At 70.2% G+C, this 225,248-nt stretch carries 210 protein-coding genes and 10 pseudogenes (2 of these 220 only partly in view); 83 read left to right on the forward strand and 137 right to left on the reverse strand.

Features of this window, described 5'->3' with window-relative positions; all coding sequences use genetic code 11:
- Both ABZ880_RS01060 and ABZ880_RS01065 read left to right on the forward strand, forming a co-directional pair.
- On the forward strand, window positions 1-94 hold the final stretch of the coding sequence (locus ABZ880_RS01060; protein ID WP_361254756.1) for a class I SAM-dependent methyltransferase. Its footprint begins 500 nt before the window's first position; 94 of the gene's 594 nt are visible here — the last part of the coding sequence; its start codon lies off the left edge, out of view; it ends in the stop codon at window positions 92-94.
- Window positions 95-122: 28 nt separating this feature from the next.
- Complete coding sequence (locus ABZ880_RS01065) at window positions 123-809, forward strand: DUF2218 domain-containing protein (protein ID WP_361254759.1); 687 nt, start codon at window positions 123-125, stop codon at window positions 807-809.
- Here ABZ880_RS01065 and ABZ880_RS01070 read toward each other — a convergent pair.
- Both ABZ880_RS01070 and ABZ880_RS01075 read right to left on the reverse strand, forming a co-directional pair.
- Window positions 767-1,879 carry a histidine kinase gene (locus tag ABZ880_RS01070; RefSeq protein WP_361254762.1) on the reverse strand — a complete coding sequence of 371 codons (1,113 nt, stop codon included), beginning with the start codon at window positions 1,877-1,879 and terminating at the stop codon, window positions 767-769. The genes ABZ880_RS01065 and ABZ880_RS01070 overlap by 43 nt on opposite strands.
- Window positions 1,876-2,541, reverse strand: coding sequence for a response regulator transcription factor (locus ABZ880_RS01075; protein WP_361254765.1), 666 nt, complete (start codon window positions 2,539-2,541; stop codon window positions 1,876-1,878). The genes ABZ880_RS01070 and ABZ880_RS01075 overlap by 4 nt, the downstream gene beginning before the upstream one ends.
- Window positions 2,542-2,715: 174 nt before the next feature.
- On the opposite strand from ABZ880_RS01075, the gene ABZ880_RS01080 reads away from it, so the two are divergent.
- Window positions 2,716-3,948 carry a DUF418 domain-containing protein gene (locus tag ABZ880_RS01080; protein ID WP_361254767.1) on the forward strand — a complete coding sequence of 411 codons (1,233 nt, stop codon included), beginning with the start codon at window positions 2,716-2,718 and terminating at the stop codon, window positions 3,946-3,948.
- 16 nt (window positions 3,949-3,964) lie between these two features.
- On the opposite strand, the gene ABZ880_RS01085 is transcribed toward ABZ880_RS01080, so the two are convergent.
- From ABZ880_RS01085 to ABZ880_RS01120, 8 genes are all read right to left on the reverse strand, one after another.
- Window positions 3,965-5,086 (reverse strand): HoxN/HupN/NixA family nickel/cobalt transporter, encoded by a 1,122-nt coding sequence (locus ABZ880_RS01085; protein WP_361254770.1) that lies wholly within the window; start codon window positions 5,084-5,086, stop codon window positions 3,965-3,967.
- 141 nt (window positions 5,087-5,227) lie between these two features.
- Entirely contained in the window at window positions 5,228-5,887 is a 660-nt protein-coding gene (locus tag ABZ880_RS01090; protein ID WP_361254773.1) for a TetR/AcrR family transcriptional regulator, read from the reverse strand.
- Between the two features lie 104 nt (window positions 5,888-5,991).
- The gene (locus ABZ880_RS01095; RefSeq protein ID WP_361254775.1) at window positions 5,992-6,552 is read right to left on the reverse strand and encodes a hypothetical protein; all 561 of its coding nucleotides are present in this window, start codon (window positions 6,550-6,552) and stop codon (window positions 5,992-5,994) included.
- A gap of 113 nt (window positions 6,553-6,665) precedes the next feature.
- Complete coding sequence (locus ABZ880_RS01100) at window positions 6,666-7,538, reverse strand: F510_1955 family glycosylhydrolase (protein WP_361254778.1); 873 nt, start codon at window positions 7,536-7,538, stop codon at window positions 6,666-6,668.
- 32 nt (window positions 7,539-7,570) lie between these two features.
- A complete protein-coding gene (locus tag ABZ880_RS01105; protein ID WP_361254780.1) occupies window positions 7,571-8,596 on the reverse strand; it encodes an NlpC/P60 family protein in 1,026 nt (341 codons plus the stop codon).
- 152 nt (window positions 8,597-8,748) lie between these two features.
- Window positions 8,749-9,654, reverse strand: a complete 906-nt coding sequence (locus tag ABZ880_RS01110; protein WP_361254783.1) for a M56 family metallopeptidase — start codon at window positions 9,652-9,654, stop codon at window positions 8,749-8,751.
- Entirely contained in the window at window positions 9,651-10,019 is a 369-nt protein-coding gene (locus tag ABZ880_RS01115; protein WP_361254786.1) for a BlaI/MecI/CopY family transcriptional regulator, read from the reverse strand. Before ABZ880_RS01115 ends, ABZ880_RS01110 begins: the two co-directional genes overlap by 4 nt.
- A gap of 95 nt (window positions 10,020-10,114) precedes the next feature.
- Entirely contained in the window at window positions 10,115-10,336 is a 222-nt protein-coding gene (locus tag ABZ880_RS01120) for a heavy-metal-associated domain-containing protein (protein WP_361254789.1), read from the reverse strand.
- Between the two features lie 109 nt (window positions 10,337-10,445).
- Between ABZ880_RS01120 and ABZ880_RS01125 the strand changes: the two genes are divergently transcribed.
- The gene (locus tag ABZ880_RS01125; protein WP_361254792.1) at window positions 10,446-10,859 is read left to right on the forward strand and encodes a DUF6153 family protein; all 414 of its coding nucleotides are present in this window, start codon (window positions 10,446-10,448) and stop codon (window positions 10,857-10,859) included.
- An 88-nt stretch (window positions 10,860-10,947) separates the two neighbouring features.
- A complete protein-coding gene (locus tag ABZ880_RS01130; RefSeq protein WP_361254795.1) occupies window positions 10,948-11,598 on the forward strand; it encodes a DUF305 domain-containing protein in 651 nt (216 codons plus the stop codon).
- A gap of 63 nt (window positions 11,599-11,661) precedes the next feature.
- Here ABZ880_RS01130 and ABZ880_RS01135 read toward each other — a convergent pair whose 3' ends face one another.
- The 4 genes from ABZ880_RS01135 to ABZ880_RS01150 all read right to left on the reverse strand — a co-directional run bounded on the left by ABZ880_RS01135 (window position 11,662) and on the right by ABZ880_RS01150 (window position 16,248).
- A complete protein-coding gene (locus ABZ880_RS01135) occupies window positions 11,662-12,915 on the reverse strand; it encodes an MFS transporter (RefSeq protein WP_361254797.1) in 1,254 nt (417 codons plus the stop codon).
- Window positions 12,912-14,057 carry a PLP-dependent cysteine synthase family protein gene (locus tag ABZ880_RS01140; protein WP_361254800.1) on the reverse strand — a complete coding sequence of 382 codons (1,146 nt, stop codon included), beginning with the start codon at window positions 14,055-14,057 and terminating at the stop codon, window positions 12,912-12,914. Before ABZ880_RS01140 ends, ABZ880_RS01135 begins: the two co-directional genes overlap by 4 nt.
- 118 nt (window positions 14,058-14,175) lie before the next feature.
- Window positions 14,176-14,493, reverse strand: coding sequence for a hypothetical protein (locus ABZ880_RS01145; protein WP_361254802.1), 318 nt, complete (start codon window positions 14,491-14,493; stop codon window positions 14,176-14,178).
- Window positions 14,494-15,477: 984 nt separating this feature from the next.
- Window positions 15,478-16,248: an SDR family NAD(P)-dependent oxidoreductase gene (locus tag ABZ880_RS01150; protein WP_361254804.1), complete on the reverse strand. Its 771-nt coding sequence runs from the start codon at window positions 16,246-16,248 to the stop codon at window positions 15,478-15,480.
- Between the two features lie 640 nt (window positions 16,249-16,888).
- Between ABZ880_RS01150 and ABZ880_RS01155 the strand changes: the two genes are divergently transcribed.
- From ABZ880_RS01155 to ABZ880_RS01175, 5 genes are all read left to right on the forward strand, one after another.
- A complete protein-coding gene (locus ABZ880_RS01155) occupies window positions 16,889-17,650 on the forward strand; it encodes a DeoR/GlpR family DNA-binding transcription regulator (protein WP_361254807.1) in 762 nt (253 codons plus the stop codon).
- Between the two features lie 82 nt (window positions 17,651-17,732).
- Window positions 17,733-19,091 (forward strand): sugar ABC transporter substrate-binding protein, encoded by a 1,359-nt coding sequence (locus ABZ880_RS01160; protein WP_361254810.1) that lies wholly within the window; start codon window positions 17,733-17,735, stop codon window positions 19,089-19,091.
- Between the two features lie 79 nt (window positions 19,092-19,170).
- Window positions 19,171-20,130 carry a sugar ABC transporter permease gene (locus ABZ880_RS01165; protein WP_361254813.1) on the forward strand — a complete coding sequence of 320 codons (960 nt, stop codon included), beginning with the start codon at window positions 19,171-19,173 and terminating at the stop codon, window positions 20,128-20,130.
- Window positions 20,131-20,222: 92 nt separating this feature from the next.
- The gene (locus ABZ880_RS01170) at window positions 20,223-21,014 is read left to right on the forward strand and encodes a carbohydrate ABC transporter permease (protein WP_361255837.1); all 792 of its coding nucleotides are present in this window, start codon (window positions 20,223-20,225) and stop codon (window positions 21,012-21,014) included.
- Entirely contained in the window at window positions 21,011-22,000 is a 990-nt protein-coding gene (locus ABZ880_RS01175; protein WP_361254816.1) for a zinc-dependent alcohol dehydrogenase family protein, read from the forward strand. The genes ABZ880_RS01170 and ABZ880_RS01175 overlap by 4 nt, the downstream gene beginning before the upstream one ends.
- 152 nt (window positions 22,001-22,152) lie before the next feature.
- Here the strand turns inward: ABZ880_RS01175 and ABZ880_RS01180 are convergent, their stop codons facing one another.
- Complete coding sequence (locus ABZ880_RS01180) at window positions 22,153-22,833, reverse strand: hypothetical protein (RefSeq protein WP_361254818.1); 681 nt, start codon at window positions 22,831-22,833, stop codon at window positions 22,153-22,155.
- Between the two features lie 64 nt (window positions 22,834-22,897).
- Here ABZ880_RS01180 and ABZ880_RS01185 point away from each other — a divergent pair, with 64 nt between their 5' ends.
- Complete coding sequence (locus ABZ880_RS01185) at window positions 22,898-23,389, forward strand: CGNR zinc finger domain-containing protein (RefSeq protein ID WP_361254821.1); 492 nt, start codon at window positions 22,898-22,900, stop codon at window positions 23,387-23,389.
- 363 nt (window positions 23,390-23,752) lie between these two features.
- On the opposite strand, the gene ABZ880_RS01190 is transcribed toward ABZ880_RS01185, so the two are convergent.
- From ABZ880_RS01190 to treS, 6 genes and pseudogenes are all read right to left on the reverse strand, one after another.
- Window positions 23,753-24,679, reverse strand: a complete 927-nt coding sequence (locus tag ABZ880_RS01190; protein ID WP_361254824.1) for an NADP-dependent oxidoreductase — start codon at window positions 24,677-24,679, stop codon at window positions 23,753-23,755.
- A 170-nt stretch (window positions 24,680-24,849) separates the two neighbouring features.
- Window positions 24,850-25,023: pseudogene (locus tag ABZ880_RS01195) on the reverse strand (LacI family transcriptional regulator); the annotation flags it as partial.
- Between the two features lie 34 nt (window positions 25,024-25,057).
- Complete coding sequence (locus ABZ880_RS01200) at window positions 25,058-25,558, reverse strand: hypothetical protein (RefSeq protein ID WP_361254827.1); 501 nt, start codon at window positions 25,556-25,558, stop codon at window positions 25,058-25,060.
- 127 nt (window positions 25,559-25,685) lie between these two features.
- A complete protein-coding gene (locus tag ABZ880_RS01205; RefSeq protein ID WP_361254830.1) occupies window positions 25,686-26,291 on the reverse strand; it encodes a TetR/AcrR family transcriptional regulator in 606 nt (201 codons plus the stop codon).
- Between the two features lie 27 nt (window positions 26,292-26,318).
- A complete protein-coding gene (locus ABZ880_RS01210) occupies window positions 26,319-28,379 on the reverse strand; it encodes a discoidin domain-containing protein (protein WP_361254833.1) in 2,061 nt (686 codons plus the stop codon).
- A gap of 165 nt (window positions 28,380-28,544) precedes the next feature.
- Complete coding sequence (treS, locus tag ABZ880_RS01215; RefSeq protein ID WP_361254835.1) at window positions 28,545-30,761, reverse strand: maltose alpha-D-glucosyltransferase; 2,217 nt, start codon at window positions 30,759-30,761, stop codon at window positions 28,545-28,547.
- Window positions 30,762-30,860: 99 nt separating this feature from the next.
- On the opposite strand from treS, the gene ABZ880_RS01220 reads away from it, so the two are divergent.
- Window positions 30,861-31,325, forward strand: coding sequence for a hypothetical protein (locus ABZ880_RS01220; protein WP_361254838.1), 465 nt, complete (start codon window positions 30,861-30,863; stop codon window positions 31,323-31,325).
- A gap of 76 nt (window positions 31,326-31,401) precedes the next feature.
- Here the strand turns inward: ABZ880_RS01220 and msrA are convergent, their stop codons facing one another.
- Window positions 31,402-31,914 carry a peptide-methionine (S)-S-oxide reductase MsrA gene (gene msrA / locus ABZ880_RS01225; RefSeq protein WP_361254841.1) on the reverse strand — a complete coding sequence of 171 codons (513 nt, stop codon included), beginning with the start codon at window positions 31,912-31,914 and terminating at the stop codon, window positions 31,402-31,404.
- 275 nt (window positions 31,915-32,189) lie between these two features.
- On the opposite strand from msrA, the gene ABZ880_RS01230 reads away from it, so the two are divergent.
- Entirely contained in the window at window positions 32,190-32,573 is a 384-nt protein-coding gene (locus tag ABZ880_RS01230) for a hypothetical protein (RefSeq protein WP_361254846.1), read from the forward strand.
- A 57-nt stretch (window positions 32,574-32,630) separates the two neighbouring features.
- Here ABZ880_RS01230 and hypE read toward each other — a convergent pair whose 3' ends face one another.
- The 16 genes from hypE to ABZ880_RS01310 form a co-directional block, all read right to left on the reverse strand.
- Window positions 32,631-33,704 carry a hydrogenase expression/formation protein HypE gene (hypE, locus tag ABZ880_RS01235; protein WP_361254848.1) on the reverse strand — a complete coding sequence of 358 codons (1,074 nt, stop codon included), beginning with the start codon at window positions 33,702-33,704 and terminating at the stop codon, window positions 32,631-32,633.
- Window positions 33,697-34,824 (reverse strand): hydrogenase formation protein HypD, encoded by a 1,128-nt coding sequence (gene hypD, locus ABZ880_RS01240; RefSeq protein WP_361254851.1) that lies wholly within the window; start codon window positions 34,822-34,824, stop codon window positions 33,697-33,699. The genes hypE and hypD overlap by 8 nt, the downstream gene beginning before the upstream one ends.
- Window positions 34,824-35,126 carry a HypC/HybG/HupF family hydrogenase formation chaperone gene (locus ABZ880_RS01245; RefSeq protein WP_361254854.1) on the reverse strand — a complete coding sequence of 101 codons (303 nt, stop codon included), beginning with the start codon at window positions 35,124-35,126 and terminating at the stop codon, window positions 34,824-34,826. Before ABZ880_RS01245 ends, hypD begins: the two co-directional genes overlap by 1 nt.
- A gap of 32 nt (window positions 35,127-35,158) precedes the next feature.
- Window positions 35,159-37,531 carry a carbamoyltransferase HypF gene (gene hypF / locus ABZ880_RS01250; RefSeq protein WP_361254856.1) on the reverse strand — a complete coding sequence of 791 codons (2,373 nt, stop codon included), beginning with the start codon at window positions 37,529-37,531 and terminating at the stop codon, window positions 35,159-35,161.
- On the reverse strand, window positions 37,528-38,283 hold the full coding sequence (hypB, locus tag ABZ880_RS01255; RefSeq protein ID WP_361254859.1) for a hydrogenase nickel incorporation protein HypB: 756 nt from the start codon (window positions 38,281-38,283) through the stop codon (window positions 37,528-37,530). The genes hypF and hypB overlap by 4 nt, the downstream gene beginning before the upstream one ends.
- A gap of 3 nt (window positions 38,284-38,286) precedes the next feature.
- A complete protein-coding gene (locus ABZ880_RS01260; RefSeq protein WP_361254862.1) occupies window positions 38,287-38,685 on the reverse strand; it encodes a hydrogenase maturation nickel metallochaperone HypA in 399 nt (132 codons plus the stop codon).
- A gap of 255 nt (window positions 38,686-38,940) precedes the next feature.
- Window positions 38,941-39,465 (reverse strand): hydrogenase maturation protease, encoded by a 525-nt coding sequence (locus tag ABZ880_RS01265; protein WP_361254865.1) that lies wholly within the window; start codon window positions 39,463-39,465, stop codon window positions 38,941-38,943.
- Window positions 39,462-40,880 (reverse strand): hypothetical protein, encoded by a 1,419-nt coding sequence (locus ABZ880_RS01270; protein WP_361254868.1) that lies wholly within the window; start codon window positions 40,878-40,880, stop codon window positions 39,462-39,464. The genes ABZ880_RS01265 and ABZ880_RS01270 overlap by 4 nt, the downstream gene beginning before the upstream one ends.
- On the reverse strand, window positions 40,877-41,566 hold the full coding sequence (locus tag ABZ880_RS01275) for a DUF6084 family protein (protein WP_361254871.1): 690 nt from the start codon (window positions 41,564-41,566) through the stop codon (window positions 40,877-40,879). The genes ABZ880_RS01270 and ABZ880_RS01275 overlap by 4 nt, the downstream gene beginning before the upstream one ends.
- On the reverse strand, window positions 41,563-42,195 hold the full coding sequence (locus ABZ880_RS01280) for a DUF5947 family protein (RefSeq protein ID WP_361254874.1): 633 nt from the start codon (window positions 42,193-42,195) through the stop codon (window positions 41,563-41,565). The genes ABZ880_RS01275 and ABZ880_RS01280 overlap by 4 nt, the downstream gene beginning before the upstream one ends.
- Window positions 42,192-42,686 (reverse strand): hypothetical protein, encoded by a 495-nt coding sequence (locus ABZ880_RS01285; protein WP_361254877.1) that lies wholly within the window; start codon window positions 42,684-42,686, stop codon window positions 42,192-42,194. The genes ABZ880_RS01280 and ABZ880_RS01285 overlap by 4 nt, the downstream gene beginning before the upstream one ends.
- The gene (locus tag ABZ880_RS01290; protein ID WP_361254880.1) at window positions 42,683-44,467 is read right to left on the reverse strand and encodes a nickel-dependent hydrogenase large subunit; all 1,785 of its coding nucleotides are present in this window, start codon (window positions 44,465-44,467) and stop codon (window positions 42,683-42,685) included. Before ABZ880_RS01290 ends, ABZ880_RS01285 begins: the two co-directional genes overlap by 4 nt.
- An 83-nt stretch (window positions 44,468-44,550) precedes the next feature.
- The gene (locus tag ABZ880_RS01295) at window positions 44,551-45,639 is read right to left on the reverse strand and encodes a hydrogenase expression protein HypE (protein WP_361254883.1); all 1,089 of its coding nucleotides are present in this window, start codon (window positions 45,637-45,639) and stop codon (window positions 44,551-44,553) included.
- Between the two features lie 64 nt (window positions 45,640-45,703).
- Complete coding sequence (locus ABZ880_RS01300) at window positions 45,704-47,479, reverse strand: enoyl-CoA hydratase-related protein (protein ID WP_361255840.1); 1,776 nt, start codon at window positions 47,477-47,479, stop codon at window positions 45,704-45,706.
- Window positions 47,480-47,675: 196 nt separating this feature from the next.
- A complete protein-coding gene (locus ABZ880_RS01305) occupies window positions 47,676-47,933 on the reverse strand; it encodes a hypothetical protein (protein WP_361254886.1) in 258 nt (85 codons plus the stop codon).
- The gene (locus tag ABZ880_RS01310) at window positions 47,920-48,234 is read right to left on the reverse strand and encodes a DUF6400 family protein (protein ID WP_361254889.1); all 315 of its coding nucleotides are present in this window, start codon (window positions 48,232-48,234) and stop codon (window positions 47,920-47,922) included. The genes ABZ880_RS01305 and ABZ880_RS01310 overlap by 14 nt, the downstream gene beginning before the upstream one ends.
- A 175-nt stretch (window positions 48,235-48,409) precedes the next feature.
- On the opposite strand from ABZ880_RS01310, the gene ABZ880_RS01315 reads away from it, so the two are divergent.
- The 3 genes from ABZ880_RS01315 (at window position 48,410) to ABZ880_RS01325 (ending at window position 50,507) form a co-directional block, all read left to right on the forward strand.
- Window positions 48,410-49,408 (forward strand): WYL domain-containing protein, encoded by a 999-nt coding sequence (locus tag ABZ880_RS01315; protein ID WP_361254892.1) that lies wholly within the window; start codon window positions 48,410-48,412, stop codon window positions 49,406-49,408.
- A 341-nt stretch (window positions 49,409-49,749) separates the two neighbouring features.
- The gene (locus ABZ880_RS01320; protein ID WP_361254895.1) at window positions 49,750-50,124 is read left to right on the forward strand and encodes a nuclear transport factor 2 family protein; all 375 of its coding nucleotides are present in this window, start codon (window positions 49,750-49,752) and stop codon (window positions 50,122-50,124) included.
- A gap of 101 nt (window positions 50,125-50,225) precedes the next feature.
- Entirely contained in the window at window positions 50,226-50,507 is a 282-nt protein-coding gene (locus ABZ880_RS01325) for a hypothetical protein (protein WP_361254898.1), read from the forward strand.
- 70 nt (window positions 50,508-50,577) lie between these two features.
- Here ABZ880_RS01325 and ABZ880_RS01330 read toward each other — a convergent pair whose 3' ends face one another.
- Window positions 50,578-51,339, reverse strand: coding sequence for an ATP-binding cassette domain-containing protein (locus tag ABZ880_RS01330; RefSeq protein ID WP_361254901.1), 762 nt, complete (start codon window positions 51,337-51,339; stop codon window positions 50,578-50,580).
- 437 nt (window positions 51,340-51,776) lie between these two features.
- Between ABZ880_RS01330 and ABZ880_RS01335 the strand changes: the two genes are divergently transcribed.
- The 6 genes from ABZ880_RS01335 to ABZ880_RS01360 all read left to right on the forward strand — a co-directional run bounded on the left by ABZ880_RS01335 (window position 51,777) and on the right by ABZ880_RS01360 (window position 56,772).
- Window positions 51,777-52,655 (forward strand): substrate-binding domain-containing protein, encoded by an 879-nt coding sequence (locus tag ABZ880_RS01335; RefSeq protein ID WP_361254904.1) that lies wholly within the window; start codon window positions 51,777-51,779, stop codon window positions 52,653-52,655.
- Window positions 52,656-52,695: 40 nt separating this feature from the next.
- Window positions 52,696-53,709: an ABC transporter permease gene (locus ABZ880_RS01340; RefSeq protein ID WP_361254907.1), complete on the forward strand. Its 1,014-nt coding sequence runs from the start codon at window positions 52,696-52,698 to the stop codon at window positions 53,707-53,709.
- 201 nt (window positions 53,710-53,910) lie between these two features.
- Window positions 53,911-55,251 carry a jacalin-like lectin gene (locus ABZ880_RS01345; protein ID WP_361254910.1) on the forward strand — a complete coding sequence of 447 codons (1,341 nt, stop codon included), beginning with the start codon at window positions 53,911-53,913 and terminating at the stop codon, window positions 55,249-55,251.
- A gap of 295 nt (window positions 55,252-55,546) precedes the next feature.
- The gene (locus ABZ880_RS01350) at window positions 55,547-55,981 is read left to right on the forward strand and encodes a helix-turn-helix domain-containing protein (RefSeq protein WP_361254913.1); all 435 of its coding nucleotides are present in this window, start codon (window positions 55,547-55,549) and stop codon (window positions 55,979-55,981) included.
- 33 nt (window positions 55,982-56,014) lie between these two features.
- Window positions 56,015-56,452, forward strand: coding sequence for a VOC family protein (locus tag ABZ880_RS01355; protein ID WP_361254916.1), 438 nt, complete (start codon window positions 56,015-56,017; stop codon window positions 56,450-56,452).
- A 176-nt stretch (window positions 56,453-56,628) separates the two neighbouring features.
- Window positions 56,629-56,772: a hypothetical protein gene (locus ABZ880_RS01360; RefSeq protein WP_361254919.1), complete on the forward strand. Its 144-nt coding sequence runs from the start codon at window positions 56,629-56,631 to the stop codon at window positions 56,770-56,772.
- A gap of 178 nt (window positions 56,773-56,950) precedes the next feature.
- Here ABZ880_RS01360 and ABZ880_RS01365 read toward each other — a convergent pair whose 3' ends face one another.
- Window positions 56,951-57,151 (reverse strand): hypothetical protein, encoded by a 201-nt coding sequence (locus ABZ880_RS01365; RefSeq protein ID WP_361254922.1) that lies wholly within the window; start codon window positions 57,149-57,151, stop codon window positions 56,951-56,953.
- Here ABZ880_RS01365 and ABZ880_RS01370 point away from each other — a divergent pair.
- The gene (locus ABZ880_RS01370) at window positions 57,123-57,404 is read left to right on the forward strand and encodes a hypothetical protein (protein ID WP_361254925.1); all 282 of its coding nucleotides are present in this window, start codon (window positions 57,123-57,125) and stop codon (window positions 57,402-57,404) included. The two genes, ABZ880_RS01365 and ABZ880_RS01370, sit on opposite strands and share 29 nt — an antisense overlap.
- A gap of 10 nt (window positions 57,405-57,414) precedes the next feature.
- On the opposite strand, the gene ABZ880_RS01375 is transcribed toward ABZ880_RS01370, so the two are convergent.
- From ABZ880_RS01375 to ABZ880_RS01385, 3 genes are all read right to left on the reverse strand, one after another.
- Window positions 57,415-57,564: a hypothetical protein gene (locus tag ABZ880_RS01375; protein ID WP_361255900.1), complete on the reverse strand. Its 150-nt coding sequence runs from the start codon at window positions 57,562-57,564 to the stop codon at window positions 57,415-57,417.
- Between the two features lie 110 nt (window positions 57,565-57,674).
- The gene (locus ABZ880_RS01380; protein ID WP_361254928.1) at window positions 57,675-57,959 is read right to left on the reverse strand and encodes a hypothetical protein; all 285 of its coding nucleotides are present in this window, start codon (window positions 57,957-57,959) and stop codon (window positions 57,675-57,677) included.
- The gene (locus tag ABZ880_RS01385; protein WP_361254931.1) at window positions 57,956-58,774 is read right to left on the reverse strand and encodes a phytanoyl-CoA dioxygenase family protein; all 819 of its coding nucleotides are present in this window, start codon (window positions 58,772-58,774) and stop codon (window positions 57,956-57,958) included. Before ABZ880_RS01385 ends, ABZ880_RS01380 begins: the two co-directional genes overlap by 4 nt.
- A 70-nt stretch (window positions 58,775-58,844) precedes the next feature.
- On the opposite strand from ABZ880_RS01385, the gene ABZ880_RS01390 reads away from it, so the two are divergent.
- Window positions 58,845-59,630 (forward strand): AraC family transcriptional regulator, encoded by a 786-nt coding sequence (locus tag ABZ880_RS01390; RefSeq protein WP_361254935.1) that lies wholly within the window; start codon window positions 58,845-58,847, stop codon window positions 59,628-59,630.
- Between the two features lie 31 nt (window positions 59,631-59,661).
- Here the strand turns inward: ABZ880_RS01390 and ABZ880_RS01395 are convergent, their stop codons facing one another.
- The 10 genes from ABZ880_RS01395 to ABZ880_RS01440 all read right to left on the reverse strand — a co-directional run bounded on the left by ABZ880_RS01395 (window position 59,662) and on the right by ABZ880_RS01440 (window position 70,351).
- Window positions 59,662-59,994, reverse strand: a complete 333-nt coding sequence (locus ABZ880_RS01395) for a ferredoxin family protein (protein ID WP_361254938.1) — start codon at window positions 59,992-59,994, stop codon at window positions 59,662-59,664.
- On the reverse strand, window positions 59,991-61,595 hold the full coding sequence (locus ABZ880_RS01400; RefSeq protein WP_361254941.1) for an FAD-binding protein: 1,605 nt from the start codon (window positions 61,593-61,595) through the stop codon (window positions 59,991-59,993). Before ABZ880_RS01400 ends, ABZ880_RS01395 begins: the two co-directional genes overlap by 4 nt.
- Before the next feature lie 35 nt (window positions 61,596-61,630).
- On the reverse strand, window positions 61,631-62,437 hold the full coding sequence (locus ABZ880_RS01405) for an ABC transporter permease (RefSeq protein ID WP_361254944.1): 807 nt from the start codon (window positions 62,435-62,437) through the stop codon (window positions 61,631-61,633).
- Window positions 62,434-63,180, reverse strand: coding sequence for an ABC transporter ATP-binding protein (locus tag ABZ880_RS01410; protein ID WP_361254947.1), 747 nt, complete (start codon window positions 63,178-63,180; stop codon window positions 62,434-62,436). Before ABZ880_RS01410 ends, ABZ880_RS01405 begins: the two co-directional genes overlap by 4 nt.
- On the reverse strand, window positions 63,173-64,510 hold the full coding sequence (locus tag ABZ880_RS01415) for an LLM class flavin-dependent oxidoreductase (protein ID WP_361254949.1): 1,338 nt from the start codon (window positions 64,508-64,510) through the stop codon (window positions 63,173-63,175). Before ABZ880_RS01415 ends, ABZ880_RS01410 begins: the two co-directional genes overlap by 8 nt.
- A complete protein-coding gene (locus tag ABZ880_RS01420; protein ID WP_361254952.1) occupies window positions 64,507-65,562 on the reverse strand; it encodes an aliphatic sulfonate ABC transporter substrate-binding protein in 1,056 nt (351 codons plus the stop codon). Before ABZ880_RS01420 ends, ABZ880_RS01415 begins: the two co-directional genes overlap by 4 nt.
- Before the next feature lie 65 nt (window positions 65,563-65,627).
- On the reverse strand, window positions 65,628-66,368 hold the full coding sequence (locus ABZ880_RS01425; protein WP_361254955.1) for an ABC transporter ATP-binding protein: 741 nt from the start codon (window positions 66,366-66,368) through the stop codon (window positions 65,628-65,630).
- Window positions 66,365-67,255, reverse strand: coding sequence for an ABC transporter permease (locus ABZ880_RS01430; RefSeq protein WP_361254958.1), 891 nt, complete (start codon window positions 67,253-67,255; stop codon window positions 66,365-66,367). Before ABZ880_RS01430 ends, ABZ880_RS01425 begins: the two co-directional genes overlap by 4 nt.
- Complete coding sequence (locus ABZ880_RS01435; RefSeq protein ID WP_361254961.1) at window positions 67,252-68,148, reverse strand: TauD/TfdA family dioxygenase; 897 nt, start codon at window positions 68,146-68,148, stop codon at window positions 67,252-67,254. The genes ABZ880_RS01430 and ABZ880_RS01435 overlap by 4 nt, the downstream gene beginning before the upstream one ends.
- A 790-nt stretch (window positions 68,149-68,938) precedes the next feature.
- The gene (locus ABZ880_RS01440) at window positions 68,939-70,351 is read right to left on the reverse strand and encodes an alpha/beta hydrolase (RefSeq protein ID WP_361254964.1); all 1,413 of its coding nucleotides are present in this window, start codon (window positions 70,349-70,351) and stop codon (window positions 68,939-68,941) included.
- A gap of 206 nt (window positions 70,352-70,557) precedes the next feature.
- On the opposite strand from ABZ880_RS01440, the pseudogene ABZ880_RS01445 reads away from it, so the two are divergent.
- Window positions 70,558-70,674, forward strand: a pseudogene (locus ABZ880_RS01445) (transcriptional regulator); the annotation flags it as partial.
- 105 nt (window positions 70,675-70,779) lie between these two features.
- Here the strand turns inward: ABZ880_RS01445 and ABZ880_RS01450 are convergent.
- From ABZ880_RS01450 to ABZ880_RS01460, 3 genes are read right to left on the reverse strand one after another with little or no spacing between them, the layout of a single operon-like run.
- Window positions 70,780-71,841, reverse strand: coding sequence for an NAD(+)/NADH kinase (locus ABZ880_RS01450; protein WP_361254967.1), 1,062 nt, complete (start codon window positions 71,839-71,841; stop codon window positions 70,780-70,782).
- A gap of 22 nt (window positions 71,842-71,863) precedes the next feature.
- Window positions 71,864-72,247: a nuclear transport factor 2 family protein gene (locus ABZ880_RS01455; protein ID WP_361254970.1), complete on the reverse strand. Its 384-nt coding sequence runs from the start codon at window positions 72,245-72,247 to the stop codon at window positions 71,864-71,866.
- 40 nt (window positions 72,248-72,287) lie between these two features.
- Window positions 72,288-73,262, reverse strand: coding sequence for an aldo/keto reductase (locus tag ABZ880_RS01460; protein ID WP_361254973.1), 975 nt, complete (start codon window positions 73,260-73,262; stop codon window positions 72,288-72,290).
- Window positions 73,263-73,422: 160 nt separating this feature from the next.
- On the opposite strand from ABZ880_RS01460, the gene ABZ880_RS01465 reads away from it, so the two are divergent.
- Complete coding sequence (locus tag ABZ880_RS01465; RefSeq protein WP_361254975.1) at window positions 73,423-74,301, forward strand: helix-turn-helix transcriptional regulator; 879 nt, start codon at window positions 73,423-73,425, stop codon at window positions 74,299-74,301.
- Here the strand turns inward: ABZ880_RS01465 and ABZ880_RS01470 are convergent.
- The 3 genes from ABZ880_RS01470 to ABZ880_RS01480 form a co-directional block, all read right to left on the reverse strand.
- Window positions 74,291-75,325, reverse strand: a complete 1,035-nt coding sequence (locus tag ABZ880_RS01470) for a zinc-dependent alcohol dehydrogenase family protein (protein WP_361254978.1) — start codon at window positions 75,323-75,325, stop codon at window positions 74,291-74,293. The two genes, ABZ880_RS01465 and ABZ880_RS01470, sit on opposite strands and share 11 nt — an antisense overlap.
- Window positions 75,326-75,405: 80 nt before the next feature.
- The gene (locus ABZ880_RS01475; protein WP_361254981.1) at window positions 75,406-76,185 is read right to left on the reverse strand and encodes an SDR family oxidoreductase; all 780 of its coding nucleotides are present in this window, start codon (window positions 76,183-76,185) and stop codon (window positions 75,406-75,408) included.
- Window positions 76,186-76,228: 43 nt separating this feature from the next.
- A complete protein-coding gene (locus ABZ880_RS01480) occupies window positions 76,229-77,068 on the reverse strand; it encodes an SDR family oxidoreductase (protein WP_361254984.1) in 840 nt (279 codons plus the stop codon).
- Window positions 77,069-77,224: 156 nt separating this feature from the next.
- Between ABZ880_RS01480 and ABZ880_RS01485 the strand changes: the two genes are divergently transcribed.
- From ABZ880_RS01485 to ABZ880_RS01495, 3 genes are all read left to right on the forward strand, one after another.
- Window positions 77,225-78,139 (forward strand): helix-turn-helix transcriptional regulator, encoded by a 915-nt coding sequence (locus ABZ880_RS01485; RefSeq protein WP_361254987.1) that lies wholly within the window; start codon window positions 77,225-77,227, stop codon window positions 78,137-78,139.
- Between the two features lie 26 nt (window positions 78,140-78,165).
- Entirely contained in the window at window positions 78,166-79,077 is a 912-nt protein-coding gene (locus ABZ880_RS01490) for a helix-turn-helix transcriptional regulator (RefSeq protein ID WP_361254990.1), read from the forward strand.
- A 249-nt stretch (window positions 79,078-79,326) separates the two neighbouring features.
- Window positions 79,327-80,340, forward strand: a complete 1,014-nt coding sequence (locus ABZ880_RS01495) for a hypothetical protein (protein ID WP_361254993.1) — start codon at window positions 79,327-79,329, stop codon at window positions 80,338-80,340.
- 53 nt (window positions 80,341-80,393) lie between these two features.
- On the opposite strand, the gene ABZ880_RS01500 is transcribed toward ABZ880_RS01495, so the two are convergent.
- Window positions 80,394-80,657 (reverse strand): hypothetical protein, encoded by a 264-nt coding sequence (locus ABZ880_RS01500; RefSeq protein WP_361254996.1) that lies wholly within the window; start codon window positions 80,655-80,657, stop codon window positions 80,394-80,396.
- 67 nt (window positions 80,658-80,724) lie between these two features.
- Window positions 80,725-81,561 (reverse strand): annotated as a pseudogene (locus ABZ880_RS01505) (low temperature requirement protein A); the annotation flags it as partial.
- Between the two features lie 159 nt (window positions 81,562-81,720).
- Here ABZ880_RS01505 and ABZ880_RS01510 point away from each other — a divergent pair.
- A complete protein-coding gene (locus ABZ880_RS01510; RefSeq protein ID WP_361254998.1) occupies window positions 81,721-82,623 on the forward strand; it encodes an aldo/keto reductase in 903 nt (300 codons plus the stop codon).
- A gap of 150 nt (window positions 82,624-82,773) precedes the next feature.
- Here the strand turns inward: ABZ880_RS01510 and ABZ880_RS01515 are convergent, their stop codons facing one another.
- The 7 genes from ABZ880_RS01515 to ABZ880_RS01545 form a co-directional block, all read right to left on the reverse strand.
- Window positions 82,774-83,958 (reverse strand): serine hydrolase domain-containing protein, encoded by a 1,185-nt coding sequence (locus ABZ880_RS01515; RefSeq protein ID WP_361255001.1) that lies wholly within the window; start codon window positions 83,956-83,958, stop codon window positions 82,774-82,776.
- A 136-nt stretch (window positions 83,959-84,094) separates the two neighbouring features.
- Window positions 84,095-84,775 (reverse strand): response regulator transcription factor, encoded by a 681-nt coding sequence (locus ABZ880_RS01520; RefSeq protein WP_361255004.1) that lies wholly within the window; start codon window positions 84,773-84,775, stop codon window positions 84,095-84,097.
- Window positions 84,772-85,977: a sensor histidine kinase gene (locus ABZ880_RS01525; protein ID WP_361255007.1), complete on the reverse strand. Its 1,206-nt coding sequence runs from the start codon at window positions 85,975-85,977 to the stop codon at window positions 84,772-84,774. The genes ABZ880_RS01520 and ABZ880_RS01525 overlap by 4 nt, the downstream gene beginning before the upstream one ends.
- Window positions 85,978-86,091: 114 nt before the next feature.
- Window positions 86,092-88,386 (reverse strand): MMPL family transporter, encoded by a 2,295-nt coding sequence (locus ABZ880_RS01530; protein ID WP_361255010.1) that lies wholly within the window; start codon window positions 88,384-88,386, stop codon window positions 86,092-86,094.
- Window positions 88,387-88,650: 264 nt separating this feature from the next.
- Window positions 88,651-89,988 carry a DUF3500 domain-containing protein gene (locus tag ABZ880_RS01535; RefSeq protein WP_361255012.1) on the reverse strand — a complete coding sequence of 446 codons (1,338 nt, stop codon included), beginning with the start codon at window positions 89,986-89,988 and terminating at the stop codon, window positions 88,651-88,653.
- Between the two features lie 207 nt (window positions 89,989-90,195).
- Window positions 90,196-91,701, reverse strand: coding sequence for an ATP-binding protein (locus tag ABZ880_RS01540; protein WP_361255015.1), 1,506 nt, complete (start codon window positions 91,699-91,701; stop codon window positions 90,196-90,198).
- A complete protein-coding gene (locus ABZ880_RS01545; RefSeq protein ID WP_361255018.1) occupies window positions 91,676-92,395 on the reverse strand; it encodes a response regulator transcription factor in 720 nt (239 codons plus the stop codon). The genes ABZ880_RS01540 and ABZ880_RS01545 overlap by 26 nt, the downstream gene beginning before the upstream one ends.
- A 283-nt stretch (window positions 92,396-92,678) precedes the next feature.
- On the opposite strand from ABZ880_RS01545, the gene ABZ880_RS01550 reads away from it, so the two are divergent.
- Together ABZ880_RS01550 and ABZ880_RS01555 are read left to right on the forward strand one after the other, a co-directional pair.
- Complete coding sequence (locus ABZ880_RS01550) at window positions 92,679-93,803, forward strand: DUF3500 domain-containing protein (RefSeq protein WP_361255021.1); 1,125 nt, start codon at window positions 92,679-92,681, stop codon at window positions 93,801-93,803.
- Window positions 93,803-95,221, forward strand: a complete 1,419-nt coding sequence (locus tag ABZ880_RS01555) for a HupE/UreJ family protein (protein ID WP_361255024.1) — start codon at window positions 93,803-93,805, stop codon at window positions 95,219-95,221. Before ABZ880_RS01550 ends, ABZ880_RS01555 begins: the two co-directional genes overlap by 1 nt.
- A gap of 125 nt (window positions 95,222-95,346) precedes the next feature.
- Here ABZ880_RS01555 and ABZ880_RS01560 read toward each other — a convergent pair whose 3' ends face one another.
- The 4 genes from ABZ880_RS01560 to ABZ880_RS01575 form a co-directional block, all read right to left on the reverse strand.
- A complete protein-coding gene (locus ABZ880_RS01560; protein ID WP_361255027.1) occupies window positions 95,347-95,724 on the reverse strand; it encodes a DUF2255 family protein in 378 nt (125 codons plus the stop codon).
- A complete protein-coding gene (locus tag ABZ880_RS01565; RefSeq protein WP_361255030.1) occupies window positions 95,721-96,956 on the reverse strand; it encodes an MFS transporter in 1,236 nt (411 codons plus the stop codon). Before ABZ880_RS01565 ends, ABZ880_RS01560 begins: the two co-directional genes overlap by 4 nt.
- A gap of 275 nt (window positions 96,957-97,231) precedes the next feature.
- Window positions 97,232-97,645, reverse strand: coding sequence for a cupin domain-containing protein (locus tag ABZ880_RS01570; protein WP_361255033.1), 414 nt, complete (start codon window positions 97,643-97,645; stop codon window positions 97,232-97,234).
- 82 nt (window positions 97,646-97,727) lie between these two features.
- Window positions 97,728-98,048, reverse strand: a complete 321-nt coding sequence (locus ABZ880_RS01575; RefSeq protein ID WP_361255035.1) for a carboxymuconolactone decarboxylase family protein — start codon at window positions 98,046-98,048, stop codon at window positions 97,728-97,730.
- Between the two features lie 224 nt (window positions 98,049-98,272).
- Here ABZ880_RS01575 and ABZ880_RS01580 point away from each other — a divergent pair, with 224 nt between their 5' ends.
- A complete protein-coding gene (locus ABZ880_RS01580) occupies window positions 98,273-99,157 on the forward strand; it encodes a helix-turn-helix transcriptional regulator (protein ID WP_361255038.1) in 885 nt (294 codons plus the stop codon).
- A 179-nt stretch (window positions 99,158-99,336) separates the two neighbouring features.
- A complete protein-coding gene (locus ABZ880_RS01585; RefSeq protein ID WP_361255041.1) occupies window positions 99,337-100,614 on the forward strand; it encodes an MFS transporter in 1,278 nt (425 codons plus the stop codon).
- A gap of 228 nt (window positions 100,615-100,842) precedes the next feature.
- Here ABZ880_RS01585 and ABZ880_RS01590 read toward each other — a convergent pair whose 3' ends face one another.
- The 7 genes and pseudogenes from ABZ880_RS01590 to ABZ880_RS01620 all read right to left on the reverse strand — a co-directional run bounded on the left by ABZ880_RS01590 (window position 100,843) and on the right by ABZ880_RS01620 (window position 110,729).
- Entirely contained in the window at window positions 100,843-101,628 is a 786-nt protein-coding gene (locus ABZ880_RS01590) for a DUF5995 family protein (protein WP_361255044.1), read from the reverse strand.
- A gap of 236 nt (window positions 101,629-101,864) precedes the next feature.
- Window positions 101,865-103,922: an RICIN domain-containing protein gene (locus tag ABZ880_RS01595; protein WP_361255047.1), complete on the reverse strand. Its 2,058-nt coding sequence runs from the start codon at window positions 103,920-103,922 to the stop codon at window positions 101,865-101,867.
- 179 nt (window positions 103,923-104,101) lie between these two features.
- Window positions 104,102-104,413: pseudogene (locus ABZ880_RS01600) on the reverse strand (substrate-binding domain-containing protein); the annotation flags it as partial.
- A gap of 81 nt (window positions 104,414-104,494) precedes the next feature.
- On the reverse strand, window positions 104,495-107,533 hold the full coding sequence (locus ABZ880_RS01605) for a family 78 glycoside hydrolase catalytic domain (RefSeq protein WP_361255050.1): 3,039 nt from the start codon (window positions 107,531-107,533) through the stop codon (window positions 104,495-104,497).
- 100 nt (window positions 107,534-107,633) lie between these two features.
- Window positions 107,634-108,908, reverse strand: coding sequence for an extracellular solute-binding protein (locus ABZ880_RS01610; protein ID WP_361255053.1), 1,275 nt, complete (start codon window positions 108,906-108,908; stop codon window positions 107,634-107,636).
- 55 nt (window positions 108,909-108,963) lie between these two features.
- Complete coding sequence (locus ABZ880_RS01615; RefSeq protein WP_361255056.1) at window positions 108,964-109,785, reverse strand: carbohydrate ABC transporter permease; 822 nt, start codon at window positions 109,783-109,785, stop codon at window positions 108,964-108,966.
- Window positions 109,782-110,729 carry a sugar ABC transporter permease gene (locus ABZ880_RS01620; protein ID WP_361255059.1) on the reverse strand — a complete coding sequence of 316 codons (948 nt, stop codon included), beginning with the start codon at window positions 110,727-110,729 and terminating at the stop codon, window positions 109,782-109,784. The genes ABZ880_RS01615 and ABZ880_RS01620 overlap by 4 nt, the downstream gene beginning before the upstream one ends.
- A gap of 325 nt (window positions 110,730-111,054) precedes the next feature.
- Between ABZ880_RS01620 and ABZ880_RS01625 the strand changes: the two genes are divergently transcribed.
- The 6 genes from ABZ880_RS01625 to ABZ880_RS01650 all read left to right on the forward strand — a co-directional run bounded on the left by ABZ880_RS01625 (window position 111,055) and on the right by ABZ880_RS01650 (window position 116,085).
- A complete protein-coding gene (locus ABZ880_RS01625) occupies window positions 111,055-112,092 on the forward strand; it encodes a LacI family DNA-binding transcriptional regulator (protein WP_361255062.1) in 1,038 nt (345 codons plus the stop codon).
- 177 nt (window positions 112,093-112,269) lie between these two features.
- Window positions 112,270-113,406 carry an ABC transporter substrate-binding protein gene (locus ABZ880_RS01630; protein WP_361255065.1) on the forward strand — a complete coding sequence of 379 codons (1,137 nt, stop codon included), beginning with the start codon at window positions 112,270-112,272 and terminating at the stop codon, window positions 113,404-113,406.
- Between the two features lie 112 nt (window positions 113,407-113,518).
- Window positions 113,519-114,013, forward strand: coding sequence for a MarR family transcriptional regulator (locus ABZ880_RS01635; RefSeq protein ID WP_361255843.1), 495 nt, complete (start codon window positions 113,519-113,521; stop codon window positions 114,011-114,013).
- Window positions 114,014-114,167: 154 nt separating this feature from the next.
- Window positions 114,168-114,785, forward strand: a complete 618-nt coding sequence (locus ABZ880_RS01640) for a DsbA family protein (protein WP_361255846.1) — start codon at window positions 114,168-114,170, stop codon at window positions 114,783-114,785.
- A gap of 81 nt (window positions 114,786-114,866) precedes the next feature.
- Window positions 114,867-115,673 (forward strand): MBL fold metallo-hydrolase, encoded by an 807-nt coding sequence (locus tag ABZ880_RS01645; RefSeq protein WP_361255067.1) that lies wholly within the window; start codon window positions 114,867-114,869, stop codon window positions 115,671-115,673.
- 1 nt (window position 115,674) lies between these two features.
- On the forward strand, window positions 115,675-116,085 hold the full coding sequence (locus tag ABZ880_RS01650) for a nuclear transport factor 2 family protein (protein ID WP_361255070.1): 411 nt from the start codon (window positions 115,675-115,677) through the stop codon (window positions 116,083-116,085).
- A 70-nt stretch (window positions 116,086-116,155) separates the two neighbouring features.
- On the opposite strand, the gene ABZ880_RS01655 is transcribed toward ABZ880_RS01650, so the two are convergent.
- Window positions 116,156-116,455: a hypothetical protein gene (locus ABZ880_RS01655; RefSeq protein WP_361255073.1), complete on the reverse strand. Its 300-nt coding sequence runs from the start codon at window positions 116,453-116,455 to the stop codon at window positions 116,156-116,158.
- Window positions 116,456-116,537: 82 nt separating this feature from the next.
- Window positions 116,538-117,554, reverse strand: a complete 1,017-nt coding sequence (locus ABZ880_RS01660) for a zinc-dependent alcohol dehydrogenase family protein (protein WP_361255076.1) — start codon at window positions 117,552-117,554, stop codon at window positions 116,538-116,540.
- 171 nt (window positions 117,555-117,725) lie between these two features.
- Here ABZ880_RS01660 and ABZ880_RS01665 point away from each other — a divergent pair, with 171 nt between their 5' ends.
- Window positions 117,726-118,607, forward strand: coding sequence for a helix-turn-helix transcriptional regulator (locus ABZ880_RS01665; RefSeq protein ID WP_361255079.1), 882 nt, complete (start codon window positions 117,726-117,728; stop codon window positions 118,605-118,607).
- Between the two features lie 85 nt (window positions 118,608-118,692).
- Here the strand turns inward: ABZ880_RS01665 and ABZ880_RS01670 are convergent, their stop codons facing one another.
- Both ABZ880_RS01670 and ABZ880_RS01675 read right to left on the reverse strand, forming a co-directional pair.
- Window positions 118,693-119,064: a DoxX family protein gene (locus ABZ880_RS01670; RefSeq protein ID WP_361255082.1), complete on the reverse strand. Its 372-nt coding sequence runs from the start codon at window positions 119,062-119,064 to the stop codon at window positions 118,693-118,695.
- 95 nt (window positions 119,065-119,159) lie between these two features.
- Window positions 119,160-119,837 carry an SDR family NAD(P)-dependent oxidoreductase gene (locus ABZ880_RS01675; RefSeq protein WP_361255085.1) on the reverse strand — a complete coding sequence of 226 codons (678 nt, stop codon included), beginning with the start codon at window positions 119,835-119,837 and terminating at the stop codon, window positions 119,160-119,162.
- A 184-nt stretch (window positions 119,838-120,021) separates the two neighbouring features.
- Between ABZ880_RS01675 and ABZ880_RS01680 the strand changes: the two genes are divergently transcribed.
- The 3 genes from ABZ880_RS01680 (at window position 120,022) to ABZ880_RS01690 (ending at window position 124,595) form a co-directional block, all read left to right on the forward strand.
- The gene (locus ABZ880_RS01680; protein ID WP_361255088.1) at window positions 120,022-120,720 is read left to right on the forward strand and encodes a TetR/AcrR family transcriptional regulator; all 699 of its coding nucleotides are present in this window, start codon (window positions 120,022-120,024) and stop codon (window positions 120,718-120,720) included.
- 510 nt (window positions 120,721-121,230) lie between these two features.
- Window positions 121,231-122,559 carry a phosphatase PAP2 family protein gene (locus ABZ880_RS01685; protein WP_361255849.1) on the forward strand — a complete coding sequence of 443 codons (1,329 nt, stop codon included), beginning with the start codon at window positions 121,231-121,233 and terminating at the stop codon, window positions 122,557-122,559.
- 125 nt (window positions 122,560-122,684) lie between these two features.
- Window positions 122,685-124,595 carry a glycoside hydrolase family 15 protein gene (locus ABZ880_RS01690; RefSeq protein WP_361255090.1) on the forward strand — a complete coding sequence of 637 codons (1,911 nt, stop codon included), beginning with the start codon at window positions 122,685-122,687 and terminating at the stop codon, window positions 124,593-124,595.
- Here ABZ880_RS01690 and ABZ880_RS01695 read toward each other — a convergent pair.
- Window positions 124,552-125,189 (reverse strand): annotated as a pseudogene (locus tag ABZ880_RS01695) (XdhC family protein); the annotation flags it as partial. The gene ABZ880_RS01690 and the pseudogene ABZ880_RS01695 overlap by 44 nt on opposite strands.
- 221 nt (window positions 125,190-125,410) lie before the next feature.
- Between ABZ880_RS01695 and ABZ880_RS01700 the strand changes: the two are divergent.
- The 6 genes from ABZ880_RS01700 to ABZ880_RS01725 all read left to right on the forward strand — a co-directional run bounded on the left by ABZ880_RS01700 (window position 125,411) and on the right by ABZ880_RS01725 (window position 133,974).
- Window positions 125,411-126,484 (forward strand): LacI family DNA-binding transcriptional regulator, encoded by a 1,074-nt coding sequence (locus ABZ880_RS01700; RefSeq protein WP_361255093.1) that lies wholly within the window; start codon window positions 125,411-125,413, stop codon window positions 126,482-126,484.
- Between the two features lie 305 nt (window positions 126,485-126,789).
- Window positions 126,790-128,169, forward strand: a complete 1,380-nt coding sequence (locus tag ABZ880_RS01705; protein ID WP_361255096.1) for an extracellular solute-binding protein — start codon at window positions 126,790-126,792, stop codon at window positions 128,167-128,169.
- Between the two features lies 1 nt (window position 128,170).
- Window positions 128,171-129,049 carry a sugar ABC transporter permease gene (locus ABZ880_RS01710; protein ID WP_361255098.1) on the forward strand — a complete coding sequence of 293 codons (879 nt, stop codon included), beginning with the start codon at window positions 128,171-128,173 and terminating at the stop codon, window positions 129,047-129,049.
- A gap of 20 nt (window positions 129,050-129,069) precedes the next feature.
- Window positions 129,070-129,972: a carbohydrate ABC transporter permease gene (locus tag ABZ880_RS01715; protein ID WP_361255852.1), complete on the forward strand. Its 903-nt coding sequence runs from the start codon at window positions 129,070-129,072 to the stop codon at window positions 129,970-129,972.
- A gap of 28 nt (window positions 129,973-130,000) precedes the next feature.
- A complete protein-coding gene (locus tag ABZ880_RS01720; RefSeq protein WP_361255101.1) occupies window positions 130,001-132,145 on the forward strand; it encodes a beta-galactosidase in 2,145 nt (714 codons plus the stop codon).
- The gene (locus ABZ880_RS01725; protein ID WP_361255104.1) at window positions 132,139-133,974 is read left to right on the forward strand and encodes an RICIN domain-containing protein; all 1,836 of its coding nucleotides are present in this window, start codon (window positions 132,139-132,141) and stop codon (window positions 133,972-133,974) included. The genes ABZ880_RS01720 and ABZ880_RS01725 overlap by 7 nt, the downstream gene beginning before the upstream one ends.
- A 42-nt stretch (window positions 133,975-134,016) precedes the next feature.
- Here ABZ880_RS01725 and ABZ880_RS01730 read toward each other — a convergent pair whose 3' ends face one another.
- The 4 genes from ABZ880_RS01730 to ABZ880_RS01745 all read right to left on the reverse strand — a co-directional run bounded on the left by ABZ880_RS01730 (window position 134,017) and on the right by ABZ880_RS01745 (window position 137,342).
- Window positions 134,017-134,901 (reverse strand): SMP-30/gluconolactonase/LRE family protein, encoded by an 885-nt coding sequence (locus ABZ880_RS01730; RefSeq protein WP_361255107.1) that lies wholly within the window; start codon window positions 134,899-134,901, stop codon window positions 134,017-134,019.
- A 15-nt stretch (window positions 134,902-134,916) separates the two neighbouring features.
- Window positions 134,917-135,837 (reverse strand): sugar kinase, encoded by a 921-nt coding sequence (locus ABZ880_RS01735; RefSeq protein ID WP_361255855.1) that lies wholly within the window; start codon window positions 135,835-135,837, stop codon window positions 134,917-134,919.
- Window positions 135,838-135,878: 41 nt separating this feature from the next.
- A complete protein-coding gene (locus tag ABZ880_RS01740) occupies window positions 135,879-136,499 on the reverse strand; it encodes a bifunctional 4-hydroxy-2-oxoglutarate aldolase/2-dehydro-3-deoxy-phosphogluconate aldolase (RefSeq protein ID WP_361255110.1) in 621 nt (206 codons plus the stop codon).
- Window positions 136,500-136,604: 105 nt separating this feature from the next.
- Window positions 136,605-137,342, reverse strand: a complete 738-nt coding sequence (locus ABZ880_RS01745; protein ID WP_361255113.1) for a FadR/GntR family transcriptional regulator — start codon at window positions 137,340-137,342, stop codon at window positions 136,605-136,607.
- 312 nt (window positions 137,343-137,654) lie between these two features.
- Here ABZ880_RS01745 and ABZ880_RS01750 point away from each other — a divergent pair, with 312 nt between their 5' ends.
- From ABZ880_RS01750 to ABZ880_RS01760, 3 genes are read left to right on the forward strand one after another with little or no spacing between them, the layout of a single operon-like run.
- Window positions 137,655-139,835 (forward strand): glycoside hydrolase domain-containing protein, encoded by a 2,181-nt coding sequence (locus ABZ880_RS01750; protein WP_361255116.1) that lies wholly within the window; start codon window positions 137,655-137,657, stop codon window positions 139,833-139,835.
- 58 nt (window positions 139,836-139,893) lie between these two features.
- Entirely contained in the window at window positions 139,894-140,577 is a 684-nt protein-coding gene (locus tag ABZ880_RS01755) for a hypothetical protein (protein WP_361255119.1), read from the forward strand.
- A 60-nt stretch (window positions 140,578-140,637) separates the two neighbouring features.
- Window positions 140,638-141,105: a hypothetical protein gene (locus tag ABZ880_RS01760; RefSeq protein ID WP_361255122.1), complete on the forward strand. Its 468-nt coding sequence runs from the start codon at window positions 140,638-140,640 to the stop codon at window positions 141,103-141,105.
- A 136-nt stretch (window positions 141,106-141,241) separates the two neighbouring features.
- On the opposite strand, the gene ABZ880_RS01765 is transcribed toward ABZ880_RS01760, so the two are convergent.
- From ABZ880_RS01765 to mftA, 7 genes are all read right to left on the reverse strand, one after another.
- Complete coding sequence (locus ABZ880_RS01765) at window positions 141,242-142,378, reverse strand: NAD(P)/FAD-dependent oxidoreductase (RefSeq protein ID WP_361255125.1); 1,137 nt, start codon at window positions 142,376-142,378, stop codon at window positions 141,242-141,244.
- A gap of 434 nt (window positions 142,379-142,812) precedes the next feature.
- On the reverse strand, window positions 142,813-144,198 hold the full coding sequence (gene mftF, locus ABZ880_RS01770) for a mycofactocin biosynthesis glycosyltransferase MftF (RefSeq protein ID WP_361255128.1): 1,386 nt from the start codon (window positions 144,196-144,198) through the stop codon (window positions 142,813-142,815).
- The gene (gene mftE, locus ABZ880_RS01775; protein WP_361255131.1) at window positions 144,195-144,932 is read right to left on the reverse strand and encodes a mycofactocin biosynthesis peptidyl-dipeptidase MftE; all 738 of its coding nucleotides are present in this window, start codon (window positions 144,930-144,932) and stop codon (window positions 144,195-144,197) included. The genes mftF and mftE overlap by 4 nt, the downstream gene beginning before the upstream one ends.
- A gap of 2 nt (window positions 144,933-144,934) precedes the next feature.
- Window positions 144,935-146,146, reverse strand: a complete 1,212-nt coding sequence (gene mftD / locus ABZ880_RS01780; RefSeq protein ID WP_361255134.1) for a pre-mycofactocin synthase MftD — start codon at window positions 146,144-146,146, stop codon at window positions 144,935-144,937.
- Window positions 146,139-147,341, reverse strand: coding sequence for a mycofactocin radical SAM maturase (gene mftC / locus ABZ880_RS01785; RefSeq protein WP_361255137.1), 1,203 nt, complete (start codon window positions 147,339-147,341; stop codon window positions 146,139-146,141). Before mftC ends, mftD begins: the two co-directional genes overlap by 8 nt.
- Window positions 147,338-147,604, reverse strand: coding sequence for a mycofactocin biosynthesis chaperone MftB (gene mftB, locus ABZ880_RS01790; RefSeq protein ID WP_361255140.1), 267 nt, complete (start codon window positions 147,602-147,604; stop codon window positions 147,338-147,340). The genes mftC and mftB overlap by 4 nt, the downstream gene beginning before the upstream one ends.
- 22 nt (window positions 147,605-147,626) lie before the next feature.
- Window positions 147,627-147,767: a mycofactocin precursor MftA gene (mftA, locus tag ABZ880_RS01795; protein ID WP_361255143.1), complete on the reverse strand. Its 141-nt coding sequence runs from the start codon at window positions 147,765-147,767 to the stop codon at window positions 147,627-147,629.
- 139 nt (window positions 147,768-147,906) lie between these two features.
- Between mftA and mftG the strand changes: the two genes are divergently transcribed.
- Entirely contained in the window at window positions 147,907-149,481 is a 1,575-nt protein-coding gene (gene mftG, locus ABZ880_RS01800; protein WP_361255146.1) for a mycofactocin system GMC family oxidoreductase MftG, read from the forward strand.
- A 410-nt stretch (window positions 149,482-149,891) separates the two neighbouring features.
- Here the strand turns inward: mftG and ABZ880_RS01805 are convergent, their stop codons facing one another.
- Window positions 149,892-150,614 carry an alpha/beta hydrolase gene (locus ABZ880_RS01805; RefSeq protein ID WP_361255149.1) on the reverse strand — a complete coding sequence of 241 codons (723 nt, stop codon included), beginning with the start codon at window positions 150,612-150,614 and terminating at the stop codon, window positions 149,892-149,894.
- Window positions 150,615-151,009: 395 nt separating this feature from the next.
- Between ABZ880_RS01805 and ABZ880_RS01810 the strand changes: the two genes are divergently transcribed.
- A complete protein-coding gene (locus ABZ880_RS01810; RefSeq protein WP_361255152.1) occupies window positions 151,010-151,543 on the forward strand; it encodes a DinB family protein in 534 nt (177 codons plus the stop codon).
- A 584-nt stretch (window positions 151,544-152,127) separates the two neighbouring features.
- Window positions 152,128-152,730: a hypothetical protein gene (locus ABZ880_RS01815; protein WP_361255155.1), complete on the forward strand. Its 603-nt coding sequence runs from the start codon at window positions 152,128-152,130 to the stop codon at window positions 152,728-152,730.
- A gap of 56 nt (window positions 152,731-152,786) precedes the next feature.
- Here the strand turns inward: ABZ880_RS01815 and ABZ880_RS01820 are convergent, their stop codons facing one another.
- The 5 genes and pseudogenes from ABZ880_RS01820 to ABZ880_RS01840 form a co-directional block, all read right to left on the reverse strand.
- Window positions 152,787-153,275: a hypothetical protein gene (locus tag ABZ880_RS01820; protein WP_361255158.1), complete on the reverse strand. Its 489-nt coding sequence runs from the start codon at window positions 153,273-153,275 to the stop codon at window positions 152,787-152,789.
- 297 nt (window positions 153,276-153,572) lie between these two features.
- Window positions 153,573-154,205 carry a mycofactocin system transcriptional regulator gene (gene mftR, locus ABZ880_RS01825; RefSeq protein WP_361255161.1) on the reverse strand — a complete coding sequence of 211 codons (633 nt, stop codon included), beginning with the start codon at window positions 154,203-154,205 and terminating at the stop codon, window positions 153,573-153,575.
- A gap of 238 nt (window positions 154,206-154,443) precedes the next feature.
- Complete coding sequence (locus ABZ880_RS01830; protein WP_361255163.1) at window positions 154,444-155,811, reverse strand: CoA transferase; 1,368 nt, start codon at window positions 155,809-155,811, stop codon at window positions 154,444-154,446.
- A gap of 182 nt (window positions 155,812-155,993) precedes the next feature.
- Window positions 155,994-156,160: pseudogene (locus ABZ880_RS01835) on the reverse strand (MFS transporter); the annotation flags it as partial.
- 379 nt (window positions 156,161-156,539) lie between these two features.
- Entirely contained in the window at window positions 156,540-156,938 is a 399-nt protein-coding gene (locus tag ABZ880_RS01840; protein ID WP_361255166.1) for a VOC family protein, read from the reverse strand.
- A 98-nt stretch (window positions 156,939-157,036) separates the two neighbouring features.
- Here ABZ880_RS01840 and ABZ880_RS01845 point away from each other — a divergent pair, with 98 nt between their 5' ends.
- Together ABZ880_RS01845 and ABZ880_RS01850 are read left to right on the forward strand one after the other, a co-directional pair.
- On the forward strand, window positions 157,037-158,026 hold the full coding sequence (locus ABZ880_RS01845; protein ID WP_361255169.1) for a YafY family protein: 990 nt from the start codon (window positions 157,037-157,039) through the stop codon (window positions 158,024-158,026).
- Between the two features lie 357 nt (window positions 158,027-158,383).
- Window positions 158,384-158,776: a cupin domain-containing protein gene (locus ABZ880_RS01850; protein ID WP_361255172.1), complete on the forward strand. Its 393-nt coding sequence runs from the start codon at window positions 158,384-158,386 to the stop codon at window positions 158,774-158,776.
- Window positions 158,777-158,937: 161 nt separating this feature from the next.
- Here ABZ880_RS01850 and ABZ880_RS01855 read toward each other — a convergent pair whose 3' ends face one another.
- Entirely contained in the window at window positions 158,938-159,855 is a 918-nt protein-coding gene (locus ABZ880_RS01855; protein WP_361255175.1) for an LLM class F420-dependent oxidoreductase, read from the reverse strand.
- Window positions 159,856-159,989: 134 nt separating this feature from the next.
- Between ABZ880_RS01855 and ABZ880_RS01860 the strand changes: the two genes are divergently transcribed.
- Complete coding sequence (locus ABZ880_RS01860; RefSeq protein WP_361255178.1) at window positions 159,990-161,231, forward strand: MFS transporter; 1,242 nt, start codon at window positions 159,990-159,992, stop codon at window positions 161,229-161,231.
- A gap of 137 nt (window positions 161,232-161,368) precedes the next feature.
- Here ABZ880_RS01860 and ABZ880_RS01865 read toward each other — a convergent pair whose 3' ends face one another.
- Window positions 161,369-162,325, reverse strand: a complete 957-nt coding sequence (locus ABZ880_RS01865; protein ID WP_361255181.1) for a hypothetical protein — start codon at window positions 162,323-162,325, stop codon at window positions 161,369-161,371.
- A 221-nt stretch (window positions 162,326-162,546) separates the two neighbouring features.
- Here ABZ880_RS01865 and ABZ880_RS01870 point away from each other — a divergent pair, with 221 nt between their 5' ends.
- Window positions 162,547-162,936: a hypothetical protein gene (locus ABZ880_RS01870; protein WP_361255184.1), complete on the forward strand. Its 390-nt coding sequence runs from the start codon at window positions 162,547-162,549 to the stop codon at window positions 162,934-162,936.
- Between the two features lie 30 nt (window positions 162,937-162,966).
- The gene (locus ABZ880_RS01875; RefSeq protein WP_361255187.1) at window positions 162,967-163,569 is read left to right on the forward strand and encodes a DNA-binding protein; all 603 of its coding nucleotides are present in this window, start codon (window positions 162,967-162,969) and stop codon (window positions 163,567-163,569) included.
- 128 nt (window positions 163,570-163,697) lie between these two features.
- On the opposite strand, the gene ABZ880_RS01880 is transcribed toward ABZ880_RS01875, so the two are convergent.
- Together ABZ880_RS01880 and ABZ880_RS01885 are read right to left on the reverse strand one after the other, a co-directional pair.
- Window positions 163,698-164,183, reverse strand: coding sequence for a hypothetical protein (locus ABZ880_RS01880; protein ID WP_361255190.1), 486 nt, complete (start codon window positions 164,181-164,183; stop codon window positions 163,698-163,700).
- A 45-nt stretch (window positions 164,184-164,228) separates the two neighbouring features.
- A complete protein-coding gene (locus ABZ880_RS01885) occupies window positions 164,229-164,441 on the reverse strand; it encodes a hypothetical protein (RefSeq protein WP_361255857.1) in 213 nt (70 codons plus the stop codon).
- 3 nt (window positions 164,442-164,444) lie between these two features.
- On the opposite strand from ABZ880_RS01885, the gene ABZ880_RS01890 reads away from it, so the two are divergent.
- Both ABZ880_RS01890 and ABZ880_RS01895 read left to right on the forward strand, forming a co-directional pair.
- Window positions 164,445-165,074: a helix-turn-helix domain-containing protein gene (locus tag ABZ880_RS01890; RefSeq protein ID WP_361255193.1), complete on the forward strand. Its 630-nt coding sequence runs from the start codon at window positions 164,445-164,447 to the stop codon at window positions 165,072-165,074.
- A 194-nt stretch (window positions 165,075-165,268) separates the two neighbouring features.
- Window positions 165,269-165,598: a hypothetical protein gene (locus ABZ880_RS01895; protein ID WP_361255196.1), complete on the forward strand. Its 330-nt coding sequence runs from the start codon at window positions 165,269-165,271 to the stop codon at window positions 165,596-165,598.
- A gap of 17 nt (window positions 165,599-165,615) precedes the next feature.
- On the opposite strand, the gene ABZ880_RS01900 is transcribed toward ABZ880_RS01895, so the two are convergent.
- Entirely contained in the window at window positions 165,616-166,206 is a 591-nt protein-coding gene (locus tag ABZ880_RS01900) for a TetR/AcrR family transcriptional regulator (protein WP_361255199.1), read from the reverse strand.
- Window positions 166,207-166,370: 164 nt separating this feature from the next.
- On the opposite strand from ABZ880_RS01900, the gene ABZ880_RS01905 reads away from it, so the two are divergent.
- From ABZ880_RS01905 to ABZ880_RS01920, 4 genes are all read left to right on the forward strand, one after another.
- Window positions 166,371-166,802, forward strand: coding sequence for a tautomerase family protein (locus ABZ880_RS01905; protein ID WP_361255202.1), 432 nt, complete (start codon window positions 166,371-166,373; stop codon window positions 166,800-166,802).
- Entirely contained in the window at window positions 166,795-167,805 is a 1,011-nt protein-coding gene (locus ABZ880_RS01910; protein WP_361255205.1) for an alcohol dehydrogenase catalytic domain-containing protein, read from the forward strand. Before ABZ880_RS01905 ends, ABZ880_RS01910 begins: the two co-directional genes overlap by 8 nt.
- Before the next feature lie 12 nt (window positions 167,806-167,817).
- Window positions 167,818-168,486 (forward strand): PaaI family thioesterase, encoded by a 669-nt coding sequence (locus ABZ880_RS01915; RefSeq protein ID WP_361255208.1) that lies wholly within the window; start codon window positions 167,818-167,820, stop codon window positions 168,484-168,486.
- 1,034 nt (window positions 168,487-169,520) lie between these two features.
- Window positions 169,521-171,896, forward strand: coding sequence for a PQQ-binding-like beta-propeller repeat protein (locus ABZ880_RS01920; protein ID WP_361255212.1), 2,376 nt, complete (start codon window positions 169,521-169,523; stop codon window positions 171,894-171,896).
- Between the two features lie 331 nt (window positions 171,897-172,227).
- On the opposite strand, the gene ABZ880_RS01925 is transcribed toward ABZ880_RS01920, so the two are convergent.
- Window positions 172,228-172,362 carry a hypothetical protein gene (locus ABZ880_RS01925; RefSeq protein WP_361255214.1) on the reverse strand — a complete coding sequence of 45 codons (135 nt, stop codon included), beginning with the start codon at window positions 172,360-172,362 and terminating at the stop codon, window positions 172,228-172,230.
- Window positions 172,363-172,458: 96 nt separating this feature from the next.
- Between ABZ880_RS01925 and ABZ880_RS01930 the strand changes: the two are divergent.
- Window positions 172,459-172,548, forward strand: a pseudogene (locus ABZ880_RS01930) (SDR family NAD(P)-dependent oxidoreductase); the annotation flags it as partial.
- 83 nt (window positions 172,549-172,631) lie between these two features.
- On the opposite strand, the pseudogene ABZ880_RS01935 reads toward ABZ880_RS01930, so the two are convergent.
- The 3 genes and pseudogenes from ABZ880_RS01935 to ABZ880_RS01945 all read right to left on the reverse strand — a co-directional run.
- A pseudogene (locus tag ABZ880_RS01935) lies at window positions 172,632-172,988 on the reverse strand (SDR family NAD(P)-dependent oxidoreductase); the annotation flags it as partial.
- A 209-nt stretch (window positions 172,989-173,197) separates the two neighbouring features.
- On the reverse strand, window positions 173,198-174,727 hold the full coding sequence (locus tag ABZ880_RS01940; RefSeq protein WP_361255217.1) for an MFS transporter: 1,530 nt from the start codon (window positions 174,725-174,727) through the stop codon (window positions 173,198-173,200).
- A 355-nt stretch (window positions 174,728-175,082) separates the two neighbouring features.
- The gene (locus tag ABZ880_RS01945) at window positions 175,083-175,913 is read right to left on the reverse strand and encodes an oxidoreductase (RefSeq protein ID WP_361255219.1); all 831 of its coding nucleotides are present in this window, start codon (window positions 175,911-175,913) and stop codon (window positions 175,083-175,085) included.
- 91 nt (window positions 175,914-176,004) lie between these two features.
- Here ABZ880_RS01945 and ABZ880_RS01950 point away from each other — a divergent pair, with 91 nt between their 5' ends.
- From ABZ880_RS01950 to ABZ880_RS01960, 3 genes are all read left to right on the forward strand, one after another.
- Window positions 176,005-176,574, forward strand: coding sequence for a helix-turn-helix domain-containing protein (locus ABZ880_RS01950; RefSeq protein WP_361255222.1), 570 nt, complete (start codon window positions 176,005-176,007; stop codon window positions 176,572-176,574).
- Window positions 176,575-176,637: 63 nt separating this feature from the next.
- Window positions 176,638-177,186, forward strand: a complete 549-nt coding sequence (locus ABZ880_RS01955; protein ID WP_361255226.1) for a helix-turn-helix domain-containing protein — start codon at window positions 176,638-176,640, stop codon at window positions 177,184-177,186.
- A gap of 151 nt (window positions 177,187-177,337) precedes the next feature.
- The gene (locus tag ABZ880_RS01960) at window positions 177,338-178,204 is read left to right on the forward strand and encodes a GNAT family N-acetyltransferase (protein ID WP_361255229.1); all 867 of its coding nucleotides are present in this window, start codon (window positions 177,338-177,340) and stop codon (window positions 178,202-178,204) included.
- A gap of 108 nt (window positions 178,205-178,312) precedes the next feature.
- On the opposite strand, the gene ABZ880_RS01965 is transcribed toward ABZ880_RS01960, so the two are convergent.
- From ABZ880_RS01965 to ABZ880_RS01975, 3 genes and pseudogenes are all read right to left on the reverse strand, one after another.
- A complete protein-coding gene (locus tag ABZ880_RS01965) occupies window positions 178,313-178,651 on the reverse strand; it encodes a hypothetical protein (RefSeq protein ID WP_361255232.1) in 339 nt (112 codons plus the stop codon).
- A gap of 145 nt (window positions 178,652-178,796) precedes the next feature.
- A pseudogene (locus ABZ880_RS01970) lies at window positions 178,797-178,892 on the reverse strand (hypothetical protein); the annotation flags it as partial.
- A 6-nt stretch (window positions 178,893-178,898) separates the two neighbouring features.
- Window positions 178,899-182,660: a hypothetical protein gene (locus tag ABZ880_RS01975; RefSeq protein ID WP_361255235.1), complete on the reverse strand. Its 3,762-nt coding sequence runs from the start codon at window positions 182,658-182,660 to the stop codon at window positions 178,899-178,901.
- Window positions 182,661-182,847: 187 nt separating this feature from the next.
- On the opposite strand from ABZ880_RS01975, the gene ABZ880_RS01980 reads away from it, so the two are divergent.
- Window positions 182,848-186,177: a S8 family peptidase gene (locus ABZ880_RS01980; RefSeq protein ID WP_361255237.1), complete on the forward strand. Its 3,330-nt coding sequence runs from the start codon at window positions 182,848-182,850 to the stop codon at window positions 186,175-186,177.
- Window positions 186,178-186,284: 107 nt separating this feature from the next.
- Here ABZ880_RS01980 and ABZ880_RS01985 read toward each other — a convergent pair whose 3' ends face one another.
- The 3 genes from ABZ880_RS01985 to ABZ880_RS01995 are packed head-to-tail and all read right to left on the reverse strand — an operon-like array spanning window position 186,285 to window position 189,057.
- Window positions 186,285-187,916: an AMP-binding protein gene (locus ABZ880_RS01985; protein ID WP_361255240.1), complete on the reverse strand. Its 1,632-nt coding sequence runs from the start codon at window positions 187,914-187,916 to the stop codon at window positions 186,285-186,287.
- Window positions 187,913-188,818, reverse strand: coding sequence for a crotonase/enoyl-CoA hydratase family protein (locus ABZ880_RS01990; protein WP_361255243.1), 906 nt, complete (start codon window positions 188,816-188,818; stop codon window positions 187,913-187,915). The genes ABZ880_RS01985 and ABZ880_RS01990 overlap by 4 nt, the downstream gene beginning before the upstream one ends.
- Window positions 188,815-189,057: a hypothetical protein gene (locus ABZ880_RS01995; RefSeq protein WP_361255246.1), complete on the reverse strand. Its 243-nt coding sequence runs from the start codon at window positions 189,055-189,057 to the stop codon at window positions 188,815-188,817. The genes ABZ880_RS01990 and ABZ880_RS01995 overlap by 4 nt, the downstream gene beginning before the upstream one ends.
- A gap of 143 nt (window positions 189,058-189,200) precedes the next feature.
- Here ABZ880_RS01995 and purU point away from each other — a divergent pair, with 143 nt between their 5' ends.
- Entirely contained in the window at window positions 189,201-190,073 is an 873-nt protein-coding gene (gene purU / locus ABZ880_RS02000) for a formyltetrahydrofolate deformylase (RefSeq protein WP_361255249.1), read from the forward strand.
- An 8-nt stretch (window positions 190,074-190,081) separates the two neighbouring features.
- On the forward strand, window positions 190,082-191,251 hold the full coding sequence (locus ABZ880_RS02005; protein ID WP_361255252.1) for a cysteine desulfurase family protein: 1,170 nt from the start codon (window positions 190,082-190,084) through the stop codon (window positions 191,249-191,251).
- A gap of 45 nt (window positions 191,252-191,296) precedes the next feature.
- On the opposite strand, the gene ABZ880_RS02010 is transcribed toward ABZ880_RS02005, so the two are convergent.
- The 7 genes and pseudogenes from ABZ880_RS02010 to ABZ880_RS02040 all read right to left on the reverse strand — a co-directional run bounded on the left by ABZ880_RS02010 (window position 191,297) and on the right by ABZ880_RS02040 (window position 196,368).
- Window positions 191,297-191,539: a LysE family transporter gene (locus tag ABZ880_RS02010; RefSeq protein ID WP_361255255.1), complete on the reverse strand. Its 243-nt coding sequence runs from the start codon at window positions 191,537-191,539 to the stop codon at window positions 191,297-191,299.
- 23 nt (window positions 191,540-191,562) lie between these two features.
- The gene (locus tag ABZ880_RS02015) at window positions 191,563-191,946 is read right to left on the reverse strand and encodes a LysE family transporter (RefSeq protein ID WP_361255258.1); all 384 of its coding nucleotides are present in this window, start codon (window positions 191,944-191,946) and stop codon (window positions 191,563-191,565) included.
- A gap of 195 nt (window positions 191,947-192,141) precedes the next feature.
- The gene (locus ABZ880_RS02020) at window positions 192,142-193,275 is read right to left on the reverse strand and encodes an aromatic ring-hydroxylating dioxygenase subunit alpha (RefSeq protein WP_361255261.1); all 1,134 of its coding nucleotides are present in this window, start codon (window positions 193,273-193,275) and stop codon (window positions 192,142-192,144) included.
- A 59-nt stretch (window positions 193,276-193,334) separates the two neighbouring features.
- Window positions 193,335-193,904: pseudogene (locus ABZ880_RS02025) on the reverse strand (FAD-dependent oxidoreductase); the annotation flags it as partial.
- 10 nt (window positions 193,905-193,914) lie between these two features.
- On the reverse strand, window positions 193,915-195,000 hold the full coding sequence (locus ABZ880_RS02030) for an S-(hydroxymethyl)mycothiol dehydrogenase (RefSeq protein WP_361255264.1): 1,086 nt from the start codon (window positions 194,998-195,000) through the stop codon (window positions 193,915-193,917).
- 361 nt (window positions 195,001-195,361) lie between these two features.
- Window positions 195,362-195,529, reverse strand: coding sequence for a hypothetical protein (locus ABZ880_RS02035; RefSeq protein ID WP_361255267.1), 168 nt, complete (start codon window positions 195,527-195,529; stop codon window positions 195,362-195,364).
- Between the two features lie 47 nt (window positions 195,530-195,576).
- Window positions 195,577-196,368 carry an IclR family transcriptional regulator gene (locus ABZ880_RS02040; RefSeq protein WP_361255270.1) on the reverse strand — a complete coding sequence of 264 codons (792 nt, stop codon included), beginning with the start codon at window positions 196,366-196,368 and terminating at the stop codon, window positions 195,577-195,579.
- 207 nt (window positions 196,369-196,575) lie between these two features.
- Between ABZ880_RS02040 and ABZ880_RS02045 the strand changes: the two genes are divergently transcribed.
- From ABZ880_RS02045 to ABZ880_RS02065, 5 genes are read left to right on the forward strand one after another with little or no spacing between them, the layout of a single operon-like run.
- Window positions 196,576-196,899, forward strand: a complete 324-nt coding sequence (locus ABZ880_RS02045; protein ID WP_361255273.1) for a bifunctional 3-phenylpropionate/cinnamic acid dioxygenase ferredoxin subunit — start codon at window positions 196,576-196,578, stop codon at window positions 196,897-196,899.
- Window positions 196,896-198,077: an FAD-dependent oxidoreductase gene (locus ABZ880_RS02050; RefSeq protein ID WP_361255276.1), complete on the forward strand. Its 1,182-nt coding sequence runs from the start codon at window positions 196,896-196,898 to the stop codon at window positions 198,075-198,077. The genes ABZ880_RS02045 and ABZ880_RS02050 overlap by 4 nt, the downstream gene beginning before the upstream one ends.
- 47 nt (window positions 198,078-198,124) lie before the next feature.
- Entirely contained in the window at window positions 198,125-198,514 is a 390-nt protein-coding gene (gene gcvH / locus ABZ880_RS02055; RefSeq protein WP_361255860.1) for a glycine cleavage system protein GcvH, read from the forward strand.
- Window positions 198,511-198,648: a hypothetical protein gene (locus ABZ880_RS02060; RefSeq protein WP_361255902.1), complete on the forward strand. Its 138-nt coding sequence runs from the start codon at window positions 198,511-198,513 to the stop codon at window positions 198,646-198,648. Before gcvH ends, ABZ880_RS02060 begins: the two co-directional genes overlap by 4 nt.
- A gap of 58 nt (window positions 198,649-198,706) precedes the next feature.
- Window positions 198,707-200,089: an L-serine ammonia-lyase gene (locus tag ABZ880_RS02065; protein ID WP_361255280.1), complete on the forward strand. Its 1,383-nt coding sequence runs from the start codon at window positions 198,707-198,709 to the stop codon at window positions 200,087-200,089.
- A gap of 25 nt (window positions 200,090-200,114) precedes the next feature.
- Here the strand turns inward: ABZ880_RS02065 and ABZ880_RS02070 are convergent, their stop codons facing one another.
- Window positions 200,115-205,139 (reverse strand): tetratricopeptide repeat protein, encoded by a 5,025-nt coding sequence (locus ABZ880_RS02070; RefSeq protein ID WP_361255283.1) that lies wholly within the window; start codon window positions 205,137-205,139, stop codon window positions 200,115-200,117.
- A 649-nt stretch (window positions 205,140-205,788) separates the two neighbouring features.
- Here ABZ880_RS02070 and ABZ880_RS02075 point away from each other — a divergent pair.
- On the forward strand, window positions 205,789-206,229 hold the full coding sequence (locus tag ABZ880_RS02075) for a hypothetical protein (RefSeq protein ID WP_361255285.1): 441 nt from the start codon (window positions 205,789-205,791) through the stop codon (window positions 206,227-206,229).
- Window positions 206,230-206,390: 161 nt separating this feature from the next.
- Entirely contained in the window at window positions 206,391-209,180 is a 2,790-nt protein-coding gene (locus ABZ880_RS02080) for an AAA family ATPase (RefSeq protein WP_361255288.1), read from the forward strand.
- Window positions 209,181-209,204: 24 nt separating this feature from the next.
- Here the strand turns inward: ABZ880_RS02080 and ABZ880_RS02085 are convergent, their stop codons facing one another.
- Window positions 209,205-209,834: a muconolactone Delta-isomerase family protein gene (locus tag ABZ880_RS02085; protein WP_361255291.1), complete on the reverse strand. Its 630-nt coding sequence runs from the start codon at window positions 209,832-209,834 to the stop codon at window positions 209,205-209,207.
- A 251-nt stretch (window positions 209,835-210,085) separates the two neighbouring features.
- Here ABZ880_RS02085 and ABZ880_RS02090 point away from each other — a divergent pair, with 251 nt between their 5' ends.
- Window positions 210,086-210,535 (forward strand): SsgA family sporulation/cell division regulator, encoded by a 450-nt coding sequence (locus ABZ880_RS02090; RefSeq protein WP_361255293.1) that lies wholly within the window; start codon window positions 210,086-210,088, stop codon window positions 210,533-210,535.
- A gap of 854 nt (window positions 210,536-211,389) precedes the next feature.
- Here the strand turns inward: ABZ880_RS02090 and ABZ880_RS02095 are convergent.
- From ABZ880_RS02095 to ABZ880_RS02135, 9 genes are all read right to left on the reverse strand, one after another.
- Window positions 211,390-212,733, reverse strand: a complete 1,344-nt coding sequence (locus tag ABZ880_RS02095; protein WP_361255296.1) for an Nramp family divalent metal transporter — start codon at window positions 212,731-212,733, stop codon at window positions 211,390-211,392.
- A 129-nt stretch (window positions 212,734-212,862) separates the two neighbouring features.
- Complete coding sequence (gene groL, locus ABZ880_RS02100) at window positions 212,863-214,515, reverse strand: chaperonin GroEL (protein ID WP_361255299.1); 1,653 nt, start codon at window positions 214,513-214,515, stop codon at window positions 212,863-212,865.
- Window positions 214,516-214,667: 152 nt separating this feature from the next.
- Window positions 214,668-215,693, reverse strand: a complete 1,026-nt coding sequence (locus ABZ880_RS02105) for an NAD(P)-dependent alcohol dehydrogenase (protein WP_361255302.1) — start codon at window positions 215,691-215,693, stop codon at window positions 214,668-214,670.
- Window positions 215,690-216,406: an iron-sulfur cluster assembly protein gene (locus ABZ880_RS02110; RefSeq protein WP_361255305.1), complete on the reverse strand. Its 717-nt coding sequence runs from the start codon at window positions 216,404-216,406 to the stop codon at window positions 215,690-215,692. The genes ABZ880_RS02105 and ABZ880_RS02110 overlap by 4 nt, the downstream gene beginning before the upstream one ends.
- Window positions 216,403-217,251: an amidohydrolase family protein gene (locus ABZ880_RS02115; protein WP_361255307.1), complete on the reverse strand. Its 849-nt coding sequence runs from the start codon at window positions 217,249-217,251 to the stop codon at window positions 216,403-216,405. Before ABZ880_RS02115 ends, ABZ880_RS02110 begins: the two co-directional genes overlap by 4 nt.
- Window positions 217,252-217,417: 166 nt before the next feature.
- Window positions 217,418-217,774 carry a propane 2-monooxygenase effector subunit MimD gene (gene mimD, locus ABZ880_RS02120; RefSeq protein ID WP_361255310.1) on the reverse strand — a complete coding sequence of 119 codons (357 nt, stop codon included), beginning with the start codon at window positions 217,772-217,774 and terminating at the stop codon, window positions 217,418-217,420.
- The gene (locus ABZ880_RS02125) at window positions 217,771-218,901 is read right to left on the reverse strand and encodes an aromatic/alkene monooxygenase hydroxylase subunit beta (RefSeq protein WP_361255313.1); all 1,131 of its coding nucleotides are present in this window, start codon (window positions 218,899-218,901) and stop codon (window positions 217,771-217,773) included. The genes mimD and ABZ880_RS02125 overlap by 4 nt, the downstream gene beginning before the upstream one ends.
- A 26-nt stretch (window positions 218,902-218,927) precedes the next feature.
- The gene (locus tag ABZ880_RS02130; protein WP_361255316.1) at window positions 218,928-219,941 is read right to left on the reverse strand and encodes a 2Fe-2S iron-sulfur cluster binding domain-containing protein; all 1,014 of its coding nucleotides are present in this window, start codon (window positions 219,939-219,941) and stop codon (window positions 218,928-218,930) included.
- 65 nt (window positions 219,942-220,006) lie between these two features.
- Window positions 220,007-221,650, reverse strand: a complete 1,644-nt coding sequence (locus ABZ880_RS02135) for a methane monooxygenase (RefSeq protein WP_361255320.1) — start codon at window positions 221,648-221,650, stop codon at window positions 220,007-220,009.
- Between the two features lie 245 nt (window positions 221,651-221,895).
- Between ABZ880_RS02135 and ABZ880_RS02140 the strand changes: the two genes are divergently transcribed.
- A complete protein-coding gene (locus ABZ880_RS02140; protein ID WP_361255323.1) occupies window positions 221,896-223,773 on the forward strand; it encodes a GAF domain-containing protein in 1,878 nt (625 codons plus the stop codon).
- A gap of 22 nt (window positions 223,774-223,795) precedes the next feature.
- On the opposite strand, the gene ABZ880_RS02145 is transcribed toward ABZ880_RS02140, so the two are convergent.
- The 3 genes from ABZ880_RS02145 to ABZ880_RS02155 form a co-directional block, all read right to left on the reverse strand.
- Window positions 223,796-224,002 (reverse strand): hypothetical protein, encoded by a 207-nt coding sequence (locus tag ABZ880_RS02145; RefSeq protein ID WP_361255326.1) that lies wholly within the window; start codon window positions 224,000-224,002, stop codon window positions 223,796-223,798.
- A 123-nt stretch (window positions 224,003-224,125) separates the two neighbouring features.
- Entirely contained in the window at window positions 224,126-224,893 is a 768-nt protein-coding gene (locus ABZ880_RS02150; protein WP_361255329.1) for an SDR family NAD(P)-dependent oxidoreductase, read from the reverse strand.
- 84 nt (window positions 224,894-224,977) lie between these two features.
- A protein-coding gene (locus ABZ880_RS02155) for a VOC family protein (RefSeq protein ID WP_361255331.1) crosses the window boundary here: on the reverse strand, window positions 224,978-225,248 show its end. It continues 347 nt past the right edge of the window; 271 of the gene's 618 nt are visible here — the last part of the coding sequence; its start codon lies beyond the right edge, outside the window; the stop codon is at window positions 224,978-224,980.

Raw genomic sequence — 225,248 nt, forward strand, 5'->3', positions numbered from 1 at the left:
ATGGCGTATCGACTCCATCGAACCCAGCACGATCGACATCACCACCGACCCGGACGGCGTCCGGGCCTGGCTCGTCGCCCTCACCAGGACCTGATCCAGTGAGAGGCCCGGAGAGGAACACCATGCCGACCGCGGAAGCCCGAGTCGAAACCGAGCGCGCGAGCCGCTATCTCGTCCAACTCTGCCGCCACGCCCAACAGATGGGCCGCCACTCCCATTACGGGGCACGCGCCCACACCGGGGGTGACGCGCACCGGCCCCCGGAGGTGCAGCACGTCGAGTGGTCGGACACCCACGGGACCGTACGGGTGAGCCTGGGCCAGTGGACCATGCAGGCCACCGCAGACGCGCTGACGCTGCGGGCCGAGGCCGACACCGAGGAAGACCTGCAACGCATCCAACAGCTCGTCGCCGGGCGCATCGAGAAGATCGGCAGGCGCGATCGCCTCACGGTCACCTGGCACCGTCTTGAGGCGACCGGCCTGTGGCAGAACGAACCCGCCCCGCCAGAAGGCTCTCAGCCGCGGGAGGAGATGCAGCACCCTTCGGGCGCACGACCGCGCCGGTCCTTCGGAGTGATCGGCGGAGTCGTCGCGCTGATCATCGTCGCGCACCTGGTACTCGGCGGATCCGTGCTGGCGGCGTCGCGGTGGCTGGGCTGGGGCGCCGGTGCCCTTGTTGTTGCGGTCGTCCTGGCGAAGGTCATCGGCATCGGGACTCTGGCCGCCCGCCACGGCCACCTGCGCACGCGGAAGCGCGCATCGGGTCACGGCTCACCCCGGACCGGCAGTTCCAGGCGGAGCTCGTAGCCGCCGTCGGCCGTGGGGCCGGACGTGACCGTGCCGCCAAGAAGTTCGGCCCGCTGGTGGAGGCCGACCAGGCCGTGCCGGGCGCCGGGCAGAGGGAGCGCGGGCCGGGTGGAGGCGGTGTTGGTGACCGAAGCGTTGATCGTGCCGTCCTGCTGCTCGATGCAGATGGCGGCGGTCGCGCCGGGAGCGTGCTTGCGTACGTTGGTCAGCGCCTCCTGGACCGTGCGGTAGACGGCGCGCTGGACGGTCGGCGGGAGGTCGTCGGGCAGGTTCGTCCGCAAGTCGGTCTCGATGCCGCTGTTGCCGATCAGCCGCGCGAGGTCGGCGAGGGAAGGCTGGGGCGTCAGTTCAGTGGGCCGGCTCCCGGAGGCGCGCAGGACGCTGACCATGTGCCGCAGTTCTTCCAGCGTCTGCACGCTGAGGCGCCGGATCGTGGCCCCGGCTTCCCTTGCCGTGGGATCGCGGCCGCTGACCTGAAGGGCCCCGGCCTGTACGGCGATCAGACTGACCTGATGCGAGACCACGTCGTGCATCTCCCGGGCGAGCTGGGCGCGTTCCTTCGCCAGCACGCTCTGTGCGCTCAACAGCCGCTCCTGCTCGCGTGCTTCGGAGATCTCGGCGAGCCGCAGTGACAGTTCGCGTCTGGCCTGGACGAGCTGGCCCAGGAAGACGGGAGCGGCCGCGGTCCCCAGGGCGTATGTGACGGTGATGAGGGTCGAGGTGTCCGACAGGTCGACAAATTCCGGGGACGGCCACTTCCACTCGGTGATGTCGCTGGCCGCGAAGGCCAGAGCGCACGCGGCCAGCAGGATCCGACGGCGGGAGAGGGAGGCCAGGGTGTAGAGCGCGGCCAAGGTGGCGAACACCGCGTCGGAGACCAGGGTGGCCGGCAGGGCCAGGAGGAAGGTCAGCAGCGGCAGACGGCGACGCAGCAGGAGGGAGAAGGCGGCGAGCAGAGCGCAGGCCATCCGCGACCGCTCGTCGTCCTCGACATTGACCCAGACGTCCAGCAAGGCGGCCGCGACGAGCACGGCATCGAGCACCGGAGCAGGCACGTGGCGGGGCTTCATCCGCCCTCCTGGCCCCGTGAAGGTCTGAGCAGGCCCGAACGTTCGGCGACCAGAGCCGCCTGAACCCGGCTGCCCACCGCCAACTTGCCCAGAACGGCACTCACATGATCCTTGACCGTGCCGACGCTCAGGTGCATCCGGACGCCGATGTCGGCATTGGACAGGCCCTCGGAGAGCAGGACGAGCACTGCACGCTCGCGTTCGGTGAGCCGGGCGACGCTGCTGAGTGCGGATTCCTGCACACCGCCGTCCAGGTAGCCGTCCACGACGGTGCGAGTGACCGTGGACGACAGCACGACACCGCCGTTCGCCAAGGTGCGTACCAGGTAAGGGAGTTGCTCGGGATCGGTGTCCTTGAGCAGGAAACCGGCGGCACCGGAGCGCAGCGCGGTCGCCACGTACTCGTCCATGTCGAACGTCGTGAGCATGGCCACCACCGGCGGCTCAGGCAGCCGGAGCAGCTCGGCCAGGACGGTGAGTCCGTCCACGTCCGGCATGCGAATGTCGAGCAGGACGACGTCGGGACGCGACTCCTGGACCGTGCGGACCGCCTGCCCACCGGTGACCGCCGCCACGACCTCGATGTCGTCCGCGCAGTCAAGGATGTGCTGGAAGCCCATTCGGACCAGGGCCTCGTCGTCTACCACCAGTACCCGGATCACCGGCGCTCCCCTCGTCATGGGGCCGCTGTTGGATTCGTACCACGCCCGGGGCCGCCCTCCGCTTCCTTCGCGCCGATTCCCGCCACCTGGCTGGGACGCTCCGGCCAGTCGGCGGGGCCTCTCCAGCCGCCCGCCGGATGGGCTGCCGCCTGGGACTCCCCAATCCTGAAGCTCATGACACAGACCACCTCATCGGCCGTGGCCGCGGCACCTGCTCTGCACAAGGACGTGCCTGCCACCGCCTCCTCCGCACCGTCGACCGGACGGCTGATCGGCATCGACCTGGCCCGCGGGCTCGCGGTCTTCGGCATGTACGCCGCCCATGTCGGCCCCGAACCAACGGTGGGCGGACCGCTGGGCTTCCTGTCGGAGCTGGCACGCGGCCGCCCCTCCGCACTCTTCGCCCTGCTCGCCGGCTTCTCGCTCGTCCTCATCACCGGCCGTCCGCACCCACGGACCGGACGTGCGGGCCGGCAGGCGGTCGGCAGGATCCTGATCCGCTCGCTCGTGCTGATCGCGCTGGGCTTCGCCCTGACCGCCCTGGACACCGACGTCGATGTGATCCTCGCCTACTACGGGCTGATCTTCATCGTCGTCCTGCCTCTCTACCGGCTGCCTGCCCGGACGCTCGCGGTCATCGCCGCCGCGGGCGCGCTGGTCCTCCCCCAAGTGCTGTACGTGATCCACCAGTTGATCGACCGGGGAAGCTGGGCGGACACCGTCATCGCGTGGGACCCGCTGGCCCGGATCAGCGACACGGACGGCCTGCTCGAGCTGCTGTTCACCGGCGATTACCCGGTACTCACCTGGGTGCCGTTCATGATCGCGGGCATGGCGGTCGCCCGGCTCGACCTCGACCAACGCAGGATCCGTTCCCGACTGGCCCTGGCCGGAGGCGCGCTGGCCGTGCTCGGCTACGGCGGCTCCTGGCTGGCTCTGCACCTCGTACCGCACGCGCTCACCTCCGTCGCCGCAGCCACGGACGGAGGTTCGGCATCGTCGGCCTGGTGGTCGGACACCGTCGGCTACCTCGAGGGCGACACCCCGGCCTGGCTGCTGGTGGCCGCACCGCACAGCCAGACGACCTTCTCCGTCCTCGGCAACACGGGCGTCGCACTGGTCGTCCTGGCCGCGTGCATCGCCGCTACCGACCGCTTGCCGCGCCTCACGCGTCTGGCCGTCCCCGTCGCAGCGGTCGGCATGGTCTCGCTGACCGCCTACGTCCTGCACATCCTCGCCATCCGGGTCGTCGGCATGCAGGAGGAGACCCTCCCGGCTCTGATCGCGCTGCTCGCCTTCATCGCGACCGCCATGCTGCTGGCGACCGCCTGGACACGATGGTTCCGGCGTGGCCCGCTGGAGTACCTGCTCCACGCCACTACCCGACTCAGCCGCCACATCAAATGACCACCTGGTGCGCTGCTCAGTCCTCCGCCGGCGCGAGCGTCCACTTCTCCTCGATCCGGCCGTAGCGCCAGATCAGCAGTGCGGCCGCCCAGGTGACGACGAAGAGGGCCACGACGGCGTATCCCACGGTGTTGAGGTCGATGCCGGCGACCCAGTCCCAGAAGACGCCGTGGAGGGAGAGCTTCTCCCCGGCGATCGACAGGAGTTCGACCGTGCCGATGATGAGGGCGGCGGCGACCGACAGGCCGGTGATGGTGATGTTGTAGAAGACCTTGCGGACCGGGTTGGAGAACGCCCAGGAGTACGCGAAGTTCATGAACGAGCCGTCGATCGTGTCGAGCAGGCTCATGCCGGCTGCGAACAGCACCGGCAGACACAGGATCGCGTACCAGGGGATGCCGGCCCCGGCTGCACCGGCCGCGAGGAACAGCAGCGAGACCTCGGTGGCGGTGTCGAAGCCGAGGCCGAAGAGGAAGCCCAGCGGGTACATGTGCCAGGGCTTGCCGACGGCACGCGTGGCCCGGCCGAGGATCCGGGTCATCACACCGCCCCCGGCGGCCAGGTGCGCCTCCAGGTCCGACTCGGTGTGGGTGCCCGAACGCATCCGGCGGAAGACCTTGAGGATGCCGATCAGCGCCACGAGGTTGAAGGCGGCGATGACGTACAGAAAGACGCCGGAGACCGAGGTGCCGATGAAGCCGAGCGTCGCGTGCAGGCCGGAGCCGTCGTCCTGGACGGGTCCGGCGAGCGAGCGCACGCCGAGCGCGAAGAGCAGGGCCAGCAGGAAGACGACGCTCGAGTGGCCGAGGGAGAAGAAGAAGCCGACGGAGAGCGGTCGCTGCCCGTCCGAGATCAGTTTGCGGGTCGTGTTGTCGATCGCGGCGATGTGGTCGGCGTCGAAGGCGTGCCGCATCCCCAGCACGTACGCCGTGACTCCGAGCCCGATGCCGAACGCTCCCTGTCCGCCGCCCAGTTCGAAGTGCTGGGGGACGACGATGAGGAGCAACGTGCCCCAGCCGATGACGTGCAGGGCGAGGATCGCGGCGGCAAGTCCGCCGGCCCGGGCCCATTCGCGCGGGGTGAGTGCTCCGCGGACACGCCGGAGGAGACCCGGCTGGGGCTGGGGCGCAACGGTCATGACGGTGTCCTTGATTCCTGGTGGTGCGTGACGGCGTGGTCCATCCTGCATGGCATTCGATGCCCAGATGCAAAAGGATTGCAATAACTACGACGGTCCGCCGCTGGAACAGTGCGGAGCTGCGCAGATACCCGGGGAAGCTCAGTGCCCGGAGTGCTGTGTGCCGTGGCCGTGAGGGTGGGAGTGTCCGCGTCGGCTCGTGGGCTTGGGATCGTCCGCTGCGGGGCTCCCGGCGCGGAGGCCGGACAGGGTGACCGCGACGAGGCGGTCGGCGGCCGCGTCGGAAGGCAGGGTGGCAGCCGCCGAGAGGGCGTGGAGGCAGTACGTCGCGAGCTCGTCCGGTGCGACATCCTCCCGGAAGTCGCCGGCCCGCACGCCTGCGGCCAGAAGGTCCCGGATCATGCCGTGAAGCTGCTGCTCGGCGTGGGCGACCCGCTCGTCCCGGTGCAGGAAGGCCGCGAATTCGGTGCCGTGGTGCCCGCGGGACTGACGTGAGATGTGAGCGAACGCCCTGAGAACCGCTTCGAGTTGTTCGCCGGCTCCGTCGACCTGGTCCCGGACCTCCGCGAGCTGTCCCAGATGTTCGGTGATCCGGCCGTCGTGCCAGGCGAGCAGGATCGAATCGACGTCCGGGAAGTACTTGTACAGCGTGGCCCGGCCGATGCCGACCTGCTCGGCGATCTGCGACATGGTCACCGACCGCACTCCGCGCTCGGCGGCCAGTTCCGCCGTCGTGGTCAGGATCGCGTCGCGCACCGTACGCCGGTGCTCTTCGATCGTCTCGGTCCACAGCTTCGGCACCCCGTCAGTGTACGTGGTGGCACTGTCGATACACCCCGTTCAGCTCCGTAACGCCGTGTCCCGGAAACCGGGCAGTCGTGCAGCCACCGCAGGAAGCCCGCTGGTCAGCTCGTCATGGTGGACTTCCTGCCGGACGGAGTGACGGCATACCACGCCTTGTCCTTGCCCTGGCCGTTCATCTGTCCGGCCTTCGTGTCTCCCATGTACCGGTACAGCGGCCAGCCGCCGAGGGTGGCCTGCTTCATGCCGTCCCGATGGACCGTGCCGACAAGATTCTTCTCGACCCCCATGACCTGTACGGAGTCCTGCACCATGACGGGCATCCACGTCTTCGTGCACTCCCCCGCACATGTCCACTTGGACGGCGTCGGCTGGTCCTTGTCGTAGCGGTAGAGGGTCATCCCCTTGTCGTCGGTCACCATGCTGCCCATGCCCTGGACGGTCTTGGCCATCAGCATGGTGGTCGTGGCCATGTGCCCAGTGCCGGAGTCACCGCTGCCGGCCGGTGCGGAGGTCGCTGATGGCGAGGGGCCCGTGGCGACCGGAGCGGTGCTGCCAGGGCTCGTACCGGTGGCGTTCTGATCCGTCGAGCTGCCGCACGCCCCCAGGAGGAGCGCCGCGGCGAGCCCTGCGGCCGAAAGGAGGGCGATGCGTTGCTGGATCACGAAGGTTCCCTTCACCGGGGCGTTCTACTTACTCCCTTAGTACGTCGGGCAACTCCCGCCCGCTCAGCCACCGGTGTCACATGGCGAAGCCTTGACCGACGGCGGCGGAGAACTCAGGAAGCGAGCGGTGCCAGTTCGGTGAAGGTCCTGCCGCCGTCGCGCGACTCGTACACGCCTGTCGTCGTCGCGGCGAGGATGAGGTCGGCGTCGATGGCGGTCAGCGCCCGGGGCTGTCCGCCGGGCACGGTCGTGAGCTGCCGCCAGGTCGCGCCGCCGTCCGGACTCGTACTCAGCTTTCCGGAGGTGTCGATGCCGAACAGGGACTTCTGTGCGGGCCAGGACACGAACGCCTGGACCGGCCCGGCGCTCCTGCGGAAGGTGCGGCCGCCATCGGTGCTCGTCGCCACGCCATCGGCCGTGGTCGCCAGCAGTTTGTCGCCCGAGGGGCTGACCGCCAGGTCCAGGGCCTCCAGCGTCGCCCTGTCGTCCCACTCCTCGAGGTCGGCGCTGACCCGGATCCGGCCACCCTCATACCCGTAGAACGTGCCCTTCGCGAAGTCCAGGGAGTGGAAGTCGGCCTCCCCCGACAGCGATCGGGACGTCCAGACGTGGCCGGCGTTCCTGGTCTGAATCAGGCCGAGATTTCCGGGCCGGCCGCTGCCTTCGGCCCCATGTCCGCCGGCGATGAAGGTCTTCTCGCCGGTAACCGTGAAGCCCATGAAGTCGTCCCGACGGTCGCCGACGATCTTCGGCTTCCGCCCCTTGGCGGCCGTGTACAGGCCGTCGTGGGTCGCGACGTACACGCGCCCGTCCGCCGGGTCGACGCCCAGGCCATGTACGTGGGAGAGAACAGACGCCGAGATTGGCGCCGCCGATTCCTCCCCGGCGCCGGAGGACCCGTCACTCCCGCAGGCTGCGAGAACCACGCAGGCGAGCGCGGTCACCGCGACCGTGAACTGGGCGCGGGCGGTCGGGCGTGCAGGCACGGAAGTTCCTCAGGTGGTGCGGGTGTTGGCGCTCAGGGCCTGGTGGCGGCGTAGAACGGCATGTAGCTGACCTGGGTGATCTCGATGTTCTTGCCCGTGCGCGGGGCGTGGATGGCCTTGCCGTCGCCGATGTAAATGCCGTTGTGCTGGCTGTCGTTGTACCAGTAGATGATGTCGCCGGGTTCCAGGTCGGCCTGGGAGACCTTGCGGCCGGCGTCGTACATCTGTTTGACGGTACGGGGCAGTGAGACACCGGCCGAGCGCCATGCCGCGCCCACCAGGCCCGAGCAGTCGTAGGAGCTGGGGCCGGTCGAACCCCACTCGTAGGGCTTGCCGAGCTGGGCGTAGGCGAACTCGATGGCCGTCTTCGCGCGACCGCTGGCCGGACCGTTGTAGCCGGCGGGTGCGTCGCTGGTGCCGGACGCGGCGTCCTCGCGCTCCTGGGCGGCTGCCATCTTGGCTCGCTGCTCGGCGGTGAGGCTGTTGAGGAGTTTGCGGGCCTTGGTCAGTTTGCCCTGGACCTCATCCTTCTTCTTCGCAGCCGCGGTGCGCGCTTCGTTCAGGTCCTTCAACTGCTTTGCGGCGTCCGCGCGTTCCTGGGCGAGTTCGCGCTGCTTGCTCTGCAGTGCCCGCAGTGCGGCGGCCTGCCGGTCTCCGGTACGGCCGAGCGCCTCTGCCTTGTCGAGGTAGTCGTCCGGGTCGCTGGACAGGAAGAGCTGCACGCTCGGGTCGATGGCCCCGCTGCGGTACTGCTCGGCAGCCAACGGGCCCATCTTCTCGCGGAGTTCGTTGAACTCCTGCTGCTTGCGGGCCAGGCGGTCCTGCGCGCCGTCCACCTCACGCTGCAATTTCTGCTGCTTCTCGAGGATGCCGTTGTACTCCTCGGTGGGAGCCTCGGCCTCCTCGTAGAGCTTGTCGACCTGCTTGCGCACCTCGTCGACGGTCGGCTTCGGGGCAGCCTCGCTCTGCGTCGGGATGAGGCTCACCGCGCCGGCTGCGACGCCGAGGGTGGCTATCCGGGCGCGGCTGGGTGGCTTCGGCCGACGGTGCGTTCCCATCGTGAGGTGACTCCTCTGCGCGTCTGTGTACCGAGGGACGGGATGCGGCCGTCGGGTGCCGCGGCGTCGGCTGCAAGTGCGTTAGAACTTAGTAGCTTAGTAGCTCGGGTTGCAACCGGGTCCGGAGTGACAGCGGCCTCACCTGCTGTCGGTCAACCGAGTGGGCAGGTGACCAGCAGCGGCAGCAGAGGGACCGCCACGGTGGCCGCGGCCACACACCCCCGGAGAGCGGGGTGAGTGGCCTCGCGCGGGCCGAGGATCCGCTTCATGCGGATCAGGACGGTGTGCCCGCCCGCCGCGAAGCCGCCCGCCGGCGTGCGGGCGGTGGCCATCTCGTACATGGCCGTGGCCAGCGCCTCGCCGGAGTGGCGGAGCAGGGCCCGGTCGTCGGCGACCATCTCCAACAGCAGCGCCGTCTGTTCCCGCGCGTGGTGGGCCAGGGGCAGCCGGCGGAACACCGACTGGAATGCCTCCGCGGCGGCCAGGGCCAGATGGTGGCGCCCTGCGATGTGGCTCTGCTCGTGCTCCAGTACGGCGCCGATCTGTTCCGGCGTGAATTCCCGTACGGCCGCGTCGCTGATCACGATGCGGGCGTGACGGCCGGGCAGGCAGTAGGCGGCGGGGATGCCGTACGGCAGGACCGTGGCGGACAGGCCGGCGGAGTGGCGGCCCACCAGGTCCACGGCCTCGCGGTGCCGTGCCCGCGCCCGGCGGGCTCGTGCGACGTGGAAGGCGAAGCTCGAGACCAGAGCGATGGCGATGGCGGCGGGCAGGGCGACGGCAAGCCGAGGCGCTGCGCCGAGATCGAACTCGCCCGCGCTGACGTGCATTCCGCACGAGTGCAGCAGGCCCATGAGCCCCGCGTGCAGGTGCTCGGTGGGCATGGCCACGTTGTAGGCGGCGAGCGCGGCACCGATCGCAAAGGAGGCCATCAGGGTGTGCCACACGGCCGCCGCGAGGACGGGGGCCCGGTACGGCCAGCTTGCGCGGAGGAGCAGGCGTGGCGCGACGAAGCCCACGATCGCCGTGTAACTGAGCAGCGCGGGAGCCGCGTTCACGGCTTCGCCTGTCGTCCCACGGTTCGCAGGGCCTTGCGCAGGGCGGCCACCTCTTCCTCGGACATTCTCTCGACGAAGTGGACCAGCGCGGCGGGACGGTCCTTGCTCTCCCCCAGACCGTCCTCCATCAGCGCGGCCGCGTACGCTTCGCGGCTGCGGACCGGGGAGTACAGCCAGGCGCGGCCGTGTTTGCCGCGCAGCAGCCAGCCCTTGTTGTAGAGGATGTTGGTCACGGTCATCACCGTGGTGTAGGCGACGGGACGGGTTTTGTTGATGTCGTCGACGACCTCGCGCACCGTCGCCGGACGGTTCCATGTCCAGAAGCGGTCCATGATCTCCGCCTCGAGGTCCCCCAGCCGTCGCATGGCCCCGACTTCCTTTCGCCACCGAATGCGCAAGCGAGTACGCAGGGCCATAGTAGACGGCTGATCCGCGCCGCTTCGGGGGCGTAAGGGCGGGGTCACAGCCGCCCGGCGAGTTCGTATCCCGCCTCCTCGATCGCCTCGCGCACCCGGGTGTCGTCGAGCGGGGTGGCGGATGTCACGGCGACGCGGCCGGTTGCGATGTCGACCTGCACGTCGACGACGGTTTCGAGTGCGGAGACCTCCTGCTTCACGGCGTTCTCGCAGTGGCTGCATGTCATGCCGGACACGCTGTATTCGGTCGTCAGTACCCCGGACACGGTTCCTCCCCGCAGAGCCTGATATACCCTGGGTGGGTATCGCAATCCGTGTCTACTCCGGTGACGCTCGGGACGCAAGGGGCAGATGATCCGTGCTTACGATGGGGCCGTGACAGGCCCCGGCCAGCCCACTCGACCGCAGTTGGCGCTGCGGTCCTCGGTGCTGCTCGTGTGCACTCTTCTGCTGGGACTGCTCGGCATGCACGGCCTCGGGCCCATGCCGGGCCACGCGGCTCACTCCGGGCACCACCGGATGGCGGCAACCGCGCACACGGATGTCAGAGTCTCGATGCCGGGCGAATGCGATCACGGTGAGGGCGGCTGCAGTAGCCACGTCGACCATGCGGACGCAACCTGCGCCTCCGCGTCAGTCGCCGGGACTCCCGTCGTGGTGCCGGTGCTGCTGCCCGACGTGGTGTCGTGCGCCGAGCAGCCGCACGCAGGCACCTCTCCCTTCGGCAGCGGCCCTGACGGCGGCCGCGCCCCGCCGTCACTCTCCGAACTCCAGCTCCTGCGGATCTAGAACGGCCCGCACGTCACCGCACGCCCTGACAGAGGCGGCGCCGTGCTCCGGCATGCCCTTCAGCAGATCCGAACGCAGGAGCTCAACCATGACTGCACACCGCAGGCTCATCCGTCGTACCGCCCTGGCCGTCACCGCCGGTGCGGCCGCCCTCGTGCTCGCCGCCTGTGGCAGCGACAACGACAGCGGCGGCCACGACATGGGGTCGATGAACTCCGACTCCAGCCCGTCCGCAACCGCCTCGGCCAAGGCCGGCGCCCACAACGACGCGGACGTCTCCTTCTCCAAGGAGATGATCCAGCACCACCGTCAGGCCGTAGACATGGCCGAGCTGGCCGCCGACCGCGCCTCCTCCCAGGAGGTCAAGGACCTCGCCACGAAGATCAAGGGAGCGCAGGACCCGGAGATCAAGACGATGTCCGGCTGGCTCACCTCGTGGGGCGAGGAAGTCCCCGAGGACATGTCGTCCTCCATGCCGGGGATGGACCACGACATGTCGTCCTCCATGCCCGGCATGATGAGCAGCGAGGACATGAGCGAGCTGGAGAAGGCCTCTGGCACCGGGTTCGACAAGATGTTCCTCGAGATGATGGTCAAGCACCACGAGGGCGCCGTCACGATGGCCAAGACCGAGAAGTCCGGCGGCAAGTATGCTCCCGCGACAAAGCTCGCGGACGACGTGATCACGGCCCAGACCGCGGAGATCAAGCAGATGAACAAGATGCTCGGCAACAGCTGACGCATCACCGGAGGAGGCGTGGCCGTCGGCGTACGCCATCGGCCACGCTTCCCTCCCGCGGCGTCAGACGGGAGCCAGCCGCTCCGTCTCCCGCGCGACCAGCCATCCGCTGCGTGCGAGCCCGGCGACGGAGGCGGCGCTCGCGAACCCGGTCGCGGCCAGGATCCACCAGGTCAGCCGGAAGGCGTCATGTTGTTCGGCAAAGTCCCACAGAGCGCCGATGGCGAGGTTGCCGAGGGTGATGCCCAGGCCGGAGACAGTGTTGTAGAGGCCGTAGTGGGTGGCGACGAGACGGTTGCCGCAGAGTGTGATCACCGTGTCCATCTCGAACGGGTAGACGATCGCGCTGCCGGCAGCGAGCAGGGTCACCGCTACCACCAGGGCGGTGACTACGGCAGCGGGGATGTCGGGCGGGGTGAGGGCGAGGGGCAGGAAGGCGAGGCCCATCGCAGTCAGCCCGCGCACCAAGGCCTGCGCCGGGCTCCAGCGTTGCTTCGCCCAGCCGGTGAGCCGGAGTTGTCCGACGACGGCGACCGCGGCCGAGACGACGAAGAGTCCGCTGGTCGCCCAAGTCCCCTTCGAACCCAGGGCCTTGGTGGCGGCCAGTGGCAGGGCCAGGTAGACCTGGAAGGTCAGGACGTAGGAGCCGATCATGGCGGTTGCGTAGAGCAGGAAGGGACGGTTTGCCGCGACCGTGCGCCACTGGGCCAGCACGTTGTCGGACGCGGAGCCGCGTGTCTCCCCCCGCCGGGCGGGCAGCGCACGCCCCTGCAGCACGGTCAGGACCGCGAAGATGGCGGCGGCGAGGGTGCAGACGAGCCGGAAGTCGGCGGCCAGCAGGGCGAGTCCGACGAGCGGGCCGAGCAGCATGCCGGCCTGGTAGTAGACGTTGAAGGTGGCAAAGGCGTCCACGCGTCGCTCTCCGGCCTCTGCGGCGAGGTAGGCGCGGACGGCCGGGTTGAACAGGGCACCGGCGAACCCCGTGGCCGCCGAGGCGGCGATCAGGGCCGGCAGGTTGTCGACCCAGCCCAGCAGGCCGAAGCCGACGGTGCGCAACAGGCAGCCGGCCATGATCGGGGCCTTGTAGCCGAAGCGATCGGCGAGGGTGCCGCCGATGAGGAACATGCCCTGCTGGGAGAAGTTGCGCACACCCAGGACGAGGCCGACCGCCCAGGCCGCCAGGCCGAGTCCGTCGGAGAGGTGGGCGGCAAGGTAGGGCATGAGCATGTAGAAGGCGAGGTTGATGGCGAACTGGTTGGCCATCAACAGCCGGGCTGCGGGCGGGAAGGAGCGGGTCTGCCGCCACAGGGCGTTCATCGGGCGGTTCCTGTGAGGACGTGCGTGCCGGCGTCGGATCGGCAGGTCGTGGCGAGGGGATCGCTGATGTGGGTGCACCGCGTCCAGCGGGTCACGGTCCGGTCGCCGGGGTGGGCGATCTCGTCCGGGTCGTCGGCGGGCAAATGACCCAGGAGGCCGTGCTCGTGGCAGTAGGCGTCGTCGAAGACGGTCCCGACATAACGTTGCGGGCCGTCGGGGAAGACGGTGACGATCCGGTTCTCGGCGGGCAGAGTGCGGGCCAGCCAGCGGGCGACGAGGGCGACGGCGCCGACGCTCCATCCTCCGGTTGCGTAGTGGTCGCGGGCCAGGCGGCGGGCGGCCCAGACCGCTTCGGGGGCGGCGATCCAGTGGACCTCGTCGAAGAGGTCGTAGGCGACGTTGCGCGGGTGGATGCTGCTGCCCAGGCCGCGCATCAAACGTGCGGTGGCGGGCTGGCCGAAGATGGTTGATCCGGTGGTGTCCACACCGACCACGCGCACGTGCGGGAAGTAGCCACGCAGGACCGAGCCGATGCCCGCGGAGTGGCCGCCGGTACCGACCGAGACGACCAGCGTGTCGATGCGGCCGAGCTGGGCGACCAATTCGTGGGCGAGCGCGGCGTACGCGGCCACGTTGTCGGGGTTGTTGTACTGATCCGGGCACCAGGTGTCGGGCCGGACGGCGAGCAGTTCTTCGACCCGGTCGCGGCGGGCCTCCTGCCAGCCCCCGGTGGGGTGCGGGGCGTCGACGACGTCGACCTCTGCACCGTACGCGGTGAGCAGACCGGTCATCAGGGCTTCCATACCGGGGTCGGTGACGACGGTGACCGGGTGACCGTACGTGGTGCCGGCGAGGGCCAGGCCGAGGCCAAGAGTGCCGGAGGTGGACTCGACAATGCGGGCGCCGGACAGTAGCTGCCCGCGTTCACGGGCGGCGCGGACCATGTGCAGGGCCGCGCGGTCCTTGATACCGCCGGGGTTGAGGCCCTCGAGCTTGGCCCAGAAGCCGCGTTCGGCAGCGGTGAAGGGCGGGCCGATCCAGAGGACGGGGGTGTCGCCGACGAGTCCGGCCGGGGTGTGCGTCGGGCACTTGGCGCCGACGAGCAGCTGGGCCGGGGATGCGTGCATGGTGGGGTGGTTCATGGCGTGCTTCTCCTGCGGCCGGTGCCGTGAGCAGCGACCGGCCTTGCGTAGGGGGAAGATGCGGAGGTGATCGGCTGCCGCGCCGCTGCCCGGGGGCGTGAGCGCAGCATGGGGACGATCAGGTCCGCCACACGCCGAGGCGGGCCCGCGCCTGCCCGGCCGAGTCCGAGCCGGGTTCGCGGGGCGATGTCTGAAGTGGTGGCCGCGCGGTCACGGACGCGGTGCCGAGGTGTTCGGCGGACAGGGCGTCGTGGACTGCGGGTACGGCCAGAACTGCATCACGCGCGCGCTGAACCGTCGGCTCGTCCGTGCCACAGCAGTGCGCTTCGTCGTCTTGCGCCGCCCCGCTCTGCTCCAGGGACGGCTCGCGGTCGGCAGGTGCGGACGCCTGCCCGGTGGCCACGGGGACGACATGGATGGCGTCTGCGTGGCCCATTCCCGCAGTGGCCGGACCGTGAGCGCATCCCAGCAGGTGCATCAGCGCGGCAAGCAGCACCATGAGCGCCGCCCCGGTCCGTGACACGGGGCGGCTGTTGCCGGGAAGCACCGCCCGAGCCGCCATAAGGGCACAATGTAATCAGTCATGTGCAAATCGCCCGGCAAGAAATTGCGGTTCGACCCGCCCGTCCAACGTCTCCTTGCAAGCCGGGAAGGGCTGGAATGCCGCAGCCTGCAGACGATCCGGACCCGGCCGCAGTCGCCCGACACCGCAATCTGAGCGATCACCGGGTCGGGTGAATCCCCCGGCCAAATGCCGCTTCGAGATGCCGCATGGTGGCAGCAGCCTGCTGGCGGTGCCGCGGCTCTGGACCGGCTGCCGCCGTGCACGGCGGTGCGGCTGCAGTCGCCCATGCCCGGCCTGTACTTCACCGGCATACAGGCGGCAGCGACCTTCGAACCTCTGTTGCGGTTCACTTACGGCACCGAGTTCGCGGCACCGCAGTTGGCGGCAGCCGTCGCACAGCGCCAGGCGATCGGGCGGTCCAGGAAGGAGTCTCCTGACTCAGCCCCAGGCAGACCTGATCGGCATCGCACGGCAACACGGCCAGGCCGTGACGGACTCCACCGAGCGGCCGCCTTCCTCCAAGGCCGGACACGGACTGCCGTCGAGGCGGGGCGAGTTCGGCCACGCGCCCAGACCAACTCCTCCCCTGTGCGCATTTCTGCAGGAGATTCTCGCTGCCCCTCGCACCAATCCGCCCGGTCATGGTCTTTCTCGAGGGGAATCCGAGGCCGCACTGTCCCGGACCGCGCGGAGGGAAAGGCAGCAGTATCTGGACTGCGCGAATAGGACGGGCCTGCCAACTCGCGTATCCGCCGCCGGCCGCCACGGCCGTATCGATCTACGGCTGGAGTACTGGTCGGCTTTCGCTGTCCGGAGACTGCTCGCCGTGATTCGCATGGGCCCCGGTTGCTCACCTCACCGGGAGGCCAAGGCCCGCAGCACCAGGGATGACAGCGATGCGGGCAGGATACGAAGCGCGCGGACCAGTGTGGCAGTGGTCCAGGGAAAGTGGGAGTTGGCCGGTTCCTTTTCCAGGGCGCGAACTACATAGCGAGCCGCGCGTTCCTGGCCGATCTGGAAGGGCTTGGGCAGTCCATCCGTGCCGACGCGTTCGGTCGCCACGAAACCGGGGTGGATCGTGGTGAACCGTATGCCTTGCGGAGCAAGCTCAACGCGCGCGGCGTCGATCAGGGTGCGCGCTGCTGCCTTCGCCGCCGAGTAGGGGCCTTGCCGTGGGATGCCCATCAGTCCAGCCAGCGAGTTGGTGTGGGCGATGAGGCCGCCCTGGGGCTGCCTCGTCATCTGTTTGATCAAGGGGATCAGGTAGTTGACCACGACGTCGTAGTTCAACGCCATGATCCGTGAGACGTCATCCGTGCTGACGTCGTCCATGGACATGTCCGGCCCCTGGCCGGCATTCAGCAGCGCGATGTCGACGGATCCGAACGCCGTGACAGCGGACGCCACCACATCGGCGGCCGCCTGCGCGTCCAGGGCGTCGGCTGCGATGTCCAAGCAGGTGCCGCCGGCGGCCCGAACGGCCTCGGCCACGCCGGCCAGTTCGGGAGCCCGCCGCGCCACCAGCACGAGCCGGTTGCCGCCCGGGGCCAGTTGGCGGGCCACCTCGGCTCCGATCCCGGACGAGGCGCCGACGATCAGAACCGTCCTGCCAGTGATCTTGCCCATCTCTTTCGCTTTCTCCCCACGCGCGGACCTGGATCAACTGTGGTTTTTACGGCGCCAGAGTAGCCACTGTGATCGGCGAGATCTCCACTCACCCGCCCCTCCTCCCGCCGGCACCTGCTGAGAGGACGCGCCCCCAAAATCACAGGACTGGTCGCCTGGTCCGTCGGGCGGCGGAAAGTCGGCGCCCCGGCCGGTGCGCATCAAGCCGGCCCGGTCCCATTCACCCCACCCAACGGCACGTCCATCACCGCGTTCGTCCGCGGCCACGATCAGCAAGGTGCCGCTGATCGTGGTCACCAGCCGCCCGCATCCGCACCTCCCCAGAGCGCAGTGCCGATGGGATTTCCGCGTCGGCTCCGCTCCGGTGTCCCTGATCCATCCGCAAAACGGGCAACAAGCGGGCGCAATTCAGTCGGCCAACAGGCACCGGCGTCCCCGCTCCCGGACCCTCCACCGCCTCAACCAGGGCCCCTCGCTCCGGAAAACGGGCATATTCGGTCACGAACCGCGCTACGACGAGCCTGGTCAGTAATGGCAATCCGCTTGTACAAATTTGGCCACCAGAGCCCGAACGGGCCGGGCTCCGGAATGCCGCCCACTCGGGCACCAATTTGCGGAGCCGTGAAACGGAGGTGTCGCCGTGGACGCCGAGGAACGAAGACGCGGAATCCTGGATACGGCACGTCGTGACGGATCCGTGGATGTCGGAAAGATCGCAGCCGAACTCGAGGTCTCCAAGGAGACCGTGAGGCGAGATCTGAACCTGCTGGAAAGGCACGGGCTGGTCCGGCGCACGCACGGCGGTGCCCATCCCGTGGAGAGCGCGGGCTTCGAGACCACGCTCGCCGTCCGCACCACCCTGCACGTCCCCGAGAAGTCCAGGATCGCGGCCGCCGCGGCCGACCTCCTGGGCGACGCCGAGACCGTCTACATCGACGAGGGCTACACCCCGCAGCTCATCGCCGCCGCCCTCCCCCGCGACCGACCGCTGACCGTGGTCACTTCCTCGCTGTCCACCGCGGGCGCCCTGGCGTCCGCCGAGAACATCCACGTGCTGCTGCTCGGCGGCCGAGTGCGCGGCGGGACACTGGCCACCGTCGACCACTGGGCCACCCGCATGCTGGCCGGCTTCGCCATCGACCTGGCGTACGTCGGCGCGAACGGCATCTCCCGCGAGTACGGACTCACCACTCCGGACCCCACGGTCGGCGCGCTCAAGGCCGAGGTCATGCGAGTCGCCGAACGCCGGATCTTCTCCGGCGTCCACACCAAATTCGGTGCCGTGAGCTTCTGCCGCTTCGCGCAGGTCACGGACTTCGAGGCCATCGTCACCGATACGGGACTGCACAGTTCCGAGGCCCGCCGCTACGCACTGCTGGGTCCCCAGGTCATCCAGGCCTGAGCCGCAGTCCTCCCCCCATACATCCCATCCCGCAAGGCCGGGGCCTGGTTCCCCATGCCCTCGAACACCCCTGGAGTCAGTCATGCGCACACGGAGAATGATCCACACCCTCGCGACGGCAACAGCCGCGGGCTCACTGCTCGTCGCCTGCAGCGGGGCAGGTGGTTCCTCGAGCTCCGGCGGCGGGGGCAAGAGCATCAACGTGCTGATGGTCGGCAACCCGCAGATGGAGGACATCGCGAAGCTGACCAAGAGCACCTTCACCAAGGACACCGGCATCAAGGTGCACTTCACGGTGCTGCCGGAGAACGAGCTGCGCGACAAGGTCACCCAGGACATCGCCACCCAGGCCGGCCAGTACGACGTCGCCACCATCGGCGCCTACGAGGTACCGATCTGGACCAAGAACGGCTGGCTGCACGAACTGGGCTCCTACGCCGACAAGGACACGAGCTTCGACAAGGCCGACCTTCTCAAGCCGATCGTCACCTCCCTCTCCGGCTCCGACGGCAAGCTCTACGCCCTGCCGTTCTACGGCGAGTCGTCCTTCCTCATGTACAACAAGGACGTCATGAAGGCGAAGGGCGTCACGGTGCCCGAGCACCCGACCTGGCAGCAGATCGCCGACATCGCGGCCAAGGTCGACGGCGCCGAGCCGGGCATGCGCGGCATCTGCCTGCGCGGACTTGCCGGTTGGGGTGAACTCGGGGCGCCGCTGACCACCATGGTCAACACCTTCGGCGGCACCTGGTTCACCAAGGACTGGAAGGCCGAGGTCAACAGCCCCGCCTTCAAGAAGGCGACCAACTTCTACGTCGACCTGGTCAAGAAGCACGGCGAGGCGGGAGCGGCCCAGTCCGGCTTCACCGAGTGCCTCAACGCCATGAGTCAGAAGAAGGTCGCCATGTGGTACGACGCGACCAGCGCCGCCGGATCCCTGGAGGACCCGAACTCCAGCAAGATCGCCGGCCACGTCGGGTACGCCTACGCTCCCACCGTCGCCACCAAGAGCAGTGGCTGGCTGTGGAGTTGGGCCTGGGCGATGCCCAAGACCACCAAGAACGCCGACGCCGCCTCCAAGTTCATGCTGTGGGCCTCCAGCAAGAAGTACGAGCAGCTCGTGGGCGAGAAGCTCGGCTGGGCGCGTGTCCCGTCGGGGAAGCGGGCCAGCACCTACGCCATTCCGCAGTACCAGAAGGCCGCCGGATCCTTCGGTGACATCACGCTGAAGTCGATCGAGGGCGCCGACCCGGCCAACCCGGGCGTCCAGCCGAGGCCGACCGTCGGTGTGCAGTACGTGGCCATTCCGGAGTTCCAGGACCTGGGCACCAAGGTCACCCAGGAGATCTCCGCCGCCATCGCCGGCAAGACCAGCGTGGACAAGGCACTGAACGACGGCCAGAAGCTCGCCGAGGACGTCGCCAAGAACTACCAGAAGTGACCTTCATTGCCTGGCCGGCGTGCGCGCCGGCCGGGCACCGCTTCCCCCACCCCGGCCGTCACCGGCAGAGGAACCATCCATGACCACACTCACCGCACCGCCCCAGACCGCACCACCGCCCAGCCGCCCGCGCACCTCGACCGGCGCCGGCAACTGGAAGCGCCGGATCCCGCTGCTGCCTGCGCTGATCTTCACGATCGTCGTCACCCAGCTGCCCTTCGTGGCAACGCTCGTCATCTCCACCCTGCAGTGGAACATCCTCAAGCCGGGCGAGCGGCACTTCGTCGGCCTGGCCAACTTCAAGTTCGTCTTCACCGACGAACGCCTGCGCAACGCGGTCCTCAACACCGTCGTCCTCACCGCCTCCGTCGTCATCATCAGCGTCGTCCTCGGGTTGGGCCTGGCGATGCTGCTGGATCGCCGCTTCGTCGGCCGCGGCCTGGCCCGCACCCTGCTCATCGCCCCGTTCCTGGTCATGCCGGTGGCGGCCGCCCTGCTGTGGAAGCACGCCATCTACAACCCCGACTACGGCCTGCTCAACGGCACCCTCAACGCCCTCTACCGCCTCTTCGGCGCCGCCAACGGCCCCACCATCGACTGGGTGTCGTCGTATCCGATGCCCGCGGTCGTGGTGTCCCTGGTGTGGCAGTGGACCCCGTTCATGATGCTGATCCTGCTCGCCGGACTGCAGGCCCAGCCCGGCGACGTCCTGGAGGCCGCCCGCATGGACGGCGCCACCGCCCTGCAGACCTTCCGCCACATCACCCTGCCCCACCTGCGCCAGTACATCGAACTCGGCGTCCTGCTCGGCACCATCTACGTCGTCCAGACCTTCGACGCCGTCTACACCATCACCCAGGGCGGCCCCGGCTCCCAGACCACCAACCTCCCCTACGAGATCTACCTGACCATGTTCCGCAAATACGAATACGGCCAGGCAGCCGCCGCCGGAGTCGTCGTCGTCCTCGGATCCATCGTCATCGCCACCTTCGCCCTGCGCACCATCGCATCCCTGTTCCGCGAGGAGGTCTCCCGATGACCGCTCACGCGGCAACAGCCGTGCCCGGCAGCAGACTCAAGAGGCTCATCCGGCGCCGCGACGACCACGGCGGTGCTCCGAAGCTGTCGCCGATGTGGACCTTCGTGGCCTGGCTCGCCACGCTCGCCTTCTTCGCTCCGGTGGCCTGGATGGTCCTCACCTCCTTCCACCAGGAGGCCGACGCCGCCACCAACCCGCCGAGCCTCTTCGCACCCGTCACCTTCGACCAGTACAAGCTGCTCTTCAGCCGGGACATCACGCCCTTCCTGCTCAACTCGACGATGGCGAGCGTCATTTCGACCCTGCTGGTGCTCGCCCTGGCGGTGCCGACCGCTTATGCGCTGTCCATCAAGCCGGTCAAGAAGTGGACGGACGTGATGTTCTTCTTCCTGTCCACCAAGTTCCTGCCCGCCATCGCCGCCCTGCTGCCGGTCTACCTGATCGTCAAGGACGCCGGGATGCTGGACAACGTCTGGACCCTGATCGTCCTCTACACCGCCATGAACCTCCCCATCGCGGTGTGGATGATGCGCTCCTTCCTCGCCGAGGTCCCCAAAGAAATCCTCGAAGCAGCCGAGGTCGACGGCGCCAACCTCCTCACCGTCCTGTGGCGCGTCGTCGCCCCCGTCGCCATGCCCGGACTCGCCGCCACCTCACTGATCTGCTTCATCTTCAGCTGGAACGAGTTCATGTTCGCCGTCAACCTCACCGCCACCAACGCCTCCACCGCACCCGTCTTCCTGGTCGGCTTCATCACCAGCGAAGGCCTCTTCCTCGCCCGGCTCTGCGCCGCCGCCACGTTGGTGTCCCTGCCGGTGCTCATCGCCGGCTTCGCCGCCCAGGACAAACTGGTCCGCGGCCTGTCCCTAGGAGCAGTCAAGTGAAAGCCGTCGTCATCGAAGCCCCCGGCAAGGTCACGGTCACCACGGTGCCCGACCCCACTCCCGGGCCGCGCGAGGTCGTGGTCGACGTGGCGGCCTGCGGGCTGTGCGGGACCGATCTGCACATCCTCCAGGGCGAGTTCGCGCCGACCCTGCCGGTCGTGCCGGGCCACGAGTTCGCCGGGGAGGTCGTCGGCCTCGGCAGCGAGGTCACCGAACTCGCGCTCGGCGACCGGGTCGCCGTCGACCCCTCGCTGTACTGCAACGAGTGCCGCTACTGCAGAGCCGGCCGCAACAACCTCTGCGACCGCTGGCAGGCGATCGGCGTGACCCGCGCCGGCGGCGCCGCCGAGTACGCCGTGGCACCCGTCGCCAACTGCGTACGGCTGCCCGAGCACGTGGACGTCCAGGACGCGGCCCTGATCGAGCCACTGTCCTGCGCCGTACGCGGCTACGACGTGCTCAACAGCAGGCTCGGCTCGCATGTGCTGATCTACGGCAGCGGGACGATGGGCCTGATGATGCTGGAGCTCGCCAAGCGCACCGGTGCCGCCTCGGTGGACGTCGTCGACATCAATCCGGAACGGCTGGCCACGGCCGAGAAGCTGGGCTGTTCCCAAGCGGCCCTCTCCGCCGATGAGTTGGGGCGACCGGCCGGGTGGGACGTGGTGGTCGACGCGACCGGCAACGCCGCCGCCATCCAGGACGGGCTGGATCGGGTCGCCAAGGTCGGCACCTTCCTGCAGTTCGGTGTCTCCGACTACGCGACCACGGCCACCATCTCGCCGTACCGGATCTACAACCAGGAGATCACCATCACCGGCTCCATGGCGGTCCTGCACAGCTACGAGCGGGCGGCGGAACTGTTCGCCACCGGGGTACTCGATCCCCAGGTCTTCATCAGCCACCGACTGCCGCTGGACCAATACCCGCAGGCACTGGAACAGTTCGCCGCCGGCCAGGGACGCAAGATCGTCGTACTGCCCTGACCTCGTACCGTTCCATCTCCTCTGCCGTCTGTGTCCGCGAACCCCCGCGACGGCCTCGGCATCGGCTTCAGCGATCGAGGACGGTCCATGGCCGAGGCCCGGGGCGGCCGGCCCCGGCGCGCACTTTGATCGCGGCCGGGACGCTCGGCGGATCAGTCCTCCGACAGGAGCCAGCCGATGCGCAGTTCCTCCGCACCCGCGCGGAACGTCCGCATGAGCTCGGCGCGCTCGGGGTCGTCTTCGGGGAGGCCGGCGGCGAGGAGAGCCTGCGCGGCGACCGCCTGGGGCCGGGCGCCGAGCGCGGCGCGCAGGTGGAGTGAGCGGCGCAGCATCGCGATCCGCTCGGCGGGCTCCTTGTGCGGTGCGAGGTGCCGGATGATGTAGGACTCGAAGTAGGCGTCGCCGTGCTTCGTCGCGATCTCGAGAGCTGTCTCGTAAAGCGGGAGGGCGCCGGCCGGGTCCTCGTCGATGTTGTCCAGCAGGACGGCCCAGTGGTACTCGGCCCAGGCGCGCTGCTTCTCGTCGCCGCTCTCGACCGCCGCGCGATAGCCGGCCTCGGCAACGGCGCGGTCGTCGGCGCGGGCCTCGCGCTGGAACAGCAGGCGGCTGTAGGCCAGTCGCGCCGTGAGCAGGTGCGCGGTCGGCGATGCGGGATCGAGCGCGGCGACCGCCTTCTCGGCCTCCTCATGGCCCTCGATCCGGAAGAACCAGCGGTCGACGGCGATCTCCGCGCGCAGCTCGGGATCGCCGTCCGGGCCCAGGACGGCGAGCGCGGCGTCCCACTCCCCGAGCAGCTGCAGGCGACGGGCCACGTAGGCGTCATCAGCTATCATGGCGCCTACATTAAGAAGCGGCGATGTAGGTGGTCAAGTGCAATACGGTGACTACATTGGGAACGTGACGCGGCTGGCCGTCGAGCTGGCCAATACCGGGACCCTCGACCAGCACGGCGAACTGGTCGCCGCGTTCTTCGCGGAGCACGAGGTCACTCCGCCGCCGGGCGGCGACTACGGCGAGCTGCCGGACCTCGTGCGCACGGCCCTGGCACAGTCGGTCGACGGCACCGCCCCCGAAGCCGTACACCGCCTGCTGCGGGACTATCCGCCGGAAATGCACCTGTCCGACCACGACGGCCTCGGCGGCTGGCACATCCACTTCAGCCGCAACGGCACCCCGGCCAAGCGCTGGGTCGGCCAGCTGATCGCAGCCAAGCTCGCCCTGGTCGTGGCCGGGGACCCCTCGGTGACGCTGGGGCGGTGCGCCGCGGCCGGGTGCGGAAACTACTTCGTGGACCAGTCACGGAACCGCACCCGCCGGTTCTGCTCCAACGCGTGCGCGAGCCGGACGACGGTCGCGGCTCACCGGGCCCGGGCGGCGAAAAAGTCCTAGCAGAGTCCGTTACGGAGCGCGATGACGCCGTCCACGACTCGGCTTCGTCGTCGAAGCCGCGATGGCGTAGATCCGGCCCGGGCGCCCATGCGGGCGACCGCGTCGGGCGCCCGGACCGGCCGGACCGGACGGACGGCCTGGATGACAGGTCGATCAGTTGGGTGACGTCGGGGCTTGCCATCGGTCTTGCCTCGGTCCACCAGGGAGCATCCCCGCGGCTGGTAGCTCGCGGGCTGCAATCGTGCGGACGTTGCCGTGCTCCCGCCTCGTGCCGGTCCCGCAGTCGCCGCCGGCACGATCCCGCACAGCACCTTGCGGCAAGCCGACACTCCGTCATTTCCCGTAAGCCCGCAGCTCAGTTGGTCAGGAGTCCTGAGGCCGGAGCACGATCTTGCCGTGGGTGTGGCCCCGTTCCAGCTCGCGGAACGCGTCCTGCACCCGCTCCAGCGGGTAGGTGCGGGCGATCGGCACCTCCAACTCCCCGCGCGCGGCAAGCCGGGCCAGCTCGCCGAGCACGACCGCGCACGCCGCCGCGCCTTCTCCGTAGGTCCGCGCCCCGACCCTGGCCGCGGCCTGCCAGTCGCGGATCGTGTTGATCCGCTCGGGCCGCACGCCCAACTGCACTGCCAGGTCCACGTAGCCGTCGCCGAACGTGTCGATGAACGCGTCGATGCTTCCGCCGGAGGCCTGCCGGATCCGTTCGGTGACGTCCTGGCCGTACTCGACCGGGACGACCCCGCGCTCCTTCAACCAGGCGTGGTTCCGCTCGCTCGCCAGTCCGATCACCGTGGCGCCGCGCCGCCGCGCGAGTTGCACGGCGAGAGACCCGACGCCGCCCGCCGCACCGGCCACGACGACCGTGTCACCCGGCGCGGGGTCCACCGCGAACACGGTGGCGTACGCGGTTGTACCGGCCACGTACAACGACCCGGCCACGTCCCAGGACAGCCCCTGCGGGCGCGAGACCACGTTCACGTCGTCGACCACCACGAACTCCGCCTGGCTCGCCCTGTTGTGGGTGAAGCCCAAGACCTCGTCGCCCACCGCGAAGCCGCGCACCTGCGGACCGACCTCCGCCACGACGCCGGCCAGGTCGCTGCCCTGCCCGGTGGGGAACGTCGCCGGCCAGCGGTCGTGCCGCGCGCCCTTTCGGATCATCACCTCGCCGGGCTGGATCCCGGCCGCGCGGACCTCGACCAGCACCTGCCCGGCGCCGGGCACCGGCCGCTCCACCTCCTCCACCCGCAGCACATCGATCTCGCCGTACTCGTGGAACCGCACCGCCTTCATCGCGTGATCACCGCTCTTCCCCGTTCGGATGCCTTGGACGGTCACGACCCGGATGGCCACACATCGACCGCGCCATCGCAGTCAACGACTCAGGAACGGAGCTGTCTTCCCAGGATCAACGGTCCGGGGACGATCTTTACGAGGCATCGTTCGTGGACCGATGTCAACGGTCAAGCCGACTGCGGCAAGTTGAACGGCGTGACCACCTGGATCGCGGACGGCAGGGCGGGGCCGTCGTCGGGCAGGGCCTTGTGGGCGCGCATGACGATCCGGCAGGCGCGGCGCATGTCCTGGCGCAGGTCGTGATGGAGGACCGTGGACAGTCGACGCTCGCGCAGCAGGCGGGCGAGGCTGGTGTTTCGGTCGCCGGCATGCAGGTCAGGCGGCAACCAGTGAGGCATGGATCCGACTGACGGCACGCAGGACCTCGTCCCGGTTCTTCGCTCTCTTGATCCAGGCCGGAAGGCGGGCCACCAGAGTCATCTTCTGTCCGGTGTCGTACCAGGGTGCTCGCTCCCGCAGCGATGCCTGGACGAAGCGATGGATCAGGTCGAGGTGTTCGAGGTTGTACGCCCACAACCAGCCGTGCCGGGTCTCGACCTGGAGCCACAGCGGCATGCCGAAGTACGGATCGGTCGCCGGTTGAGCTGTGCTGCGAGAGAGCGTGACAAGACGGCCGCTCCACACCCGTGACAGTCCACAGCCATGACAGACCAGGCGTCGGGGCCGGAACAGAATCCGGCCCCCGGGGTCGGAGTCTTCGGGCGCCGGAACGACACGGGCGGCCTTCTCGCACCCGGGGCACCGCACAAGGATCAAGCTGATGAAGTCGTACTCGGTGCTGCGCGGATCCCGGAACCGACCAGAGAACAAGGCCATGCGGTGAGTATGCAACTACCCCGCACAACAGCGCATCCGGATTCGACCGCTCGCGCTCTGGCCGCCTTTCCGGCGGTGAACGGATCGCATGACGGTGCCAGGGGAGGTCCGGCAGCCCCGTCGGCTGTCACCCTTCGACGTCGTCCTGGACCAGCCCGGCGACATGGGCCGTGACTGTCTCCAGGATGTCGGTCCAGGCGGACTCGTCGCCGAGTACGAGGTAGTTGAGGGTCAGCCCGTCGGTCATGGCGGCCAGATAGCGGGCCAACGCTGCGACGGGCACCCGGAGTTGGAGGTCCATGCTGTCGCGCAGCCCGCCGATCAGCTCGGCGTATGCCTCGCCGTACAACTCGTACTGGCGCCGGGCCAGGTGCTCGAACCCCGGCTCGCGCAGGGCGTACTGCGTCAGTTCGTACGTCAGCATGTGCTCGTCGGGATGGGCGCGGACATGGTCCCAGTAGGCCTGGAAGCCCGCCCGGACGGTGTCCACGAGGGTGGCCCGGGGGCGCAGGGCCTGCTTGACCACGGTCACGGAGTGGTCGGTGAGGGTGGTGATGACCGACTCGACCAGAGCCTGCTTGGAGTCGAAGCAGTAGTGGAAGACGCTCAGGGACACGCCCGCCTCGGCGGCGATGGACCGGGTCGTCGTCTTGGCGACGCCGTCCCGGGCCATCGCCCTGATCGCCGCTTCCGTCAGCTGTCTGCGCCGCTCCGCCGACGGCATGCGTGCCATGTGTGTCCTCGGCTGTCGTGACCTCGATCAGGCGCTGTGGACGCCCACTTCATAGAGCGAGTATCCCCAGTCGGTGCCGCGGTCGAGGCCGTGAACGCGAACATAGCGGGCCGGTGTGCCGGTGAACTTGGCCGTGTCCAGGCCGCCGTCGCCGGAGGTGGTGGACCAGACGGTCTGCCAGTTCGTGCCGTCGGTGGACAGCTCGATGCGGTACGACTTCCCGTATGCCCGCTCCCAGTCCAGGGTGACGCGCCCGACCCGGTTCGTGGCGCCCAGGTCGACCTGCCACCACTGGTCGTCGCTCCAGTCGCTGGCCCACCGGGTGCCGCTGTCGCCGTCGACGGCCCGCCCCGGCTGGTAGCTGGTGAAGGGGTTGGACTCGGACGAACCGGCCGTCGCCGTCCGCCCCTTGGCGAGGTTGACCGACGCCTGGTGCTGCTCGCTCGCTCCCCAGGTGTCGAGGTAGGACTCGGCGCCGCGGAAGAGGTCGTTGACCACGTCCTGGCCGCCGACCAGCCGGATGTCCTCGATCCAGTCCGGGATCAGTCCGGCATGGGCGCCGCCGTCGGTGTTGAAGTCGAAGGTGCGCTCGCCGGTGGTCAGCTTGTCGACGACCGAGCCGCCGTCCACCGTCTTGAAGGGGTACGTGACCTTGTTGGCGGCGTCCGCGCCGCGCGGGGCGGGATGGTCGCCGACGCCGTTGAAGTCGGTTCCGAAGCCGTAGCCGACGTTGTACTTGTCGCGCAGCGCGTCCGTGCGCTTCGCCTCCGCGGCGAACGCCTGCGAGCCGTGCATGTACTGGGCGACGAAGCCGCCGAGGGAGTAGACCCGCTCGGTCCAGTTCAGGTCCATCCAGCTGTGCGAGGAGATGACGCCGGGGTAGGAGGCGGCCTCGAAGATGTCGAGGGCCCGGCCGACCGCCTTGACGCTCATGTGGTCGATCTCCAGCATCATCTTGCGCTGCATCATGCCGCGCACCGCGTACTCGCCGAGGTCGGTGAGCCCGCGCTTGTTGCACTGGGCGTCGCTGTCGTACGAGGGGACGTCCACGCCGGCCGGCAGGTCCTCCTCCGCTGCGGAGGACGCGGTGCCGATGGGGTTGTCGTGCTGCGGGCCGGTGCACTTCTCGGTCTGCCAGAAGGTTCCGGTCGACAGGAACTGCCCGACGTTGATGGCCGTTCCGAGGGCGCCGGAGTCGAAGCGCACGCCGCACAGCGCGTTGTCGAACTTGTGGCACAGGAACATGGAGCGCACGCCCAGCGCGTACAGCTCGTCGAGTCCCTTGTCGATGTCGGCCTTGCTGCACTGCGGGATGTCCAGGATCTGCTTGCAGCCGAACGGCTCGGAGGTCTCGACGCCCAGGATGACGGCCAGCTTGCCCTGCTTGATGACCTCACGGGCCTGGGCGCTGTCGGTGACGATCCGGAACCAGCCCTTGCCGGTGCCGCCGTACATCTTGTCGATGTAGGCCTGGAGGTCGTACGTCAGCTTCGCCTGCAGCCGGATCGACGTCATCTCGTCGCAGCTGCGGTCCTTGAAGGGGTAGACGGAGCAGATCACGCCGTTGGTGACGAGGTCGTTGACGAGCACCCGCTGCCCGCCGCGCCAGGCCCGCTCGACCCAGGCGTAGTAGTCCGCCTGATGGGTCATCGAGTCGTACGCCGGCCAGTCCTTGAAGGTGGGCCAGCCGACCGGGTCGTGTTTCCCGTCGCCGCCGTGGGTGATGTAGTCGAAGATCGCGAGTGTGCCGTCGGGGTAGTGCTCGGGACAGTCCTTGAGGGCGTCGGCGACCCCCGCCTCGGAGAACACCTTGCCGCAGATCAGCCGTCCGCCGAAGGCCTCGTTCGAGAACAGGTGGTTGTGTGCGTCGACGAACCCGCGTACTTCGCCTGCGGAGTTGGTGCCGGTGAACGGTTCGCCGGTGACGTCGATCTGCGAGTCGGGGTTGGGGCGTGCGGTGGGGATCCACCAGTCGCCGGCGGCGGCCGAACTCGGTGCGGGGCCAAGGGTCATGGCCAGCACCAGGAACAGCAGCGACAGCACGGTGACGTTCTTGCGTCTGCGGTACCAGCGTCGAGTCAGCGTCACGGCCCACGTCCCTCGGTCGGCAGGGATGGCGGGCTTGACCGACCCATGGGGTTGTCATGGCCCGCACAATGCATGGGAGAGGATCGCTGGAGGCGCCTTCCGAGTCAAGAGTCCGGGACGCTTGACCTGATAAATGGGCGGGCTGCCCGGCATCGCACGGGCCCCTCACTGAAAGAGCACGCAGAAGCCGTCGTGGCCGGGTAGTTCGACGTACAAGGCGTGCATGTCGTCCACCACGCCGACCTCTCTGCCGGTCAGGGCGTCGTAGGCCCTCGCGCCGGGCTGGAAGTGCTCCGAGGCCACGGCGCCCGCCACGGGCGCGGAGCCGAAGTTGAGTACGGTCGCCTGCGTCTGCCCGCTCTCACCGATGCGGTGGACCATGACGAGCAGCGCGGGGTGCGGAACAGGAGGGATCTCCACTTGGTCGGCCGTGGCAATCCCGGTTTCCTCACGCACCTGCAACAGGTGCTTCAGGCTGGACGCAAAGGAGTTGGGATCCGCGAGCTGGGCAGGCAGGCTGCCGTAGAGACTGTGCCCCTTCGGCATGCCTGAACCGGATGCGGCCGCTTCCGGCTGGTAGTCCATCAGGTCGTACGCGGCCCGGTGGATCCAGCGGGTGTCGCCGGTGGCCAGCAGATGTCCGACGCGTTCGCGCGGCAGCGTGACCAGGCCGCACAGATCCCACCCGGAGAGCGAGAACACCCCGGGTTGCAGGGCGTTGAACATGGCCAGGAGCAGATGGGCCCGCTTGATCTCCCGTACGTCCTGGGCGGTGAGGTTGTCGAGCGTGGTGTGCCCGAGAGCGGCGGCGATGACGGACACCGTGGTCGAGGCGATCCCGTTGGTGGTGAAGATGGCGTTGTAGGGCGCGTCGGGCCCGGTCAGGGTCTGCACCAGCTCGGCGCGGATGTGCTCGGCGAGCTGGCCGCCGGTGACGTCGACGCCGTGGTAGGTGAAGCGTTCGTCCTTGTGCAGCGTGGCGAAGTGGACCAGCTCGTAGGTGAGTTCGTCGTGGTTCTGCAGGGCGTGCACGAGGCTGGCGGCCGCCACGCCGCTCTGCAGGGCGATGTTGAGGGTCAGCCTGAGGAACTCGGTGTCGGCGGTGGCCAGCGCGTGGTGGTAGGCGGGTCGGTTGACGAAGTCGTACGACAGGTCGGCGCCGGCCTCGGAGGTGATCCTGATGTCGTCGACGGTCAGGTTCAGCTCCTGGAAGGTGAAGCCGCCCATCTTGCGCACCATGCTGGCGATCAGCTGGTTGGCGGCCTCCGACAACGGGTGTCCCTCCGACCAGGCCGGCAGGCCCTCGGCGCTCTTCTCCACGCCGAGGAATCCGTTGGCGTCCAGGCGCAGCGCCCCGGAACCGAGGTCGCCGAGGGAATGCAGCGCGTCGCCGATCACGAGCCGCATGCCGGCGAAGGTGGGGTCGAGCCAGTTGATGGACGGCTGGCCCTCCTTGAAGTAGTGCAGATAGACCCAGCGCCGGGGGACGTCGTCCGGCCCGACGACCTCGCGCGTCGCACTCCAGTTGGTGTCCTTGACGCCGGGGTCATGGAAGATCACCCGCTGCAGGCGGCCGATGATGTATCCGGCCTTTGCCAGTGCCTCTTCGGCTTCGGTGTCGAGGTTGGCCGAGTCGCGGCCCGGTGGCACCTCGGGCAGCAGGTGCCAGTCCTCCGGTGCGATCTGGACCATGTGGTAGATGCCGGGGTAGTCGTCGACGTTCATCTCGGCGAGGCGGAAGTCGGGCCCCTTGCCGGTGTGGCCGGGCACGACGTCATCGATGATCGTGCCGTCGTGGTCGGCGGCCACCTCGCACATGCGCCGGAAGTCGTCCTCAGTCCCGAAGGCTTGGTCGATGGCGGTGCTGATGCGGTCGAAGTGACCGTCGACGCTCGGGGTGGGGTCCCAGCCCCAGATGCCGCCGGCCCGTTTGACCGGCCCGGTGTGCACGGCGCGGATGCCGATGTCGGAGAAGACGCGCCACAGGTCGGGATCGGCCAGGGTGCCGAGGAAGCTGTGGCCGGGGCGGGTGACCAGGGAGATGGGATACGCCGTGAACCACACCGGGGCCGTGCTGACGGCGGCCTTGGGGTCGGGGCGTGCGAAGGGGTTCTGCCACATGCTGCCCTGGCCGGTGAGCTGGACGGAGAGGTCGCGGGCGTCCTGCAGCATCGAGTGGTGCCGCAGCCAGGCCACGTAGTCGGGGTTGGTGCCGTCCGGTTCTCCGCCTCGCTCCCGCTGCGACGGCTGCCCTTGCGGCCTCAGTCGTGCGCGCGGGCGCAGGGCCCGGGGCCGCGCCGGATAGAACTGCTCGGAGTAGGTGATCTCTGTCGGTCCGTGCTCGGTCTGCTGCTGCTCAGCCGCCGCCTGCTCTTCGGTCATGGGTGGGCGCCTCCCTTGTGCTCCGGGGCATGTGTGTCGGCTGCCCCGGAAGTGGCCCCTGGATGCGAGGTGGTTCCGTGTTCACCCACGCCTCCGCAGATGAACGACGCTTGGCAGAGCACCGGAAAAGAAACACTTGATTCTTTAGTAACAGCGCCAGCCGCCTGGCGCACGAATTGGTCGAGGCGCCGGGGGAGTCCGGACTACTGCGCAGCGCTCGACGGCACGGTCACCCTCGATCAACGCACCGCTCTGCGCCTGGCAGCGACACACGCGGCGCGCACCTCCGCCGAGGTCGTCCGGACGATGTACGACCTCGGCGGCGCGTCGGCGCTCTACGACGACTCGCCGCTGCAGGGCCGCTTCTGGGAGGCGAGCGCCGTCACCGCTCCAGCCAGGTCAGCCCGACCACTTGGGAGACGACCGGTCGCATCTTGCTCGGCGTGCCGACGGACGCCGATCGCCTGTGACAGGCCGGGACGCTGGCAAGGCCCCGGCGGCTGTCGGGCTCTCCCCTTGCCCGTCTCGGTCGTCCGCAGACGGGCAACACGCGCAATCGGGTAGGCAGCCCGGCCGTAAAGCCACCCCGCCCGGCCGCGCAGGCGACCCGGGCGAGGCGTGTGCCAGGACTTCGCCGTTGTCAGCCCTCCGCGCGGGCCGGCAGCCGCCACCCCGGGCGCGGGAAGTGGCAGGTGTAGCCGTCGGGGTAACGCTCCAGGTAGTCCTGGTGCTCGGGCTCGGCCTCCCAGAAGGGGCCGACCGGCTCGACCTCGGTGACGACCTTGCCCGGCCACAGCCCGGATGCGTCGACATCCGCGATGGTGTCCTCGGCGATCCGCTTCTGCTCGTCGTCCACGTAGTAGATCGCCGAGCGGTAGCTCAGGCCGATGTCGTTGCCCTGGCGGTTCTTGGTGCTCGGGTCGTGGATCTGGAAGAAGAACTCCAGGAGCGCACGGTAGTCGGTCTGCTGGGGGTCGTAGAGGATCTCGATGGCCTCCGCGTGCGTGCCGTGATTGCGGTACGTCGCGTTCGGCACGTCACCCCCGGTGTATCCGACGCGGGTCGCCGTGACCCCCGGAAGCCGGCGGATCAGATCCTGCATTCCCCAGAAGCATCCGCCCGCCAGCACGGCCCTCTGTGTCTGCACTGCCACGTCGGCTCCTCCCATTTCTGCTGTCTCGGTCACCGAAGCTGCTCGCCCGTCCATCACAGGCTCCCAGCCTTCGTGACTGCATCAGCGCTTGAAGGGCCTGAGGAATTCCATCCACCTCATGGATCGACCCGCAGGCCCGGAGTTACCAGTCTTCGACCACTCAGCCGGAACGGAATAGCCCCAAAGTGCTGGAAATGCAGCAAAGAGGAATAATTTACTCACATGGGCGTGCGTGCCCGGCGTCCCCCTCTGACCATGAAAAGGCAGATCGGACCATGTCGAAGAAACCACGTTCCTCCCAGCCACCGCACGGCAAGGGCCCCAGCCGTCACCAGGGCACCGGGCAGCACGGCTGGTCTCCCGATGTGGATGAGACGCAACAGCAGGACAACCCGAGCGCCCGCCGTTCCTTCCGTGCCGCCGAGGCCGGCGAAAGAGGCCGGGGCCGGACGAAGTCCCCGGAGGAGACGAAGTCTGTTCCGGGCGACACGGCGAAGAGCAGCGGTGCGAGCGGTGAGCAGTACGGCGACGCGGACGAGAAGGGCAGGCGCGACACCGGACGCAAGGGCCGCTCCCAGCGTCCCAGCGGCACCAAGGACGCTTCTGCCACGACCGGCGTGGACCCGCAGGACCCGAAGTCCGGGCGCCGACCGGGTTGACGGTCCGGGCGACGCCGGGACGGACGGCTTCGAGCCGAGCGACGAGCGACGCCCCTGTCAGCAGATCCGCGGCAGTTGCTCGCCGATCGGCAGATCGACCACCCGCGTTCCGCCCAGGCCGGTGCGGGCCACCACCATGCCGGGATGTGCCTCGACGGCCTCACCGATGATCACGGAGTCCGCGCCCCGAGGATGAGCGCGCATCGCCTCGAGGACCGCGTCGGCGTGCTCGCGCGGGACGAAGGCCACCAGCTTTCCCTCGTTGGCGATGTACATGGGGTCCAGGCCGAGGATGGCGCAGGCGTTGGCCACGGCCGTCGGGACGGGGATGTCGCGTTCCCGGATGACGACACCCGTGCCGGAGGCCTGCGCGATCTCGTTGAGCGCGGCCGCCAGGCCTCCTCGGGTGGGGTCGCGCAGCACGTGCAGATCCGGCGTGACGGCGAGCATGGCCTCGACCAGACCGCCCAGCGCCGCGCAGTCGCTCGCGATCTCCACCCCGAACTCCAGGCCCTCGCGCACGCTCATCACGGCCACCCCGTGGACGCCGATGGCACCGCTGACGATCACGACGTCGCCGGGGACGACCCGCTGAGGACGCAGATCGACGCCCGCCGGGACGAGCCCGATACCCGCCGTGTTGATGAAGATGCCGTCGCCGTGGCCGGCCTCCACCACCTTGGTGTCGCCGGTGGCCACCTCCACACCGGCGGTGCGCGCGGCCGCACCCATCGCCTCGGACACCCGCGTGACCACGTCCAGCTCCACGCCCTCCTCCAGAATGAAGCCACAGGAGAGGTAGGCGGCGCGGGCGCCGCTCATGGCGAGGTCGTTGACGGTGCCGTTGACCGCCAGGTCGCCGATGCTGCCGCCGGGGAAGAACAGCGGCCGTACCACGTAGGAGTCGGTGGAGAACGCCAGCCGGGCGCCGCCCAGGGAGACGACGGCGGCATCACCCAGTTGGGCGAGCACCTCGCCGCCGAAAGCCGGGGCGAAGATCTGCTGGACCAATTCGGCGGACAGGACTCCGCCGCCGCCGTGGCCCATGACGACCCGGGGGCGGTCGCGCAGGGGTGCCGGACATGTCCACCCCTCGATGTCGAGGGCGTGGAGATCAGTGGTGTCAGACAACGGGGGTCGCCTCCCGGGTCGTGGTGGTGGGCATGTCCAGCCGCCGGTAGAGGTAGTACGCCGCGCAGGCGCCCTCGCTGGAGACCATGGTGGCTCCCAGCGGGGTGCGCGGGGTGCACAGGGTGCCGAAGGCCTCGCACTCGTGCGGCTTGAGCAGGCCCTGCAGGACCTCGCCGCTGCGGCACTCGGCGGGTTCCGCGGTCCGGATGCCGCCGACCGGGAAGCGGTGCTCGGCGTCGTGGTCGCGGTACTTCGCCGCCAACCGCCAGCCGCTGTCGGGGATCACTCCGATGCCGCGCCAGGCGCGGTCGGTGACCTCGAAGACGTCCTCCAGCATGGCCCGGGCGGCGGGGTTGCCCTCGGGGCGGACGGCGCGGGCGTAGGCGTTGTCGACGGTGTGCTCGCCGTGTTCCAGCTGACGGACGGCCCGGCGCACGCCCTCCAGGATGTCCAGTGGCTCGAAGCCCGTCACGACGATCGGAACACGGAAGCGCTCCGCCAGTTCCGGGTACTCCCCCACCCCCATCACGCTGCACACGTGCCCGGCCGCCAGGAAGCCCTGCACCCGGCAGCTCGGCGACGACATGATCGCCTCGATGGCGGGCGGTACGCGGACGTGGGACACCAGCATGCTGAAGTTCCGGATGCCCAGCTTCCTGGCCTGATGGACCGTCATGGCGTTGGGTGGCGCCGTCGTCTCGAAGCCGATGCCGAAGAACACCACCTCGCGGTCCGGGTTCTGCTGCGCAATCCGCAGCGCGTCGAGGGGCGAGTAGACGACGCGTACATCGCCGCCTTCGCCGCGGACCTGGAACAGGTCCCGTCCGGTGCCCGGCACACGCAGCATGTCACCGAAGGAGCAGAAGATCACCTCCGGCCGGGAGGCGATCTCCAGCGCCTTGTCGATGACCTCCAGCGGGGTCACGCACACCGGGCAGCCGGGGCCGTGGATCAACTCGACCTGATCCGGCAGGAGTTGGTCGATGCCGTGCCGGATGATGCTGTGCGTCTGCCCTCCGCACACCTCCATCAGGGCCCACGGCCTGGTCACCGTGGCGTGGATGTCGTCGAGGAGCCGGCGGGCCAGCTCCGGGTCCTGGAACTCGTCGATGTACTTCACTACTTGCGCCCCTCTTCCACCGTCTCCACGCCCGCCTCCGCCGCCGCCATCTCCCAGGCGTCGCCGAACTCCTCCTGCAACATGCCGAGTTCCGCGAAGAGTTCGAGCGTCTGCCGCGCCGACTCCTCGTCCAGTCGTTGCAGGGCGAACCCGACATGGACGATGGCGTACTCGCCGACCTCAAGGTCGGGCAGGTACTCCAGGCACACCTCCTTGACCACGCCGCCGAAGTCGACGGTGGCCATCCGGGTGCCGTCCCGTTCCTCGATGTCCAGCACTCTGCCGGGTACCGCCAGGCACATGAACCTCTCCTCGCTGTGGTGTCGCGCGTTGCTCAGTCGGTGGGCGTGGCTCGGGCGGCCACCATCAGCTGGCCCAGGGCCAGGCCGCCGTCGTTGGGCGGCACCAGGTGGTGCCGCAGGACCGTGAAGCCGTCCGCGCGCAGGGTGGCGGCACAGGCCGAGGAGAGCAGCGTGTTCGCGAACACGCCTCCCGTCAGGGTGACCGTGTCCAGCCCGTGCCGCTCTCGCGCCCGCGCGCACATCCGGTGCACCAGGCCGGTCACGGCCCGGTGGAAGCGAGCCGCGACCAGGGCCGGCTCGACGCCCGCGCGCAGGTCGGCGACGATCGCCGCGAGTACGGGTGCCGGGTCGGCCCGTACGACGCCGCTCCCGTTGTCCTGCGAGGCGTGCAGGGCGAAGTCGTACGCGGTGGTGTCGTCGGCGGGTGCGCGCAGCGCCGCGGCCTCCAGCTCGACGGCGGCCTGTGCCTCGTATCCGGCGCGGTGGCACACCCCGGCGAGAGAGGACACGGCGTCGAAGAGCCGGCCCATGCTGGAGGTGGGGACGCAGTTCAGGTCGCGCTCCAACTGCCGCGCCAGGACACGCAGTTCGTCGGGCGGGCAGGCGGTCGTACAGGCGACGTCGTGCGCCCAGCCGATCCCGGCCGCCCGCAGATGGGCCAGCGCCATGCGGTACGGCCGGCGCACCGCGGCGTCGCCGCCGGGCAGCGGGACGTAGGCGAGGTGCCCGAACCGGCTGAAGCCGTCGTAGTCGGCGAGCAGGAACTCCCCGCCCCAGATGGCGCCGTCGTCGCCGTGGCCCGTGCCGTCGAAGGCGACGCCGATCACCGGCCGGGTGCCGTCCAGCCCGTGCTCGGCCATCGCGGCGGCGACGTGCGCGTGATGGTGCTGGACGCGCACGACGGGGCGGTGTGCCGCGTTCCGGTCGGCCCATGCAACGGATCGGTAGCCGGGATGCCGGTCGGCCACCAGGGTCTCGGGCCGCACCCCGGTGATGGACTCCAGCTGCGTCGTGGCGTGCTCGAAGGCTCGCTGCGTGCCGACGTCGTCCATGTCGCCGATGTGCGCCGACAGCCAGGCTTGGCGGCCCGTCCCCAGGCAGAAGGCGTTCTTCAGGTCTCCGCCGACGGCGAGGGCCGGTCGCACGGGCAGCGGGAGGCAGAGCGGCAAGGGGGCGTATCCGCGCGAGCGGCGGATCACCAGCGGCTGACCGTCGCAGACGCGGACCACGGAGTCGTCGCACGGGACGTGGATCGGCCGGTCGTGGGCGAGCCAGGCGTCGGCCAGGTGCGCGAGCCGTTCCAGCGCCTCGGTGTCGTCGGTGACGATCGGTTCACCGGAGAGGTTGCCGCTGGTCATGACGAGCAGCCGGGGGCCGTCCGGGTCGCCGGGCAGGCCGAGCAGCAGATGGTGCAGGGGCGTGTACGGCAGCATCACGCCGAGGTCGGGGCTGCCGGGCGCGACGGCCGCAGCGGGCCGGGGACCCCCGACCGCGTGACGTCGCCTCATCAGGACGACCGGCCTGGCCCGGCCTTCGAGCAGGCTCCGTTCCGCGGGGCTCAGCCGGACGAGGTGCTGGATGTCGTCGGCGGTCCTGGCCATCACGGCGAACGGCTTGTCCCCGCGCGCCTTCCGGCGCCGCAGGAGGTCGACCGCCGTCTGGTTGGTGGCGTCGCAGGCCAGGTGGTAGCCGCCCAGGCCCTTCACGGCGAGGATCGCGCCCCGCGCCAGCAGGGCCCGGGCCTCGGTGACCGGGTCCACCCCGTCGACATCCTCAAGTCCCGCGTCCCGGGCGACGACCAACCGCAGCCGCGGCCCGCAGGCCGGGCAGGCGACGGGCTGCGCGTGGAAGCGGCGGTCGGCCGGATCCGCGTACTCCCGGGCGCAGTCGGGGCACATCGCGAAGCCGGTCATGGTGGTGTTGGCCCGGTCGTAGGGCACGCCGGTGACGATCGTGAAGCGCGGGCCGCAGTGGGTGCAGTTGACGAACGGGTGACGGTGGCGCCGGTCCGCCGGGTCGGCCAGCTCGGCGAGGCAGTCGGCGCAGGTGGCCGAGTCCGGGGAGACCAGGGTGCGGGCGGGTCCGCCGGTGCGGGAGGTGAGGATGGTGAACGCGCTGCCGCCCGCGGGAGGCATGTCCCGGTGGTGGACGGAGTCCACGCGGGCCAGCGGGGGTGCCTGGGCGGCGATGCGGTCGCAGAACCGGGCCACGGCCGTGTCGGTGCCCTCGACCTCGACGACGACGCCCTCCGGGGTGTTGGTGACGTGTCCCACCAGGGCGAGATCGGTGGCGAGGCCGTACAGGTAGGGCCGGAAGCCCACGCCCTGCACCACTCCGCGCACGGTGACCCGGCGGCGTCGCACGGTGTCCTCGGCGACGGCGGCCGTAACCCGCGGGCCGCTCACGAGTGGCTGTGGGCCATCGTGCCGGCGGCCTCGGTGTGCGCGTGGGTGTGGCCGTGGGGGTGCGGCTGCCGGGCCATGACCGGCGCATGGACGGGTGCGCCGTCCGCGACGGCCAGCGCCCGGTCGAGCAGCTCGCCGATTCCCTGCCCGCGGCGTGCCGAGGTCAGGACCACTTCGACTCCGGGGTTGACCTGCTCCACATTGGCGCGGAATGCGGCCTCGTCGAACTCGACGGCCTCGGCGATGTCGGTCTTGGTGACCACGACCAGGTGCGCGAGGCCGAAGGCGGTGGGGTATTTCAGCGGCTTGTCCTCGCCCTCCGTCACCGAGGCGAGGGTGGCCCTCAGGGTCTCCCCCAGGTCGTAGGAGGCCGGGCAGACCAGGTTGCCGACGTTCTCCACGAACAGCAGCCGGGTGTCGTCGGGCAGCCACCCGTCCAGGTGCCCGGCGAGCATCCCCGCTTCCAGATGACACAGGCCGTCGGTGAGGACCTGCTTGACCGGAACTCCCGAACGCGCCAGGCGCGCCGCGTCGTTCTCGGTGGCCAGATCGGCGCTCAGCGCCGCGACGGGAACGGCCCGCTGCCGTGCCCGCAGCAGTTCGCTCTCCAGCAGCGCGGTCTTGCCGCTGCCCGGACTGGACAGCAGGTTGACGACCGCGGTGCCCCGGGCCGCGAGGTGGGCGCGCAGTTCGTGGGCGCTCGCGTCGTTCTTCGCGAGTACGGCCCGCCGCAGGTCGACGACACGGCACATGGTTCAGCGCTCCTCGGAGATCGGTTCGCGGGCGGGCGGGTGTGCGGGGCTGCCGTCCTCCCAGTGCACGTCGACGATCTGCAGTTCCCGGCCCGCAAGCAGGTCGGTGTGCGTTCCGCCGCACGTGGGGCAGGTGAGCCGGGGCGGCATGCCGACGGCCCATTCGTGTGCGCAGGGCGTGCAGCGGGCCCGCCCCGGCACCGCTTCGGTGACGAGTTCGGCGCCTTCCAACAGGGTTCCGGCGCAGGCGAGTTCAAAGGAGAAGGCGAGCGCATCGGGTACGACGCCTGCCAGTTCGCCCACCTGGAGCCGCACCGACCGCACCGCCGTGACGCCTCCGGCCCGGGTGGCGGCCTCTGCCACCTGGTCCACGACGGCCAGCGCGACGGACATCTCGTGCATGGGTCACCGTCCTTCCGCAGCCTGCCTCCCGCCGGGCTTCATTAGAGGCGCGCGCCGTCTGGTGGCAGGGCCCGGCACGCCGTCACCGGCCGGCAGGTACGCCGTTCGACGCAACTTCACGGCCCGCCTTTCGCACGGTTCACATCCGTCGGATCCGCATGTAGCGCCTCAGGTCGGGAAACACCTCGGCGAAGACGGCGACCAGGGCGGCCACGGCCGCTCCACCGATGACGATCTTCTTCATCCCGTCTCTCCTCATGTCGAAGCCTCAGCGGTTGAGGCCTGGGCCACGGACGGTTCGCCGTTCCGCAGCAGCTCTTCGATCAGCCGGACGGCCTCCGGCACGGCGTCGGACACCGGGTCGCTGAGACCGATGCCCTCCTGCACCGAGGCCGGTTCGCAGCCGACCACCAGGACGCGGCGCGGTGGCCGGGCGCCGGTCCCGGCGCACAGGGTGCCCAGCAGCGCCAGTACGGCGTCGGGGGTCATCCGGTGGCCGTCCAGCGCGGGGGCAGCAGCCGAAGGGGTCTGGCCGCCGATGTCGTGTTCGATCACGTACAGCGTGCCGGGGGCTTCGCCGCGCGCGGTGGCGTCGACGAGGACGAGGGTGTCGTAGCCGTCCAGGAGCTGGTAGGCGAGGTGCACCCCGCGTACCCCGATGTCCACGACCTCGACGGGTGCGGGCAGTTCGCGCTCGGCGAGGCGGCGGGCGGTCTCCACGCCGAAGCCGTCGTCGCCGAGGAAGATGTTGCCGATGCCGGCGACGAGGGTCCGGTTCATGACGGGTCCTCGAGGGGTGCGACTTCGTCCGGCTGGAAGTACAGGTAGCGGCCCTGCTCGCGGCGGATGTCCGCGCCCGGGTCGCCCTCGACGGTCACCGCGAGGTGCACCGTGCCGTCGACGTCGTGCAGCACCGCCTCGACGGTCGCGGTGCGCCCCTGGAGGAACAGGTCCTGGGCGTCCGTGTGGCGCAGGCCCGGGCGCAGTTCGACGCGGCTTCCCTTGCCCACGGACCGGCCGTCCACGATCACCCGGTCGTGCTCGGGGTCGAATCCGGCGTCGCTCGCCGGGTCCCACCAGGGGGTGTCGGGGCGCTGCACGCCGTACTCGTCGGGGAAGCCTCCACCGCCGTCACCGGTGATCTCCCGCAGACCGCGCACCGCCCCGTGCAGCCGCTCCAGCACCTCCGGCGGCATCGAGTCCGCCAGGTCGATCACGGCGGCCGCCCGCTCGTCGGTGCCCCGTGCCTCGCGTTTCTCCTCGTCGGTGAGCGCGGCGGTGCGCAGCGCCAGGATCTCGTCGATCTCGGTGGCGTCGTAGAGGGCGCCGGGGCTCTCCGGGGCGATGGCCGGGTGGTCCTCCAGGATGATCGGTGAGGACAGCACGAGGTCGGTGCGGCCGGGTTCGCCGGCGAGTACGGGCCAGGTGTGCAGGTTGCGGCAGGCGGCGACCGCGCCCTTGGCCCACTCGGGGGGATCGGTCATCGACAGGAACGATCCGGCACTGAGGGCCATGAGGAGGTGGGTGGCCACCAGGGAGTGCGCCAGCGCCGCATCCCGGTCCGCGGCGCGGCCCTCGGGAGGTGTCCAGTCGCTGGTGTTCTCTACGACGGCGGTCAGCCGCAGGGTCCGGTAGGGGCCGTCGAGTTCACGGGCGGACAGCCGGATGGTGCCGGTGCTCTCCTCCCACCGCCGGACGAGCCTGCCGACGGGATGGCCGGCGGAGTCCAGGACCGGTTCGATGTCCTCGCCGGCGGGGAGCCGGAAGGGGTGGGCAACGCCGTCGCCGAGCAGCTCGTCGACCGGTACGACGACCTCGACGCGCTCCTCGGCGCCCTCGTCCCACGGGACCAGTACCCGGTCGTCCAGGCGGAGTTCGGCGACCGTCTCGAAGCCGCCGTCGGGGCAGGCGCGCTGCACCGTGCGGCGCCGGGCGCGCAGGAAGCGCACCTCGACCGAGAGGGTCGCGCCCTTCCTCGGTTCCATCAGGCATTCGGTGTGCTGGAAGTCGTGCTCCTCGCACTCGGTGCCCCAGCCGGGCGGCACCAGCACTCCGAACTGCCAGCGCAGTCGGTTCTTGGCCGCCGAGGCGCGGTAGGGATAGAGCACATAGCCCTCGAAGAGGACGGCGTCGGCCACCTGCCGGGCGAGGGCGAAGCGCTCCTCCGTCTCGGGGGCGAACGCGGTCACGGTCACGGATCGGTCCTTCCGGTGGTGGCGGTGAGGGCGCGCAGCGGGTCGTGCGAGGGCGGCTCGGCCCGGTCCAGGTCCAGCAGTGCCTGGACGGTCGCCTCCCAGGAGGGCAGGGCGTGGCGCGAGCGGTAGGCGAGGAGTGCGTCCATGGTGTCGCGGGGCAGCCGGATCCAGCCGCAGCCGGGAAAGTGCTGCTCGACCATCTCCCGCCAGGCAGTGACCGGCATCCGGAAGGCCGCCTCCCGGTCCCAGGGGACGGGCTCGACCTGGAAGCCGCCGGTTCCGGTGAAGGCCGTGCCGGAGAACAGCATCAGCAGCGGGACCTCGCCGTCGGTGAGGGCGTCGAGGTAGCGGGTCGCGGCGATGTCCAGGTCGTAGGTGCAGGGGACGACGAGGTCGGCGTCGGTCTCGCCGGTGAACGCCGAGACCATGAACGGCACTTGGGCGAACTGCACCGGGTGCAGGGTGCTGCCCCAGCGGGAGCGCTCGCCGAAGAGGTCGGTCAGGCCGTCGGCCTCGGCGGGCCCGTAGGAGCGGCGGGCGGGTTCGATGCGGATCTGGCAGCGCAGTGCGAGGGCGTGCACGGGCGTGTCGCCGGAGGCCGTGATGCGCAGCCGGAAGACGAGGGTCGGTCCGGCGGCATAGCGGTCGGCGCGCACGCCGGTGCAGGTGAAGGAGAACTCGGTCACGGGCGGCCCGCCCCGTCCACGGGCCGGGCGCGGCGCCGGACGTCCGCGAAGAAGGCGTCGAGGGCGGCACGGGCCTCGGCCCCGCCGTCGAAGCCCTGCCACAACAGGCGCATACGGCCGACGAGTTCGTAGCAGATGTCGATCGGTACGAGGTGGCACTCGCAGTGGCCGTCGGTGCGGCGCAGGAGCAGTGCCTCCACGTCCGGCTCGAGGAGTTCGGCGAGCGGGCTGCCGCCGAGGACCTCCGTCCAGGTGGCCGGTTCGAGTTCGCTCTCGGTGGCGCCCGCCGGGCTCGGGTAGAGGGCGACCAGTCGGTCGAGGGCGGCGTTGCGGAAGAAGAAGGCGACGCCGACCGGGATCTGCAGCGCCTGCCACGCCCGCTCGTCGAGGCGGTGGGCGGGGTCGGTGAGGTAGCGGGCCGGGACCGCGCGGAAGCGGCCCGCGGCGGCGCCGGGCTGCTGCATCAGCAGCGCGCAGGGGGTGCAGGCGCAGACGAGGGCGCGCTTCTCGGTGTCGACCAGGTGGCGGTGGTCGGCCTCGGGCACGGCCACCGCGCACAGTTCGCACCGCTCGGGGCGGGGTGGGCGCTCGGTGAGGAACCGGCGCAGACCGGCGGTGGGCGCGGTCACCGGGTCTTCGTCCCGATCTGCAGCAGGGCCGGCGCCTGCTGCAGTTCGACCGCCCTGACCTCCGGCGCGAAACAGGCCAGGGCCGCCTCGGCGGCTTCCTGGGCGCCCGCGCCGGAACCGCATCCGCAGCCGCCGCCCGCCGATGCGGCCCGCAGGGTGAGGGTGCCGCTGTCCTCGTCGAAGCCGACGACCTCCAGGTCATGCTCCCCGACGGCGTCGAGGGCCCGGGCGATACGGGTGTCGCGGTCCTCGGGGTGCAGGTCGTGCAGGACGAGCAGGCTCGCGACCAGTTCGTCGCCCACGAGGCGCGCGGCCGGTTCGCCGGCCAGCAGCTGGAGGATGCGGGCAAGGCCGGAGCCGTAGAAGTCCATGAGGGAGCGGACGAGTTCCTCGGCGGCCGCGGTGGCGGCCGTGTCGCCGTGCGCGGCCAGCCGGTCGAGGACTTCCTCGACGCGGCGTCCGGTCTGCTCCGCCGTGACTGCCGGGCTCATCCGCCCAGTCCGCTCAGGCCGGTGGGCACGTGCATGGACTTCACGGTCTTGCCGCCGCCGACGTACATGTGGACGCCGCAGGGCAGACAGGGGTCGAAGCTGCGGACGGCGCGCATGATGTCGATGCCCTTGAAGTTCTCCGGGGGGTTCTCCTCGAAGATCGGCGTGTTCTGTACGGCGTCCTCGTAGGGGCCGGGGGTTCCGTAGGAGTCGCGGACGCTGGCGTTCCACGGGGTGGGCGGGTACGGGTGGTAGTTGGCGATCTTGCCGTCGCGGATCACCATGTGGTGGGAGAGGACGCCGCGGACGGCCTCGGTGAAGCCGACGCCGATGCTCTCGTCGGGGACCTCGAACTTCTCCCAGGTCTGGGTGCGTCCGGCGCGGACCTCCTCCAGGCCCTTCTCCGCACAGTGCAGCGCGACGGCGGCGGCGTACGCCTGGAAGTAGGTGCGGGCGCGGTTGCGTTCCAGTGCGTTGGACCACTGCGGGATCTTCCACTCGAAGGTGGTCTCCGGCTTGGTCATGGTGCGGGGCAGGTTGATGACCACGCTGTGGCCGGTGGCCTTGACGTAGCCGATGTCGACGAGCCCGGACAGGGCGGTGGACCACAGGCGGGCGATGGGGCCGCCGCCGGTGTCCAGGGCGAGGTGGTCCTTGCCGTCGAACCAGCGCGGCGACATGACCCAGCTGTACTTGTCGTCGAAGTCCCGCTTCTGCGGGGCGGGGATGGTGTGCTGGTTCCACGGGTGGCGCGGGTCGACCGGGTTGCCGAGCGGGTCGTGGGTGACGAACTGTTCCTGGCCCTGCCAGTCCTCGTAGTAGGAGCTGCCCAGCAGGATGCGGATGCCGAGGTTGATCTCGGTGAGGTCGTTGGTGACGAGCTTGCCGTCGACGATGACGCCAGGGGTGACGAACATGCGCCGGCCCCAGTCGGTCATGTTGGCGTACGTGAAGTCGCAGTACTCGGGGTCGTTGAGCGCGCCCCAACAGCCGAGCAGGACACGCCGGCGGCCCACTTCCTCGTACCCGGGCAGCGCCTCGTAGAAGAAGTCGAACAGGTCGTCGTGCAGGGGCACGACGCGCTTCATGAACTCCACGTAGCGCATGAGGCGGCTCATGTAGTCGGTGAAGAGCTGCACGGAGGCGACCGTGCCGACGCCGCCCGGATACAGCGTGGAGGGGTGCACATGGCGGCCCTCCATCAGGCAGAACATCTCCCGCGTGTACCGGCTGACCTGGAGGGCCTCGCGGTAGAACTCGCCCTCCAGGGGATTGAGCGAGCGCATGATGTCGGCGATCGTGCGGTAGCCGTGCTCGGCGGCGTGCGGGGCCTCGGTGCGCTCGGCGAGTTCGAGGACGCCGGGGTTGGTCTCCTTGACCATCTTCTCGCAGTAGTCGACCCCGACCAGGTTCTCCTGGAAGATGTTGTGGTCGAACATGTACTCCGCGGACTCGCCGAGGTTGATGATCCACTCGCCGAGGTGCGGGGGCTTCACGCCGTACGCCATGTTCTGCGTGTACACCGAGCAGGTGGCGTGGTTGTCCCCGCAGATGCCGCAGATGCGGCTGGTGATGAAGTGGGCGTCGCGGGGGTCCTTGCCGCGCATGAAGACGCTGTAGCCACGGAAGACCGACGAGGTGCTGTAGCACTCCGCGACCCGCTTCTGCTTGAAGTCGATCTTCGTGTGGATGCCCAGGCTTCCCACGATCCGGGTGATCGGGTCCCAGGCCATCTCCACCAGGCCGCTGCCGTCGCCGGCCGCCTTCGTCTTCGGTGCCATCTGTGTGTCGTGCCCTTCGTTGCGCGGTCGGATCATGTGGGGGGAATGCGCGAAGCGGGGTGCTGATTACGTGCGGCGGAGGCTCACCACGGCGGCCGGTAGCCGGTGGTGATCTTGTCTCCGGTACGGCGCCACTTGGGCTCCTTGTCCACCGTCCTGGCCGTGATCGACCTCAGCCTGCGGACCACGGCGCCGTACGCGCCGCTGGCGCCGCTGGAGACCTTGGCGCCGGGGGGTTCGTCCATGAACGGCATGAACTTGTCGGGGAAGCCGGGCATGGTGCAGGCGATGCAGATGCCGCCGACGTTGGGGCAGCCGCCGATCCCGTTCATCCAGCCGCGCTTGGGCACGTTGCACTTGACGACCGGGCCCCAGCATCCGAGCTTGACCAGGCACTTCGGCGAGTCGTACGACAGCGCGAACTCGCCCTGCTCGTAGTAGCCCGCGCGGTCGCAGCCCTCGTGCACGGTGGCGCCGAACAGCCAGGTCGGGCGCAGCTTGTCGTCCAGCGGGATCATCGGGGCGGCGCCGGTCGCCTGGTAGAGCAGATAGGTGAGCGTCTCGGCGAAGTTGTCGGGCTGGATCGGACAGCCGGGGACGCACACGATGGGGATGCCCGCCTGGGACTTCCAGTCCCAGCCGAGGTAGTCCGGCACGCCCATCGCGCCGGTCGGGTTGCCCGCCATGGCGTGGATGCCGCCGTAGGTGGCGCAGGTGCCGATGGCGACGACCGCCAGTGCCTTCGGGGCGAGCCGGTCGATCCACTCGCTGGTGGTGATCGGCTGGCCGGTGTCCGGGTTGTCGCCGAAGCCGCACCAGTAGCCCTCGGGCTTGATCGCCTCGTTGGGGATGGAGCCCTCGACGACCAGGACGAACGGATCGATCTCGCCCCGCTCCCCCTTGAAGAACCACTCGATGAACGTGTCCGAGCCGCCGACCGGGCCGCACTCGAAGTCGATGAGCGGCCAGTGGACGGCGATCTTCGGAAGGCCCGGCAGCACGCCGAGCACGATCTCCTCGATGCTGGGCTGCATGGCCGCCGTCAGCGCAACCGAGTCGCCGTCGCAGCTCAGCCCCGCGTTGATCCAGAGAATGTGGATCGTGGGTGTCTCGTCGGCGGGCGCGCCGTCTGCGTCCGCAGCGCCGACCGTGTCCGGCGTCGCCTCAGTCATGGGGACCGCCTCCCGGGGAGGTAAGGGATGAAGGCCTGCATTTCGACCGTCGTTTTTCTTCGTATCAGCCGTTCGGAGGTGACGGGATGCCATCGGGGGCCGTTCCGGTGACATCGGCGGCCATGGGGATCGGACCGGTTTGCGCAACCGCGGCCGGAGCGAGGTGCGGCGGGGTGCACGCCGGCCGCTCCTTGTGGACGAAGGAACGCCGCAGCGCGTGGTACGGGGCGTCTGGGTCGTCGAAGGTCCGGCGCATCCGGGCCAGCTCCTGCGCACGGAAGCCGGCCAGCGGGGTCGCGCTCTCCAGCCGGTCCAGCCCCGTCTTCTTCGCGGTGATCCGTGACGACGTCGCCGGAAGGGACGCCAGACGCGCCGCCAGTCCACCGACCTCCCCGGCGAACTCGTCGGGACCGCACTCGACCACCCGGTCGACGAGCCCGAGGCGCAGGGCGCTCGCCGAGCTCACCGGCAGCGCCTCACGCATGAGCCGTTCGGCCGTCGCGTCCCCCACCCTGCGCGGCAGGGTGTGCGTCCAGTACTCGGAGCCGTACAGGCCCATCAGACGGTAGTGGGGATTCAGCACGGCGCCCGAGCGGCACCACACCTCGTCGGCCGCCAGGGCGAGCATCACCCCGCCCGCCGCGGCGTTGCCCGCGAGCGCGGCGACCACCAGCCGGTCCGTGGTCGTCAGCACCGCCTCGACCAGATCGTCGATGGCGTTGATGTTCGCCCAGGACTCGGCGGCGGGGTCGTCGGCGGCCTCGATGACATTGAGGTGGATCCCGTTGGAGAAGAAGTCCCGCTGGCCGCCCAGCACCAGTACCGACGTGGGCCGCGCGCACGCTTCCCGGTAGGCGTCCAGCAGACGCCGGCACTGCTTTGTGCTCATGGCGCCGCCGGGGAAGGAGAACGACAGGAAACCCACGTTCCCGTCCTCCCGGTAGCGGATGTCCGTCCAGGTGGGGTGCCGTACCTCGGGCAGCAGGGGCGGGGCGTTCTCGGGCAGTGGGGGCAGCCGGTCACCCAGCGCGAGCACGGCGGGCAGTTTGAACGTGGGCGGTCCGCCGGGCCTGCGCCGGGGCCGCAGCTCGGGGATCCACACGGCGCCGTCCCTGGTGGCCCGGCACACCGCACCGCCCCGGGTGGCCAGCAGCTTGCCCGGGCGGCCGCGCAGCACGCTCTCGGGGTGGCCGCCGTGCAGGTACCACTCACCGCCGAGCAGCACGTCCAGCACGCCGGGCTGCGAGTCCGCGGCTCTCAGCTTGCGCAGGACGTCCTGTGTGGAGTCCTCGGCCCAGTCGATCCGCCGCACGCTCTGGTCGAGGTACGGTCGCAGGCGGGCGTCGGCCGTTTGTGCCGCGTCCTGCTTGCGCGGTGCGTAGGTGCCGCCGGCGAACCGCTCCACCGCGAGCATGACTGCCTCGAGCGCGGCGTCGGCGATCTCGCCCCGGTACAGCTCGCTCTTGGACACCGGAGGGATCCGGCACGGGACGCACGCCCACACATCACCGGCGTCCATCTCCCCGTCGGCCTGCAGGACGGTGACGCCCCACTGGTCGACGCCCTCGTGGATCGCCCAGTCCAGGGAGGACGGACCGCGATCGCCCACCGGCCCCGGGTGGACGACGAGGCAGGTGTGCGCCGCCCACACCTCCTCGGGAATGGCCGTCTTCAGCATCGGCGCCACGACGAGTTGCGGTGCATGCCGCCGCACGGCCTGCGGCAACGGGCTGCCGGGCAGGGCGAGTTCCACCGCCACACTGTGGCCGCGGTCGCGCAGTTCGGCGTGGACGCGCTGGGTGAGGCTGTTGAACGCGCTGGCTAGGAGCAGGATGTGCACGGCTGCCTCCGGGCGGACGAACGGCAGGCAGAAATGGCCGCCGACCGCGATCCTCGGCCCAGGCGGCATGCCGTTCTCCGGCGACATGACCATGAGGTCATCCGAAAAGCGGGTGCCGCTCCCCCGTCCGGCCGCACCGGCCGCGGCGTGCCGCGGCGCCGACGCCCCGGCTCACCGGGTCAGCCGCGCCAAATGATCAGCGTCGTCGCAGGCCGCTGGTGATGCGCTCCCACGGGGAACGGGTGGCACCGAAGTGGGTCTCGTGCGTCCAGATGTGGGTGCACGACCGGCACTGCAGGTGGAGCAGGCTGCCGACGTTGGAGAGCAGGTAGCGCCAGTGCTCGGAGCAGGTGCGCCCCTGATCGCAGGTGGCGCATCCGCGGTGGTCGTCGCAGTTCGGGCAGGCGACCCAGGCGCGACGCCCGATGTCCGCCTGCGGGTCAAGCGGCAGCATCGCCGCCCCCTCTCCGCGGCAGCACACCGGCCGAGACGAGTTCGTCGTACATACGCTGCTGCTCCGCGCTCAGGCCGGAATAGAGCAGCTCGTACGCCGCTTCCTCGCCGTGCAGCGCGGCGACGGGGTCCCAGGCGGGGCCGAGCGCGTCGAGGACATGAGCGCGCCGGAGCATCTCGTGGGAGCTCAGGTCGACGTCGAAGTCCACCGTCCGGACTGCGTCAGGTCGGTCCGCCGCAGGGCTGCTCGCTGCGGAGGAGTCGTCCGGTTCGCCAGGAAGGGCGCGGCCATGGGGGGACATGCGGTCGAACGTAGATAAGCGCTCCTCGCCGCGGCAAGAGCAGGTGGGAGAAGTCACAGCAGGTCGGCGGCACCGGGCGGGCACGGAGGGCGGCGGATGCACTGTTCACCGCTCCAGCGTCCGCGCTGCCGAATACATGACGCTGCCCGTCAGGTATGTGCACCATGCTGGAGGCATGAAGTCGGACCGGTTGCTCTCCATCCTGCTGTTGCTGCAAACCCACGGACAGGTGCCGGCCGGCGACCTGGCAGCGCGCCTGGAGGTCTCGGTCCGCACCATCTACCGGGACGTCGAGGCGCTGTCGGCCGCGGGGGTGCCGGTGTACGCGGAGCGCGGGAGCAAGGGTGGTATCGCCTTGCTGCCGGGGTACCGCACCGATGTCACCGGTCTGACCGCCGACGAGGCTCGCGCCTTGTTCGTACTGGTCACGGAGCAGGCGCACGCGGACCTGGGGCTGGGGCAGGCGATCGGTTCGGCGTTGCGCAAGGTGATGGTGGCGCTGCCGGCGCCGTTTCGCGGGGACGCCGATCTGGCGAGCAGACGGATCATGATCGATCCGGTGCGCTGGCGCACGAGCCCGCGACCTTCGGCGGTCGATCTCGGGGTGCTGCAGGCGGCGGTGTTCAACGACCGGCGGCTGCGCCTGCGCTATCGACACGGCCGGGACGCCCAGGTGCGCTCGTACACGTTGGATCCCTACGGGCTGGTGAGCAAGGCCGGGGCCTGGTACCTGGTGGCGGACCACCGGGGGCAGCCGATGATGTTCCGTTCGGATCGCATGCTGTCGGCGTCGGTGGTCGATGAACCGGTGCGCCGCCGTGGCGGGGTGGAGTTGGCGGATGTCTGGGGGCTGCTGCGGCAGGGCATCGACCAGATCCCGGCTCCGGTGCGGGTGGTGGTGCGCGTGCAGAGGTCGGCGCTGGCTCGGTTCCTGCGCTACCACGAAGCCGACCTTGCAGGTCCGGCGCCCGCCTTGGCGGAGGCCGAGGCCAAGGCAGGCAGTGCGGGGGAACCGGTGGAGCTGGAGCTGCGGTTCCCTTCCCTTGGCTCCGCGGAACAGCTGCTGGTGTTCGGCCCGGCGGTCGAGGTCGTGAATCCTGCGGAGCTGCGCGAGGTGCTGGTGCGCCGGGCGCAGGAGACCATCTCCCTCTACGCGGAGGGCGGCGGCACCTGACCCACCCGGCGTGACGCGTCCGCTCAGCGGCAGGTGTCCATGACCTCACAGGAGAAGGGGCGACCGGTCGCGGTCAGAAATCCGCTCGGATACATGACGTCACATGTCAGGTATGGGCGCTGATGATGGCTCTGCCGGTTGCCGACGGGTGCTCCCGCTCCTGGTTGGGGGTCGCTCGCGGCACCGGTCGGTGCCGGGCGTACCGCCCGTGCCGCTGCCCAGCAGGAGTTCGGAGATCTCGGCCGCGACGTTCGCGAGGGTGAAGGGCGCGCCGCCGCACTGGCGGACGTCGTCGCCGCCCGGCTCAAGACCCTGTGATCTCCCCGAAAGGAACATTTCCCATGACTGCCACCAACACCTCCGCCCAGCAGATCGCCGACGAGTTCGTCCGTGCCTGGCTCGGCCGCGACGTCGAGAAGGCGCTGAGCTTCCTCGCCGAGGACGTCGTGTGCGAGGCCCCGAACGGCCGCTTCGAGGGTCTGGACCGCTACCGCCAGTTCCTGCAGCCGTTCGCGAGCAGCATCATCAGCGCCACCGTGATCGACGTACTGGGCAACGACACCACTGCGGCTACCGTCTACACCACCGACGTGCCCTTCGCGAAGGACTTCCGCGGCATCGACCACATCACCGTCAAGGACGGCAAGATCACCCACGTGATCAGCGTCTTCGACCTCAGCCCGGTGATCCAGGCCGGAGGCGCCCCCCAGCACTGACCAGTCCCCGCCGAGCGGGTCTGCCGTCCGTCCGTGCGACGGCGGCGGACCCGCACCGGACGCCACCGCCACACCATCGCCCGCAGATGAACAAAGGCTGCATGATGAACACCGGCGCAGCACTTGAGGTTCGAGGCGAGAAGATCTACTTCCCGGAGCCACTGACGCAGGCCACCGTCATTCGGCGCCCCAACCGCTTCACGCAAGCGGTCGAGGCGGGCGGCGTCGATCCGCTCGGCAACCGACCGGCCGCCTGGATCGGCATCAACCGGACCGCGGCCAACCGGTACGGCGACGCCTCCGGTTCCGCGATCCCCTTGCGGGACGCGGCGGATATGGCCTGCTCATGGGTGGGGCACCGGGCACCCCGCCGGTGTCGATGAGATGCGGGCGGCGCCATGCGATCCACATCACGCGCGAGGACGCCGCCTTGCGCGGGCCTCCTGGCGGGCGTCAGGCATTGCTCGTGGCGCCGACAATGGCGGAGAAGATCCGGTCCTGCGGGGTGGTCGGCACATGGAAGAAGCCGTTGTTGCAGCCGAGCCGCAGCACTGCCGCCTCGTCCGCGACCGCCTTGACGTCTCCCAGGTTGTGACTGATGAGGATCACTCCGATGCCCTGCTCACGGAGCTCGTCGACGAGGTCGAGGACGTGGCCGGCCTGCGCGACGCCGAGCGCCGCGGTGGGCTCGTCCAGGAGCACGACCTTCGGGCGGCCGAGGAGCGCGCGGGAGATCGCGACGGTCTGGCGCTGGCCCGCGGACAGCGAAGAGATCGGAGCGCGCACATCGGGGACCCGGATGCCCAGTGTGTCGAGCTGCCCGCGCGCCTCCCTGCGCATGCCGCCGTCGTCCATCAGCCGGAACAGGCGGCCCCGGACACCGGCGCACCGCCGCTCCCGCCCCAGGAAGAGGTTCTCGGCGACATCGAGGTCGTCGCACAGAGCCAGGTTCTGGTACACGGTCGCGATGCCCAGGCGCTGGGCGACCCGGGGGGTCCTGATCTGGACGGCCCGGCCCTCCCACTCGATGACGCCCTTGTCGGCCGGGACGACACCCGCGATGACCCTGATGAGAGTGGACTTGCCGGCACCGTTGTCACCCAGAAGGGCCACGACCTCGCCCTCGTGGACCGTCAGGTCGACGTCCTTGAGGGCCTGGACGGCACCGAAGCGCTTGGAGATCCCGCGCAGCGCGAGGAGGGGCGGACCAGTCACGCGAACCTCCCTTCTCCGCGCGACCGAGGTGACGCCGCACGGCTCCCCGATCGCCATCTTTCGTCCCCATCGGGACGGACGCAACGCAGGACGCACAAAGCCCTCCGACCGGCGCGGCACCTCACGCCCGACGTCGCCGCGCCCGGGAAATCACATGAGGCCATCGAAGACGAGACTGAAGCCGCACAGTGCGATATGTATTAACAATCTGGACAAATAACGTAGATCGCAGAGGCTTCCACATCGCTGGACCCGGCCGGAGGAGGGTGTCACCGATGACACACCACCACACCGTCCGCAAACACAGCCGACCACGGCGTTCCCCACAAGGAGCGACGCTTCTCCTGGCGGGGGCAGTCCTGCTCGGCGTCGCCGCCTGTGGCGGAAGTCAGGACTCCGCGGGTGGCGACGGAAAGCGGAAGGTCACGATCGGCCTGGTGACCAAGACCGAGACCAATCCGTTCTTCGTGACCATGCGCAAGGCCGCAGAGAGGGCGGCGAAGAAGCAGGACGCCAAGCTCATCGCCCTGTCCGGCAAGTTCGACGGCGACAACGAGGGCCAGGTCGCCGCGGTGGAGAGCCTCATCGCCCGCGATGTGGAGGGAATCCTGATCACACCGTCGAACACCACCGGGATTCTGGGCGCCATCGCGGAGGCCCGCCGGCAGGGCATCCTGGTGATCGCGCTGGACACCGCGACGGACCCGGAGGACGCGGCGAACGCCACGTACGCGACCGACAACCTCAAGGCCGGACGCCTCCAGGGCGCCTATGTCAGGGCGGTGCTCGCCGACCGGGCCCCCAAGCTGTTCATGCTCGACGGCACCGCGGGTTCCACGGTCAGCCAGCAGCGCCACGACGGATTCCTCAGGGGCTTCGGGATCAAGGACGACTCACCGGCAATCCGCGGACGGGCGAACACCAACGGTGACCGCAATCAGGCGCAGACCGCGATGGAGAACCTGCTGCAGCGCACGAGCGACGTGAACTCGGTCTACACGATCAACGAACCGGTGGCCGACGGCGCCTACACGGCCCTCGCGGCACGTGGTCTCACCCGGCAGGTGACGGTCGGCTCCATCGACGGCGGGTGCGACGGTGTGCGCGACGTCAAATCCGGTAAGTACGCGGCCACCGTCATGCAGTTCCCGGTCAGGATGGCCGACCTCGGAGTGGACGCGGTCACCGATTCGGCCAGGGACGGGAAGAAGCCGTCCGGCTTCACGGACACCGGCACGGTACTCATCACGGACAAGCCGGTGCGGGGACTGGCGTCACGGAACACGGACTGGGGACTTCAGCACTGCTGGGGGTGACCTTGTGGCGCCGACCGGGCGAAGGGATCAGTAGCGGATCATGAAATCTCCCGTCACCACCAGTCCCCCCGCCGACAGCGAGCCCGGTACCGCGCTGCGAGACGCCGTGCGGTACGCCCTGCGCACACCGACCGTCGGCCCCCTCGCGGCCCTGGCCATCGCCGTACTGGCCTTCTCCGTCACCACGGACACCTTCCTGACGCCGGAGAACCTCTCCCTGGTGCTGCAGCAGTCCATCGTGATCGGCACGCTGGCACTGGGCCAGACCCTGATCATCCTGACCGCGGGCATCGACCTGGCGAACGGGGCCATCGCGGTCCTCGGCACGCTCGTCATGGCCAAGCTCGTCTTCGAGGGGCACAGCCCTGCGGTGGCGCTGCTGCTCGGGCTGGTCGTGGCGACCTTCCTGGGGCTGGTCAACGGCCTGCTCGTGGCCCAGCTGGGCCTGCCCCCTTTCATCGTGACCCTGGGTGCACTGACCGTCGTCTACGCCGTGGGCAGGCTCTACTCCGATTCCCGCAGCTATCCGGTGACCGCCGACCTGCTGGTCTTCTGGGGGAACGGCGTCCACGTCGGCAGCGTCCTCGTCACCTGGGGGACGTTCCTGCTCGGGGGTCTGTACGCGTTCTTCTGGTACGTGCTCACCAAGACCGCCTGGGGCCGGCACATCTACGCCGTCGGCAACGCACCGGAGTCCGCCCGCCTGACCGGCATCAACGTGCGGCGCACGATCCTGTCGGTCTACGTCACCGCCGGTCTCCTCTACGGCATCGCCGCCTGGCAGGCCCTCGGCCGCATCCCCAACGCCGACCCGAACTCCTACCAGACGGCGAATCTGGAGAGCATCACGGCCGTCGTCATCGGCGGAACCAGCCTCTTCGGCGGCCGGGGAGGCGTCGCCGGAACGCTCATCGGAACCCTCATCGTCACCGTGCTCCGCTCGGGCCTCACCCAGGCGGGCATCGACAGCCTCTACCAGGACGTCGCCACCGGGACCCTCGTCGTCGTCACCGTCGCCGTCGACAAGCTCCTCCGGGGAGGCAGCACACGCTGACACCGGTGCGCGTTCGCTCCGGCCGGGAGGGGCTGGATCCGCGCGGTGAATCCGCCGCGGCGGACTCCCCAACCATCCGCGTACGGTCGGCGACTCCTTTTCACAAGTACGCCCAACCCCTCGACACGCCTGGGGTAACCAGCGGTAACTTCTCCCCTGCTGCTCCCACCGCAACCGCTTTCCCCCAGGAGACACACCCCCATGCGAAGACTCCTCACCTACCTCGCGGCGGCGGCCGCCGCCCTCGGCGGGCTCACCGCGACCGCCCCCTCCGCGGCTGCCGCCGACTCGGGCACCTTCAGCGTGCTCAGCTACAACGTGGCCGGCCTGCCCGAGAGCCTCTCCAGCGCCTCGACACCACGCGACACCAGCACCACGGCGATCGGCCAGCGAATAGCCCCGTACGACATCGTCCACGTCCAGGAGGACTTCAACTACCACGCCTACCTCTACGCGGCCGACACCGCTCACGCCTACCGCACCCCCACCAGCGGCGGCGCCGGCATCGGCAGCGGCCTCAACACCCTGTCGAAGATCCCCTACGACGAGGACGACTTCGAGCGGGTGCACTGGAACTCCTGCCAGATCGACTCCGGCGACTGCCTGACGCCCAAGGGCTTCACGTTCATGCGCGAGCGCCTCGCCGAGGGCGTGTACATCGACTTCTACAACCTGCACACCAACGCGGGCACCAACGACGGCGACGAGGCCTCCCGCGCCGACAACCTCAACCAGCTCACCGCCTTCATCAAGACCCACTCCGCGGGCAACGCCGTCGTCGTCATGGGCGACACCAACACCCGCTACACCCGCACCGCCGACACCATCGCCGAGTTCGGCGCGGCCAACGGGCTCACCGACGCCTGGGTCCAGCTGATCCGCGGCGGCAGCGCGCCGGCCAAGGGCAGCGACGCGCTGGTCTGCGACCAGTCCGGGGCCACTGTGCCCAACACGTGCGAGGTCGTCGACAAGGTCCTGTACCGGAGCAGCAAGCTCGTCTCGCTCAACGCCACGTCGTACAACAACGAGCACGCCAAGTTCCTCACCGACGGCGGTCTGATGCTCTCCGACCACGACCCCATCACCGTCGGCTTCACCTGGTCGCGCAACACCGCCTTCCAGCTCAGCGACCAGTTCGGCGGCCCGCACGGCGACTACTACAACGACATCGACAGCGTCCCGGCCGGCGCCCGCGCCACCACCATCGCCCTGCGCTCCGGCTCCCGCGTCGACCAGATGAGCCTCACCCTGGCCAACGGCACCACGCTCGCCCACGGCGGCACCGGCGGCACCGCCTCCTCGCTCACCCTGGGCAGCAGCGAGTACGTGACGACCGCGCAGCTCTGCCAGGGCCAGTACAACGACCACACCCGGATCTTCTACGCCAAGTTCACGACCAACCTCGGCCGCACGCTGGCCGGCGGCACCACCACGTCCGACTGCGTCACCCGCACCGCACCCACCGGCTGGCAGATCGCCGGATTCCACGGCCGCTCCGGCGACGAGGTCGACAAGATCGGCTTCATCTACACCCAGCGCTGACCGATTCGGCCCCGGGGCGCGGCCCTGCGCCCCGGGGCGTGCTGGACGGGCCCCGGAAGCGGTGAGGAGACGTGGCGACGGCTGAGCGCATGCGAGCGCGAACTCCCGCCGCCGACCGAGGACTTCGCGCGGCTCGTCGTGACCACCCAGGTGGATTGACCATGGGGTCGACCGAGCCGCGCTCCACGTGCCCCTACACGGCGCTGACGGCAACTCCCGTCCTGCCTCCGTCGACGTCCACCTGGTTTCGTGTGTGCTCGATCGGCCACGGTCGCGGTGAGCGCACAATGGGCCTGTGGCCACTGTTCCGACCGCTCGTCATCTGCTCCGCGCCAGGGACCTCGCGGACGCCCGCTACTACGAGGCACTGACCGTGGCGGACCTGGCCGCGGCCGCCGCGCTGTCCCCGGCCCACTTCAGCCGCTGTTTCAAGGCTGCGTTCGGGGAGTCGCCACACCAGTACCTGCTGACCCGTCGTCTGGAGCGGGCCGCCGCCCTGCTGCTTGCGACCGACTGGACGGTGGCCGCGATCGGCGTGGCGGTCGGTGTGCGGAGCATCGGTTCGTTCACGACGAGCTTCCGCCGGATGTACGGGGTGACCCCGCAGGCGTACCGTGCGGCGCGCCCGCCGGCCGCAGGGCATGTGCGCATCCCCCTCTGTGTCGTGATGGCCTATGGCCGGCCACGAAACCGCACGTTTCGAGAAGACACACGGGAGTCGGCTGCCTAGCGTCGGTGGCAGGCAACCGAGCAGGGAGCGGCCATGACGACGATCAAGATCGCCAATGCGCAGTTCTGGGTGCATGACCAGGACGAGGCGCTCGACTTCTACACGACGAAGCTCGGGTGGGAGGTACGCGCGGACGTGAGGATGGAGGCATGGAGCTTCCGTTGGCTGTGCGTCGCCCCACCCGGCGGGGACGGTCCGGCGTTGGTGCTGATGCCGGTACCGGGACAGCCGATGCTGGACGAGGCGAGCAGTGCCCAGTTGTCGGATCTGGTGGCCAAGGGAGCGGGCGGCACACTGTTCCTGGAGACCGATGACTGCAAGGCCGCATACGACGAACTCGTCGCCCGCGGCGTCGACTTCAACGATCCGCCGACGGTGCAGCCGTACGGCATCGACACGTCCTTCCGGGACCCGTCGGGCAACAACATCCGGCTCACACAGGTGCTCGAGTTCGATCCGGAACGGCACTGAACCGGGTCCGGAGACGCTGGAGGCTCTGCCGATCCCGATGTGAGGGCGGCGGGTCAGCTGCGCTGCTCGTTCCGACAGCGGTCGGCCGGCGTGGCAACATCCAGGGTCCGGCCGGTCATCTGCAGCTGATCCGTCGCCTGCCGGAGCCCGAAAGGCTGACGCCGCGGGTTCTGGGAGTGGACGAGTTCTCACTGCGCGCGGGGCACAACTACGGCACGATCCTGATCGACATCGAGCCCCGTCAGCCCATCCACCTGCTGCCGGACCGCACACGATCGAAGGTGGCCGGTGGCTCGCCGATCACCACGGAGTCGAAGTGATCTGCCGAGACCGTTCCAGCCACGGAGGCGTGCGGAGCGGGTCTGGGGCTGCCACTGGCGCTACGCCTCGCCCGCTCCACAGGCGGCGAGGTCGCCCACGACCCCGGGCACACGCCCGGGGCACGCTTCGTGGCCTGCCGACCGCGTGAATGCGCCCTCGCTCGGTGGTACCGGCGTCTCAGGACACGACGTTGCACCGGACGTCCTTGCGAGAGGCGGCCAGAGAGCCGACGACGCCGAGGATGGCCACCGTCCAGGACAGCGTGACCGGCCCCAGGCCCAGGTCGAGCCCGCCCCGGCTGTGGCCGACGGCCATCCAGTCGGCGACGGAGGCACCGAGCGGGCGGGGGATGACGTACGCCGCCCAGAACGCGGCCACGGCGTTCAGGCTTCCCCAGCGGCGGGCGACGGCCGGAACGGCGATCGCGGCGGCGTACACAACGGCGCGGCAACTGTCGATCCGGGCCCTGTCGCGGAAGTACGGCGTTCACCGTCGGCTGGTCCGGGAGGCGCTCTCCTCGCCGGTGCCCACCCCGGACCGGTTCACCTTCAACGCCTCCAGCATCGAGACCGGCACCGAGTCATGTCGCCTGGCTCGCTCCGAAGCCCAGAAGAACAAAGCCGCCGGGTGACACGCTCTGGTCAGCCTTCCAGGCGAAGCTCCTCCTGGTTCAAGCGGAGGCTGAACTGGCTTCCCAGCTCGCGAAACCCCAGCGCCTGCGCGACGTGACGGGAGGCCATCAGGCGGGCACGCCACTGCGGGAGCAGACCGTCGGCGAGTGCCTGCGCCACCGCTCGCCCGTACGGTCGCCGACGTGGCCCTGCTCCTCGACGTCGCGAGCGGCACCACGAACGCGACCCGCGCCGCGTCACAGTGGACGCCGCTCGCTCCAGGGACCGGCTCACACCGCAACGAGCTTCTCGAAGAAGAACTCGTGCTTGAGGAAGGACGTCTCGTGTTCCGCCCCCGGGTACGGCGGGATGAGCTGGGCGGCCTGGATGAGGCGCCAGCCGTCCTCCAGCGCGGCGACGCCTGTCTCGTACGGCGGTTGGTCACTGTCCCCGGTGGTGGGTCGCGTCGTGCCGGTGCCGTCGTAGCGGGCCCATCCGATGACCGGGGCGTCGAGCGCGGATGTGCCCAGGTACAGGACGAGGACCTGCTGTCGCACCGTGTTCGTACTGGTCACGCGTAGCTCCTCTGCGCGGGTCGGTTGGAGATCCGGGTGGCCCAGTACTCGATGTCGAAGTCGGGGTCGGCGGTCAGGAAGCGCCAGAGCCTGATCCGGTTGTGGATCTCCAGCCGTCCGGTGGCGGGTTCGTACCAGGGGAAGGTGCGTCCCAACTCCTCAGGCACAGCCGGGTCGTTCAGGTCCGCCGTGTCCCAGAGCCGTACCTGCGGCACGGTCGGATTGAAACGGATCTTGTACATGTGGCGGACGGTGTCGCTGTCGTTGCGCCGCCCTCCGTGCCAGATGCCGTGGTGGAGCAGGATGACCGTCCCGGCCGGGCAGGTCAGCCGGGTCTGGCCGCGCAGGTTCTGGTAGCGGCCGGTGTCGGACTCGTTGATCCGGCGCAGATGGCTGCCCGGGACGATGAGCGTGCCGCCCATGTCCGCGGTGACCTCCCGCGGGTAGTACATGAGCTGCACGTCGAAGGCGTCGGTCCGCAGGTCGATGAGGGCGTCGGCGTGCAGCGGCTGCGCGCTGCCCTCGCGTGGCTCGCGGGTGTGCACATAGTGGTGATCGACGGTCGGATCCGGGCCCACCAGGCTCTCCAACGCGCCTGCGACGGCGGGCAGTTCGACGAGCCGTCGGGTGAAGGATCCCTCGGGGAAAGCCTTCGGCACCGGGATGCCGTACGGCACAGGTGGCAGTCCTGCGGCGAAGACGCCGAGCGCCTCCTCATTGAGTTCCCGGGGCACGATGCCGTCCAGGCGCAGGAAACCCTGTGCCACGAACCGCGCCACCTGAGCGGAACTCAGCAGTTGTCGTGTGGTTGGCATACGGCAACCGTAGAAAGGAAGAGTTCACAAGTCGTGGGCTGTAATCAGCGAGCACTGGTAATTTTCCACCATGGTGCATTCCGTGGAACTCGCTCTCGAGCTGCCTCCGTGTGTGGAGAACGCGGGCGTGGGCGTACATGGGCACGCCGGCCCGCACGACGTGTTCCGGCTGCCGCGCCTGTGGCAGCTCCATCTGTACGGCTACTCCGGCACCCTGGAGTTCGGCGGCGTTCGGCACCCGATCCGCCCCGGGCACATCAGCCTCGTACCGCCCGACACCGAGGTGCACTTCCACTACGACACCACGCCCTGTGAGCACCTGTACGCCCACTTCACGCTGCCCGGTGAGGACGAGCGGCGCCGCGTCCCGGTGATGCAGGACGCGGGCGCGGACGCCGCGGTGCTGCGCGCGCTGCTGCGGCAGACGGTCGCGGCCGGCCCGCAGTCCCCGGCGCGGGCCGCCGCGGAACTCTGGACCGTGCTGTGGCGCACCACCGGCCTGGCAGGTGCCTCCGCGGACCCCGAGGGGTATCGGCATCCCGCCCTGCGGACGGCCATGGCCCACATCGAGGAGCACCTGGCCGATCCGCTGGGTGTCCCGGACATCGCCCGCGCCGCCGGGATCTCGCACACCCAGCTCACGCGGCTGTTCCGGAAGGACACCGGGCTCACGGTCGTCGGCTACATTCGCCACCGCCGTATGGAGCGCGCCCGGCACCTCCTGATCGCCTCGACGCTCGCCATTCCGGCGATTGCTGCGACCGTCGGCATCCCCGACCTCCAGGCGTTCAACAAGACCTGCCGCAGGGAACTGGGCGCCTCACCGCGGGCGGTCAGGCACTCAGGGCACCGATGAGGGCTCCCGGTGCCGTCCCCCGGGCCATGGTTCAGTCGGGGTACTCGGGCCCGACCGCCGTTCGGGCGCCGAGAGATCTTCCCCTGCCCCAGCCGAGTTCGCGGCGGTACCTGCCGAGTTGGCCGGACTCCTCGAGCTCCCGTACATCGTGGAAACGTGACCCCGGGGCGACCGCGGTCACCAGCGGCGCGACAAAGAGCGCGTCGGTGGGGCAGTACGCCTCGCACTGGAAGCACGTCTGGCAGTTGACCTGCCTCGCGATCACGGGGATTCCGTCGGGCCCTCGGTCGAACACGCGCGTAGGGCACACGTCGATGCACAGGTCGCATCCGATGCAGCGGTCCCGCTCGACGATCTCGATCATGCGGCTCGGCCTCCTGACACGCTCGTCGCCTGCGGCACCGGCTCGGGACGGCTCCAGATCGCGTCCAGACCTCCGGTGAGCAGTCGGTGGTGCTGGGCCGGGTCCTGCGCGGGCCGGTCCAGGCGCTTGTGCATGCCGCGCGATTCGGTGCGCTGCAGGGCCGCGTGGTACATCCAGCGGCCGTGCGCCACCATCGCGGCCGCCTCCCTGGCCCGGAACACGTCCTCGCCGCTCGCCCCCAGGCCTTCGCGCACCGCGGACCACGTCGAGTGCAGTGAGCGCAGGGCCGGGGCCAGACGGTCCGCGTGGCGCAGGTAGTTGCGCTCGTACGGCAGCACCTGCCGCTGTACGTCGGCGACGACTTCGCGGTGGCCGACGGTGGCCGCGCCGGTCGGGCGCAGACCGGCCGTGCCGACCGCCCGCAGCGCACGCCCCGGAAGACCTCGCCGCGTGGCGAACTCCGCGGCACCCCGGCCCGCCCAACTGCCCGACGAGGCCGCCCATGCGGCGTTGTGGCTGCCGCCTCCGGTGAAGCCGCCGCAGATCAGCTCCCGCGTGGCGGTGTCGCCGGCCGCGTACAGGCCGGGGACGTCGGTCGAGCAGTCGTAGTCGGCGATGCGCACCCCGCCAGTGCCGCGCACAGTGCCCTCGGCGAGCAGGGTGATCTCGAAGCGGTCGGTGAACGGGTCGATGCCGAGCCGGTCGAAGACCAGGAAGGTGTTGGGCTGGCCCTTGCGCATGGCCTGCTGGTCCTCCGGCGTGGCCCGGTCGAAGCGGGCGTAGACCGGTTCGTTGAGGAGCGCCCGCGCGATCGCCGACCGGCCGCCCTTGCTGGCCGCGCCTTCGAGGACCGATCCGTCGGCGCGGTAGAAGCTCGCCCAGGAGTAGTACGCCGTCTTGGTCAGTGACGTGCCCTTGGGCGCGATCGCGTAGGCGTTGGAGAACTCCATCCCGGACAGCTGCGCTCCCGCCTCCACGGCCAGCAGGGCGCCGTCGCCGGTGTTGACGTCGCAGCCGAGGGTCTTGGACTGGAACGCGCAGCCGCCGGCGGCGAGCACGACCGCGCCCGCCTCGATGCGGACGGTTTCACCGGTCCTGCGGTCCAGCGCCCGCGCGCCCGACACGACTCCCTCGGGGTCGACGAGGAGTTCCAGCGCCGGGGTGTGGTCGAGGATGCGAACTCCCAGGCGCTGCACCCGAGTTCGCTGCCTGCGCATGTACTCCGGGCCCTGGAGGTCGTTGCGGATCTGGCGGCCGTGGGCGTCGACGGGGAAGGGGTAGCGCTGCACGCGGGCGAGTTCGTCCATGCGGGCGTGGGTCTCGTCGAGGACGCGCGCCATCCAGGCGCGGTCGGCGAGGTAGCCGCCGAGGCCTTCCCGGCCGGCCATGGCGGCCTCGCGCAGTTCGGGGTCGTCGTCGACATACCAGATGCCGGTGCCGACCGATGCGGTGGCGCCGCTCGCACCGGTGTAGCCCTTGTCGGCCAGGACGACCTCGGCCCCGGCCTGGGCGGCCTTGATCGCGGCCCAGGTGCCTGCGGGGCCGCCGCCGATCACCAACACATCGGTGGACAGGGTCTGTTCGGAATCGGTGCTCGGCATGGCATGCGTTCCTTCCCGTGCCGGGGGTCAGGGGATCAGGGCTTGAGGCGGCCGGTGGCGAACATGGCGGCGGACCACGCCGAGAGCGCGGCGGCGAGGGACCAGACGACGAGCAGGGCCCATACGGCGTCGACGTCGCCCTGGCCGAGGAAGCCGATCCGCTCGACCTGGACCAGCCAGAAGACGGGATCGAGATGGCTCAAGACGGCCCAGACCGGCGGCAGTTGGTGGACCGAGTAGAAGACGCCGCCGAGGAAGCCGAGCGGCAGCAGGACGATCGACTCCATGGAGTAGACGTGGTCGAGGGACTTGGCGAGGCTTCCCGCGATCACGCCGACCTGCGCGGCGACCAGGAGGACGCCGAGGGTGCCGAGGAGGAGGACGAAGGGGCGGGCGACGCCGGCGCTTCCGGTGAGCGGGAGCGCCACCGCCAGAACTCCCGCTCCCACGACGGCTCCTCGGGCGATTCCGCCGCTCACCAGGGCCGCGTTGATCTCCCACCAGCGCAGCGGGCTGGCGAACACGTCGTGGATGTAGCGGTCGCGCCGCGCCTCGAACAGGCTGGTCGTCCCGTTGAAGAAGCCGACGTTGACGATTGCCTGCGCGAACAGGCCGGGCACGATGAAGCGACCGTAGGACACACCGTCGATGGTGTCGACGTGCCCGCCGAGGGCCGAGCCGAAGACGACGACGAACAGCACGGTCGACAGCACCGGGCCGACGACGCTGTAGCGCCAGATGGTCAGGAAGCGCAGGACCTCGCGCTCCAACAGCCAGAGGAACGGCGACCGTTCGGGCTTGAAGGGCTCCCGGTGCGAGGGGAGAACCGTGGTGTCGGTCATGCCACCTCCTCCCCCGTGATCACCCGGTCGTAGACCTCGGAGATGTCCCGTGCGGCATAACGGTCGCGCAGGGAGGCCGCGGAGCCGCGGTCCACGATCCGGCCGGCCCGCAGCAGGGCGATCTCGTCGCACAAGGTCTCCGCCTCCTCCAGGTAGTGGGTGGTCAGCAGGACGGTGGTGCCGGCCGCGTTGAGGCCCTTGACCAGCCGCCAGATCTCCGAGCGCAGCTCCACGTCGACGCCGGCCGTCGGCTCGTCGAGGATGAGCAGACGGGGGCGATGCATGAGCGCCCGCGCGATGACGAGCCGGCGCTGCATGCCGCCGGACAGCTCGTAGGCGCGGGCGTCGGCCTTGGCGTCGAGGCGGAACACACCGAGCAGTTCGTCGGCGCGCTGCACCGCCGCCCGCCGGCCGATGCCGTGGTATCCGGCGTGGTAGATCAGCATCTGACGGATCGACAGGAACCGGTCGACGTTGATCTCCTGCTCGGCCAGTCCCAGCAACCGCCGGGCCTCGCGGCTGCGGTGGTCGTGGCCGAACACGGTGAGCCTGCCGGTGGTCGGCCGGACGATGTTGCACACCGAGCCGATCAGCGTGGTCTTGCCGGCGCCGTTGGGGCCGAGCAGTCCGAAGAAGGCCCCGTCGGGGATCTCCAGATCGAGCCCGGAGACGGCCGTGCAGCCGTCTCCGTACGTCTTGCTCAGCCCCTCGACGCGCAGGGCGGGCGGCTTGATGTCAGTCACCGGAGCGGTGGAACTGGTTGGCCGGTACCGGCAGCCCGTAGTGCTCGCGCAGGGTCGCGCCCTCGTACTCCTCCCGGAACAGGCCCTTGCCGCGCAGGATCGGCAGGACGTGTTCGACGAACGTCTCCAGGCCCGACGGCAGGGCCGGTGCCATGATGTTGAAGCCGTCCGCGGCGCCGCCCTCGAACCAGCTGATGATCGCGTCCGCCACCTGCTCGGGCGTGCCGATGAACTCGAAGTGGCCGCGGCCGCCGCCGAGCCGCGAGATGATCTCGCGGACCGTCAGCTTCTCGCGTACGGCGAGCTCGATGATCAGGTCGGAGCGGCTCTGGGAGCCCTCCAGTTTGGGTCTGGCGAGGATGAAGTCCGGTAGTGGCGTGTCGAGTTCGAAGACGGTCGGTTCGGTCTCGAAGACGGCGGCGAGCTGGCGCAGCCCGTACTCCGGGACGCGCAGATCGTCGAACTCCTTGGCCAGCGCCCGGGCTTCCTCCTCGGTGGAGCCGATGTAGGGGACGATGCCCGGCAGCACGATCACACCGTCCGGGTCACGGCCTGCGGTCTTCGTCCGTGCCTTGATGTCGGCGTAGAAGTCGGCCGCGCGCTCGTACGTCCGGTGGGCGGTGAAGATCGCCTCGGCGTGCCGGGCCGCGAAGTCCTTGCCGTCCTCGGAGGAGCCGGCCTGGACGAGCAGCGGGTAACCCTGCGGCGGGCGCTCGACGTTGAGAGGTCCGGCCACCGAGAAGTACGTGCCCCGGTGGTCGGACCGGTGCAGCCGGGCCGGGTCGGCATAGCGACCTGTCGCCTTGTCGGCCACGACGGCCTCGGACTCCCAGCTGTCCCACAGCGCCTTGGCGATGTGCAGGAACTCGTCGGCCCGCGCGTAGCGTTCGGCGTGGGCCGGGCGGTCGACGAGGCCGAAGTTGGCGGCCTCGTCGGCGCCGGCCGAGGTGACGATGTTCCAGCCGGCCCGGCCGCCGCTGACGTGGTCGACGGAGGCGAGGCGGCGGGCGAGGTTGTAGGGCTCGTTGTACGTCGACGACACGGTGGCGATGAGGCCGATCCTGCTGGTCGCCTGGGACAGGGCGGTCAGCAGGGTGAGCGGCTCCAGCTGGCCCGGCGGGCGGAACTCGCCGGTGCCGATGAGGGCCGGGCCGTCGGCGAGGAACAGGGAGTCGAACTTGGCGCTCTCGGCCAACTGGGCGAGCCTGATCCAGTGTTGGAGGTCGAAGTCCGCCCGCGGGTTGCTGTGCGGGAGGCGCCAGGCGGCCTCGTGGTGGCCGGCCTCCATGAGGAAGGCGTTGAGGTGGAGTCTGCGTCTTCTGCCGCTCACTGCTCGACCTCCAGCTTCGAGCTGTCGTAGCCGGCCGGGAGGAGGTTGTCGGTGATCGACGCGACGTCGACCTTCTTGGTGATCTGGCCCGCCTCCAGGAAGGCGTCGGCGAGCTTCTGCTCGGCCGCGATGTCCGACTTCTCCACCGGGGTGACCCGGGTTTCGAAGGCCTTCAGGGACGCCTTGGCGTCGTCCAGAGGGATGCCCTCCTCCTTGGAGATGGCCTCGGCGTACTTGTCCTCGTGCTTGATCGCCCAGGCGAACTCGTGGGCCAGGCGCTTGAGTACGTCCGTGAGGGCGGCCCGCTTGGTCTTGTCGTTCAGCGAACTCTCGCTGGCGACGTAGTAGCTGCTGGTCTGGTCGATGGGCGGGAGGCCCTTGGCCAGGATCCGCGCGCCGTTCTTGACCGCGATCGCCGACTGGGGGTTCCAGATCGACCAGGCGTCCACCTTGCCGGTGTTGAAGGCCGTGGCCCCGGCCGCCGGGTCGAGGAAGACCAGCTTCACGTCCTTGGGGGTGAGGCCCACGCTCTTGAGGGCGTTCAGCGCCAGGCCGTGGGCCGAACTGCCCTGCGGGACCGCGAGCTTCTTGCCCTTGAGGTCCTTGAGCGACTTCAGCTTCGATCCCTTGGGCACGATGATGTTCTCGTTCGCCTGGTCGGGCCTGAGCGAGCGGTTGACGGCGACGACCTTGAAGCCGTACTCCTTCGCGGCGCCGGTGATCGGCGGTACGTCGCCGACGCTGCCGAGGTCGATGTCGCCGGAGGCGGCCGCCTGGACGAGCGGCGGGCCGTAGGTGAAGCGGGCGAACTTCACCTTGTACGGCGCGTTGTCGAAGACACCGGTGATCTTCGCGAGCTCCTCGCTGCCGTCACCGCCGTTGTCGCCGATGGTGAACGTGTACTTCTTCCACTCGGGGTGGCTGTCGGCGCTGGATCCGCTCGCGTTGCTCAGCGGTGCCGCCGCCTCCGACTCCGTTCCGCACGCGGCGAGGGGGCCCGCGAGGGCGAGCAGGCCGAGGGCGCCGACGATTCGGGAGGATCTTGTGGGCATGGGTTCTCACGTGCTTTCTGTGCTGGGGCGGGAGGAAGCGGGGGGGGGTGATGACTCGGTCGGGTTCAGTGCTGGTTGGCGAGGCCGAGCTCGTCCAGGAGCGTCGAGCGGAGCTCCTCGCGGGCGATGCTCGCCTCGCGGTCGGCGGCGGACAGTTCGACGAGGTGGGAGGCGCCGATGCGTCCGTCGCTCATGACGACGACCCGGTCCGCGAGCGCGATGGCCTCGTCGACGTCGTGGGTGACGAGCAGCATCGCCGCGTGGTGCTGGCTGCGCAGTGCGCGTACGAGGTCGTGCATGCGCAGCCGGGTGATCGCGTCGAGGGCCGCGAACGGCTCGTCCAGCAGCACGAGTTCGGGCTCCGAGACCAACGCCCGTGCCAGGGACACCCGTTGGGCCTCGCCGCCGGAGAGTTCCTTGGGCCAGGCCTTCTCACGGCCGGCGAGCCCGACCTCGGCGAGTACGTCGAGGGCCCGCTGGTCCGCGTCGGGTCCGTGCAGGCCGAGGGTGACGTTGCGCAGCACCCGCTGCCAGGGCAGCAGCCGGTCTGCCTGGAACACGATCGCGCGCTGGGCCGGGACCTCGACCCGCCCGCCGTCGGGCCGGTCGAGGCCGGCGAGCAGGCGCAGGAGGGTGCTCTTGCCGCAGCCGGAGGGGCCCAGCAGGACCACCAACTCCTCGGCGGCGATGGTGAGATCGAGGTGGTCGAGCACCACCCGGTCGCCGAAGCGGCGGACGACCTGCTCGACGACGGCGCCGGCCTGCTGCCGGGGCTGCGTCTCCTGCGTGACAACCGTGCTGCTCATGACGCCTCATAACTGGGACGCCACCGCAGCAGCACCCGCTCGAGAACCCGGACGAACTGGTCGGCGAGCAGACCGAGGAGCGAGTAGATCACCAGCCCCACGAAGACCTGGCCGGTCTGCAGATAGGTCTGCCCCTGGGTGATCAGGAAGCCGAGACCCTTGTCGGCGTTGACCGTCTCGGCGGCCACCAGCCCCAGGACGCTGTAGGCGAGGGAGAAGCGCAGGCCCACCAGGAACCCCGGCAGGGCTCCGGGCACCAACACCCGGGTCACCAGGCGCCAGTTGCCCGCGCCCGTGGTCCGCGCCATCTCGATCAGCCGCTGGTCCACACCGCGGATCGCGGCGAACAGGTTGACGTACATCGGGACACCGGCGCCGAAGGAGATCAGCAGCACCTTCGTGAGCTCGTCGATGCCGAACCACACGATCATCAGCGGCAGCACCGCCAGCAGCGGGATCGTGTTCAGGATCTGCACGACGCCGTTGAACAGGTACTCGCCGCTGCGCAGCAGCCCGCCGAGCACCCCGCTGACGATGCCCACCGTCAGACCGATCGCGAGACCGATGCCCGCACGCTGCAGCGAGATCGCCAAGTCCGGCCCGAGAACGCCCTGTTGCCACAGATCGACGGCGGACTTGACGATGGACGTCGGGGCAGGGGCGTAGGTCTTCTTCAGCACTCCGGCCCTGGCGAGGATCTCCCAGGCGATGAGGATCACGACCGGGGTGGTGTAGATCCCCAGCGGCCAGCGCAGCCGCTCGCGGAGCGTGTGCAGCGGCGTCCGGCGGCGGGCGTCGCGCGGCAGGAAGACATCGCGTTCCGCCGCACCCGCCGTCTCGGCGAGTGGCACGTCGATGGCCGGTGTCTTGAGGCTGACGTCGGTCATGCCGCCACCTCCAGCACCTTGCTGTAGTGCGAGGCGTCGCCGACGAGTTGCTCGCTGCGGCGGCCGTCGACACCGACCGGCACGTCTCCGGCCACCGTCACACGGTTGAGGCGGCGCGGGTGGTCGTCGTAGTTGTCCACCCCGTAGTGCTGGGTGATCCTGTTGTCGAAGATCAGCAGCTGGTCGGGGGCCCAGGTCCAGCGCAGGATGTTCTCGGGGCGGGTCACGTACGACTGGAAGATGCGCAGCAGATCGGCCGACTCGCCGCTCGACAGGCCGACGATCCGCTTGGCGAACCCGCCGATGAACAGCCCCCGTTCACCGGTCAGCGGATGCACCCGCACGAGAGGGTGCTCGGTCTCGTACGGCGTCGCGACGAAGGCCCGGTCGTACTCCTGCCGTTCGGCTGTCGTGGCGGCGGGGCGCGCGTAGTCGTACTGGTTGGTGTGCACGACGCGCAGCGAATCGGCGAGCGCGCGCAGCGGTGCGGGCAGGTCGCGGTAGGCCGCGGCGGAATTGGCGATGAGTGTCTCGCCGCCGTACGGCGTGGTCACGATGGACCGAAGCGTGGTGAGCTGCGGCGGGTTGAGCACGAAGGTGACGTCCGAGTGCCACTCGTTCGCCTTCGACGTCTCGCTGTCGACGGCGAGCACGTTCGTCGTGCCGTCGGCGGCCGGGACGTTCGGGTGGGCGGTCGTCAGGTCGCCGAACCACCCGGCCACACGCTCCTGAGCGGCGTTGTCGAGATTCACGTGGTCGAACACGATCGCCTTGTGCTCGTTGAGGGCATGCCGGAGCGTCGTGATCGTCGAGGGGTCGGGGGGCGCAGCGAGGTCGACTCCCTCGACGAGCGCGCCGATGCGGCCCGTGAGCTTGCGGATGGACGGAGGCATGAGGAGGTCCCTCTCAAGGAATTGGGCGCACTGCCGGGTGCTGAGAGTCGGAGTGAACGGGTGATGAGCAGCGATACGAGGCCCGACGGCTACGCGAGGAGTGCCGGACGAAGGTCGAGCCGTGCAGTGGAGGCCGTGCGACCACCCAGGTCAGCGCACGGCTGTCCGGGGTGACCTACGGAAGTCCCGCCGAGCCCGCACCAGTTGCCCGACAGGCCCTGGGTACGCAGCTGACGGCAACGTCCCCTCGCCGAGCTCGAGTTGTGGCACGCATGCTTCTCCCCACGGGGAGAGCGAGAGCGGAGAGAGGAGCGGGAAGAAGGCGGTCGTGCGGTGGATCTCGCGGTCACCGGCCGCTGCCGGGGCCCGCTGTGCGGATCAGCGACGCGCCTTCGGGGTCAACGACAACAGAACGCGCTGGAGACGTGCGCCAGGTCGATGTGGCGCCGCCGAGTCAAATCCACGCGCGGGGTCATGGAACGTGAGTTGAGCAGATGGCCACCCTGCCGGTCAATAAGTTCCGGACAGGTCTCACATTGCGGAAACGTAGAGCTGCTCGGCGCGGGGGAATGGAGCCGCCGACGGCCAGGGACAGCAATGTGTGGAGCGAGAGGGAGCCCACTTGACCGTCCAGGATGTGGACGGGTGAGCATCGCGCAGGGGCCTCGTCCGCCAAGTGGCCGACGCCTTCCGCAAGTTCACCGGAGTCGAACGCACATCACCCGCATGCCCGAAGGGCACTCGCCCCCTTCGGCGGCATGCGGGTGATGTCCTTGAGCGGGTCCGGACCTCAGTGGTGGGTGGTGTGCTCCGGGGTGTCGCGGCCGACCGTCAGCTGTGCGGGGCGGTACGGGACGTACGCCGCTCCGTCCAGGCCGAGCGCGGTGGCGGACCGCTGGAGTGCGGCCGGGGTCGCGGCGTCGTCCCAGTGGCCGGTGCTGACCCGGTGTTCGAGGGCGTGCAGGGCGGCCACGGTCTCGGCGGTGGTGAACGCGCAGTGGCCCTGCCGCTCGACGTACGCCTGCCGCAGCAGCGCGCCGTCGCCGGAGGCGCGCACGCGGGCGGCGAAGCGGTTCTCCTGCTCCACCGGAACGAGGTTGTCGGCGGTGGTGTGGACGTCGAGGAGGGGCACGTCGAGTCCCTGGCCCGCGGAGGAGGTCCGCTGCGCGGTGCGGACGGCGGCCGGATCTGCGGTGACCGTGGCGCCCTTGGTCAGCGCGCGCAGGTCGGAGCGCAGGTCGAGGCCGGCCGCCTGGTAGAGGGCGTGGACCTGGGGTGCGTGTTCGGAACCGGCGAGCAGGTCGGCGTAATCCACGCCCCGGTTCCAGGAGTTGTTGCCGCCGACGGACTGCTCGATGGCGTACCGGCCGCCCTCGACGAACGACAGGATGCCCTGCGCGAACCAGTCGTACTGCTGGGCCTCCTGGCCCGCCCAGTCGGTCGCGGCGGGCCGGTCCTTTCCGGGCGACCAGGCGGGCAGGTTGAGGAAGGCGGCGGCGAGCGCGACCCGGGCGCGGCCCTGCGGGGTGGCCTGCGCGGCGGTGACGGCGTCGGTGAGCTTCTTGGCGGTGGCGGCGGCCTCGTCGGAGGTGCCGAAACGGACCAGTTTGACGTCCTGCTCGGGCAGGAGCAGCCGGGCGATGGTGTATTCGGCGTCGAACTGGTAGTTGTCCAGGTCCGTGCCGCCCGCGACCAGGCCGCACTGGCCGAGCGCACCGTCGATGCGTCCGCCGCCGTCCCGGGCGAGTTGGGCGTTGACGAGTCCGCCCATGGACTGGCCGATGGCGAGGGTGCGGTGCGGTGTGCCGATCTTCGCGGTGACGGCGTCGATGGTGGCGAACTGGTCGCGTTCGGCGCTGTTCAGGGCCCACATCGAGCCGTTGGGGTCGTACGACGACCCGGCCATCGCATAGCCCTCGGCGAGCAGTTCGGTGCGTACGGCGTCCGTGGGGGCGTTCCTCGCGACGGTGGGGCCGAAGCCGTGGCTGAACAGCAGCAGTGTGCCGTTCCAGTTCTCGGGGACGTCGGCGACCCAGGTGGCGCCGTCGGAGAGGGTGCCGGTGAGGTGACCGGCGGCCGCCGTGTCCGCCCGGGCGGCCGGCGAGGGGAGGGCGGTGAGGGCCGCGGACGTCAGCGTGGCCAGAGTGGCCAGGGCGATGCGCAGACGGGTGCGGTGGGTGCGGGGACGGGTGCTGGCAGGCATGAAGGTGGCTCCCTGGGGGGCGGCTGCGGAGCGGGAACACGAGCGGATGCTCGGTGCACTGAACCAAGACGCCGTGGAATGTAGGGCTATTTTCTTGCGACAGTCAAGAGAGTGCACAACATCAGTTCTTATCCATGCCCGGCACAGGTTGCCCAGGGAGGAAACTCTCCCTCTCATGGCCCGCGATTCCATGTCACCGTGTCGGCATGAGCCGCAACCTCGGCCTTCCCGACAGCGGCCAGTCGCGGCGGGTGCCGGGCCTGCGTCGCGAGGAAGTCGCTCTGCTGGCCGCCATCAGCACCGACTACTACACCCGGATCGAGGGGCCACGGCGCAGTGACCTCGAGATCACTTGCACCGGGGAGTTGCCCGCAGGCCCCGATCGGTTGCCAGCCGGCTTCTGCTCGTCGTCGGCGGCACTGCAACGGTCAGGAACCGCCCGGGGCCGTCAGCAGGGTCAGATGGGCGAGGTCACCGGGCGGCGGCGTCGTGACCGACCACAGCGGGGCGGGGGAACCGTCGGCGACCGCGGCCGGGGCGTCGGTCAGGTTCATCCGCTCGCGCAGGCGGCCGTAGAAGTCCATCGGTCCCAGCCGGACCGCCCGCAGGCGGCGCGGGGCGGCGTACACGCCGATCCAGTCCCCCGGATCGAGCACGCCCCGCAACTGGCCGTCGATGCTGACCGCTGCCGGTCCCGACCGTTCCAGGAGGCGCAGCCCGACGGGCTCGTCGGGGGCGGTGACGACCGAGCGGTCGAAGGCCATGTGCGGGGCGACCGGCGTGAAGACGAGGGCCTCCGCGCGCGGCGAGACCACGGGCCCGCCCGCGGCGAAGCTGTAGGCCGTCGAACCGGTCGGCGTGGCGACGAGCAGCGCGTCGGCCGAGTAGGAGGCGAGGAGCCTGCCGGAGACGTAGACCCCGACCGACACCTGCCGGTCCCTCACCAGCTTCTCCAGCACGATGTCGTTGAGCGCGGTGACGTCCAGGGGGATGCCCCAGTCCTTGTCGACCTCGCAGTCGGGCCGCACCTGCGGAGGCGGCAGCAGCGGCCCCCGGCCGTACCCGATGAGGGATTCCATGTGCGCCGGCACCTCCAGCCGGCGCGAGGCGCGCAGGGCGAGCAGCATGCGGGTGTCGACCTCGAAGCGGTCCTCCCGCACCGCGTCCAGTGCCGAACGCACCGCGGAGGCCGACACCTCCGTCAGAAAGCCCACCCGGCCCAGGTCGATCCCCAGGACCAGCGCGTCGTTCGCAGCGGCCAACCGGGCGCCGCGCAGGAAGGTGCCGTCACCGCCCAGGGTCACCACGAGGTCGGGATCTCCCGCGGCCTCGACCTCCTCATGGGCACTGCGCCGCCCGCCGTCGTGCCACACGTCGATGTCCGTGCACCGCACGGCGTGCTCCTCGCACCACGCGCGGACCAGGCCGGCCGCCGCCACGGCCTCCGGGCGCCCGCCGTGCACGACCAGGCCCAGCCGGTTCACTGTCACATCCGCCTCCGGACGGTCTCGGTCACCAGGTGGTGGCCTCCGTGCGCAGCACGACCCAGATGTCGCCCTTACGGGCGTAGTCGGTGGTCAGTTGCAGCCGCCAGTCCCACCGGGTGCCGTACACGGTCGCGTCCGTGACGGTCCGGACGACCAGGCGGGCCCTGTCGCCGTCGACGTCGAGGGTTGTGCTCTTCCCGTCGATGGTGTGGTACGCGAACCGGCCTTGTCTCATCTCTGCCAGCCATTCGGCCTTCGACTGTACGTATCCGGTCATGTGGGTGAGGGTGAAGCCGTCGTCGAGCAGGGCGTCGAGGGCAGAGGTGTCGCCCTCGTGCCTGGCCTCCAGGTAGGCACGGTGAGCGTCGAGGATCTCCTCGCGGGCGGACGGGTCGGCTGTTGGCCGCACGATGGCTCCAGATGTGGGTTCCGCTCGGTGTGTGGGCCGGTCACCGGCCGAGCAGGCGCATGCCCGCCTCGTCGTGGTGGTCACCGGCGGCCGCGGGCAGGTTGTCGAGCTTCTCGATCTGCTCGGTGGTCAGGGCGATGCCGTCGGCGGCGATGTTCTCCTCGACCCGCTCGACGCGCTTGGTGCCGGGGATGGGGGCGATGTCGTCGCCCTGGGCGAGCAGCCAGGCCAGGGCGACCTGCGCGGGCGTCCCGCCGACTTCGTCGGCGACGGCCCTGACCTCGTCGGCCAGGCGCAGGTTGCGCTGGAAGTTCTCGCCGATGAAGCGGGGGTTGTTCTTGCGCCAGTCGGTGTCGTCGAAGTCGTCGGTCGAGCGGATCTGCCCGGTGAGGAAGCCGTGGCCCAGCGGCGAGTAGGGCACGAAGCCGATGCCGAGCTCCCGCAGGAACGGCAGTACGTCCGGCTCCGGATCACGAGTCCACAGGGAGTACTCCGACTGCAGGGCCGCCACCGGGTGGACGGCGTGGGCACGGCGGATGGTCTCCACGCCGGCCTCGGACAGCCCGATGTGGCGGATCTTGCCCTCGGCAACCAGTTCCGCCAGGGTTCCGACGGTGTCCTCGATCGGAGTGTCCGGGTCGACACGGTGCTGGTAGTAGAGGTCGATGTAGTCCGTGCCAAGGCGCCTGAGAGAGCCGTCGACGGCGATGCGGATGTTCGCCGGGCTGCTGTCGATGCCGCCTTCGCGACCCGTGTGGGACATGAAGCCGAACTTCGTGGCGAGTACGACGCCTTCTCGGCGGCCCTTCAGCGCGCGGCCGACGAGTTCCTCGTTGGTGTACGGCCCGTAGACCTCGGCGGTGTCGATCAAGCTGACACCCAGGTCGAGTGCTCGGTGGATGGTACGGATCGACTCCGCGTCATCGGTGCCCGCCCCGGTGTAGGCGTGGGACATCGACATCGCGCCCAGACCGATGCGGGAGGCCTCCAGGTCTCCCAGCTTGATGTGCTTCATCATCCGCTCCTTGCCCGTCGGATTCCTTGGTTGTGTGTCAACCTGCTGCTGATCCGCACGGCCTGGCAGACCGCGCTGTGCCGGGGAGCGGCGTTCCAGGGTGTGACAGGGCCCCTCTGGCGGCCTTCACCCTGGTCACACGGCTGCCAGACTGGATCGCATGGCACGTGAGCAGCGCAGCGGCAGGAACAGCGGCAGTGAGCTGGGGAACTTTCTGCGGGCCCGCCGGGCCCGGGTCACCCCCGCCGACGTGGGCCTCCCCGAAGGGGCCGGCCTGCGCCGTACTCCGGGTCTGCGGCGGGAGGAACTGGCCACCCTGGCCGGGGTGAGCATGGACTACTACACGCGGCTGGAGCGCGGCCGCGAGACCAACCCCAGCCCGTCGGTCGTCGATGCCCTCGCCTCCGCTCTGCTGCTGGAGGAGGCCGAGCACCTGCATCTGCGCGAACTCGCCGCGTGTGCCGCTCGCGGCCGCACGGCGGAGCGGTCGGCCGCGGTGGCGGGACAGACCGTGGACCCGGGCCTGCAACTGCTGCTGGACGGCATGCGCCCCTTCCCGGCGCACATCGTCGGCCGCACCATGGACCTGCTCGCGACCAACCCCGGCGGGCTGCGGCTGCTGGCCGGCCTGGAGGACTGGCCGGAGGGACAGCGCAACATCGTGCGTTACGTCTTCCTCCACCCCACCCCCCGCGTCCTCTTCGACGACTGGGAGAACCAGATCCGCGGCTGTGTCGCCCGCCTGCGCGCCCTCGCCGGCATCGAGCCGGACGCCCCCGACCTCACCGGCCTCGTCGACGAACTCCTCACCAAGAGCCCCGACTTCGTCCGCCTGTGGGAGCGCTACGACGTCAAGGGCCACAGCCACGGCACCAAGACGTTCCACCACCCCGAGGCCGGAACCTTCGCCTTCGGCTACCACTCGCTCCAGCCGGAGGGGTGCTTCGGCCAGCGGCTGGTCGCGTACCACGCGGCCCCGGGTACACCGGAGTACGACGTGATGCTCCAGCTGGACCGGGAGCCGGTCCTCACGGCTTGACGAGCACTTTGAGCGCCTCGCGGTCGGCCATGGCCCGGTAGCCGTCGGATACCTCGTCGAGGCCTACGATGCGGTCGAAGACGCGGCCCGGTTCGATGCGGCCCTCCAGGATGTCCGGCAGCAGCTCCTCGATGTAGGCGCGGGCCGGGGCGACACCGCCGGTGAGGGTGATGTTGTTCATGAACTCCGGGAATCCCAGGGGGACTTCGGGGTACTGCGGGGCGCCGACCCGGCTGATGGTGCCGCCCGGGCGGACCGCGCCGATCGACATGTGCAGGGCGGGCAGGGTTCCGACGCACTCGAGGACGGTGTGCGTGCCGTGGCCGCCGGTCAGTTCGCGAACCCGCTCGATGCCTTCTTCACCGCGCTCGGATACGACGTCGGTGGCGCCGAAGTCCCGGCCCAGGTCGGTGCGGTCCTTGTGCCGGCCCATGAGGATGATCCGCTCGGCGCCGAGCCGCCTGGCCGCGAGGACGGCGGACAGGCCGACCGCGCCGTCACCGACGACCGTGACGGTCGTGCGGGGGCCGACCCCGGCCGTGACCGCGCAGTGGTGGCCGGTGCAGAAGACGTCGGACAGGGTCAGCAGGGACGGCAGCAGGGCGGAGTCCGGACTGACCCGCAGCTCGACCAGCGTGCCCTCGGCCTGCGGAACACGCACCGCCTCGCCCTGGCCGCCGTCGACACCGGCGCGCGCCCACTGCCCGCCGTGCAGGCATGAGGTGTGCAGGCCCTCCCGGCAGAACTCACAGGTGTTGTCGGACCAGACGAACGGCGCAACCACCAGGTCGCCGCCCTTCAGCACGGAGACGCCCGAGCCGGTCTCCTCGACTACGCCGAGGAACTCGTGGCCCATACGCTCGCCGTGCTCGGTCGCGGGCATCGACTCATAGAGCCACAGGTCGCTGCCGCAGACGCAGGACCGCAATACGCGCACGATCGCGTCGGTCGGCAGCTGGATCTTCGGGTCCGGGACGTTCTCGACGCGGACGTCGCCGGCGCCGTACATGAGTGTTGCTCGCATCTTCTCTTTCCCGTTTCGGGTCGTCGAAGGGGGTGTCAGCCGGTGCGGCTGCGCGGTGCCCTTCCGGGATGCCGTTGCCGTCAAGAGCCGGCTCGTGTCACGAGGGCAGCCAGGTCGTCGCGGACTGGCTGAGGCTCCCGCTCCGGCGGCATGTTGTCCTCGTCGCGCACTGCGTCCAGGGCGCCGGGCGCGTCCTCGTCCAGCGCGGCGAACAGCTGGGTCATGTCGCTGGGTGCGGAGCCCTGTTCTGCGACCAGCTCAAAGGTGCGACGTGCCGCCTCCGGAGTGGCGACGGCCGCCACCAGCACCTGGGCGATCCGGCGGCGCGAGACGGCACCGTCGGCGGGCCCGCCGGAGCGCCGCGTGTCGCCCTGCAGGAAGACGGGGCGCTGCTCGTCGGGGTCGTTCATGTCGAACCAGCCCGGCCGCACGATCGTGTAGGGCAGGCCGCCGGCGCGGACCAGGCGCTCGGAGCGGCGCTTCCACTCGAGCAGATGGTTGTACGCGCTGCTGCGGGCGGTGACGCCGATGGCGGTCATCAGCACGATGCGGGGCTTCTGCCCGTCCAGGGCCGCCAGGACGTTGCGGACTCCGCCGTAGTCGACCGTCTCCGGCGAGGACATGGAGCCGTGTGTCAGCACGATGGCATCGACGTCGGCCACGGCCTCACGCAGTGTGTCGGGCTGCGTGATGTCGCCTACGGCGAGCTGCACCTCGGCCGGCAGCAGGCGCCGGGCTGTGCCGGTGTCGCGTACCAGGGCGCGGGTGGTGTGTCCCTGCGCTACGGCCTCGGCGGCGACGAGGCGTCCGATGCTGCCGGTCGCGCCGACCACCAACACGGTCAAGGGTGCAGTAGTCATGATCCGTCCTTGTGCCAGGGGGAGGGTTCGGGATCTTGTCCGGTCAGGGGATCGTCAGTTCCCCGGTGCGCAGTGCCGCGGTCACGCCGCCGTCCATGAGGAGGTCGGCGCCGGTGATGAAGCCTGCCTGGCGGCCGAGGAGGAAGGCTGCCGCGTCGGCGACCTCGTCGGGAGTGCCGAAGCGCCCTGCGGCCGACACCTTGCGCACCTGCTCGAACCACTCCTGCCGGGGCCCGGACAGCTCGTCCAGGGCCAGCGGCGTGATGATGACACCCGGGCTGACGGCGTTGACGCGGGCTCCGCGCCTGCCCCAGGCGACGGCGGCGGTCTGCACCCGCAGCGAGTTGGCCCGCTTGGAGAGCGCGTAGGCGTGGACGGTGGAGCCGATCTGGTCGGGCTGGAGGAACGGCAGCCGAAGCAGGCTCGCGGTGTCGGTGGTGGCGAGCGCGTGCTCGATCTCGGGCACGTAGGGGCTCTCCCGGTGCCCGGCCATGCTGGCGATCACGATGCCGGCCCCGCCGGGGGCGATGACGCGGGCGAACGCGTCCAGCACCATCGCCGTGCCCACCAGGTCGACGTGCAGGATCCGCTCCATGCTCGCCTGGGTGGGGGAAACCCCGGCGGTGTGCACCACCTGGGTGACCGGGCCCAGAGCGGCGGCCACGTCGGCCAAAGTTTCCACCGCGTCGCGGTCGGAGACGTCGGTGACGCGGGTGGTCACGTCGTGGCCCTCGCCCCGCAGGCGTCCGGCGGCGGCCTCGGCCGCCTTGTCGCTGTAGTCGGCGAGCAGCACGGTGCGACCGGCACCGACGCGACGCGCGATGGCGAGACCGATGCTTCCGGAACCGATGACGACGACTACTTCCTTCGCGTCCTTGGTCATGTCGCCAACCCCTTCGTTCTGCGCCTGTTTCGCCTGCGTCGCCGGAGTCCAGCGTGCGGGAGGGGCACGCGGTGTGGCAGGCCGTTCCGTTCGGGGGAGCGACAGGGCCCCTCACGCGCCTCCCGCGCAGGTCACGGCGCGCTGACACTGGAGGACATGACACGTGAGCACTCCGCCGACGGCGGCACCGAGTTGGGGCGCTTCCTGCGTGCCCGCCGCACTCGGCTGACGCCCACCGAGGCCGGGCTCGCGGTCGGCGCCGGGCTGCGGCGTACACCTGGGCTGCGCCGCGAAGAGGTGGCCACTCTCGCGGGAATCAGCATCGATTACTACTCCCGCCTCGAACGCGGCAAGGAGACCCGCCCCGGCCCGTCCGTCGTCGACGCCCTCGCCCGCACCCTGCAACTGGACGACGACGAGCACGAGCACCTGCGCAACCTCGCGAGCATGGCCGCCCGCAGCGTCTCCGGGGCTCGGTCCGCCCCGTCACGGACGGTACGGCCGGGTGCCAAGCAGCTGCTGGAGAAACTGCGTCCCTACCCCGCGCACATCGTCAGCCGCACCACCGACGTGCTCGCGTACAACCCGGGCGGGCTGCGCCTGCTGGCCGGGATGGAGCAGTGGCCGGCCAAGGACCGCAACATCGCCCGCTACGTCTTCCTCCATCCCGTCGCCCACGAGCTGTTCGACGACTGGAGCAACCAGGTTCGCAGCTGCGTCGCCCGCCTGCGCGCACTCGCGGGCACCGACCCCGACGGCCCCGACCTCACCCGCCTGGCCGGTGAACTCCTCATCAAGAGCCCGGACTTCGCCCGCTTGTGGGAGCGCTACGACATCAAGGCCCATGCGCACGGCCGCAAGACCTTCCACCACCCGGAGATCGGCGACCTCACCCTCGGCCACCAGTCCATGGAGCTCGAAGGCACACCCGGTCACCACCTCATCGCCTACTTCGCCGAACCGAACACGCCCGAGTACGACGCCCTGGTCCTGCTGGACATGCTCGGCTCCGAGTCGTCACCGGCCCGCGCCAGGTCCGCACACGGGCCTTCCCGCAGGTCATACCCTTGATCAAGTCGGCCTGTCACACTGTGCGTATGGCACGGGAGCGGCACGACGGCAACGGCGGCACGGAGTTGGGAACGTTTCTACGGGCCCACCGCGCCAGGGTGACTCCGGCGGAGGTCGGACTGCCGATCGGGCCGGGGGTGCGGCGCACGCCCGGGCTGCGCCGCGAGGAGCTGGCCACGCTCGCCGGCGTGAGTGTGGACTATTACGTCCGCCTTGAGCGCGGCAGGGAGACCAACCCGAGCCCCTCTGTCGTCGACGCGCTCGCCCGCGCGCTCCGGCTGGACCCGGCCGAACACGGGCACCTTCGGGTCCTGGTCGCGCGGGCCGCGGGCGCCTCCGCGCTGGGCTCACCGGCATCCGACGTGGAGACGGTTCTACCAGGGGTCGCATTGCTGCTGGAGAAGCTGAGGCCCTTCCCGGCCTACGTCCTCACCCGCACCATGGACGTCCTCGCATGCACCCCGTCCGGACTGCGGCTGTTCTACGGATTGGCGAACTGGCCGGTGGGAAAGCGCAACGTGGTGCGCTACGTCTTCCTGCACCCGGCCGCGCCCAAGCTGTTCGACGACTGGCACGACCAGATCCGCGCCGCCGTCGGCCGCCTGCGCTCTCTGCACAGCCTGGAGCCCGACGCCCCCGGACTGGCTCCCCTCGTAGACGAACTGCTGGGCGCCAGCCCGGAGTTCACCGACCTGTGGGAGCGGTACGACGTCCGGTTGCACACCCACGGCAGCAAGACCTTCCATCACCCCGACGTCGGCGACCTCACCCCCGGCTACCAGAAGATGCAGATCGAGGGCACCCGCACGCAACGGCTCGTCGTCTACTACGCCGAGCCCGGCACCCCCGACCACGACAAGCTGGTGCTCCTGGACATGGCAGGAGCCGAACAGAAGGCGGCGCCTTCCGGCCAGGGCAAGCAAGAGGGGACGCGCTGAGCCCGGGAGCACGGTTCCTGGCAGTGACACGGCCCCCCTGCCGTGTAGCGACCCCTGATCCTCCGCTGCCACACTGAAATCCGACGGTCGGCCAAGAGAGCACGCACCGGATCCGGTCGCTTGCCCCGGCCGTCGCAATCCGGCTCGCTGCGCCCTTCGGGGCGCTCATCGCCGAGTCTCCCTCATGCAACTTCCCGGCTCCTGCCTGCCCTTCACGTCGGCAGGTGCCGGCAACGCAAGGAAACCTCCATGTCTGCCAGCTCGATCCCCCTGAAGAGAAGAATCCGCACGGCCGCGATCGCAACCGCGGCCTCGACGGTCCTCGTGTCCGCTCACTCCGCCGTAGCCGCCACTCAGACGCCCCACCGGCAGCGCGTCATCACGGACGTGCGGACCGTGGCCGACTTCGACTACGCCGCCGGTGAGATCCCGGAGAACATCACCGTCAACCCGGACCGCTCCCTGACGCTGTCGATGATCGGCGCCGCTGCCGGCAAGGCGCCTGCGCTGGTGCGCATCTCGCCCTCCGGCCACCGCACCGTCCTCGCCGCCTCCGCCCAGGGCGACGGCATCACCGGCAACATCCGCGGCAAGGACGGCACGGTCTACTACAACGTCTGGTCCTCCAGCGCGGCACGCGCCGGGGTATGGAAGATCGCGCCCGGCAGGAGCCCCGTACGTCTCGCACCGCTGCCCACCGACGGTCTCCCCAACGGCATGGCCCTCGACGCCGACGGCCGCACCATCTACGTCGCCGACAGCCTCAAGAGCACCGTGTGGGCCGTACCCGTCGCGGGCGGGCCGGTGAAGGCATGGCTGACCGATCCGGCCCTGGCCCCCGTCACGTCCGAGGCCGTGCCCTTCGGCGCCAACGGCCTGCGCTTCCACAAGGGAGCCGTCTGGGTCTCCAACCTCGCCCAGGACAGCCTGCTGCGCATCCCGGTCACCGGCAACGGCAGGCCCGGCCGCATCCACGTCGTCACCAAGAACATCGACGGGGTGGACGACTTCAGCTTCCTCAATGACCACTCCGATGTGGTCTTCGCCGCGCAGAACGCCCCTGACAAGGTGTCCGTGATCTATCCGGGCGGCAAGGTGAAGACGGTGCTGACCGGTGGCGACGGCCTGGCCTCCCCCAGCGCCACCGCTGTCAGTGACGGCCGGTTGTACGTCACCGACGGTGGTCTGAACCCTCCGCACGATGCGCAGTTGCAGCGCGGGAAGATCAACGTTCCCGCTCTGTATCCGCACGCGGGCTCGTGATCCGGTTCTGACCGGGGGCGTCAGCCGACGCCCCCGGCGGGCAACTCCCGCACTCAGGCGCGCACCGTGTGGCGCAACTCCGCGAACCACCACGTCTCGACGGCCGCGAGCAGCGCGAGGATCACGACCACACCCGTCAGGGCGGCCAGCGGAGGCAGGGCAGCCGCCGCCGGCGTCCAAGCGGCCACCACGACCAGGGCCGCCAGGCGGAACGGCCCCCACACATTCACCGCCAGCCGCCCGAACAGCAGCAACCCGGCCAGGTAGAGGGTCGCCCCTCCGCACAGCGCGCCGGCGGAGAACCAGCCCAGCCCCATGGCCACTGTCAGCGTGACCGACGACCCCCTCGATACCGAGCGCGGTCAGGACGATGCCCGCGACGACGGGGAAGTGGCCGATGCCGTAGGCACCGGCCGCGAGCGCCAGCCGGGCCTCACTTGCCGCCTCGTGCAGCCTGCGCCGCGCCACCAGGGTCACCACGTCGAAGTACAGCCACCACATCGCCATGGCCGCCCCCACGCCCAGGGCAGCCACCGCCAGCAGCGACGGACCGACCGGCAGCTCGGCGGCACCCACGCCCAGGGCGGTCAGTGATTCACCGATGGCGATGATGACGAACAACTCGTACCGCTCGGCGAAGTACTCGGCGCTGTGAATACGCCAACTGCCCCTGCGGGACGTCGCGTACACGACCCCCCAGTCCACCGCGATCGCCGCCGCGAACAGTGCCGTCTGCACTCCCCCTCCGACGGCCGCGCCCGCGAGCAGCAGGCCTGCCCCGGCGAGCACCGGCGGCCAGGAGACGACGACCTGGCGCACCAGTTCGCGGTCCTCGCGGGCGAGCAGGCCGTAGACCACCAAGTGCACGCAGCGCACGAACAGATACGCACCCGCCAGTACGAGCGGACCGTCCAGGCCGCCTGGCGCGTCGTGCCACGCCTCCGGGACGGCGAGCGCCACCACGAAGATCCCTGCCATCGCCAGTCCCATACCGGCGCGCAGGATCCCCAGATCGGCTCGGGCCTGGTTGCCGAGCCAGGCATAGGCCGACCACGACCACCACAGCAGCGCCAGCAGCAACAGCCCCTGCAGCACGCCCATACCGCTGTGCGCATGGGCCATGTAAGCGGTGACCTGGGTGAGCGCGAAAACGTACACCAAGTCGAAGAACAACTCGAAGGTCGTCACCCGATGCCCCGGCAGCCCGCCGATGTTCACCATGACGCACGCCCTTCGAACCGTTGCTCTCTACGCGCCCAAGCCTCCTCACCCCGGGCTCCAACCGGCAGGCCGCGCTGTGCCGGGGAGCGGTGTTCAGGGGTGTGACAGGGCCCCCCTTCCGCCTGGCTCGCAGGTCACACGGCTCACAGACTGGAATGCATGACTGATCGGCGGCAGAACAGCGCAATCACCCTCAACAACGGCGTCACCGTCCCGGTGCTCGGCTTCGGCGTCTTCCAGAGCCCCGCGGAGGAGACGGCTGCGGCGGTGGAGACGGCACTGCGCACCGGGTACCGGCACATCGACACGGCGGCGGCCTACTTCAACGAGCGACAGGTCGGCGAAGGCCTGCGCCGCTCCGGAGTGGACCGGTCCGCGGTGTTCATCGAGACCAAGGTCTGGGTCTCGGACTACGGCTACGACGAGACGCTGCACGCGTTCGAGAAGAGCACCCGCAAACTCGGGGTGGCCCAGCTCGACCTCCTGCTCCTGCACCAGCCGGTGCCGGAACGGTTCGACACGACGGTGGCCGCTTACAACGCTCTGGAGAAGCTCTACGAGGAGGGCAGGGTCCGGGCGATCGGCGTCAGCAACTTCATGCCGCATCACCTCGCGGAACTCGTGGAGCGCACCAGCGTCGTACCGGCCGTGAACCAGGTCGAGTTGCACCCGTACTTCACCCAGCCCGCCGTCCAGAAGGCCAACGCCGAGCACGGTGTCCTCACCCAGGCGTGGTCCCCGATCGGCGGGATCACGTTCTACTGGGACAAGGACGGCGCGGGACGCAGCACGCTCGCGGACCCTGCCATCCAGGCCATCGCGCAGGCTCACGGCAAGACTCCCGCACAGGTCATGCTGCGCTGGCACATCCAGCAGGGCCGCAACGCAATCCCAAAGTCCACCAACCCGGCCCGGATCGCCGAGAACTTCGACGTGTTCGACTTCCGGCTGAGCACCGACGAGCTCGCCGCCCTGGACGCACTCGACACCGGAGTCCGCGGGGGCCCGGACCCCGACGTCACCAGCCCCGAGCGGTTCAAGGTCGTCATTCCCGACGGCTGAGGCCGGAGTCGGCGCGGTCGGTCGGCAAGACGCTTTTGTCCGTACGGGACCAGGTTGTCATTGCCAGCAGTTCGGGTCGCCGTTGTTCCCGGCCAGTACGGCCATCGCGGTCTCGTCGTTGAGCCCGCTGCCGTAAGGCGACCGCGGCCGTCACGCGGCGGGCTTCGAGGCGGCGCCCTCGCACAAGGCCGTGGTGACGGCGGCCCTCAGGTCGGTGTCCTGTGCCTCGCTGCCGCCCGGGTCGAGATTGGCCAGTACGGTCACCTGGCGGCCGTCGGCCGTGACGCCGGCCATCGTCTGGAACCCGAAGATGTCACCGTCGTGTCCCCAGTACAGGCCGCCGCACGGCAGCGACCTGCTCTGCAGGCCCAGGCCGTACGCGCGGTCGGACGAGCCGCCGGTCGGCCGGGTGGTCGTCATCGCCCGCAGCTCGGTCGGGCGCAGCAGCCGCCCGTTCATGAGCGCGCCGAAGAAGCGGTTGACGTCCGCTCCGCTGGAGATCATCGCCCCGGAGGCGTTCGCGACCGAGGGGTTGAACTCGGTGACGTCGACGAGACCGGAGTCTCCCGGCCTGACGTAACCCCGTGGGTGCGGGCCCGTGATGCCCGGCTCGTCGCCGGGGACGGAGGTGTCGTGCAGGCCGAGCGGCCGGATGATGCGCTGGCCGATCTCCTCGCCGTACGGATGGCCGGTGACCTTCTCGATGAGCATGCCGGCCAGGACGTAGTTCGTGCTCGAGTACTTCCAGCCCTTGCCGGGGGCGAACAGCCGGGGATGGCCGAGGGCGATCCCTATGACCTCCTCCCGGTCGTGATGGGCAAGCGGATCGCGCAGGATGTCCTGCGGGGTGAGGTGGTCCAGGTAGTCGGGCAGGCCGCTGGTGTGCTGGAGGAGCTGCCGCACGGTGATGTGGCGGCCGTCGTTGCCGTTCCCCCTGACCAGGCCGGGCAGGTACCGCTCCACCGGCGCATCTAGCGCGACCTTGTGCTCGCCGACCAGTTGCAGGACCACGGTGGCGGTGAACGTCTTGGTCAGGCTGCCGATGCGGAACCGGCTGCCGCCCGCGATGGGGGTGTGGGTGTCGATGTCCGCCACGCCGCTCGTGATCACCGTTCGGCCGCGCGCGTCGCTCACCTCGGCCAGCGCTCCCGGCGCCCCGTCGACGGTGGTCAACCGCCGCAGGATCTCGCGCACTTCGCCGTACGGCGTCTTGGCCACCGCGGCGGTGCGGGCCGGTCCGGCCCCGGTCACCGAGCCGGTGGCATGAGCGGGGCTCGCGCTCAGCGCCAGTGCTGTCACGGCGCCGTACATGGCGATCCTGCGGGCGTAGCGCACATCTCCTCCAGTGCCGGCTGGGCGTTCCAAGACCAGCAAAGGTAGAAACCGGCGCCGTCCGGCACACGCCTGCTGTCCCCCGCCCCGTTCCTCGGGTTGTCCCCCGCAGTCGCTGCTTCGCCGTACTGATCGGGCTTCAGGGCTGCGGCGATGCGGGCCGTACCAGCCCCGTCTGGTAGGCGATGACCACGAGTTGGGCGCGGTCGCGGGCGCCGAGCTTGGTCAGGGAGCGCTGGATGTGGCTGCGTACGGTCAGGACGCTCAGGACGAGTTCCTCGGCGATCTCGTCGTTGGACTTGCCGCGGGCGGCGAGTGCGGTGACCTCGCGCTCCCGGGGGGTGAGGTCCTTCAGGCGCTCCGGAGGTGCCAGGAGGGCGCCGGGGGCCGGGGCGGTGAGGAAGCGGGTGATGAGGGCGCGGGTGGCGCCGGGCGAGAGGAGGGCCTCGCCGGCGGCGACGGTGCGGATGCCGGCCAGCAGGGCGTCGGTGGTGACGTACTTGCCGAGGAAGCCGCTGGCTCCGACGCGCAGTGCCTTGGCGACGTACTCGTCGGTCTCGAACATGGTCAGCACCAGCACCCTGGTCTCGGTCAGTTCGGGGTCCTCGCAGATGGCGGCGGTCGCGGCGAGGCCGTCCGTGCCGGGCATGCGGATGTCCATCAGGACGATGTCGGGGTGGTGCGTGCGGGCGAGGTCCACCGCCTCCTGGCCGTTGGCGGCCTCGCCGACCACCTCCATGTCCTTGCAGGAATCGATCAGCAGCCTGAACGTGCCCCGCAGCAGGGCCTGGTCGTCGGCGAGCAGGACACGAATGCTCAAAGGGTGGCCTCGTCTTCTTCCGGGGCGAGGGGGTGCAGCGGCAGTGCGGTGGCGACTTCGAAGCCGCCCTCGGGGCGGGGGCCCGCGTGCAGGTCGCCACCGACGGAGTGGGCACGCTCGCGCATGCCCATCAGACCGTAGCCGCCGCCCGGGACCGACGGAGCGGCGGCGGTGCCGTCGTTGGTGACCGAGATCAGCAGGCGGGAGTCGGAGTACGTCAGCCGGACACAGGCCCCCTTGCCCGCGCCGTGCTTCGTGACGTTGGTGAGGGCTTCCTGGATGATCCGGTACGCCGTCAGGTCCACGCCCGGTGACAGGGGCCGGGGCTCGCCCTCGGTGGTGACGGTGACCTCGACCCCGGCGGTTTCGCAGGTCGCGATCAGTTCGGGGAGGCGGTCCAGGCCGGGCGCGGGTTCCAGGGGGTCGGTGTCGGGGTCGCCGGTCTGGCGCAACACCCCTACCGTCGCGCGGAGTTCGAGCAGCGCGGAGGACGTGGTGGCGGTCAGTTCGTCGAGCAGCTTCTGCGCCTGTTCGGGGTGGGTGGGTGCCAGGTGGCGAGCGGTGCCGGCCTGCGCGTTGGCGACGGCCATGTGGTGGGCCACGACGTCGTGGAGCTCACGGGCGATCCGCATCCGTTCCTCGGCGACCCTCAGCCGGGCCTCCTCCTCGCGGGTGCGCTCGGCGTACATGGCGCGCGCCTGCACGGAGTCCACGTAGTCATGGCGCAGGCGATCCCGGCTGCCGCCGACCAGGGGCAGCAGCAGCCACAGGACGGGGCCGACCGTGCGCAGCAGGACCATCTCATCCGTGGGCTGGTCGAACACGGCGGCGATGACCACCGCGGCCGTGGTCAGACCACCGCACACACGCGTGGTCTTGGAATCGGTGATGGCGGCCAGCCGGAACAGGGCGATCATCAGGGGCGCGAGCAACAGGGGCGACACCAGGTAGCCCAGGGCCACGGTGATCACCGTGCAGACCGTGGCGACGACGAGAGCACTGCGCGGATAGGTGCGTGCCTTCAGCTGGGCGAGGCAGGAGATGGCTGCGAGGACCACGGCGGGCCAGTCCTCGCGCGGTTGGCTGATGCCGGGAATGGCGATCGAGGCACCGAGGGTCACGCAGCCGAGCAGTCCCAAGGCCAGGACTATGTCCGTGGCGATGTGCCGGCGCCCTGTGTAGTGCTCCAGGCTGGTGGTCATCTGTCTCTCCGGGTCAAGTTGAGCCCCATGGTGGACGACATACGGCACATAGCGCTGCGGGGGCCGCCCGTGGCCTTCGCCACGGGCGGCCCTGGGGACGGCCGGGACGCCCGCTCAGACGCGCGCCTCGATCGGCTCGTCCGGTGTGGGGTCGGGGTCGCCGGCCATGGTCTCGGCAGGGCGTCGGGTGAGCGCCTCACCCTCCACGTCGACCCGGGGCAGCCTGCGCTCCAGCCACTTCGGCAGCCACCAGGCCCGGTCGCCCAGCAGGGCGAGGAGGGCGGGCACGATCGCCATTCGGACGACGAAGGCGTCGAGGAGTACGGCGGTGGCCATGCCGAAGCCGATCATCTTGATCATGGAGTCGTTCTCGCCGATGAAGCCCGCGAAGACGGCGATCATGATCAGGGCGGCGGCCACGACGACCCGGGCACTGTGCCGGAACCCTTCGACGACCGCCTGCTCGGCCGGCTCGCCGTGGACGTAGGCCTCCCGCATGCGCGAGACGAGGAAGACCTCGTAGTCCATGGCGAGGCCGAAGACGATGCCCACGAGGAAGATCGGCATCAGGCTCATGATCGGCCCGGTCTGCTCCACCCCGAACAGGCCCGCCCCATGGCCCTGTTGGAAGACCAGGACGACCGCGCCCAGGGCCGCGAGCACGGAGAGCAGGAAGCCGAGGGCAGCCTTGAGCGGGACGAGCAGGGATCGGAAGACCACCAGCAGGAGGATGACGGCGAGACCGACGACGGTGATCAGATACGGCACCAGCGCGGCCTGGACCTTCGCCGCGATGTCGATGTTCAGGGCCGTGGTTCCGGTGACCTCGAAGGTGACGCCGGACGCCGAGTCGATGGCGGGGCGTTCGCCGCGGATGGTCTTGACGAGAGTCTTGGTCTTCTCGTCGGTCGGACTGGTGGACGGGGTCGCGGTGAACACGGCCGTGTCCCCGGCGTCGTTGAAGTGGGGCGTGGCGACGGAGACAACGCCCTGCGTGTCGGAGATGCGCTCGCTGATCGTGCTCACCGCGGCCTTGGCATCGTCGGCTCCCTTGGCGTCGACCACGATGGTCAGGGGCCCGTTGAAGCCCGGGCCGAAGCCCTTGGCCAGGTCGTCGTAGGCGCGGCGTTCGGTGGTGGAGGTGGACTTGGCCTCGTCGCCCGGCATGCCGAGCTCCAACTGGGTCATGGGGATCGCGAGAGCGCCGAGGCCCACCACGCCGAGCAGCAGGACGGGGATCGGGCGGCGCAGTACGAAGCGCGCCCAGCGGGTGCCGCGGTTGTCACCCTCGCTCCGGCCCGACGGCTTCCTGGACCGGAACGCAGGCACCCGGAACGGACGCACCCGGAGCATCCGGAAGCGGTGCAGACGCCCGCCCCGCCCCTGCCTGCGTACGGCGCCCGACAGCACGGCGTTCGGCCAGAAGCCGAGCAGCGCGGGCACGACGGTCAGGGCGATGAGCACGGCGACGACGACCGCGCCGGCCGCGGTCAGGCCCATCTTGGTCAGCATCGGGATGCCGACGACGGTCAGGCCGGCCAGGGCGATGACCACGGTCAGGCCCGCGAAGACGACAGCCGAACCGGCCGTGCCGACGGCGAGGCCGACCGCCTCCTCCGATGCGTGTCCCTTGGCGCGTTCCTCGCGGTAGCGGGAGACCACGAACAGCGCGTAGTCGATGCCGACCGCCAGGCCCAGCATCATGGCCAGGGTGCCGGTGCTGGTGGACAGGCCCAGGGCGTCGGCCAGCATCGTGATCGTGAACATGCTGACGCCGACGCCGAGTATCGCCGTCAGCAGCGGCAGCCCGGCGGCGGCCAGCGAACCGAAGGTGATCAGCAGGACGACGGCCGCCACCGAGATGCCGATGACCTCGGCGACACCGCCGGGCCCGCCGCCGCTGTCCATGGCGGAGCCGCCCGTCTCCACGGTCAGACCGGCGTCCCGGGCCTGGTCGACGGCCTTCTCCAGCGCCGTACGGCTGGCGTCGGTGACGTCGGAGGACTTCACCTTGTAGGTGACGGTGGCGTACGCGGTCGAGCCGTCCTTGCTGACCGCCTTCGCCTTGAAGGGATCCGCGACGCCGGCCACCTGCGAGCCGTCGCCCAGGGTGTCCACGGTCTCCTCGATCGCCTTCTTCTCGGCGGTCGCGGTGACCTTGTGACCGTCGGGGGCGACGAACACCACCCGGGCGGTGGCGCCGTCGGCGGCCGCGCCGGGGAAGCGCTCCTGCATCAGGTCGTACGCCTTCTGCGACTCGATGCCCGGCATCGAGAACTCCTCGTCGGAGGCGCCCGGCGCCTGCAGGGCACCCAGTCCGACGGCGGCCAGGACGGCCAACCACATGAGGGCGACGTAACCGCGCCGCCGGAAGGCCAGTCGGCCCAGTTGATACAGAAAAGTAGCCACGTCGGGGAACTCCACCTCTGCTCTCGCTGACTCCGACAAGGCTTCCGTGGCGGGGGCCCTCCCGTCGTCGTGCTGCTACTGGCACTGCCACCCACCGCATCCGGAGGACCGACTACTGAAACCGCAGTACGCGCCCGGGCCGCGGGCTACCGCTCCGGTATGAGGGCTTCCCCCGGGACGCCGACGCGCGGAGGGGCCGCACCCGGGCGGGTGCGGCCCCTCCTGCATGACGGGGTGACTGTCAGATGACGGGAAGACAGTCCCTCACCGGTGGTGCGGCGAGGTCAGGTAGTGCTGCCTGAGGAGCTCCTTTCCGTAGTCGTTGCCGTTGGGGGTACGGATGATCGAGTGGACGTGCATCTGGGTGGGCACGCCCTCGGTGCCGCCGTACGCGCCGCGCAGCGGGCCCGGGGCCTGGCAGTCGACCTCGACCCAGACGACGGGGCTGTGCACCCGCACGTAGAAAGCGTCGTCGTCCCCGGTGCCGCCCGCCCAGGTCACGTACGTGTCGTCGAGGTGATTGCGCACCTCCGCCATCCGCACCCTCGCGGCGTCCGCCTTCGCCCGGCCCTCGAATGCCTCGACGATGCCGAGGAGCTTCTTCTTCTGGACGGCGGTGAGCTTGTTGCCGCGCAGGCCCGTGTACTCCTGGACGGTGTTGTCGGAGAAGGCGCCCGCTTTCATCGACTCGTTCGTCTTGGTCGCGGACTCGATGGCGACCTTCTGCTGCGCCTCGGTCAGGGAGTTGACGAAGGCCAGGCTGGCGACGACCTCCTCGTGGCAGACCGTCACCGTCTCGCCGTCGATCTTCATCGACGTCGGCTCCGAGCCCCAGAAGCACGGGCTCATCACGACCTGGTCGCCCAGGACGAAGTAGTTGATGACCAGGTGGTGGCCGTCGAACTGAAAACCCCAGGGCTCGGCGTCGGACGGGGTGCCCATCACGGTCCAGTAGTAGGCGTCCTCGTTGAAGGAGGTCGTGTTGCCGATCGCCTCGCCGGCCGCCTGGTTGATCTTGCGGATCTTCTCCGTGGTCTCCAGACCGTCCGCGCTCAGCGCCGTCTTCAACAGAGCCGTACCGAGCGCCTTCTGATCGTCCGTCAGGTCGGCGAGGGAGACGCCCTGGCGCGCGTAGGAGTCGATGTTGCTCCACAGCCGCCACTCGGTGGAGTGGACGGTGAACTGCGTCGAGGTCTTCTGGGTGTCGGTCAGACCGGCCAGGAAGGCGTTCGCCGCGGTGATGACGGGGGCGGTCGCGACGCCGGTGGAGTGGATCGTGAACAGGTCGTCGATCCGCTTGCTGTCCGTGGTGAGACCGAAGAACTCCTCGGTGATCGACTGGTTGCCGGGGCCTCCGGCGCCGCCGCCCGGGCCTCCGCTGGGGGCTCCGCTCGGGGTGGGACTCGCCGTGGCGTCGGCCGTGCCGGTGGTGTCGTCGGCCATCGCGGCCCAGGCACCGGCACCGCCCATGGTTGCGACGGCCGTTGCTCCGCTGGCGAAGAAGACCTTGCGCATGAAGTTGCGGCGGCTCGCGTGAGCACGGCGGGCGGCCTCGGAATGCGGCTCCCCGGCCGTCGGCTCCCCGGCATCGAGCTCGGTCATCGTCGCTGAGTCCCTTCGTCGTGGCACGTCCCGGGCGGACGGCCGTGGAGCCACGACTCTGGGGCGGCAACCTTAGGCGGACCTGAAACGCAAGCGCGGCAGAGCGGCCTGAATCGGGCACGACAAAGGCCCTGACCTGCATATATGTGGGGACGCTTAGAGTTCGCGGAGACCTCGCGGCACCGCGGAGGACGGCCGGGAGAGGGATCAGCGGACGGCGGAGGCGGTGGGAGACGGGTGCGTCGCGAACGGAAGTCGTACGGCGAAGTCCGTACGCCCCGGCTCGCTCTCGACCTCGATACGGCCGCCGTGCGCCTCGGTGATCGCCGCCACGATGGCCAGTCCGAGGCCGGAGCCGCCGGTGGCGCGGGTGCGGGAGGCGTCGGCGCGGGTGAAGCGCTCGAAGACCGAGGGCAGCAGAGCTGTGGGGATGCCCGGGCCGTCGTCCCGGACCCGGATCACACAGTCGGCCTCGGCGGTCTCCACGACGACGGTGACCTTGGTGCCTGGCGGGGTGTGCACGCGCGCGTTGGCCAGCAGGTTGGCCACCACCTGGTGCAGCCGGGCGTGGTCGCCGACGACCGTGGCGGGGGCGTCCAGGCGCAGCGCGAGCTGCCACTGGTGGTCTGCGCCGGCGGCTCGCGCGTCCCACACCGCCTCGGCGACCAGGGTCGCGAGGTTCACCTCCGCTCTCTGCAGCGGCCGTCCCTCGTCGAGGCGGGCGAGCAGCAACAAGTCCTCGACCAGCCCCGACATACGGGCCGACTGGGCGGAGACGCGACGCCAGGCCAGCCCCGGCTCGATCCGCTCGCTGCCGCGGTCCATCAATTCCGCGTATCCGGCGATCGAGGCGAGCGGTGTACGCAGCTCGTGGCCGGCGTCGGCGAGGAAGCGCCGCATGGACTCCGCGGCGCGTTGACGTTCGGCGAGCGAGTCCTCGACGTGGTCGATCAGGCGGTTGAGCGCGTCGCCGACCTGGCCGACCTCCGTGCCGGGGTCGGTGTCCGGGTCGGGGACGCGGGTGAGCGCGCCCACCTCCCCGCGGTCCAGCGGCACGCGCGCCACCTCGACGGCGGTGGCCGCGACCCGCCCGAGCGGCCGCAACTGCCGCTGGACGACCACCGCTGAGACACCGCCGGCGACGGCGAGTCCGAGGGCGGCGATCACGGCTTCGGCCAGCACAAGGCCGTTAATCATGCGCTGCACGTCGTCCATCGGGAGCCCGGCCAGCACCGGGACGCCGTCGCCAGCGAGCGCGGTCAGGCGGTAGGTGCCCAGACCGGGGACGGTGCGGGTGTGCAGGGAGCCGTCGGCGGTGATCCCGGCGAGGGCCTCGCGCTGGGCGGCGGTCAGGACCTGTTGACGCCCGTCCCCGGTGACGACCTCGGCAGCCAGCACGGCGCCGTTGTCGTCGAAGCGGGCGGCGAGGGTGCCGACCGGCTGTCCGCGCTCGTTGAGGAATCCCAGATCCCTCGCGTCGCCGGTCCTGCGCTGCAGCCCGCCCTGGCTGCGCGCGGCCGCGTCGGTGACCCTCTGGTCCAAGTCCCCCAGCAGATAGGCGCGTTGGACGAACACGGTGGTCAGCGCCATGGCCGCACAGACGACGACCAGGGTCACGGAGATGAAGAGCACCAGCCGGGCCCGCAGCGAACGCCCTCGCCGGCCGGTGGCGTGGTGCGCGGCGATGTCAGTGCTCCGCGGCTCTGATCGCATAACCGACTCCGCGCACGGTGTGGATCATTCGCGCCCGCCCCTTGTCGAGCTTCGCGCGCAGACTGTGCACGTAGACCTCGACGAGGTTGCCCTCCCCGTCGAACGCGGCGTTCCACACGTGGTCGAGGATCTGCGCCTTGCTCAGCACCTGGTGCGGATGGCTCATCAGCAACCACAGCAGGTCGAACTCCTTGGCCGTGAGGTGGACCTGGTCCCCGCCGCGCTGCACCTCGCGCGTCCGCGCAGTGACCACGAGGTCGCCGAGCATCCGGACGGACCCGGTTTCGGCGGCCTCCTCTCCCCCGGCCCGGCGCAGCAGACCGCGCAGCCGCAGCATGACCTCCTCCAGCGAGAACGGCTTGGTCACGTAGTCGTCGGCTCCCGAGGACAGTCCGTCGAGCCGGTACTCCAACGCGTCGCGGGCGGTGAGCATCAGCACGGGCACCTTCCGGTTCTCCCGCCGCAACTGCCGCAGCACCTTCACCCCGTCCAGGTCGGGAAGCATCCAGTCGAGCACGACGACGTGCGGCGCGCAGGTTCGCGCGATACGCAGCGCGCCGCGTCCGTCCTGCGCGGCGAAGGGACGCCATCCCGCCTCGGCCACCGCCGCGGACAACAACTCGGTCAGTTCGGGCTCGTCGTCCACGATGAGCACCCGAACCCTGCCTCCATGGGCCAAAGCAGCTGCGGTCATGCCGCGACGATTCCACGGCGGGCTGTGGGAACGCTGTGAACGGCCCGGGCCCACACAAACCCCTCTGCGGCATCAGATCGCCTCAGGCCAACGCCAACTCTCCATGGACTTAAGGGAGCTGACAGACAGTCACGCCCAACACAAAGAACTTATTTATGCGCACCACAGCGCGCAGCGGTGTGCTCCTGCTCACCAATCCAGAGCGGCAGGACTTCCCAAATCCCGATTCAGGTCAATTCCTTGCGGAAGTCCTCCCGAATTTCTCCCGGAAGGGAGTCTTGAATTGCAGGCCAATAACGCGCACCGCAGGAATCAGGGCAAGCGGAGGAAGGCGATCGTCGCCGTGGCCGCGGCATCCGCCGCGCTCCTGGGCGCGGTGTACGCCACCGCGAACGCCGCGTCCGTCCAGGACCACCCCACCTCCCAGGCCTCGTCGACCGCGACCGCCGCCGCGACCACGGCGGACTCGAGCGTCTCGGACGTCGTCGACGCCGCCGAGGCGTTCGTCGACACCCTGGACACCGACCAGCAGTCGGAGGCGCTGCTGGACTTCACCGAGGCCAACGCGACCGCCTGGTCCAACCTTCCGTGCGGCTCCACCTGCCGGGTCGGCATCGAGTTCAGCACGCTCAGCGACACCCAGCTGACCGCGGCCAAGGCCCTGCTGAAGGCGGCGGCCGGCACCGCCGACGACACCGGGTACGACCAGATCACGCAGATCCTGGCGGCGGACGACTACCTCGGCGAGACCGCCAGCGGCTACGGCAGCGGCAACTACTACCTGGCCCTGCTCGGCACCCCGAGCACCAGCGGCACCTGGCAGCTTCACTTCGGCGGCCACCACCTCGCCTTCAACGTCACCTACAAGGACGGCGAGGTCGAGGGCACCACGCCGTACTTCGTCGGGGTGGAGCCGACCAGCTGGACGGAGGACGGCACCTCGTACGCACCCCTGTCCGGGATGTACGACGGGATGAAGGCCATGGTCGACAGCCTGAGCAGCGACGAACTGACCGCGGCGAAGCTCACCGATTCCTTCACCGACGTCCTGCTCGGCCCGGACGACGACGGCGCCTTCCCGGAGACCAAGGAAGGCCTCCAGGTCAGCGAACTCACCGACACCCAGCAGGCACTGGTCCTCGCCGCAATGAAGCCCTGGGTCGACGTGGCGGACGACACGACCGCCGCTTCCACGCTGGCCACGTACAAGTCGGAACTCGACGAGACCTACATCTCGTACTCCGGCAGCACCGACCTGAGCGCCCAGGGCGACTACGTGCGCATCGACGGACCCGGGGTCTGGATCGAGTTCGTGTGCCAGGACGGCGTGGTCTTCTCGAGCCAGATCCATTACCACACCGTCTACCGGGACCACAACACCGACTACGGGGGAGAGTTCTCTTTCTGATGAACCGTCTGCCGATCTCACCGTCACATGCACTGCGCGTGCTGACCGGGATCGCGCTGGCGGTGACGGCGGCGCTGCTTCTGGCAGCGCCGCCCGCTGCCGCGCATCCCATGCCCCACTCGGTGCTGCTGCTCGACGTGCACGAGACGTCGGTGGCCGCCGAACTGGAACTGCCCGTCAGTGACTTCTCCATGGCCAGCGGGATCGAGCTGGACGGCACCACGAACGCGGCGCTGCCGGCGAAGACCTCCGCGATCCGCACCTACCTGGCCGATCACCTGCACCCCACCACCGTCCAGGGCAAGGCCTGGACCGTCACCTTCGGGAACATCGCGCTCGGCCGGGCGGAGCAGACCTCCACCGGTACCTACCGCGAACTGACCGTCCACGCCACGCTCACACCGCCTCCCGGCGGGGATCCGCGCCACTTCGTCCTCGGCTACGACGCGATCGTCCACAAGGTCGTCACCCACGTCACCCTGGTCTCCGTCCGTCAGGACTGGGCCACCGGCAGGGTGTCCGGTACCGGCCAGGACGCCGTCACCCAGGTGGGCGTCATCCGTATCGACACCCGGACCATGACCGTCCCGGACCTCACCGTCGACCTGGAGAAAGGAAGCGCCTGGAGCGGGACGTACGCCATGTTCCGGCTCGGCGCCACGCACATCCTCGAAGGCACCGACCACCTGCTCTTCCTGCTCATCCTCCTGCTGCCTGCGACGATGCGTACAGACGGGAAGCGCTGGCGCAGGACGGTCGGCGCCCGGACCGCCGTCGGCCGCATCGCCCGCACCACCCTCGCCTTCACCGTCGGGCACTCCCTCGCGCTCGCCCTCAGCGCCTTCGGGCGCCTGGACATCCCGGCCCAGCCGGTCGAGGTGTTCATCGCTCTGAGCATCCTCGTCGGCGCCGTCCACGCCATGCGCCCGCTCTTCCCGGGGAACGAGGCCGTCGTCGCCGGTGTCTTCGGCCTCGGGCACGGCCTGGCGTTCTCCCTCACCCTGGCCGAGATGAACCTCTCCACCTCCCAACTGGCCCTCAGCCTCATGGGGTTCAACCTCGGCATCGAGGCGGTGCAGCTCCTGCTCGTCGTCCTCGCGCTGCCGAGCCTGCTCCTGCTGTCCCGACTGCCCAGGCACTCCACCCTGCGCAGTGCCTGCGCAGTACTCACCGCCGGCGCCGCCCTGGGCTGGCTGTTCGACCGCCTCGGAGCAGCCAACCCCATAGCCCGTGCCGCGGACAGCGCCGGTTCCCACACCTCCCAGCTGCTGCTGGTGCTAATTGGCACCGCGGTGCTTTCCACACTCTGGGCGGGCGTCCTGCGCCGTCGCGACCGGAGAACGACGAGGACGCGTCATGAAGCAGACCTTGCCACCGTTCCCGTGGTGACGGTCCTCGACGCCAACTCCGCTTCCTAGAACGGAGGTCGACCCGGGCGGGCGTGGGATCAGCGGATCTCCTCGTACCCGCTCGGGTCGGCCGCAGCGTGCGATCTCCGGCGGCGGGGGCCGACGACAGACGAAGGGCGATGGACCGTCCGCGGTCAGGGCTGCGGGGTCAGGCGCAGAGTGGTGGCGCGGGCCTGTTCGCCGATCATGGGCTTGACGTAGCCGCTGTAGTGGCCGTACTTGGCCCGATAGGCGGCGTCCACGCGGTCGTTGAGCGCGGGATCGCTCTCCACGGTGAAGGTGACGTCGGCTTCCTCGCCGCCTGCGGTGATGTGCCCGGCGTTGCTGGTTCGGGCGGTGTTCCACCAAGTGCCGCGAGTACCGCGCCAGGAGCGGACGTACAACTCGTCGCCTTCGCGTACGACCCAGATGGTGGTCGGCTCGCGCAGGGATCCGTCGCCACGCCGGGGCGCGATCTCCAGTTCCTCGGCGGCGGCGATGCGTTCCAGTGTCTCGGTGTTCCAGGTGTTCATGGGCCGGGTTCCTTCATTGTGTGGGGTGTGCGGGTGTCGGTGCGCTGGTTGGGTACGTCGGCTTCCTTGTCGGCGGCGGCGGGTCGCAGGAAGCAGGCGGCGAGGGCAGCGGCTGCCACGACGGCCGCGGCCAGCAGGAGGCTGGTGCGCACACCGGTCAACACGTGCACCTGGTCGGCGATCAGGGCGCCGAAGACGGCGACGGCCAGGGCGCCGCCTATCTGGCGGGAGGTGTTGAAGACGCCGCTGGCGGTCCCGGTCTGGCCCGCGGGCACGCTGTTGACCAGCAGCGCAGTGGTCGGCGGCATGGCCAGTGGCCCGCCCATGCCCACCGGGAGCATCAGCAGCGCCAGCGCCCAGGTCGGTGTCGCGGCAGGTACGGCGGCCAGTGCGATCAGACCGGCCGTCATCAGGAACAGCCCGAAGGCAATCGGCACGCGAGCGCCGAAGCGCTCGGCCGCCCGAGCCGAGAGCGGGTTGATGAACCCCGACAGGACGGTCATCGGGACGAATGCGGCACCGGTGGCCAGTGCGGACAGGCCGCGCTGTTGCTGGAGGTAGATGCTGAAGACGAACACCAGGCCGTAGAAGCCGACCATGAACGCGAACCCGGTCGCGCAGGAGATGACGACGGTGCGCCGGCGCAGCAGCTCCAGCGGCACCATCGGGTGCCGGCCGCGGGCCTGGATGCGGACGAAGGCGGTGGCCGCGGCCACGGTGAGCAGGGCCGCGCACCACACCCGGGGCGCGCCGAAGCCGGCGGATCCGGCTTCGATCGCAGTGAAGGTGAGCGCGCCCATGGCGATGACCGCGCTGATCTGGCCGGGGATGTCGAAGGGCACCGGGCGGGTGCGTGAGCAGGCGGTGAAGGCCATCAGGACGAAGGCGGCGGCGCCGACCGGCAGGTTGATGAAGAAGATCATCCGCCAGCTGATCAGGCTGGCCGCACCGCCCGCCACAGGTCCGGCGGCGGAGGCGATCGCGCCGCCCACCGCCCACAAGGCCACCGCCCGGCCGCGTTTGACCGGGTCGCCGTACGCCTCCCGGATCAGGGCGAGGCCGGCGGGCATCATCGCGGCCGCCCCGGCCCCTTGTATCAGACGGGCGGCGACCAGTACGGGCAGGTTGGGGGCCAGCCCGCAGGCGGCGGAGGCGGCGATGAACACCGCAAGGCCGAAGCCGAAGGCGCGGCGCGCGCCGATGCGGTCGGACAGGGAGCCGGCCGACAGCAACAGGGCGGCGAACGCCAGGGTGTAGCCGTCGACGACCCTCCCCCAGAGGGGGTACCCCCAGCAGTCCGGTCATCCCACCGCCGAGGTCGGTGCGGATGGCCGGCAGGGCGACGTTGACGACGAGGGCGTCCAGGGTGATGACGAAGAACCCGAGCAGTGCGGCGGCCGGCGCTGCCGCCGGACGAGCCCGGGCTGCGCGCCGGTCCACGTCACCGGCGTCGTACATGAACGCTGCTCGCACGGGGAGTCGGCGCTTTCCGATGGTTCTCCGGCACTCAGCGGCCGATGGTGGCGAGGGCGGCGGCGTACTGCCCGTCGGTGACCGGCTCGAGCCAGGTCGTGCCGTCGCCGGTGCCGTCGCCGACGACCATGGCGATGTGGGCCATGAGGGTGGTGTCGGTGGCACCGTGCCAATGCTCCTCGCCCGCCGGGCACTTGACGGTCTCGCCGGCGCTGATGCGGACGACGTTGCCGTCGCGGGTGCCGACCAGACCGACGCCGTCGGTGACGTGCAGGGTCTGGCCCAGGGCGTGGGAGTGCCAGTTGGTGCGGGCGCCGGGGGTGAAGCGCACCAGGGCGGCGCCCAGGCGGGCCGGTTCGGCGGGCGTCGCGATCATGTTGAGGTAGACGTCGCCGGTGAAGCGCTCGGCCGGGGCCTTGAGGGTGGGGGTGTCGGTGATGTGTTCCACGAGTCGTTCCTTGTCGTACGGATGGGACGGGGCCGTATGGATGGGGCTGCGGGCACGCGGCTCCGCGGTGCCGGTCGGGCGGCTAGGCCCCGCGCTCGTCGGCGATCTTCTTGAGCTGGTTGATCGCGGTCATGGCGTTGGGCCAGCCCGCGTAGAAGGCCAGGTGCGTGATCGCCTCGGACAGCTCCTCGACGGTCAGGCCGTTGTCCAGGGCCACGCCGAGGTGGTAGCCGAGCTGCTCGCCGCGGTAGAGGGCGGTCAGCGCACTCACGGTGACCAGGCTCCGGTCCCGGGGGGACAGTCCGGGCCGCTGCCAGACGTCACCGAAGAGGACCTCGTCGGTGACCTCCACGAGCTTGGGCGCGATCCCGGCCAGTGCCTGGGGTGCGGACTGCTTCGGCATGAAGGGTGGCTCCTTGATCAGAACGGGGTAGGCCGGCCATGACCCACTGTGTGGCGGGGACGGCCGACCGGCAGTCGTGACGGCCCGCCTTCCGTTCGGTTCCGCGGGCTCCAGTCGCTGCCGATATCGAGGAAACCGCAGCTCAAGAGGGTGGAGAAGGGTCTGCCGTTACGGGTACTGACAGGACCCCCCACGCGTGCACCGTCCGGCCTAGCCTGGAATGCGTGAGTACCGAGAGCGACATCCGCGAGTTCCTGGCCTCCCGCCGCGCCAAGATCACCCCGCAGCAGGCGGGGCTGCCCGCCTACGGCGGAAACCGGCGGGTGCCGGGTCTGCGGCGTGAAGAGGTCGCCCTGCTCGCCGGTGTCAGCATCGACTACTACGTCCGCCTCGAGCGCGGCCGCCTCGCCGGCGCCTCGGAGGAGGTCCTCGACGCCGTGGCGAACGCCCTCCAGCTCGACGACGCCGAACGCGCCCACCTGTACGACCTGGCCCGCGCCGCCGCCAAACGCCCCGCCCGCCGTGCCAAGCGCACGCGCGGCCCGCTCCCGGACAGCGTCCTGCGGATTCTCCGGTCGATGACCGACTCGCCGGCCTTCATCCGCAACGGCCGCCTGGACATCCTCGCCACCAACACCCTCGGCCGGGCCCTGTACGCGCCCCTCTTCCCCGACCGCACCAGTCGGACGGTCAACATCGCCCGCGCCAAGTTCCTCACGCCGGGCGGCCGCGACTTCTTCCCCGACTGGGAAGTCTCCGTGAACACCACCGTCGCCCTGCTGCGCACCGAGGCCGGACGCTCGCCCCACGACACCGAGCTGACCGGCCTGATCGGTGAACTGGTCACCCGTAGCGAGGAGTTCCGCACCGCCTGGGCCAAACACAACGTGCGTCTGCACCACACCGGGCGGAAGTCCTTCCGCCACCCCGCGGTCGGTGTCATCACCCTCGACTTCGACGCCATGGAACTGCCCGCCCAGCCCGGCCTGACCCTCACCGCCTACAGCGCCGCCCCCGGCACACCCGACCACGACGCCCTGCAGCTTCTCGCCGCCTGGGCGGCCACCGAGGAGGTCCGGCCCACCCCGGATCCTGCCGCCAGCCAGTAGGTCTCAAGGAGCGCCGAGCGGCACGCTTCCGGCGCCAGCCAGGGAGAACTTCCTCCCCCTCACACGACGCGTTCGCGGTGCGATGCTGTGGTGACCTCCCCCGAGCAGCACCGTGCCGCGTCCCTACCGCGCGCCGGTCGCACGCCGTTCGCATGCCACCGGAAAGAGAAACCCACCGAATGTCCTCCCCGGCAGACGACTCGGCAGCCGACGGGTCCCAACGGAAACTCCCCTTCGTCGCCTTCGTGTTGGCCGTCGGTACGTTCTTGATGGGCAGCACCGAGTTCGTCGTGGCCGGTCTACTGCCCGAGGTCGCCGACGATCTGGACGTCAGCGTGTCCCGGGCGGGCCTGCTGATCACGGTGTTCGCAGCGGGCATGATCGTCGGCTCGCCGGCGATGGCGATCGCGACACTGCGCCTGCCGCGCCGCTCCACGCTGGTCCTTGCGCTCGTCGTCTTCGCGCTCGGCCATGTGGCCGCCGCCCTCAGCTCGTCCTTCGCGGTCGTGCTCGTCTCCCGCGTGGTGACCGCCCTGGCCACGGGCGCCTTCTGGTGCGTGGCCGCGGTCGTGGCGACGACCGCGGCAGGACCGTCGGCGACCTCGCGCGCTCTGGGCCTGCTGATGGGCGGCCTCACCGTGGCCAACGTCGTCGGGGTGCCCCTGGGCTCATGGCTGGGCCAAGTGTCGGACTGGCGGGGGCCGTTCTGGGTGCTGGCGGTGCTGTCTGCGGGTGCCGCGTCGGTCGTCGGCCGGTTCATCCCCGACGAGCCGAAGCGCCAACCGCCCTCCGTCCGGGCCGAGTTCGCCGCGCTGCGGCAACTGCGGGTCTGGTCGGTGCTCGGCTTCATCGCGCTGCTCATGGGCGGGGTCCTGGCGACGTACAGCTACATCTCGCCCCTGCTCACCGAGCGCGCCGGCGTCCCCGCCGGGGCCGTGCCGCTGGTCCTGGCCGGATACGGACTGGGCGCCGTGCTGGGCACCGCGATCGGCGGGCGGGTGGGCGACGCCCGACCACTGGCCACCATGATCGCGTCGGCCGCGACGACCACGCTGATCCTCCTCCTGCTGGTATTCCTCTCCACCACCGCGGTGACGACCGTCGCCCTGGTGACCCTCCTGGGCGTGGCCGGCTTCGCGTCGAGCCCGGTGCTCGGCGCGCTCGTCGTACGCTTCGCCGGTTCCGCACCCACCCTCGCCGCCGCGCTGAGCAGCGCGTCGTCCAACGTGGGCGTCACCATCGGCTCGTGGGCGGCGGGCCTCGCCCTGGCCTCGTCCCTACGGCAGGCCGGTCCCCCGCTGGTCGGCACGGTGGCGGCGGCCCTGACCGCCGTACCACTGACGGCACTTGCGCTGATGCGGGCCACCCGTTCCGAGGCACCCACGCCTCTCCCCGAAGCCGTTGCGGACCAGTCGGTCGAGGCCCAGAAGCCGGGCCAGTGCCTGACTGACTCCTGACCCGGGGTGAACCGGCCGGGCCCGGCGGACCTCCCTCCATGCGCGCGGGCCGGGCGGACTTGGGGGCTGCGGATCTTCGGGCGGGTCCGGCCAAGGCTCTGCTCCATGAGCAGGACCCCGAAGGCCACCGGTCAGCAGACGTAAGCCGCCCCGCACTTGACCACCGACGCCCAGAGGGTCCGCAGCCCTCTGGGCGTCGGCATGGGCAACGTCGTCATCCACCGGACCTCACCCCGTCGACTGCCGGACGGAGGGCCGCTCCATGGCGTTGTCCAGATGAGTGATGACGGCCGGCACGTCATCACTCTCGGTCCTCCGGATCAGCTCCAGGGCCGGCCGGACGAGGCCGCCCGGTCGCGCGATCAACCGCGCGAGCACGGCGGCCCGGTGGTCGAGCCGCTCGATGGTGACCTCGCGCTCCTCTTCGCTCTGGCCGGCCAGCAGGACGGCGTTGTACCACGCCTCCTCGCGGGACTGACGGACGCTGAAGTCGAGGATCCGCTCGTCGGTGCGGCCTCCGACCTGATCCAGTAGCGACATGAAGGGCGACAGGGCGTCGACCGAGTCCTGCACCGCCAGCACCACCCGCCCAAGGATGTCGTTGATCAGCAGAAAGTCGCGCCGCAACGCGTGGATGTCCTCGCCCGGGCTGGTCCGCGCGGCGGCGATGGCCAGGTCGAGGTTGATGTGCGCGTTCACGCCGAGTATCAGGTGCTGGACGATGATGGTGTCGGCGTCGTCGAGCAGCCCGAACGCTTCGCGCCAACAACGTGGCCCGCTCCGGTCACGACGCCAGGCGTCGTACGCGTCGAAGTAGCGGTTGCCGAAGAGCGTGTCGAAACGGTCCATTCGGGCGCCGTCGTCGAACAGCCCACCATGAATGGCCGTGCGGACCTCAACGGTCACCTGCCGGTACAGCGCCGCGAAATACCCGACCCGGTCACCGGCACGGCCGGCCTCCCGCACGATCCCGGCAAGCCCGTCCACGACATCGTCGATGTTCTCTGCCGCCATCCCCAACTCCCCTCTCGCGGACCCTCGTTCGGCCCGCACTCCGGCTGCTGTGCGCAGTGCCGATCACAGCCCCGTCCTACCACCGCACACCGGGAAATGGGACTGCGAGTGGGCCCCCCGACTGGTCGTGGCTCGGGAAGCGGCGAGAAGAGGGTCTCCTGCCGCTCGGCATCGCGATGCGAACCGGGCGGCAGGAGGCACTTGGGGAGCCCACGGTAAGTGGGGCGACAAGCAGCTCAGTTGATACGGACGATCTTCCAGAGTTGGTCGTCGATGGTCAGGTCGGTCCACTGGACGACGGCGGCGCCGTTGCTGGTGGAGGACTGGGCGACGGCTGCGTTGAGGCCGCTGTTGACGTTCCTGAGTTTGTAGTAGCCGTTGCCCGTGTCGGTGAGTGTCCACTTCTGCGAGTTGGCGGTGGACGGGGTGTTCTGTACGACGGCGGCCCCTGCGGTGGTGGAGCTGGTGCCGATGTCGAGGTTGAGGTTGCTGTTGACGTTCTTGATGGTCCAGGCGCCGCCGCCCGCGGACTGGAAGGTGTACAGCTGGCAGGAGCAGGCGGAGTTCTGCCACTGATTGGCGGCCGTTCCGGCGGCGGTGGAGGCGTTGGGGATGTCGAGGTACTTGCCGCTGTTCTTGTTGACGAGGACGTACTGTCCGGTGCCCAGCGGCGGCAGGGCGGCCTGGATGAGGTTCCAGTGCTGGCAGGCGCAGCCGGTGTCGCTCCACTGGCCGGCGCTGGTGCCGGCGGCGGTGGAGGCGTTGGGGAGTTCGAGCAACTTGCCGGTGACGCGGTTGGTGAGGGTGTAGCCACCGGCCGGGTTCGGGGCGACGGCCCATTCGTGGTCGAGGGTGCCGTTGTCGTCCCACTGCAGGATCTTGGCGCCGTTTGCGGTGGACTGGTTCTCCACGCCGAGGACCTTGCCCGTGGCGACGTTGAAGATCTTGAAGTAGCCGGAGGTCTGCTGCACGAAGCGCCACTGCTGGTCGGTGGCGTTGTCGGTGTTCTGCTGGGTGGCGTTGGTGCCGTTGGCGGTGGAGCCGCCCGCGATGGTCAGCAGGAGGTTGCTGTTGGCGTTGGAGACGGTGTAGGTGGCGCCGTCCGAGATGCCGCCGCCCAGGTCGATCGTGCTGTAGGTGACGGGGTTGGAGAGGTTGCTGCCGGTGCGGCCGCCGCTGAGCACCAGCAGGCTGTGGCCGTCGGACAGGGGCAGCATGCCGCGGCTGTAGCCCGAGGCGACATTGGAGTTGATGCGAGTCCAGGTGTTCGCGGCCCCGTTCTGGGTGTTGAGGAACAGATCGCCGGTGCTGAAGGCGCTGACGGCGAGGGTGCCGTTCGGACCGCCGGTGGGCAGCCAGGTGATGTACGGCGTGCTGGTGGGGACCGTGCCGTCCGTGGCGCGCAGGGGAATGCCCGTGACGGAGTCGAACGCCTCCGGGTCGGCGGAGATCTTGTAGTAGACGGCGAAGTTGCCCGCTGGGGAGCCGCCGTACTCGTACGTCATGACGTAGTTGCCGTTGGGTAGCTTCGCCACGGTGGCCATGCCCGGGCGCTGGCTGTAGGTGGGCTCCGCCACGTCGTCCACGACCGGGCCCCAGGTGCGGACGTCCGTGGAGACCTGGTGCACGAGCTTCTGGCCGTGGGCGGGGTCGCGCTGGTCGGAGTAGTAGACGATCAGCTTGCCCTTGGCGTAGAGGAAGAACGGCTCCCATACGGGGGTGTTGCCGTTCGTGTCGAACGCCGCGCCGCCGGTGGCGATGTTGCTGACGAAGCTCCAGCTCTGTCCGCGGTCGGTGCTGGCGTAGACATCGATCTTGATGGCCGAGCGGTCGGCGGGGACGGAAGCTCCGGCGGCCAGGACGGTGCCGGCCGGGAAGTCACCCATCGCCGTGGGCAGTTCGAACAGCTCGGGCTCCCAGCGCATGCCCCAGCCGTTCTGCGTGTCGGCGACGTCGGAGAGCTTCTTCCAGGAGTTGCCGTTGTCGGTGCTGCGGTAGATCGGGAAGACCGGTGTGCCGTTGGTGTACTGCTCGAACGTAGCCAGGATGGTGCCGTTGGACGAGCCGTTGTGCTGCAGACGCAGCGCGCGCGGATAGAGCGAGCCGGGCGAGGGCGCGTTCGACGGCGGGGTGTACATCGTCTGCGACGGACGGGACAGGGCGTCCGCCCGGTCCGCGGCCGGCAGGACCACCGTCGCCACCGCGGCGAACAGGGCGCATACGAGCGTCAGAAGGAACAGGGGGCGAGAACGTGGAGCGGCGCCGGGTCTGGCGCCTGTCTGCGCAGGGGACATTGCGGCTCCCGGGGAGGGGGTGGGGATGTGTTTCGGTGCCCGCCGCGCGCCGGATCGATCGGGGCGTGCACGGCGGAGTCGATGGATGATGCCGGCGCATGCGACCGTGCGGACGGCATCGCGGTGACGACGGCTCGGTGCGAGCGAGGCGCTCAGGTGGTGCGAACCACGGTGTGTTCTCAGCGGGCGGGCGGGGGTGCGGTCGAGCCGCGGACGAGGAGTTCGACCGGCGGTTCGCTCGTGGGCGGCAGGTCCTGGTCCGGCTGCTCGATGGCGTGCACGAGGAGCCGGATGCCTTCCCGTGCCGCCTCGTCGAACGGCCGGCGCACCGTGGTCAGCGGAGGGGTGACGCAGGCGAAGAGGGGATTGCCGTCGAAACCGACCACGCTGATGTCCTCCGGCACCCGGCGGCCGGCTTCCCGCAGGGCATGGACCAGGCCGATGGCCATCTCGCCGCCCGCCGCGAACACCGCGGTCACCGAGGCCTCCGTCCGCGAGCCACGGTGATCCACCGGCCGAAGTGACCGGACAGCGGTACCACGTAGGCACCGCGGTCCGGTCGCTTCCACTGATCAGACCACTCGGGCGGTCAAGTGGTACCTGCCGGCCGGCAGTTGATAGGAGAACACCCCGTCCGCACCGCTGAGGAAGCGCACCCCGTCCACCCGCGCCAACGGGGTGCGCCCCTCCCGGACTGCATCGGCGGAGGCGGCCGGAAGGCGCAGGGTCGCCTCGCTGTTGGCGGGCACGACCGCGTCGTACGCCAGACTCCGGCCCCCGTTGCTCACCGCCCACTCGCTTCTGATCTCTCCGTACGGCGACTCGTACGCGCCCGACACCCGTGTGATCCTGCCCGTGGGGTCGATGTGCGGTTGGAGGACGAAGCGCTTGAACCCGGGGCTGGACGGGTCGCGGGCGATGCCCGCCATGTAGGCGTACATCCACTCCATGATCGCGCCATAGGCGTAGTGGTTGAAGGAGTTCATGCTGACGGGTCCGAACCCGTCCGTCTTCGAGTACGAGTTCCAGCGCTCCCAGACCGTCGTCGCGCCGTTCTTCACCGAGAACAGCCAGGACGGCAGGGCGTCTTGGTGCAGCAGTTTGTACGCCAGGTCCGCGCGGCCTTCGTCGGTGAGGACCGGGGCGAGGACGTTCACGCCGAGGAAGCCGACGGACAGGGTGTTCTCGGCGTACTTGATCCGGCTGCTGTTCGGGTGGGCCGCCTTGTACGCCGCGTCATTGCCGATGTTGTCCGCCAACAGGCCGACGAGAGCGCGGCGTTGGGCCTGCGTCTCGTAGAGGCCGAGCTTGAGGACCCACAGCAGGGCGGTCTGGCTGTTGTCCTCCGTCTTCTGGTTGGGGTCGGCGCCCGGTTCGATCGGGGAGGCGTCGCCGAGACTGGACTTCACCGTGACCTGGCCGCCTTCGGTGCTCAGGTACTTGGTCATGAACGCCCGTCTGATCCGCCCGAAGAGATCGTCGTACGTCGCCGCGTCCGCCGTCCGGCCGATCGCGCGGGCCATCCGTGCCATCAGCTGCGCGCTGTAGCCGTAGTAGATGTCGCTCATCAGTTGGGCGCTGGTCTTCTGCGGTGCAAGCCAGTCGCCGGTGATGGATCCCTGGCCGGCGTAGGTGTCGCCGGTCTGCCGTCGGATCCAGTCGAGGTAGCGGGTCATCGCGGGCCAGCTGCGCTCGACGACGGTGCTGTCGCCGGTCATCTGCCATATCGTCCACGGGAGGATGACGCCGCAGTCGGCCCAACCGCTGCCGCCCGCAGGGAAGTTGAAGCGTCCGCCGGGGGCGAGGCCGGTGAACTGGGCCTTGTCCATGCCGTAGATGGTCTGGGAGTCGACGACCGAGTCCTGGAAATGACTGAGGAAGACACCGGCGTCGGCGTTGTACAGGCCCGTTGCGGAGAAGACCTGGGTGTCGCCGGTCCAGCCGAGGCGTTCGTCGCGTTGCGGGCAGTCGGTGGGCACCCAGAGGTAGTTGCCGCGCTGGCCCCAACGGATGTTGCTCGCCAGTTGGTCGATGTCGGGGTCGTCCGTGGTGACGGTGCCGATCTCGCGGATGGCGGAGGTGGCGACCTTGCCGGTCAACCCGGCGATCGTGACGGTGTCCGATGCGGTGACGGACACGTAGCGGAAGCCGTAGAAGGTCAGGGAGTCCTGGTGGGTCTCGGCGTGCCGGTCGCCCTTGAGGATGTAGGTGCTGGTGGCTTTGGCGGTGCGGAGGTTGGCCCGGTAGACGGAGCCCTCGGGGCCGTCCGCTCCGGCGCTGCTGTCGTTGAGCATCTCGGCGAACCTGAACTCGGCCTTGGTTCCGGCCGGTCCGCGCAGGGTGTAGCGGGCCACGCCGACCATGTTCTGCCCGAGGTCGAAGATTGCGGTCTCCCCGCTGTGGATCGTGACCGGGGCGGAGGCTGCGCTCGCCGGATCGGTCACCGTGCGGGCCGGGTCCACGACGATGCGTCCTCTGCCGTTGGGGCTGCCGTCCTGTCCGGTCACTCCGGTGGCCACGGTGATCGACTGCGGTCGGCGGTCCCAGCGGTGCATGAAGCGCGCGGACTCGCCCGGGTAGGCGAGCAGTTGGGCGTCCGGGTGCTTGTCCTCGAAGGCGACGCGCTCCACGTCCGACCAGGCGGAGTCGTCGAATCCGGGCGAGGACCAGCCGGGCAGCTCCATCCGGGCGTCGTAGGTCTGGCCGTCGTAGATGTCGTCGGCGCGGTAGGGGCCGGTGTCCGTGGCCTTCCAGCCGCCGTCCGGCTCGGTGACGACCGTCTGCGAAGTCCCGTCGGCGTACCGGATCAGCAACTTGGCTTTGAGCGCGAGGGAGTTGCCGTCCTTCGAGTAGTACGTACTGCCGTCGGAGATACGGCCGTTGTACCAGCCGTTGCCCAGGACGACGGCGAGGGTGACGTCCGCAGGCTCTCGCGTCACGAGGTCCGTCACGTCGTAGGTCAGGTAGTTGATGCGCGCGTCGCAGTTGGTCCAGCCCGGCGACAGCAGTTCGGTCGTGCTGCCGCCGTCCTGCTGCACGGTCACCTGCCGTCCGTTGACGTAGGCCTCGTACACGCCGAGAGCCGAGACGTAGAGCCGGGCCTGTCGGATCCGCTTCCTGAGCACCGCTCGCTTCCGAAGCATCGGCGCCCCGGCCGAGTTGGGGCTCTTCCCCTTCATTCCGATCCACTGCGCCCCGTCCCAGCCGGTGACGCCGTCGGTGCTCATCAGGCCGGTCTCGAAGAAGGCCGTGGGGGAGGTGCCGGCAACGCGGCCCTCGGCGTCCCAGACCGTGACGGTCCAGTAGTAGCGGGTCGAGGCACCGAGCGACTTGCCCGCATGGCGTACGGCCACGGAGTCGGAGGAGAGCACTCGACCGCTGTTCCAGACGTCGGCGCGGGCGGCGGTCAGCCTGTCCGGGGAGGTCGCGACGAGGATCCGGTACGCCCCCTGTCGCCACCCCCGGGTGGGCGACGACGTGCGCCAGCCGAAGCGTGGGCGGTCCGCGTCCACGCCGAGCGGATCCGTGCGGTGTTCCACGGTCAGGCCCCGCACCGGGCCGCCCTGCGGACGGTCGGGCTCTCCCGCCGCCGCGCTGATTCCGCCTGCCATGAGGCTGCTCCCTGTCGATATGGCGCCGGCCGTTGCGGCGAGCACGGTTCGACGACGTACATGGCTCACGCCTTGGTCCTTTCGGATGTGGGGGGGAAGGTCAGTTGCCGGCCTTGTAGTCGGTGTCCATCTCGCCGAGGAGTTTCTGGGGCGTGGACTGGCCGCTGAAGATCTCCTGGAGGCCGCTGAGCATGGTCTGCTGGACCTTGGCGTTGGGCCAGAGCTGGTCCATGAACGGCACGGTGCGACCCGACTTGATGAACGTGGAGAGTTCGGCCAGCGACGGGTCGGTGGCGAAGCCCGTGTCGGGCAGGGAGGGCAGACCGCCCTGCTTCTTGACGAACAGGTTCATGCCCTGCGGCGACATCACGAAGTTCACGAATTTCAGGGCGAGTTCGGGGTGCTTCGCCTTGGCGTTGACGCCGTAGCCGGCGCCTGCTGCCGCCGGGATGAGCGTCTCGGACGGAGTGTCCGTGGCGGGCAGCGCCTTGAGGGTGAAGGTGGCCTTGGGGTTCTTCTGCTTGAGCAGGGCGATCACCCAGTTGCCCTGCACGATGCCCAAGGTCTTGCCGGTGGCGGCGAGTTGCTGGCTGGCTTCGTAGTTGGTGCCCAGGGGGTTCTTCTGGAAGCAGCCGGTCTTCTCCATCGTCAGGTACTTGTCCAGCGCGGTGGTCCACGGCGACTTCGCGAAGGTGGCCTGCCCGGCCTGCATCTTCTTGTCGAAGTCGCGGTCGTGGCTGTAGACGGTCGTGGCGACGAACGCGTACAGGACGAGCTGGGTGACCCAGTTGTCCTGGTTGCCCAGCGCGAAGGCGGGGGTTCCCTTGGCTTTCGCGGCCCTGCAGAAGGCCAGCAGCTTCGTCCAGGTGTCGGGCGGGGTGAGGCCGGCCTTCGTCATGGCCTGCTGGTTGTAGACGGCGCCGATGCCGTTCTGCCCGAAGATCGCGTTGTAGGTCTTGCCGTCGTACTGGGCCACGGTCTTGATCGGGTCGGGCATCTTCGCGGCCCAGGGCTGGTCCGAAAGGTCGCGCAGATAGCCGGGTTTGGCCAGGACATACGTCGCTCCCGGGTTGCCGTTGCCGGGCCAGACCGACATCACGTCGGGCGCGGTGCCCGAGGAGAGCTGGGTGCGGATCTGCTGCTGGTACTGGTCGGCGCCGCTGGTGGTGTAGCGGACCTTGACGCCCGGGTTGGCCTTCTCGAACGCCTTGACGACGTCCTCGACCGAGCCCTGGTCGACCGAGGCGAGGGTGAGCGTCTTGGAGCCGCCCGAGCCGCCGTCGGAGCCGGCCTTGGTGCCGCCGCTGCACGCGGCCAGCACGGCCATGGACGTCACCGCGGCGATCAGGACCGGGAATGTGGTGCGTGTCTTCATGATGTCCCCCTCGGGGAAGAGCCACCGGGCATGAGGGATGGGTGGGCCTCGGGCGTCAGCCGCGCAGCCCTCCCGCGAAGCCGTTGATGATGCTGCGCTGCAGCAGGAAGTAGACGATCAGGACGGGCAGGATGCTGATCACCAGCGCGGCGAAGATGAGGTTCCAGTCAGTGACGTACTGACCGACGAACCCGGCGATCGCGACCGGCATGGTCTGCTGGGCGCTGCCGCTGAGGTACAGCAGGGGGGTGAAGAAATCGTTCCAGACGGCAACTGCGTTGAGCACCAAGGCAGTTACCGTGACCGGTTTGAGCATGGGCAGGACGACGTACCGGAAGCCCTGCAGCGGGGTGCAGCCGTCGATCAGTGCCGCGTCCTCGAAGTCGCGGGGCAGGGCGCGCAGGAAGCCGACGTAGAGGAAGACGGTGAACGGCACCTGGAGGCCGGAGTAGAAGAGAACCAGCGCCCAGGGAGTGCCGAGCAGGCCCAGGTCCCGCATCGTCTGGTACAGCGGCAGCGAGGCGAGCTGGAAGGGCAGGACCAGCCCCAACAGGAAGACCAGGTACGTTCCCCTCGACCAGCGGACGGTGACGCGGGCCAGCGGGTACGCCGCGAGCGACGAGACCGCCAGCACGATGACCACGCTGCACGCCGTCACCAGCACGCTGTTGGCCAACGCCCCGCCCAGAGCACCCTGTTGCCAGGCCTGGCTGAAGTTGTGCAGGGTCGGCGAGGTGGTCGGGCTGATCGGTGACGAGGTGTCCGAGGCCGGCCGTACGGCGAGGTTGACCAGGACGTACACCGGGAAGCCGACGACGAGGGCGATCGCGATCATCGCGAGTTCCAGGGCGAGGGTGCGGCGGCGGTAGCGGTTCACGACGTGGCCCTCTCGCTGCGGGACAGTCCGGCGTACTGGGCGGTCGAGACGACGGCCACGATGATCGCGAGGACGACCGCGAGCGCGATGCTGTAGCCGAACTCGCCGAGCGTGAAGGCGTCCTTGTAGATCAACGTCGACAGGGTGTCGGTGGCGTGGCCGGGGCCGCCGCCGGTCAACGCGTAGACCTGGTCGAAGAGTTTGATGCCGCCGATGATCGACAGCATCAGGTTGATCGTGAAGGCCGGGGCCAGCAGGGGGCGGGTGACCGACCAGAAGCGGCGTACGGCACCGGCTCCGTCGATGGCGGCCGCTTCGTGCACCTCCTTCGGCACCGACTGGAGTCCGGCCAGGAAGATGACCATCGAGTAGCCCGCGTACTGCCATACGATCACCGCGATCACCGACCACAGCGCGAGTTGCGGACTGCCCAGCCAGTCCTTTCTCAGGCCGTCCAGCCCCACCGCGCCGAACAGGCTGTTGACCGCGCCGTCCGGGCCGAGGAGGTTGCGCCAGAGGTAGGCGGTGACGATCGGGGTGATCACCGCGGGGGCGAACAGGAGGACCCGCAGCAGGTTGCGGGACTTGATGGCCGTGTTGACACCGAGGGCCAGCAGCAGTCCCACCCCGTTCTGCACGATCGTGATCGACACGGCGATCAGCAGGGTGTGCCAGATGGCCTGCTTCGCGTCCGCGTCACGGAACATCTCGGCGAAGTTGTCCAGGCCGACGAAGGAGAAGTGCGGATCGAGGCCGTCCCAGTTCGTGAACGCGTAGTACACGCCGCGTCCGCTCGGCACCAGGACGACGAAGGCGAACAGCAGCATCGCGGGCAGGGCGAACCACCAGGGCGGGGTGGTGCGGGCCCGTCGGACGCGTGCAGCAGGCGCCGCGTCCGGAGGCCGGTCGTGGTCCGGAAGCTGCTCGTGCTTGGCGAGAGTCACCTTGGAACCCCCTCTCTTGAAACGTTTCAACAACCCTGCTGGTTGAGGCATCCGAAAAGGCCGCGAACCTCGGGCGCCTGTCGGTGTCTGCGTTCTGGTGGATGTGGTCCGGTACCCGGACAGGGCGATCCCGGTCCGGCTGATGGGTAACGTTTCCCAAAGCGTGTGGCCAGACCCTAGAGAGCACCCCGCGTGACGTCAAGATGCCGCGCAAGCTGCGTCATTGTTACAGCGGTGCAGAGACTCCCCCGCCGCTGCGTACCTGTTGAACGGCGTGATCCGTCCCTAGACTCGGCGGCAACGTTCCCGGAGAGGCAAGGACCGGATGGAGCCGTCAGCAGCACGTCGCAGGGTCACCATCGTCGACGTCGCGCGTCATGCACAGGTGTCCACCACCGCCGTGTCGAAGGTGCTGCGCAACGCCTACGGGGCCAGCCCGGAGATGCGTGCCAAAGTGCGCCGTGCCATCGACGAGTTGGGCTACCGGCCGCATGCGGGAGCCAGGGGCCTGCGCGGGCAGACGTACACCATCGGCGTGATGCTGCCCGACATCCGCAACCCGTTCTTCCCCGAGATCCTCGACGGCATCACCGCTTCGCTGGAGGCCACCGAGTACCAGGTGTTCCTGGGGCCGGGCTGCAACGGCGAGAAGGAGGAGGCCCGCGTCACGGAGGCGATGATCGACCGCGGCATGGACGGCATCATCCTGGTCGCGCCCGTGTCGTCGCGTGCCCACCTGGAGCGCGTCGCCGCCTCGGTGCCGACCGTCGTCGTCGGACGGCACGGGAAGTCTCCGGTGTACGACACCGTGGCCGACGACGACATCGAGGGCGCGGCCCTGGTCGTCGGCCACCTCGCCGGACTCGGGCACCGCCGGATCGCCCACATCGAGCATCACGAGACCGACCCGACGCGCCTCGCGGAGATGCCCAACGCCCGGCGTGCGGACGGGTATCGGCGGGCCATGCGGGCGCACGGCCTGGAGGAGTGCATCGACGTCGTCTCCACCAGCTACACCCAGGACGGCGGCCACCGAGGCGCGCAGGAGCTCCTCGCCCGCACTCCGCGGCCCACGGCCGTCTTCGCCGGAGCGGACATCGTTGCCATGGGCGTGCTGCAGGCGTTCACCGAAGCGGGCTTGTCCGTTCCCGGCGACATCTCGGTGGCCGGCTACGACAACACGACGTTCGCCGCGTTCGGTCCGATCTCGCTGACCAGCGTCGACCAGGCGGGCCGCGAGATGGGCAGAAACGCCGTACGGCTCCTTCTGGAACGCATCGCCGACCGTGGCCGGCCGTCGGCCCAGGTGACCCTCTCCCCCACGCTCGTGCCGCGGCGGACCACGGCGCGACCGGCGGAGTAGCACGCCAACACCGCACCGCACAGGTGGCGTTCAATCGTTCGGTTGAACGTGGGGGCGATCCTTTGGAAAACGTTGCCCATCCGTGGCGACGACGCGCAGGATGGAGAGCGCCCGACGACCGCGGCCGAGCCAGGCGCCGGGCTTCATCACACCCCCCATCAGAGAGGTCCCCTCCGCATGTCCAGCTTCAGCAGACGACGTGTCCTGACCACCGGTGCCGGAGCCGCTCTCGGGGTGGGCGCGTTCGGCGCCTCGGCGAGTCCGGTCATGGCCTCCCCGGCGGGTTCCCGCAGCGCAGGCTGGCGCGAGGAGACGCGGACGCTCGACGAGCTCTACCGAGCCGCACTCGCGGAGGGCGGCAAGCTCGTCGTCTACGCCGGCGGCGACACCCCCACCCAGCAGGACGGCACCAAGGCGGCCTTCAAGGACCGCTTTCCGGAGATCGACCTGACGCTGATCGTCGACTACAGCAAGTACCACGACGTGCGAGTCGACAACCAGTTCGCCACCGACACCCTCGTCCCGGACGTGGTCCAGTTCCAGACCCTTCAGGACTTCGACCGCTGGAAGCGGCAGGGCCGACTGCTGCACTACAAACCCGCCGGCTTCTCCAAGGTTCACGACGGGTTCAAGGATCCGCAGGGCGCGTGGGTGGCCACCGGTGCGATCGCCTTCAGCTTCCTGTACGACACGGCGGCCGTCGACTCGAAGACACCGCTCACCCCCCTCGACCTGGTCGACCCGAAGTGGAAAGGCAAGATCGCCTCGTCCTACCCGCACGACGACGACGCGGTCCTCTACCTCTACACGCTGTACGCCCGCACGTACGGCTGGGACTGGGTGGCCAAGTTCGCTGCGCAGGACGTCCAGTTCGGGCGCGGCAGCAACTCCCCGGGCGACGCCGTCTTCGGCGGCCAGAAGCCGATCGGCGTCGGCACGGCGGGGTCCGCGGCCGGCTCCTCCCCCGTGACGTTCGCCATCGGCGCCGGGCACCCGTTCATGGGCTGGGGCCAGCGCACCGCCGTCCTCAAGCAGGCCAAGAACTCCACGGCCGCCAAACTCTTCCTCAACTGGCAACTGTCCGTCGAGCACCAGCAGGGGTCCTTCAACGGCTGGTCGGTGCGTACCGATGTCACTCCCCCGGCCGGACTGAAGCAGATCTGGGAGTATCCCAACGCCCATGTGGACGGCTTCCCCCGCTTCATGGCCGACCGCGCCGAGGTCGAGCGCTGGAAGCAGACGTTCGCCCTGTACTTCGGCGAGGTCAAGGGCGCCCCGACACCTGGCTGGCTCGGGCTGCACCCCGGGGCGTAGCGGCGGCCCCTACCCGTGCGTGTCGTCGTCCCAGCCGTCCGAGTGTGGTTGTCCAGCCGTCCAAGGCATGATCGGTACGGTGACACCGGGACGACAGAGGGGCGGCGCGACCGTGGGCGAGGAAGCGGAGATCACGACGGCCAAGGAAGCCGCGGACCACGAACTCATCCTGGCGTTCGGCCGGTTGCAGGGCGCAGCCAACCGGCTGGAGTACATCCTCGGCCGGGCGCTCGAGGAGGAGTGCGGTGTCAGCCACCTGATGTTCGAGGTGCTGCTGATCCTCGGCCGGGCGGGCGAGCCGGGGCTCTCGATGCGGGCCGTCGCCCAGGAGCAGGTCCTCACCACGGGCGGCGCCACCCGGCTGGTGGACCGGATGGAGGCGGCCGGGCTGGTCGAGCGCACCGAGGATCCCGACGACCGGCGCGGGCGGCTGGTGCGGCTGACGCCGCTGGGTGAGGAGACAGTCGTGCGCGCGTCCCTGGTCCATCTGGAGAACATCAAGCGGTACCTGGTCGAGCCCCTGCCCGCGGCGGACCGGAAGCGGTTCGCAGAGGATCTTCGGATCCTCAGTCATACGGCTCGGGACGTGCTGCCCCGGCTGCCCTGACCTGCGGACCTGCACCAGCGCTGATGCAGTGCTGTAAACCCGCACCGCCGTGCCCCAGCTCACACCCATCTGGAAATATCTGACGCGTCAGTTACTGTTCTGTCAGATGAATCGCTCGCAAGAGGCGAGCACCGCACCCCTGCCGAGGTCTTCGATGAAGCTCGTCCACGTCTTCGACGCCTACTGCGGCTGGTCGCACGGGTTCTCCGGAACGCTCGGCGAAGTCGCCTCGCGCCACCCCGAGTTGCCGGTCGAAGTCGTCTCCGGAGGTCTGTTCACCGGGCCGCGCCGGGTGCCGATCCGCGAGTTCGGGTACGTCCAGGGCGCCAACGCCAAGATCGCCGAGCTGACGGGCGCCGAGTTCGGTACGGCATACGACCAGCTGATCGCCGACGGCTCCTTCGTCATGGACTCGGAGGCCGCCGCGCGCGGGATCGTCGCCCTGCGGATGGCCGCTCCCGCCCGTGCGGCGGAGTTCGCCATCGCGCTGCAACGCGCCTTCTACGTCGACGGCCTCAGCCTCTCCGACCCCGGGACCTACCGGGAGGTCGCCGAGGAGGCCGGGCTGGACGCCGACGCCGTGGTCGCCGCCTTCGAGTCGTCCGAGGTGCGGGTGGCGGCGGGCGCCGACTTCCACCGCGCCGCCTCGCTGGGCGTCACCGGCTTCCCGACCCTGCTGGCCGTCGACGGCGACCGCGTCACCGCGCTGGCCCATGGTCATGCCACCGCCGACGAGGTCGACCGGCGGCTGGCGACGCTTCGTACCCACTGAGCCTTTCGCAGCCACGGAACTCTTCGTGGCCACTGAGCTTCCCCGTCCCCGACCCGCCCCCCTCACCGCAAGGAGTCACCCATGAGCACCCTCTCCTTCAAGGTCCTCGACCTGGACTTCCCCGCCGGCAGCAAGAACAAGACCGCCACGCTGGTGACCGGCGAGAGCGAGGCGTTGCTGGTCGACGCCGGTTTCACCCGGGCCGACGGCCACCGTCTGGCCGCCGAGATCCTCGACTCGGGCAAGAAGCTGACCACCGTCTTCGTCAGCCATGGCGACCCCGACTTCTACTTCGGCGCCGAGGTGATCGCCGACACCTTCCCGGACGCCGTGTTCGTCGCCACCCCGATCGTCATCGAGCACATCCAGCACTCCTACGAGGGCAAGCTCAAAGCGTGGGCCGCGCTCGGCCCCAACCTGCCCACCCGCCTGGTCGACCTGCAGCCGCTGAGCGGCGACCTCACCCTGGAGGGCCACCGCTTCGAGCTCAAGGGCGGCCCGGCCGCTCTGCCCGACCGCCACTACCTGTGGCAGGCCGAGCAGCGCGCCCTCCTCGGCGGCGTGCTGCTCTTCCAGCAGGAGCACGTCTGGGTCGCCGACACCCCCACGCCGGGTGACCGTGCCTCCTGGATCGACCTGCTGGACGAAATGGCCGCGCTGCAGCCGGAGTTGGTCGTCGCCGGTCACCGTCTGCCCGGCACGGCGGCCGATGCCTCCGCCATCGCCGCCACCCGCGAGTACCTGACCTCCTTCGAGGAGGAGCTCGGCAAGGCGGCGGACGGTGCCGCGCTGACCGAGGCGCTCGTGGCGCGCTACCCCGACAACGGCATGTTGATCGCCGCCCAGATCGGCGCGAAGGTCGCCAAGGGCGAGATGACGTGGGGCTGATATGAGCGAGTTCGCGACCTCCACCGCCCCCGCCGATGTCGTACGGCGCCAGTATCTGGCCTCCGCGGGCGGTGACCTGGCAGCCCTGCGGGCCACCCTGGCGCCGGACGTGGAGTGGACGGAGATGGCCGGCTTCCCCCTCGCCGGCACCTACCGCACCCCTGAGGGCGTCACGTCCAACGTGATGGAGAAGCTCGGCCAGGACTGGGACGGCTGGACCGCCCACGACGACACCTATGTCGCCGACGGCGAGAACGTCGTCGTCCTTGCCCGCTACACCGCCGTCAACAAGGCGACCGGCAAGCCGATCGACGTCCGCGTCGCGCACCACTTCGTCGTACGCGGCGGACTCATCGTCCGCTTCGAGCAGTTCGTCGACACGGCACTCGTACGCGAGGCCATGGCCGACTGAGCGGCTGTGGGTGCGGCGGCGGAACTCACTCTTCTCCGCCGCCGGACCCCGCGCGACGCTGCCGCCGTGGTCAGTGCAGGCGGTCGCCCAGGTGAAGGGCGATCCGGTCGACGGTTCGGATCATCTGCGCGGTGTCCTGGGGCCGCACCCAGAACAGGACGCGGTCGACTCCGGCGGCGGAGTAGGCGTCGACGTCGTCGAGTTCGCCGCCGAAGAGGGTGACAGGGAGTGGCTCGTCGCTGCCGGGCTTGCGGGCGGTCTTCTTGAACTCGGCGATGTGGTCGAGGACTTTGGGGCGAAGCATGGGGATCCACTCGTCGCCGTAGGCCACCATGCGCCGGCCGGCGCCGACGAGGGCGAAGGTCGTCATGGTGAGTCCTTGCGGGCGCAGACGGGGCGGCCTGGGTTGCACCGCATGGAGTGCGGCCCAGGCGTGGTGGCGTGTCCTCCGATCAGGGCTTGAGGAGGGCCTTGATGGCGCGGCGTTCGTCCATCGCCTTGTAGCCCTCGGCGACCTGGTCGAGGGGGAGGGTGAGGTCGAAGACCTTGCCCGGGTTGATCCGTCCGGACAGCACCAGGTCGATCAGCTCGGGCAGGTAGCGGCGCACAGGGGCGGGGCCGCCGCGCAGGCCGACCTGGGAGAAGAACAGCTCCAGGCCGTCGACGGCGACCTCGTGCGGGACGCCGACGAAGCCGACGTTGCCGCCCGGGCGGGTCACATGCAGGGCCTGCCGCATCGACTGGGCGGTGCCCACGCACTCCAGCACGCTGTCCGCGCCGATGCCGCCGGTAAGCTCCTTGATCCGGGCGATGCCGTCCTCGCCGCGCTCGGCCACGATGTCCGTGGCACCGAACTCGACGGCCAGCTGCTGGCGCGAGGCGTGCCGGGACATGGCGATGATCCGCTCCGCGCCGAGTTCCTTGGCGGCGATGACCCCGCACAGGCCGACCGCGCCGTCGCCGACGACGACCGCGGTGGAGCCGGGCTTGACCTCGGCGGCCAGCGCCGCCCACCAGCCGGTGCCCATCACGTCCGAGACCGCCAGCAGACCCGGCACCAGCCCGGCGTCCGGGATCTGGTCGGTGGCGACCAGGGTGCCGGGCGCATTGGGGATGCGCACATAGTCGGCCTGACAGGTGCTCATGAACTCCCGGTTGAGACAGCTCGACTGCCAGCCCTTCTGGCAGTTGGCGCAGGTGTTGTCCGAGGTCGCGAAGGAGCCCACGACGAACTGGCCGGGCTTGACCTGGGTGACCTCGGGCCCGGTCTCCTCCACGATGCCGACGTACTCGTGTCCCATCGGATGCGGGTCACCGATGGGCTCCGCGCCACGGTAGGGCCACAGGTCCGAACCGCATACGCAGGTGGCCACCGTGCGAATGATGGCATCCGTCGGCTTGAGGATCTTCGGGTCGTCCAGGGTCTCGAAGCGCACGTCGCCGGGGGCGTGAATGACTGCTCCGCGCATGGGTGGGTCTTCCTTCGGTGCGAGGGTCTGCGTGCCGCAGCCAGGTCACGAACGGCTGCTCAAGATCGAGCCTCACACGGACGGCCACAAGCGAAAAGCGGAGAAATGCATCCTGGGAGAAGAACATCCTGGGAGTAAATTCTCCCCCCTTTCCGTCGTGCGATCGGTGTCATGCTGGGCAGCATGACCGGCAATGTCCCTCTCAATGAACTGGGAGAATTCCTCAAAAGGCGCCGCTCCGAGCTGAGCCCGCGCACGGTCGGGCTGCCCGACACCGGCAGGCCCCGCCGGGTGGCCGGGCTGCGCCGCGAGGAGGTCGCCCAGCTCGCCAACATCAGCACCGACTACTACACCCGCCTCGAGCAGGGCCGCATGCAGGCGTCGGCGCCCGTGCTGGACATCCTCGCCCGAGTGCTCCATCTGGACGACGACGAGCGGGGGTACCTCTTCCAGCTCGCCGGGAAGACCACCACCCGCACCCGGCGCCGCGGCCGGCAAAGGGTCCAGCCGCAATTGCAGCGGGTTCTGGACGATCTGACCGCCACCCCGGCCATCGTGCAGGGCCGGCGCGGGGACATTCTGGCCTGGAACGCACTGGCCGCCGCCCTGGTCATCGATTTCTCCCGCATCCCGGAAAGGCACCGCAACTATCCGCGGATCCAGTTCACCGAACCGGCGATGCGCACCCTGTATGCCGACTGGGAGACCTCCGCGCAGATCTCCGTGGCACAACTGCGCATGGAGGCAGCGAAATACCCCGAGGATCCCCGCCTCATCGAGCTGGTCGGTGAACTGTCGACGCGGGACAAGCAGTTCGCCCGGTGGTGGGGCGATCACCGGGTCGCGGCCCGCACCGTGGGCACCAAGACCCTCCACCACCCGGTCGTCGGCGAACTCGTCCTGGACTGGGACACGTTGACCGCCAACACCGACCCCGACCAGCACCTCACCGTCTGGACGGCGGCACCGGGCTCCCCCACTCACGAGCGCCTGCGCATCCTCGCCTCCTGGGCCGCCGACCAGAACCTGTCCCCGTCCCAGCCGCCGGCCTGACGTAGCCGGCCTCATGGAAACGGTGCCGTCCGGCGCCCATCCGGGTTGCGCTGTGCCGGGCCGCCGTAAGGGGAGATGAGCCGACTCAGAAGGCGTGGGGTCCGAAGCGGCCCCACATGACCAGGGCCGCGAGGACGAGCAGCACCGCGTTGAACGCAATGGCCGCCGGTTCCCTGCGCCGGGCATGCAGGCCCATGGCCAGGACCATGATCACCGCGAGGCCGGTGGCTGCCGGCGGTGTGAGCACGGTCCCGATGTCGAGAGCGCCCGGGAGGAACAGCCCCAGGGCGGCGGCGAACTCGGCGATGCCGATCAGGCGGACCACCGGGGTCCGGACATCGCTCACCCACAGGAGTTGGGGAATGAGCTGCTCGCGGGACTTGGTCGTCTTGATGAGGCCGGAGGTCGCGAACACCGCGGCCAGGACGCCCTGCACGATCCACAGGAACACGTTCATCGGAGCGGAGACCTTCTCGGAGACCTTCTCTTGGACCGCGCCGCGGTGTGCTGCACCGCGGCGCGGTCGGGTGGACGCGGAAGCGTGGTGTGGTGTCAGCCGGTGAAGACGAGTTCGGCCTGGTCGCGCTTGGTGGTGTGCAGCTCCCAGTAGACGGGCGAGATGTCCTCGGGCTGGATCACCGGCGAGCCGGGGATGACGGCGGTGGCGATCGACACGTCCAGGGCGACGTGGGCGGCCTGGATGCCGGTGCCGTCCAGTTCCTTGTGCAGGTTGACCGCCCAGTTGCGCAGGGCCGCCGCGGCGGCGTTGACGTTGCCGACGATCGGCAGGGGGTCGAGGGAGCCGGCGCCCGTGGTGTAGAGCAGGGTGCCCGCGCCGGCCTCGCGCATCGCCGGCAGCACCGCCTTGGTGGCGGCGATGGCCCCGTAGAGCTGGAACTCGATCTCGTGCTGTACGTCGGAGAAGTCGCTCTCGGCCGGAGTGGTCAGAGCGACCGAACCGAACTGCCCCAGCGGGGAGTACTCCAGTACGTCGATACGGCCGAACTGTGCGGCGGCGTCCTTGAGCGCCTGGGTGAGCGCGTCACGGTCGAGCACATCCGCGGGGAACGCGGCCGCGTTGATGCCTTCGGCGCCGAGCGTGCCGACGAGATCGTCCAGCTTCTCGCGGTTGCGGGAGATCAGGGCGACGTCGAGGCCCTGGAAGCCGAAGGTACGGGCGATGGCGAGGCCCAGCTGGGGGCCGGCTCCGACGATGGCGATGCTGGTCACAGCGATCCTTTCGCAAAACCTGGTTGGCGTGATTGAAGGAAGGAGGGAGATTCGGATAGGCCTATCCGATTCGAGATCCGGACAGACCTGCCTGCTTGAAGATTCGGATAGGCCTTTCCGGTTCGCCGTGAACCACCGTACCACCAGAAATGGATAGGGCAATCCGGTTGCTAGACTGGCCGGTATGACCCCTGGCGCCAAGCCCTCCGACGACACCGCCGCCCAGCCCCTGCGCAGTGACGCCGAGCGCAACCGGGAGCGGATCATCGCCGCCGCGCGCACGGTGTTCGCGCGCGACGGCCTGAGCGCCTCCATGGCCTCCGTGGCCCGCGAGGCAGGCGTGGGGATCGCCACCATCTTCCGGCGCTTCCCCACCAAGGAGGAGCTGGTCGCCGCGGTCTTCTCCGACCGCATGGACGCCTACGCCGACGCGGTCGCCAACGCCCTGGAGGACCCCGACCCCTGGCACGGTTTCGTCGGCTACATCGAGGCCGCCTGCGCGATGCAGGCCGCCGACTACGGCTTCGCCGACGTGCTGACCATGACCTTCCCCACCGCCAAGGCCCTGGAGCAGCGCCGCAACGAGGCGTACGAGGCCATGCTGCAGCTCATCGACCGCGCCAAGGCCACAGGGCGTCTGCGCGAGGACTTCGATCCCTCGGACCTGGTGCTGATCCACATGGCCAACGCCGGCGTCGTCAACGCCACCGGCGGCGCCGCCCCGGACGCCTGGCGGCGCGTCGTGGCCCTGTTCATCCAGTCCCTCGAGACCCCGGCCCGTGGCCCCCTGCCGGCCTCGCCCGAGCACGACGCCCTCTACAGGGCCATGCTCCGCGCAAGTCCGACGGACCTCACTTCGCAGGAGCCGGGGAAGAACGGCTGACGCCGGCCCTGTTCTCCCCCCCACGGCAAGGTCCCGGCGGGCCTTGTCCGGGGCCGGAGTTGACCAGTCAGCGCTTCAACAGCGCCTTGACGGCGCGGCGTTCGTCCATCGCCTTGTGGGGGCGGCCTGCTCCAGCGGGTGGGCACCCACCCGGGGTCGACCGCCGGGCGCCGGACACAGGTGCGGCTCGCCACGCATCGCGGAAGAGTTCCAGGCGCGCCTGATCCAGGCCCCGCAGAGCCACACGGGCGTCCCGCTCGACCGACCGAGCAACCAACCCACCGGTGATCCGGCTCTACGTACTTAGAAACAGCACAGAGACCTCAGAGAAACGCGCCCCACTCCGATAACATGTTCGAACTCGCCATGAACACCCTCTTCGTCCGCCCTTCACCAGAAAGCCATGTCATCGAGCGAGATAAGTAACCTGCCCCTCCAACATCTAACAAACCGGTCAAATCGTTGATACCTATATCATCGCGGGTGTTTTCGCGAATAAAGCCGCGGGCAATACTGTGGGCCGCAGCGGTCCTGGTGACCCTCGTTTTCCTCCTCGGACTGGAGATCGCCGCGCGCCACTACAGCGTGCCGGGACCGATCACCGAACAAGCACGAGAGGCGATTTACCCTCCTAAATCAGGCTTTCTGCTGTACTCCAGCCTGGCGCTGATGGCGGTGGTGCTCACGTGGCGACAACGCTTCATCGCGTTCGGCGTCGCGATAGGTATCGACGCCGCCTTCCTGGTGGTCCGGTGGGCGGTCGACGCCGACATGACCGACGGCCACCCCTTCGGCAACGGCGCGTTGTGGGTGCTCCTGGGCTACGGGGTCATCGCCCTCACGCGCCGCACCGGCCACGAACGTGTTCTGCTCCTGAAGGGCGTCGGCCTGGGCCTGCTGGTGGTGGCCGGCCGCAAGGCCGGGGACACCTGGCTGTTCATCACCTCGCAAGCCCGGCCGGTGGTGCTCGACCAGTACGTGGCGACCGCCGATCATGCGCTGGGCGAACCGTCGTGGCTGGTGGGCCGGATCGTCTCGGCCACCGGCTGGATCGGATTCAATTTCCTCGACTTCGTCTACGGCCAGCTCGCGTTGGCCGCGGTCATCGTGATGCTGTTTCAACTGCGCAACGTGGCGGTCGAGCGCCGCTTCCCGAGCCACCATCTGGTGCACACCTTCCTGGCGATCGGCCTCCTCGGGCCGGTCATCTACATGATCTTCCCGGTGGTCGGACCGCTCTTCGCCTACGGCACCGGCACCGAGCACTGGGCGTCGGTCAGCCTGTGGTCGGACCCGGAGCCCAGCGTGCAATGGGCGGTGGCCGATCTGTGGCCGAAAGCGCTGCCGCCGGTCGATGCCCCGCACCACATGCTGTTCGACGGAATCACCCCGCGAAACTGCATGCCCAGTCTGCACACGGCGTGGGCCACCGCGATCTTCATCCATTCCCGGAAGGGCTCGAAGTTTCTGCGCATCGCGGGCACGTTCTGGCTGATCGCCACGCTCACCGCAACGCTGGGATTCGGCTACCACTACGGCGCGGATCTCATTGCCGGCGTGGTGTTCTCACTCACCATCGAGGCGGCTCTGCGCTCACACAACCGCGGCTGGGATCGATCAGGGGTCCAACTGGTCGCCTACGGCACGACCGTCTTCGCCGCGCTCCTGCTGTCGTACCGCTATCTGCCGTTGGAGATGGCCGAACACCCCTGGGTCTACGGACCAGTTCTCCTGCTGGCGATGATCTCGGTGATCTACGGCTACGTACGGACCATCACAGCGTGGGAGCCGAGGATCGCACCGGCGCGGCAGTTGGAACCGCAACCCGAATCGGTCTGAGTCGCCCTTTCACCCGCCGTGGGTGAGGCGAGGGCCGCGGTGCTGCCGAAGGCTTGGCGTGCACAGGTCGCTGACGGGCGCTTGCGCGTGCCGCCACGGCGTCTCGGACCGAGCAGGGGGACCCCGTGAACCGATACCCGCCCATCGCGGACCACGGCATGGTCGGCGATCTGCAGACCGCGGCCCTGGTGTCGTCCGGCGGAACCATCGACTGGTGGTGCACGCCCCGGTTCGACTCGCCCAGTGTCTTCGCCTCGCTCCTGGACAGCGAACGCGGAGGGCACTGCCGCCTGGCCGCGGAGCTCCCGGACGGCGACGGCATGACCGTACGACAGCTGTATCTGTCCGACACGGCCATCCTGGTCACGCGGTTCATGGCGCCGGGCGGAGTCGGAGAAGTGGCCGACTTCATGGTGCCCATCGACTCCAAGGCCCCCACAGACACGCACCGCCTGCTGCGGGTCCTCCGGGTCGTCCGGGGCAGTCTGCCCTTCTCCTTCACCTGCCGGCCGCGCTTCGACTACGGGCGCGCCTCGCACACGCTCTCGCAGACCGACGACCACGCGGTCCATTTCCATGGCCCGGGGACCGATCTGCATGTGCAGTCCAGCAGCGGGGTCGTCCTCCGCCCGGACGGCGACGACATCACCGCCCGCTTCACCCTGTCCGCGGGCCAGGCGGCCGCGATCGTGCTGACCAGCACGGCAGGGGGCGCCCCCGCCCCGGCCCGACCCGCCCTCGGGGAAATCGCGGACGCGCTCGAGACGTGCCGCACCTTCTGGCTGTCGTGGCTGCGTTCGTGTACGTATCGGGGCCGCTGGCAGGACATGGTGAACCGCTCGGCGATCACGCTCAAGCTGCTCACGTACGCCCCCAGCGGTGCGCCGATCGCGGCTGCCACGACGGGTCTGCCCGAGCAGGTCGGCGGTGAGCGCAACTGGGACTACCGCTATGCCTGGATCCGTGACGCGTCGTTGTCCGTCAGGGCCCTGATCGACCTGGGCTTCAAGGAGGAGGCCTTGGCCTTCCGCCGCTGGCTGCGCGGGCGGATCGAGGCCAAGGGTGCCGCCTCGTCGGACCCGCTGCAGATCATGTACCGGGTCGACGGCGATCCCCACCTGACGGAGGAGACCCTCGACCACCTGGAGGGCTACCTGGGGTCCCATCCGGTACGGGCGGGCAACGCGGCGGCCGACCAGCTCCAGCTCGACATCTACGGCGAGGCCTCGGACGCGCTCAGTGTGGGCGGTGACATGGGTGCACTCCGTGGCTGGAGTGCACTGACCAGCGTCCTGGACTGGCTCGCCGACAACTGGGACCAGCCCGACGAAGGCATCTGGGAGACGCGGGGCGGCCGGCAGAACTTCACCTACAGCCGGCTGATGACCTGGGTGGCGTTCGACCGTGGTGTCCGCGCGGCCACCGCCTTCTCCCGCCCCGCCGACCTCGACCGCTGGAGGGGTGTGCGGGACGCGGTCTTCCGCCAGATCGTCGAGCGCGGCTGGCACGAGAAGCGGCAGGCCTTCGTGCAGCACTACGACACCGACGTCCTGGACGCCTCACTCCTGCTCATGCCGAGGGTCGGCTTCGTCTCGCCCCACGACCCGGACTGGCTCAGCACGTTGGACGCCATGGACGAGGAACTTGTCAGCGACAGCCTCGTCTACCGCTACGACCCGCAGGCATCCCCCGACGGCCTGCGCGGCTCGGAGGGCACCTTCAACCTGTGCAGCTTCTTCTACGTCGAGGCGCTCGCCCGCAGCGGCAGGCTCAGCCAGGCCCGCCACGCCTTCGACAAGATGCTCACCTACGCCAACCACGTCGGCCTGTTCGCCGAGGAGATCGGCCCCTCGGGCGAGCAACTCGGCAACTTCCCCCAGGCGTTCACCCACCTCGCCCTGGTCACCGCCGCCATGGCCCTCGACGAGGAGCTCGAGAAGGAGCAGAACGGACCGGGATACGGCGACCACGGGCACCCGGTCACACATGGCCTCACGGTGCCCGAGGATCCGCCGCCCTCCGCCGGCCGCCAGTGACCGGACTCCGGTGGATCGGGCCCGTGCCCAGGGTCAGGGGCAAGCCCGTGCCCTGGTTGGCGTGGGCGATGATCTCCGCGGTGATCGAGACCGCCGTCTCCTCGGGCGTGCGGGCGCCGAGGTCGAGGCCGATCGGCGATCGCAGCCGCCCCAACTGCGCCTGTGTTACACCGACTTCGCTCAGGAGGCGCAGGCGTTCGTCGTGGGTGCGCCGGGATCCCATCGCGCGACGTAGCCGACGGGCAGGTCAAGTGCCAGCCGTAGCAAGGGAATGTCGAACTTGGCGTCGTGGGTGAGGACACAGACTGCGGTACGGCCGTCCACCTCGGTGCGTTCCAGGTAGCGGTGGGGCCAGTCGACGACGATCTCGTCGGCGTACGGGAAGCGGGCCGCCGTGGCGAAGACGAGGCGGGCGTCGCACACGGTGACCCGGTGGCCGAGGAAGCGGCCGGCCCGGCTGAGCGCGGCGGCGAAGTCGACCGCGCCGAAGATCAGCAGGCGGGGGCGGGTGGTGGCCACGTGGACGAGGACGGACAGCTGCTCGGGGCACGTGTCGGCGTCCCCGCCGAGCGAGACGAGCGCGGTGCGTCCCGCCCACCGGCGCTCCGTCCGCCTGACGGCGACAAGGGCCCACGGCGCCGCCCCAGCAGGCAGTTCGCAGCGGCGGCGCCGTGGGCCGTTGTCACGGATGCGTTCCGGACTCTTGACGGCACTCTTCTGACTGCGTAGACATGACAGCGCAGACATGACTGCGCAGTCAGACCGACGACGGTCTGACATGATTGCGCTGGATCGTGCGGTCACCGGGAGATGCCATGACGCGAGGGACAGGACGGGGCGGGAACTCCGCCGCGCCGCGCAGTGTGGACGTCGCCCGGCTGGCCGGCGTATCGCAGAAGACCGTCTCGCGGGTCTTCAACGACGAGCCGTACGTGTCCGCCGACGTCCGCCGGCGGGTGCTGGACGCCGCCGAACAGCTCGGGTACCGGCGCAACAACGCCGCCCGGGCGCTGGCGTCCGGGCGTACCCGCTCGATCGGCGTCGTCACCCTGGGGACCGCCCTGTACGGGCCGGCCTCGCTCCTGATCGGCGTCGAGCGGGTGGTCCGCGACACGGGTTACGCGCTGCGCGTGGTCAACACGTTGGAGGGCGACCCGGCGGGCATCGCCGGTGCCGTGGACTCGCTCCTCGACCAGGGCGTGGACGGCATCGTCATCTCCGAGCCGATCGACGAGCAGGGCGCCGGCTCAGCCGACCCGCTCCGCGCCGACGTACCGGTACTCATCCTCGGCGCACCGCCGCCGCCCGTCACCGCGCCCGCGGTGCTCACCGCGGGGGTCGGAGCCGACCTGATGGCCCGTATTGCCACCGAACACCTGCTGACCCTCGGGCATGTGACGGTCCATCACCTGGCCGGTCCGCAGCGCTGGTACGCCGCCCGGGACCGCCTGGAGGGATGGCGCACCACGCTGACCGCCCAGGGCAGGGACGTCCCTGCGGTCGTCGAGGGCGACTGGTCGGCCGCCTCCGGCTACGCGGCGGGCCGCGAGCTCGCCGAAAACCCTGACGTCACCGCGGTGTTCGCCGCCAACGACGACATGGCGATCGGCCTGATCCGTGCGCTGACGGAGGCCGGGCGCCGGGTACCGGAGGACATCAGCGTCGTGGGTTTCGACGACATCCCGGTCGCCGCCTATGTGACTCCTCCCCTGACCACCGTGCGACAGCCTTTCGACGCCGTGGCCCAGGAAGGACTCAAGCGCCTGGTGCACGCCATCGAGAACCCTGACGCCGCCCCTCTGACCTCGACCAACCCACCGGTCGACCTGATCGTCCGCGCCTCGACCGCGCCACCTCGCTCGAACGGAGGCACTTCCACCAGTCACTGAACAGGCTTGCCAGCCCACACAGTTGTGCGTCACGGCCGGTGCGTCGCCCCGGGACGGGCCGCTGCATCGTTCGGGTCCGAGCCCGTCGGGGTACTCGCATCACACAGGTGACCGCGGGCGTGCCCCGAGCGCGGTGGGCTCTTGATCCAGTAGGCCCCTGAGCCAGGCCCGCGCACCTGCCTCGGAGCCGTCACCACCCTTCCTCTCCGGCCGCGTCCCCCACTTCACGCCAGCCGTTCCCTCCCCATGCCTTCGCACGCCCTCGCCAGGCGTGCCTCCACCCTTGCCACCGGCGGGAGTTCACCATGCCCACATCCAGCCCTTCGCCCATGAGCCGTCGGCTGTTCCTGGCCACCACGGGAGCCGTGTCACTCGGCGCCGCCCTGACCGCCTGCGGCGGCGGTGACTCCGGCGGTTCGTCCGGCTCCGCCAAGCCGGTCGGCCAGGCCGACATCGACAAAGCGATGAAGACGCCGACCCAGCTGACGTTCTGGACCTGGGCCCCGAACATCGAGCAAGAGGTCGCGCTCTTCGAGAAGAAGTACCCCGCGATCAAGGTCAAGGTCGTCAACGCCGGTCAGGGCGTCGCCCACTACACCAAGCTGCGCACGGCCCTGAAGGCCGGCACCGGCGCCCCGGACCTGGCGCAGATCGAGTACCAGGCGATCCCCACGTACACGATCACCAACAGCCTGCTGAACCTGGCCCCGTACGGCGCCTCGGCGCTCAAGGACAAGTTCGTCGACTGGACTTGGGGGCAGGTCAGCGGCCCCGGCGGCGAGGTCTGGGCGATCCCCCAGGACACCGGCCCCATGGGAATGCTCTACCGCAAGGACATCTTCGACGAGCACGGCATCCAAGTCCCGGGGACCTGGGACGAGTTCGCGGCCGCCGCCCGCAAGCTCCACAAGGCGGCCCCGAACGTCTACCTGACCAACCTCTCGGCGAACGAACCCGCCGCCTGGCACGGCCTGTTGTGGCAGGCGGGCGCCAAGCCGTACGCGGTCTCCGGCAAGAGCAACCTCTCCATCGACGTCGACGACGCCGTCTCCAAGAAGCTCGCCGCCTACTGGGGCGGCCTGGCGAAGGACGGCGTCATCAGCACCGACCCCGACTTCACCGACGCCTGGTACGCCGGCTTCAACAAGGGCAAGTACGCCACCTGGCTCACCGCCGCCTGGGGCCCGGCCTTCCTCTCCGGCTCCGCCAAGTCCACCGCGGGCAAGTGGCGGGCGGCCCCGTTGCCGCAGTGGGACGCGTCCAATCCTGTCTCCGGCAACTGGGGCGGCTCCACCACCGCGGTCATCCGCTCCACCAAGAACCCCATTGCGGCAGCCCAGTTCGCCCAGTTCCTCAACAGCGACCCGGCCAGCGCCAAGCTGTTCGCCACCAAGCAGCTCTTCTTCCCGGCCACCAAGGACCTGCTCGCGGACGCGAGTTTCACCGGCGCCGCCCCCTCCTTCTACGGCGGCCAGAAGGTCAACCAGGTCTTCGCTGACATCAGCGACACGGTCTCGACGTCGTTCCAGTGGCCGCCGTTCCTCGACCAGGCCGCCACCGACTGGACCGAGACGGTCGGCAAGTCGCTCGCCGACAAGTCCGACACCGTCGCCGCGCTCGGCATCTGGCAACAGCGGCTGACGACGTACGCCAAGAAGCAGGGCTTCACCGTCAAGGGGAGTTGAGATGGCCGCCACGCGCCGTCACCGCACGGCGGGGCCGCTGTTCGTCACCCCGTTCCTGGTGCTGTTCCTGCTCCTTTTCCTCACCCCGCTCGGCTACGCCGCCTACCTCAGCCTCTTCCAGGAACGCCTGATCGGCGGCACCGTCTTCGTCGGACTCGACAACTACGTCCAGGCTCTGGACGACTCCCAACTCCTGCACGGCGTAGGCCGGGTGGCGCTGTTCTTCGTCGTCCAGGTTCCCGTGATGCTGCTGCTGGCGTTGCTGTTCGCCCTCGCGCTCGACAGCGGCCTGCTGCGACTCGCGCGCGTGATCCGGCTGGGCATCTTCGTCCCGTACGCCGTGCCCAGCGTGGTCGCCACGCTCATGTGGGGCTATCTGTACGGCCCGGACTTCGGTCCGTTCGCCCAGCTGAGCCGCAAACTGGACCTGCCGGTCCCGCACTTCCTCAGCGACGGCTGGATGCTCGGCAGCCTGGCCAACATCGTGACCTGGGAGTTCGTCGGCTACAACATGATCATCCTGTACGCCGCCCTGCGCACCGTCCCGCACGAGCTGTACGAGGCGGCCGCGATGGACGGCGCGGGGGCGTGGCGGATCGCCTGGTCCATCAAACTGCCCGCGCTTCGCCCCGCGCTGATGCTCACCCTCCTCTTCTCCGTGATCGGCAGCTTCCAGCTGTTCAACGAGCCGAGCCTGCTGATGAAGATCGCCCCGGACGTCATCAGCAGCTCCTACACCGCCAACCTCTACGCCTACTCCCTCGCCTTCACCGGCCAGCAGGTCAACTACGCGGCCACGGTGTCCTTCCTCCTCGGCCTCGTCATCGTGATCGTCTCCTACGGCGTCCTGCTCACCGCGAACCGCAGGAGGACACCGTGACGACCACAGCTCCCGAGGCGATCGCCCCGACGGCTGCGAAGCCGGTGCCCACGACAGCTGCACGCAAGCGCAGGCCCGGGCGCAGCGCTCCCCTCACCATCGCCATGCTGGCCGCCCTGGGCTACTTCCTGCTGCCCCTGTTCTGGCTGCTGATCGCCTCGACGAAGAGCACCCAGGACCTGTTCAACAGCTTCGGCCTGTGGTTCTCGCGCGCCCCGCAGCTGCTGACGAACGTCAAGGACACGTTCACCCAGGACGACGGGGTCTTCGTGCGCTGGCTGCTGAACACGGTGATGTACGCCGGTGTCAGCGCGGTCGGGGCCGCGCTGCTTGCGGCGGCCGGCGGGTACGGGTTCGCCAAGTTCCGCTTCCGCGGCGACCGGATCGCCTTCAACCTGGTCCTCGGCGCCGTCATGGTCCCGACCACCGCGCTGGCGATCCCGACGTACCTGCTCTTCGCGAAGGCGGGCCTGGTCAACACCCCGTGGGCCGTGATCCTGCCGTCCCTCGTCAACCCCTTCGGCCTGTACCTGATGCGCATCTACGCCGCCGACGCCGTACCGGACAGCCTCCTGGAGGCCGCCCGCATCGACGGTGCGGGCGAGGCGCGGATCTTCTTCCGGATCGCGCTACGGCTGCTGGCCCCGGGCCTGGTGACGGTCCTGCTGTTCACGCTGGTGGCGACCTGGAACAACTACTTCCTGCCGCTGATCATGCTCAACAACACGGACCTGTACCCGATCACGGTCGGCCTCTCCTCCTGGGCCGCGCAGGCACAGAACGGCGGAGGCGGCGCCAGCACCGACATGTTCGCGCTCGTCGTCACCGGCTCACTGATCTCGATCGTTCCCCTCGTCGTGGCCTTCCTCATGCTCCAGCGGTACTGGCAGAGCGGTCTGGCCGCGGGCGGCGTCAAGCAGTAACTCCCCTACTTCTCCGGAGGTTCCCTTCATGGCGGCTCTGCCTGCCCGCGTCCTGTTCGGTGCCGCGTACTACCACGAGTACCAGCCGTACGAACGGCCCGACGAACGCCTCAAGACCGACCTCGACCTCATGGCCGAGGCGAAGTTCACTGTGATCCGGGTCGGCGAATCGGTCTGGTCCACCTGGGAGCCTTCGAGCGGCCGCTTCGAACTCGACTGGCTGCAACCGGTGTTGGACGGCGCCCACGAGCGCGGCATCTCCGTCGTCCTCGGCACACCGACGTACGCCGTACCGCCGTGGCTGGCCCGCCAGTACCCCGAGATCACGGGCGAGCGGCACACCGGCGAACGCATCGGCTGGGGCGCCCGCCAGGAGGTCGACTTCACCCACCCGGCGTTCCGCTTCCACGCCGAGCGGATCATCCGCAAGGTCGTCGCCCGATACGCGGACCACCCCGCGGTCATCGGCTTCCAGGTCGACAACGAGCCCGGCCTGGAACTCTTCCACAACCACGGCGTCTTCCAGCGCTTCGTGGACCACCTGCGCGAGAAGTACGGCGACGTCGAGACCCTCAACCGCGAATGGGGCCTGGTGTACTGGTCCCACCGCCTGTCCACCTGGGCCGACCTGTGGACCCCGGACGGCAACGCACAGCCCCAATACGACGTCGCCTGGCGGGAGTTCCAGGCCCGTCAGGTCACCGAGTTCATCGGCTGGCAGGCCGACATCGTCCGGGAGTACGCCCGCCCCGAGCAGTTCGTCACCACCTGCATCTCCTACACCCGCGCCGCGGTGGAGGACGACGAGCTGACCGACCGCCTCGACATCGCCTCCGGCAACCCGTACTACGACATGCAGGACGGCCTGCTGCTGCCCGACCCCACCCCCGAGAGCCACGAGCAGAGCTGGAGGACCACCGGCGTCTGGGCGCTGTACCAGACCGCCGACTGGATGTTCTCCTCCCGCCAGGAACCGTTCCTGGTCACCGAGACCAACGCCGGCTCCATCGGCGAACCGTGGCACAACCGGCCGGCCTACGACGGCCAGTGGCGCCAGGCCGCCTGGGCGCTCGTCGCACGGGGCGCCCGCATGATCGAGTACTGGCACTGGCACACGCTGCACTTCGGCGCGGAGACCTACTGGGGCGGCATCCTCCCGCACACCGGCCGCCCCGGCCGGACGTACGCCGAACTCGCCCGACTGGGCGCCGAGTTCGAGGCGGCGGGCCCGCTCGTCGCCGGGCTCGAACCGGACGCCGACATCACGCTCGTCCACTCGACACCGAGCAAGTGGCTCATGCAGAAGTACCCGCCGCTGGCCAAGCCGGACGGCGGCCCCGACCCGGCCGCCTACCACCGCATCCTCGACCCCTTCTACCGCGGCGCCTTCGACACCGGCCGCCAGGTCCGCATCGTCCACGCCCGCCAGCTGCACGACCCGCGCGGGGAACGCGAAGGACTCTCGCCGGAGGAGGCCGTCTCCCGCCACCCGGTCCTTGTCGTCCCGGCGTTCTACGTCGCCGCCGACTCCACGCTCGACTGGCTGAAGGCGTACGCGGCGGCTGGCGGCCACCTGGTCCTCGGCCCGCGCACCGGCTACGCCGACCACGAGGCACGGGCCCGCACCGAACCGGTACCCGGACGCCTGGCCGAGGCCGCGGGTGTCACGTACGACGAGTTCAGCAACCTCGTGCAGGACGTTCCCGTCCGCGCCGTACCCGACGGCCCGCTGCGGCTGCCGGAGCAGGCCACCGCCACCCGCTGGGCGGACGGCCTGACCGTCACCGACGCCGACGTGCTGGTCACGTACGACCACCCGCACTTCGGCCGCTGGCCCGCCGTCACCACCCGACGCCACGGCGAGGGCCGTATCACCTACGTCGGCACCGTGCCCGGCCGCGACCTCGCCCGGGCCCTGGCCACCTGGCTGGCACCGCGGGCACACGCCCCCTGGCAGGACCTGCCGGCGTCCGTCACCGCGACGACCGGCACCTCCGCCGACCGGCGCCGCGTCCACGTCCTCCACAACTGGAGCTGGGAGCCGGCCGCCGTCCAGGCCCCGCTGAACCTGACCGACGTGCTGGACGGCGGCCGCATCCCCGCAGGCAGCGCGCTGGAGCTCGGCGCCTGGGACGTGCGGGTCTTCGTCACCGAGAAGGAGGGTCAATGCTGAAGAGACGACTGGGCAAGACACTGGGAACCTTCGCCGCGGCATCCGCGCTGGTGGCGGTTCCCCTGGCCGGCGCACAGGCGTACAACCCGACGGGCGGAATCCTCTACCAGCTCGGCAACGAACCGTGCCTGAAGGGCCGGGGCAACTGCGCGATCTACCCCAAGTCGGCACAGCTGCCGAGCGGACGACTGGTGGCCGCCTTCGAGAAGTCCACCGTCGTACCGGCGACGGGAAGCGCCGACGGACAGACACTTCCCGTCTACAAGAGCGACGACAACGGCACCTCGTGGCAGCCGCTGTCGGAGGTCAAGGCTCCCGCGTACCTCTCCAGCGACCCCAAGTACGCGAAATACACCAGCAATTGGACCAACCCGTACCTCTACGCGCTGCCGCAGGACGTGGGGAATCTGAAGGCGGGGACGCTGCTTCTCGCGAGCGTGGTCTCGGGCGACGACTCCTACTACAAGGAGCACAGGGCGGCCGACCCCAACTGGACGCCGTCCAACGACGGAGACCGCAAGAACCTGGCGATCGCCCTGTACTCCAGCACCGACCAAGGTGCCACCTGGAAGGTCGTCAACGTCATCGCGACGGGCGGCCGGCAGGGCGGCAGCGCGGGCGCGATCGGGCAGAACGTCGCCGCCGCGAACACGTACCAGCAGGTGGATCCCCTCTGGGAGCCGTATCTGATGGTCTACCAGGGCAAACTCGTCTGCTACTACTCCGACGAGAACGACTACACCGGCTTCGATCCGGCCACCGGAGCCCCGACCCTGGACCCGGCCAACGACACCGCCACGGACTCGCACGGGCAGATCCTCGCCCACCGGACCTGGGACGGGCACAGTGCGCGGTGGAGCGGTCCCGTCGTCGACGTCGCGGGCCTGGCCCAGGACATGGGCGGCGGCAAGACGGAGATCGGGGGCGGGCGGCCGGGCATGACGAACGTCGTGCCGACGACGGACGGCAAGTGGCTTCTCACGTACGAGTATTGGGGTGGTGGGGCCAACACCCGGTACGCCGTCGCCGACAATCCGCTGAAGTTCTACGGCGGTTCCTCGGGCAACCCCGTCACTTCGCTTCCGGTCACCGCCGGTTCACATCCCCTCGCGGTGAACGGCAGCCCGGTCCTCGTCCGGCTTCCCGACGGGCGCCTGGTCTACAACGCGGCCGGCAGCGGCAACGTCTGGGTGAACGACAGCGGGCGCAGCAACGGCGTGTGGACGCAGTACCAGACGACCTCGCCGGCCGGCTACAGCCGCAATCTGCAGTACGTGCGGGGCACCGGCCGTATCGCGATCCTCAACAACCAGGGCACGTCGACGATCGCCTACGCCGAGGTCGATCTCGGCCACTCGGCGGGCGCCTACTACCAGTTGGTGAACCGCCAAACCGGCCAGGTGATCGGCACCGGCGGCAAGACCAACGACGCGAACATCGGCAATGGCGACGTGCCGGACGTCGTGCTCGAGGACGCCGGCTCGGCGGCGAACAAGGACACCCAGTACTGGCACGTCGTGACCGAACCCAACGGCGGCACCACGCTGCTCAACAAGTCCGGGGGCCGCGCGGCGGCGATCTGGACGGGCAACGCCACGGTCGGCCGGCGTATCGGCCAGTGGGTCGACAACAGCGCCACCGGCAGCTGGAATCTCGTCAAGACCGCCGACGGCTACTACAAGTTCCAGGCGGTCAAGAACACGAGCCTGTACCTGACCGGTGGGTCCCGCGGGGCTGCGCTCACCCTGCAGAGCTCGGTCACGGACGGCTCGCAGGAGTGGCGGCTCGTCCGGCAGACCACGGCATCGGGGAAACGGGCCCACCGTTGACCTGACGTGGGGTGAACGTGATCCGACGTGGGGTGAGCTCCGTCAGCTCACCCCACGTCCGCGCCAGGAGCAGGCCGCCGTTCCGCGAACCGGCACGGGGACGCTCAGCACCGCGCCGGAAGCCACGGTCGGGCTCGCCACCCCGTACCGGGCCGTGGTGACGAAGAGACGGTCATCGCCGGGATGCAGGCACACCGAGGTCGGATGCGGGGCGGGCACGGTCAGAGTGTGGAGGAGGCGGCCGTCGGGGTGGTAGCGGCGGACCGCGCCCGCGCCCCACATCGCGACCCACAGACACCCCTCGGCGTCGACGGTCATTCCGTCGGGGCCGCCTTCACCGTCGTGCAGTTGGGCGAAGGTCTCCGGGCCGCCGGAGAGGTCGCCGCAGACGGAGTCGACCCGGCAGCGCAGGATGGTGCCGGCGGCCGTGTCGGCGAGGTACATGGTCGTGCCGTCGGCGGTGAACGCCGGTCCGTTGGCGATGGTCAGGCCGTCGAGGACGCGTACGACCGTGCCGTCGGGGTCGGTCCGGTAGAGCGATCCTGCGCCGGGGGTGCCGTCGTGGGCCATGCTGCCGGCCCAGAAACGGCCTGCGGGGTCCGCGACACCGTCGTTCATCCGGCTCGGGGCCGGGCTGCGGTCCTCGGGACGGTCCAGCCACTCCACCGCACCGTCGGCCGTGAGCAGCGCAATTCCGGTGCCCGCGGCCGCGATCCAGGTGTCCGGCTGGTCGGCCACCGGTGCGACGGCGCCCAACGGCACGTCGAGTCGGGCCAGTTGGCGTGGGGCCGTGTCGTCGCGCAGTTCGAAGAGCCGACCGCTGAGGATGTCGACGTACACATACCGGCCGTCGATCCAGCGGCCGCCCTCGGCTAGTTCGTAGCCTCCGTCCACGACGACCGTCGCGGGTGCTGCCGTGAATGTCATGGTCGGTCTCCTGGATCAGCGGATGGTCGTGCCGTCGGGCTGGTCGAACAGGCCGAGTTCGTGCCGGGTCGGCAGGCCCTCCCAGTCGCCCCGGGTGGCGACGGCGAAGGCCGCGGTCGTGACGCCCCGGTGCAGACGCGCCGGGATGTCCGCGCCGTCGAGGAGTCCGGAGAGGTATCCGGCCACGAAGGCGTCGCCCGCGCCGACCAGGTCGACGGCGTCAACTTGCCGAGCGGCGCGGTCAGTTGTCCCCTCGGCGGTGAAGGTGGTCGCGCCACGTCCACCGCGCTTGATGACCACCTCGTCGACACCTGCAGCCAGGACACTGCGCGTCGCTTCGGATTCGCCCGCGCCGGGCTCGTCCACCACCAGCGGCAGCTCGTCCTCGGAGGCGATGAGCAAGGTGGTGTGGGCCAGCAGCGGCCGCAGGGTCGTGCGGGCCTGGTCCGAAGTCCACAGCCGGGAGCGGTAGTTGACGTCGAGGCAAACCGTAATGCCGGCCTCGCGCGCCGCAGTGGCGGCGGCCAGGACGGCCTCGGCCGCCGACGGGCCGAGCGCCGGTGTGATGCCGGTCAGGTGCAGGATGCGGGTTCCGGGAGCTAGCGAGGGCAGTACGTCGGCCGGTGAGACGGCCGAACCGGCCGAACCGGTGCGGTAGTAGCTGACCCGGGTCAGGGTGCCGAGGCGGGGTTCGGTCAACAGCAGTCCGGTGGGCCGGCCGGTGTCGTCGGTGACTGCGTGGTCGGTGTCGATGTTCTCGGCGCGCAGCGTGCGCAGCACCAGGGCGCCGAGTTCGTCCGCGCCGACCCGGCCGGCCCAGCGGACGCGGTGCCCAAGCCGGGCGAGACCGATGGCGACGTTGGACTCGGCTCCCGCCACGGACAGGCCGAGACTGCCGCCCAGCCGCAGCGCACCCTGGGCCCGCAGCGCCGCCATCGTCTCGCCGAAGGTCACGACCTCGGGTGGAGGGGGTGTCGTCACGGCGTCTCCCCGGCCGCTACCTTGCGGAACTCGGCCGCGCGGGCGCGGAGTTGGTCCAGATCGCCGCCGTCGGCCGCGTCCCCGACGAGCGGTGAGCCGACACCGACGGCGAGGGCGCCCCGGTCGAGGTATTCGCGGGCGGCCTGTGCGTCCACTCCGCCGACGGGCACGAAGGGCACCTCGGGGAACGGGTCGCGCAGGGCCTTCAGATAGGCGGGGCCGCCGAGGGAGCCGGGGAAGAGTTTGATCGCGTCGGCGCCCCGCGCGAGGGCCGTTTCGATCTCGGTCGGTGTCAGGGCGCCCATCAGCACGGGGATGCCGTACGGCTGCAGCCCGTCGACCAGGGCCGGGGTGACGAGGTACGAGGCGCCGGCGTCCACGGCCCGGGCGGCGTCCTCGGCCGTGCGCACGGTTCCGGCGCCCAGGAGTGCGTCGGGGCCGAGTCCGGCGCGCGCCTGCCTGATCACGGTCAGGGCGTCGGCGGTGGTCAGCGAGACCTCGATGGCCTCGATGCTCTCCTCGGTGAGGGTGCGTACGGTACGCAGGGCGGCGGCGGGATCCTTGCCGCGGACGATCGCCAGCAGGCGGTGGGATCGGAGAGATTCCACGAGGTTCATGGGAGCGGGCTTTCCTTGTGCGTGAGGTTCAGGGGCGGTCGGTGACTCACGATTCGGTGAACAGCCGGCGCGGAGCCACCAGGAATGTCGCAAGTCCGGTGATTTTCAGGGAACTTCCTTCGGCAGCGGGTCGGTCCCGGCTTCGTCCTGGTCCGCCCGTACGGCCGCCAGGTCGTCGGAGGCCTGCGCCAGCAGTGACTCGACGGCGGCCACGGCGGCGTCCGGGTCGCCCGCCTCCACTGCGTCCAGCAGCTCCTGGTGCACGGGGATGGAGTCGGAGAAATGCCGGGCGCCGTGCACGATCCGGTCGCGGACGCGCAGACCGGCCTCGATGACGACCTCCATCCGACTGAGCAGTTCGTTGTGCGCGGCCTCCAGCAGGGCGCGGTGGAAGGCCAGGTCGGCCTCGACCATCGCGTCCGCGTCCGTACCCGCCGCCGCCATCGCCTCCAGCGCCTGCCGCATCGCGTCCAGGTCGTCAGCGGTACGGCGGGCCGCGGCGAGCCTGGCTCCGGCGGGCTCGACTATCGCGCGGACCTCGGCGAGGTCCTCCAGGAAGCCGTCGGTCGGCGCGCTGCTGCCCTGCCAGCGCAGCAGGTCGCTGTCGAGCAGGTTCCAGTCGGCGCGGGGCCGGATGGTCGTACCGCGCTTCTGCTTGGACTCGAGCAGGCCCTTGGAGGCCAGCACGCGCATCGCCTCGCGCACCACGGTCTTGCTGACGCCGAGCTCGGTCTCGAACCCGACCGGGTCCACCACGGAGCCCGGAGGGTAGTCGCCGCGGACGATGCGCCGGCCCAACTCCTCCACGGCCTGGCCGTGCAGCCCCTTGGGGGGACGGGTCACCACGTTCTCCGTTTCCGCCCAGGCCCTGTCGGACGTCGTTTCGCACCACTCACGAGGACTCCTTCATGACGCTCCATCCTCCATCGGCCATCAGGCCCTCCACCTGCCCCCACCATAACTGTTTCAATTAATTATGAATATATCTGAACCGGGGGTGGCGGCAGTCGGCGAGAGGTGCGTGGCAGAGGCCGCACACATGGCAACTCCCCCACGATTAGACCCAGTTCGAATTGATTGCCGGACCCGTCGCCCGTCGTCGAGGCTTTGGGCGCACCGCTGAGCCGTCCGAGCCCGGTGCGGGGGGAGCCGGCCATGGCCGACGAGATGGTGGAACAGGCTCAGAGATTCATCAACTCCTACAACGTCGACGGCATCCCGAAGGTGGAGGTCAACGGCAGGACCAGCTGGACGGTGATGTACGCGCTGACCCGCGCACTCCAGTACGAGCTGGGCCTGACCACTCTCGCCGACAGCTTCGGTCCGGCCACGCTGGCGGCCCTGCAGTCCCGCTTTCCCGTCATCGACGCCGGCACCCGGCACGGCAACGTCTACCGGATCGTGCAGTCGGGCCTGTACTGCAAGGGATACGACGGCGACGAGATCAACGGTGACTACACGGAACGCGTCGCGCAGGCCGTGACCAAGCTCAAGCGGAACATGGGCGTCGACGGTGTCTACCCTGGGAACGGGCTGACCCCCAAGGTCTTCAAGGCCCTGCTGACCATGGACGCCTACGTGGTCGTGGAGGGCGGCACGGACGCCATACGCACCGTGCAGCAGTGGCTCAACGGCCGCTACGTCGGCCGCCGGGACTTCTTCGTGATCCCCTGCGACGGCAACTTCTCCCGGGACGTACAGAAGGCCCTCGTCTATGCCATCCAGTACGAGCTCGGCATGAGCGACGACGTCGCCACCGGCGCCCTCGGCCCCGCCACGAGACAGGGACTGCGCCAGCACACGGTGGCCGAGGGATCCACCGGCACCTGGGTCAGTCTGTTCAGCGCGGCCATGCTCTTCAACCGGCGACCCGGCGCCACCTTCACCGGCAGCTTCGACGCCGGGCTCGCGGCCCGGGTGAGGGACTTCCAGAGCTTCGTACGGCTTGCCGTCAACGGCCAGGGCGACTTCCCGACCTGGGCCTCCCTCCTGGTGTCCACGGGCGACAGCACCCGCGCGGGCACCGCCTGCGACACCGTCACCGAAGTCACCGCCGCCCGCGCGGCGGCTCTGTACGCGGCCGGCTACCGCTACGTCGGGCGCTATCTCTCCAACGTGCCGGGCTCCACCCTCAACAAGCAGCTCCAGCCCGGCGAACTCAAGGTCATCGCCGCGCATGGCCTGAACGTCTTCCCCATCTACCAGACCTACGGCGGCGAAGCGGCCTACTTCCGTCGCGCGCAAGGCATCGCCGACGCCCACGCGGCGATCCAGCGCGCCCGCCACTACGGTTTCAGGCCCGGCACCCGCATCTATATCGCCGTGGACTTCGACGCCCTCGACCACGAGGTGACCGACAGCGTCCTGCCTCATTTCCGGGGCATCAAGGCCACCATCGACGAGTACGGCCCCGAGTACCGCATCGGTATCTACGCCCCGCGCAACGTGTGCAGCCGAGTCGGCGCCGAGGGGCTGACCACGGCAAGCTTCCTCTCGGACATGTCCACGGGTTTCTCCGGGAACCTCGGCTACCCCCATCCCGTCGACTGGTCGTTCGACCAGATCGCCACCATCTCCGTGGGCGCGGCCGAAGGCGCCATCACGATCGACAACGACATCGCCTCCGGCCGTGACGAGGGGCAGAGCAGTTTCCTCGAGGAGGACGACGACAGCCACCTGGACGGCCGGTTCGACAAGACGTTCCAGGGCGTGCTCCTGGCCGACGTGCAGAACTACCTCGTCAACTCGATGGGGGTGCCCGAGCAGGGCGGTGACGGCGGTCTGTCCCTCAGTACCCGCACCACCACCCAGTCGTTCCAGGCGGTGATGGACCTGGACTGGCTGACCACGTCCCTCTCCCGTACCTACGGCATGCGCAAGGCCCTCATCCAGTGCCCGCTGCTGTGGGAGATCCGGGCCTACAACATCGGCGACAAGGCCGCGGACGACGCCGTGGAAGCAGGCCTGAAGGACGACAGCAGCACGGGCCTCGGGCAGATCTTCGCGGCCACCGGCATCCGGTCCCGCAACTACTGCGTGCGCGCGGGGATCATCACCGGCCGCATCATGGACGCCGGCAACTCCGACGACCTCGAAACCATGTGGCGCAGCCTCCACGACGACGACGTGTACAACGTCAGCACCATCCCGGCCGTCCTCGTCGAGGGAGCCGCCGACATCGGCGTCGCACGTCCGTCCGTCTCCAGCAGTGACGACGACAGCCGAAGGATCATGGGCCGGTACAACGGGACCGGCGACGGCGCCGAGCGCTACGGCAACGCGATGATCGGCCTCTTCGCCGTCTTCGAGAAGTACAACCGTCTCTTCCGCGACTGACCGCGGCCCATCCACACCCTCCCAGGCCCATCCACGCCGTCCCAACGGAGGCAACGCCATGGCCTTACCCGACCCTGCCCTGCCGCGGCGCCTGCTGCTGCGCACCGCCGCCGGACTCGTATGCGCCGCCGGGACCGTCCCCGCCCTGGCCACCGCTGCCGCGGCGACGGACGGACCCGGCCCTCCGTCACCGGCCCGCAGAGCCGGGCTGCGCCCCCGAGCACGGGCGCGCACCGGCAGCAACAGCGCGAACGGCTGGCCGATGGAGAAGGGGGCCGACATCGGAGGCGCCATATGGAACAGGGCAGTACCGGGCACCGGTGCCATGGTCGCGGTGCGGCTCGGCGCGGTCTCCACGGTGCTCGTCCATGTGATCAGCCGCTACCACTACGAGGTCGAAGCGCTCGGACCGGACGACGTCCTCGGCTTCCAGGCGCCCCACGGTCTGGACGGCTATCGGACCAACTACGCCTCGGGCACCGCCGTCGCCATCCGCCCGGGTGCCCATCCACCGGGCGCGACCGGATCGCTCTTCCCCGTCCAACGTGCCGCCGTCGCCGACATCCTCACCGACTGCGCGGGAGTGGTGCGTTGGGGCGGCCGCTTCCGCACCCCCGACGAGGCCCACTTCCACATCGACGTACCCCCGTCCGACGAACGCCTCGCACGGCTCGCCGACCGGATCGGACGACGCAACGGGACGCCCGGGCAGGGCCCGGGAACGCCCGCCGTGCGGGGCTGAGAGTCACTTTCGCACCACCCGGGGCGCACGCCCACGGGACCCGACCATGAGGAGACACCAGTGAGGAACACCGCGAAGTCCGTGGCCGCAGCGTTGGCCGCCACAGCGGCGGCCGTCGTCACGGCCCTGGGCGTCACCGCCGCCCCGGCCTCGGCCGCACCGTCCGGGGCGCAGTACGACACGGCCTGCAACGTCACCTACTCCTACATACCGGCCGGAGCCCACCACGGCGCGGGCGAGGTGAACTACTGCCGTCTGTGGGGCGGCAGCATCGGGGTGCGCTCGGCGCCCGGGTCGAGCACCCGCGTCGGCACCATCAACAGCGCCAACACCAACTGGTTCCGCGGTGACACGCTGGGCCCGCAGTTCTGCTCCGGCAGCTACTGCAACGACGCCTGGGCCTTCACGGAGGCGGACAACGGCAACTGGGGCTGGGTGCCGGAGGTGTTCTTCTCCAGCTCCAACACCAGCTGGGACCCGAACCTGCGCAACTGCAACGCGTTTCCCGGTCTCTGCGCCCCCTTCTAGGGGCCCTGCCCGCCGGACCTGACACCACGACACACGGAGCCGCAGCGCCTTTTGCGCCGCGGCTCCGTGTGTCGGCAACCATGGAATCACTCGCCTTCGGCCGCCGGCGTCGACCGGGCTGGCCTCGCTCGGCGGCTCAGGGGGTCTGCTCGGCCTGGGTGAACGCGGCGACCAGGGCGTGGGCCGTGTTGTTCTCGGAGTCGATCCGGTGGATCTCGGCGCCTTCGAAGGTGGCGATCTCGGCGGCACGGGTGAACATGGCCTGCTCGTACTCGGTGAGCGCGGCGTCGACGTCTTCGGGGTGAGCGGCGAGGGCCTTGCCGAGTTCGGCACCGTCGAGCGTGGCCAGGTTGGCGCCTTCGCCGTTCGGGGCCGCGAGGTGGGCGGCGTCGCCGACCAGGGTCACGCCCGGCACCCTGTCCCACCGGTGCTCGGCGGGCAGGGCGTAGTGGGGGCGCAGGACCGGTGCGGTGTCGCCGTCGGTGATCAGCGCGGTGAGCTCGGGTGCCCAGCCGTCGAACTCCCCGGCGATCCGGGCGGCCACCGCGGCGGGGTCGGTGAAATCGACGGCGGCGAACCAGTCCAGCGGCTTGGACAGCGCTATGTAGCTGTGCAGGGTGTCACCGCTCTCCCGGTGGGCGAAGATCTCCTTGCCCGGCGAGGGCGCCAACATGGACCCACCGCCGACCGCTTTCGCGGCGGCCGGGTGCCGGGTGTCCGCGTCGAACAGGTAGGTCTCGACGAACGACGTTCCCACGTACGAGGGTGTGGCATCGCAGAGCAACGGCCGGACCCGCGACCACGCGCCGTCCGCACCGACCAGCATGCCGGTGACGACGGTGCCGCCGTCGGCGAAGGCCACCTCGTAGCGCCCCTCGCCGAGAGCGCGGGCGCCGCTGACCTTGTGCCCCCAGTGGACGGTGCCGGCCGGGAGCGAGTCGAGGAGGATCTGTCGCAGGTCGGCGCGCTGGACCTCGGGGCGTCCGCCGGTGCCGTCGTCGGGCTGGTCGAGCAGGACGGTCCCGTCCCGGTCGAGGACCCGCATCGCCAGGCGGCCCTCCAGGACGATGGCATGGAACTCGTCCATCAGACCGGCCGCCTCGAGGGCGAGTTGCCCGTTGTAGTCGTGGATGTCGAGCATTCCGCCCTGCGTGCGCGCCACCGGGGAGGATTCCGCCTCGTAGACCGTGACCGGGATGCCGTGGACGTGCAGGACGCGGGCCAAGGTGAGTCCGCCGAGTCCGGCGCCGATGATCGTGACGGGCGTGTGCATGGTGGCTCCTCGGGATCGGGGCCGCCCGGTGAGCTCCGGCCGGCCGTCTCCGGAAAGGTTCCGGGGCCCCGCCGACAAGGCGCCGACACCGGACCGACAGCCCCCGACAGGCGACCGACACCGCGCGGCGTACTTCCGTGATCTCGGGATGCCGGAGAAATTCCGCTTCCCCGCCGAGGGTGAGCCGCACCAGGTCGAGGTGAAGGCCGCGGGCGTCCGGATCGTGCTGGAGGCGAGCCTGTGACAGGTCCGACCGACTCACTGGACGGTCGTGTGCGATATGCCTGGCTGCGCGCCCGAGAGGCACCGCGTGAAGCTTGCGCAGGAACGCAGTTGAGCCATGCGGTTGGAGTCCTCGCTCAAGCTGGAGGCGGTCGGGAGCTAGATGTACGCCTTCGTCGCGGAGCACGCGCCGGGCGTCAAAGCCGACGGCTTCAGCGCGTGACCCGGGGGCGCAACGGCGCGCTGGAGCGCCCCTTGAGGGCGGAGAACCACACGCCGGCGCCGTAGGCGAGGTCGTCGAGGCGGCGGGCGAGGGCGTAGCGGAGAGGATCGAGGGTGGCCTGGTCTCGCCGGTATTCGAGTGCGATGTCGGCCAGAGCTGCAACCGCCGTTGCTCGGCGCGCCCGGCGGGAGAGCGTGCAGCCGACGGCCGTCAGCGGCCACCAGTGCCGGGTCAGCAGTGCGGAGGTCTGCGCCAGGGTGGCGAGGGCGCCGTTGCCGGTGAGGCGCACGGCCGACCGGTACGGATGATCGGTGCCGTCGAGCTTGCGGGCGATGCGCGCGGTGACGACGCCGAAGACGACCCCCGCGGCCGGGACCGACCAGCGGCGCTGGGCGAGCAGCGCGGCGGCGAACGCCATGCTCCACGGGGCGAACACGGCGGGTGCGATGTGCTCCGGGTGCCGCCGGGCGAGGGGCTGGGCCCCGGTGCCGTAGACGGCCTTTCGCAGCAACCAGTCCCCCACGCGGACGCGATGCTCGTGGGCGGCCCGCACGGCGGGCTCGTACCGCACGCGTCGGCCCGCCGCGACGAGCCGCCAGCACAGGTCGACGTCCTCGCCGACCCTCATGCGTTCGTCGAAGCCCTCCGCCAGCGCGTCCACCCGCGCCACGACGCAGGCCGAGGAGGCCCAGGAGACGGGAGTGCCGGGGCGCACCGCGGCCGGGTGGGCGCCGAGGTCGAGCGAGGAGCGGGCGTTCTCGTACCGTTCGATCCAGGTCGTGGCCGCGGTGGGCAGGCCGGTGATGCGGGGTACGGCCATGGCGACCCGTGGGTCGGCGAAGTGCCGTAGGAGGGTCGGGACCGTGTCGGGCTCCAGCACGATGTCGGAGTCGGCGAAGACCACGTACGGAGTGCTGACCAGGCGAAGTCCGGCATTGCGCGCTCCGGCGGGGCCGACGTTGGCGGGCAGGGCGATCAGCCGGGCGCCGTGCTCGGCTGCGACCTTGGCCACGGCGGCCGGGCGGTGCGAGGCGTCGTCGACCACGATCACGGGAGTGTCCGTGCCGATGCTCCGCAGGAGACGGTCGAGTTGGTGTGGGCGGTCGCGGACCGGTACGACGACCGTGTACCGGGGGTCGGGAGGCGACGGGAGCGAGTCGACGACGGGGTGGGCCATGCCGGTGTCGAGCAGCCGGTCCGCGAGGAGCGCGCTCGCCGCGTCGCGCACGGGGAGCGTCCTGCCGACGAGCCGCCGCCGGGCCTTCGGGGTCAGCCTGAGCAGCCGGGTCGGGAATCCGCCGAGAAGGGCCCGGCCGCCGTCAACTACCCGGGTGTGCCGGTCGAGTTGGACCACGCAGCCGAGGGGCAGTGTCATCGGCCCACCACGTTCGGGCGTGCCGCAGGATCGGTGAGGCGGCCCCGGGCGTCGACGGTCCAGGCGGTGATACGGCGGACCGTGGCGGACACCATCGCGTCCGTCGCCCGGCGCCCCTCCTCGGCCGACGCGCCGGCGGGATCGCCGAGCACACCGGAGGGCGAGACCGCGCGGACACCGTGGGCCATCAGGTCCGGCAGCAGGGCGGCCAGCGGTCGTGTGTCCCCGGCGACCGCGGCGTCGAGCCGTACGCGCTCCGGTGCCAGGTGCAGCATCAGGGAGGTCTCGGTACGGCCGGCGTGCGCGTCGCCGCCGGGTGTCCCGCACCCGGTCCAGGCGACGTCGTGGCCCTCCGTGCGCAGCAGTGCGAGGGCTGTGTCGAGGGTGGCGGTGTTGCCGCCGTGGCCGTTGACGAAGAAGATGCTGCCCGCCCACAGGGACAGCGAGCGCGTCAACTCCACGACCACCGCTCGCAGTGCCTCGTGCCCGATCGAGACGGTCCCCGGGAAGTCGGCGTGTTCGCCGCTCGCGCCGTACGCGAGCGGTGGTGCCACCAGTGGTGGACCCGGCAGGGCGTCGGCCGCCCGCCGCGCGACGGCGTGGGCGATCACGGTGTCGGTGTCGAGCGGGAGGTGCGGGCCGTGCTGTTCGGTGGAGCCGACCGGGACCAGGACGAGCGCACGGGGCGGGACGTCCGGCCAGACGGCGTCGGCCAGCACTTGATGTACCGCCATGGTCAGGCGTCCGAGGTGGGGCGTGCGGCCGGTGCGTTTCCGCCGCCCAGGGTCAGTGGGAAGCCCGTGGGTATCACCAGGTCTTCGGGCGTCAACTCGTGGACGGAGGAGTGCCCGAGGCCGAGGACGGCCGAGTCGAGCCCGCCGCGCAGGATGTCCAGCACGTTCTCGACACCGGCCTGTCCGTTCGCCGCCAGGCCCCAGAGGTAGGCGCGGCCGATCAGGACGGCGCGGGCGCCGAGGGCGAGTGCCTTGGCCACGTCGCCGCCACGGCGGACACCGCCGTCCAGCAGGACCTCGACCTGGTCGCCGACCGCTTCGGCGATGGAGGGGAGGATCCGGATGGTGGCCGGCGTGGTGTCCAGGTTGTTGCCTCCGTGATTGGACACGGACAGGGCCGAAACCCCGGCGTCGACCGCACGCCTGGCGTCGTCCACCCGGGTCACGCCCTTGAGGAGGAAGGGGCCGCCCCACTCCTCCCGCAGCCACTTGACGTCGTCCCAGGTGGGCGGCGGGGTCTGCATCCACTCGCCGTAGGCGCCGAAGAAGGTCGGGGCCGCGCCGCCGGGAGCCCGCAGGTTGGGCACGGTGAGGTCGGGGAGGCGGCCGGACCGGGCGTACTTCCAAAGCCAGCCGGGCCTTGGCAGTACGTCGGGGGCGAACCGCAGCATGGTCCTGAGGTCGAGCTTGTCCGGGATGGCGGGGCTGCCCCAGTCGCGTCCGTGGGAGAAGGACCAGTCGAGGGTGACGATGAGCGCCTTGGCGCCCGCGGCCCTGGCCCGGTCCATGCGCTGCACCATGGTTTCGCGGGTGCCGCTCCAGTACAGCTGGAAGAAGAAGTCGGGCTGGGCGCCGGCCACTTCCTCAACCGGCCTGCCGGCGAAGGAACTCAGGCCCATGATGACGCCCCGGCTCGCCGCGGCGCGCGCCACCGCGACCTCCCCGTCCGGGTCGACCGCCTGCACACCGGTCGGCGAGATGAGTACGGGAAGGGCGGTGGGTACGCCCAGGACGGTCGTGGACAGGTCGCGCTCCGCGTGATGGCCCACGACCCGTGGAGCGAAGCCCAGTTCGGCGAAGGCCGCAATGTTGCTCTCGATCGTGCGGCCCCGCTCCGAACCGGCGACGAGCGCGCCGTAGACCGAGCTGGGCAGTTGCTTCTTCGCCCTGCGCTGCGCCTCGGCGACCGTCTCGAACCAAGGGTTCCTACGCATGTGCCCCGCCCTTTCCCGTCGATGTCAGGTCGAGCCCGGCCAGCGGGTCCTCGGCGCAGTCGCTCACCGGAGGCCGGCGGGTGAGGACGAGGTCCACGGTTCGGCGGGAATGATCGCCGGACGGCTTGGGCACCCGGGTCCCCTCGCGGTGGGCCAGCAGCTCCTTCCCGTACCCCTGCACGCACTCGGGATCGGGGCCGTCCAGCGGCAGCCCGGTGAAGAACTTCGCGGCCATGCAGCCGCCCTTGCAGGAGTCGTAGAACGCGCAGGAGGCGCAGGCCCCGCCGTGCTGCGGGGTGCGCAGGCGGTGGAACAGTTCCGAGTCACGCCACACCCGGCGGAAGCCTCCCGGCTCGCGTACGTTGCCGGCGAGGAACTCCTGGTGGATGGCGAACGGGCAGGCGTAGACGTCGCCGACCGGGTCGATCAGGCAGACGACGCGTCCGGCACCGCACAGGTTGAGGCCGGGCAGGGCCTGGCCGTATGCGGAGAGGTGGAAGAAGGAGTCCCCGGTCAACACGTTCTCGCCGTGCGCCAACAGCCAGTCGTACAGCTCGCGTTGCTGCGCGGCCGTCGGGTGCAGGTCGTCCCAGACGTCGGCGCCGCGTCCGGAGGGGCGCAGCCGGGTCAGGCGCAGTTGGGCGCCGAAGCGGTCGGCGAGTGCCTTGAAGTCGTCGAGCTGGGGGATGTTGTGGCGGGTGCAGACCACGGAGATCTTGAAGGTCTTCATGCCGGCGGCGGCCAGGTTCTCCAGGGCCCTGAGCGCCGTGGCGTACGAACCCGTCCCGCGCACCGCGTCGTTGACGTCGGCGGTGGCGCCGTCGAGCGAGATCTGGATGTCGACGTAGTCGTTGCGGGCGAGGAGTTCGGCGGCCTCGGGGGTGATCCGGACGCCGTTGGTGGAGAACTTGACGCCCACGTGATGTGCCGTGGCGTACTCCAGGAGCTCCCAGAAGTCCGACCGGACCGTGGGCTCGCCGCCGCCGATGTTGACGTAGAAGACCTGCATGGCCTCCAGTTCGTCGATGACGGCCTTGGCCTCTGCGGTGGTCAGCTCGCGCGGGTCGCGTCGGCCGGAGCTGGACAGGCAGTGGGCGCAGGACAGGTTGCAGCCGTAGGTCAGTTCCCAGGTGAGACAGATCGGCGCGTCGAGCCCGTGCTCGAACAGGTCGACCAGCCGCGACGTGGCGGTCATGAGGTCCTCCCTACGACCATCGACGACTCGGCGAGTGCGGCCAACGCCCGTCCGTACCGCGGAAGTTCGGCCTCGTGGACGCCGGCGGCCAGACAGGCGGCGCGGGCCGTCCGGGTGTCGGCCAGGTGCTGGACGACCGCGAGGAGCCGGCGGTCCTTGAGGAACGTCAGCCTGCGGGTGCCGAAGTGGTAGAGCAGCGCACCGAAGGGTTCCGGCCGCACCGAGACCTGCGGGTGCAGGTCCCAGGCTCGGTCGAGGTCCATGCCGGTCATGGGGCCGCGCCGCCTAGTAGACGCCGCACATGCCGTCGATGGAGATCTCCTCCAGGAGATCGTCGGCCTCGATCAGCGAGGCCGGTGCCTCGGCCTGGTCGGCCTCGGTCACGGTGACGGTTTCTTCGGACGGGACGGAGCGGAGTTCGTTCATGCGACTCTCCCTGGGCATTCCTTCCGGATGCCGGGAGATTAATGGCACCGGGTGTCAAAAGTGAAGAGGTCTGCGCCGTCCAGTCGTTCGGCGGGGAACTGTTGCGCGGGGCGACCATGGCGTCTTCAATCAGTTGCGCATGAAGCAGACCGAGTACGCGCGCGGGCGGAGCCGCCGGCCGGACGTCATCGTGGTGGGCGCCGGCGGCAGCGGTGCCGCTCTCGCGGCGCGGCTCAGCGAGGACCCCGACCGCACGGTGCTGGTGCTGGAGGCGGGCCCGGCGCCGCGCCATCTGTCGGCGTTCCCACCCGAGTTGCTCGACGCACGGCTCGTCCCCGGAGCGCAGCTTGGGCACATGGCCGTCCAGCCGTACGCCGTGCACCTCACGCCGACGCGTCCGTACACGGTCGCGCGCGGACGCTGGCTCGGCGGCTCGACCACCGTCAACGGCGGCTACTTCGTCCGTGCCCGGCGGGCGGACTTCGACCGCTGGTCGGCCGTGGGCGGCGCGGCCTGGTCCTACGACCGGGTGCTTCCGTTCCTCCGCGCTCTGGAGACCGACCTCGACCACCGGGCCGACGCGCTGCACGGCGACCGCGGGCCAATACCCGTCCGCCGTACGGACCTTCACCATCCCGCCGCCGTCGCGTTCCGGGCGGCCGCTCACCGGCTGGGCTTTCCCGAGGAACCGGACAAGAACGCCCAGGATCCGCCGGGGTTCGGCCCGGTGCCGTCCAACGCCGTGGACGGCGTGCGCGTGAATACCGGTATCAGCTGTCTCCTGGGTGCGTCCGGCCGCCCCAACCTCCTGGTGGAAGGGGACAGTACGGTCCTCCGGGTCGTCGTCGAGCGCGGCCGCGCGACCGGCGTGGAAGTCGAGCGACACGGGCGCCGCCGGATCGTGCGCGGTGGCGAAGTGGTGCTCTGCGCTGGGGCGTTCCGCTCCCCTCACCTGCTGCATCTGTCGGGAATCGGGCCGTGCCGCGAGCTGGAGGCCCTCGGCATTCCTGTCGTACGGGACGCTCCCGCGGTCGGGGCCGGGTTCGGCGACCACCCTCAGGTGGTGCTGGAGTGGATGCCCCGCCGTCCCCTGCCGGAGCCCGCCGGCTCGTGGCTCGGCGGGGTGCTGCACCTGTCCTCGACGGACGGGGATCACGCGGGCGACCTGGAGATCCTGCAGACCCTCGTCCCCATGGCAGGACTGACGAACGGGAAGGTGTCCGTTCCCGGTGCGCCCCTCGCGTTCCTCGCCTCCGTCCAGACACCGCGGGCAAGCGGCCGGATGCGGACTCGTTCCGCCGATCCCGCGACGCCTCCGAGCGTCGACTACGGCTACCTGGCGACCACGGAGGACAGACGGCGCATGCGCGAAGTGGTGCGCGTCACCGCCGAGTTGGTCGCCACGAGTGAATTCGCGGAGGCCTCGGGCGGGCTCACGGAGCCGGTGGCGGACGTACTGAACGACGACCGTCTGCTGGACGAGTGGATCCTGGAGCATCTGGGCACGTCCCAGCACACCTGCGGCACGGTTCCGCTGGGCCCCGCCGACGATCCCCGGTCCGCCGTCGACCCCTACGGAAGCGTGCACGGCATCGACGGTCTGCGGGTCGCGGACACATCCATCCTGCCGACGCCCCCGCTGCGGGGCCCGGCAGCCACCGCCGTCCTCATCGGCGAACTCGTCGCGGACGGGATGCGGCGCGGGCTGGGGTGAACCGTTCCGCCCCCCGGACGATGTGGACGGCGGTCAGTCGGCCTTGAGCTCCGGCGGGTACCGGATGCAATCGGCCGCTGACCCCGACCTGGGCGGCCTCCGCCCACGGCGGCCTGGTCGAACACCGTCCCGGTGAAGGGAGGTTGTACGGATTCACCCCGGCCCGGGCGCCGGTGCTCGGGCCGGTCGCCTGCCCGGCGATCCGCAGGGCACGGCCGCGTGCCCCAGGACGTGGGCCCAGCTGATGAAGACGCCGGGCCGAGCGCCGCCCCGACCGGCCGGTACCGCCACCCTCGGGACGGCTGTGCGGCCGCCGGAAACCGCCATCGAGGAGGGCCGGGACCTGTCCTCGATGAGCGGCATCCTGGCCGGCACCGCCTACCGTCAACTGCCGGTATGGCGGACCGGCCTCACTTCAGGTGCCGGCCGTAGAACCGGTTCGCGTCCTCCCCCTCGAACCACGGGGTGCCGGTGTGCCCGCCCATATTGGCGTGCAGCGTCTTCTCCTTGGTGCCGAAGGCGTCGAAGAGGTCCAAGGCGCGCTGACGGGGGTTCCCCTCGTCGTCCCACTGCAGCAGCATCAGCAGCGGAATGGTGACCTGCCGGGCCTCTTCGCGCTGGGCACGGGGCACGAAACCCCCGGCGAAGAAACCGGCGGCGACGATGCGCGGCTCGACCACCGCAAGCCGGATGCCGAGGGCCATCCACCCCGAGTACCCGACCGGGCCGCCGACCTCGGGCAGCGCAAGGAGGGCGTCCAGGGTGATCCGCCATTCCGGGGCCGCGTTTTCGACCAGCGGGCCGACGAGGGACTCGAAGATCTCGTCGACCGGCTCGCCGGCCTGCATCGCCCGGCGGAGCTCGGCGCGGGCCTGCTCGACGGCCGCGGAACGGGGCCGGTCCCCGCACTCGGCGGCGTCGATGGTGGCCACCGCGTAGCCGTTCGCCGCGGTGTGCCGACCGCGGGCCACCAGCCGGGCTTGCCCCTTGGGCAGGCCGTTGTTGTGGGCCATCAGGATCAGCGGGGCCGGTGCGGCGGATCCAGGCGTCCACAGGGTGCCGGGGATCTCGCCGAGGGTGAAGTCGCGCTCGAGGACGCCGTCGTCGAGGCGCTGTTCGGAAGTGAATTGCATGGTCGTGCCTTTCGGGAGTGCACGCGAACGGCGCTCCCGGACGACCTATCGCCCGACCGTGACCCCAGAGGGGAGCACCCATGTCAGTAGTGTGTTCACGGGTACCACCTCCTCGTTCTCTCGCACGGCCTCCGGAAAGCTAGCAGTGGTCGCCGTGGTCCGCCAACGGCTTTTGCGGGGTGAGGCAGCTCCTGGTCAAGGAAGGTGCCCGGACCGACACGACTTCTGATCCGTAGCTCTACGAGATCGGTCAAGGGAGGTCATACAGGCAGTCGTTCGGCTCCCTCAGGTTGCTGTGGGTCATGGTCGGTTGCTGTGGTTGCTGTACTTCTCTGCCGTGCAGCGGGATGTCCCTATCAGGATCGGGCGTTGACCTCGCTTGCGACAATGCACCTATGACTGACGCCTCTGGACCGCAGGCCTTCGCTTCGCCGCTCAAACCCGTCGACCTGCGCACCATCGCGCCTGAACGTGAGGCCTTGGCCGGGTGGCTCGATTACCACCGCGCCGAGTTGCTGAGGAAGCTCGACGGGTTGACCGAGGAACAGGCTGCCCGGCGCGTCGTTCCGTCCCTCACCACCTTGCACGGAATGGTGCGGCACCTCACCAAGGTCGAGTTTGTCTGGTTCATCAACGTCATCCAGCAGAGCGAGGAACCCGCGCCCTTCGGTTGGCCGAAGCGCCGGGAGGGTGACTTCCTGTTGGACGACGGCGCGACACTGGCTGAGGACGTCGCGCGCTACCTGGCCGCTTGTGAGCGCAGCCGTGAGATCTTCGCCGGGGTTTCACTGGATGATGTGTGCACGCACCACCGATTTGGGGATCTCGACGTGCGTTGCATCATGATGCACATGATCAGGGAATACGCCCAACACAACGGCCACGCGGACGTCATCCGCGAGCTCATCGACGGCACTACGCAGAGCTGAACGCCGATTCGTCCCGATCGTGGCCACGCAGTCGGTGGAGTCTCATTGGGCGTGGCAGGACGGACGCGGGGGTGGGCGTTGCTCACGGTCTTCAGATGCCTCGAGTGTGACGCGCCGCTCTCGGCGAGCCTTCGACGCGCGAGATGGCAGCCCCTGGCGCGCATCTCGGGCAGGGAGCACTACACGTACGGGCCGTCCACGGTGCCGCGAGGATCTTTCATGCTCGACCCCGCTCCGTCCGGGGTGTCTTACGGGGAGGCGGACTTGGAGGGGTGGCTGACTGCCGTCGTCAACCCTCTCGACAGCGTGCTGCTCCGACCGCACGTCGACTCCGCGCGTCGGGTTGGCTGCTGCCGCCCCGACGGCTCCGCCGGCCCCAATCTGGTGTGCAGCCGCTGCGGAGCCGAGGTGGGCATCGAAGTAGCGGACTGCTGGACGGAGTTCGATGTCCGTCTCCTGCTCCCCAGAGTTGTGCAGGACACCACCGATGCGACTGGGCAGGGTCCGCAGGTCTGACGCGGTAAGCCACGCTCCCGCTGCCAACTCAGGTGCCGAAGTGGCCCCCTTCGCGTTAGCGTGCGCCGGTGATCAGTGAAGAGGGAACGCGTCTGGGCGCGGAGGCCGCACGTCGCCTGGCACAGACAGGTCTCTACGAATTCGAGCCGGGACTGACGGACGCCGAGTTCGCGAACATTGAACGCGAGTACGGCTTCGAGTTCGCGGACGACCACCGTTCGTTCCTCGCAGCCGGCCTTCCTGTCAATGTTCCCCCCGAGGAGGGGCAGACCTGGTCCATGCCTTGGCCCGAGTGGCGCAGCGAGGATCCGGCCAGGCTGCGCGAGCGGCTCAACTGGCCGGTCGAGGGAGTCCTCTTCGACGTCGAGCACAACAGCTTCTGGTACGAGGCCTGGGGTGAGCGCCCGTCCGATGACGCGGCCGCCCTGGCCACGGCACGGCTCCATCTTGCAGATGTGCCGGTGCTCGTACCGGTGTATGGCCACCGATACCTTCCCGCCGGCCGGGGAAGCTTCGGGCATCCGGTGCTCTCGATGTGGCAGACCGACATCATCTACTACGGGCTGGACCTGGTCGACTACATGCACCAGGAGTTCGATGAGGCACGCGGCGACGTCGACGAGAGTTGGAACCCGAAAGCGACAGCCCCCTTCTGGCGGGACCTTCTCTGACCAGGGACTCCTGGACAACAACGGCTGTCCACACGGGACGCGGTCTGGCGGGTTGGTCAGTCGTGCCGCGAACCCGGCACGCCGATATCGGATCCGAGCTCGGTGGAGGCGGTCAACGAGTGGGCCGCGCTCCTGAGATCGTTCTCCCATCCCGGCAGCTCGTCGGGGCTGATCCATTCGCTGTAGTCCGCTGCGACGGAGAGGAACTGCGTCTCCTCCGGGGTACGGGCTGCGACTGTCATCGACAGCCGGTCGGCTACGTCCTTCGGGCTCAGTTCGCCTTTTGCGAGACCCAACGCAAGGTGCACGAGGAGGCAGCGGCCGGCTGTCTCCTCGTCGGGGAGGGGTATACCGAGCTCGTGCAGTGCTTGGACGTACCGTTCACGGATCTCGGTCGCGTCGCTCCTGCGTGGCAAGCCGGCCAGTTCGCGCAGGGAAGGGGAATCACGCCCGTCGACGAGTGCATGAGCAGCGAGCATCGGGAGCTCGTCGGATGGGAGTACCTCCGCCACATACTGCCAAGCGCTCTGCTGCAACCGGTCCATGCGCCCATCGTGGGAGCGACGAGACGTCTTGGCCAGCCGATTGCTGCTGTGGTCTCGGCTTCTTCTTGCTCTGGAAGTCGTAGCGGGGGGCGCGTGGGGGCTTCCAGGCTGCGGGCCTTCTCCTCGGTGCTGTCGAGGTCGAGGGAGGCGACGGCGTCAAGGAAGCGACGGCTGGACGCTCGTTGACCAGAGCATCAGGACACCGGATCTGGGCAGCACGTTCGGGCGGCTGGATCGTCTTCCTGTGCAGGGGCGACGTGCCGGGCTCGCGCAGCAGGGACGTCTCCCCCGTCCGCACTACGCGCGAAGGCCGAGGTCTCCGTATCCGGTCGCCAGCTGTCGGATGGCCAGATCCAGCAGGGCGCTCAGGTCGGCGTCCTCGTCGGTCAGCCACTGCTCGTACGCGGCGACGCATGCGGCCAGGACGGTGCTGCCGATGAGCCGGGGCAGCATGTCGGACGCCGGCCGGCCCAGGCGGCGGGCGGCGAAGTCCGTGACCAGTGCACGCCACGACGCGTAGCGCACGGCCGAGTCAGCCTGCAGCGTCGGCACACGCAGGATGAGGGCCATGCGCTGCCGGTGCCAGGGCACCACCGCGGGGTCGAACCGGTTGAACTCGACGACCGCCTCGCGCAGCGCGTCCATCATCGGCGTGTCAGGGGCGGCCGCCGCCAGCAGGGCATCGAGCCTGGCCAGCTGCGCTTCGAAGTCGCCCCACACGAGGTCGTTCTTGGAGGCGAAGTAGCGGAAGAAAGTGCGCCGGCCGATACCCGCCACGTCGGCGATGTCATCGACCGTCGTGCCGTCGAATCCCTGCTCCGCGAACAGCTCGAAGCCCAGTCGCTCGAGCACGGCCCGTGACGTCGCGCGCGGCCGGCCCGTCCGGGCGGATCCCGCACAGGCCGCCACGTCGCTGCGAAGCGACTCCATCCCCGGTCCCCTCCTTCGCCACAGGCGCTGCGCACGACGACCGGCCGTCCGGTCCGTGCGTCGTCGGCTGCCATCCTCGCATCGCCCGGCATCGCCCGCTGCGTCCACCGGACCGCCTCCGGCAAGGCCGACGGCTCCCTGAGCGGCGACTGACGGTGCCGCGATGGGCAGTTGGCCAGCTGCGGCATCGCTGTGGCCGGTCGCGCTCACGCGGCGGAGCCGTATATCGCTGCCGGGCTCATCGGCAAGATGATCGGCCGCCGAGTTCAGCGACTCGGCTGAGGATCCGGGCCGTGTCGGCGCCCATCGCGGGCGCCTCCCCTTCCGGCGTCGGCGCGCGCGGCGGAAGGACCTCCTGCGTGCGGCCTGACGCCTGACACTCCACCACCCATTCGTCGGCAGCGGTCCGCCGTACCGGATGCGGACCGTGGTCGGCCAGGGAGCTCGCGGCGAAGGCAGCCGCGATGTCCCGCATGGAGACGTCGATCAGGTGTCCCCCGCCGCAGGCCAGAGAACCCGTCACGCCCAGTGCCGCGACGACGCCGGTCAGCGGATCGGCCACCGCGTCCGCGCAGAACACCGGGTCGCCGTCGGCGGACCGGCCGACCAGTCCGCCTGCGACCGCCGCATCGTCGCCGAAGGCGACCCGGTCGGGATGGCTGCGGCCGTACCCGGTGATGCTCACCCACACCTTGCCCGCCCGATGCTCGAGCCGTTCCGGAGCCAGCCCGAGTTGGGCGAGCGCACGCGGCCGGGACGCCTCGATCACCACGTCGGCAGCCCGGACCAACTCGGCGAGCGCGCTTCGTCCTTCGGGCAGGGTGAAGTCGACGGCGACACTCTCATGACCGGCATGCAGCCAGTCGTAGAACCGCCGGTTCCCGGCACGGGCACCGTCCGGACGCCGGGTGCTCTCCACCTTGACCACCCTCGCTCCGGCCAGTCCGAGCAGGCGGGCGCACAGTGGGCCGGCCCAGAGCGAGGAGAGGTCCACGACGAGGGCGCCCCTCGGCCGTGCATCTTCGTTGGGCGGGGCGATTGTGGACACCTGCCATGGCACGTCGACAGGAGGAGGCTCGTACGGCAGAGCAGCCGCGGGAACGCCGAACTGCCGGACGTGACCGGCGAATTCGCTCGCTTTCGCGCCGCGTACGGCAGCAGTGAGCTCCTCCCAAGGGTCGGTCACGTCGGCGCGGCCCAGCATCGCCGGAACAAGTTCGAGGTCGTCCGGCCGGCTCAGGGTCACCGCGCACCATCCGTCCGCAGCCCGGAGCAGCCGGGTCGCGCCGCCCGCGGACGTACGGCCGCGGCGGGTGAGGTTCATTGCGCCTGCTCGGGCGCCGAGAATGGTGGCAGGGTCAAGGAGGATCGGGCGACCGGCGATTTGCGCCAGGGCGGTGCCTGTCTCCGCCAGGAGAGCCGTCATGGGTCCGGGTGACAGGACGGGCGGGCCGTCCGCCTCACCGGTCAGCGCCATGGCGCCGCAAGCGGCCCAGTCGAGATGGGGGCAACCGGAGGCGGGGGCGGCAGCGGGCGGGAGTGAGGGGGCGCCCAGGGTGCGGAGCCACCGCCGGACGGACTCGGCGGGATCGCCTGGCACGGTCATCGCCACTCCTCCATGGGTGTCGTCCTACTCATCCGCATCAGCCACGGCATTGTCCTTCGCGGCTGGCGCTACGCGCCCGAAGGAGACGGCCCGTTCCCGACCATGGTGATGGCCGCCGGATTCGCCGGCGACAAGCTCGGCGGCCCCATGGACGAACTCGCCGAGCGCTTCCAGGCTGGGGACTGCAGACGGCCCGCCACACCGGCCAGTTCCACCTCGGCGTTGCCGAGGATGACCTCGGTGACGCCGACCATGATCGGTGCGAGGCCGAGCAGGGTGACGACATCAGGGTGGCGTTCGCGCCAGAGTCGGTGCCCAGGGTGGAGAGCCCGAACACGGCCGCGGACGTCAGGAGCATGCTGCGACGACCAGGGGGCGTGAGTCCGTCACCGTGTGGTGATCGACAGGAGATCGGCGCTGCGATCCCAGAACTGTCGGGCCAGGTCGCGGTCTTGGGCCTGTTCGGCGGAGGGTGCCGGCTTGCGCTTCTCGTGGTACTTCGCTGATCTCGGCCGCCGTGGCGCGCACCTTCTGGGCGAGCTCCGCCTCGGCCTCCGGGTAGACGCGGGAGGCGAGGGCGGCCACGCTTCCGCAGACACAAGCGCAGACGTCCTTCGAGGGTCAGCGGTGCGTTCCGACGTCCCCTGCTGGTGGCAGCCCTGGACTCGGCGCCGTTCACCGGGAGCCCCGGGATCTCAGGGCTCCCGCATGAGCGGCCGTGCGTGGCGTCAGCGTGCGAACTTTTCGATGGCCGCCGGGGTGACGGGGGTGAAGAAGTTGACGAGGTTGCCGTCGGGGTCACGGAACAGCAGCGACCGGTTGCCCCAGGGCATCGTGGTGGGCCCGTTGACGAAGTCGGTGACGAAGCCGGTCAGGTTCCGGTGCACGCGGTCCACGTCGTCGACGAGGAACTCGGTGATCACGCTGTGGTTGTCTGCCGGGCGGGCAGAGCCCGGGGCGAACAGCGGGACGGTGCGGGTGCCGGCGATCGCGAGGGTGGCGCCCACGGTCTTGAGTTCGGCGAAGTCCTCGGTGGCCCACGTCGCCCGCGCCCCGGTGGCTCGCTCGTAGAACTCGACGAGGCGCGCTACGTCGCTGGTGATGATGCGGATCGAGACGAAGTCCATGGGGATCTCCTTGGCTGTGCTGGAGGCGAGCCGTGCACGTCGCAGGCTAGGAGAAATAGGGGACAGAATCGGTCCTGTATTCGCGTTAGGCTGCGCACATGCCTCGACCCACCGGCCGCGTGCTGACACTCCTGGAGCTGCTGCAGTCGGGCGGCACCCGGACGGTGGCCGAACTCGCCGACTGGCTCGGCGTCGAAGGACGCACCGTGCGCCGGTATGTAAACCAGCTGATCGACCTGGACGTGCCCGTGGAATCGGTGCGCGGCCGCTACGGCGGGTACCGGCTCGCCCCCGGCTACCGCCTGCCTCCCCTCATGCTCAGCGACGACGAGGCGCTGGCCGTGCTGCTCGGCCTGGTCGCCGGCCGCCGGGCGGGGTTGACGACGGCGGATCGCACGGCGAGCGAGACGGCATCGGCGAAGATCCGCCGGGTGCTGCCCAAGCACATCGCCCGCCGGCTCGACACACTCCTGGAGGCCGTCGCCTTCACGGATCAGCCCGCCGATTTCGACACCCCGGACGCCGAGGTCCTGCTCACCATCGCCGATGCGGTGCGCCACCGCCGACCGGTGTCGATCCGCTACACCGACCGCGACGGACGGCGCAGCGAACGCACGCTGCACGCGTACGGGGTCGTCGCCCATGCGGGCCGGTGGTACGTCACGGGCCAGGACGCCCAGGTCGGCGCGGACCGAACCTTCCGGCTCGATCGCATCGCAGACGCGCGGACCCTGCCCGGCTCATTCGAAGCGCCCACGGGTCCCGATCCGGCACAGCGCCTGTTGTCGGCCTTCGCCACGGCCGCGTACCGGCACGAGGTGACCCTGCGGATCCACGGGACGGTCGAGCAGATCCGCGCCCGCCTTCCCGCCGGCGTGGCGAGCCTGGAGGAGTACGCGCCCGTGGCAGGCGAGGACCGGGAGACCGAGCGCTGGCTGCGCGTCGAGCTGCGGGCGGAGCGGCTCGACTGGTTGCCTCCGCTACTCGCCTCACTCGACCGGCCGTTCGCCATCGAGCGCCCCGATGAACTGCGCGACCTCGTCATCGCACTCGCCGATCGCCTCGCGTCCTATGCCCGCCAAGCCTGACCGCGACTAACCAATGTCATGAGACAGCACAGCTGGACGACCTCGGACTGGGCGGCGATGATGTGCCCTCCCCCAAGTCCTCGACACAGCCACGCCGTTCGCTGGCCGGAACCGACGCCATCGCGCTTTCCAGCATGAGCAGTTCGAGCACGTCTCGCCCCGTCGCCCGCACGCCGCTGGCGCTGTGGCCTGTTGCAAATGGGCCGGCAGCCGCAGCCGCTCCGTCGACCTGCGCATCCATCGCATCCGCCGAAGGCTCGGCCCGCGCTCAGCGTCCCTGCTCACCATGGAGCGGGGCGTAGGCTTCCGCCTGCGTGCGGCCCCCGCTCCGGCCGATCCGTGGAAGGGCAAATGCCGATGAGTAGACCCGAATCCGAGTTCCACCGTCCCTCGGCACCCTGGAGGCGGCCGCCCGGCGCGCCGGTCGGCGTGTGGGAGCAGGTACTGGCCGTGGATCCGGAGACGGGGGACGCCACCGTGCTGCAGCGGTACGAACCGGGGACGGACACCAGTGCGCAAGGCACCGTCACGCACGAGTACTTCGAGGAGGTGTACATCCTGGACGGCTCCCTCACCGACCTGCGCCTCGGCGAGACGTTCGCCGCAGGGACGTACGCGTACCGGCACCCGGGGATGGAGCACGGGCCGTGGACGAGCCCGGAGGGCGTGATGATGTTCGTGATCCGCAGCCATACGTCCACCCCGGGCAGCCGCGGCCACGACGGCGTTGCCTCCCCCGGCGTGCCCTAGGGCTCTTCTGATGGATCTCCGTGGGAGAAGGAGCGGCGTTCGGTGGGTGCTCTCGGCGTGCCGGGCGGAAGCCCTCGTAGCGGAGCTACTAGGGCTTTTGACCGGTGCGGCGAGAGGGCGTGCCGGGCGTCACGACGCCGCGGAGATCCATCAGAAGGGCCCTAGCCGCCCGCCAGCTCCCCGAGCAGCTTCCAGGTGCGGCGGCGGTCCTCCTCGCCGCCCAGGTCCGTCGCGGTGAACACCACCTCCGTCGCCCCCGCCTCGCGATACCGGCGTACCTCGGCGGCGACGGTCTCCTCGTCGCCGATCGCGGCCAGGTCGGCGGCCCGGGTGGCGCCGGAGAGCGCGATGACGCGTTGGTAGGAGGGGAACTGCTCGTAGAAGGCGAGGGTCTCGGTCGCGGTCCCCCGTACCGCCTCGGTGTCCGCGGTGACCACACCCGGTACGAAGGCGACGATCCGGGGTGCCGGCCTGCCCGCCGCCTCCGCCGCGGCCGTGACGGCCGGGACGATGTGCTCGGCGAGGGCGCGCGGGCCGGCCAGCAACGGCAGGATGCCGTCGGCGAGTTCGCCGGAGAGGCGCAGTGCCTGCGGTGCCATGGCGGCGACCAGGATCGGCACGGGCGGTTCGGCTCCCGGTACCGACGCCGGCAGCGGGGTGGTGGCGGTCAGCAGTTCTCCGTGGAAGTCGGCGCTGCCCGTCTCCACGAGTTGGCGCAAGGCGGTGAGGAACTCGCGGAGACGGCGGATCGGCCGCTCGTACGGGATGCCGAAACCGGTCTCGGTCAGGTGCTTGGTGCCGAGGGCCAGGCCGAGGTGGTAGCGGCCGCCGGTGGTGGCCTGGGCCGTCTGGGCCTGGCTGGAGACGAGCAGCGGATGGCGGCCGAAGACGGGGATCGCAGCGGTCCCGACCTGCAGTCCGGGCACCTCGCGGCCGACGATCGCGGCGAGCGAGGGCGAGTCGTAGGCGAAGGTCTGTCCGAACCACGCGGAGTGCAGTCCGAACTCGTGGGCCTCCCGGGCGAGTTGCACCGTGGGATCGATCCGGTACTGGAGAGGAAGTGCTACGCCGATGGTCATACACGGCTCAACCGGCAGATACGCGAGGGGCATTCCGGCTCCCGCCTGTCAGGCGTGTGACAGCACTTGTTGACCTTGCCCCAAGGGAAGCCCGCAGCATCGGCTCACGGACCGGGTGGGGCGAGGAGGCGCGGGTGCTGGTGGACGTACGGCCGTTGCGGGTGGGCGAGTTCAGGCGGCTGTGGGCGGCCGGGATCGTGACCGGGCTGGGGGCTCAACTGACGGCAATCGTCGTGCCGTTGCAGCTCTACGGCTTCACCGGTTCCTCGGCCTACGTCGGACTGGCCGGGCTGGTGGGCTTCGTGCCGATGGCCGCGGCGGCACTGTGGGGAGGTGCGCTCGCCGACGTACGGGACCGGCGGCTTGTGCTGCTGGCGACCACGGCCGGTATCGGCCTGACGTCACTGATGTTGTGGGCGCAGACGTGGGCGCACCTGCGGTCGGTGGGCCTGCTGCTGGTGCTGGTGGGCGTGCAGCAGGCCCTGTTCGGCGCCAACTCCGCGGTGGGGAGGGCCGTGGTGCCGCGCCTGGTGGCGCCGGAGTTGCTGCCCGCTGCCAACGCGCTGCAGTCGATGGTCGTCCTGTCCGCCGGCCTGGCCGGTCCGCTGCTGGCCGGCGTCCTGCTGCCGGTGGTGGGCAGTCAGGTGTTGTACCTGGCGGATGCCGTCGCCGTCGGTGCGACGGTGTGGGCGGTATGGCGGCTGCCGGCCCTTCCGCCCACCTGTGGCGGCGGGCAGCGCCGAGAGGTGAATATCCGTCAGATCGCTGAGGGATTCCGGCTCGTGGCTCGGCATCGGGTGCTGTCGGTGGTGTATCTCGCCGATTTCGCCGCCCTGTTCCTGGGGCTGCCCACGGCCCTCTTTCCGCAACTGGCGAGCGAGCGATTCCACGCGTCGGACATCGGCGTCCTGTACGCCGCGCTGTCGGCCGGTGGCGTGCTGGCGGGGCTGCTGTCCGGGGCCTTTACCCGCGTGGGCCGTCATGGCATCGCGGTCGCGGTCTCGGTGGGCGTGTGGGGGCTGGCCGTTGCGGGGTTCGGACTGGCCGGCTCGCTGGTCGTTGCGGCCGGCTGGCTGGCCCTGGCGGGCGGCGCCCTGCTCGTGCTGGGCGTCTTCCGCAGAACCGTCCTGCAGACCGCCGTTCCGGACGGGATGCGGGGCCGCCTGCAGGGAATCGACACGGTGGTGGCCGCGGGAGGGCCACGGCTGGGCGACCTGGCGCACGGCACGGCCGGCGCGGCCTTGGGCCCCACCTGGGCCGTCACCGGCGGTGGCGTCCTGGCGGCCGCAGCCGCGCTCGCCCTGCTCCTGCTGTTCCCCGGCTTCCGCCACCATCGCGCGGCGGACGCCGTACCACCGGCCTCGACGCGCCGCTGAGAACCCGGGGTTGCGGTGTACGGACCAGTCGCCGGACCCGGTGGGCGTCTCCGACTCACGGGGGGCCTCCAGGACGTCCGCAATCAGCGGCCCTGAAAGGCTCTCGCTCGGCGAACGCAGTCGGGCAAGGCATCCGGTCAGCTCCCCGGTACGTGGTCCAGGTCCATGCCCGTGACGGTGACCCAGTCCGGCTCGGCCACCAGCAGGCTCAGTTGCTGGTCCCGCAGCTCGACGTCCACGGCGTACCGGAAGCCGGCGGTCTCCGCGGCCGCCATGGAAGCCCGGTCGCCCTCCGGTACCGCGTAGACAGGCTCCCGCACCGGGCCGGAGCGGGAACCGCAGTCCCGTTCCTGACCTGGTCCGATGCCGGGGCCGGCGGGCGCAGCGAACGCTCTAGAAAGGTCAGCCTGGGTCTCGTCGTCCCCGCCGCGGTCGGTGCCGGGCAGGGGAGCTTCCTCCTCGCCGCCCGTGATGCGCACCCCGGACAGCGCCCGCCACGCACGGGCGTAACTGCCCAGAACCGAGAGGCGGTCGCCCGCGGGCACCCAGAGCAGGATCTCGGCCCGCTGCTTGGCACGGTGGAACGCCGCCGAGGCCAGTTGTGACTTGCCGACGCCGCCCGCGCCCGTGAACAGGATCTGCCGGACGGATGCGTCTCGCATGGCCGCGTCGATGCTGTCGGCCAACCCGTCACGCCGCCTCAATGCGGCGGCATCACTCGGCGGACGGCCGATCACGATCTGCGACTGAGGCTGCGGCTGGCCCGTGGCGGCGCTGCTCCGGTAATCCCGCGCGGCACGCCACAGTTGCTGCCAGTGCGCCACCGTGGGCTGTTCGGCGGACGCGCCTCCAGCTGTCCTCTCGACGGCCTGTACCAACACCATGACGGCTTCGAACTTGCGCGGTACGGACTGGCCGTTGGCCCATTCGCCAAGCCTGCGCGCGTTGACGGCGACCCGGCGCCGGGACGGCAGCACCACCGCGCTGGCCCGCCGGGCCAGGGTCTCGTCCGACACGTCCGGCAGACGCCTACGCAGCCGGGTCAGCGCTGCTGCGAACATCACTCTGGGATCGCCGGTTTCACGATCGTCCACCCGAGTCTCCCCCACCCGCCACGCCGCTCACCCCAGCCTATGCGACTGCGCCGCCCCCGGTCCGGCCCGCAGCGGGATCGAACTGCCGCCACAGCAGCCTCCGTTGACCTCCTCGGACAGCCCGCGTCGACTGCCTGGGACGGTCACCGGCGCCCCTTCACCCCTACCGTGGAACTGCTGTTGTGGGTGTTGGAGCCGGGCCCAGAAGAAGGGGACTTCTCTTGGCTGTTGAACGCGCCTATCCGGAAATGATCCGCGACGAGCAGTACGCGCGGCACTTCAATGGCTGGGAGGGCTACGCCCATGTGCGGGCGTGGCGGCCGGCACCTAACCAAGTGACCGTCATGATCAGTGGCCTGGGCGGCACTTGCACTCTGGAAGAGCTGCTTCCCCTGCTGCGCGACGAATACCCGGACGACGCGACGGAATTCTTCTTCCACATGCCCACGGACTGGAGGGAGTTGGGGTACTACGCAGCGCTGACGATGAACGCCGACGGCACGGTCGTACAAACGCGCATTGCTGGAAACGCACTGGCCGCACGTCTCGGGCCCACCCTGTACGCGACCGACGACCCGGACGACGAGTCCATCGGCGGGGACAGCCCGTGAGCCACAAACGCCGTTTGTTCGGGCATCTTCGTGGCCGACACGGCGCTGGTGGTCATGCTCCAGGTGTCGGTCACGGTTCTGCTGTACGCCCTCTTCGCCACGGGCCGGACCGCGCTATGCGGCACCCCGTTGCCGCATCGCCTGCCCGGCCCAGGCCTGCGACGCAATCCCACCGTGGAGACCCTGTCGCTGCTGGGCGCCGCCCTGGACGTGCCCGCGCGCCGACTGCTGACGGAGTGGGGCACCCCGGTCTACGTCCAGCGGCACGACGAGGGCCAGTGGTACGAGGCGACGAACTGGACCGAACGCCTGCTGGACGAGACGTACGGCTCCGGCTACGTCCGCACCCTGATCCTGCGCCTGGAACGGGGCGCCCGGGACCCCGAGCCGGTCCCCGCGCACAGCGCCGGCACGCTCCACCACATCTACGTGATCACCGGGAAACTCCGCACCGGCCCCCTCAACGAACCGGTCGACCTGGCGGCCGGCGGCTTCGTCCGCTTCCCCGGGGACGTACCGCACCACCACATCTGCCTCAGCGAACGCGTGGTTGCGCATGTGGTCACCACGCTCCCGCAGGTCCGCCGGTTCGGCCCGACCGTCGTGGAGGGCGGCACGGTCCCGCCGTCGTGAGGCCCCCCGTACAGTCACGCCGCCGACGGCAGGGAGACGTAGGGGCGTCACCGGCCGGGCATGGTTCACGAGATCCGAGCGGCGTCCTCGATGACGGGGTCCACGGTCTCCGTCTGCCCGAACGCCGGTCACCTGACCGGCGGTTCAGCCAGGCGCACGACACGATCGGCTTGGACATCGAACCCAAGTACCGGACGGCCGTAATCGCCTTCCGGGTCCATCAGCACCGGCTTGCCCAGCCGTCGGCCGATGTCCGACAGGAAGCGGCAGAACAGATCCAGTCGCTCCTGCCCCTGAAGCTCCTGCAGATCCACATCGAAGTCGATCTCCTCCGCCGCAAGGAAGCGGAAGATCGCCAGCATGTCGGTCGACGGCCAGACCCGCAGCTCCGGGCACTCGGCGTCGGGCGCGCGGTCGAGCACCGTCTCCGCCCTGGGCACCGGCAACACGGTTGCGCCCTCGGAGTACTGACATGCCCAGCCGCGTTCACCGACGAGGTCGAGGAGCGCCTGCCAGTCCTCCACCGAGGCATCCGGGACGCGCACGTCCGGCAGCGAGCCCATCAGGTCAAGATCGAAGAAGTCCGCGACGTCGTCCCACAGCAGATCAGACACCCTGCCATGCTGCCCTGCACCTCCTCCTGGCACCGCCCATTTTCTCTACCGGATCGACGCGGACGCAGGAAGCAGCACCACCCCGTCCGCATCGGCACGCAGGATGTCCCCGGCACTGAAGGTGCCCCCACCGAAGGACACCGGCGCATCGACCTCGCCCTTGCCCGCCTTGCGCGCACAACCTGACCTGGTGGTCAAGTTACGTCGGATGCGTGGATGCGACCATGAAGGTGGTACGGACACGACCAGGAGGCACACCGAATGCGGGCCGACGCCCAACGCAACGCCGAGAAGCTGCGGTCAGCCGCTGCCGAGCTGTTTCACGAACGAGGCCTTCAGGTCTCCCTCAAGGAGATCGCCCGCCGGGCCGGTGTGAGCCACGGCACCCTCTACAACCTCTTCGGCACACGCGAGGCACTCATCGACGAGGTCGTCAACGGCCTCGCGGCGGCCCGGCTCGACGAGGCCGCAGAGCAGGCCCTGGCACGCGACGACGCCTGGGACGGATTCGTGTACTACGTCGAAAGGCTCTGCGAGTTGCAGGCCACCGACCCGGCGATCGGTGACGTGGTCGCCGGTCGGTACCCGGGCGCCGCCCGCCTGATGACCCTCTGCGAACGCTCCCGCGCCACCGCCGAGGGCATCGTCGAGCGCGCCCAGCGGTCCGGCGACCTGCGCGCCGACTTCACCGGCGAGGACCTGCTGTTCATCCTCGGCACCAACGCCATCCTGTCCCGCGCCGCCGCAGACGCCGCCCCCGACGCCTGGCGCCGAGGCCTCGCCTTCGTCCTCGACGGCCTGCGCGCCAAGGCCGCGCACCCGCTCCCCACCGGCCCGCTGACCTCACAGCAGTTGTACGAGGTGATGGGCAACCTCACCGGCACGCCGTAGCGGATACGCACGCCGGGGAGGCCGGACGGACGCTCTGTGTGTGTGGGGGCAGGCTCGCCCGGGCGGCGCGAGCGCGGCGTCCCGCTCGGGGCGAGGGGTCGGGGACTTGGCCAGAACCGCTTCCGGGCTCCTGCGCGGAAGCAATCCGCCCCCGCGCAGATCGGGGCTGTGTCCTCGCGCTGCAGGTGCACTTCGTGGAGCGCGAGCCGGACATGATGGGCATCGGCGGGCGCCTGCTGGCGGACATCTGCCAGGAGGCCGATGTCATGGTGATCGACGTGGCGGTCATGGACGGGGACTGGCGCCGCGAGGTCCGGGCCGAGGTCATCGAGCGCGTGCTGTCCGCGCTGGCCGAAGCGTGCGGGCTGCCGGAGCCGTCGCCGACCTGGTGGGTCAACTTCCGCGTCATCGACGAAGGCAGCTGGGGATCCGGCGGCGGCGCCGTGTCCATCCTCTCCCTCCTCGACAGCGGCGTGTTCACCGAGGAGAAGGCGAAGCTGATTCGGGCGGCGATCGGCGCGTGAGCCCCGATCCCTCGCCGTCAGGCTGAGGGGCCGAGCGCCCCGGTGATCACCGCCTCGAGCTGTCGCGCGACCTGGTCGAGGGGCTGCGCGCTGCGTTTGGCGCGGCACATGGCGGTGGCGCCCTCGACGGCGGCCACGACGAGAGCCGCCAGCTCCGGAGCCTGATCGGGGGCGACGCCGTGCTCGCGCAGCGCGTCGGCGAGCAGCCGCTCCCATTCCTCGAACGCCTCGGCAGCCGCGGCGAGAGCCGGCGGGATCTCGTCGGCCGGGGGCTCCTCGACGGCGACCGCCAGTACGGGGCAGCCGGCGCGGAAGTCGCTCTCGACGACGATCCCGCGCCACAGGGCCAGGAAGGCGCGCAGTCCGGCGACCGGGCCCGCGCCGAGCTCCTTGCGCAGCACGCGGTTCACCGCTCCACCCGCGTACCGCACCGCCTCGGTGGCCAACTGCTGCTTGCCCTCGGGGAAGTAGTGGTACGTCGAGCCGAGCGGCGCCTTGGCGTGCCTGGCCAGCTCCCGGATGCTTGCGGCGCTCAGGCCACGTCTGCTGATCAGGTCGGCCGCACCGGCCACGATGCGCTCGCGCGACGGCACGCTGGATTCAGCCACGGCCGTACTCCCCTCTGGATATAACGCTCGTCATAGTCTAGCGTGACCTCGGGCTATAACGACTGTCATAGGCCTCGCCGTGAGCGAATCCCCGTCGTAATCCCTGTCGTGAACGCCGAGCCGCGCTCCGTATGAGCCGCGCTCCGCCGAAAGGAGACTCCGTCATGCCGATGATCCGGCTCACCGCCCCGTCCGGTTCGCTGACCGAGGAGGGCCGCAAGACCGTCCAGCAGGACCTGGCCGCCGTACTGCTGCGCTGGGAGGGCGCGCCCGACACCCCGTTCTTCCGCGCCCAGGCGTGGAGTTACCTCGTCGAGCTGCCCGAGGGGGCACAGACCACCGCCGAGGACAACGCGCCCCGCTTCCTCGTGGAGGTGACGGTTCCGCAGGGTGCGGTGTCCGAGCGGCGCAAGGCCGGTCTCGTCGAGGACACCACCAAGACCGTGCTCGCGGCGGCCGGCCTGGGCCAGGACGACGCCCTGCGCGTGTGGGTGCTGGTGCACGAGCAGGCCGACGGCACATGGGGCGCGGGCGGATCCGTCATCCGCTTCGCCGACCTGGTCGCCCTGGCGAAGGGGCAGCAGGCCGATGCGTGAACTGACCTACGTCGCCCGGCACTCGGTCGAGTGGCGCGAGGCGCCCGACCCGAAGCTCCAGTCGGGCCAGGAGGCGATCGTCGCGCCTGTCGCCGCCACCTCCTGCGACGTCGACTCCGCGATCCTGGCCGGACACGGCTTCATCGACCCGCCGTTCGCCCTCGGCCACGAGTGCGTGGCCCGGGTCGTCGAGACGGGGGACGCGGTGACCACCGTGTCCGCCGGCGACCTCGTCGTCGTCCCCTGGTCCATCAACTGCGGTACCTGCGACAACTGCCACGCCGGGCTGACCGCGCACTGCACCGCCGTACCGCACATGGCCATGTACGGTGCGCCCATCGGCGGCAGTTGGGGCGGGCTCTTCTCCGACCTGGTCCGCGTTCCCTACGCGGACGCCATGCTCGTACCGCTGCCGGCGGGTCTGGACCCGGTCGCCATGGCCTCGGCGAGCGACAACTGGTCGCTGTCCTGGCGGCTGGTCGCACCTCACCTGAGGAACAGGCCCGGTGCCAGGGTGCTGGTCGTCGCGCGCGGCAGCATCGGCCTGTACGTCTGCGACATCGCCCGCGCCCTCGGCGCCTCCGACGTCCTCTACGTCGACCCCGATCCGGAGCACCGCAAGATCGCCGAGGGCTACGGCGCCCGTACGGCCGAGACGATCGAACCCGTACGGCACGGCTTCGACCTCGCAGTAGAGGCAACGGGCCGCGTCGAGCAGCTCGCCCTCGCCGTCAAGTCCCTTGCCCCGGAGGGGATTTGTGAGTCCGCGGGCAATCACTTCCGCCCCGGTGAGCTGCCACTGCTCGACATGTACCTCACCGGCGTCACACTGCGCGTCGCGCGCGACAACGTCCGCAACCACATCCCCGACGCCCTCGAACTCGCCGCCTCGGGCAAGGTCGCACCGGAGCGGGTCGTCTCCCACGTCCTGGACTGGGAGCAACTCCCCGACGCACTGCCCGAGAAGCACCTCAAGCCCGTCTTCGTACGCGCCGACGGCTGACCGAGAGAATCGATGAACGCACCACTCACCGAAGCCCCGTTGCCGGACGCCGAGGAACTGAACCACCAGCGGGCGGCGATCGCCGCCCTCGGCCACGAACTGCGGGCCCTGGTGAACGCCACCGTGCGCACCGCGGCCCCGGCCGACATCCTGCACCGTATGACGGACGAAGTCCGGCGCCTCACCGGGCAGTTGACCGGCCGACAGCGGGCACGGGCGGAGGTCCCGGCCGTGGACGAGTTCCCTGGAGGGCTACGGATGTACAGCCCCGTCACCGGGGACGGCAGTCCGCTCGCCCCGCCCCTGCGAGTGACGCCGGACGACGACGGCATCGTGGGGCGCTGCATCCTGGGCGTCGCCCACGAAGGCCCACCCGGTTACGGGCACGGCGGCATGAGCGCCATGCTGCTGGACGAGGTGATGGGCAGGGCGTGCGTCGCGGCCGGAATGCCCGGAATGACGGTGTCCTTGCAGGTGCGCTACCACCGGCCGGTCCCGCTGGAGACACCGCTGCTGGTCCGCGCCCGTGTCACGGGCACCGAGGGCCGCAAGGTCTTCGTGGACGGCTCGATCCGCGCCGAGGAGGACGCGTCGGTCGCGGTGGTGACGGCGGATGGCGTCTTCGTCACCCCGGATCCCGACCGCACCCGTGCCCTGTTCCCCGCGCTGCGGGACCGCTGACCGCCGGGGGCCTCCTGGGCCGCCGCCCTTCAGGGACGGCGACCTGCGACTGCGGCCGGTCAGCCGGGCTGGCCGGTAGGCATGGCGGGGACGCCGTCGTCAATCGCATTTCCCCAGGTCAGCGACTTGGTGGAATTGCGGGACTGAAGCGGAACGTGTGACACAGAACTCCCATGTGCGCAAACGCCGTGTCCTGGCCACGCAACCACTGGGTCAACTTGCCGGCGTCTTACGCCCCGAGGGCCACCAGGATCGCTGTCTGAACCTGGTCGGGTGATACAGGTCCTGTTTGCCTGACGGTGGTCGGTCGGCCTCGGTGGCCCTGTGTGAGATACGTGCAGACCGCCGCCACCGCCGACCACTTCGGCCTGGACGTCCGCGCCGGCGTCGGCGCCTTCAAGGCCGGCAAGCCTTGCCACGGACCGGAGCGCCCCGCTCCTCGAACGCCACGTCGCCCCTTGGTGAGGACCTCGCCCTGCGTTTGGGCCTGCCTTTGGTGCCGACCGCGCCAAGGCCGGAAGAGGCCGGCCGGAGTTTGCACGGCAGGAATCGCCCGGATGACGGCGCTCAGTGACGCACCCGCTTCCCGCGGTGGCCGGGACTGCTCCGTCGCAGGGCCGGTGGGTCGGCAGGGCGCGGCCCATCGCGGCGCCCGGTGAGTTCGCCACCGTCGGACTACCTCCCCATTCATGGGCTTCGACGAGGAGGAAAGCGGACATGGACGCAAACGGGTGACCTTCAACACATCGGAGGTCTTTGGCCTCTACAGCCGTTCCGCACACCCGGTGTTGCGTATCGCGCACTGTTCCCGCAGCGCAGACACGTGTCACTCGCCATCTGACGCACCATCAAATGGCCCTGGAGTGAGAGGAGAAGGGCCATGTCACCTACTTCTCGGTAATTGCAGACGGCTGCTGGGCGAGGCCTCGTCCCTCACTTGAGCCTCTACTGTGTTGCCAGACCCCCTCCGGGCCTCTCCCCCACACGCGGGCGGGACTCCCGCCTGCCACCACTGAGAACAGGCGGCTGAGGGTATGAAGCCACTTCGCCCAGAAGATCCCGAACGGTTGGGTCCCTACCGTCTCGTGGCTCGGCTCGGAGCAGGCGGCATGGGGCGCGTCTTTCTGGCGGCCGCGCCGGACGGCCGCACCGTCGCGGTGAAGGCAATCCGTCCCGAGATGGCGGAGGACAAGAGCTTCCGCATCCGCTTCCGGCGCGAGGTGGCGGCCGCGGCAGCGGTCGGCGGCATCTACACGGCACCCGTGCTGGAGGCCGCACCGGACGCCGAGACGCCCTGGCTCGCCACCGCCTACATTCCCGGCCCCACCCTCGCCGAGGCCGTCGCAGAGCACGGCCCGCTGCCGGTGGAGTCGGTCCTCGCCCTCGGCGCGGGCATGGCCGAGGCGCTGATCGCGGTGCATGCCGAAGGGCTCGTGCACCGCGACCTCAAACCGTCCAACGTGCTGCTCGCCGCGGACGGCCCGCGCGTCATCGACTTCGGCATCGTGCGCGCCCGTGACGGCTATCAACTCACCGGCACCGGCGGCCTGTTCGGCTCCCTCGAGTACATGTGTCCCGAGCAGGCCACCGGTGATCCGATGGGGCCGGAGGGAGATGTCTTCTGCCTCGGCTCGGTGCTGGCGTTCGCCGCGTGCGGACGCCCGCCGTTCAGCGGTGCCGCGGCTGCCGCCCTCCTCTACCAGGTGGTTCATGGCTCGCCCGACCTGACCGGGGTGCCCGACCCCCTCGACAAGATCATCAGCCTCTGTCTCACCAAGGATCCGGCCCTTCGCATCGGCCCCGACCGGTTGTCCGCGGCCTGCGCGCCCGGCGGCGTCGAACAGTTGCTGACAGAGGACTGGCTGCCCGCACCGTTGGCCGCCACCATCGCCGGCTACCAGGCGGCCGTCATGGACCTCGACCTCCTCTCCCGGTCCCCGGCCCCTGCGCGGGTCACCAGCGACGCACCTGGCTCGCTGCCTTCGACGTCCAGCCGGCAGGGGTCGGCCTGCGCGACTGTGGCGCGGCCTGCGCACGGCCAGGCCGTCACCGGCGGCGGGGGCAGAAGGTTTGGGAGGGACAGCGCCGACCGATCCTGGGACGCAACCGAGTGCGGGGCCGGCGAAACAGGTGGCATCGGGCTGGCCATCGAGCCACCCGAGCAGGCACCCTTCAGAATTCCGGCGCAAGCGGAGATTCCCGCGCCGGAACGTCCCTCCGCACCCGTGCACCGCCGTTCCCCCGCACGCGCCGGCGTGTCCCGGCGCGCGATCCTCGCCACGGCCGCGGGGACAGCGGTCGTCGGAGGTGCGGTACTTGTCGCCGCTCGGCAGGCGACCCGTACGCGCCGAGTGAGTCCCCTCGGCGCGGCCCCGGAGCCGACCTGGGTCTACCGCGGCGACCCGCTCCTGCAGACCCCGGCCGTCTTCAACAACGGCACGGCCCTGTTGAAGGCCCGCCCAGGCACCATGATCTGCCTCGACCTGCAGAACGGCTCCCACCCCAAGTGGGTCTACCCGGGCATCAGCGTCTCGCCCACCCCCGTGCTGCTGACCTATGGCGCCGCCGTCGCGCTCGGTACCGGCGCCACGGTGATCGGCGTCGACCCGGCCGACGGCGCCGAGCGGTTCACCCTCAATTTCGGCCAGGACTTCCAGTTCGACGAACTGCTCGGCAGCTACGACAACTCCGCCGTGTCCGTCCTCGGTGCCCACCTGCAGCGCCAGTCGACGGAGCAGGGCGTCGCGACCACCACCAACGCGGTCTTCGGCGTCGACCTCCAGGCTCGCCGGGCCCTGGTGATACCGATCAGTGCGGAAGACGTCGGCATCCCCCTTCAACCGGTCGTCACGTCCGACTACTTCGTCTACGCCGACGGACTGCGCAACGTCTCGGTCCGCAACACCCGGGACGGCGGCTCCCTGCGCTGGCGGCACCCGGTCGGCTACGACCTGCGGCCCGGTCTCGCCGTGCTCGGCCAGACAGTCTTCGCCATCGGCTCCGAGCTCATCGCCCTGGAGCTGAGCACCGGCAGGCTCCGCTGGCGGGCGAAGGCCGAGCACGGCTTGTTCGCCTCCCTCGGGGCGGGCGGCAACACCGTCTACGCCACCGGCAACGACCCCTACGGCGTCTACGCCTTCAACGCCGCGAACGGCTCCCGACGCTGGTTCTGCGAAACGCCCCGCCTCAACGTCGACCATCCGATCGCGGTGGGGGCGAACGCCGTCTACGTCCCGGCCCAGGAGAACAAGAACGGCTTCTTCGCGATCGACACCGCCTCCGGCCGCCTGCTGTGGAACTTCACCGACGGCCGGGAGACCGGTGTCAACGACTGGCAGATCTCCTGCGACTCGGCCGGGCATCTGGTGGCCCAGCACTACGACCGCGCCTACGGGCTGGCGGCCACCTGAACGTGACGCGAGACGAATGTCATCGCCCGCCGACCGGTGCGCTCCAGACCGCGACGATCGCACCGATGAGGCCGGGCGGCCGTGCTGCACCAGCTGCCGCGGACCGTCGGGTTGTTCGCGGCCAGAGCGCGCTCACGCTCGGCGTAACGGCCCGGGTCACCCCACGCGCGGACGATCTACGGCCTCTTCGAGGTCCGCAGGGACGCCGACGCTTCTCGGCCGTTCGTTGTCGGCGTCCCGGTTGCCTCACCGCACTACTTCTTCAGCTCGCAAAGGAGGCGACTGCGACCGACATGACTCAAGGCCGCCCGGCCGAAGCAATGGGACGTGCTCAATGCCCCGAGGGCACCCACTGGGTGGGCCCCTCACCGAAGAGCACCCGCAGCGGCGGCTGTTCGGCATCGACGATCTGGAGCAGCGCCCCACCGGCAGCCTCGGGTCCCGGCGACTGCGCGGTGGCCCCCATCTCCTGCAGCGACGCGTGCAGGGCCGCATAGGCGTCCTTGGGGTGCGCGGTGAAGACCGCCGCGTTGTTGAGGCCGCCGGCCTGACCTCCATGGGTGGCTCGGGCGGTTACAGCGCTTCCAAGTGGGCGCTGGAAGGTCTGAGTGAGGCGCTCGCCCAGGAGGTCGCGCCCCAGGGCGTCAAGGTCGGACGAGATCTGGATGATGTGGCCGCTGCTTGTGCACGCAGGACGGGCAGCACCGCCTGCGTGACGTGCAGCACGCCGAAGACGTTCGTCTCCAGCTGGTCGCGCAGCTCCTGCTCGCCGTTCTCCTCCACCGCGCCGACCAGGGCATACCCGGCGTTGTTGACCACCACGTCCAGGCGGCCGAACCGGCCCTTCGCCGCCTCGACGGCCTCGAAGGCCTGCGCGCGGTCGGTGACGTCCAAGCGCAGCGGCAGCACCGCGTCACCGAACCGCTCGACCAGATCAGCCAGTGCAGCGGCGTCGCGGGCGGTGGCGGCGACCCGGTCACCGCGCTCCAGGGCGGCGAGGGTGAACTCGCGGCCGAAGCCGCGCGACGAACCGGTGATGAACCAGACCTTGCTCACGATGCATTCCTCCTGGGTACGGGCGGCCACCCTCACAAGCGGGATGACCGTCCCGATTAACTACGGGACGACGCTCCCGCTTTCGAGTCCGCTGTGAAGAAGAGGGAAGAAGGAAAGACAGATCTGCCCTGGCCCGCCGAGTCACTCATTCAGCAGGCCAGGACAGGCCCTGGAAGTCGTACGCAGGAGACGTCCCCTCCCCTGGTACGACGACCGGCTCGAGGGGGGACGCGCGGAGGGCGCCGTCAGGGGGAGATGACCGGCACCGCCGGCTCGTCCCCGGCGCCCGCGGTCGCACCGCCCACAGCGCTGGAGCCGGGACGGCCGGCGTTGACGAGCGCCACGACGATCACGGCGGCGAGCACCAGCATGCCGACGGCGAACCAGATCGCGTTGGTGTAGCCGTGCACCATGCCCTCCAGTTGGACCAGCTGCTGCTGGGAACGGGAGGCCGCGGAGCCGATGTGGTCCTTGACGTAGGCGGTCGTCGCGGAGGCGGCAATGGTGTTGAGCAGGGCGGTGCCGATCGCGCCGCCCACCTGCTGCGAGGTGTTGACCATCGCGGAGGCGACACCGGCGTCCCGGGGCTCTACGCCCAGGGTGGCCAGGGACATGGCCGGCATGAACGCCGTACCCATGCCGAGACCGAGCAGCAGCATCGCCGGCAGGATCAGCCCGGCGTACGACGAACCGATCTCCAGGCGGGTCAGCAGGAGCATGCCGCCGGCTGCCACCAGGAAGCCCGGGCCCATCAGCAGCCGGGCTGGGACCCGGGTCATCAGCCGGGCGCCGATCTGCGTCGAGCCGATCATCATGCCCGCGATCATCGGCAGGAAGGCGAAGCCGGTCTTGATCGGCGTGAAGCCCTTCACGATCTGCAGGTAGTAGGTGAGGAAGAGGAACATGCCGAACATCGCGGTGATCGCGATGCCGAGGGAGAGGTAGATGCCGCCGCGGTTGCGGTCGGTGACCACGCGCAGCGGCAGCAGCGGGGCCTTCACCCTGGCTTCGATGACGACGAAGGCCAGCAGCAGGACGGCTGACGCGACGAACATGCCGACGGTCAGGGAGTCGCCCCAGCCGTTGGACTCGGCGCGGGTGAAGCCGTAGACCAGGGCGACCAGGCCGAGGGTGGAGAGGATGACGCCCGGGACGTCCAGGGAGGAGCGGTTGCGGCCGCCCTCCGGCTCACGGATGACGAAGTACGCGCCGGCCGCCGCGACGATCGCGAACGGGATGTTGACGAAGAACGTCCAGCGCCAGTCCAGGTACTCGGTCAGCACACCGCCGAGGATCAGACCGACCGCGCCGCCACCGCCCGCGATCGCACCGTAGATGCCGAATGCCCTGGCCCGCTCCTTGACGTCGGTGAACATCACGGCGAGCAGCGAGAGCGCGGCGGGCGCGAGCAGGGCGCCGAAGACACCCTGAAGGGCGCGGGCGCCGAACATCATCGCCTCGTTGGTGGCCGCGCCGCCGAGCGCGGAGGCTCCGGCGAAGCCGATCAAGCCTGTGACGAAGGCGCGCTTACGGCCCCAGAGGTCGGCGATCCGGCCGCCAAACAGGAGGAGTCCGCCGAAGGCGAGGGCGTAGGCGGTGACGATCCACTGCCGGTTGCCGTCCGAGATGCCCAGGTCCTGTTGGGCAGAGGGCAGCGCGATGTTCACGATGGTCGCGTCCAGCACGACCATCAGCTGGGCGAGCGCGATGAAGGCCAGGGCCTTCCAGCGGTTGGCGTCCGGGACGCCGGGGGCCTTCCGGGCTGTTTCAGACATGGGGGTACTCACTTCGGGACATCGTCAGAGAAAAGGGCGTTGTCGAACGGGGACGGCTGGTCGGCCGGGATGGCCGGGACGGCCGGGAGAAGCGGAGTCGCGACGGGCGCGGCGGCGACAGGTGCTGGTCGCTCAGGCGACGAGCCCGTTCAGTGGGGCGGGCGTCGATCGCGCCGCCCGCCTGCGGAGAGGGGCCCGGCCCGGCGGCGGACGGGAGGGGATGGGTCCGGACGCCGGGCCGGGGGTGCGCCGATCCCGTCCCCACGGATCCGGCGCCGTGGGACCACCCCCGCTCAGGGCGGTCCCGGCCTTGAGGCGGCGCGAGGCCGGCTGAACCGGCCGCGGCCGCAAGGGGTCACTTGGGCATGCCCATGACGCGGGTGATGACGCTGTCGAAGGCCCGGTCGGACAGGACGCGCCGCATGCCGATCATGGGGCGGGCGGCGAATCCGATGGCGTAACGGGTCTTCGGACGGCGGGCCGTGACGGCTTTGCCGATCGCGTCGGCGATGACCTGGGGCGGGGAGCTGCGCTTGATGTTGGCCTCGGAGCGCATCCCGGCCGCGACGGCCTCGGCCTGCTTGGCGTAGGCGCCGCCGCCGGAGATCTTCTCCACGTTGTCGGCGGCGATGCCGCCCCACTCGGTCCTGATGCCGCCGGGCTCGATGACGACGATGTCGACGCCGAAGGGCTTGGCCTCCAGACGCATTGCGTCACTGAGGCCTTCGAGGGCGAACTTGGTGCCGTGGTACCAGCCGCCCAGCGGGGTGTAGATCTTCCCGCCCATGGAGGTGACGTTGAGGATCGTGCCCGACTTCTGGGCGCGCATGTGCGGCATGACGAGCTGGGCCAGGCGCATCGCGCCGAAGACGTTGACCTCGAACTGACGGCGGGCCTCGTCCATCGGCACATCCTCGATGGAGCCGTAGGAGCCGTAGCCGGCGTTGTTGACCAGGACGTCGATGCGGCCGGTCTCGGCGACGATCCGGTCGACGCCGGCGCGCATGGAGTCGTCGTCGGTGACGTCCATGGCCAGCGGGCGGATGCCCTGGCCTGCCAGGGCCTGGAGGCGGTCGGTGCGGCGGGCGGCGCCGTACACGGTGTAGCCGAGTGCCTGCAGCTTCAGGGCTGTGGCCTCACCGATGCCGGAGGAGGCGCCGGTCACGAGAGCGGTCTTGGTGGTCATGCCGAATCCTTGGGGAGTAAGATGAACTTCGGTTCAGGATCCATCATGAACCGCGGTTCACGTTAATGCAAGCCCCAGCCGCAGGAGAGTCATGGCACAGACCCGAGCGCCTCGCGCCGACGCGGTCCGCAACCGCAAGAAGATCCTCGACGCCGCCCGCGAACAGATCACCGCGCACGGACCCGATGCCGGAATGGACGAGATCGCTGCAGCGGCGGGTGTGGCCGTGGGCACCCTCTACCGGCACTTCCCCACCAAGAACGACCTGGTCACCGCCGTCATCGCAGAATTCCTCGCACAGGTCGCCGAAGCCGCCGAAGCCGCCCGCGAACGCCACGCCTCCGGGTCCCGCGCCGTGGACGAGATCACCGGCTTCCTCGCCTACGTCACCAAGGAGACCGCCACCAACCGCGCCGTCAAGGCCGCCGCCCGCACCCTCGGCGCCGACCCGGTCGGCGGGGACGCCGAAGCCCGCGCAGGCGCCGCACTGGCCACCCTGATCCAGGCGGGACAGGCCGACGGAGACATCCACCAGGACGTCACCGTCGACGACCTCTACCTGCTCTTCAACAACGTCCCCACCGAAGAGCCGCCGGCCTCCCGCGACCGCTGGCTCACCCTGGTCCTCACCGGCCTGACCACCCACACCCGCACCACGTAGGCATACTGATCGGCCACAATCGGGATACTTGTCCCGTTTACATGTCGTACCGGAAGGTGCCTCATGCGTGCTGACGCCCAGCGCAACCGCAAGCGCGTCCTGGAGGCGGCGCTGGACACCTTCGCCGCCGAGGGCCTGTCCGTGCCGGTGGCCGAGATCGCCCGGCGGGCCGGTGTCGGCACCGGGACGGTCAGCCGGCACTTCCCGACGAAGGACTCGCTGTACGAGGCGATCGTGCTGCACCTGGTGAGCGGGATCGTCGACAGGGCAAGAGAGCTGGCCGAGACGCGCGATCCGGGCGAGGCGTTCTTCGAGTTCTTCGCCCTCATGGTCGAGCAGATCGCGGTGAACCGCGGCCTGTCCCAGGCGATGAGCGGGAGCGGCTTCGATGTCGAGGCGGTGGCCTTCGACCCCGAGCACAACCTGCTGGCCGTGGAGGACGAACTGCTCGCCGGCGCACAGAAAGCCGGGGCTGTACGGCCGGACATCACCCGCGCCGACGTCAAGGCCCTCATGGTCGGCTGCCTCGCCCGGGAACAGCAGGCCCTCGACCCGGACGCCCGTAAGCGCATGATCGACATGGCGTGCGCGGGGCTGCGTTCCCAGCCGTAGCCGACCCCTCGAGCACGCATCAGGCCGGGCCGGGAGTGGATCGGCTTCGCCGCCCTGACCGGCGCCATCGGCTTCGCCTGACACCGCCCACGGCGCCGGCCGCCCGAAAACCGGGTGCGGGCGGTCGGTGCGGTGGGGTGTGATCGGAGGTATGCCAATTGTGCTGGGCAAGCCGGGAGTCGACGGGCTGAGCGAGGCGGTGGGCGTGCTGCGGGAGTGGCAGTACGACGGGGCTCCGATGCAACTGCATCCGGGGGACCTGGGCTGGTTCTGGCGGTTCGGTGCGGAGGCGACGGCCGCGGCGGTGCGGACCTGGAGCCGCGACGGACGGATCCTCGCCGTCGGACTGCTGGACGGCCCCGAGCTGTTGCGGCTGACGATCGCGTCGGACGCTCAGCGGGACGAGGAGCTGGCGCAGCGGCTGGTCGAGGACATGACCGACCTGGAGCGCGGCGTACTGCCGGCGGGGAAGGTGAACGTCGAGGCACCGATGGACGCACTGGTCCAGGATCTGCTGTCCGAGGCCGGCTGGAACACCGACGAACCCTGGACGCCGCTGCGCCGTGACCTCACGGAACCGGTGAAGGAACCAGACGTGCGGATCGCGGTGGTCGAGCCGGCGCAGGCGCACGTGCGGGCCGCCGTACAGCGGGCATCGTTCGACAGGTCGACGTTCACGGACGAGAGCTGGCACGCGATGGCGGCCGGACTGCCGTACTCCGACGCCCGGTGTCTGGTCGCCTACGACGACCAGGGCCACGCGGTGGCGACGGTGACGGTGTGGTCGGCCGGTCCCGGGAAACCAGGGCTGCTCGAGCCGATGGGCGTGCACCGGGAACACCGCGGTCACGGCTACGGCAAGGCGATCACCGTCGCCGCGGCGGCCGCACTCCAGGAGCTCGGCTCGTCGAGCGCGGTCGTCTGCACCCCGAGCTCCAATGCCGGCGCCGTCGCCACCTACAAGTCAGCCGGATTCCGGCAACGCCCCGAGATCCGGGACCGATACCGGGACGCCTAGTACGCGAACAGTAGTTTCACGGAGATCTCGAACAGCAGCCGGGCCCGGCCCCGCCCTCGACCCGGGAGCTGCGGGGACACGGGGCGATGTACCGCCGCGGGCTCCGCTTCAGCAGGGCGGCAGCGGATTGGTCTCGTCGTAGACGTCGCTGTCCTTCACAAAGCCCCAGCCGCCGTGGCTGAGGTGCGGACTGTCGGCGAGCGTGTAGATCCAGCGGTAGGGGTGAGGACCGCCGCCGCCCGTGTAATCGCCCTCGTGTCGGCAGGTGAACCAGTTGGTGGTGGAGTTGAGGTAGCCGACGGTCTCTCCCTCCCACTCAACACGGATTCCCGCCTTGTTGTTGCACCACCAGTGGTTGGTGGCGCTCTGATCGCGCAGACAGTTGGACGCGGCCGCGCGGGCGGCCGAGTCGCTCCCGGAGGGCTGTGCGACGGCAGCACTCGTCAAGGTGCTGACAAGGATGAACGCGCAGGCCACGGAGCCTGCGAGTCGGCCGTGCGCATCGCATCGCATCGACGGGAACCTGTAGACGGCGCAACGTCGCATCCAGACGCGTCTCGTCAACCTGGTCAGACCGGTGACGTCGGTATCCGGTGTCGGGGTCGACGTAGGCGGGCTTCAGCAGCCCGACGTCGTCGTAATGCCGCAACGCAGTGATCGACAGACCAGCGACCAGCGAAACAAGCAGCCTCGTTCATCGGTTGAGCGCGGGGTCGCACTCCTTCCGATACGCCGTGCCGGGGGCGTACATCCGCCACTGACTCCGGCTCAACTCCCCTCCCGCACGGGCGCATACGCGTCGTACCACCTGGCTGGGATCTACGACGTACCGCTGGAGGGGCACATGGGCACTGCTCGCATACAGCGTGCCCTGGTCGGCGCTGAAGGTGAGTGAGTCGATCGACTCGCCCGCCGTCGGCAGGGGGCCGCCCAAAGGCTGCCGACTCGTCGTGTCCCACAGCTGGAGTGTCCCGGTGTCGCCGCCGACGGCGAGGGTGCGGCCGTCGGCGCTCAGCGCGAGGGCGCTCACTCGCTCCGGGCTGTCGGCAGGGGCGTCGGGGAACGGGGTGCGCAGCACGCCCGCGCGATCGTGCAGATCGCCGTCCCGGAGGGCGATGCGTCCGGACCGGTCGGCCGCGGCCAGCCGGGAGCCGTCGGCGCTGAACGCCAGGGCCGTGTTGCCGGTTCCGTCGGGCAGGCCCAGGTGCGTGGCGCGACCGGTGGCAAGGCGGACGGCCCGGTTCTCGCCGGCGAGGAGCCGGCCGTCGGGGCGGAGGGCGAGGAGGCTGCTCGCCAGGCCGGTTGCAACTCCCGTCCGTCGACGGCCTGTTGTGTCCCACGTCTCGTCCACCACGCTGCCTTCGGCGGTCGGGCGTGCTGCGTACAGGGTGTGGCCGCCGGGGCCCAGGGCGAGGGCGTACACGCTGTCGGCGGAGCGTCCAGCCGGTGTCAGGCGCACCGTGGACAGGACGCGGGCGCGGGTCAGGTCCCAGATGGTGATCCGCTGGGCGGTCGGGTCCTGGCCGGGGGCCGAGATGCCGTAGGCGAAGGTCTTTCCGTCGGGGCTGAATGCCATGATCGGGCCCGTCTCCCGCGCCGAGACCGGGCGGGCCGGGTCCGCGGCGACGGGGAGCGGTACGGACGGCAGCGTCTTGGTCGCGCCGCGTCCGGCGGCGGTGGTGTGCAGCGTGAACCGGTAGTGGCTGCCGGCGCGTTCGGCGGTGGCCAGTGTGTGCCCGTCCGGGGCGAGAAGGGTGCCGGCCACGGCGTGGGAGCGCCACGCCGACGTGGTGGCCGTCGTCGTGTCGTAGGAGTGGACGGTGGCGCCCTCCAGGTAGCGGAGGGTGGAGTGGGCCGGGTCCCAGGCCAGGTCGCCGTAGGTCTGCTGCTCGTTGAGGGAGTGGCGGAAGACGGGGGTGTCGGGGGATGCGAGGCGCCACACCTTGATTTCCGTGCTGTTGGCGGTCGCCAGGAAACTGCCGTCCGCGCTCCATTCCGCCGAGGTCACCCCCGGATCGTCGAGCGCGGCCACCTGGCGTCCCGTCCGGGTGTCCCACACCTGTATCCCGGTCGTGGTGACGGCGGCGAAGCGGTGGGCGGTGTTTCCGGTCCCGGGCCCGAACTCCAGCCGTACGTCGTCCCCTTGGCACAGATCGCGGGCGTTCTGCCAGGTGCCGCGGAAGGTGTGGTGGGTGCGCGTGTCCCACACCTGTGGCGCCCCGCGGGTGGGGCAGACGGCCACCTGGCGGTCGTCGGCGCTGGGGGCGACCCTGGCCTCGTCGGTCGCCGTGGTCTCGAACAGGAGGCGGCCGTCCGTGACAGAGCGCAGCTCTACGTGCTCGTCGGCCTGGTCGCTCACCAGGTAGCTGTGGCCGCTGCCGTCGAAGGCGATGGAGGTCGTCTCGCGGGGGCGTGGGCGGGGTTCTGCGGTCCAGCGGTTCCGGGTCGTGTCCCACAGCCGTATTCCGGCGGCCGTGTAGAGCGCGAGGGTTCGTGCGTCGGGGCCGGCGGCGAACGGCTGGGTGTCGGCCGGCAGTGTGCCCGCGGCGGTGCGGTGGTGGGTGGGCAGGTCCCAGGTGTGCCAGGTGCGGCCGTCGACGGCGAGCAGGGTGCGGCCCGAGTCGGCAAGGAAGTCGTTGGCTCCGTCGGGTTGCGCGGGGTCGGTGAAGGTGTCCAGTTCGGGCTGGGCGAGGGCGGCGAGCAGGGCGCGGCGGGAGTCGGGCAGTGGGGAGACGCGCCAGGCCGCGGCGCTCAGCAGCATCGCGGTGCGCGGGTCGGTCGTACGGAGTGATTCGGCGACGGTGGCGACGCGGCGGGCCGCGGCGTCGGTGCGCTGCTGTGCTCCCGCGCGGTACTGGGTCCAGGCGACCAGGCCGGCGACCACGGCCACGGCGACGACCGCCGACAGGGAGGCGAGCAGGAGCCGGGAGCGGCGGGCGGCCCGGGCGGTCGTACGGCGTTCCGTCTCGCGCGCGTCCAGGGCTGCCGTGAGGAACTCCCGCTCGGGCGCGGTCAGTTCGGCCTCTGTCGTCTGCTCCTGGGCGAGGTCGAGGCGGGTGCCGCGATACAGCGCACCCGGGTCGCGGTCGGCCTCCAGCCAGGCGTGCGCGGCCTCGGTCAGGCGCCGGTGGTGGCGCAGCCGCTCGCGGTCCTCCTCGAGCCACCCGGCCAGCCGCGGCCAGCAGGTCATCAGGGCCTCGTGGGCGAGTTGGAGGCCGTCCTCGTCGGCGGTCAGCAGGCGGGCCCGGGCCAGCCTGTCGACCACGTCGGGCACGGCGGGGTCGGGCCACTCGCCGAGCTCGGCGTGGCTGAGCGGGCGCCGGGTGTCGGGGGTGCCCTGCCCCGGCTCGACCATCCGCAGCAGCAGGCGCCGGGTTACGGCCCTGCCCTCGGGGGCCAGTTGCTCGTACACCTCCTCGGCCGTCGCCGCGATGGCGCCGCGCACCCCGCCTGCCGCCTCGTACGCGGCCAGGGTCAGCATCCGGCCGCGGCGCCTGCGCCAGGTCTCCAGCAGGGCGTGCGAGAGCATCGGCAGTCCGCCGGGCTCGTCCAGGACCTCCTCGACCAGGCGGGCGGTCAGTTCCCGCTCCACCAGCAGGCCGGACGCGGTGGCCGGCCGGACCACCGCCTCGCGCAGTTCGCCCTCGGTCATGGGGCCGAGGGCGAAGCCGGCGCCGCGCAACGCGTCCGCCAGGCCCCGGTGTTCGAGGCAGCGGGGGTAGAAGTCGGCGCGTACGGAGATCAGGACCCGCAGCCTGCTGTCCGGGGCCCGTGCGGCGAGCAGGAGGTCGATGAAGCGGGCCCGTTCGTCGCGGTCCCGGCAGAGGGTGAAGGCCTCCTCGAACTGGTCCACGACCACCCAGCTCTCCGGTTCGTCCGCGGCCGGGGCGAGCAGATGCCCGTACGTCTGCGCAGGGGTGGCCCCGGGCGTGAGGATCCGCAGCACCGCGGGGCCGCTCCGGCAGGCGGTCCGCTCCTGCAGCCGGGGGATCAACCCGGCCCGCAGCAGGGAGGACTTGCCGCTGCCGGACGCGCCGAACAGCACCGCGAGCCGGTGGTCGGACACCAGCCGTTCCACCTCGTCGGCCGTGCGGTCGCGGCCGAAGAACAGGTGCCGGTCGCCCGGTTCGAAGCGGGTCAGGCCCCGGTACGGCGGTCCGGCCTCCCCCGCCTGTTCGCGTACGGCGTCGGTGGTGGCCGCTTCGGCTTCCTTCCAGCGCGGCTCCCACTCCCCCGGATCGCCGCCGCACACGCGCACGTAGGCGCGGACCGCGTCGAGCGACGGCATGCGTTTGCCGCCGGCCGCCCGGGAGAGCGTCGTCGCGGAGATGCCGGTGGCCTCGGCCATGGTCCGATACGGCGGGTTGCCGGCGGCCCGGCGCAGCTCGCGCAGTTGGTGCGCGAGCTGCTGCAGGGCTCCTGCCTCCGGGTCCAGGACTTGTTCGGGACGTCCCACGGGCCCACCTCTTCCGTCTCGGTGCTCGCCCGGCTAGATGGCGCTCCCGCGCCCGGGGTTCCGTGGTTGTTTCCGCCGGGGCGGGGAGCTGTGCATCAACTTTCCGCCGCTCAGGGTGGGTGCAGAGGGTTCAACAGACACTCCGGCACAAGAGGGAACCTTGCGTAAACACGTCAAAAGAACACGCGTGAAACGAGCTTGCGCGGCCGCGGCCGCCACGGTGGCCGCCCTGGCGTTGGCCGCGGAGCTGACCGATCTGGCGCAGGCGACGTCCGCGTCAACGCCCGCGAAATTTGCCGAGAGCACCGCCAAGGCGGGCCGCGCCACTCACACCATCACTCTCATCACCGGTGACCGCGTCGCCGTCGACCCCAGGGGCCGGGTCGTCGGCGTGAACCGGGCCAAGGGGCGCGAGCACATCCCCCTGCAGGTCCGTACCGTCGGCGGCCACACCCTCGTCGAGCCGATGGACGCGATCCGGCTGATCGCGAACGGCAAGCTCGACCGGCGCCTGTTCGACATCACCGAGCTCAACAAGGCCGCCAACCGCAGGAACCAGAAGAACGGCGTGAAGGTCATCGTCGGCTACAGCGGCGCCTCGCGCACCGCGAAGTCCGGCGTCCGGGAGGCCGGCACGCTCCACTCGGCCTTCACCTCCCTGAACGCCGACGCCCTTGTGACGCCCCGGCAGGACGCGACCAAGCTGTGGGACGCCGTCACCGACGGAGACTCCCTCGCCTCCGGCGTCTCCCACGTCTGGCTCGACGGCGTCCGCAAGGCCAGCCTCGACAAATCAGTGCCGCAGATCGGCGCGCCCACCGCGTGGGCGAAGGGCTACACCGGCAAGGGCGTCAAGGTCGCCGTCCTGGACACCGGCATCGACACCACCCACCCGGACCTCAAGCCCCAGGTGATCGAGTCCAAGAACTTCACCACGGCCAAGGACACCATCGACCACTTCGGCCACGGCACCCACGTCGCGTCCATCATCGCGGGCACAGGCGCCAAGTCCGGCGGCAAGTACAAGGGCGTCGCGCCCGACGCCAAGCTCCTCAACGCCAAGGTCCTGGACGACGAGGGCGGGGGCGACGACTCCTCCATCCTCGCGGGCATGGAGTGGGCCGCGGCGCAGGGTGCCGACATCGTCAACCTCAGCCTGGGCGGCGGCGACAACCCGGGCATCGACCCGCTCGAGGCGGAGGTGAACAAGCTCTCCGAGCAGAAGGGCATGCTGTTCGCGATCGCCGCCGGCAACGAGGGTGAGGGCGGCGACTCGACCCTCGACTCGCCGGGCAGCGCGGCCGACGCGCTCACCGTCGGAGCCGTCGACGGCAACGACAAGCTCGCCTACTTCTCCAGCCGAGGCCCGAGCGTCGACAACACGCTCAAGCCGGACGTCACCGCACCCGGCGTCAAGATCACCGCGGCCGCGGCCGAGGGCAGCGTCATCGACAAGGAGGTCGGCGAGAACCCGGCCGGCTACCTCACCATTTCCGGTACGTCGATGGCGACGCCGCACGTGGCGGGCGCTGCGGCCATCCTCAAGCAGGAGCACCCCGACTGGACCTACGCCCAGTTGAAGGCCACGCTCGTCGGCTCCGCCAAGGCAGGTGACTACACGGCGTTCCAGGGCGGTGCGGGCCGGATCCAGGTCGACAAGGCCATCGCACAGACCGTGGTCGCCGACCCGACCACGCTGGACTTCCCCGTCCAGCAGTGGCCGCACACCGACGACACCCCGGTCACCAAGCAGCTGACGTACACCAACTCCGCTGCGAAGGACGTCACGCTGACCCTCGCCACGAAGGCCTTCGACCCGAAGGGCAAGGCGGCCCCGGCGGGCTTCTTCAAGCTCGGCGCGGACAAGGTGACCGTCCCGGCGGGCGGCAAGGCCTCCGTGGGCGTGACCGTCGACGCCAAGCTGGGCGGCAACCTCAACGGCGGCTACTCGGCCCGCGTGACGGCCACCGGCGGCGGCCAGACCGTCAGCACGTCTGTGGGCGTCGTACGGGAGACCGAGCACTACAGCGTGACGTTGAAGTACATCAACCGCACCGGTGAGAGCCCGAAGCACATCGCCTCCCTGATGTCCATCGACGGCCTTGGACCGGCTTCCTGGCTGTCGTCCGAGTCGACCGACGACACCACCGTCGTCCGGGTGCCCAAGGGCAAGTACATGCTGGAGTCGGCGAGCGCGCAGGACCTCGAGACGTACAAGGGCGGCCTGGACTGGCTGATCCAGCCGCTGCTGAACGTCACCAAGGACACGACGGTCACGCTCGACCTGAACAAGGCCAAGTCGCCCGACATCACGGTTCCGGACCCGGCGGCCAAGCCGAAGGGCGCGTGGGTGGGGTACCGGTACTACCCGGGTCAGAACGGGGCGGACGGCAACGGCGTCCTCGTGGACTCCTTCGCCGACATCCGCGTCGCGCACGTCGGCCCGGCGGTCGACTACCTCTCCCAGACCTGGTCCGGACAGTGGACCAAGGGCGGCACGGCCGAGTACGACACCGCGGCCGCCGCTCCGGTCAAGCAGATCAAGGCGTACGTCCGCCACTACAAGGCGAGCGACTTCGCCACGGTGAAGATCGGCATGGGCGCCTCGGTCGCCGGGAAGACCGGCGCCGTCGCCCTCACCGGCTCCGTGCCCGACGGCTACGGCTACATGTCCGCCGGTGCCGACACGGTCACCCAGACGCTGCCCGGCACCCGCACGTACCACGTTTCGGCCGTGGACGGCGCCGAGTGGCGGCCCGACTTCTACCAGTACTCCGGGAAGAAGGACACCGAAGGCAACCCGGTCCCGGAGATGTCGCTCTGGGCCGCCGACTATCTGAAGCTCAAGGCGGGCCGGACCTACCAACACCGGTTCAACACGGCGGTGTTCGGGCCGGTCGTATCCTCCGCCAGCGGCGTCACCCGCGACGGCAACCAGATCTACGGCGTGCTCCCGCTGTTCACCGACAGCGCGGGTCACCTGGGTGACTCGGACTACGCCTCGGCGACGACGACGCTGTACCGCAACGGCAAGAAGATCGGCGCCTTCAACGCCCCGCTCGGCAACGACAGGCCGTTCAAGGTCCCGGCCTCGGACAGTGCGTACCGGCTGACCACCTCGGTCAAGCGCAGCGCCGCGCTGTCGACCGCATCCAGCCGGGTCGACGCGACGTGGACCTTCCACTCGAAGAAGCCGTCGAACCTCCCGGTCGACCTGCCGGTCTCCACGGTCCGCTTCAACGCCAGGACCGGCCTGGACAGCAAGGTCACGGCCGGCAAGACGGTCACCTACCCGGTCACCGTCCAGGGCGCGGCCAAGGGCCGTAATCTCAAGTCCCTCGCGGTGTGGGTGTCCTACGACCACGGCAAGACCTGGAAGAAGGTCACCGTCAAGCACGGCAAGCTCACCGTGAAGAACCCCGCGAAGGGCAAGTCCGTCTCCCTGCGCGCCAGGGTCGTCGACAAGAAGAACAACACGTCGACGATCTCGATCTACGACGCGTACTTCGGCAAATGAGCGTGGCGTCGGTGATGCGTCGACCGGGGTGAGTTGAACACCGGTCGGCCCCAGGGCCTGCCGGGGACATGGTTCCCGGCAGGCCCTGCTCATGTCTGCCCGGCTCCTCAGTCGAGTTCGGGCACGGTGCCGTCGGTGATGCGGCGGCGCAGGATGAACTTCTGGGTCTTGCCCATGGCGTTGGCGGGGATGTCGTCGGACAGGTACCAGTGGCGGGGCGTCTTGTGCGGGGCCAGGGCGGCGCGCACGTGGTCGTGGAGGGCGGCGGCGGTGGGTGGGCGGTCGGGGTCGGCGGGGCTGATCACGGCGGCGACCTGTTCGCCCCAGCCGGGATCCGGGATGCCGAGCACGACGGCCTCGCGGACAAGGGGATGGGTGGCCAGTGCGGTCTCGACCTCGGCGGGGTAGATGTTCTCCCCACCGCGGATGATCATGTCCTTGAGGCGGCCGGTGATGACGACGTAGCCGCGTTCGTCCATGGTGGCCAGGTCCCCGGTGTGCAGCCAGCCGTCCGCGTCCACGGTGTCGGCGGTGGCCTCGGGCAGGTCGTGGTAGCCGAGCATGACCTGACGGCCGCGGGCGCAGATCTCGCCCTGTTCCCCTGGCGGCAGGATCCGGGTGCCGCCCGGTTCGACGATCTTGACCTCGACCTGTGGCAGCGGACGACCCGCGTGCTGCTTGTCCTGCGTGCTGTCGTCGGGGCTGGTCTGGGTGATGACGGGGCTGAGTTCGGTCTGGCCGTAGACGGTGGAGAACCGGGCGCCGAAGCGCTGCTCGGCCGCCGCGATGAGTTCCGGCGGTACCAGGTCGCCGCCGGACACCAGGATGTCGCAGCTCTTCAAGTCGTATGTGTCGAAGCCGGGGTGGGCCAGGAGTGCGGCGTGCATGCGCGGTACGCCGGCGAAGCTCGTGGCCCGCCATTTCTGCAGGGCTTCCAGGGCGAGTCCCGGGTCGAAGAGCTGGAGCTGCACCAGGGTGCCCCGTCGCAGGGCGGTGCCGAGTACGGACAGCCCGCAGCCGGCGGTGTGGAACAGCGGCAGCCCCGTCAACCATGTTCCGCCCTCGGCGACTTGGGCACGGTCGGCCACCAGGTCCGCGTTGGTGACGAGTCCGCGATGGTGCAACAGGGCACCCTTCGGCACTCCGGTGGTGCCGGAGGTGTACTGGATCTGCGCCGCGGCGCCCGGTTCGACCGTCGGCAGCGGTTCGGGCGGGGTGCGGCGGATCTCGTCCAGCCAGCCGGTGAAGGAGATGCGTTCGCGCAGGTGGGGCAGGCGCGGTGCGAGGCGCTCCGCCTGTCCGGCCATGTCGGTTCCGCGGAAGGCGTCGGTCAGCACGAGTCCGACGGATCGCGACTGCCCCAGCACATGCTCCAACTCTGCGTCACGCAGCGCCGGGTTGACGGTCACCAGGACGAGTCCGGCGAGCGCGGCGCCGTACTGGAGCACGACCCATTCGGGCACGTTCGGCGCCCATACGGCGATGTGCTCACCGGGGGCGAACCGCCCGGCCAGCCAGGAAGCGGCGCGTTCGGCGTCGGCGAGCAGCTGCGCGTAGGTCCAGGTGCGGTCGGTGCGGTCCGCGCCGGTCAACGAGGCGCCGGGCGGGGCGACTTCGACCAGTGCCACGCGGTCCGGTACGGCCGCCGCGGCCTGCCGCAGCACCTCGCCCGTCGTCAGCTCCAGGACCGGGCGGGAGGTGTCGGCGGGCCAGTACGACTCTTTCAACGTGGGCGTCATGGCCGTCGGCCCTCCTCGAGGTCGTCCGCGGTGGGGATCGGGCCGCCGCCGTCGGGGATCCAGCGGCCGGTGTCGCGCCACTTGACGGCTTCGTGGAAGCCGTGGGTGGCGGCGAACTCCTGGAACCAGCGGCCCTCCGGCGAGTGCCGGGTGATGCCGTCGAACAGCGTCGCCAGGATCTGGGTGCCGTGCAGCCCCATGTTGTCGTACGCCTGATTGATCATCAGTTTCTGCATGGCGAGCTGGTTCACCGGCACCCCCGCCATCCGGTCCGCCAACTCCTCGACCTGCGCGTCCAGTTGCTCGGCCGGTACCGCCTCAAGGACCAGGCCCCAGTCGGCGGCGGTACGGCCGTCGATGGTGTCGCCGGTCAGCAGCATGCGCTTGGCTCGCTCGGCGCCCAGCCGGTACACCCACATCGCGGTGGTCGGACAGCCCCACACCCGTGCGGGCATGTAGCCGATCCGGGCGTCCTCCGCCATGATCACGACGTCGCAGGACAGGGCGATGTCGCTGCCGCCCGCGACCGCGTGGCCGTGCACCTTGGCGATGGTGGGCTTCAGGGACCGCCACAGCGAGAAGTAGTCGTCGGTGTACTGCTTCATGGTCGCGAAGTCCCGGATCGGGTCCCACACCCCGCTCCCCCGGTCGTCGCCCTGGGCGCCCTGTCCGTCCTCCGCGTAGATCTTCAGGTCGTACCCCGAGCAGAAGGCCCGCCCCGCTCCCTGCAACACGATCACGTGTACGTCCGGGTCGGTGCCCGCCCTCCGTACCGCGGCGGCGAGTTCGCCGGGCATCCGGGAGTCGATCGCGTTGAGCCGGTCGGGCCGGTTCAGCGTCAGATACGCCATGCGGTCCTTCACCTCGTACAGCACGGCGGGCGCACGGTCGTGATCGGTCATCGGCTCTCCTCACGGTAGGGGTCGTCGGCGATCAGGTGCTTGCCGATCCGGTTCGGGCCGGGGTGGGTGCAGCGGATCCCGTCCGCGCTGAAGACCGCGATGCTGTCGCCCCCGGACGGCTTGCCGGCCTTCTCGGTGAGCGGTTGCAGCGCCGCGGCCGTCCAACGCCTGCACCATTCCCGGGGAGTTGGCGAACGCCTCGCCGACGGCGAGCACCTCGTCACGGACGGCGCATCCATGGATCCAGTGTTGCCGACCACGGCGCTGCAGCCGACAGTCCGCACAGTGACAGTCGGATCTCTTGACCGGCGCGGTGGCCACCGGGAAGATGTTGTTGCGTATCACTCTATCTGTTGCGTATTACGAATCAACGGAGGATGTCATGTCTCCTCGTTCGCAGCCCGGTCGCGAGTACGTCCTCACGCTCTCCTGCCCCGACCGGGCCGGCATCGTCCACGCCGTCAGCGGCTTCCTCGTGCGGCACTCCGGCGACATCCTGGAGAGCAAGCAGTTCGACGACCGGCTGCAGGACCACTTCTTCATGCGGGTCCGCTTCCAGGTCACGGATCCGCGCCTCGGCCTGGAGGAGCTGCGCACCGGCTTCGGCTCGGTCGCGGAGGCGTTCAACATCTCCTGGCAGCTCTACGACGCCTCGACGCCCACCCGCACCCTGATCATGGTGTCGAAGTTCGGCCACTGCCTGAACGACCTGCTGTTCCGCAAGAGCGTCGGCGCCCTCAACATCGAGATCCCGGCGATCGTCTCCAACCACCGCGACTTCGAGCCTCTGGCCCGCAGCTACGGCATCCCCTTCCACCACGTGCCGGTGACCCGCGAGACGAAGCCCGAGGCGGAGGCCCGGCTGATGGAGCTGGTCGACGAGCTGAACGTCGACCTGGTGGTCCTCGCCCGCTACATGCAGATCCTCTCGGACGACCTGTGCAAGCAGCTCGACGGGCGGGCGATCAACATCCACCACTCGTTCCTGCCGAGCTTCAAGGGCGCGCGCCCCTATGTGCAGGCCCACGAGCGCGGGGTCAAGCTGGTCGGCGCCACGGCGCACTACGTGACCGCGGACCTGGACGAGGGCCCGATCATCGAGCAGGACGTGGTCCGGGTGAACCACGCGCAGGACCCGGAGGAGCTGGTCACCCTCGGCCGGGACGTCGAGGCGCAGGTCCTGGCCCGCGCCGTGGAGTGGCACAGCGAGAGCCGTGTGATGGTCAACGGCCACCGCACGGTCGTCTTTCGCTGACTGCTCCCGTGGCCTACCTCGACCACGCCGCCACCACGCCGATGCTGCCGGAAGCGGTGCGGGCGATGACCGAGCGGCTTGCCCTCCTCGGCAATGCGGCCTCCCTGCACGCTGCCGGCCGGCGCGCCCGGCGCACGGTCGAGGAGTCCCGGGAAACCTTCGCGGCCGCGCTCGGCGCACGGCCCAGCGAAGTGCTCTTCACCGCGGGCGGTACGGAGTCCGACAACCTCGCCGTCAAGGGCCTGTACTGGGCCCGGCGCGCCGTCGATCCGCACCGCAGACGCATCCTCGTCAGCCCCGTCGAGCATCACGCGGTGCTCGACGCCGTCGGCTGGCTGGCCGAGCACGAGGGTGCGCACGTCGAGTGGCTGCCGGTGGACTCCTACGGCGGGGTGCATCCCGAGGCGCTGCGCGCAGCGATTGCGCGCGACCCCTCGGACGTCGCACTGGTCACCGTCATGTGGGCCAACAACGAGATCGGTACGGTGCTGCCGATCCGTGAACTCGCGCGGATCTCGGGCGAGTTCGGCATCCCGATGCACGCGGACGCGGTGCAGGCCTTCGGCCAGCTGGAGCTGGACTTCGCCGTCTCCGGACTCGCCGCGATGTCCGTGACCGGGCACAAGATCGGCGGCCCGCACGGCGTCGGCGCCCTGCTGCTCGGCCGCGCACACACACCCGTGCCGCTCCTGCACGGCGGCGGCAAGGAACGGCACGTCCGCGCCGGCACCCTCGACGTCCCCGCCATCGCCGCCTTCGCGGTCGCCGCCCGCCTGGCCGCCGAGCGGCGCGCGGAGCACGCGTACGAGATCGGTCTCCTGCGCGACGAGTTGATCGATCGCGTACGGGCGGCGGTGCCCGACGCCATCCTGTGCGGCGACCCCGACCCGGCGGGCCGCCTCCCCGGCAACGCGCACTTCGCCTTCCCCGGCTGCGAGGGCGACTCCCTGCTGCTCCTCCTGGACGCGCAGGGCATCGAGTGCTCCACCGGCTCCGCCTGCACGGCGGGCGTGGCCCGCCCGAGCCACGTCGTCCTCGCCACGGGCACCGACCCGGCTCTCGCCCGCGGCACCCTGCGCTTCTCGCTGGGGCACACCTCCACGAAGGAGGACATCGACGCTGTCGCGGAGGCGATCGGGCCGGCGGTGGAGCGGGCGAGGGCCGCGGGCCGAACCTGAGGTGGCCGCCCGGCGTCCCTCGTCGTGCGCCGGTCCTTCAGGGAGTCAGCCACGCACGGCCAGAGCGGTCCCCAGGCCGACGAGGCTCACGCCCGACACCCCGGCGAGTCCCTGCCGGACGCCGGGACGGCGCAGCACAACCTCGACGCGGGCCAGGAGCAGCAGCACCGGTACGAACCAGAGCAGGGTCATGATCCAGAACAGCCCGGCGAGCACGGTGCGCGCGGCCGTTGTCGTCAGGCCCGGCAGGGCGAACTGCGGGAAGAGGGACAGGTAGAAGGCCGCCACTTTGGGATTCAACAGGTTGCTGATCAGGCCCTGCCGGGGGGGATACGCGCGCGATGCGTCCCGGGGCACGCCCGGCGGGCTGCGCATGACGGTGGGCCGGAGTCCCCCGCACCGTTTCGGCGGAGGCGAACGAAGTCGGCCAGGGCTCGGGCGCCGAGGTGGAGGAGATAGAGGGCACCGATCACGCGCAAAGCTGCGTAGGCGAGTTCCGAGGCGGTCAAGAGAGCCGTCAGCCCGGCCACCGCGGCCGCGGCCGGCACGGCGTGCCCCAGCATGATCCCCGCCGCGGTCGCGATGCCCGAACGCCGCCCCGATCGGGCCGTGTTGGCCAGCAGCAGGGTCAGATCGCGGCCGGGCACGACGATGATGGCCAGGGACGCGGCGACGAAACCGATCAGTTCTGACATGGGGCCATCTCAGCCGATGCCCCGGCGCCGGGGCAGTGCCCATCGCAACGATCTGGACTGAATTGCGGACCCTGGGGACGGGACCCGGGGATACCGAGGATCCCGGCCGCCGTCACTGGGCTGTCGAAACGTGCCCGTCCACCTGCCGAAGAGGCCGGACGACAGGTGGACGGGCGGTTTGGGGGGTGGGCCGGGTCAGTGGGCGGAGGCCGTGCCGAGCCTCTCCTGCACCCAGGTGTGGAAGGCGCCGATGTGGTGCTCGCTCGGGACGAGGACGCCGCCCTTGACGTAGGCCCGGGAGCTCATCCCCGGCTGGGTGCGCTCGCAGGCGTCGAAGTCCTGCTGGTTGACGCGGTGGAAGAGCTCCACGGACCGGCTGACGTCCTTGCCGCTCTCGACGACGTGCGGGAGGTAGAGCCAGTCGCATTCCACGACCGTGCGGTCCTGCGTCATCGGGTACATGCGGTGGAAGATGACGTGGTCGGGCACCAGGTTGATGAACACCTGGGGCTGCACGGTGATCGCGTAGTAGCGGCGGTCCTGGTCGTCCGCGACGCCCGGGATGCGGTCGAGTCCCTCGCTGCCGTCGACGGTGAAGCCCTGGACCTCGTCGCCGAACTCGGCGCCGTGGCCGACGTAGTACTGGGCCGCGTAACCGTCCGCGAACTCCGGCAGTACTTCGGTGAGTTCGGGGTGGATGGTGGCGCAGTGGTAGCACTCCATGAAGTTCTCGATGATGAGCTTCCAGTTGGCCTTCACGTCGTAGGTGATGCGCCGGCCCACCTGGAGGTCTTCGATCCCGTAGTTCTCGATCGACTCGGTGTCGCCCAGCCGTGCGACGACATCGCCGATGACGGTCTCCTCGAAGGACGGCGGAGCGTCGGCGAGGCACACCCACACGTAACCGAGCCACTCGCGGATGTGGACGTTGATCAGGCCGTACTGGACCCGGTCGATGTCCGGCATCGACGTCAGGTTGGGCGCGGCGACGAGCTTGCCGTCCAGGCCGTAGGTCCAGGCGTGGTACGGGCATTGGAAGGCGCGCTTGACCTCGCCGGACTCCTCGGTGCACAGCTTGGCGCCGCGGTGCCGGCAGATGTTGAGGAACCCCTTGAGGGAGCCGTCCCGGGAACGGGAGACGAGGACGCTCTCCCGACCGACCTGGTAGGTGCGGAACTGGCCGGGCTTGGCCAGCTCCGAGGCGCGGGCCACACAGAACCACATGGCCTCGAAGATGCGCTCCTGTTCCAGGGCGAAGATCTCGGGGTCGGTGTAGTGCTCCCCGGACAGCGTGGGGATCAGGCTCGGGGGCAGGCTGGTCGTGGTCATGATCATTCACCTCGGAAAGTCGCTCGGAAGTACCGCTGGAAAGGTCGCTCGGTGAGCGGTCAGACGCGCACGCGGCGGGGGTTGAAGAGCTCGATGGGGTGCCTGGTGGTGCCCTCGAGGGCCAGGTCGGCGAGGATCTCGCCGATCACCGGCACGAACTTGAAGCCGTGGCCGGAGAATCCGCACGCGACGGTCACCTGCGTGTGCTCGGGGTGCCGGGCGAGGACGAAGTGCTCGTCGGGCGTGTTGGCGTACATGCAGGCGGCGGCCTTGAGGAAGCGGCCGGGCAGGGCGGGGATGCGCGGGCGCAGGTATTCGGCCATGGCCGCGATCTCCTCCGGGTGCACCTCCCGGTCGAGGTGGTCCGGGTCGCTGGGGACGCCCTTGCGGAAGAAGGCGACCTTGGCTCCGCCGTCGGCGCCGTCGAGGGCCGGGAAGCCGTAGATCTGGGTGCCGTCCGGGTCCTCCCAGATGTAGACGGGGTGCCGGTCCGCGGTGAACGGGCCGGTGCCGCCCTCGGGTTGGAACCAGTACATGACCTGGCGCTCGACCGTCACCCGCACCCCGACGTCGGCGAGCAGCCCGGGCGCCCAGGCGCCGGGGGCGATGACGAGATGGTCGGCGGTGTAGGCGCCGCGGTCACAGGACCACCACCGAGCGCAGGACCTCGCCGTCGTGCATCTTCTCGAAGGCCGCCTCCACCTCGTCCAGGGCGATCTTCTCGGTGACGAAGCCGTCGAGGTCGAAGCGGCCCTGCAGGTAGAGGTCGATCAGGGCGGGGAAGTCCCGGGAGGGCAGGCAGTCGCCGTACCAGGAGGACTTCAGTGCCCCGCCGCGGCCGAAGACGTCCAGCAGCGGCAGTTCGATCGTCCGCTCCGGGGCGGGCACGCCGACCAGGACGACGGTGCCGGCCAGGTCGCGGGCGTAGAAGGCCTGCTCGTACGTCTCCGGGCGGCCCACCGCGTCCACGACGACGTCGGCGCCGAAGCCGCCGGTGAGCTCGCGGATCGCCGCCACGGCGTCGGCCTTGGCCGAGTTGACGGTGTCGGTGGCGCCGAACTTCCCGGCCCACTCCAGCTTCCGCTCGTCGACGTCCACGGCGATGATCTTCGAGGCGCCCGCCACCTGCGCGCCGGCGATGGCGGCCATGCCCACGCCGCCACAGCCGATGACCGCGATGGAGTCGCCGCGCCCGACGCCTCCGGTGTTGACCGCGGCACCGAACCCGGCCATCACACCGCAGCCGAGCAGGCCCGCCGCGGCGGCGGAGGCGGTCGCCTGGACCTTGGTGCACTGCCCGGCGGCGACCAGGGTCTTCTCCGCGAACGCCCCGATGCCCAGGGCCGGGGAGAGCTGGGTGCCGTCGGTCAGCGTCATGGGCTGGGTGGCGTTGTGGGTGGCGAAGCAGTACCACGGCCGCCCGCGCCGACAGGCGCGGCAACTGCCGCAGACCGCACGCCAGTTGAGGACGACGAAGTCGCCGGGCGCAACCTCGGTGACGCCGTCGCCGACCGCCTCGACCACGCCGGCCGCCTCATGGCCGAGCAGGAAGGGGAACTCGTCGTTGATCCCACCCTCGCGGTAGTGCAGGTCGGTGTGACAGACACCGCAGGCCTGCACCTGCACCAGCGCCTCACCCGGTCCCGGGTCGGGCACCAGGATCGTCTCCACCGAGACCGGGGCGCCCTTCTTCCGGGCGACGACGGCGCGTACCTCGTGTGTCACTGTCGAACTCCTCGCTGAGGGGGCGGCCGAGTGCGACCTTCGGCCGGAGGTTCTGGATGACTGGGGACGCCGGACCGGTCCGCTGGGGAGATCCGGCGAGGAGGAACTGGACGAGTTCCGGTGTGCCCCGAGACCGGGGAGACCGAGGCCGAGTTGTCGAACCCTCAACCCTTGTTGTTGCGTATTACGCACATTGACTCGCTATGAGCAACACTAGTCTGCCTGCTGGTCGAGCGGTGTCAAGAGAACGGCCGCGCAAACTTTCCTCCGCGGGGCAGCCCCTCCCGACACATGCGGACGGCCGGCCCCTGGCCGGGGCCGGCCGTCCGCATGACGTGCGGGTTCGGCGTCCGTGACGCCGTCAGGATCGTTCGAGGTCACCCTCGCGCAGGCGCTCCCCGCCCGCTGCGGACCGTCGGGAACGGCCCGGAAGTGCGCTGGTCTCCGCGAGCGTGCGGCCGCGCGTCTCCTCGGCCCACGCCACGGACACCAGCAGGCCCACCACGGTGATACCGGCACCGATCAGCATGGTCGTGCACAGACGCCTGCATGCAAGCCACCCGGCCGGACAGTGCCTCAGTTCGCGCCGACATGGCCGAGCCGGGCCGAGACCTCCGCGGCGGCGGCCCGCACCGCGGCACCCGCCTGCGGCAGCAGGTGCTCCGCCAGCCGGAAGGACGGCCCGGAGACGCTGATCGCGCCGGCCACCTGGCCGTTGTAGGCGAAGACCGGTGCGGCCACGGCGTTCAGGGCGGTCTCGAGCTCTTCGGTGCAGGCGGCGTACCCGTCCGCGCGGACGGTCTCCAGCTGCTGCCGCAGGACCTCGGGGTCGGTCACGGTCCGTGGGGTGTACCGCTCCAGGGGGCCCGCGAGCCTGCTGTTCAGCGCCACCTCCGGCAGATGCGCCAGCAGCACCTTGCCGCTGGAGGTGGCGTGCAGCGGGGTGCGCCGACCCACCCAGTTGTGGGTGGTGATGACCGAGGGCCCGAGCACCTGGTCGACGTTGACGGCGGCGTCGCCGTCGAGGATCGCCAGGTTGATGGTCTCCGCGAGTTCGGCCGCCAGCCGCTCGCAGACCGGGCGGCTCTGCTGCGAGAGGTCCAGCCGGACCGCGGCGGCACCGGCCAGCCGCACCAGCCCCAGGCCCAGGCGGTACTTGCCCCGCTCCTCCATCTGCTCCACGAGTCCGCGCATCTCGAGGGCCACGGCCAGCCGTGACGCCGTCGACTTGTGCACCCCGAGCTCGGCGGCGATCTCCGTGATGCCCGCCTCCGCCTGACGGGCCAGGAGTTCCAGCACCGCCACCGCCCGGTCGACCGACTGCACCGGAGACTCCGCCTGCCCGTGGCCGTCCATTCCGTTGCTCATGGCGCAACATTGTGCACTATCTGAACGCTCGGCGGGATCCCCTCTTGACAACCTCTCCGAGCGATGGGGACGATGTTGCGCATAACGAATCTAGTTGCACAATGCGCTACACGCTCTTCCAGCTTCGCCGTCGAGACAGCGCGCGGGCCCCACCACCCGCCCGACGGCTCCATCCCTGTCGGGCACCCGCAACCCGGAGGTTTCCCCATGATCACGGTGTGCCGGATCGAAGACCTGCCACCCGGCGAGTCCATCCGCGTGACCGACGGCGTTCCCGCCCCCGTCGCGGTGTTCCGCACCGAGGACGGCGAGGTCTACGCCGTCGACGACACCTGCACACACCAGGACGCCTCGCTGGCGGACGGCTGGCTGGAGGGCTGTTTCGTCGAGTGCCCCCTGCACGCGGCCTCGTTCGACCTGAGGACCGGCCGTCCGACCTGCGCGCCGGCCAAGATCCCGGTGCGCGCCCACCGCGTTTCCGTGCAGGACGGCACCATCCAGCTCGACGTCACCGTGGGAGAGCCCGTATGAGGACCATCACCGTCGTCGGAGCCTCGCTGGCAGGCCTCAGCACGCTGCGCGCACTGCGTGCGGAGGGATACGACGGCGAGCTCGTCGTCGTGGGCGAGGAACGCCACTCCCCCTACGACCGCCCGCCGCTGTCCAAGGACTTCCTCAAGGGGGGCCTCGACGCCGACGCGCTCGCCCTCGGCGACGCGGACGAGTACGAGAACCTGGACGTGCGCTGGCTGCTGGGCGAGCGGGCGATACGGCTCGACGCCACGACCCGCACCGTCACCCTGGCCGGCGGACAGGAGCTGCGCACCGACGGCGTCGTCGTCGCGACCGGCGCCAGTGCTCGCATGATCCCCGGCGCGGACGGACTGGCCGGCATCCACACCCTGCGCACCCTCGACGACGCCATCGCCCTGCGCGCCGAGCTGCTGGACGGCCTGCCCCGGGTCGTCGTCATCGGCGCCGGGTTCATCGGTGCCGAGGTCGCCTCCACCGCCCACCGGCTCGGCCTGCACGTCACGGTCGTCGAGGCGCTCGACGTACCGCTGCAGCGCCAACTGGGCCGCGAGATGGGGCTGGTGTGTTCCTCGCTCCACGACGACCACGGGGTACGCCTGCTGCGCGGAACCGGCGTCGCGGGATTCACCGGCGACGGACGGGTCACCGGGGTGCGCCTGGCTGACGGGCGGGTGCTGCCCGCCGACGTCGTCGTGGTCGGGGTGGGCGTACGCCCCAACACCGACTGGCTCTCGGGGTCCGGCGTCCAGGTGGACGACGGCGTGGTGTGCGACGCCGGATGCGCGACCAGCGTGCCGGGTGTGGTCGCCGTCGGTGACGTGGCCCGCTGCCCCAACCCCTTCACCGGCCGGTACGCCCGCATCGAGCACTGGACGAACGCCACCGAGCAGGCCAAGACCGCGGCCCGCACACTGCTGTCCGGCACGTCGGCTCCCGCCCCGGCGGTGGCGCCCTACTTCTGGTCCGACCAGTACCGGGTGCGCATCCAGCTCGCCGGACACGTCCAACCCGGCGCCCGGCCGCACATCGTCGAGGGTGACGTCGACAGCCGCTCCTTCATCGCGATCTATCGCCAGGACGACGTTCCGGTGGCCGTGCTCGCCATGAACCAGCCCAAGCTGTTCAACCGGCTCCGCCGCACGCTCACTCCCGCAACTGCGGCCGTGGCCTCATGACTTCGGCGCCTCCCGACTCGCTCGGCGGCCGCCGTTCGGAGGTCGCGATGAGCGTTCCCCGGCACCTCCGATACACCTGGGACCACGAGTGGCTGGCCGTCGACGAGGGCAACGCCACGGTCGGCATCACCGCCTTCGCGGCGAAGGCCCTCGGCGATGTCGTCCACCTCCGGCTCCCCGAGGTCGGCACCTGGGTCGAGGCCGGGGAGTCCTGCGGGCGCATCGAGTCGCCCACCGCCGCCAGTGACCTCTACGCGCCCGCCTCGGGCGAGGTCCTGGAGGTGAACACGGCTCTCGACGCCGACCCGACGGCCGTCAACTCCGCCCCGTACAGCACGGGTTGGCTGTTCCGGCTACGAGTCGAGAACATCGCCGGCGCTCTGTCCGCCGATGCGTACGCCGCACACTGCGCCCACACACGAGGGAATCCGCGATGACGCAGCTCAACACCCGCCTGCACGAGCCGGATCATCGCGGAAGCCTCAAGCCGTCGTACGACACGGAAGCACTCAAGGCCCGGGTCAAGGCCCTGGCCGACAAGCACCCGCTGTACCCCGGCCTGGGCAACTAGAGCCTCACTCCCCCGGCCCCGCCCTCCGCACCGCTACGCGCAGACAAGGAAGCCCGCCGTGGCCATCAGCGTCTTCGACCTCTTTTCCATCGGCATCGGACCGTCCAGCTCCCACACGGTCGGTCCGATGCGGGCCGCCCGTATGTTCGTCGGCCGCTTGAAGAAGGACGGCCTGCTCGCGCAGACGGCCTCGGTGCGGGCCGAACTCTTCGGCTCCCTCGGCGCCACCGGCCACGGCCACGGCACCCCGAAGGCCGTCCTGCTCGGCCTCGAAGGCCACGAACCGCACACCGTAGACGTCGAAACCGCCGACGACGAGGTCCAGCGCATCACCTCGACCGGGCGGATCCGGCTGCTCGGCGCGGAGATGGGGCCCGCCCACGAGATCGGCTTCGACGCCTCGACGCAGCTGATACTGCACCGCCGCCGCGCGCTGCCGTACCACGCCAACGGCATGACCCTCTTCGCGTACGACGCCGAGGGAGTCCCGCTGCTGGAGAAGACGTACTACTCGGTGGGCGGCGGCTTCGTCGTCGACGAGGACGCGGTCGGCGAGGACCGCATCAAGCTCGACGACACGGTGCTCAAGTACCCCTTCCGCACCGGCGACGAGCTGCTTCAACTCGCCCGGGAGACCGGCCTGTCGATCTCGGCGCTGATGCTGGAGAACGAGAAGGCGTGGCGCACGGAGGAGGAGATCCGCTCGGGGCTGCTGGAGATCTGGCGGGTCATGGAGGCATGCGTGGCCCGCGGTCTGTCCCGCGAGGGCATCCTGCCGGGCGGTCTGAAGGTCCGCCGCCGGGCGTCGGCCGTGGCCCGTCAACTGCGCGCCGGGGGCGATCCGTTGGCGCACGCGATGGAATGGGTCACGCTGTATGCGATGGCGGTCAACGAGGAGAACGCGGCCGGCGGGCGGGTCGTGACCGCCCCGACGAACGGCGCAGCCGGGATCATCCCGGCCGTCCTGCACTACTACCTCAACTTCGTACCCGGCGCCGACGAGGACGGAGTGGTCCGCTTCCTCCTGGCGGCGGGCGCGATCGGCATGCTCTTCAAGGAGAACGCCTCCATCTCCGGCGCCGAGGTCGGCTGCCAGGGCGAGGTCGGCTCCGCCTGCTCGATGGCCGCGGGCGGCCTCGCCGAGGTGCTCGGCGGCAGCCCCGAACAGGTCGAGAACGCCGCCGAGATCGGCATGGAACACAACCTCGGCCTGACCTGCGACCCGGTCGGCGGCCTGGTCCAGATCCCCTGCATCGAACGCAACGGCATGGCTTCGGTGAAGGCCGCGACCGCGGCCCGCATGGCGCTGCGCGGCGACGGCCGCCACCACGTCTCCCTCGACAAGGTCATCAAGACCATGAAGGAGACCGGCGCCGACATGAAGATCAAGTACAAGGAGACGGCCCGGGGCGGTCTGGCGGTCAACGTCATCGAGTGCTGAGGGGAGTCGCTCCTCAGGAGCGGCATCAGTGGAAGTCGCGGCGGTCGAGGGCTCGTCGGAGATTGCCGAGGGCGAGTTCGGCCAGTTCTCTCCGGCCGACGTCCAGGAAGAGTTCGGCGGCCCGGCGGCTGGCGGTCGCACCGTCTTCGAGTTGGCCCAGGTCGGTGAGCATGGCACCGAGCATCAGCTGGGCCATGCCTTCGTCGGTGCGTGCGCCGAGCCTCTGACAGATGGCGATGGTCCGTCGCACGGGCGGTATCGCCTCCGAGTACCGGCCGGCTTCCAGGAGCGCCGCGCCGAGTCTGCCCAGTGCCTGATGCTCGTGCTCCGGGTCCCGCTGCTCGGCGAAGACCTCGGCGGCCTGCCGGTATGCGGCGAGGGACTCCTCCAGCCGGTGTGCGTCCTTGTAGGCGGTGCCGAGGTTGAGCGAGACGATGCCCGTGTGAAGGAGCATGCCGGCTCTGGCGTAGCAGACGGCGGCTCGCTCCAAGGGGATGATCGGTGCGTCGATCACGTTGTCGTTGAGGAGCGCGGCGCCGAGTTCGAAGCGGGCGCGGGCTTCGTCGGCGGGGGCGCCCGTCTCCTCAAAGATCCTGGCGGCCTGGTCGAGAACAGCCACGTACTCGTCGGTGGCGCCGGTCACTGCCAGCGCTCTGCCAAGTCGGATGAGGGCTTTGCCCTTTCCCGCGCGGTCGCCGGCCTTGGTGTAGGCGGTGACGGCGCGGTGTGCTTCCGGGACGATCTCGGTGAACCGGTCGAGGCGTTCCAGTGCGTCGCAGAGGTTGAGCAGGGTCAAACCCTCTGTTGCGTGCTTGCCATGGGCGTTGAGGATGCCGGCACAGCGCCGGTTGGCAGCCACGGCTTCGTCGTGGCGTTCTGCGCGCGACAGCGCTTCCCCCAGGCCGTGCAGGGCGCGGGCTTCGTCGTCCGCACGCCCGGTCTCGCGGAAGTGGCCGACCGCGCGTTCGTAGGCGTCGATTGCCTTGGCGTGCTCTCGCTTCATCGCGAATCCAAGGCCCAGGTGGATCAGTGCCTCGCCCTCCCCTTCCGCGTCCGCGCACTCGGCGAAGACCGTCAGCGCCCGTTCGGCGAAGGAGACGGCTTGATCCCAGCGCTGTGCCTCGAGCAAGGCGGCACAGGCCAAGTCCATGGTCAGCGCTTCACCGTGGCGGTCCCCATGTCGGCGGAAGGCCGCGGCAGCCTCCGCGGCCGCGGGCTCGACGGCCCCCTGGGATCGTCCGAGGCCGTGCAGGGCGGCGGCGAGGCGGTCCATCGCGGCGTCGTGGCCGTGCTGGTCGCCCAGAGCCTGGAACTGTGCGGCGGCATGACCGGCCGCGGCTGATGCCTCGCCGAGGCGGCCCAGCTCGACGAGCGCGGCCGCCACGCCGAACAGCGACTTGGCCTCGGCATGCCGGTCGCCCGACCTGCGGCAGATCTCCACGGCCCGCTGGTAGGCGTCGGCCGACTCGTGGTGCCGGTACTGCTGGAACAACGACGTGCCCAGGCGATAGAGGGCCGAGTGTTCTTCGCCCGGAGAACCGATCTCGCGCCACTTCAGGGCGGCCTGTTCATAGGCGGTCCCGGACCGTTCGTGGAGGCCCAGGTCGTCCAGGATCTTGCCGAGGTTGAACAGCGCGGCGGCCTCGTGCCGCATGTGCCGGGGGTCGTCCAGTTCACCGAAGATCGCGACCGCCTCTTCGCACGGCCTAAGAGCCTCATCGGACAGCCCCGCATCGATGCGCGCCGATGCCAGGTACCCGAGCGCCTTGGCCTCACCTGCTCGATCGGCGGCCGCGCGGTAGCGGTTGACGAGCTGTTCGGCCAGGACGGCGGCTTCCTCGTGGCGGGCCGCCGCGATCAGGGTGGCACATTGAGTCAGCAGTGCTTCGTTCGCCCGGCTCGTGTTGCCGATCGCGTCGAAGCCCTCAGCGGCCTGCCCCAGTGCTTCTGCGGCTTCGGTGAACCGTTGCGCACTCACGAGTGCGTCGGCGAGCCGCCGTAGCGTGTCGGCCTGTCCCCAGGGATGCCCGCTCTCCTCGTATTCGCCCCTGCCCTTGTCGCGGTAGGCGGTGGCGGCCCGCTGGAGCGAGGTGATGGCCTCCTCGACCTGGCCGGCTTCCAGGAGAGCCGTTCCCATCTGGAACAACGGGTTGCCCTCGGCGCCGTCGCCGAGGTCGCCGAGCATGGCGTTGGCCTGCTCGGCGGCTGCGAGTGCCTCGGGGTAGCGCTCGGCGAGTTGCAGCAGGCTGCTGAGGTTGACCAGTCCCGCGGCCTCGAGATTGCGGTTGCCCGTCTCGCGGAAGAGGGCGATGGCGCGATGGGTGTGCTCGGTGGCTTCCGCGAGGTCGTCGGAGCTCAGCAGCATGCTGAGGTTGATCAGCGCCGCGGCTTCGTCCTCGGCGCGGCCTTCCCGGCGGTAGATCTCGGCGGCCCGTCGCGCGGCGTCGATGGCATGCGGCCGGGTCATGCCCGTACTGAGATTCAGCAGCAGGCGGGCTTCGTTCAGGTGGTCCCCGGCATCGGCGTACATCCCGGCCAGGCGGTGCATCCGGCGCATGTGGTCGTGGTCGAAGACTGAGGGTCCTGGTCCTCGTTCGAATACGGCGACCGCGTCGGCCAACGCCGTCAGGGCGTCGTCTCCGCGTCCGAGGCGGTCCAGCCGGTCTCCGAGTGCGTCCAGTGCCGCGACCAGGCTGCCGCGGTGGAGTTCCGGCTCGTCCTCGGCCGCCTGCCGGGCGATGCCCAGTGCCTCTTCGGCCTGTTCGAGAGCCTCTTCGCCGCGGTCCAGTTCGGCCGTCATCGTGCTGAGGTTGAGCAGGACACGAACCAGGTCGGGGCGGTAGGTGGCCGGGTTCGCCGAAGCCAGCCGACGGTAGAGCTCGGCGGCTTCCTGCGTCACCGCCAGCGCTTGGGCGTCATGTCCCAGTCCCAGCAGAGCTCGGCCCAGGCCCGTCAGCGTTCCTGCGAGCAGCGGAAGGTATTCGGCCTCGCTGACCTCGACCAGGTGTCGGCCGGCTTCGACGGCCTCGCGCACCATCGCCTCGGTCTCCTCCCAAGAACCTTGCTCCCCAAGGAGGTTGCTGAGGTTGTTGAGGTCGGCGACGAGGTCGGGGAGGTGCTGGGCGGGGTCGGCGGTGACGAGTTCACGCCGGATGGTCACGCCCTCTCGGATGGCCGTGACGGCCTGGTCGGTCATTCCTTCCTCGGCGAGTCGGCTGCCCAGGTTCCGCAGCGACAGGGCCAGCGAGGAACGTTCGCGCCGGTCGTCCCGCGCCAGTTGTCGGTGCAGGGCGACCGACCGCCGTGCCTGGGTGAGAGCTTCGCGCGAGCGGCCGTTGTGAGACAGCGCGGAGGCGAGGTTGTTGAGGGCCATCGCCAGGTGGGGCCGGTATCGGGGGTCGTCGTCGGCCAGTTGCTGGTTGATGCGAGCGGCGTGTTGGTCGGCCTCCAGCGCCTGCGCCCAGCGGCCCGCGTTGCTGCGGCGTCTGCCCAGGGTGCCGTACAGCCAGGCACGCTGGGCCGGGTCGCAGGTACTGGTGAGGCGGTGGGCGGTGAGCCGTTCGAGGACGTCCAGGGTCCCCACGTCCAGATTGACGTGTGAACCCTCGGGCAGCAGCGGCTCGATGACCTCCAGGACCGCCAGCAGTTCGGGGGCGAGCCGGTCCGCGGCGAGGCCGATGCCGGCGATGGCGCTCAGGGTCGGGCTCCCGGCCTCGAGGGCGGCCTGCGGCCGACCGGTCAGCAGGGGGTAGAGCACGGTGCTGCCGACGTGCGGCCACCGGTCGGTGGCCGAGGCCAGGAAGGTGAGCGCGCGGGGTGCGCACGCGGCGGTGCTCGGCCTCGACAGCAGTGTTTCGGCGACGTCCACGGTCCAGGGGTCGGGGCTGTAGGCGCTGACGGCGTGACCGGGCACCATCAGCGCGAGAAAGTCCTCGGCGAGCCGGTCGGGCAGCATCGGCTGCAGCCCGGTCCCCGGATCGGCGCTCGGGTAGCAGGTCGCGTGGTCGGTCAGGAGCCTGGGGGCGGATGCCTGCGGCATGATCGTGCCGATGATGTCGGTGGCCGTGGCCGTGACGGCGGGACCGGCAAGGACGGCGGCGAACACCGCCCTCGCCATGGCCCGGTCGGACGTCCGGTGATCCAGGCCGCGGTCGGCGTTCTCGTACAGCTGACGCCAGTTCTCCTGCTCGCGGTCCAGCAGATACGTGGTGAGGCCGACCATGTCGGTGGGCAGGCTGCGTCCGGAAACCGCCGCGTCGACCGCGACCAGGGCAGCCATGTGAACCGCCAGCGTCAGCCCGAACTCGGGGGCGTCCAGCGGCTGGGGCGGCTCGGGCGGGACGGACGGTGCCTGCGCGTAGTGGCGGGTGAAGCTGTCGCGCGCAACGGCGAACATGTCGGCGCGTGCGGGGCCGTCGCCGGGCAGTGGTGCGAGGAGCTGGTCGGAGGTGTCGATGTTCTCCCGGAGCCGGTCGAGCCTGTCGCGCAGCGCCGGCCAGCCGCCCACGGAGCGGCCGACGAGCAGGACCCGCACGGGTGCCTCCCGGCGCAGCAGCGTGTTGTGGAACAGCCAGCTGAGGTCCGTCAGCGGCCACCGGTCGGCGTAGTCGACCAGCAGCAGCAGGCCCGTCTTCCCGCGCAGGTCGAGGTTCTGGCTGCCTTCTGCGGGCGGATGGGTGTCGGTGCCGTGCGCCGCGTCCACCACCAGCCAACCCGCACGCTCCGAGTCACGAGCGAGTCGCGCGGCCAGTCGTGTCTTGCCCTGGCCGCCCTCGCCGTACAAGTACCGCACCGCCAAGCGCGGTTCGGCGTCGCGCCATACGAGCAGTTCGGTGTGTTCGGCCCCGCGGCCGGTGAAGTCGACGATCTCGGCGCGCGCATCCAGCATCCGGCTGGGCTGCGCACGCATCCACTCCGAGTCCAGGACGGGCATGGCATGGCGGGCGAACAGCAAGTACACCGGTGTTCCGTCACCGAAGACGTGGATGTCCGCGCCGATGCATCCGTAGGCAAAGCCGTTGGCCGCCCGCACCACTTGCCGCTCACTCATGAGGGCCCCTGCCGCGCCTCGCGGTTACTCGGACGGCTCGGGTTCATCGGATGCCGGCTTCCGACATACGGCCCCCTCATCTCACGGCCGCGAGCCGATCCCGCCGCCAGGACGGACATGCTCCCAGCGCATCAAGGGACAGGACTGGACGTTCGCACCGGATTCACATTGTCTGCACCGCTCACACGGTCCGGATCGACGCGGCCGGCGTCGGCGTCGTCGTTCCTCGCCGGAGGAGGTGGTTGCGTGGGTCCCGTCCCGAAAGAGCGCTGGACCCGTAGGACGAGCCGCTCCAGCGGTTCGCCCACGAGCAGGTGGTTGCGTGGGTCCCGTCCCGAAAGAGCGCTGGACCCGTAGGACGAGCCGCTCCAGCGGTTCGCCCACGAGCTGGGCGAATTGCACCGGGCCGCGGGTAGTCCGTCGTACTGGACCATGGCGGCGGACTCCGGGTCTCCGCGACGACGCTGCCGCGGGCCGCGAGCGGGGAGCAGTTGCCGTCGCTCGACGTGGTCCGGCTATGCGGGCCTGCGGCGGTTACCCTGCCCTTCCGTGATCTGGCCCGCTTCGAACCCGATGACCGGCACCTGTTCTTCGGCCGCGATCAAGCGGTGGCGCAGTCGGAGCGGCTGGAGTACGACCGCCGGCTACGGTGCTGATCGGGGCGACCGGCCGGGGCAAGTCCTCGCTGCTGCGCACGGGCATGGTTCCCGTCTGCGCGAGCGCATCGCCGGCGGCGCACGCCCCGGCGGTGCTGCGGATCCCGCCGCCCGGGCCCCGGCCCGCCGTCACCTACGGCCTCCTTGGCCTGGCGGACGAACTGCGCGAGGCGGTGGACCGGCCGACATCCGCGCCCGGGTACCTGGTCGAGCGCGGGTCGGCCGCCCAGCTGATCGAGGGGGTGCTGTCCGAGCCCGGCGGGCTGCCGATGCACCCTCACCCCCTGCCCAAAACCTGGCAGCGACGCCGAAGCGCACGCCGTACGCGAGCAGCGCCCATGCCCCGCTCCGCCGCTACGACGACGCTGCCCCGAGCCGGAGACCAATGGCAGACATACGGACCGGACACGGCGTACCGGAGAGTGTGCGGCTGATCCGCCCCCGCAATGGCGAAAGCGGCGGCAGTTCATCCCCGGGGCATTTCCTGCCTGTCATGAGGCGCTGCGGCATCGGCTGCTGACATCCCGGCAAAGTGGACAAAGCTTTGCTCGGTGAAAACGTGGGCCGGGAAAACGCCGCTGTAGCGTGCGACGTGATGAACCAGCGGCGTCAGAGTTCAGGGCACGGGCACACCGTCGGACTGCTCGGGCGGGGCGCGGAGTGCACTCGTCTCGACGAGATGATCATCGGGGTGCGAGCCGGTGAGAGCCGCGTGCTCGTGGTTCGGGGCCCTCCCGGGGTCGGGAAGTCGGCGCTCCTGGAGTACGCCGAGGACGCGGTGACGGGCGGGCGGGTGCTGCGCGCGAGCGGGGTCGAGTCCGAGATGGAGCTGGCGTTCGCCACGCTGCACCAGCTCTGTTCCCCCTTGCTGGTGGGGCTGAGAAGTCTTCCGGTGCCGCAGCGCGCCGCGCTCGAGACGGTGTTCGGGATGCGCGAGGGAGCCCCGCCCGATCGTTTCCTGGTCGGGCTGGCGGTGCTGAGTCTGCTGTCGGGCGCCTCGGAGGAGCGTCCGCTGCTGTGCGTGGTCGACGACGCACAGTGGCTGGACCGGGCCTCGGCGCAGGTACTGGGCTTCGTGGCCCGCCGGCTGCTGGCGGAGCCGATCGGCTTCCTCTTCGGCACCCGCCGGCCGGAAGCGGAACTGGGCGGACTGCCGGAACTGGAGGTCACCGGGCTCACCGACGCCGATGCACACGCCCTGCTGAACTCGGCCACGCACGCCCGTCTCGACCAGCCCATCCGTGATCGGATCGTCGCGGAGACCAAGGGCAACCCCCTCGCCCTGCTCGAGCTGCCCCGCGGACTGAGCATGACCCGGATGGCCGGCGGGCTCGGCCTGCTCAATGCCGACACGCTGCCCGGGCACGTGGAGCAGAGCTTCCTGAGCCGGATCCAGGAGCTGCCCGAGCAGACCCGGCTGCTGCTGCTGATCGCCGCCGCCGAGCCGGTCGGCGATCCGGACTTGATGCACCGCGCCGCCGAACGGCTCGGCGTCACGCTCGCGACGGCCCTGGCGGGCGGCACGGACGGACTGCTGACGATCGACGAGCGGGTGACCTTCCGGCATCCGCTGGTGCGCTCGGCCGTGTACCGGGCGGCGGAAGCCAAGGATCGCCGGGCGGTGCATCTGGCGCTGGCGGAGGTCACCGACCCGCAGGTCGACCCGGACCGCCGGGCCTGGCACCTCGCGTCCGCCGCGGCCGGACCCGACGAGGCGGTCGCCGCCGAACTCGAGCAGTCCGCCGGACGGGCCCAGGCCCGGGGCGGCCTCGCCGCGGCGGCGGCGTTCCTCCAGCGTTCGGTCGCCATGAGCGAAGACCCGGCGCGGCGCGCGGACCGCGCACTCGCGGCTGCGGGCGCCGGCCTGCAGGCGGGCGACTTCCAGGCCGCGCACCGCTGCCTGGACACCGCCGAGCGTGACGCCCGGGACGAATGGGGGCGTACTCGCACCCAGCTCGTCCGCGGCCAGCTGGCGTTCGCGTCGGGCATGGCCGGCGACGCGCCCCCTCTGCTGCTCGACGCGGCGCAGCGGCTGGAGGCGTTCGACATGGACCTTGCCCGGGAGACATACCTCACGGCATGGGGTGCGGCGGTCTTCGCCGCGGACGCGGACAGCCAACTCAGGATTTCCCGGGCCATCGCCTCGCTTCCCCGGCCACAGGGCGAACCGCGATTGATCGACCAGTTGCTCAGCGGATACGGGCTACTGGTTGCCGGTGACCGGGCGGCGGCCGTCTCGGTCCTGCAAGAGGCTGTCCCGGCCCTTGCGCGCATGGCATCGCAGGACTTTCTGCGGTGGGGTTGGATCGTCGTGGGCCTTGGGACCTCCCTCTGGGACGAGGGCATCATCCGGTCGATGTTCGCCAGGGGTGTTCGGTTGACTCGCGACACAGGTGCCCTGGCGGACCTGACCGTGTACCTCACCTCGCTGGCCGGGAGCACGGCGTGGGCCGGCGACTTCGCCGGGGCGGCCGCGCTGGTCGCCGAGGCCGAGTTGTTCGCCGCGGCGACGGGCAGTCCCATGGCGCCGACCGGCGCACTTCGCCTGGAATCACTTCGGGGCCGGGAGGAGGAGGCCTCTGCGCTCATCGGCGCCGTGATCGAGCAGACACGCGCGGGTGGCCAGAGTCTCGGTCTCGGTGTCGCGCAGTGGTCGGCAGCGGTGCTCTACAACGGCCTGGCCAAGTACGAGCAGGCGGCCCTGGCCGGTCGGGCGGCCTCGGAGATCCACGAACCCTGGATCTCCACCTACGCTCTGGCCGAACTCGTCGAGGCGGCGGTCCGGATCAGCGACGAGGACCTCGCGCGCGGAGCACTGGAACGGATGGTGGACGCCATGGAGGCGTGCACCACGGACTGGGCGTTGGGGACGTCGGCCCGCACCCGGGCGCTGCTGAGTGACGCGGCCCATGCGGATGAGCTGTTCCGCGAGGCGGTCGAGCGGCTGGGCCGGACACAGCTGCGTCCCGAACTCGGGCGCGCTCACCTGCTGTACGGCGAGTGGCTGCGCCGGGAGCGCCGACGCGGCGAAGCTCGGCAGCACCTGCGTACGGCGTACGAGATGTTCACGTCGATCGGCATGGAGGCGTTCGCCGAACGGGCCCGCCGTGAGCTTCTCGCCACGGGTGAGACCGTCCGCAAGCGCACCGTCGAGGCGTCGTCGAGTGCCGAACTGACGCCCCAGGAAAGGCAGATCGCGCTGCTCGTGCGGGACGGGCTCTCCAACCCGGAGGTCGGGGCCCGGCTCTTCCTGAGCCCGCGCACGGTCGAGTGGCACCTGCGGAAGATCTTCACCAAGCTGTCGATCACCTCCCGCCGGCAGCTGCGGGAGGTGATGCCCCGCGGCGAGTACGAGTCCACGCCGGGCAAGGAGCTCACGGGATGAGCCGCTGACCGCCGTCGCACCGGTTCAGGCCGAAGGCTTCGTGGCCGTGGCTCGCCGCCCGCTCGCCGGATCGCTCGGGTGTGGCGTCAGCGGCACCGTCTCCACGGTGAGCCAGGCGGCCAGCGGGAGGGATCGCAGGATCTCCCCCAGTTGTCCGGCGCCGGCCGCCTGCCAGAGGCCGAGGTTGCGGCCCCGGCCCGGCAGTGCCCACAGGCGGATCAGAGGGCCCTCGTCAGCCAGCTCGCCAGCGCGGGCGGCCTCGCGGGCGATCATCTCCTCGACGGTGTCCGGGCTCGCCGTGTCCGGTATGTCGACGGTGAAGGTGACCAGATACTCCTCGCCGCCGGCCGCGAGCGGCACCGTGTCGCGGCCGGGGTCGTTGGCGTGCGGGCCCAGGGCCGTGACCTCGTCCGTCCGCCAGACACGCAAGGGCATCGAGGCGAGCGTCCCTTCCAGGTCGTCGGGGTCGTCCGCGGAGAACAGCCCGATCGTGCGCCACTCGCCCGGCCCCAGCGGGGGACGCCACAAGCGCAACACGCGCCCCTGGGCGGCCAGGTCACGCGTATGCGCGGCCTCACGCGCCCGGATGTCCACCACGTCCTGCGTCGGCGTTCCGTGCGGCACCCTGGTTGTCATCGTGACGAGGTATTCCATGTCCGGCCTCCTCTGCCGTCGGCTCGTCCAGGATCGCGCCGCCGACGGGCCCATCGCGCCCGTGAGAATCCCTGGCACCCGGCGCCCGGTGACATGCCCTGGCACGACCCGCCGGCTCGCCAGGGAGCAGGCCAGGGACTCCCACGGGTACGACGCCGACACGCCGAGCGCAGGCTGTTTTCGGAAGACCTGACGCGTCGGCACAACCGATCGACGCTGCCGGGCCCACGCGCGCTACGGGTGGTGGTGTGATGAAACGCCCCGACAACTCGGCTCCGGTGGTGTGCCGGATACTTGTCCGCTTCGTTCTGGCCGATGAGTCCGCCCATCCCGTACCAGTCGACCTGACCTACGACCCCTCGGACCCGTACGCCGTGTCCATGGCCTTCCACGTGGGTGCCGAGCTGGTCGTCCAGTGGGTGTTCGCCCGGGATCTCCTCCTTGACGGGCAGCACCGGCTCGCGGGTGCGGGAGACGTCCAGGTGTGGCCCTCGATGCACTCCACCGTCAACGAGGTCTGCGTCGGACTGCGTCCCTGCGGCGAGGGGGAGCCGGTCGTCCTCGCCGCGTCGGCACACGCCCTCGACGCGTTCCTGCGCCAGACCCTCGACGAGGTGCCGGCCGGGACCGAGAGCGAGCACATGCGTCTCGACGATCTCGCCGACCACCTGCTCGACAGGCCCGACGAACCGCATCGCTAGTCCAACGCCGTTGCCCGCGAGGGGAGTTGTCCGATGGCCACAGCCCTACCGAACTCGGACCCTACCGGCCCGGATGCATCGGAACCCCGTGTCGGTTCCTCCATCGAGGACGCCGCGATCGACCAACTCGCGCTGACACTGCTGCGCGCAGCAACCCTGACCGGCGAGCGTCCGGAGGATCTGGTGGCCAGGATGTCGGATGCCGGCCTGGCCGCCCTGTACCTGAGCTGCGCCCGCAAGATCTGCGATGGGCTCAGCTGCCCTTCGCCGACGACTTCAGGAAAGCCCGGATCCGCTGCGCGGCCTCGTCGGCGCAGGTGTCCATGACGAAGTGACCGCCTCGAGCGGATGGACCTCGGCATCGGACACCCCGCCCGCCGCGGTGACCGGCCACCCGCACCACCGGACGGGCCAGCCCCACGCGGCGCCCACGTGCGCCTCTTCGGCGGGATCAGCGACTGCCCGCTCTCGTCCGCGTAGCAGATGCGGGCGCCCAGGCGGTGCGCGGTACTTTTACCGACGGCGACACCTCGGCCTTCCACGCCTCGATCGCCGCCTCGTCCCGCTCCAGCGCCTGACGGACCGGACCCGGCAGCTCCAGCCGTGCCGCCGCCGCAGTCCCTGGACCGTGTAGCCGACCTGGAGCAGCCGCCCGATCAGCAACTTCACGCGCTCGAGCGTCCCCTGGTCCTCGTCGTCGAAGCCGTGTGCCAGCGGGCCCCGCTTCAACTCCCGCTCCAGCCTCTACCACTGCGCGGGCGCCAACCGTTCGACCCGCATCGGCCCCGCCGGCGTCAACGCCGCCACACCGCAGCCTCGCCGCCATCCGGGCGGGTCAACCGACGGGCGAACGCTCAACCGGCGGACAGGCTCACCAGCAGGGCCACGTTCAACGCCACCACGGTCGCACTGATGACCCACGCCCCGCATGTCGTCGCCCGTCGGTTGACCCAGCGGCCCATCACGTCGGCGTCGCGGGTGAGCAGGACCAGCGGGACCAGCGCGAACGGGATGCCGAAGGAGAGGATGATCTGGCTGAACACCAGGCTCTCCGTTGGACCGGCGCCGGCGGCGAGCACCACGATCGCGGGTGTCATCGTGAGTAGTCTGCGCAGCAGGACGGGGATCCGGCGGCCGAGGAAACCGCCCATCACCACCTCGCCCGCGTACATGCCGACGCTGGTTCCCGCGAGGCCCGAGACGAGCAGGGCGAGCGCAAAGGCGAGGGCCGCGACCGGGCCGACGAACCGCCCGTAGGCGTCGTGCGCCGCGCCGAGTGAGTCGGCGGCCTCGGGTGCGCCGGGGTGGAACAGGGTCGCCGCCGACACCAGCAGTGCGACATTCACGGCACCCGCGAGCCCCATCGCGACCAGTACGTCGGTGCGTACGTGGCGCAGCAGGCGTCTGCGCAGCGGTCGATCGGGGTCGTCGGACGGACCGCCGGCTCCGGGGGCGAGGGAGAGGCTGTAGCGGTCGCTGGTCAGCGCCGAGTGCAGGTAGATCACGTGTGGCATGACGGTGGCGCCGACGATCCCCCCGGCCAGCACCACGCTCTCGGCCCCCGACAACCGCGGCGTCAGTCCGTCGGCGGCGGTGGCCAACGGAGCGCCGGCTCCCAGCACTTGTCCGAGGAACAGCCCCAGCAGACAGGCCAGGCCCGCCGCCATGAGCACCTCGAACCGGCGCCGACCACGCCCCCGCATCGGCATCAGCACCAGCGACACCGCCCCGACCACCACGCCGCCCACCCACAAGGGAAGCCCGAAGAGCAACTGCAGGGCGATGGCCCCACCGACCACCTCCGCAAGGTCGGTCATCACGACGACCGCCTCCGCCTGCGCCCACAGTCCCCACACCACCGGCCTTCGATACCGCTCACGGCACAGCTCCGGCAGACTCATCCCGGTGGCGACGCCGAGCTTGGCGGAAAGGTACTGCAGCAGCATCGCCACGACGTTCGCCGCGAGCAGCACCCACAACAGCAGCGGCCCGAAGGTCGCGCCGGCCTGCACGTTGGTGGCGAAGTTGCCTGGATCGACATAAGCGATCGCAGCGACGAACGCCGGCCCGAGCAGGCTGTACGACAGCCCCGAACGCAACCGGGGCCGCCGCTCACCCGGAGTGCGGCCAGTGAGGGCCCTATCGCTGGTCGGATGATCGAGCTCCCCGGACCGAGCCGGGGTGGATTCGGTAGCCATGACGCCGCTGCGCTCCTAATCACCGGGAGGGGAGGCGCCCCATAAGGGGCGCGGGGAACTGCGCGACCAGCCACAGCAAACCCGCAGCCGACCACAAACCACACACGGCAGACGCGACGCACCCACCTGCTACGGAATGTTGGAAGGCCGAGGCAAGCCTTCCGCCAGATCACCGATCTCCGGCGAATGAATGGCCCCGGGATTCCCGACGACCTCCTCGACCACCAGCGTCTCGGTCGTCAACAGCAGCGCAGCAATCGACGCGGCACTCAGCAGCGCGCTGCGCGTGACCTTGACCGGGTCGATGATCCCCCGCAGATGCAGGTCGTCGTAGTCACCGCGCAAAGCGTCCAGCCCATGCCCGACGGGCAGCGCAGCGACCTTCGCCTCCGCCTCGTCCGGATCGAGCCCGGCGTTGATGGCGATCCACCGCAGCGGTTCGGCGAGCGCCTTGGCGACGATGACACGGCCCAGTGCGACCTCGCCACCCGGGAGTTCAAGCGCAGCGACGTCCACACGAGCGTGCAGCAGCGCCGCACCCCCACCGGCCACTACCCCGTCCTCCGCCGCCGCCCGAGTCGCGGCGAGGGAGTCCTCCAGCCGCATCTGCTTCTCCTTGAGTTCGACGCCGCTGGCCGCGCCGACGCGGATCACTGCGACGCCGCCGGACAGCTTCGCGATGCGCTCGCTCAGCTTGTCCTGGTCGTGCTCGTTGGTGGCCCGCTCCAGCTCGATCTTGAGGTTCTCGATCCGTTCGGCGATCCGCTCGTCGCCGCCCGCGCCGCCGAGCACCGTGGTGGAACGCTCCGTGGCGATGACCTTCTCCGCGCGCCCCAGGTCGTCCAGGGTGACGCCCTCCAGGGTGCGGCCGGCCGTACCCGTGATCACCCGCCCGCCGGTCAGCGCCGCCATGTCCTCCAGCTCGGCGATCCGCCGGAAGCCGAAGCCGGGGGCGCGCACCGCGAGCGAACGGAACGTGCCGTGCGCCGCGTTGGTGACCAGCATGCCGAGCGCGGGCCCGTCCACGTTCTCCGCGACGACGACCAGGGGTGAGCCGGTGCGCGTCACCTGCTCCAGGATCGGCATCAGATCCTGCACCTTGCTGATCTTCGTGTCGCAGTACAGCAGATAGGGGTTCTCCAGCACGGCCTCCATGCGTCCCTGGTCGGTGACCATGTACGGGGAGAGCCAGCCGTTGTCGAACTCCAGACCCTCCGCGTACTCGACGCTCAGCCCGAACGCCGACGATTCCTCCACGGTGACGACGCCGGTGCGGCCGACGCGGGCCACGGCCTGGGCGATGGCCTCGCCGATGGCCGGGTCGTTGTTGGCGGACAGGGCAGCCACGCGCACGAGTTCGTCGTCGGTGCGTACCGGCCGCGCCTGCGCGGTCAGCGAGTCGACGGCGGCAGCGACGGCGGCCTCGATGCCGTTCTTCAACAGCACAGGATTCGCACCGTCGTTGACCGCCTTCAGCCCCTCGCGGACGATCGCCTGCGCGAGCACCGTAGCCGTGGTGGTGCCGTCGCCGACGTCCCCGTTCGTACGCGTGGCCACCTCCTTCACCAACTGCGCGCCCATGTTGGCGAAGGGGTCCTTGAGCTGGATCTCGCGGGCGATGGTGACGCCGTCGTTGGTGATGGTGGGCGGTCCGGTCAGCTTCTCCAGGACCGCGTTGCGGCCCTTCGGGCCCAGGGTGACGCGCACCGCGTCGGCCAGTGCGTTCACCCCGCTCTCCAGCAGTGCGCGCGCTTCGGCATTGAAGCGCAGTTCCTTCGCCATGGCGGTGTCGTCCCTTCAAGGCTGGTCTGTCCAAAGGGCGTTCGGAAGAAAGGGGCGGTGGCGGCGGCCGGGAGTGCGGGCATCCGTGGTGCGCCGACCCTCGTGTACGGGTCCACGGAGCGGCCGCCGCCACCTGTACGGGGAGGTGCGGCTCAGGGGACGAGTACTGCGCGCCCGCGCACCCGGCCCTGGTCCAGGTCGTCCAGGGCGCGGCCGAAGTCGGCCAGGGGGTAGGTGACCGTGTGCAGGGTGACCAGGCCGCGTGCGGCGAGGTCCATCAGTTCCACCAGGTCGGTGTAGGAGCCGACCAGGTTGCCCACGAAGTTGATCTCGGTGGAGATGATGTCGATGGTCGGCACGGACAGGGTGCCGCCGTAGCCGATGACGTAGTAGTCGCCGGCCCGGCGCAGCATCCGTACGCCGTCCTCCAGCGCACCGCCCTCGCCGACGAAGTCGAGGACCGCCTCGGCGCCCTGACCGTCCGTCAGGTCCGCGACCTGCTGGACCTGGCCGCCGTCGGCGACGACGGTGTGGTGTGCGCCGAGCTGCTCGGCCAGCTTCAGCGCCTCCGCCGACCGGTCGACGACGATCAGCTCGGCCGGGGTCAGCGCCCGAAGCACCTGGATGCCGATGTGTCCGAGCCCGCCCGCGCCGATCACCACGGCCTTGGCCCCCGGCGAAAGACTGCGAGCCGCCTTCTTCGCCGCGTGGTACGCCGTCAGGCCCGCGTCGGCCAGCGCGGCCACGTCGGCCGGGGCGAGCCCGGGGTCGAGCGGGACGACCGCGCGGGCGTTGGTGCGCAGATACTCGGCGAAGCCGCCGTCGGAGTCGATGCCGGGGAAGGCACTCGCCGCGCAGTGCACGTCGTCACCGCGCCGGCAGGCGCCGCACAGCCCGCAGGTGGCCAGCGGATGCAGGATCACCGGGTCGCCCGCCGAGAGGCCGGTGACGGCGGAGCCGATCTCCGCGATCCAGCCGGCGTTCTCGTGGCCCTGGACGTACGGCAGGGTGACACCGCTCTTGGTCTGCCACTGGCCCTCGATGATGTGCAGGTCGGTGCGGCACACTCCGGCGCCGCCGATCTTCACGATCACGTCGAGCGGCCCCGACAGCACCGGCTCGGGCACCTCGTCCAGTTCCGGCCGGCGGTCGTAGCCATGCAGTCGTACGGCTTTCATGCGCTCTCCTCCTTCCGGGATCGGGGCCCGTAGCGGGTGGCCAACAGCCCTTCGCACAGCTCGGTGTTGGTGCCGATGCCGACTCCGGCCGTACGCCCCCGCAGCAGATGCCGCTCCAGACCGACCGCCGGCACGGCGTGCCCCTCGTCGTCGAGGAACAGTGGCGCCGCAGCATTCGCGGGCAGGCCCAGCAGGGTGCGCCGGCGGCGCAGCGTCACCGTGAGGCGTTCGGGCAGATCGCCGAGGACCGCGTCCGCCAACTGCCGGAAGGTCCAGCCGCGTTCGAGGAGCCGCTTGCCGAGTCCGGCCTGGGCGGCCAGGTGGCCCTTGCGCAGGAAGACGGCACGCAGCTCCTCCATCCGGTCGGCGTCGGCGAGCCCGGGGAACGCCTCGGCGAACGACCTTCCGCAGCCCACGCCCTGGTTGATCTCGTCCGAGGCGAAGTGGTCCTCCAGGACCACCGTGCACTCCCCCGCCCAGGCCAGTCCGGCCAGGGCGCGGCGGGCGTCCTCCACCATCAGCCAGGCGAAGTTGGGGGCGCAGAAGTAGGTGGGCAGCCGGAGTCTGGCCTCCACGGAGCCGTCCGCGCCGACGCTGACGGCCCGTACGAAGCCCAAGTCGGTGATGGGGCGGTCGAGTTCCGGGTCGAGCACCGCGGCCAGGGCCGTGTTGACGGCGGTGACCCGGTCGACCGCCTCGGCGACGGCGGTCATGCCGGCACCGCTGACAATGCCGCGCTCTCGGGGACCTTCAGGTCGTACAGCCGTGCGTGGTTGAGGCCGAGGATCTTGCGCTTGACGTCGGTGGTGAGCGTGCCGTACTCGCTCTGCAGGTCCTCGGGGATCTGGAAGTCGACGAACTTCTCGATGAGCCACTTCGGGCTCCAGATCGCGTAGTCGCTGCCGAACACGATCCGGTTCTCGTCGAGCCAGTACAGCAACTCGCCGATGATCTGGGCGAAGTAGCGCGGGCGGGTGTGGATGAACGGCATGACGACCGACAGGCCCGCGTACACGTTGGGTTCCTGCGTGGCGATCCAGCAGAAGTCCTCCAGGCGGGGCAGACCCGAGTGCTCCACGATGAAGTTCAGGCCGGGGAAGGCGGTGGAGGCGTCGTCGATGTCGGCGACGTCGAACGCGTCCCGGTTCAACGGCCAGATGGTGGGGCCCTTGTGGACGTGGATGTTGCGGATGCCGAGCTCCTGGCAGAGCGCCAGGTAGTCGTGGGCCTCGGGGTCGGACAGCTTCCAGCCCTTGGACGAGCCGCGCCACTCGGCGGTGTAGAGCTTGACGCCGCGCAGCTGCCACTGGGCGGCCAGCTTCCGCAGCCGCTCCAGTCCGGCCTCGCCCTCGCGCGGGTCGAAGGAACCGTTGGCGATCAGCCGGTCGGGGTACTTGCGGGCCAACTCGCCGTTGCGTTCGGTGGTGTTGAAGCCCTTGCGGTAGAACTCGGTGAGGTACGTGGGCTGGAAGATCCCCACGTCCACGTACCCGGTGTCGAACAGGTCATGGATCAGGTCCTGTTCGCTGTACTTGCGGAACTTCTCCAGCGGCCACACCCACTCCTCGGGGCTGAGGTTGCGCTGGTAGTCGTAAAGCAGCGGATGAAGCCCTCGCCGTACTTGTTGGCGGTGTTGGCCTCGCTCGCGTCCCAGAAGTGGATGTGTCCGTCGACGATGAAGTAGTCGACGCCGTCCTTGCGGTACATGCGTGCTCCTCGGGGCGTCAGTCGACCGGACTCAGGTCGAAGTCGATGTACTCGGCGGCGTCCTCGGGGTTGGCGAAGAGCATCGTGCGGTCGTCGAGGTGGACCATGCGGCCGTAGTGGGTGGACATGATCTCCTCGAAGTCGGCCTGGTCGAAGTCGAAGCCGAGGGCCTTGGAGATCTCGTCGAAGTCGAAGGTGAGGACGCGTTCGCCGTCCACGCGGATCATCGACGGGTAGTCGGTGACGGTGACGTGCTCCTTGCCGCGCATGACATCGGCGACGACGTGGCCGTTCTGGTTGTTCATCAGGGTCACGCCGCACTTGTTCGACGAGGTGCGGTCCGCGTGGAACGGCTGGGGTGCGGTGCTGGTCACTTCGCGGTCCTCTCGCTGGTGCGGTCGGCGGGCGCCCGAAGGCCCAGGTCCTCGATCAGGCGGGCGAAGCGCTCCTTGGCGCGCTCCAGGCTGTCCTCGAAGCGGACGGGTTTCTCGGCGGGCTGCGACCACAGCGGCTGCAGCCGGCGCGCCGCGTCGAGGCTGACCGGGACCCAGCGCTCCAGCCACTGCTGGACGATCGCCTTGTTGCCGGGGCCGTGGCTGTCGTCGCCGAGCAGCAGGGTGCACAGGGCGCGGGTGTAGCGCAGGTCGCGGTCGTAGTCGTTCTCGCCGGCGCCCATCACGCTGGGCGTGGTGTAGTCGCCGTTGCGGGCGGCGATCTGCAGGACGAGGTGGCTGCGGAACAGCTCGCCGACGAGGGGTTCGAAGACGAGGTTCGTCGCGAACAGGCCCTCGGACCAGTCCTGGACGGCGGTGAGCCGCTCGACGTTCTCGCGCACGCCCTGCCAGGCCGGGTCCGACTGCCACGCCTCGCGGTGGGCGGAGCCGTCGAAGCCCTCCAGCTGCTCCTCGATGTCGAGGTTGTACAGGGCCAGGTCCTGCGCGAAGCGCAGCTTGTGTGCGCCGTTCACCGCCAGCGCGTTGTTGATCATGTTGGTGGGTGCGGAGCGCTGGATCGCCACGAACACGTGCATGCCCAGGCCCTGTTCGGCGTGCATCCACGCACCGACGTGCCGTTCGACGAACTGGGTCCAGGAGCGGGTCCACTGCCCGTACGCCTCCGCCTTGCGGGCGTTGGCCAGGTTCTGCTGGACCTGCCGTACGACGTTGGCGTTGTTGCGGTAGATGGTCTGCTCCCACTCCTCGTTGGGGTCGAGGAAGCGGTGCCAGTCGGACGACTTCAGGGCCGTCCAGTCCTGGGGGTAGCCGGAGGAGCCGTCGGCGAAGCCGTAGATCCAGCCCTGCGTCAGGTGGCGTTCGGGGTCGGGCTGGACGTCGAAGGTGACGTCCTCGTACATCGTGGCCCGCAGTTTCTGCGGCTTGTAGTAGGAGAAGGTGCGGCTGGTGGAGCTCGGGAAGACGAGCGCTCCCGCCTCCGCGTCGGTGAACTGCGGTTTGGGGAAGCTGCGTTCGGCCTTGACCGGCTTGTCGGCTTGCGTGGTCATGCGTACGGCTCCTCGCGACGGTCGGGTCAGGTGTCGGTGGAAGTGGTGAACTTGTCCAGGAAGATCCGCTCCTCGGGCATGCCCTTGCCGGTGAGCAGGTCGAGCGCGGCGTCGCACATGGGCGGCGGGCCGCACAGGTAGGCGTCGGCGGCCGACAGGTCGCCCTCGTGCCGGTCGACGACCTCGGTGATCAGGCCTTGTTCGTACGAGCCCGACGCGTCCTCGGACAGGGCGGGCACGAAGGCGAAGTCCGCGAGAGCGCGGCCAAGTTCGGTGATCTCGTCGAGGGCGAACAGGTCCCGCTCGGTGCGCGCCCCGTAGTAGAAGCGGGTGCGACGGGCGCTGCCGGTGGCGGCGAGGCCGCGCAGCTGGGCCAGGATCGGCGCCATGCCGGCGCCGCCCGCGAGAAGGATGAGGTCGCGGTCCGGGGCGTCACGCATGACGCAGGTGCCGTAGGGGCCTTTGACCGTCAGCGGGTCGCCGGGGCGCAGGGTGCCGTGGAGGAGGCCGGAGAACAGGCCTCCGGGGTAGCGCTTGATGAGGAACTCCAGGGTTTCGCCGGGCAGTTGAGCCATGGAGAAGGAACGCCAGTGCTCAGTACCGGGTACCTGGATGTCGACGTACTGCCCGGTGCGGTAGGGAAGTTCGTCCCCGGGATCGAGCGTGAGACGGACGATGTCGTGCGTCATCGACTCGACGGCGGCGACGGTCGTCGCCACCTCACGTGGCGGGATGCCGTTGAGCAGCATCTCCTCGTCGTAGTTGATGAGTTCGACGGTGAGGTCGCCGTAGGCGTGCGCCCGGCACAGCAGGACGTAGCCCTCCTCGCTCTCGTAATCGGCCAGCGCGAAGGTGGAGTAACGCTCCATCTGCTGGTCGCCGTCCAGCAGGAAGGACTTGCAGGACGAGCACTGGCCCTCCTTGCAGCCGTGCATGAGCTGGACGCCCTGGCGGAACGCGGCGTCCAGGACGGTCTCGTCCTCGTCGGCCTCGATCTCGATGCCGACCGGTTCGAATCGGATGCGGTGCTTGTCGCCCACAGGACCAGCCCTTTCCGGGGCGGCGACCCCGCGACGGGTCCGTCGCCGCCCCTCGTACGGGACCGTCAGATCGCCGACGGGGTGATGTTGGTGCGGCCGCGGTAGTCCGCGACGTGCGCCTCGCGCTCCTCGTCGGACATCTCGTTGAGCGTGATGTTGGGGCTGACGAAGGTGTTGCCCCGGACGTCGTCGAGGGTCCAGAGCTTCTTCGGGTCGTCGAGGTCGAGGTGCGGCTGCGGGATCAGGGTCCTGCCGTCGTCGCGGACGTAGCCGAGGTCCTGGACGATGTCGGCGAGGTCCTGGCCGTGGTAGAGCGTCTCCCACTCGCGCTTGCCGGTCAGCCGGCCCATCGACGGCGTGGCGCGGCCCTCGTACTCGGGCCGGAACGCGGTGGTGTCGGTCCACGCGCAGGTCTCCGAGCAGTACGTGCGCCACTGCCCGTCGACCTTGTCGACCACCATGTCCTGCCGGATCAGGCACGGCACCATGCAGCTCCAGCAGCGGTGCGGGTACTGGTAGCCGACGTCCTCGAAGGCGATCGGCTTGTTGCGGCCCGGGTGCCGCATCCGGTTGTACGCCTCCCACCAGGCGCCGTACTCCGCGTACCAGCCCGGGTACTTGGACTCGAACCACTCGAAGTCCTCGTCCGTCATCCCGTCGATGCGCCAGAAGTTGACGGGCCAGCCGGTGGCGAAGAACTGGGCGACCTTGTGGACGTAGCCCTGGTCCCAGATCCGCTTCCACGCCTCCTCGACGAGGTCGTGCGGGATCTTCAGGCCGTACTTCTCCAGCGGGATCAGGTACGACCGGTAGTAGTCGTCGTAGATCCAGCGCCGCCACATCTCGGCGTACGACTCGCGGTCCTTGCGGCGGTCCTTGGAGCCGTACTCGATGAAGGTGCCGATGGCGGCGTCGACGACGCAGTGGTTGTTCCACCAGGCGTAGCGCAGATCGCGCTCCAGGAGCTGACGGTTGTCCTCGTCGGCGAGGGCCATCAGCAGGATCGAGTAGCCGTTGGAGATGTGCCGGGACTCGTCCGACTGCACCGAGTGGAAGACGGTGGGCAGCAGGTAGTCGCCGTTGGCGGCGGCCTCGGCGGGCATCGCCACGAACAGGGTGTTGGTGAACGCGGTCTCGGCGACCAGCGTCAGATAGACGTTGGCGGCGGTGATCGCGTCGCCGGTGATGAACCCCTCGCCGAACTGGCGGCCGATGGTGCCGGCGTAGCAGTTGGCGAACGCCTTCTCCGAGATGTCGAACCCGGCGGGGTCGATGTAGTGGTTCATGTAGAGGCGCTTGAGGTTCATCTGGATCGTCGAGTGGCGTACCTCGTCGATCATCTGGACGGCGAGTCCGTTGTGCAGCTGCGGGTTGGGCACCGCGCCGATCGCCATCGGCATCGCGCGGGCCGCGCTGATCTCGGGGAACGGGATGATCGACAGGAACAGTTTCTGCCACTCCATCCAGCGCTGCTGGACCTGGCGGAACATGTTGCCGCGAATCGCGCCGTCCATCGCGCCGTAGACCCGGTTGTCCTTCTCCTCCTCCATCGGGAAGTAGGAGCGCAGGACCTGCTTGAGCGGGTCCTTCTTGGGGGCCTTGTCGAAGCGGTAGTCGGTCGCGAAGCGGTCGGCCGGCGTTGCGAACGTCGGCTCCCACGACAACTCGGTGATCTTCTTGTGCGCCTTGCTCAGGCTCTGTCGGCTCACGGGTGATGCTCCTCCGGCTGACTCGGCGGTGATCCCGGCGGAACCGGCGGCGCACTGCCGTCTGTGACCGGGCGATCGCCATCGTGGGGGCGGTCACGGCAGCCCGTCGTCTCAAGTTGAGACACGGGTCACAACGCAGGTCTGGCCGTCGCCCCTCGGCCGGACTTAACGTGCTGGCGATACCGGAACCCCGAGCGTCGTCGCACGATCAGCGGCGTCGTCGCACGGCGGAAGGCGCAGAGCCGATGGAACCCCTGGAAACCGCGCACCCTCTCGACGGGACGAGGCCGTCTCCTCCTGTCTCGCCGCTCGGCCCGGACCACCCCTTCCCGCACCTGAACCCCGTCCGTGCCCGCAACCTGTTCCTGGAAGGGGCGGCCGTTCCGTCCTCCGAGGTCCGGGCGCCCATCCTCGACTCCTGGCAGCGCTCCCGCTTCTGGGGCGTGGACGCCGACCGTATCGAGGCTCCCTACAACTCCGACTTCGACCCGCACTCCCGCCTGGCCACGGCCGCTCGCCCGGTCCTCGACCGGCTCGCCGACGCCCTTCAGGGCACCCCGATGTCCCTGATCCTGACCGACTCCAAGGGCCGCGTGCGCGAGCGCCGGACCGGTGATCGGGCGCTGCACCGCCACCTCGACGACATCTGCCTGGCGCCGGGCTTCAGCTATGCCGAGGAGTACGTCGGCACGAACGGCATCGGCACCGCCGCCGAGGACGGCCGCACGGCACATGTCTTCGGCTCGGAGCACTTCTCCGAGCGGCTGCAACAGGTGTCGTGCGCCGCCGCGCCCATCCGCAACCTGGCCAGCGGCCGGGTGCTCGGCCTGATCGACCTGACCTCCTGGCAGCACACGGCCTCGCCGTTGATGCTTGCGTTGGTGAGGGAGGCCGCCGCCGACATCGAGGAGCGACTGCTGGAGATCGGCTCGGAGCGGGAACGGGCCGCGTTCCGCGCCTTCCTGACGTTGCGTCAGCGCTCTCGGCGGGCCCTGGTCACCCTCACCGACGGGCTGCTGCTCGCCGACGCGGCCGCGACGGAGCTGCTCGGCCCGGACGACCACCGCCGGCTGCGGGAACTGGCCACGGACCCGGCGGGGCTGCGCGAACAACGTCTGGTGCTGAGCGACGGACGGACGGTGCAGGTGCGGGGCCGGGAGGTGGCGGACGGCACGCCCACGGGAAGCCCGGCCGCGTATCTGATCGAGCTGCGGCTGGTCGCGGAGCAGGAGGCGCCCGCGCCGCGCGCGGCGACCCGGATGCCGCAGCTGCCGGGCATCGCCGGTTCGAGTCCCGGCTTCCAGGGCGTGGTGCAGCAGTTGATCCGGCACTGCGGGCAGGGGCGCTGGACGCTGGTGGACGGCGAGGCGGGCACCGGTAAGCAGGAGCTCGTACGGGCCGTGCACCGGCACGTCGCGCCCACCGCACCGTATGCCGTGCACGACGCGGCCGACGTGCGTAGCGGGGCGGCCGCCTGGCTGAGTGCCGTCTTCCAGGATCTGGCCGAGGACCGGGGCACGGTGGTGCTGCGCCATCTCGAACTGCTGCCGGCCATGGTGGCCGGGCAGCTCGACGCCGTGTTGCGCAGCACAGCGGGGCGGTCCGGCTGGGTGGCCGCGCTGCTCACACGCGAGGGACCGACGCTGCCCGGCGCGGGCGGACAGCGGAAGGCCGCGGAACACGTCGATCCCGTACGGGCACGCTTCGGGGCCGAGGTGACGGTGCCGCCGCTGCGGCACCGTACGACCGACATCCCGGCGCTCGTGAGCAACCTGATCGCCCGCCAGGGCGGGGACGCCACCTGTACGGAGGCCGTGCTGCGGGCCCTGTCCAGGGCTCCGTGGCCGGGCAATGTCCGCCAGCTCGCCGGTTCGCTCCGATATGCCGAGGCGCATCGCACGGGCTCGGTGATCGAGGAGAGCGACCTGCCACCGTCCGTGCTGTCCCAAGCTCAACACCCGTTGTCCGCCTGGGAGTCCACGGAGCGGGACCTGATCGTCCAGGCCCTCCTCGGCCACGGTGACGACAAGGCGAAGGCCGCGAAGGCGCTGGGGATCTCCCGGGCGACGATCTACCGGAAGATCGCGGCGTACGGGATCCGGCTGGGCCCGCATCCCGGGTGACGGCGGGACGGCGCAAGGACGGTCACTCCTCGCGGGCGCTCCGTCGGTATGCGCCGTGCAGCCACAGCCCGAGCCCCTCCCAACAGCCCAGTGCGGTCCCCGCGAGCATCAAGCCGGGACCGGCGGAGGCGCCAGCGGCAGCGGCGACCGCTCCGCACACCGCCAGCAGGACACCGAGTCCGCCGAACACCAGCAACCGATCCCGGTGTGCCCATGGCCGTGTCCCCATCCCTGGCCTCCCTTGCCTCGGAGATTCACCTCCAGGGTGTCGGTCGGTGGCGGCGGTCACTGTCTCACTGTGAGACGGCTTCGTCGGGATCGACCACGGAAGAAGGCCTGCTTCCAGTGCCGGCTACCACGTCTGATCACCGGCGCGAACCAGCATCTCGTTGACGGCCACCCGCCGCTCGCGGGTGACGATGTAACCGATCGCGTCCGCGATGTCCTGCGCCTGCAGCGGTTCGATCCCGCCGACCTGGCGCAGTGCCGCTTCGCGGGTGCCCTCGCCGAGCTGGTCCATCAACTCCGTCTGTACGGTGCCGGGTTCGACCACGCCGACGCGCACCCGTTCCACGAGCAGCTCCTGGCGAAGCGCCTCGGTGAAGCCGTTCAGGCCGAACTTGGTCAGGTTGTAGACGCTGCTGCCCGGCCGGGCCACCCGTCCGGCCGTCGAGCCGACGTTGACGATGTCCGCCACCTCCCGCGGGGACGTGGCGGCCGCGTCGATCAGATACGGAACGGCGGCATGCGTGACGTGCAGCAGCGCCGCCACGTTGAGCGAGACCATCCGGTCCCACTCCTCGATCGTGGTGTGCAGGGCCGTGCCGAGCAGCATGATCCCCGCGTTGTTGACCAGGACGTCGAGGCGCTCGAACCGCTCGAGAGTGTCCTGGACGGCCTGGTACGCCTGCTCGGGCTCGGTGATGTCGGCCTCCACCGCACGGGCCTTGCCGCCCTGGTCCGTGATGTCGTCGGCGAGCCGGTCCAGGCGCTCGCGGCGGCGGGCGACGAGGGCCACCGCCGCGCCCTCCTCGGCCAGCCGGCGCGCGGTCGCGGCACCGATGCCGCTGCTGGCGCCGGTGACCAGGGCGACGGCTCCGGCCAGCGGTTTGTCGGACATGGCTGACTCACTCCCTCTCGTCGAGGACGACCGTGTGTCGAGGCCGGCGCGGGACCGGGCGCCGCCGGAGATCAACCGCCGTGCTCAGGACGGCAGTTCGGTCCCGGCCTGCTCGCGCACCATGTACTCCGCGTACCAGCCCGGCCAGTTCGGGTCCTCCGCTCCGATGCGCTTCTCGTGCTCGCCGTGCGCGGCCGCGGCGCGGCGCAGCGCGCCCGCCAGGTCCTCGGCCGAGGCGAACGTCGTGGTCGCGGGATCCAGGCGGCCCGGGAGCCGGGTGGTGATCTCCTGCAGGACCCAGCCGTTGCCGTCCGGGTCGCTGAACGACACGAACGAGCCGTAACTGCTGCGCTGC

Origin of the sequence: Streptomyces sp. NPDC047043 (assembly GCF_040644055.1) — a bacterium.
Lineage (GTDB): Bacteria > Actinomycetota > Actinomycetes > Streptomycetales > Streptomycetaceae > Streptomyces.

Coding starts and splice junctions, on each gene's coding strand:
- ABZ880_RS01170 (WP_361255837.1), top strand. CDS start 20,223: ATGTGGACCTTCGTGGCCTGGCTCGCCACGCTCGCCTTCTTCGCTCCG.
- ABZ880_RS01285 (WP_361254877.1), bottom strand. CDS start 42,686: ATGAGCCCGGCAGTCACGGCGGAGCAGACCGGACGCCGCGTCGAGGAA.
- ABZ880_RS01625 (WP_361255062.1), top strand. CDS start 111,055: ATGGAGCCGTCAGCAGCACGTCGCAGGGTCACCATCGTCGACGTCGCG.
- ABZ880_RS01320 (WP_361254895.1), top strand. CDS start 49,750: ATGACTGCCACCAACACCTCCGCCCAGCAGATCGCCGACGAGTTCGTC.
- ABZ880_RS01730 (WP_361255107.1), bottom strand. CDS start 134,901: ATGACATTCACGGCAGCACCCGCGACGGTCGTCGTGGACGGAGGCTAC.
- ABZ880_RS01910 (WP_361255205.1), top strand. CDS start 166,795: ATGCGTGAACTGACCTACGTCGCCCGGCACTCGGTCGAGTGGCGCGAG.
- ABZ880_RS01500 (WP_361254996.1), bottom strand. CDS start 80,657: ATGGGGCTGGGCTGGTTCTCCGCCGGCGCGCTGTGCGGAGGGGCGACC.
- ABZ880_RS01065 (WP_361254759.1), top strand. CDS start 123: ATGCCGACCGCGGAAGCCCGAGTCGAAACCGAGCGCGCGAGCCGCTAT.
- ABZ880_RS01640 (WP_361255846.1), top strand. CDS start 114,168: ATGAAGCTCGTCCACGTCTTCGACGCCTACTGCGGCTGGTCGCACGGG.
- ABZ880_RS01525 (WP_361255007.1), bottom strand. CDS start 85,977: ATGACCACCAGCCTGGAGCACTACACAGGGCGCCGGCACATCGCCACG.
- ABZ880_RS01385 (WP_361254931.1), bottom strand. CDS start 58,774: ATGCCAACCACACGACAACTGCTGAGTTCCGCTCAGGTGGCGCGGTTC.
- ABZ880_RS01810 (WP_361255152.1), top strand. CDS start 151,010: ATGACTGACGCCTCTGGACCGCAGGCCTTCGCTTCGCCGCTCAAACCC.
- ABZ880_RS01305 (WP_361254886.1), bottom strand. CDS start 47,933: ATGCTGCCGCTTGACCCGCAGGCGGACATCGGGCGTCGCGCCTGGGTC.
- ABZ880_RS02020 (WP_361255261.1), bottom strand. CDS start 193,275: ATGACCACGACCAGCCTGCCCCCGAGCCTGATCCCCACGCTGTCCGGG.
- ABZ880_RS01925 (WP_361255214.1), bottom strand. CDS start 172,362: ATGGGGGCCACCGCGCAGTCGCCGGGACCCGAGGCTGCCGGTGGGGCG.
- ABZ880_RS01840 (WP_361255166.1), bottom strand. CDS start 156,938: ATGGACTTCGTCTCGATCCGCATCATCACCAGCGACGTAGCGCGCCTC.
- ABZ880_RS01260 (WP_361254862.1), bottom strand. CDS start 38,685: ATGCACGAGATGTCCGTCGCGCTGGCCGTCGTGGACCAGGTGGCAGAG.
- ABZ880_RS01400 (WP_361254941.1), bottom strand. CDS start 61,595: ATGCCGAGCACCGATTCCGAACAGACCCTGTCCACCGATGTGTTGGTG.
- ABZ880_RS01355 (WP_361254916.1), top strand. CDS start 56,015: ATGACGACGATCAAGATCGCCAATGCGCAGTTCTGGGTGCATGACCAG.
- groL (WP_361255299.1), bottom strand. CDS start 214,515: ATGGCGAAGGAACTGCGCTTCAATGCCGAAGCGCGCGCACTGCTGGAG.
- ABZ880_RS01205 (WP_361254830.1), bottom strand. CDS start 26,291: ATGGCACGCATGCCGTCGGCGGAGCGGCGCAGACAGCTGACGGAAGCG.
- ABZ880_RS01345 (WP_361254910.1), top strand. CDS start 53,911: ATGCGAAGACTCCTCACCTACCTCGCGGCGGCGGCCGCCGCCCTCGGC.
- ABZ880_RS01660 (WP_361255076.1), bottom strand. CDS start 117,554: ATGCGCGGAGCAGTCATTCACGCCCCCGGCGACGTGCGCTTCGAGACC.
- ABZ880_RS01915 (WP_361255208.1), top strand. CDS start 167,818: ATGAACGCACCACTCACCGAAGCCCCGTTGCCGGACGCCGAGGAACTG.
- ABZ880_RS01230 (WP_361254846.1), top strand. CDS start 32,190: ATGTCGAAGAAACCACGTTCCTCCCAGCCACCGCACGGCAAGGGCCCC.
- ABZ880_RS01950 (WP_361255222.1), top strand. CDS start 176,005: ATGGCACAGACCCGAGCGCCTCGCGCCGACGCGGTCCGCAACCGCAAG.
- ABZ880_RS01220 (WP_361254838.1), top strand. CDS start 30,861: ATGAACGACGCTTGGCAGAGCACCGGAAAAGAAACACTTGATTCTTTA.
- ABZ880_RS01140 (WP_361254800.1), bottom strand. CDS start 14,057: ATGAACCACCCCACCATGCACGCATCCCCGGCCCAGCTGCTCGTCGGC.
- ABZ880_RS02125 (WP_361255313.1), bottom strand. CDS start 218,901: ATGACCACGCAAGCCGACAAGCCGGTCAAGGCCGAACGCAGCTTCCCC.
- ABZ880_RS01440 (WP_361254964.1), bottom strand. CDS start 70,351: ATGCCTGCCAGCACCCGTCCCCGCACCCACCGCACCCGTCTGCGCATC.
- ABZ880_RS01325 (WP_361254898.1), top strand. CDS start 50,226: ATGATGAACACCGGCGCAGCACTTGAGGTTCGAGGCGAGAAGATCTAC.
- ABZ880_RS01765 (WP_361255125.1), bottom strand. CDS start 142,378: ATGCACACGCCCGTCACGATCATCGGCGCCGGACTCGGCGGACTCACC.
- ABZ880_RS01890 (WP_361255193.1), top strand. CDS start 164,445: ATGCGGGCCGACGCCCAACGCAACGCCGAGAAGCTGCGGTCAGCCGCT.
- mftB (WP_361255140.1), bottom strand. CDS start 147,604: ATGGACCTCGACCGAGCCTGGGACCTGCACCCGCAGGTCTCGGTGCGG.
- ABZ880_RS01560 (WP_361255027.1), bottom strand. CDS start 95,724: ATGAACACCTGGAACACCGAGACACTGGAACGCATCGCCGCCGCCGAG.
- ABZ880_RS01710 (WP_361255098.1), top strand. CDS start 128,171: ATGGCCGCCACGCGCCGTCACCGCACGGCGGGGCCGCTGTTCGTCACC.
- ABZ880_RS01080 (WP_361254767.1), top strand. CDS start 2,716: ATGACACAGACCACCTCATCGGCCGTGGCCGCGGCACCTGCTCTGCAC.
- ABZ880_RS01805 (WP_361255149.1), bottom strand. CDS start 150,614: ATGCAATTCACTTCCGAACAGCGCCTCGACGACGGCGTCCTCGAGCGC.
- ABZ880_RS01590 (WP_361255044.1), bottom strand. CDS start 101,628: ATGGCGGCAGAGAACATCGACGATGTCGTGGACGGGCTTGCCGGGATC.
- ABZ880_RS01460 (WP_361254973.1), bottom strand. CDS start 73,262: ATGAAGCACATCAAGCTGGGAGACCTGGAGGCCTCCCGCATCGGTCTG.
- ABZ880_RS02145 (WP_361255326.1), bottom strand. CDS start 224,002: ATGGGGACACGGCCATGGGCACACCGGGATCGGTTGCTGGTGTTCGGC.
- ABZ880_RS01545 (WP_361255018.1), bottom strand. CDS start 92,395: ATGACCGCAGCTGCTTTGGCCCATGGAGGCAGGGTTCGGGTGCTCATC.
- ABZ880_RS02140 (WP_361255323.1), top strand. CDS start 221,896: ATGGAACCCCTGGAAACCGCGCACCCTCTCGACGGGACGAGGCCGTCT.
- ABZ880_RS02080 (WP_361255288.1), top strand. CDS start 206,391: ATGAACCAGCGGCGTCAGAGTTCAGGGCACGGGCACACCGTCGGACTG.
- ABZ880_RS01645 (WP_361255067.1), top strand. CDS start 114,867: ATGAGCACCCTCTCCTTCAAGGTCCTCGACCTGGACTTCCCCGCCGGC.
- ABZ880_RS01265 (WP_361254865.1), bottom strand. CDS start 39,465: ATGAACCGGACCCTCGTCGCCGGCATCGGCAACATCTTCCTCGGCGAC.
- ABZ880_RS02150 (WP_361255329.1), bottom strand. CDS start 224,893: ATGTCCGACAAACCGCTGGCCGGAGCCGTCGCCCTGGTCACCGGCGCC.
- ABZ880_RS01605 (WP_361255050.1), bottom strand. CDS start 107,533: ATGGCAGGCGGAATCAGCGCGGCGGCGGGAGAGCCCGACCGTCCGCAG.
- ABZ880_RS01630 (WP_361255065.1), top strand. CDS start 112,270: ATGTCCAGCTTCAGCAGACGACGTGTCCTGACCACCGGTGCCGGAGCC.
- ABZ880_RS01245 (WP_361254854.1), bottom strand. CDS start 35,126: ATGTGCCTGGCGGTACCCGGCAGAGTGCTGGACATCGAGGAACGGGAC.
- ABZ880_RS01960 (WP_361255229.1), top strand. CDS start 177,338: ATGCCAATTGTGCTGGGCAAGCCGGGAGTCGACGGGCTGAGCGAGGCG.
- ABZ880_RS01655 (WP_361255073.1), bottom strand. CDS start 116,455: ATGACGACCTTCGCCCTCGTCGGCGCCGGCCGGCGCATGGTGGCCTAC.
- ABZ880_RS01985 (WP_361255240.1), bottom strand. CDS start 187,916: ATGACGCCCACGTTGAAAGAGTCGTACTGGCCCGCCGACACCTCCCGC.
- ABZ880_RS01940 (WP_361255217.1), bottom strand. CDS start 174,727: ATGTCTGAAACAGCCCGGAAGGCCCCCGGCGTCCCGGACGCCAACCGC.
- gcvH (WP_361255860.1), top strand. CDS start 198,125: ATGAGCGTTCCCCGGCACCTCCGATACACCTGGGACCACGAGTGGCTG.
- ABZ880_RS01490 (WP_361254990.1), top strand. CDS start 78,166: ATGGCACGGGAGCGGCACGACGGCAACGGCGGCACGGAGTTGGGAACG.
- ABZ880_RS01945 (WP_361255219.1), bottom strand. CDS start 175,913: ATGACCACCAAGACCGCTCTCGTGACCGGCGCCTCCTCCGGCATCGGT.
- mftF (WP_361255128.1), bottom strand. CDS start 144,198: ATGACACTGCCCCTCGGCTGCGTGGTCCAACTCGACCGGCACACCCGG.
- ABZ880_RS02085 (WP_361255291.1), bottom strand. CDS start 209,834: ATGGAATACCTCGTCACGATGACAACCAGGGTGCCGCACGGAACGCCG.
- ABZ880_RS01750 (WP_361255116.1), top strand. CDS start 137,655: ATGGCCGACGAGATGGTGGAACAGGCTCAGAGATTCATCAACTCCTAC.
- ABZ880_RS01740 (WP_361255110.1), bottom strand. CDS start 136,499: ATGAACCTCGTGGAATCTCTCCGATCCCACCGCCTGCTGGCGATCGTC.
- ABZ880_RS01370 (WP_361254925.1), top strand. CDS start 57,123: ATGACGTACGCCGCCCAGAACGCGGCCACGGCGTTCAGGCTTCCCCAG.
- ABZ880_RS02035 (WP_361255267.1), bottom strand. CDS start 195,529: ATGCTGATCGGTGCCGGTATCACCGTGGTGGGCCTGCTGGTGTCCGTG.
- ABZ880_RS01420 (WP_361254952.1), bottom strand. CDS start 65,562: ATGCCCACAAGATCCTCCCGAATCGTCGGCGCCCTCGGCCTGCTCGCC.
- ABZ880_RS01535 (WP_361255012.1), bottom strand. CDS start 89,988: ATGACCGAGCTCGATGCCGGGGAGCCGACGGCCGGGGAGCCGCATTCC.
- ABZ880_RS01145 (WP_361254802.1), bottom strand. CDS start 14,493: ATGGGCCACGCAGACGCCATCCATGTCGTCCCCGTGGCCACCGGGCAG.
- ABZ880_RS01720 (WP_361255101.1), top strand. CDS start 130,001: ATGGCGGCTCTGCCTGCCCGCGTCCTGTTCGGTGCCGCGTACTACCAC.
- hypB (WP_361254859.1), bottom strand. CDS start 38,283: ATGTGCCGTGTCGTCGACCTGCGGCGGGCCGTACTCGCGAAGAACGAC.
- ABZ880_RS01475 (WP_361254981.1), bottom strand. CDS start 76,185: ATGACTACTGCACCCTTGACCGTGTTGGTGGTCGGCGCGACCGGCAGC.
- ABZ880_RS01830 (WP_361255163.1), bottom strand. CDS start 155,811: ATGACCGTGCCAGGCGATCCCGCCGAGTCCGTCCGGCGGTGGCTCCGC.
- ABZ880_RS01115 (WP_361254786.1), bottom strand. CDS start 10,019: ATGCGACGGCTGGGGGACCTCGAGGCGGAGATCATGGACCGCTTCTGG.
- ABZ880_RS01485 (WP_361254987.1), top strand. CDS start 77,225: ATGACACGTGAGCACTCCGCCGACGGCGGCACCGAGTTGGGGCGCTTC.
- ABZ880_RS01855 (WP_361255175.1), bottom strand. CDS start 159,855: ATGACCATCGGCGTAGCACTTCCTCTCCAGTACCGGATCGATCCCACG.
- ABZ880_RS02070 (WP_361255283.1), bottom strand. CDS start 205,139: ATGAGTGAGCGGCAAGTGGTGCGGGCGGCCAACGGCTTTGCCTACGGA.
- ABZ880_RS02095 (WP_361255296.1), bottom strand. CDS start 212,733: ATGGCTACCGAATCCACCCCGGCTCGGTCCGGGGAGCTCGATCATCCG.
- ABZ880_RS01725 (WP_361255104.1), top strand. CDS start 132,139: ATGCTGAAGAGACGACTGGGCAAGACACTGGGAACCTTCGCCGCGGCA.
- ABZ880_RS01435 (WP_361254961.1), bottom strand. CDS start 68,148: ATGCCTCCGTCCATCCGCAAGCTCACGGGCCGCATCGGCGCGCTCGTC.
- ABZ880_RS01180 (WP_361254818.1), bottom strand. CDS start 22,833: ATGATAGCTGATGACGCCTACGTGGCCCGTCGCCTGCAGCTGCTCGGG.
- ABZ880_RS02110 (WP_361255305.1), bottom strand. CDS start 216,406: ATGACCGCCGTCGCCGAGGCGGTCGACCGGGTCACCGCCGTCAACACG.
- mftG (WP_361255146.1), top strand. CDS start 147,907: ATGAAGCAGACCGAGTACGCGCGCGGGCGGAGCCGCCGGCCGGACGTC.
- ABZ880_RS01425 (WP_361254955.1), bottom strand. CDS start 66,368: ATGAGCAGCACGGTTGTCACGCAGGAGACGCAGCCCCGGCAGCAGGCC.
- ABZ880_RS01595 (WP_361255047.1), bottom strand. CDS start 103,922: ATGTCCCCTGCGCAGACAGGCGCCAGACCCGGCGCCGCTCCACGTTCT.
- ABZ880_RS01920 (WP_361255212.1), top strand. CDS start 169,521: ATGAAGCCACTTCGCCCAGAAGATCCCGAACGGTTGGGTCCCTACCGT.
- ABZ880_RS01470 (WP_361254978.1), bottom strand. CDS start 75,325: ATGCGAGCAACACTCATGTACGGCGCCGGCGACGTCCGCGTCGAGAAC.
- ABZ880_RS01510 (WP_361254998.1), top strand. CDS start 81,721: ATGACTGATCGGCGGCAGAACAGCGCAATCACCCTCAACAACGGCGTC.
- ABZ880_RS01555 (WP_361255024.1), top strand. CDS start 93,803: ATGAACCGTCTGCCGATCTCACCGTCACATGCACTGCGCGTGCTGACC.
- ABZ880_RS01340 (WP_361254907.1), top strand. CDS start 52,696: ATGAAATCTCCCGTCACCACCAGTCCCCCCGCCGACAGCGAGCCCGGT.
- ABZ880_RS01575 (WP_361255035.1), bottom strand. CDS start 98,048: ATGCCGAAGCAGTCCGCACCCCAGGCACTGGCCGGGATCGCGCCCAAG.
- ABZ880_RS01610 (WP_361255053.1), bottom strand. CDS start 108,908: ATGAAGACACGCACCACATTCCCGGTCCTGATCGCCGCGGTGACGTCC.
- ABZ880_RS01665 (WP_361255079.1), top strand. CDS start 117,726: ATGCTGGGCAGCATGACCGGCAATGTCCCTCTCAATGAACTGGGAGAA.
- ABZ880_RS01150 (WP_361254804.1), bottom strand. CDS start 16,248: ATGGGCAAGATCACTGGCAGGACGGTTCTGATCGTCGGCGCCTCGTCC.
- ABZ880_RS01315 (WP_361254892.1), top strand. CDS start 48,410: ATGAAGTCGGACCGGTTGCTCTCCATCCTGCTGTTGCTGCAAACCCAC.
- ABZ880_RS01085 (WP_361254770.1), bottom strand. CDS start 5,086: ATGACCGTTGCGCCCCAGCCCCAGCCGGGTCTCCTCCGGCGTGTCCGC.
- treS (WP_361254835.1), bottom strand. CDS start 30,761: ATGACCGAAGAGCAGGCGGCGGCTGAGCAGCAGCAGACCGAGCACGGA.
- ABZ880_RS01190 (WP_361254824.1), bottom strand. CDS start 24,679: ATGAAGGCGGTGCGGTTCCACGAGTACGGCGAGATCGATGTGCTGCGG.
- ABZ880_RS02090 (WP_361255293.1), top strand. CDS start 210,086: ATGAAACGCCCCGACAACTCGGCTCCGGTGGTGTGCCGGATACTTGTC.
- ABZ880_RS01165 (WP_361254813.1), top strand. CDS start 19,171: ATGACCACACTCACCGCACCGCCCCAGACCGCACCACCGCCCAGCCGC.
- ABZ880_RS01160 (WP_361254810.1), top strand. CDS start 17,733: ATGCGCACACGGAGAATGATCCACACCCTCGCGACGGCAACAGCCGCG.
- ABZ880_RS01585 (WP_361255041.1), top strand. CDS start 99,337: ATGTCCTCCCCGGCAGACGACTCGGCAGCCGACGGGTCCCAACGGAAA.
- ABZ880_RS01735 (WP_361255855.1), bottom strand. CDS start 135,837: ATGGCGGCGCTGCGGGCCCAGGGTGCGCTGCGGCTGGGCGGCAGTCTC.
- ABZ880_RS01135 (WP_361254797.1), bottom strand. CDS start 12,915: ATGAACGCCCTGTGGCGGCAGACCCGCTCCTTCCCGCCCGCAGCCCGG.
- mftA (WP_361255143.1), bottom strand. CDS start 147,767: ATGAACGAACTCCGCTCCGTCCCGTCCGAAGAAACCGTCACCGTGACC.
- mftE (WP_361255131.1), bottom strand. CDS start 144,932: ATGGCGGTACATCAAGTGCTGGCCGACGCCGTCTGGCCGGACGTCCCG.
- ABZ880_RS01955 (WP_361255226.1), top strand. CDS start 176,638: ATGCGTGCTGACGCCCAGCGCAACCGCAAGCGCGTCCTGGAGGCGGCG.
- ABZ880_RS01995 (WP_361255246.1), bottom strand. CDS start 189,057: ATGGATGCGCCGTCCGTGACGAGGTGCTCGCCGTCGGCGAGGCGTTCG.
- ABZ880_RS01670 (WP_361255082.1), bottom strand. CDS start 119,064: ATGAACGTGTTCCTGTGGATCGTGCAGGGCGTCCTGGCCGCGGTGTTC.
- mftC (WP_361255137.1), bottom strand. CDS start 147,341: ATGACCGCCACGTCGCGGCTGGTCGACCTGTTCGAGCACGGGCTCGAC.
- ABZ880_RS02105 (WP_361255302.1), bottom strand. CDS start 215,693: ATGAAAGCCGTACGACTGCATGGCTACGACCGCCGGCCGGAACTGGAC.
- ABZ880_RS01990 (WP_361255243.1), bottom strand. CDS start 188,818: ATGACCGATCACGACCGTGCGCCCGCCGTGCTGTACGAGGTGAAGGAC.
- ABZ880_RS02015 (WP_361255258.1), bottom strand. CDS start 191,946: ATGTCAGAACTGATCGGTTTCGTCGCCGCGTCCCTGGCCATCATCGTC.
- ABZ880_RS01850 (WP_361255172.1), top strand. CDS start 158,384: ATGAGTAGACCCGAATCCGAGTTCCACCGTCCCTCGGCACCCTGGAGG.
- ABZ880_RS01495 (WP_361254993.1), top strand. CDS start 79,327: ATGTCTGCCAGCTCGATCCCCCTGAAGAGAAGAATCCGCACGGCCGCG.
- ABZ880_RS02060 (WP_361255902.1), top strand. CDS start 198,511: ATGACGCAGCTCAACACCCGCCTGCACGAGCCGGATCATCGCGGAAGC.
- ABZ880_RS01130 (WP_361254795.1), top strand. CDS start 10,948: ATGACTGCACACCGCAGGCTCATCCGTCGTACCGCCCTGGCCGTCACC.
- ABZ880_RS01070 (WP_361254762.1), bottom strand. CDS start 1,879: ATGAAGCCCCGCCACGTGCCTGCTCCGGTGCTCGATGCCGTGCTCGTC.
- ABZ880_RS01820 (WP_361255158.1), bottom strand. CDS start 153,275: ATGGACCGGTTGCAGCAGAGCGCTTGGCAGTATGTGGCGGAGGTACTC.
- ABZ880_RS01540 (WP_361255015.1), bottom strand. CDS start 91,701: ATGCGATCAGAGCCGCGGAGCACTGACATCGCCGCGCACCACGCCACC.
- ABZ880_RS01755 (WP_361255119.1), top strand. CDS start 139,894: ATGGCCTTACCCGACCCTGCCCTGCCGCGGCGCCTGCTGCTGCGCACC.
- ABZ880_RS01295 (WP_361254883.1), bottom strand. CDS start 45,639: ATGACTGAGGCGACGCCGGACACGGTCGGCGCTGCGGACGCAGACGGC.
- ABZ880_RS02040 (WP_361255270.1), bottom strand. CDS start 196,368: ATGAGCAACGGAATGGACGGCCACGGGCAGGCGGAGTCTCCGGTGCAG.
- mftR (WP_361255161.1), bottom strand. CDS start 154,205: ATGGAGTCGCTTCGCAGCGACGTGGCGGCCTGTGCGGGATCCGCCCGG.
- ABZ880_RS02045 (WP_361255273.1), top strand. CDS start 196,576: ATGATCACGGTGTGCCGGATCGAAGACCTGCCACCCGGCGAGTCCATC.
- ABZ880_RS01405 (WP_361254944.1), bottom strand. CDS start 62,437: ATGACCGACACCACGGTTCTCCCCTCGCACCGGGAGCCCTTCAAGCCC.
- ABZ880_RS01705 (WP_361255096.1), top strand. CDS start 126,790: ATGCCCACATCCAGCCCTTCGCCCATGAGCCGTCGGCTGTTCCTGGCC.
- ABZ880_RS01395 (WP_361254938.1), bottom strand. CDS start 59,994: ATGATCGAGATCGTCGAGCGGGACCGCTGCATCGGATGCGACCTGTGC.
- ABZ880_RS01390 (WP_361254935.1), top strand. CDS start 58,845: ATGGTGCATTCCGTGGAACTCGCTCTCGAGCTGCCTCCGTGTGTGGAG.
- ABZ880_RS01480 (WP_361254984.1), bottom strand. CDS start 77,068: ATGACCAAGGACGCGAAGGAAGTAGTCGTCGTCATCGGTTCCGGAAGC.
- ABZ880_RS01105 (WP_361254780.1), bottom strand. CDS start 8,596: ATGGGAACGCACCGTCGGCCGAAGCCACCCAGCCGCGCCCGGATAGCC.
- ABZ880_RS01200 (WP_361254827.1), bottom strand. CDS start 25,558: ATGGCCTTGTTCTCTGGTCGGTTCCGGGATCCGCGCAGCACCGAGTAC.
- ABZ880_RS01430 (WP_361254958.1), bottom strand. CDS start 67,255: ATGACCGACGTCAGCCTCAAGACACCGGCCATCGACGTGCCACTCGCC.
- ABZ880_RS01845 (WP_361255169.1), top strand. CDS start 157,037: ATGCCTCGACCCACCGGCCGCGTGCTGACACTCCTGGAGCTGCTGCAG.
- ABZ880_RS02050 (WP_361255276.1), top strand. CDS start 196,896: ATGAGGACCATCACCGTCGTCGGAGCCTCGCTGGCAGGCCTCAGCACG.
- ABZ880_RS01310 (WP_361254889.1), bottom strand. CDS start 48,234: ATGTCCCCCCATGGCCGCGCCCTTCCTGGCGAACCGGACGACTCCTCC.
- ABZ880_RS01680 (WP_361255088.1), top strand. CDS start 120,022: ATGACCCCTGGCGCCAAGCCCTCCGACGACACCGCCGCCCAGCCCCTG.
- purU (WP_361255249.1), top strand. CDS start 189,201: ATGTCTCCTCGTTCGCAGCCCGGTCGCGAGTACGTCCTCACGCTCTCC.
- ABZ880_RS01700 (WP_361255093.1), top strand. CDS start 125,411: ATGACGCGAGGGACAGGACGGGGCGGGAACTCCGCCGCGCCGCGCAGT.
- ABZ880_RS01905 (WP_361255202.1), top strand. CDS start 166,371: ATGCCGATGATCCGGCTCACCGCCCCGTCCGGTTCGCTGACCGAGGAG.
- ABZ880_RS01290 (WP_361254880.1), bottom strand. CDS start 44,467: ATGGCACCGAAGACGAAGGCGGCCGGCGACGGCAGCGGCCTGGTGGAG.
- ABZ880_RS01465 (WP_361254975.1), top strand. CDS start 73,423: ATGGCACGTGAGCAGCGCAGCGGCAGGAACAGCGGCAGTGAGCTGGGG.
- mftD (WP_361255134.1), bottom strand. CDS start 146,146: ATGCGTAGGAACCCTTGGTTCGAGACGGTCGCCGAGGCGCAGCGCAGG.
- ABZ880_RS01650 (WP_361255070.1), top strand. CDS start 115,675: ATGAGCGAGTTCGCGACCTCCACCGCCCCCGCCGATGTCGTACGGCGC.